Annotated in this window: 213 protein-coding genes and 5 pseudogenes (2 of these 218 only partly in view); 144 read left to right on the top strand and 74 right to left on the bottom strand. The window is 64.5% G+C overall.

Translation table 11 applies throughout. The features are described from left to right. From V5F68_RS24360 to yghU, 4 genes are all read right to left on the bottom strand, one after another. Positions 1–304, bottom strand: partial view of a TRAP transporter substrate-binding protein gene (locus V5F68_RS24360; protein WP_394012792.1) — the 5' end (the start) only. 695 nt of this gene lie to the left of the window's left edge; the window shows 304 of its 999 coding nt (coding positions 1–304); it begins with the start codon at positions 302–304; the stop codon falls past the left edge of the window. Positions 305–341: 37 nt separating this feature from the next. Continuing rightward, positions 342–827, bottom strand: a complete 486-nt coding sequence (locus tag V5F68_RS24355; protein ID WP_394012793.1) for a MaoC/PaaZ C-terminal domain-containing protein — start codon at positions 825–827, stop codon at positions 342–344. Between the two features lie 142 nt (positions 828–969). Next, entirely contained in the window at positions 970–1,722 is a 753-nt protein-coding gene (locus V5F68_RS24350; RefSeq protein WP_394012794.1) for an IclR family transcriptional regulator, read from the bottom strand. A 283-nt stretch (positions 1,723–2,005) separates the two neighbouring features. Further along, entirely contained in the window at positions 2,006–2,890 is an 885-nt protein-coding gene (gene yghU, locus V5F68_RS24345; RefSeq protein WP_394012795.1) for a glutathione-dependent disulfide-bond oxidoreductase, read from the bottom strand. Between the two features lie 361 nt (positions 2,891–3,251). Between yghU and V5F68_RS24340 the strand changes: the two genes are divergently transcribed. The 6 genes from V5F68_RS24340 (at position 3,252) to V5F68_RS24315 (ending at position 13,028) form a co-directional block, all read left to right on the top strand. Beyond that, positions 3,252–4,103 (top strand): SDR family NAD(P)-dependent oxidoreductase, encoded by an 852-nt coding sequence (locus V5F68_RS24340; RefSeq protein WP_394012796.1) that lies wholly within the window; start codon positions 3,252–3,254, stop codon positions 4,101–4,103. Between the two features lie 88 nt (positions 4,104–4,191). Then, positions 4,192–5,580 carry an MFS transporter gene (locus tag V5F68_RS24335; protein WP_394012797.1) on the top strand — a complete coding sequence of 463 codons (1,389 nt, stop codon included), beginning with the start codon at positions 4,192–4,194 and terminating at the stop codon, positions 5,578–5,580. Positions 5,581–5,671: 91 nt separating this feature from the next. Then, on the top strand, positions 5,672–7,294 hold the full coding sequence (locus tag V5F68_RS24330) for an ABC-F family ATP-binding cassette domain-containing protein (protein WP_394012798.1): 1,623 nt from the start codon (positions 5,672–5,674) through the stop codon (positions 7,292–7,294). 187 nt (positions 7,295–7,481) lie between these two features. Continuing rightward, the gene (gene serA / locus V5F68_RS24325) at positions 7,482–8,750 is read left to right on the top strand and encodes a phosphoglycerate dehydrogenase (RefSeq protein WP_394012799.1); all 1,269 of its coding nucleotides are present in this window, start codon (positions 7,482–7,484) and stop codon (positions 8,748–8,750) included. Between the two features lie 496 nt (positions 8,751–9,246). Then, the gene (locus V5F68_RS24320; RefSeq protein WP_394012800.1) at positions 9,247–9,978 is read left to right on the top strand and encodes a substrate-binding periplasmic protein; all 732 of its coding nucleotides are present in this window, start codon (positions 9,247–9,249) and stop codon (positions 9,976–9,978) included. A gap of 95 nt (positions 9,979–10,073) precedes the next feature. Next, the gene (locus tag V5F68_RS24315) at positions 10,074–13,028 is read left to right on the top strand and encodes an HD domain-containing phosphohydrolase (protein WP_394012801.1); all 2,955 of its coding nucleotides are present in this window, start codon (positions 10,074–10,076) and stop codon (positions 13,026–13,028) included. Here the strand turns inward: V5F68_RS24315 and V5F68_RS24310 are convergent. Continuing rightward, positions 13,022–14,476 (bottom strand): carbohydrate porin, encoded by a 1,455-nt coding sequence (locus V5F68_RS24310; protein WP_394012802.1) that lies wholly within the window; start codon positions 14,474–14,476, stop codon positions 13,022–13,024. The two genes, V5F68_RS24315 and V5F68_RS24310, sit on opposite strands and share 7 nt — an antisense overlap. A gap of 565 nt (positions 14,477–15,041) precedes the next feature. Between V5F68_RS24310 and efeU the strand changes: the two genes are divergently transcribed. From efeU to efeO (V5F68_RS24290), 4 genes are read left to right on the top strand one after another with little or no spacing between them, the layout of a single operon-like run. Next, positions 15,042–15,887, top strand: coding sequence for an iron uptake transporter permease EfeU (gene efeU / locus V5F68_RS24305; protein ID WP_348848596.1), 846 nt, complete (start codon positions 15,042–15,044; stop codon positions 15,885–15,887). Beyond that, positions 15,884–17,128, top strand: coding sequence for an iron uptake system protein EfeO (gene efeO / locus V5F68_RS24300; RefSeq protein WP_394012803.1), 1,245 nt, complete (start codon positions 15,884–15,886; stop codon positions 17,126–17,128). The genes efeU and efeO (V5F68_RS24300) overlap by 4 nt, the downstream gene beginning before the upstream one ends. After that, the gene (gene efeB / locus V5F68_RS24295) at positions 17,125–18,429 is read left to right on the top strand and encodes an iron uptake transporter deferrochelatase/peroxidase subunit (RefSeq protein WP_394012804.1); all 1,305 of its coding nucleotides are present in this window, start codon (positions 17,125–17,127) and stop codon (positions 18,427–18,429) included. Before efeO (V5F68_RS24300) ends, efeB begins: the two co-directional genes overlap by 4 nt. 41 nt (positions 18,430–18,470) lie before the next feature. After that, positions 18,471–19,298, top strand: coding sequence for an iron uptake system protein EfeO (gene efeO / locus V5F68_RS24290; protein WP_394012805.1), 828 nt, complete (start codon positions 18,471–18,473; stop codon positions 19,296–19,298). 84 nt (positions 19,299–19,382) lie between these two features. Here the strand turns inward: efeO (V5F68_RS24290) and V5F68_RS24285 are convergent, their stop codons facing one another. Continuing rightward, positions 19,383–20,165, bottom strand: a complete 783-nt coding sequence (locus V5F68_RS24285) for an enoyl-CoA hydratase/isomerase family protein (protein ID WP_394012806.1) — start codon at positions 20,163–20,165, stop codon at positions 19,383–19,385. Positions 20,166–20,397: 232 nt separating this feature from the next. Between V5F68_RS24285 and V5F68_RS24280 the strand changes: the two genes are divergently transcribed. The 5 genes from V5F68_RS24280 (at position 20,398) to V5F68_RS24260 (ending at position 25,456) form a co-directional block, all read left to right on the top strand. Continuing rightward, positions 20,398–21,132 carry a GntR family transcriptional regulator gene (locus V5F68_RS24280; protein WP_394012807.1) on the top strand — a complete coding sequence of 245 codons (735 nt, stop codon included), beginning with the start codon at positions 20,398–20,400 and terminating at the stop codon, positions 21,130–21,132. A gap of 50 nt (positions 21,133–21,182) precedes the next feature. Next, the gene (locus V5F68_RS24275) at positions 21,183–22,400 is read left to right on the top strand and encodes a CaiB/BaiF CoA transferase family protein (protein ID WP_394012808.1); all 1,218 of its coding nucleotides are present in this window, start codon (positions 21,183–21,185) and stop codon (positions 22,398–22,400) included. Between the two features lie 112 nt (positions 22,401–22,512). Continuing rightward, on the top strand, positions 22,513–23,532 hold the full coding sequence (gene dctP, locus V5F68_RS24270; RefSeq protein ID WP_394012809.1) for a TRAP transporter substrate-binding protein DctP: 1,020 nt from the start codon (positions 22,513–22,515) through the stop codon (positions 23,530–23,532). Then, positions 23,529–24,107: a TRAP transporter small permease gene (locus V5F68_RS24265; RefSeq protein ID WP_394012810.1), complete on the top strand. Its 579-nt coding sequence runs from the start codon at positions 23,529–23,531 to the stop codon at positions 24,105–24,107. The genes dctP and V5F68_RS24265 overlap by 4 nt, the downstream gene beginning before the upstream one ends. After that, the gene (locus V5F68_RS24260; protein WP_394012811.1) at positions 24,104–25,456 is read left to right on the top strand and encodes a TRAP transporter large permease; all 1,353 of its coding nucleotides are present in this window, start codon (positions 24,104–24,106) and stop codon (positions 25,454–25,456) included. The genes V5F68_RS24265 and V5F68_RS24260 overlap by 4 nt, the downstream gene beginning before the upstream one ends. A 30-nt stretch (positions 25,457–25,486) precedes the next feature. On the opposite strand, the gene V5F68_RS24255 is transcribed toward V5F68_RS24260, so the two are convergent. From V5F68_RS24255 to V5F68_RS24235, 5 genes are all read right to left on the bottom strand, one after another. Further along, positions 25,487–27,802, bottom strand: coding sequence for an HAD-IC family P-type ATPase (locus tag V5F68_RS24255; protein ID WP_394012812.1), 2,316 nt, complete (start codon positions 27,800–27,802; stop codon positions 25,487–25,489). Between the two features lie 162 nt (positions 27,803–27,964). Beyond that, complete coding sequence (locus tag V5F68_RS24250; protein ID WP_394012813.1) at positions 27,965–29,638, bottom strand: thiamine pyrophosphate-binding protein; 1,674 nt, start codon at positions 29,636–29,638, stop codon at positions 27,965–27,967. 29 nt (positions 29,639–29,667) lie between these two features. Then, on the bottom strand, positions 29,668–31,140 hold the full coding sequence (locus tag V5F68_RS24245) for an aldehyde dehydrogenase family protein (protein WP_394012814.1): 1,473 nt from the start codon (positions 31,138–31,140) through the stop codon (positions 29,668–29,670). A 171-nt stretch (positions 31,141–31,311) separates the two neighbouring features. After that, on the bottom strand, positions 31,312–32,274 hold the full coding sequence (locus tag V5F68_RS24240) for an ABC transporter substrate-binding protein (protein WP_394100466.1): 963 nt from the start codon (positions 32,272–32,274) through the stop codon (positions 31,312–31,314). A 656-nt stretch (positions 32,275–32,930) separates the two neighbouring features. Next, on the bottom strand, positions 32,931–33,818 hold the full coding sequence (locus V5F68_RS24235; protein ID WP_394012816.1) for a transglutaminase family protein: 888 nt from the start codon (positions 33,816–33,818) through the stop codon (positions 32,931–32,933). Positions 33,819–34,225: 407 nt separating this feature from the next. Here V5F68_RS24235 and V5F68_RS24230 point away from each other — a divergent pair, with 407 nt between their 5' ends. Beyond that, complete coding sequence (locus V5F68_RS24230; RefSeq protein WP_394012817.1) at positions 34,226–36,055, top strand: SLC13 family permease; 1,830 nt, start codon at positions 34,226–34,228, stop codon at positions 36,053–36,055. 367 nt (positions 36,056–36,422) lie between these two features. On the opposite strand, the gene V5F68_RS24225 is transcribed toward V5F68_RS24230, so the two are convergent. Continuing rightward, positions 36,423–37,109, bottom strand: a complete 687-nt coding sequence (locus tag V5F68_RS24225; protein WP_394012818.1) for a spermine/spermidine synthase domain-containing protein — start codon at positions 37,107–37,109, stop codon at positions 36,423–36,425. Positions 37,110–37,175: 66 nt separating this feature from the next. Between V5F68_RS24225 and V5F68_RS24220 the strand changes: the two genes are divergently transcribed. After that, on the top strand, positions 37,176–37,940 hold the full coding sequence (locus V5F68_RS24220; RefSeq protein WP_394012819.1) for a hypothetical protein: 765 nt from the start codon (positions 37,176–37,178) through the stop codon (positions 37,938–37,940). Positions 37,941–37,943: 3 nt separating this feature from the next. Here the strand turns inward: V5F68_RS24220 and V5F68_RS24215 are convergent, their stop codons facing one another. Then, positions 37,944–38,195: a GlsB/YeaQ/YmgE family stress response membrane protein gene (locus V5F68_RS24215; protein ID WP_394012820.1), complete on the bottom strand. Its 252-nt coding sequence runs from the start codon at positions 38,193–38,195 to the stop codon at positions 37,944–37,946. A gap of 288 nt (positions 38,196–38,483) precedes the next feature. Between V5F68_RS24215 and V5F68_RS24210 the strand changes: the two genes are divergently transcribed. From V5F68_RS24210 to V5F68_RS24200, 3 genes are all read left to right on the top strand, one after another. Beyond that, positions 38,484–39,527, top strand: a complete 1,044-nt coding sequence (locus tag V5F68_RS24210) for an ABC transporter substrate-binding protein (RefSeq protein ID WP_394012821.1) — start codon at positions 38,484–38,486, stop codon at positions 39,525–39,527. 84 nt (positions 39,528–39,611) lie between these two features. After that, positions 39,612–40,466 carry an ABC transporter ATP-binding protein gene (locus tag V5F68_RS24205; protein ID WP_394012822.1) on the top strand — a complete coding sequence of 285 codons (855 nt, stop codon included), beginning with the start codon at positions 39,612–39,614 and terminating at the stop codon, positions 40,464–40,466. Between the two features lie 92 nt (positions 40,467–40,558). Beyond that, on the top strand, positions 40,559–41,353 hold the full coding sequence (locus tag V5F68_RS24200) for an ABC transporter permease (RefSeq protein ID WP_394013045.1): 795 nt from the start codon (positions 40,559–40,561) through the stop codon (positions 41,351–41,353). A gap of 63 nt (positions 41,354–41,416) precedes the next feature. Here the strand turns inward: V5F68_RS24200 and V5F68_RS24195 are convergent, their stop codons facing one another. From V5F68_RS24195 to V5F68_RS24185, 3 genes are all read right to left on the bottom strand, one after another. Beyond that, positions 41,417–42,808, bottom strand: coding sequence for a sensor histidine kinase (locus tag V5F68_RS24195; protein WP_394012823.1), 1,392 nt, complete (start codon positions 42,806–42,808; stop codon positions 41,417–41,419). Beyond that, entirely contained in the window at positions 42,798–43,466 is a 669-nt protein-coding gene (locus tag V5F68_RS24190; RefSeq protein ID WP_348845310.1) for a response regulator, read from the bottom strand. Before V5F68_RS24190 ends, V5F68_RS24195 begins: the two co-directional genes overlap by 11 nt. Positions 43,467–43,562: 96 nt before the next feature. Then, the gene (locus V5F68_RS24185) at positions 43,563–44,357 is read right to left on the bottom strand and encodes an N-formylglutamate amidohydrolase (protein WP_394012824.1); all 795 of its coding nucleotides are present in this window, start codon (positions 44,355–44,357) and stop codon (positions 43,563–43,565) included. A gap of 370 nt (positions 44,358–44,727) precedes the next feature. Between V5F68_RS24185 and V5F68_RS24180 the strand changes: the two genes are divergently transcribed. Continuing rightward, positions 44,728–45,534 carry a transglutaminase-like domain-containing protein gene (locus V5F68_RS24180; protein WP_394012825.1) on the top strand — a complete coding sequence of 269 codons (807 nt, stop codon included), beginning with the start codon at positions 44,728–44,730 and terminating at the stop codon, positions 45,532–45,534. Between the two features lie 50 nt (positions 45,535–45,584). Here the strand turns inward: V5F68_RS24180 and V5F68_RS24175 are convergent, their stop codons facing one another. Next, positions 45,585–48,590, bottom strand: a complete 3,006-nt coding sequence (locus tag V5F68_RS24175; RefSeq protein WP_394012826.1) for a DNA translocase FtsK — start codon at positions 48,588–48,590, stop codon at positions 45,585–45,587. Positions 48,591–49,090: 500 nt separating this feature from the next. Between V5F68_RS24175 and fumC the strand changes: the two genes are divergently transcribed. From fumC to V5F68_RS24160, 3 genes are all read left to right on the top strand, one after another. Beyond that, positions 49,091–50,494 carry a class II fumarate hydratase gene (gene fumC / locus V5F68_RS24170; RefSeq protein ID WP_394013046.1) on the top strand — a complete coding sequence of 468 codons (1,404 nt, stop codon included), beginning with the start codon at positions 49,091–49,093 and terminating at the stop codon, positions 50,492–50,494. A 106-nt stretch (positions 50,495–50,600) separates the two neighbouring features. Beyond that, the gene (locus tag V5F68_RS24165; protein ID WP_394012827.1) at positions 50,601–52,241 is read left to right on the top strand and encodes an NAD-dependent malic enzyme; all 1,641 of its coding nucleotides are present in this window, start codon (positions 50,601–50,603) and stop codon (positions 52,239–52,241) included. A 6-nt stretch (positions 52,242–52,247) separates the two neighbouring features. Further along, positions 52,248–53,537 (top strand): threonine/serine exporter family protein, encoded by a 1,290-nt coding sequence (locus V5F68_RS24160; RefSeq protein WP_394012828.1) that lies wholly within the window; start codon positions 52,248–52,250, stop codon positions 53,535–53,537. Positions 53,538–53,712: 175 nt separating this feature from the next. Here V5F68_RS24160 and V5F68_RS24155 read toward each other — a convergent pair. Next, positions 53,713–54,381 (bottom strand): annotated as a pseudogene (locus tag V5F68_RS24155) (GntR family transcriptional regulator); the annotation flags it as partial. A gap of 216 nt (positions 54,382–54,597) precedes the next feature. On the opposite strand from V5F68_RS24155, the gene V5F68_RS24150 reads away from it, so the two are divergent. From V5F68_RS24150 to V5F68_RS24105, 10 genes are all read left to right on the top strand, one after another. Further along, the gene (locus tag V5F68_RS24150) at positions 54,598–55,725 is read left to right on the top strand and encodes a zinc-dependent alcohol dehydrogenase family protein (protein WP_348845318.1); all 1,128 of its coding nucleotides are present in this window, start codon (positions 54,598–54,600) and stop codon (positions 55,723–55,725) included. Between the two features lie 263 nt (positions 55,726–55,988). Continuing rightward, positions 55,989–57,290: an ABC transporter substrate-binding protein gene (locus tag V5F68_RS24145; protein ID WP_394012829.1), complete on the top strand. Its 1,302-nt coding sequence runs from the start codon at positions 55,989–55,991 to the stop codon at positions 57,288–57,290. A 22-nt stretch (positions 57,291–57,312) separates the two neighbouring features. Beyond that, complete coding sequence (locus tag V5F68_RS24140) at positions 57,313–58,218, top strand: branched-chain amino acid ABC transporter permease (RefSeq protein ID WP_394012830.1); 906 nt, start codon at positions 57,313–57,315, stop codon at positions 58,216–58,218. Continuing rightward, positions 58,218–59,153, top strand: coding sequence for a branched-chain amino acid ABC transporter permease (locus tag V5F68_RS24135; RefSeq protein ID WP_394012831.1), 936 nt, complete (start codon positions 58,218–58,220; stop codon positions 59,151–59,153). Before V5F68_RS24140 ends, V5F68_RS24135 begins: the two co-directional genes overlap by 1 nt. After that, on the top strand, positions 59,150–59,893 hold the full coding sequence (locus V5F68_RS24130; protein WP_394012832.1) for an ABC transporter ATP-binding protein: 744 nt from the start codon (positions 59,150–59,152) through the stop codon (positions 59,891–59,893). The genes V5F68_RS24135 and V5F68_RS24130 overlap by 4 nt, the downstream gene beginning before the upstream one ends. 1 nt (position 59,894) lies before the next feature. Further along, the gene (locus V5F68_RS24125) at positions 59,895–60,599 is read left to right on the top strand and encodes an ABC transporter ATP-binding protein (RefSeq protein WP_348845323.1); all 705 of its coding nucleotides are present in this window, start codon (positions 59,895–59,897) and stop codon (positions 60,597–60,599) included. Between the two features lie 48 nt (positions 60,600–60,647). Next, positions 60,648–61,400 carry an SDR family oxidoreductase gene (locus tag V5F68_RS24120; protein ID WP_394012833.1) on the top strand — a complete coding sequence of 251 codons (753 nt, stop codon included), beginning with the start codon at positions 60,648–60,650 and terminating at the stop codon, positions 61,398–61,400. Between the two features lie 38 nt (positions 61,401–61,438). After that, complete coding sequence (locus V5F68_RS24115) at positions 61,439–61,834, top strand: carboxymuconolactone decarboxylase family protein (protein WP_348845325.1); 396 nt, start codon at positions 61,439–61,441, stop codon at positions 61,832–61,834. A 46-nt stretch (positions 61,835–61,880) separates the two neighbouring features. After that, positions 61,881–62,732, top strand: a complete 852-nt coding sequence (locus tag V5F68_RS24110) for an NAD(P)-binding domain-containing protein (protein WP_509274723.1) — start codon at positions 61,881–61,883, stop codon at positions 62,730–62,732. A 64-nt stretch (positions 62,733–62,796) separates the two neighbouring features. Next, positions 62,797–63,570: an N-acyl homoserine lactonase family protein gene (locus V5F68_RS24105; protein ID WP_394012835.1), complete on the top strand. Its 774-nt coding sequence runs from the start codon at positions 62,797–62,799 to the stop codon at positions 63,568–63,570. Positions 63,571–63,606: 36 nt separating this feature from the next. Here the strand turns inward: V5F68_RS24105 and V5F68_RS24100 are convergent, their stop codons facing one another. Next, entirely contained in the window at positions 63,607–63,861 is a 255-nt protein-coding gene (locus tag V5F68_RS24100) for a hypothetical protein (protein WP_394012836.1), read from the bottom strand. A 56-nt stretch (positions 63,862–63,917) separates the two neighbouring features. Further along, positions 63,918–64,091: a hypothetical protein gene (locus tag V5F68_RS24095; protein WP_394012837.1), complete on the bottom strand. Its 174-nt coding sequence runs from the start codon at positions 64,089–64,091 to the stop codon at positions 63,918–63,920. On the opposite strand from V5F68_RS24095, the gene V5F68_RS24090 reads away from it, so the two are divergent. Continuing rightward, on the top strand, positions 64,069–64,506 hold the full coding sequence (locus V5F68_RS24090) for a VOC family protein (protein WP_394012838.1): 438 nt from the start codon (positions 64,069–64,071) through the stop codon (positions 64,504–64,506). The two genes, V5F68_RS24095 and V5F68_RS24090, sit on opposite strands and share 23 nt — an antisense overlap. A 41-nt stretch (positions 64,507–64,547) precedes the next feature. After that, a complete protein-coding gene (locus V5F68_RS24085) occupies positions 64,548–65,033 on the top strand; it encodes a VOC family protein (RefSeq protein WP_394012839.1) in 486 nt (161 codons plus the stop codon). Positions 65,034–65,048: 15 nt separating this feature from the next. Here V5F68_RS24085 and V5F68_RS24080 read toward each other — a convergent pair whose 3' ends face one another. The 7 genes from V5F68_RS24080 to V5F68_RS24050 all read right to left on the bottom strand — a co-directional run bounded on the left by V5F68_RS24080 (position 65,049) and on the right by V5F68_RS24050 (position 71,543). After that, positions 65,049–65,834 (bottom strand): TrmB family transcriptional regulator, encoded by a 786-nt coding sequence (locus tag V5F68_RS24080; protein WP_394012840.1) that lies wholly within the window; start codon positions 65,832–65,834, stop codon positions 65,049–65,051. Positions 65,835–65,947: 113 nt separating this feature from the next. Beyond that, positions 65,948–66,874, bottom strand: coding sequence for a carbon-nitrogen hydrolase family protein (locus tag V5F68_RS24075; protein ID WP_394012841.1), 927 nt, complete (start codon positions 66,872–66,874; stop codon positions 65,948–65,950). Positions 66,875–66,904: 30 nt separating this feature from the next. Next, complete coding sequence (locus V5F68_RS24070; protein WP_394012842.1) at positions 66,905–67,609, bottom strand: ABC transporter ATP-binding protein; 705 nt, start codon at positions 67,607–67,609, stop codon at positions 66,905–66,907. Beyond that, positions 67,602–68,378: an ABC transporter ATP-binding protein gene (locus tag V5F68_RS24065; protein ID WP_394012843.1), complete on the bottom strand. Its 777-nt coding sequence runs from the start codon at positions 68,376–68,378 to the stop codon at positions 67,602–67,604. Before V5F68_RS24065 ends, V5F68_RS24070 begins: the two co-directional genes overlap by 8 nt. A 1-nt stretch (position 68,379) precedes the next feature. Beyond that, positions 68,380–69,402 (bottom strand): branched-chain amino acid ABC transporter permease, encoded by a 1,023-nt coding sequence (locus tag V5F68_RS24060; RefSeq protein WP_394012844.1) that lies wholly within the window; start codon positions 69,400–69,402, stop codon positions 68,380–68,382. Between the two features lie 3 nt (positions 69,403–69,405). Further along, positions 69,406–70,257: a branched-chain amino acid ABC transporter permease gene (locus V5F68_RS24055; protein ID WP_394012845.1), complete on the bottom strand. Its 852-nt coding sequence runs from the start codon at positions 70,255–70,257 to the stop codon at positions 69,406–69,408. Positions 70,258–70,325: 68 nt separating this feature from the next. Continuing rightward, complete coding sequence (locus V5F68_RS24050) at positions 70,326–71,543, bottom strand: ABC transporter substrate-binding protein (RefSeq protein ID WP_394012846.1); 1,218 nt, start codon at positions 71,541–71,543, stop codon at positions 70,326–70,328. A gap of 457 nt (positions 71,544–72,000) precedes the next feature. On the opposite strand from V5F68_RS24050, the gene V5F68_RS24045 reads away from it, so the two are divergent. The 3 genes from V5F68_RS24045 to V5F68_RS24035 all read left to right on the top strand — a co-directional run bounded on the left by V5F68_RS24045 (position 72,001) and on the right by V5F68_RS24035 (position 75,388). Then, positions 72,001–73,209 carry an ABC transporter substrate-binding protein gene (locus V5F68_RS24045; protein ID WP_394012847.1) on the top strand — a complete coding sequence of 403 codons (1,209 nt, stop codon included), beginning with the start codon at positions 72,001–72,003 and terminating at the stop codon, positions 73,207–73,209. Between the two features lie 61 nt (positions 73,210–73,270). Further along, positions 73,271–74,338 (top strand): phenylacetaldoxime dehydratase family protein, encoded by a 1,068-nt coding sequence (locus V5F68_RS24040; RefSeq protein WP_394012848.1) that lies wholly within the window; start codon positions 73,271–73,273, stop codon positions 74,336–74,338. A 69-nt stretch (positions 74,339–74,407) separates the two neighbouring features. Then, a complete protein-coding gene (locus V5F68_RS24035; RefSeq protein ID WP_394012849.1) occupies positions 74,408–75,388 on the top strand; it encodes a serine hydrolase in 981 nt (326 codons plus the stop codon). Between the two features lie 33 nt (positions 75,389–75,421). Here the strand turns inward: V5F68_RS24035 and V5F68_RS24030 are convergent, their stop codons facing one another. Beyond that, positions 75,422–76,717 (bottom strand): MFS transporter, encoded by a 1,296-nt coding sequence (locus tag V5F68_RS24030; RefSeq protein WP_394012850.1) that lies wholly within the window; start codon positions 76,715–76,717, stop codon positions 75,422–75,424. Positions 76,718–76,924: 207 nt separating this feature from the next. Here V5F68_RS24030 and cyoA point away from each other — a divergent pair, with 207 nt between their 5' ends. From cyoA to V5F68_RS23990, 8 genes are all read left to right on the top strand, one after another. Beyond that, the gene (gene cyoA, locus V5F68_RS24025) at positions 76,925–78,103 is read left to right on the top strand and encodes a ubiquinol oxidase subunit II (protein ID WP_394012851.1); all 1,179 of its coding nucleotides are present in this window, start codon (positions 76,925–76,927) and stop codon (positions 78,101–78,103) included. A gap of 11 nt (positions 78,104–78,114) precedes the next feature. Continuing rightward, positions 78,115–80,154, top strand: a complete 2,040-nt coding sequence (gene cyoB / locus V5F68_RS24020) for a cytochrome o ubiquinol oxidase subunit I (RefSeq protein ID WP_394012852.1) — start codon at positions 78,115–78,117, stop codon at positions 80,152–80,154. Continuing rightward, positions 80,151–80,780, top strand: a complete 630-nt coding sequence (gene cyoC / locus V5F68_RS24015) for a cytochrome o ubiquinol oxidase subunit III (protein WP_394012853.1) — start codon at positions 80,151–80,153, stop codon at positions 80,778–80,780. Before cyoB ends, cyoC begins: the two co-directional genes overlap by 4 nt. Then, positions 80,777–81,175, top strand: a complete 399-nt coding sequence (gene cyoD / locus V5F68_RS24010) for a cytochrome o ubiquinol oxidase subunit IV (protein ID WP_394012854.1) — start codon at positions 80,777–80,779, stop codon at positions 81,173–81,175. Before cyoC ends, cyoD begins: the two co-directional genes overlap by 4 nt. Before the next feature lie 32 nt (positions 81,176–81,207). Beyond that, on the top strand, positions 81,208–81,945 hold the full coding sequence (locus tag V5F68_RS24005) for an SURF1 family protein (RefSeq protein WP_394012855.1): 738 nt from the start codon (positions 81,208–81,210) through the stop codon (positions 81,943–81,945). Between the two features lie 33 nt (positions 81,946–81,978). Next, complete coding sequence (locus V5F68_RS24000; RefSeq protein ID WP_394012856.1) at positions 81,979–83,268, top strand: ATP-binding protein; 1,290 nt, start codon at positions 81,979–81,981, stop codon at positions 83,266–83,268. After that, a complete protein-coding gene (locus V5F68_RS23995; protein ID WP_394012857.1) occupies positions 83,258–83,791 on the top strand; it encodes a response regulator transcription factor in 534 nt (177 codons plus the stop codon). The genes V5F68_RS24000 and V5F68_RS23995 overlap by 11 nt, the downstream gene beginning before the upstream one ends. Before the next feature lie 489 nt (positions 83,792–84,280). Beyond that, the gene (locus V5F68_RS23990) at positions 84,281–85,282 is read left to right on the top strand and encodes a polysaccharide deacetylase family protein (RefSeq protein WP_394012858.1); all 1,002 of its coding nucleotides are present in this window, start codon (positions 84,281–84,283) and stop codon (positions 85,280–85,282) included. 130 nt (positions 85,283–85,412) lie between these two features. Here V5F68_RS23990 and V5F68_RS23985 read toward each other — a convergent pair whose 3' ends face one another. Beyond that, positions 85,413–85,943 (bottom strand): MarR family winged helix-turn-helix transcriptional regulator, encoded by a 531-nt coding sequence (locus tag V5F68_RS23985; protein WP_394012859.1) that lies wholly within the window; start codon positions 85,941–85,943, stop codon positions 85,413–85,415. A gap of 97 nt (positions 85,944–86,040) precedes the next feature. Between V5F68_RS23985 and V5F68_RS23980 the strand changes: the two genes are divergently transcribed. From V5F68_RS23980 to V5F68_RS23965, 4 genes are read left to right on the top strand one after another with little or no spacing between them, the layout of a single operon-like run. Then, the gene (locus V5F68_RS23980) at positions 86,041–86,808 is read left to right on the top strand and encodes an ABC transporter ATP-binding protein (protein ID WP_394012860.1); all 768 of its coding nucleotides are present in this window, start codon (positions 86,041–86,043) and stop codon (positions 86,806–86,808) included. 55 nt (positions 86,809–86,863) lie between these two features. Next, entirely contained in the window at positions 86,864–87,697 is an 834-nt protein-coding gene (locus tag V5F68_RS23975; RefSeq protein ID WP_394012861.1) for an ABC transporter permease, read from the top strand. 23 nt (positions 87,698–87,720) lie between these two features. After that, positions 87,721–88,722: an ABC transporter substrate-binding protein gene (locus tag V5F68_RS23970; RefSeq protein WP_394012862.1), complete on the top strand. Its 1,002-nt coding sequence runs from the start codon at positions 87,721–87,723 to the stop codon at positions 88,720–88,722. Positions 88,723–88,725: 3 nt separating this feature from the next. Beyond that, positions 88,726–90,222, top strand: coding sequence for a chlorohydrolase family protein (locus V5F68_RS23965; RefSeq protein WP_394012863.1), 1,497 nt, complete (start codon positions 88,726–88,728; stop codon positions 90,220–90,222). A 171-nt stretch (positions 90,223–90,393) separates the two neighbouring features. Here V5F68_RS23965 and V5F68_RS23960 read toward each other — a convergent pair whose 3' ends face one another. Further along, positions 90,394–91,023 (bottom strand): DUF1028 domain-containing protein, encoded by a 630-nt coding sequence (locus V5F68_RS23960; protein ID WP_394012864.1) that lies wholly within the window; start codon positions 91,021–91,023, stop codon positions 90,394–90,396. 10 nt (positions 91,024–91,033) lie between these two features. Next, the gene (locus tag V5F68_RS23955; RefSeq protein ID WP_394012865.1) at positions 91,034–91,729 is read right to left on the bottom strand and encodes a DUF1028 domain-containing protein; all 696 of its coding nucleotides are present in this window, start codon (positions 91,727–91,729) and stop codon (positions 91,034–91,036) included. A gap of 172 nt (positions 91,730–91,901) precedes the next feature. Between V5F68_RS23955 and V5F68_RS23950 the strand changes: the two genes are divergently transcribed. Then, positions 91,902–92,552: a helix-turn-helix domain-containing protein gene (locus V5F68_RS23950; protein WP_394012866.1), complete on the top strand. Its 651-nt coding sequence runs from the start codon at positions 91,902–91,904 to the stop codon at positions 92,550–92,552. Between the two features lie 29 nt (positions 92,553–92,581). Here the strand turns inward: V5F68_RS23950 and V5F68_RS23945 are convergent, their stop codons facing one another. The 5 genes from V5F68_RS23945 to V5F68_RS23925 form a co-directional block, all read right to left on the bottom strand. Then, positions 92,582–93,637: an ABC transporter ATP-binding protein gene (locus tag V5F68_RS23945; protein WP_394012867.1), complete on the bottom strand. Its 1,056-nt coding sequence runs from the start codon at positions 93,635–93,637 to the stop codon at positions 92,582–92,584. A 20-nt stretch (positions 93,638–93,657) separates the two neighbouring features. Continuing rightward, positions 93,658–94,653 (bottom strand): ABC transporter ATP-binding protein, encoded by a 996-nt coding sequence (locus tag V5F68_RS23940; RefSeq protein ID WP_394013047.1) that lies wholly within the window; start codon positions 94,651–94,653, stop codon positions 93,658–93,660. 53 nt (positions 94,654–94,706) lie between these two features. Continuing rightward, entirely contained in the window at positions 94,707–95,588 is an 882-nt protein-coding gene (locus V5F68_RS23935; RefSeq protein WP_394012868.1) for an ABC transporter permease, read from the bottom strand. Then, a complete protein-coding gene (locus tag V5F68_RS23930; protein WP_348845358.1) occupies positions 95,585–96,523 on the bottom strand; it encodes an ABC transporter permease in 939 nt (312 codons plus the stop codon). Before V5F68_RS23930 ends, V5F68_RS23935 begins: the two co-directional genes overlap by 4 nt. 133 nt (positions 96,524–96,656) lie before the next feature. Continuing rightward, a complete protein-coding gene (locus V5F68_RS23925; protein ID WP_394012869.1) occupies positions 96,657–98,084 on the bottom strand; it encodes an ABC transporter substrate-binding protein in 1,428 nt (475 codons plus the stop codon). Positions 98,085–98,555: 471 nt separating this feature from the next. On the opposite strand from V5F68_RS23925, the gene V5F68_RS23920 reads away from it, so the two are divergent. Together V5F68_RS23920 and V5F68_RS23915 are read left to right on the top strand one after the other, a co-directional pair. Beyond that, complete coding sequence (locus V5F68_RS23920; protein ID WP_394012870.1) at positions 98,556–99,254, top strand: DUF1028 domain-containing protein; 699 nt, start codon at positions 98,556–98,558, stop codon at positions 99,252–99,254. Positions 99,255–99,329: 75 nt separating this feature from the next. After that, a complete protein-coding gene (locus tag V5F68_RS23915) occupies positions 99,330–99,674 on the top strand; it encodes a RidA family protein (protein ID WP_394012871.1) in 345 nt (114 codons plus the stop codon). Positions 99,675–99,764: 90 nt separating this feature from the next. On the opposite strand, the gene V5F68_RS23910 is transcribed toward V5F68_RS23915, so the two are convergent. After that, positions 99,765–100,751: a LysR family transcriptional regulator gene (locus V5F68_RS23910; RefSeq protein WP_394012872.1), complete on the bottom strand. Its 987-nt coding sequence runs from the start codon at positions 100,749–100,751 to the stop codon at positions 99,765–99,767. 276 nt (positions 100,752–101,027) lie between these two features. On the opposite strand from V5F68_RS23910, the gene V5F68_RS23905 reads away from it, so the two are divergent. The 11 genes from V5F68_RS23905 to V5F68_RS23855 all read left to right on the top strand — a co-directional run bounded on the left by V5F68_RS23905 (position 101,028) and on the right by V5F68_RS23855 (position 110,870). After that, positions 101,028–101,939 (top strand): ABC transporter substrate-binding protein, encoded by a 912-nt coding sequence (locus V5F68_RS23905; protein ID WP_394012873.1) that lies wholly within the window; start codon positions 101,028–101,030, stop codon positions 101,937–101,939. Next, complete coding sequence (locus V5F68_RS23900; protein WP_394012874.1) at positions 101,936–102,778, top strand: ABC transporter ATP-binding protein; 843 nt, start codon at positions 101,936–101,938, stop codon at positions 102,776–102,778. Before V5F68_RS23905 ends, V5F68_RS23900 begins: the two co-directional genes overlap by 4 nt. Beyond that, positions 102,775–103,572 carry an ABC transporter permease gene (locus V5F68_RS23895; RefSeq protein ID WP_394012875.1) on the top strand — a complete coding sequence of 266 codons (798 nt, stop codon included), beginning with the start codon at positions 102,775–102,777 and terminating at the stop codon, positions 103,570–103,572. The genes V5F68_RS23900 and V5F68_RS23895 overlap by 4 nt, the downstream gene beginning before the upstream one ends. Positions 103,573–103,589: 17 nt before the next feature. After that, the gene (locus V5F68_RS23890) at positions 103,590–104,987 is read left to right on the top strand and encodes a Rieske 2Fe-2S domain-containing protein (RefSeq protein WP_394012876.1); all 1,398 of its coding nucleotides are present in this window, start codon (positions 103,590–103,592) and stop codon (positions 104,985–104,987) included. Beyond that, positions 104,980–105,366: a RidA family protein gene (locus V5F68_RS23885; protein ID WP_394012877.1), complete on the top strand. Its 387-nt coding sequence runs from the start codon at positions 104,980–104,982 to the stop codon at positions 105,364–105,366. The genes V5F68_RS23890 and V5F68_RS23885 overlap by 8 nt, the downstream gene beginning before the upstream one ends. 73 nt (positions 105,367–105,439) lie before the next feature. Beyond that, the gene (locus tag V5F68_RS23880) at positions 105,440–106,318 is read left to right on the top strand and encodes an SMP-30/gluconolactonase/LRE family protein (RefSeq protein WP_394012878.1); all 879 of its coding nucleotides are present in this window, start codon (positions 105,440–105,442) and stop codon (positions 106,316–106,318) included. Then, on the top strand, positions 106,318–107,283 hold the full coding sequence (locus V5F68_RS23875; RefSeq protein ID WP_394012879.1) for a PDR/VanB family oxidoreductase: 966 nt from the start codon (positions 106,318–106,320) through the stop codon (positions 107,281–107,283). Before V5F68_RS23880 ends, V5F68_RS23875 begins: the two co-directional genes overlap by 1 nt. Positions 107,284–107,693: 410 nt before the next feature. After that, the gene (locus V5F68_RS23870; RefSeq protein WP_348845921.1) at positions 107,694–108,581 is read left to right on the top strand and encodes an amino acid ABC transporter substrate-binding protein; all 888 of its coding nucleotides are present in this window, start codon (positions 107,694–107,696) and stop codon (positions 108,579–108,581) included. 104 nt (positions 108,582–108,685) lie between these two features. Beyond that, a complete protein-coding gene (locus V5F68_RS23865) occupies positions 108,686–109,417 on the top strand; it encodes an amino acid ABC transporter permease (RefSeq protein ID WP_394013048.1) in 732 nt (243 codons plus the stop codon). Positions 109,418–109,419: 2 nt separating this feature from the next. Further along, a complete protein-coding gene (locus V5F68_RS23860) occupies positions 109,420–110,112 on the top strand; it encodes an amino acid ABC transporter permease (protein WP_394013049.1) in 693 nt (230 codons plus the stop codon). A 26-nt stretch (positions 110,113–110,138) separates the two neighbouring features. Continuing rightward, entirely contained in the window at positions 110,139–110,870 is a 732-nt protein-coding gene (locus V5F68_RS23855; protein ID WP_394013050.1) for an amino acid ABC transporter ATP-binding protein, read from the top strand. A 23-nt stretch (positions 110,871–110,893) separates the two neighbouring features. Here the strand turns inward: V5F68_RS23855 and V5F68_RS23850 are convergent, their stop codons facing one another. The 7 genes from V5F68_RS23850 to V5F68_RS23820 all read right to left on the bottom strand — a co-directional run bounded on the left by V5F68_RS23850 (position 110,894) and on the right by V5F68_RS23820 (position 119,774). Continuing rightward, on the bottom strand, positions 110,894–112,039 hold the full coding sequence (locus tag V5F68_RS23850; protein WP_394012880.1) for an acyl-CoA dehydrogenase family protein: 1,146 nt from the start codon (positions 112,037–112,039) through the stop codon (positions 110,894–110,896). Between the two features lie 12 nt (positions 112,040–112,051). Next, entirely contained in the window at positions 112,052–113,203 is a 1,152-nt protein-coding gene (locus V5F68_RS23845; protein ID WP_394012881.1) for a CaiB/BaiF CoA transferase family protein, read from the bottom strand. A 12-nt stretch (positions 113,204–113,215) separates the two neighbouring features. Beyond that, positions 113,216–114,856, bottom strand: a complete 1,641-nt coding sequence (locus tag V5F68_RS23840) for an FAD-binding protein (protein ID WP_394012882.1) — start codon at positions 114,854–114,856, stop codon at positions 113,216–113,218. 33 nt (positions 114,857–114,889) lie between these two features. Further along, the gene (locus V5F68_RS23835; RefSeq protein ID WP_394100468.1) at positions 114,890–116,047 is read right to left on the bottom strand and encodes an ABC transporter ATP-binding protein; all 1,158 of its coding nucleotides are present in this window, start codon (positions 116,045–116,047) and stop codon (positions 114,890–114,892) included. A gap of 14 nt (positions 116,048–116,061) precedes the next feature. After that, complete coding sequence (locus V5F68_RS23830; protein ID WP_394012884.1) at positions 116,062–117,696, bottom strand: ABC transporter permease; 1,635 nt, start codon at positions 117,694–117,696, stop codon at positions 116,062–116,064. Positions 117,697–117,782: 86 nt separating this feature from the next. Continuing rightward, a complete protein-coding gene (locus tag V5F68_RS23825) occupies positions 117,783–118,862 on the bottom strand; it encodes an ABC transporter substrate-binding protein (protein ID WP_394012885.1) in 1,080 nt (359 codons plus the stop codon). Between the two features lie 192 nt (positions 118,863–119,054). Next, positions 119,055–119,774, bottom strand: a complete 720-nt coding sequence (locus tag V5F68_RS23820) for a FadR/GntR family transcriptional regulator (RefSeq protein ID WP_394100469.1) — start codon at positions 119,772–119,774, stop codon at positions 119,055–119,057. Between the two features lie 39 nt (positions 119,775–119,813). On the opposite strand from V5F68_RS23820, the gene V5F68_RS23815 reads away from it, so the two are divergent. The 6 genes from V5F68_RS23815 to V5F68_RS23790 all read left to right on the top strand — a co-directional run bounded on the left by V5F68_RS23815 (position 119,814) and on the right by V5F68_RS23790 (position 126,338). Then, the gene (locus V5F68_RS23815; protein ID WP_394012887.1) at positions 119,814–120,323 is read left to right on the top strand and encodes a MaoC family dehydratase; all 510 of its coding nucleotides are present in this window, start codon (positions 119,814–119,816) and stop codon (positions 120,321–120,323) included. Positions 120,324–120,336: 13 nt separating this feature from the next. After that, positions 120,337–121,113 carry an enoyl-CoA hydratase/isomerase family protein gene (locus V5F68_RS23810; protein ID WP_394012888.1) on the top strand — a complete coding sequence of 259 codons (777 nt, stop codon included), beginning with the start codon at positions 120,337–120,339 and terminating at the stop codon, positions 121,111–121,113. Between the two features lie 3 nt (positions 121,114–121,116). After that, on the top strand, positions 121,117–121,887 hold the full coding sequence (locus tag V5F68_RS23805; protein ID WP_394012889.1) for an SDR family NAD(P)-dependent oxidoreductase: 771 nt from the start codon (positions 121,117–121,119) through the stop codon (positions 121,885–121,887). Positions 121,888–121,933: 46 nt separating this feature from the next. Continuing rightward, positions 121,934–123,616: a thiamine pyrophosphate-binding protein gene (locus V5F68_RS23800; protein WP_394012890.1), complete on the top strand. Its 1,683-nt coding sequence runs from the start codon at positions 121,934–121,936 to the stop codon at positions 123,614–123,616. Between the two features lie 202 nt (positions 123,617–123,818). Continuing rightward, positions 123,819–125,558 (top strand): L-arabinonate dehydratase, encoded by a 1,740-nt coding sequence (gene araD / locus V5F68_RS23795; protein WP_394012891.1) that lies wholly within the window; start codon positions 123,819–123,821, stop codon positions 125,556–125,558. A 15-nt stretch (positions 125,559–125,573) separates the two neighbouring features. Further along, positions 125,574–126,338, top strand: a complete 765-nt coding sequence (locus V5F68_RS23790) for an HpcH/HpaI aldolase family protein (RefSeq protein WP_394012892.1) — start codon at positions 125,574–125,576, stop codon at positions 126,336–126,338. Positions 126,339–126,459: 121 nt separating this feature from the next. Here V5F68_RS23790 and V5F68_RS23785 read toward each other — a convergent pair whose 3' ends face one another. Then, positions 126,460–127,053: a TetR/AcrR family transcriptional regulator gene (locus tag V5F68_RS23785; RefSeq protein WP_394012893.1), complete on the bottom strand. Its 594-nt coding sequence runs from the start codon at positions 127,051–127,053 to the stop codon at positions 126,460–126,462. Between the two features lie 137 nt (positions 127,054–127,190). Here V5F68_RS23785 and V5F68_RS23780 point away from each other — a divergent pair, with 137 nt between their 5' ends. Continuing rightward, positions 127,191–128,153, top strand: coding sequence for an SDR family NAD(P)-dependent oxidoreductase (locus V5F68_RS23780; protein ID WP_394012894.1), 963 nt, complete (start codon positions 127,191–127,193; stop codon positions 128,151–128,153). A 175-nt stretch (positions 128,154–128,328) separates the two neighbouring features. On the opposite strand, the gene V5F68_RS23775 is transcribed toward V5F68_RS23780, so the two are convergent. The 4 genes from V5F68_RS23775 to V5F68_RS23760 all read right to left on the bottom strand — a co-directional run bounded on the left by V5F68_RS23775 (position 128,329) and on the right by V5F68_RS23760 (position 132,441). After that, on the bottom strand, positions 128,329–129,840 hold the full coding sequence (locus tag V5F68_RS23775) for a tripartite tricarboxylate transporter permease (RefSeq protein ID WP_394012895.1): 1,512 nt from the start codon (positions 129,838–129,840) through the stop codon (positions 128,329–128,331). 9 nt (positions 129,841–129,849) lie between these two features. Next, a complete protein-coding gene (locus V5F68_RS23770; protein ID WP_394012896.1) occupies positions 129,850–130,377 on the bottom strand; it encodes a tripartite tricarboxylate transporter TctB family protein in 528 nt (175 codons plus the stop codon). A 90-nt stretch (positions 130,378–130,467) separates the two neighbouring features. After that, entirely contained in the window at positions 130,468–131,454 is a 987-nt protein-coding gene (locus tag V5F68_RS23765; protein WP_394012897.1) for a Bug family tripartite tricarboxylate transporter substrate binding protein, read from the bottom strand. Between the two features lie 282 nt (positions 131,455–131,736). After that, positions 131,737–132,441 carry a GntR family transcriptional regulator gene (locus V5F68_RS23760; RefSeq protein ID WP_394013051.1) on the bottom strand — a complete coding sequence of 235 codons (705 nt, stop codon included), beginning with the start codon at positions 132,439–132,441 and terminating at the stop codon, positions 131,737–131,739. Between the two features lie 249 nt (positions 132,442–132,690). On the opposite strand from V5F68_RS23760, the gene V5F68_RS23755 reads away from it, so the two are divergent. From V5F68_RS23755 to V5F68_RS23745, 3 genes are all read left to right on the top strand, one after another. After that, on the top strand, positions 132,691–134,106 hold the full coding sequence (locus V5F68_RS23755) for an NAD(P)H-dependent oxidoreductase (RefSeq protein WP_394012898.1): 1,416 nt from the start codon (positions 132,691–132,693) through the stop codon (positions 134,104–134,106). Between the two features lie 66 nt (positions 134,107–134,172). Continuing rightward, positions 134,173–135,045, top strand: a complete 873-nt coding sequence (locus tag V5F68_RS23750) for a beta-keto acid cleavage family enzyme (RefSeq protein ID WP_394012899.1) — start codon at positions 134,173–134,175, stop codon at positions 135,043–135,045. A 45-nt stretch (positions 135,046–135,090) separates the two neighbouring features. Further along, positions 135,091–135,867: an SDR family NAD(P)-dependent oxidoreductase gene (locus tag V5F68_RS23745; protein WP_394012900.1), complete on the top strand. Its 777-nt coding sequence runs from the start codon at positions 135,091–135,093 to the stop codon at positions 135,865–135,867. Positions 135,868–135,966: 99 nt separating this feature from the next. Here V5F68_RS23745 and V5F68_RS23740 read toward each other — a convergent pair whose 3' ends face one another. Next, a complete protein-coding gene (locus V5F68_RS23740; RefSeq protein WP_394012901.1) occupies positions 135,967–136,773 on the bottom strand; it encodes an alpha/beta fold hydrolase in 807 nt (268 codons plus the stop codon). A gap of 130 nt (positions 136,774–136,903) precedes the next feature. Here V5F68_RS23740 and V5F68_RS23735 point away from each other — a divergent pair, with 130 nt between their 5' ends. The 3 genes from V5F68_RS23735 (at position 136,904) to V5F68_RS23725 (ending at position 140,587) form a co-directional block, all read left to right on the top strand. Further along, positions 136,904–137,536, top strand: coding sequence for a GntR family transcriptional regulator (locus V5F68_RS23735; RefSeq protein ID WP_394012902.1), 633 nt, complete (start codon positions 136,904–136,906; stop codon positions 137,534–137,536). A 12-nt stretch (positions 137,537–137,548) separates the two neighbouring features. Beyond that, a complete protein-coding gene (locus V5F68_RS23730) occupies positions 137,549–139,075 on the top strand; it encodes an aldehyde dehydrogenase (protein WP_394012903.1) in 1,527 nt (508 codons plus the stop codon). A gap of 114 nt (positions 139,076–139,189) precedes the next feature. Beyond that, positions 139,190–140,587 carry an MFS transporter gene (locus V5F68_RS23725; RefSeq protein ID WP_394012904.1) on the top strand — a complete coding sequence of 466 codons (1,398 nt, stop codon included), beginning with the start codon at positions 139,190–139,192 and terminating at the stop codon, positions 140,585–140,587. A 66-nt stretch (positions 140,588–140,653) separates the two neighbouring features. Here the strand turns inward: V5F68_RS23725 and V5F68_RS23720 are convergent, their stop codons facing one another. The 14 genes from V5F68_RS23720 to gbd form a co-directional block, all read right to left on the bottom strand. Next, positions 140,654–141,436 carry an enoyl-CoA hydratase gene (locus V5F68_RS23720; protein ID WP_394012905.1) on the bottom strand — a complete coding sequence of 261 codons (783 nt, stop codon included), beginning with the start codon at positions 141,434–141,436 and terminating at the stop codon, positions 140,654–140,656. Then, positions 141,411–142,622: a CaiB/BaiF CoA transferase family protein gene (locus V5F68_RS23715; RefSeq protein WP_394012906.1), complete on the bottom strand. Its 1,212-nt coding sequence runs from the start codon at positions 142,620–142,622 to the stop codon at positions 141,411–141,413. Before V5F68_RS23715 ends, V5F68_RS23720 begins: the two co-directional genes overlap by 26 nt. A gap of 237 nt (positions 142,623–142,859) precedes the next feature. Continuing rightward, positions 142,860–143,636 (bottom strand): GntR family transcriptional regulator, encoded by a 777-nt coding sequence (locus tag V5F68_RS23710; protein ID WP_394012907.1) that lies wholly within the window; start codon positions 143,634–143,636, stop codon positions 142,860–142,862. A 105-nt stretch (positions 143,637–143,741) separates the two neighbouring features. Beyond that, positions 143,742–144,770, bottom strand: coding sequence for an Ldh family oxidoreductase (locus tag V5F68_RS23705; RefSeq protein ID WP_394012908.1), 1,029 nt, complete (start codon positions 144,768–144,770; stop codon positions 143,742–143,744). An 84-nt stretch (positions 144,771–144,854) separates the two neighbouring features. Continuing rightward, the gene (locus V5F68_RS23700; RefSeq protein ID WP_394012909.1) at positions 144,855–146,369 is read right to left on the bottom strand and encodes an NAD-dependent succinate-semialdehyde dehydrogenase; all 1,515 of its coding nucleotides are present in this window, start codon (positions 146,367–146,369) and stop codon (positions 144,855–144,857) included. Between the two features lie 21 nt (positions 146,370–146,390). Next, on the bottom strand, positions 146,391–147,614 hold the full coding sequence (locus tag V5F68_RS23695; protein ID WP_394012910.1) for an iron-containing alcohol dehydrogenase: 1,224 nt from the start codon (positions 147,612–147,614) through the stop codon (positions 146,391–146,393). 103 nt (positions 147,615–147,717) lie between these two features. Then, a complete protein-coding gene (locus V5F68_RS23690) occupies positions 147,718–149,232 on the bottom strand; it encodes a tripartite tricarboxylate transporter permease (RefSeq protein WP_394012911.1) in 1,515 nt (504 codons plus the stop codon). 26 nt (positions 149,233–149,258) lie between these two features. Continuing rightward, a complete protein-coding gene (locus tag V5F68_RS23685; protein WP_394012912.1) occupies positions 149,259–149,780 on the bottom strand; it encodes a tripartite tricarboxylate transporter TctB family protein in 522 nt (173 codons plus the stop codon). Positions 149,781–149,845: 65 nt separating this feature from the next. After that, positions 149,846–150,829 (bottom strand): tripartite tricarboxylate transporter substrate-binding protein, encoded by a 984-nt coding sequence (locus V5F68_RS23680; protein ID WP_509274722.1) that lies wholly within the window; start codon positions 150,827–150,829, stop codon positions 149,846–149,848. A gap of 664 nt (positions 150,830–151,493) precedes the next feature. Beyond that, on the bottom strand, positions 151,494–152,261 hold the full coding sequence (locus tag V5F68_RS23675; RefSeq protein ID WP_394012914.1) for a haloacid dehalogenase type II: 768 nt from the start codon (positions 152,259–152,261) through the stop codon (positions 151,494–151,496). Between the two features lie 495 nt (positions 152,262–152,756). Beyond that, a complete protein-coding gene (locus V5F68_RS23670) occupies positions 152,757–153,875 on the bottom strand; it encodes an alkene reductase (protein ID WP_394012915.1) in 1,119 nt (372 codons plus the stop codon). Between the two features lie 101 nt (positions 153,876–153,976). After that, entirely contained in the window at positions 153,977–154,750 is a 774-nt protein-coding gene (locus tag V5F68_RS23665; protein WP_394012916.1) for an SDR family NAD(P)-dependent oxidoreductase, read from the bottom strand. A gap of 82 nt (positions 154,751–154,832) precedes the next feature. Beyond that, positions 154,833–156,215, bottom strand: coding sequence for an MFS transporter (locus V5F68_RS23660; protein WP_394012917.1), 1,383 nt, complete (start codon positions 156,213–156,215; stop codon positions 154,833–154,835). Positions 156,216–156,355: 140 nt separating this feature from the next. Beyond that, positions 156,356–157,495 (bottom strand): 4-hydroxybutyrate dehydrogenase, encoded by a 1,140-nt coding sequence (gbd, locus tag V5F68_RS23655; protein ID WP_348845411.1) that lies wholly within the window; start codon positions 157,493–157,495, stop codon positions 156,356–156,358. A 179-nt stretch (positions 157,496–157,674) separates the two neighbouring features. Between gbd and V5F68_RS23650 the strand changes: the two genes are divergently transcribed. Next, positions 157,675–158,595, top strand: coding sequence for a LysR family transcriptional regulator (locus tag V5F68_RS23650; protein WP_394012918.1), 921 nt, complete (start codon positions 157,675–157,677; stop codon positions 158,593–158,595). A gap of 28 nt (positions 158,596–158,623) precedes the next feature. Here V5F68_RS23650 and V5F68_RS23645 read toward each other — a convergent pair whose 3' ends face one another. From V5F68_RS23645 to V5F68_RS23635, 3 genes are all read right to left on the bottom strand, one after another. Continuing rightward, on the bottom strand, positions 158,624–159,880 hold the full coding sequence (locus tag V5F68_RS23645) for an aminopeptidase (RefSeq protein WP_394012919.1): 1,257 nt from the start codon (positions 159,878–159,880) through the stop codon (positions 158,624–158,626). Positions 159,881–160,006: 126 nt separating this feature from the next. Further along, the gene (locus tag V5F68_RS23640) at positions 160,007–163,525 is read right to left on the bottom strand and encodes an ATP-binding protein (protein WP_394012920.1); all 3,519 of its coding nucleotides are present in this window, start codon (positions 163,523–163,525) and stop codon (positions 160,007–160,009) included. A gap of 2 nt (positions 163,526–163,527) precedes the next feature. Then, positions 163,528–164,796 (bottom strand): metallophosphoesterase family protein, encoded by a 1,269-nt coding sequence (locus V5F68_RS23635; protein WP_394012921.1) that lies wholly within the window; start codon positions 164,794–164,796, stop codon positions 163,528–163,530. A gap of 435 nt (positions 164,797–165,231) precedes the next feature. Between V5F68_RS23635 and V5F68_RS23630 the strand changes: the two genes are divergently transcribed. The 10 genes and pseudogenes from V5F68_RS23630 (at position 165,232) to V5F68_RS23585 (ending at position 174,615) form a co-directional block, all read left to right on the top strand. Further along, the gene (locus V5F68_RS23630) at positions 165,232–166,269 is read left to right on the top strand and encodes a zinc-dependent alcohol dehydrogenase family protein (RefSeq protein ID WP_394012922.1); all 1,038 of its coding nucleotides are present in this window, start codon (positions 165,232–165,234) and stop codon (positions 166,267–166,269) included. 366 nt (positions 166,270–166,635) lie between these two features. Further along, a complete protein-coding gene (locus V5F68_RS23625; RefSeq protein WP_322432486.1) occupies positions 166,636–168,048 on the top strand; it encodes a tyrosine-type recombinase/integrase in 1,413 nt (470 codons plus the stop codon). Then, positions 168,041–168,343 carry a helix-turn-helix domain-containing protein gene (locus tag V5F68_RS23620; protein ID WP_322432485.1) on the top strand — a complete coding sequence of 101 codons (303 nt, stop codon included), beginning with the start codon at positions 168,041–168,043 and terminating at the stop codon, positions 168,341–168,343. Before V5F68_RS23625 ends, V5F68_RS23620 begins: the two co-directional genes overlap by 8 nt. An 87-nt stretch (positions 168,344–168,430) precedes the next feature. Next, positions 168,431–168,724 carry a type II toxin-antitoxin system RelE/ParE family toxin gene (locus tag V5F68_RS23615; RefSeq protein WP_509274591.1) on the top strand — a complete coding sequence of 98 codons (294 nt, stop codon included), beginning with the start codon at positions 168,431–168,433 and terminating at the stop codon, positions 168,722–168,724. A 1-nt stretch (position 168,725) separates the two neighbouring features. Beyond that, a complete protein-coding gene (locus V5F68_RS23610) occupies positions 168,726–169,109 on the top strand; it encodes an XRE family transcriptional regulator (RefSeq protein WP_394012923.1) in 384 nt (127 codons plus the stop codon). An 88-nt stretch (positions 169,110–169,197) separates the two neighbouring features. After that, positions 169,198–169,842 (top strand): HNH endonuclease, encoded by a 645-nt coding sequence (locus V5F68_RS23605; RefSeq protein WP_394012924.1) that lies wholly within the window; start codon positions 169,198–169,200, stop codon positions 169,840–169,842. Continuing rightward, a complete protein-coding gene (locus tag V5F68_RS23600) occupies positions 169,839–170,066 on the top strand; it encodes an ABC-three component system middle component 6 (RefSeq protein ID WP_394012925.1) in 228 nt (75 codons plus the stop codon). The genes V5F68_RS23605 and V5F68_RS23600 overlap by 4 nt, the downstream gene beginning before the upstream one ends. Further along, complete coding sequence (locus V5F68_RS23595) at positions 170,063–171,808, top strand: DUF2326 domain-containing protein (RefSeq protein ID WP_322432480.1); 1,746 nt, start codon at positions 170,063–170,065, stop codon at positions 171,806–171,808. Before V5F68_RS23600 ends, V5F68_RS23595 begins: the two co-directional genes overlap by 4 nt. Positions 171,809–172,170: 362 nt before the next feature. Then, positions 172,171–172,824 (top strand): annotated as a pseudogene (locus tag V5F68_RS23590) (ArdC family protein); the annotation flags it as partial. A gap of 474 nt (positions 172,825–173,298) precedes the next feature. Continuing rightward, entirely contained in the window at positions 173,299–174,615 is a 1,317-nt protein-coding gene (locus tag V5F68_RS23585) for an APC family permease (protein ID WP_246340881.1), read from the top strand. 18 nt (positions 174,616–174,633) lie between these two features. Here the strand turns inward: V5F68_RS23585 and V5F68_RS23580 are convergent. Then, a pseudogene (locus tag V5F68_RS23580) lies at positions 174,634–175,407 on the bottom strand (class II glutamine amidotransferase). Between the two features lie 3 nt (positions 175,408–175,410). Next, positions 175,411–177,006, bottom strand: a complete 1,596-nt coding sequence (locus V5F68_RS23575; RefSeq protein WP_182575006.1) for an MBL fold metallo-hydrolase — start codon at positions 177,004–177,006, stop codon at positions 175,411–175,413. Between the two features lie 164 nt (positions 177,007–177,170). On the opposite strand from V5F68_RS23575, the gene V5F68_RS23570 reads away from it, so the two are divergent. Both V5F68_RS23570 and V5F68_RS23565 read left to right on the top strand, forming a co-directional pair. Continuing rightward, positions 177,171–178,673 (top strand): thymidine phosphorylase family protein, encoded by a 1,503-nt coding sequence (locus tag V5F68_RS23570; RefSeq protein ID WP_182575007.1) that lies wholly within the window; start codon positions 177,171–177,173, stop codon positions 178,671–178,673. Next, on the top strand, positions 178,673–179,566 hold the full coding sequence (locus V5F68_RS23565) for a ribose-phosphate diphosphokinase (protein WP_182575008.1): 894 nt from the start codon (positions 178,673–178,675) through the stop codon (positions 179,564–179,566). Before V5F68_RS23570 ends, V5F68_RS23565 begins: the two co-directional genes overlap by 1 nt. Before the next feature lie 176 nt (positions 179,567–179,742). Here V5F68_RS23565 and V5F68_RS23560 read toward each other — a convergent pair whose 3' ends face one another. Next, positions 179,743–181,026, bottom strand: coding sequence for an ATP-binding protein (locus tag V5F68_RS23560; RefSeq protein WP_377907456.1), 1,284 nt, complete (start codon positions 181,024–181,026; stop codon positions 179,743–179,745). 50 nt (positions 181,027–181,076) lie between these two features. Beyond that, positions 181,077–181,736 (bottom strand): response regulator transcription factor, encoded by a 660-nt coding sequence (locus V5F68_RS23555; protein ID WP_182575010.1) that lies wholly within the window; start codon positions 181,734–181,736, stop codon positions 181,077–181,079. 141 nt (positions 181,737–181,877) lie between these two features. On the opposite strand from V5F68_RS23555, the gene V5F68_RS23550 reads away from it, so the two are divergent. From V5F68_RS23550 to V5F68_RS23515, 8 genes are all read left to right on the top strand, one after another. After that, a complete protein-coding gene (locus V5F68_RS23550) occupies positions 181,878–182,195 on the top strand; it encodes a PepSY domain-containing protein (protein ID WP_182575011.1) in 318 nt (105 codons plus the stop codon). Positions 182,196–182,361: 166 nt separating this feature from the next. Continuing rightward, on the top strand, positions 182,362–182,727 hold the full coding sequence (locus V5F68_RS23545; RefSeq protein WP_394012926.1) for a hypothetical protein: 366 nt from the start codon (positions 182,362–182,364) through the stop codon (positions 182,725–182,727). Between the two features lie 33 nt (positions 182,728–182,760). Then, positions 182,761–183,231 carry a DUF2271 domain-containing protein gene (locus V5F68_RS23540; protein WP_182575013.1) on the top strand — a complete coding sequence of 157 codons (471 nt, stop codon included), beginning with the start codon at positions 182,761–182,763 and terminating at the stop codon, positions 183,229–183,231. A gap of 7 nt (positions 183,232–183,238) precedes the next feature. Further along, positions 183,239–185,443, top strand: a complete 2,205-nt coding sequence (locus tag V5F68_RS23535; RefSeq protein ID WP_182575014.1) for a PepSY domain-containing protein — start codon at positions 183,239–183,241, stop codon at positions 185,441–185,443. Then, positions 185,424–186,377: an FAD:protein FMN transferase gene (locus V5F68_RS23530; protein WP_182575015.1), complete on the top strand. Its 954-nt coding sequence runs from the start codon at positions 185,424–185,426 to the stop codon at positions 186,375–186,377. Before V5F68_RS23535 ends, V5F68_RS23530 begins: the two co-directional genes overlap by 20 nt. Positions 186,378–186,390: 13 nt before the next feature. Next, on the top strand, positions 186,391–188,292 hold the full coding sequence (locus V5F68_RS23525) for a heavy metal translocating P-type ATPase (RefSeq protein ID WP_182575035.1): 1,902 nt from the start codon (positions 186,391–186,393) through the stop codon (positions 188,290–188,292). Next, a complete protein-coding gene (locus V5F68_RS23520; RefSeq protein ID WP_182575016.1) occupies positions 188,289–188,990 on the top strand; it encodes a VIT1/CCC1 transporter family protein in 702 nt (233 codons plus the stop codon). The genes V5F68_RS23525 and V5F68_RS23520 overlap by 4 nt, the downstream gene beginning before the upstream one ends. A gap of 198 nt (positions 188,991–189,188) precedes the next feature. Next, on the top strand, positions 189,189–190,442 hold the full coding sequence (locus V5F68_RS23515) for an MgtC/SapB family protein (RefSeq protein ID WP_182575017.1): 1,254 nt from the start codon (positions 189,189–189,191) through the stop codon (positions 190,440–190,442). Positions 190,443–190,909: 467 nt separating this feature from the next. Here the strand turns inward: V5F68_RS23515 and V5F68_RS23510 are convergent, their stop codons facing one another. After that, positions 190,910–191,299, bottom strand: a complete 390-nt coding sequence (locus V5F68_RS23510; RefSeq protein ID WP_146291690.1) for a MerR family transcriptional regulator — start codon at positions 191,297–191,299, stop codon at positions 190,910–190,912. A 68-nt stretch (positions 191,300–191,367) separates the two neighbouring features. Between V5F68_RS23510 and V5F68_RS23505 the strand changes: the two genes are divergently transcribed. After that, positions 191,368–192,237, top strand: a complete 870-nt coding sequence (locus V5F68_RS23505) for a cation efflux transmembrane domain-containing protein (RefSeq protein WP_246132708.1) — start codon at positions 191,368–191,370, stop codon at positions 192,235–192,237. A gap of 776 nt (positions 192,238–193,013) precedes the next feature. On the opposite strand, the gene V5F68_RS23500 is transcribed toward V5F68_RS23505, so the two are convergent. Further along, positions 193,014–193,733, bottom strand: a complete 720-nt coding sequence (locus V5F68_RS23500) for an NIPSNAP family protein (RefSeq protein ID WP_394012927.1) — start codon at positions 193,731–193,733, stop codon at positions 193,014–193,016. Between the two features lie 160 nt (positions 193,734–193,893). Here V5F68_RS23500 and V5F68_RS23495 point away from each other — a divergent pair, with 160 nt between their 5' ends. The 20 genes and pseudogenes from V5F68_RS23495 to V5F68_RS23400 all read left to right on the top strand — a co-directional run bounded on the left by V5F68_RS23495 (position 193,894) and on the right by V5F68_RS23400 (position 207,620). Beyond that, complete coding sequence (locus V5F68_RS23495; RefSeq protein WP_090600530.1) at positions 193,894–194,766, top strand: LysR family transcriptional regulator; 873 nt, start codon at positions 193,894–193,896, stop codon at positions 194,764–194,766. A 496-nt stretch (positions 194,767–195,262) separates the two neighbouring features. Continuing rightward, positions 195,263–196,483 carry a site-specific integrase gene (locus tag V5F68_RS23490; protein WP_024897184.1) on the top strand — a complete coding sequence of 407 codons (1,221 nt, stop codon included), beginning with the start codon at positions 195,263–195,265 and terminating at the stop codon, positions 196,481–196,483. Further along, positions 196,480–197,424, top strand: a complete 945-nt coding sequence (locus tag V5F68_RS23485; RefSeq protein ID WP_149145806.1) for a tyrosine-type recombinase/integrase — start codon at positions 196,480–196,482, stop codon at positions 197,422–197,424. Before V5F68_RS23490 ends, V5F68_RS23485 begins: the two co-directional genes overlap by 4 nt. Further along, positions 197,421–198,413: a tyrosine-type recombinase/integrase gene (locus tag V5F68_RS23480; RefSeq protein ID WP_024897186.1), complete on the top strand. Its 993-nt coding sequence runs from the start codon at positions 197,421–197,423 to the stop codon at positions 198,411–198,413. The genes V5F68_RS23485 and V5F68_RS23480 overlap by 4 nt, the downstream gene beginning before the upstream one ends. A gap of 110 nt (positions 198,414–198,523) precedes the next feature. Next, a pseudogene (locus V5F68_RS23475) lies at positions 198,524–198,835 on the top strand (zincin-like metallopeptidase domain-containing protein); the annotation flags it as partial. Next, complete coding sequence (locus V5F68_RS23470; RefSeq protein ID WP_322432478.1) at positions 198,832–199,203, top strand: DUF2958 domain-containing protein; 372 nt, start codon at positions 198,832–198,834, stop codon at positions 199,201–199,203. The pseudogene V5F68_RS23475 and the gene V5F68_RS23470, both read left to right, overlap by 4 nt. Next, positions 199,203–199,853 (top strand): hypothetical protein, encoded by a 651-nt coding sequence (locus V5F68_RS23465; RefSeq protein ID WP_394012928.1) that lies wholly within the window; start codon positions 199,203–199,205, stop codon positions 199,851–199,853. The genes V5F68_RS23470 and V5F68_RS23465 overlap by 1 nt, the downstream gene beginning before the upstream one ends. Then, a pseudogene (locus V5F68_RS23460) lies at positions 199,850–200,029 on the top strand (A1S_2505 family phage non-structural protein); the annotation flags it as partial. The gene V5F68_RS23465 and the pseudogene V5F68_RS23460, both read left to right, overlap by 4 nt. Before the next feature lie 97 nt (positions 200,030–200,126). After that, the gene (locus V5F68_RS23455) at positions 200,127–200,516 is read left to right on the top strand and encodes a hypothetical protein (RefSeq protein WP_322432476.1); all 390 of its coding nucleotides are present in this window, start codon (positions 200,127–200,129) and stop codon (positions 200,514–200,516) included. Positions 200,517–200,664: 148 nt separating this feature from the next. Then, on the top strand, positions 200,665–201,069 hold the full coding sequence (locus tag V5F68_RS23450) for a response regulator (protein WP_394012929.1): 405 nt from the start codon (positions 200,665–200,667) through the stop codon (positions 201,067–201,069). A gap of 117 nt (positions 201,070–201,186) precedes the next feature. Continuing rightward, entirely contained in the window at positions 201,187–203,343 is a 2,157-nt protein-coding gene (locus V5F68_RS23445) for a ParB/RepB/Spo0J family partition protein (protein ID WP_394012930.1), read from the top strand. A gap of 101 nt (positions 203,344–203,444) precedes the next feature. Next, positions 203,445–203,921, top strand: coding sequence for a UCP036055 family protein (locus V5F68_RS23440; protein WP_322432473.1), 477 nt, complete (start codon positions 203,445–203,447; stop codon positions 203,919–203,921). Positions 203,922–203,993: 72 nt separating this feature from the next. Next, positions 203,994–204,260 (top strand): DUF6117 family protein, encoded by a 267-nt coding sequence (locus V5F68_RS23435; RefSeq protein ID WP_394012931.1) that lies wholly within the window; start codon positions 203,994–203,996, stop codon positions 204,258–204,260. Beyond that, a complete protein-coding gene (locus V5F68_RS23430; RefSeq protein ID WP_322432471.1) occupies positions 204,257–204,553 on the top strand; it encodes a hypothetical protein in 297 nt (98 codons plus the stop codon). The genes V5F68_RS23435 and V5F68_RS23430 overlap by 4 nt, the downstream gene beginning before the upstream one ends. 376 nt (positions 204,554–204,929) lie before the next feature. Continuing rightward, positions 204,930–205,094, top strand: coding sequence for a hypothetical protein (locus V5F68_RS23425; RefSeq protein ID WP_322432469.1), 165 nt, complete (start codon positions 204,930–204,932; stop codon positions 205,092–205,094). Between the two features lie 186 nt (positions 205,095–205,280). Next, positions 205,281–205,838 carry a hypothetical protein gene (locus V5F68_RS23420; protein ID WP_394012932.1) on the top strand — a complete coding sequence of 186 codons (558 nt, stop codon included), beginning with the start codon at positions 205,281–205,283 and terminating at the stop codon, positions 205,836–205,838. Between the two features lie 66 nt (positions 205,839–205,904). Next, the gene (locus V5F68_RS23415) at positions 205,905–206,306 is read left to right on the top strand and encodes a hypothetical protein (RefSeq protein ID WP_322432467.1); all 402 of its coding nucleotides are present in this window, start codon (positions 205,905–205,907) and stop codon (positions 206,304–206,306) included. Positions 206,307–206,315: 9 nt separating this feature from the next. After that, on the top strand, positions 206,316–206,498 hold the full coding sequence (locus V5F68_RS23410) for a hypothetical protein (protein WP_322432466.1): 183 nt from the start codon (positions 206,316–206,318) through the stop codon (positions 206,496–206,498). Between the two features lie 68 nt (positions 206,499–206,566). Beyond that, positions 206,567–206,983 carry a hypothetical protein gene (locus tag V5F68_RS23405; protein WP_322432465.1) on the top strand — a complete coding sequence of 139 codons (417 nt, stop codon included), beginning with the start codon at positions 206,567–206,569 and terminating at the stop codon, positions 206,981–206,983. Continuing rightward, complete coding sequence (locus V5F68_RS23400) at positions 206,976–207,620, top strand: DUF8835 domain-containing pootine (RefSeq protein ID WP_322432464.1); 645 nt, start codon at positions 206,976–206,978, stop codon at positions 207,618–207,620. The genes V5F68_RS23405 and V5F68_RS23400 overlap by 8 nt, the downstream gene beginning before the upstream one ends. Before the next feature lie 79 nt (positions 207,621–207,699). Here the strand turns inward: V5F68_RS23400 and V5F68_RS23395 are convergent, their stop codons facing one another. After that, positions 207,700–208,098 carry a hypothetical protein gene (locus V5F68_RS23395; RefSeq protein ID WP_322432463.1) on the bottom strand — a complete coding sequence of 133 codons (399 nt, stop codon included), beginning with the start codon at positions 208,096–208,098 and terminating at the stop codon, positions 207,700–207,702. Between the two features lie 265 nt (positions 208,099–208,363). Here V5F68_RS23395 and V5F68_RS23390 point away from each other — a divergent pair, with 265 nt between their 5' ends. The 24 genes from V5F68_RS23390 to V5F68_RS23275 all read left to right on the top strand — a co-directional run. Further along, a complete protein-coding gene (locus tag V5F68_RS23390; RefSeq protein ID WP_509274721.1) occupies positions 208,364–212,707 on the top strand; it encodes a strawberry notch-like NTP hydrolase domain-containing protein in 4,344 nt (1,447 codons plus the stop codon). Then, complete coding sequence (locus V5F68_RS23385) at positions 212,707–213,750, top strand: DUF7146 domain-containing protein (protein ID WP_394012934.1); 1,044 nt, start codon at positions 212,707–212,709, stop codon at positions 213,748–213,750. Before V5F68_RS23390 ends, V5F68_RS23385 begins: the two co-directional genes overlap by 1 nt. 331 nt (positions 213,751–214,081) lie before the next feature. After that, positions 214,082–215,020 carry a DUF2493 domain-containing protein gene (locus V5F68_RS23380; protein ID WP_322432460.1) on the top strand — a complete coding sequence of 313 codons (939 nt, stop codon included), beginning with the start codon at positions 214,082–214,084 and terminating at the stop codon, positions 215,018–215,020. A 163-nt stretch (positions 215,021–215,183) separates the two neighbouring features. Next, positions 215,184–215,600, top strand: a complete 417-nt coding sequence (locus V5F68_RS23375) for a hypothetical protein (RefSeq protein ID WP_064331667.1) — start codon at positions 215,184–215,186, stop codon at positions 215,598–215,600. Positions 215,601–216,312: 712 nt separating this feature from the next. Then, on the top strand, positions 216,313–216,717 hold the full coding sequence (locus tag V5F68_RS23370; RefSeq protein WP_322432459.1) for a single-stranded DNA-binding protein: 405 nt from the start codon (positions 216,313–216,315) through the stop codon (positions 216,715–216,717). A gap of 329 nt (positions 216,718–217,046) precedes the next feature. Beyond that, positions 217,047–217,205, top strand: coding sequence for a hypothetical protein (locus V5F68_RS23365; protein WP_322432458.1), 159 nt, complete (start codon positions 217,047–217,049; stop codon positions 217,203–217,205). Between the two features lie 549 nt (positions 217,206–217,754). After that, positions 217,755–218,042 (top strand): hypothetical protein, encoded by a 288-nt coding sequence (locus tag V5F68_RS23360; protein WP_322432457.1) that lies wholly within the window; start codon positions 217,755–217,757, stop codon positions 218,040–218,042. A 258-nt stretch (positions 218,043–218,300) separates the two neighbouring features. Further along, the gene (locus V5F68_RS23355; protein ID WP_394012935.1) at positions 218,301–218,846 is read left to right on the top strand and encodes a hypothetical protein; all 546 of its coding nucleotides are present in this window, start codon (positions 218,301–218,303) and stop codon (positions 218,844–218,846) included. Positions 218,847–219,315: 469 nt separating this feature from the next. Continuing rightward, positions 219,316–219,690, top strand: coding sequence for a hypothetical protein (locus V5F68_RS23350; RefSeq protein ID WP_322432455.1), 375 nt, complete (start codon positions 219,316–219,318; stop codon positions 219,688–219,690). Between the two features lie 376 nt (positions 219,691–220,066). Then, the gene (locus V5F68_RS23345) at positions 220,067–220,324 is read left to right on the top strand and encodes a helix-turn-helix domain-containing protein (RefSeq protein ID WP_322432454.1); all 258 of its coding nucleotides are present in this window, start codon (positions 220,067–220,069) and stop codon (positions 220,322–220,324) included. Between the two features lie 88 nt (positions 220,325–220,412). Further along, on the top strand, positions 220,413–220,694 hold the full coding sequence (locus tag V5F68_RS23340; RefSeq protein WP_322432600.1) for a DNA -binding domain-containing protein: 282 nt from the start codon (positions 220,413–220,415) through the stop codon (positions 220,692–220,694). A 108-nt stretch (positions 220,695–220,802) separates the two neighbouring features. Continuing rightward, entirely contained in the window at positions 220,803–221,024 is a 222-nt protein-coding gene (locus tag V5F68_RS23335) for a transcriptional regulator domain-containing protein (protein WP_322432453.1), read from the top strand. A 43-nt stretch (positions 221,025–221,067) separates the two neighbouring features. Further along, entirely contained in the window at positions 221,068–221,574 is a 507-nt protein-coding gene (locus V5F68_RS23330; protein ID WP_322432452.1) for a DUF2285 domain-containing protein, read from the top strand. A 140-nt stretch (positions 221,575–221,714) separates the two neighbouring features. Beyond that, positions 221,715–221,996: a helix-turn-helix transcriptional regulator gene (locus V5F68_RS23325; RefSeq protein WP_322432451.1), complete on the top strand. Its 282-nt coding sequence runs from the start codon at positions 221,715–221,717 to the stop codon at positions 221,994–221,996. 18 nt (positions 221,997–222,014) lie between these two features. Further along, positions 222,015–223,196: a replication initiator protein A gene (locus V5F68_RS23320; protein ID WP_322432450.1), complete on the top strand. Its 1,182-nt coding sequence runs from the start codon at positions 222,015–222,017 to the stop codon at positions 223,194–223,196. After that, positions 223,193–223,846, top strand: coding sequence for a ParA family partition ATPase (gene parA / locus V5F68_RS23315; protein ID WP_322432449.1), 654 nt, complete (start codon positions 223,193–223,195; stop codon positions 223,844–223,846). Before V5F68_RS23320 ends, parA begins: the two co-directional genes overlap by 4 nt. After that, positions 223,843–224,601, top strand: a complete 759-nt coding sequence (locus V5F68_RS23310; protein ID WP_322432448.1) for a DNA-methyltransferase — start codon at positions 223,843–223,845, stop codon at positions 224,599–224,601. Before parA ends, V5F68_RS23310 begins: the two co-directional genes overlap by 4 nt. After that, the gene (locus V5F68_RS23305) at positions 224,598–224,852 is read left to right on the top strand and encodes a hypothetical protein (protein ID WP_322432447.1); all 255 of its coding nucleotides are present in this window, start codon (positions 224,598–224,600) and stop codon (positions 224,850–224,852) included. Before V5F68_RS23310 ends, V5F68_RS23305 begins: the two co-directional genes overlap by 4 nt. Beyond that, a complete protein-coding gene (locus tag V5F68_RS23300; RefSeq protein ID WP_322432446.1) occupies positions 224,849–225,367 on the top strand; it encodes a DUF2840 domain-containing protein in 519 nt (172 codons plus the stop codon). Before V5F68_RS23305 ends, V5F68_RS23300 begins: the two co-directional genes overlap by 4 nt. Next, positions 225,364–225,909, top strand: coding sequence for a S26 family signal peptidase (locus V5F68_RS23295; RefSeq protein WP_322432445.1), 546 nt, complete (start codon positions 225,364–225,366; stop codon positions 225,907–225,909). The genes V5F68_RS23300 and V5F68_RS23295 overlap by 4 nt, the downstream gene beginning before the upstream one ends. 45 nt (positions 225,910–225,954) lie before the next feature. Continuing rightward, a complete protein-coding gene (locus tag V5F68_RS23290) occupies positions 225,955–226,290 on the top strand; it encodes a DUF736 domain-containing protein (RefSeq protein ID WP_322432444.1) in 336 nt (111 codons plus the stop codon). Positions 226,291–226,431: 141 nt separating this feature from the next. Then, on the top strand, positions 226,432–227,055 hold the full coding sequence (locus tag V5F68_RS23285; protein ID WP_445322310.1) for a lytic transglycosylase domain-containing protein: 624 nt from the start codon (positions 226,432–226,434) through the stop codon (positions 227,053–227,055). A gap of 243 nt (positions 227,056–227,298) precedes the next feature. Then, a complete protein-coding gene (locus tag V5F68_RS23280) occupies positions 227,299–229,038 on the top strand; it encodes a relaxase/mobilization nuclease domain-containing protein (protein WP_394012936.1) in 1,740 nt (579 codons plus the stop codon). A gap of 24 nt (positions 229,039–229,062) precedes the next feature. Then, positions 229,063–229,803: the beginning of a conjugal transfer protein TraG gene (locus tag V5F68_RS23275; RefSeq protein ID WP_394012937.1), read on the top strand. Its footprint extends 1,245 nt past the window's final position; only the first 741 of its 1,986 coding nucleotides appear in the window; the start codon lies at positions 229,063–229,065; its stop codon lies off the right edge, out of view.

Here is a 229,803-nt window from a genome sequence, read left to right as displayed (position 1 = left end):
CCGGCACCGTGCCGGACCAGCCGTTCACCGTGATCCACGCGAACTTCACCTGGCCGGTGGGAATGCCGACCGGCATATCCTTGTCCTGGCCGAGCTGACCGCCGGGATAATGCTGGAGCGTTATGGCGTTCGGCTGCGCTTTCTTGAGCGCGCCTTCCAGCGCCGGCACGAACTGCCGCACGCAGATGTGGTTGGCGCCGCCCCATGTGGCGAGCGGCACCACGGTTTCGGCGACCGCGCCCTGCGCCGTCAGCACCGCACCGAGGGCGAGGCCGGACAGGCCTATTTTATTCAAGAATCCCATGTATTTCCTCCTGCAATTCTTCATTATGCGAAGATTATTATTCAGCTTCCTGGAAGCTCTTCACCATGCGGGTCGCGGTATAGGCAAGAACGACTTCGCCCTTCTGATTCACGACATTGTTGAGCGCGGTCACGATGCCGCGGCCGGGCTTCGAGGTGGGCCGCGCCGCCGTCACCTCGCATTCCACATGGATCGTGTCGCCGGCGCAGACCGGGCTGTTCACCTTCAGCTCCATGCCCAGGAAGGCGAGCCCCGTGTGCTGCATCACCGACTGCATCAGCAGCCCCTCGGCGAAGGCATAGACGAGCGCGCCGGGCGCGAGGCGGCCTTTGATCAGGGATTCCTTCTCGAGATAGTCGACATTGGTGAAGAGCACCTCGAGCATGCCGGTCACGCACACGAAATTGGTGATGTCGGCTTCCGTGACGGTTCGCCCGACGGTGCGGAAGCGGCGACCGAGCGTCCACTCCTCATAGGGAATCCCCAGCCCGACATACGGCAGCTCATGTGCTGAAGCACCCATACTCGTCTCACTCCCTGCATTTTTTTGTTCAGCTAATTGGACACAATACACACATACATGAACATAACGATCGAGACAACGGGGCCGCGTCGCCTGCGCACATCGCGTGGCGAAATCGAATAAATTGCCTTCTTATAAAGAGTTAGCCGCGCGGTGTGGCGGCTTCGGCCTGGAGGAAGGCGTCGATTTCCGTGCGCATCACCGTGGCGAGATCTTCGGTGCGGTCCGCGAGCCGATAGGCCGGGCCGGCGACCAGCAGGCACACTTGGCGGTCGTTCAGATCCAGGGGAAACGCGATCCCGAGCAGCCCCGGCGAATAGCCGTCATTGTTCAGAAACCAGCCGCGCGCGGCGGAGGCGAGGATTTCCTTTTCCACCGATTCCGGGGTCATCAGCGTGGCGGATGCGTACCGCTCGAACTGGGTCTTCTCGTAAATCGCGCTCCGCTCCTTGCGCGACAGAAGCGAGAGGAGAGCCCGGCCGGAGGCGGTGGTATAGAGCGGGACGCGCTGGCCCACATGGGCAAAATAGCGGATCGGATTGGTCGATTCGACGACATCGATGAACACGGCGCTGGTGCCCGAGAGGGCGGCCAATATGGTGGTCTCGCCGGTGAGCACCGCAAGCCGCGCCACCAGATCGCGCTGGCCTTCCGACACCGGCCCGTCGGTGACGATCGCCTGAGCCAGCTTCAGCAGGCGCGGCGTGGGATAATAGCCCGAGCGGTGCCGCAGCTCGTAAAGGAAGCCGGCCTTGCTCAGGGTCTCAATCAGGTTGAACGTGCTGGAGCGCGGCCAGCCGAAATGCTCGGATATCTCGGAAAGGGTGGCAGGGGCCTTACGCTCGGCGAAAAGCTCAAGAATCTGCAGCGCATAGGCAACCTGCTTCACAATCATCGCGTACGTCCCACCAGCCTAGGGTCCACTTGACGCGAGACCATAACCCAGGGTCGCAATTTTTTTCAATCTTGGCAAAACAGTATTTTTGCCCAGCATCTATTCAATAATGAGAGCGGAAAATGCAGCTTATACAGGAATAAATCTTATGTTTTATTTCGTTCCGCAGATTCGCGGCCGAGCATAAGGCGCCCCCGCTTTCACTGTCCTGCGCGGCTTGGCCGGGCTTATGTGGCCCGGCCAGACCTCGTCGTCCCGTGGGCCCGTTTGCGGGGCGTGGCCGCTAGCCCTCGCCAGCAGCGACCAGCTTGTCCTGCGTGCGGGTCTCGAAATCGCTGGCGTCATGGCGCTCGTGCAACTGGTCGGAAAGATCGCCGAACGTGCGGTTGACCATGCGCCCGCGCTTCACCGCAGGCCGGGCGAGGATCGCGTCAACCCACCGCCGGATGTTGCGATACTCCTGAACCGAAAGAAATTCGGCGGCGGCGCCGTACAGCCAGCCCTCGACAAGGCCGCCATACCAGGGAAACACCGCGATGTCGGCGATGGTGTAATCGTCGCCGGCCAGATAGCGGCTTTCGCCCAGGCGTCGGTCGAGCACGTCGAGCTGGCGCTTGGCCTCCATGGCGAAGCGATCGATGGCATATTCGATCTTGACCGGGGCATAGGCATAGAAATGGCCGAAGCCGCCGCCGATATAAGGCGCGCTGCCCATCTGCCAGAACAGCCAGGAGAGGCATTCCGCGCGCGCACGCCCTTGCTCGGGCAGAAGCGCGCCGAACTTCTCCGCCAGATAGAGCAGGATCGCACCGGATTCGAAGACGCGGATCGGCTCAGGACCGGACCGGTCCATGAGCGCCGGGATCTTGGAATTGGGATTCACGTCCACGAAGCCGCTGCCGAACTGGTCGCCCTGCCCGATGCGGATCAGCCAGGCATCATATTCGGCGCCGCTGTGGCCGAGGGCCAAAAGCTCCTCCAGCATGATCGTGACCTTCTGGCCATTCGGTGTCGCCAGCGAATACAGCTGGAGCGGATGGCGGCCGACCGGCAGGTCCTTGTCGTGCGTGGGTCCGGCGATGGGGCGGTTGATGTTCGCGAACTGGCCGCCGCTTGGCTTGGTCCAGGTCCAGACCTTCGGCGGCGTGTAGTCAGACGATTCGGTCATATTCGAGCTCCAAACCTTGCTCATCTGCCAAGCCAATACCACTCGCCAGCGGCCCTGTCGCATCGTCCCCGGCCTTTCGGCCCGCGCGCGCGATCACGTTAATATGCGTGCGGTGCGCCCCTCCGGGCGGTTTCCGCCCCTTGCGCATGCGCCGCGAACCGCGGCGGAGAGGTGTTCCGGCTGGGAGCGATAGACGGCGCGGCGGCCATGCGGTGCGCACCGCGCATGCCAGATAAGCAAATAGCCCATGGCTGCCTTGCCCTGCGGGAGGCTTCCTTAGACCAATGGCTTATGCTCTTAAGCATATGCCCCCATGCACGCTCCGCGCCGCGCCCGTGCCTGTCGCCTCCGGAGGTCCTCCATGGTTCACCCTGCCCTTTCCCCTGCCTCCACCGCGGTGATCACCGGCGGCGCCTCGGGCATCGGCCTTGCCGCCGCGCTGCGCTTCGCCGCCATGGGCTTGAAGGTGTGCATCGCCGATCTTGGCGGCGAGCGGCTCGATGCCGCGCAGGCTTTCCTGGCCGCGGCGGCTCCGCAGGGGGCGAGCAGCATTCTGGCAATGGCCGCCGACGTGAGCCGCATCGAGGACGTCCGGCAGCTGGAGGCGGCCGTCGCCGCACGCTTCGGCGCGGTGGACGTGCTCATGAACAATGCGGGCGTGCAGCCCGGAAGCTCCATTTTCGGACCCGAAGCGAATTGGCAGCAGGTGCTGGGCGTCAATCTCTGGGGCGTGATCCACGGCACCCAGGTGTTCGGCGCGCAGATGGCCGAGAGCGGCCGACCGGGGCTCATCATCAACACCGGGTCGAAGCAAGGCATCACCACGCCACCGGGCGACCCGGCCTACAATGTCTCCAAGGCCGGCGTGAAGGCCTTCACCGAAGCGCTCCAGCATGAATTGCGGAACACGCCGGGCTGCCGGGTTTCCGCTCACCTGCTCATTCCCGGTTTCGTCTTCACGGGCCTGACGGCGCGCGGGCGCACGGAAAAGCCGCCTGCGGCCTGGACCGCCGACCAGACCGTCGCCTTCATGCTGGACAGCATCGCCGCCGGCGACTTCTACATTCTCTGCCCGGACAATGACGTGCCGCGTAGCCTCGACGAGCGGCGCATCCTGTGGGCGGCGGGCGATATCGTGGAGAACCGCCCCGCCTTGTCGCGATGGCACCCCGACTATGCGGCGCAGTTCGCCGCCTTCGTGGAAGGTGCGTGATCGGGCGCGCGTTCCCATTCGAGACCGGACCGGGGATCTGCGCACCGTCCCGAAGTGCGGACGGCGCGGGGATCATCAAGGAGCAGCCATGTTCGTGACCAAGGTGCCTCAGGCGCCCGCAATGCCCGGCGATGGCCTGCAAGGCGCGCAGCGGTTCCAGGCAAGCCTGGCCATCTTCATTGCCGTGGGCATGGCCTCGCTCGACACCGCGATCACCAATACCGCACTGCCGACCATCGCCGCCGACATCGGCGCGGACGCGGCCTCTTCCATCTGGGTCGTGACCACCTATCAGATGGCCATGGTGGCGGCGCTGCTGCCGCTGGCGGCGCTCGGCGACATCGTCGGCCACCGCCGCGTCTATCTGGCCGGGCTCGCGCTTTTCACCGTCACTTCGCTGGCGTGCGGGCTGGCCTGGTCGCTGCCGTCCCTGGTCGTGGCGCGGGCGTTACAGGGGCTCGGCGCCGCCGCCATCATGAGCGTCAATTCCGCGCTCATCCGCCATATCTATCCCACGCGCATGCTCGGGCGCGGCCTTGGGACGAACGCGCTGGTGGTCGCGCTCGGCTTCACCATCGGGCCCACGGTCGCCTCGGGCATATTGTGGGTCACGTCCTGGCACTGGCTGTTCCTGATCAATGTGCCGGCCGGACTTGCGGGGTTGTTCTTCTCGGCCCGCGCGCTGCCGGTCACGCCGCGCGCCGCGCATCGGTTCGAGCTGATGGCTGCGCTTTTGAGCGCCGCATTTTTTACGCTGCTGGTGCTCGGCATCGGACAAGCCTCCCATCTCGGCCCCTGGAGCCTCGTGGGGCTGGAGATCGGGGGCGCCATCGCGTGCGTCGCGGTGCTCCTGCGCTGGCAGGCCGGGCATCCCGCCCCCATGCTGGCGGTGGATCTGTTCCGCCGGCCGGTCTTCGCCTTGTCCGCCGTCACCTCCGCCTGCTCCTTCACGACGCAGGGGCTGGCCTTCGTTGCCCTTCCCTTTTTGCTGCAAACGCAATTGGGCCACAGCCAGGTGGCGACGGGCTTCCTCATGACGCCGTGGCCGGCGGTGGTCGCAGTGATGGCGCCCATTGCGGGACGCCTGTCCGATCGCTACGCGCCCGGCCTGCTCGGCGGCATCGGCCTGCTCATGCTGTGCGGCGGCATGGCGACGCTCGCCCTGCTGCCCGCCGCCCCCTCCACGTTCGATATCGTCTGGCGCATGGTTCTGTGCGGCGCCGGGTTCGGCTTCTTCCAGTCGCCCAATCTCAAGGCACTGATGACCAGCGCCCCGCCGCAGCGCAGCGGCGGCGCGAGCGGCATCGTGGCTGCCGCCCGCCTGCTCGGCCAGGCCACGGGCGCGGCGCTCGTGGCGCTGTGTTTTCACCTGGCGCGCGACGGCGGGCCGGAACTGGCGCTCTGGCTCGGCGCCGGCTTCGCACTGTTCGCGAGCCTGGCGAGTTTCCTCCGCCTGTTGTCCGCGCCCCACCCATGACGCGCCCTGAGCTTTTCGAGCCTGCGGCCTTCCCCCCGCCCGCCAAATGCCCTAAGCGCGCTGCAGATTTCTCCCAGGGTTTCCCGCGCGCATGATCCGGCTCGATTCCATCGGCAAACAGAACGGCAAACAGATCGTCTTCATCGAGGCCTCGGCAACGCTTCTCAAAGGCGAGAAGATCGGCCTCGTGGGCCCCAACGGCGCCGGCAAGACGACCTTATTCCGCCTCATCAACGGGCAGGAGAGCCCCGACGAGGGGCAGGTCTCGATCGATCGCGGCACCACCATCGGCTATTTCAGCCAGGACGTGGGCGACATGGCGGGCCAGAGCGTTCTCGCCGAGGTGATGGACGGCGCCGGCCCGGTCAGCTCCATCGCCGCCGAGCTGAGGGAGCTGGAAGCGGCCATGGTCGATCCCGACCGTGCCGACGAGATGGACGCGATCATCGAGCGCTATGGCGAGGTGCAGGCCCGCTTCGAGGAACTCGACGGCTATTCGCTGGAGGGCCGCGCCAGCGAGGTGCTGGCCGGCCTCGGCTTCACGCAGGAGATGATCGAGGGCGATGTGGGCCGCCTGTCGGGCGGCTGGAAGATGCGCGTGGCGCTGGCGCGCATCCTGCTCATGCGCCCGGACGTGATGCTGCTCGACGAGCCGAGCAACCATCTCGACCTGGAAAGCCTGATCTGGCTAGAGGCGTTCCTGAAGAATTTCGACGGCGCGCTGATGATGACCTCGCATGATCGCGCCTTCATGAACCGCGTCGTCACCAAGATCGTCGAGATCGACGCCGGCGCCCTGAACACCTATTCCGGTGATTATGAATTCTACGCCCAGCAACAGGCGCTGGCGGAAAAGCAGCAGCAGGCCCAGTTCGAGCGCCAGCAGGCCATGCTGGCCAAGGAGATCGCCTTCATCGAGCGCTTCAAGGCCCGCGCCTCCCACGCCGCGCAGGTGCAGAGCCGGGTGAAGAAGCTCGACAAGATCGAGCGCGTGGAGCCGCCCCGCCGCCGCCAGACCGTGGCGTTCGAATTCCAGGCGCCGCCGCGCTCGGGCGACGACGTGGTGAACCTCAAGAACGTGTACAAGAGCTATGGCGCGCGGCGGATCTATGAGGGGCTGGATTTCCACGTGGCCCGGCGCGACCGCTGGGCCATCATGGGCGTCAACGGCGCGGGCAAGTCCACGCTGCTGAAGCTGGTGGCCGGCGCCACAAAGCCGGACGAAGGCACGGTTTCCGTCGGCGGCAGCGTGAAGATGGCCTATTTCGCCCAGCATGCCATGGAGGTGCTGGACGGCGAGCGCACCGTGTTCCAGTCGCTGGAGGACGCCTTCCCGCAGGCCGCGCAAGGCAGCCTGCGCGCGCTCGCCGGCTGCTTCGGCTTTTCCGGCGACGATGTGGAGAAGCGCTGCCGCGTACTTTCGGGCGGGGAGAAGGCGCGCCTCGTCATGGCGCGCATGCTGTTCGACCCGCCGAACTTCCTGGTGCTGGACGAGCCGACCAACCATCTCGACATCGCCACCAAGGAGATGCTGATCGCCGCGCTCGCCGATTACGAGGGCACCATGCTGTTCGTCTCCCATGACCGGCATTTCCTCGCCGCGCTGTCCAACCGCGTGTTGGAGCTGACGCCGGAGGGTGTGCACCAATATGGCGGCGGCTACAGCGAATATGTCGCCCGCACCGGGCAGGAGGCGCCAGGCCTGCGCAGCTGAGCCTGCGCCGGGGTGCGACGATTTCCCGGCCCACCGCCCGGAGCCTAGACGCCAGCGGCAAAAGGATTAAGTTCGCGCCGCCCGAAGGGTCCCGCCCCAAGGACAAACGACCAGCCGGCCAAGCCGACCCTGCCGCCGACAAGGTTTCCGGCTGATCGCACATTCACCGTTGAAGGACGCCGAGATCGTGGACGCTAGCCTTTCCCATTCGCCGCAACTCTCGCTGGCCAAGGACAAGATCCGGGTGCTGCTTCTCGAAGGCGTGAACGACAGCGCCGTGGAGATGCTGACCACCGCCGGCTATTCCAACGTGACGCGCCTGCCGAAGGCGCTCGATGGCGAAGCGCTCAAGGAGGCGATCAAGGGCGTTCACCTTCTCGGCATCCGCTCGCGCACGCAGATCACCGCCGATGTCGTGGCCGCTGCCGACCGGCTGATCGCCATCGGCTGCTTCAGCGTCGGCACCAACCAGGTGGACGTGGACGCGGTGCGCGCGCACGGCATTCCCGTGTTCAACGCGCCGTTCTCCAACACCCGCAGCGTGGCGGAGCTGGTGATCGGCGAGATCGTCATGCTGCTGCGCCGCATTCCGGCGCGCTCCCACGCCGCGCATGAAGGCCGCTGGGACAAGTCTGCGAACAACAGCCACGAGGTGCGCGGCAAGACCCTCGGCATCATCGGCTACGGCAACATCGGCTCGCAGCTCTCGAACCTCGCAGAAGCCATGGGCATGCGAGTCCTGTTCTACGACCACACCGACAAGCTGCGGCACGGCAATACCGAATCGACCTCCAGCCTCCAGGACCTGTTGGCGCAGAGCGATGTGGTGAGCCTGCACGTGCCGGAAACGCCGGCGACCCACGGCATGATCGGCCGCGCGGAAATCGCGGCCATGAAGGACGGCGCCTATTTCATCAACAACAGCCGCGGCACCGTGGTCGATCTGGATGCGCTCGCCGACGCGCTGCGCGCCGGCAAGCTGCGCGGTGCCGCGGTGGACGTGTTCCCCGTCGAGCCCGGCTCCAACGCCGAGCGCTTCGTCTCCCCGCTCCAGGGCCTGGACAACGTCATCCTGACCCCGCACATCGGCGGCTCGACGGAAGAGGCGCAGGAGCGCATCGGTGCCGAGGTGGCGCGCAAGCTGGTGGATTACAGCGACACCGGCTCCACCATGGGGGCGGTGAATTTCCCCCAGGTGCAGCTGCCGGCGCGCCCGCTGGGCACGCGGTTCATCCAGGTTCAGCGCAACGTGCCGGGCATGCTCGGCCGGCTGAACGAAGTGCTCGCGCGCCATTCGGTGAACATCGCCGCGCAATATTACGAAACCCATGCCGACGTCGGCTACGTGGTGCTCGATGCCGACGCTTCCGCCACGGACAGCCAGAGCGTTCTCGAAGAGATCCGCGCGCTGGACGGAACGATCCGCGCGCGGCTGCTGTACGAATACAAGATCTGAGACGACGCGCCGCCGGTCCCAACCGCTTTTAAAGGACGGAGACCGGCGGCGCTTCACCGATTGCCTGCTGCGCGTTTGTCCTCGCGCCATGTGAAGCATTCGTGCGGGAGCGGACCAACGCGGCATCTCTCGCCGCCGCGCCCGGCGCTGTCCCCACAGCGCGGGAACATCAAAAGTCGAATTTTTCAATAATACAATTTATGGGAGTCCCTTCTGGGAGTACCAGTTGGCGCAGGGCGAAATCGGCGACGCGATGGTCAAAGGCCGCCCCCCACCGGTATATTGATGCCCGGATTCGGCCTGGGCCGGTCCGCCGAAGGGGCCGCCTATGCTCGCCTTTCGCCTCCGAACACTTGCCCTCCTCTCGGTCATGCTGGGTCTCATGGGTACTGCCGTCTCCGCCGCGCCGGGGACCGGCCCTTCCGAACGCCTGTGGCGTACATTCACCCCCGCGTCCGATTCTCCTTATTCTGCCGCCCCGGAGCGTCGGAGAGAGATGGGGTGCGAGACCCCCATCACTCTCGGCCTGTTCGAGAACGTGGTGTCCTTCAAAGACGGCAAGGGCTTCGACGCCGACATGGTGCAGCCCCTCGCGGATGCCTCAGGATGCACGTTCAACGTGCGCGTTCTGACACGCGATCAGATCTGGCGGGACCTGCGCACGGGGCGGGTGGACGTGGCGACCATGGGCGCTTCCACCCCCGAGCGCCGGCGGATTGCCTTCTTCATTCCATACGGCCGCTGGCGCAACGTGCTGGTGGCGCGCGCCGGGCTGCCTCTTGACTCCGGCGAGGCGCTGGAAGCGTGGATGGAGGAGCCCACGTTCCGCCTCGGCATCACCGAGGGGTTGCATTACGGGCCGGTCCTCGACGGCAAGATCCGGCAGCTGAGACGGGCCGGAAAAGTGTTGGCCTTTCCAGATTCCGTCGCCTCGTTTGCCGCCCTGCGCCGCGGTGAAGTGAGCGCGATGATCGAGCCGATCGTGCATGCCTATCTTCACCTGGATGCCGCCACGCGCGCGCAGTTCGCGCCCTATCCGGCGCTACAGCTTCCAGCCTTTCCCATCGGCCTCGTCTTTGCCCGCCATCGCTTTAGTCCGGCGAACATGGCGAGCTGGCAGCGCGTGATGGAAGGACTGGTCCTATCGGGAACATGGCGGGACATCGTGCGGCCCTATATGCCGCCGGCGACCTTGGACGATTTCCTCGGCCTGACATCCGAGCGTTGAGCTAGGCTTGAATCACACCCGTTTCGCCTGCGTGGGCAAAGAGTATTGTAAGGTCCCATGCACCGGCCTCGCATTCCATTTGCGGATGACCTGACGTGACCTCGATTGCCCCCATTACGCCCTCGAAGGTTCGCACCCGCCTTTTCGCGAGACGGACCCTGCCGCTCCAGCTCTTGATCGCGCTGGTGGTGGTGTGCTCGATGGCAACGCTGGGCGCGGTTCTGATGTGGCAGGGATGGCAGGTGGCACGCGCGGCCTTGCTCACGTCGGCAAGCGACACCGCTCAAAACCTGGGCAAGCTCATCAATGAAAAGTCACGGCGAATTCTCGGCCCCGCCGGCGCGACCTTGCGCTATCTCTCCTACGACCCCTTGTCCGCCTCCGACGACCTGCCGCAGCGGCTGGACCGCCTACAGGTTCTCACCAGCACCTTGGAGCATATCCCCTTCGTTTCCGCCGTATACGCAGGCTATCCAAACGGTGAGTTCTTTCTCGTGCGTAGCGTCGATGACGCGCATCTCACGCGCCTTTTCGACGCCCCGCCGGGAACCGCGTTCCTGGTCCAGTCGATCACTCTGGACACGAATGGGCAGCCGATCGGGGAGTGGCGGTTTTACGACTCGCAGCTCCATCTGCTGAAATCGGAGATGAAGCCGGATTACAAATACGATCCAAGATCGCGGCCATGGTACAAAAATGCCCCGAGGGATGGCAGCGAATACCTGACGAACCCCTATATTTTCTTCACGACCGAAGATATTGGCGTCACCTTGAGCCGCCGCAGCCAGGATGGGGGCGCGGTTATCGGGCTGGATGTCGCCGTCTCCGACCTGCACAATGAATTGCGTGACTTCCGCCCCACGCCGCGTAGCGAAATCGCGGTCGTCGATCATGACGGCATGGTGATCGCCTATTCCAATTTCGAACGCACGCTGTTGCGCAACGGCACGGATGTCCAGTTCAAGCAATTGTTCGCCCTGGGCGTCGATGCGCTCACGGCGCTCGGCGGCCCGAGCACCAGCAGCGCCTTCTCCAAGGTCTATATCGCCGACGGCGAGACTTGGTTTGGCGCCTCGATTGCGCTCGACGCTTTGCCCGGCCGTAACCTGCGCCTTCTGATGGCGACCCCGGACAGCGATCTGCTCGCCACCATCCGCGCCGGCCTGAAGCGCCAATTGTGGTGGACCCTCGCGCTGACGGGCCTGCTGCTCCTGGCCGGCTGGTTCGCGGGACGGCGGCTGGGACTGAGCCTCGCCAGCCTGACCCGACAGGCACAACACATCACGCGCTTCGACTTCCGCCAGCCCGAGCCGGTTCAGAGCGTCGTGCGGGAAATCCGCGATCTCGAAAACGTGCTGCGGGACATCTGCGTCACCATTCAGAATTTCCTCCTTACCACGGAGACCATCAGCACCGAGACCAAGCTCGACCAGATGCTGCAAACCGTGCTCGGCCGCACCCTGGAGATCACGGGCTGCGTCTTCGGCGCGGTCTATCTCGCCAATGAGAAGAATACGGGGCTGCAGCTCGCCGCCACCGCCGGCTGGGCGGCCCACCACGAGATGAACGGCAGCCTCCCCGGCGAACTGCCGCTGCCGGGGCCGCACGATGTCGCCTCGGTCATCGGCACGCTCATGCCCGGCATGGGGCAATTCGCTCTGACATTGCGAAACCGTCAGCAGCGCCCGGTGGGTCTGCTGCTGCTGGATCATCCGCTCAACGAGGCCCACGGCGCCGATTTCCGCGCTTTCGCGGAAAAACTTTCCAGCGTGCTCGCGGTCGCCATTGAAACCCGCCAGTTGATCGAGGCGCAGAAGGCCCTGCTCGACGCCATCATCCGCGTGATGGCGGACGCCATCGACGCCAAGAGCCCGTACACCGGCGGGCATTGCGAGCGCGTGCCGCAACTGGCGACCATGATCGTCGATCGCATGATGGCCGAGAGCAGCGGGCCCTTTGAATCCTTCCGGCCCACCGAGGACGAGCGCTATGCCTTCCATCTCGGCGCTTGGCTGCACGACTGCGGCAAGGTGACGAGCCCTGAGCATGTGATCGACAAGGCCACGAAGCTGGAGACCATCTTCAATCGGATCCATGAGGTGCGCACGCGCTTTGAAGTGCTCTGGCGCGACGCGGAACTGCGGCATCTGCGGCGGCTTCTTGATGGCACGCCAGAGGCGGAGTCAGAGGCGCAGCTGCGGACGGAGCACGTCCGGCTGCAGGACGACTTCGCCTTCATCGCGACCTGCAATGTGGGGGGCGAGTTCATGACGGACGAGGCGATAGAGCGCCTCAACAGCATCGCCCGCCAGACCTGGATGCGCCATTTCGACAACCGCCTTGGGCTTTCCGCGGAAGAAACGCGCCGGATGAGCGCTTGTCCCGCTGAGAAGCTGCCGGTCACCGAACCTCTGCTCTGCGACCGGCCGGAACATCTGGTGCCCTGGCACGGACGCAAGCCGCCGGTGGAGAAAGACGATCCGCACAACATCTACGGCTTCGACATGAAGCTGCCGGTGCATCAGCAGCATCTTGGCGAGCTGCACAACCTCTCCATCCGGCGGGGCACCTTGTCGGAGGAGGAGCGCTTCAAGGTCAACGATCACATCGTGCAGACCTACATCATGCTGCTGAGTCTGCCATGGCCTGCGCATCTGCGGCGCGTGCCGGAAATCGCCGCGACTCATCACGAGCGGCTGGACGGCAAGGGTTATCCCCGCCGCCTTGGCGGCGCGCAGCTGAGCCTGATGGATCGCGTCATGGCGCTGGCGGACGTGTTCGAGGCTCTGACAGCCTCGGACCGGCCCTATAAGCCCCAGAAAACGCTGACAGAATCCCTGCGGATCATCGCTGCCATGTGCCGCGAGGGACATCTCGATACCGAGGTGTTCCGCTATTTCATCACCTCCCGCCTATGGGAGGCTTATGCGCTTCGCTTCCTGCAGCCCCATCAACGCGACGCGGTGGACACCGCCGCCATCCTGGCCCTGCTTGGCCCTCCGCCCGAAGGCGAAGGGGCCACCAAGACCCAGGGCTCCATCGCTCAATAATTGATGGTGGTCCGCACCCCGAACACCGCCGCGTTCTTGATCGTGGTCAGGCCATTCGGATCGTTGGGATTGAGCACGCCGCCGCCCGGGTTCCAGATGTATTGGAAGTCCGGCTGGATGGTGAAGCCGGGCGTGACCTCAAACGAATAGGTGGCTTCCAGCACGGTCTCGCTGCTGCGCACCGGGTAATAGGACGCCGTATAGAGGGCGATATCCTGGTCCAGGCCGCGCGCATAGGAGGAGACGCGCGAGGTTCCGAAGGCGACACCGAAGGAATCGGCGTCGCGGCCGGGCACCATGCCTTTGAAATTGATGCCGCCATCGGCATAGAAGCTGATGGAATTCTGCGCGTTGGGCGCCGCCGTCACCCGCCCGAAGATGCCGATGCCCTGGTCCTTGGTGCCGGGCTTGCGATAGATCATCTGGTCGAGGATCGCGTAGAACGAATAATCGCCATTGCTCTGCTGCGGAATGCCGAGCGTGTCGGGGTTTGCCAGCGACAGGCCGAAGATGTCATAGCGCTGGTTGGGCATGGAATTCGAATTATACCAGCCACCCACCTTCAAGGTGCCCGGCAGCCATTTGGCATCGGCCCCCTTGTTATAGCTGTAGGCGGCCTCGCCGATCACGAACACGCCCTGGTCCACAATGAAGTTCGTGCCGTACTTGTTCTCCTCCTGCGGATCGCCGCAGCAGGGGGCGGGATTGCCGTTGAACAGGCCGAGCATGACCGAGAAATTATCGGTCGGCGTCACCTTCAACCGCACGCCGGGTGTGGCGAGCGGATAGGCCGGGCCGCCGCTCGGCAGGTCGGCGGCGAAAAGCGCGGGCCATCCGAAGGTGGAGTTCAGGAACAGGCTGCCATTGTCGCTGATGGCGAATTCGGAATCGGCGGACAGCTGGCCGAACCGCAGGCTCGCCTTACCGTCCGCAAAGCCCTGCTCGATATAGAGTTCGAACAGGCGGGTTGTGGAGAGGGCGTCGATATTGCTGACGCCCATGATATTGCCCAGATACTGGCCGGAGAAGCCCGAGCCCTGGATCTGCAGCGCGCTGACGTGGAAAGTCGCGTTGTTCCAGTTGAACAATTTGCCGAGGTCGGCGTCCATCGTAAACAGGAAGCGGCCGTTATAGGCGGTGCCGGTGCCGAGCCCCCCCTGGGTGTTGCTCCAGACTTCGCCGATGTAATTCACGCCGAACTGGATGCCCGCATTGGCAAGCTTGGTGCGGGCGCCGCCCCAATCGCCGAGCCAACCGAGCTGGGAGGCGATGGAGGCCGGGGCTTCCTCGGCGGCGGGCGCTTCGGCGGCAGGGGCCTTGGTGGGCATGTCGGCGGCGAGCGCGGCGGTGCCGAGCAGCGCGGCCGCCGCAACGCCGGTGAGGAGCGATCTCATCATCATGAGCGTGCCGTTGCGCGCTGCGAGACGATCTTCAGCCGAACCGCTCATCTTTTCCCCTTCCCCAGATCAACATCCACCCGGCACCCGGGCCCGAAACCCTCAGCGCCAGCCAGATGTGATAATATCACATTTCGACTCGAGCCGTCTTATCAGGGCCTCAAAACGGTGTCGCGCCCTATCTGCATGGGGCGCGCCGATCAGCGTGCCCTGTTGCAAATTTGAAACGCGTCCTGCCGTCGCACCCTCGCACAGCAAGGACACAACACTATAACTGATAACAAAATTCCGAAAATCTTACTTCAATTAACGACGCAGGAAACATTCCGACGCCATTTACTTTCATATACTTGACCTATTTCCGCTTAACTCAAATACGCTGAGATTTTCACGCACCCGCCCCGGCAAGCCGATTCTGAGCATGCGCTCATGATCCGCCCGTTGACCGCTCGAAGTCAAACGGCTTACGCAACGTCATGTACAAACATTGGAATTATTCGATTTATTAAGTTTTGGCGATCCATGGCCGCGCGCTTTCGGACGATGTAACAGTATTCCGAGGCGGGCAGCAATCGCGAATATTACCCTAGGTTATCTTAATCCGGATCTGAAGAGCATGCTTGTTTCTTTCCTGATAATGCTGCGCGAGGGCATTGAGGCGGCCCTCATAGTCGGCATTATTGCGGGCTATCTGAAAAAGACCGGGCGCGACGCTTGGATGCCCGCAATCTGGGTCGGCATCTTGCTCGCCGCCGCCCTGTCGCTGTTCGTCGGTGCGGGACTTCAGTTCGCGAGCGCCGAGTTTCCCCAGAAGCTTCAGGAAGCATTCGAAGCCGGCGTCGGCCTGGTGGCGGTGTTCGTGCTCACCTCCATGGTGTTCTGGATGCGCCGCATGGGCCGCTCCATCAAGGGCGAGTTGCAGGCCTCCATCGACGCCGCGTTCACCGAGCGCCACCAGACCCTCGCGCTGATCGCAATGGTGTTCTTCGCGGTGGCGCGCGAGGGCGTCGAATCGGTGTTCTTCCTGCTGGCCACGTTCCAGCAGAGCAGCGGCATGGGCGCACCGGCCGGCGCGGTCCTCGGCCTCGGCGTCGCGTTCGCGCTCGGCTATGGCATCTATGCCGGCGGGGTGCACCTCGATCTGCGTCGCTTCTTCCGCTGGACAGGCATCTTCATCCTCGTCGTCGCCGCCGGCATCCTCGCAGGCGCGGTGCGGTCGCTGCACGAGGCGGGCCTGTGGAATCACCTCCAGCAGACCGCCTTCGATCTGTCCGGCGTACTGCCCGCGGACGGCGCCTTCGGAACGGTGATCGCCGGCCTGCTCGGCTACCAGGATGCGCCGAGCCTGACCGCCGTCATCGCCTATGTGGCCTTCCTGGCGATCACCCTGTTCCTGTTCCTCGCTCCGCCCGCGAAGCCTGCGGCGCCCCATTCCGTGGCCCAGCGTGGCGGCGCGCGATGACCGGCGTCGTGGACACAGCCCCAAAGACGGCATCGCCCGTCGGCGGACCGCCCGCGCCGTCGCGCAAGGCCATGCGCCTCGCCATCGTCGGTTCCGGCCTGCTGCTGGTGCTCGCATTCGCCGCCTTCTATTGGGCGACCAGCCTCGCCGCCCGCCGCAAGGCCGCGGAAAACGCCGGCGCGGTGGCGGTGGTCGTCACCGACAGCGCCTGCGACCCCATGGACCTCACCGTGCCCGCCGGGCGCACCACCTTCGCCATCACCAACCGGTCCAACCGGGTGATGGAATGGGAAATTCTCGACGGCGTCATGGTGGTGGAGGAGCGCGAGAACATCGCCCCCGGCATCACCCAATCCATCGCCGCCTCCCTCGCCGCCGGCACCTATGACATCACCTGCGGCCTGCTGAGCAATCCGCGCGGCAAGCTGCACGTCACGCCCTCGCAGACGGCCGGTGCCGAGCCGGCAGCGCCGACCCTGCTGGCGTTCATCGGGCCCCTTGCGGAATATCAGGTGCAATTGCTCGCCCAGGCCGGCGATTTCGCGAAGGCGACGTCCGCGCTCGCGGAAGCCGTGAAGGCGGGCGATCTGGACCACGCCCGCGCGCTCTATGGGACGGCGCGCCTCTCTTATGCCCACCTTGCGCCGGCGGCGGACCTGTTCGCCGATCTGGACACTCGCCTCGATGCCCGCGCCGACGATTTCGGCGGACGGGAAAACGATCCCCTGTTCACGGGCCTGCATCGCCTGGAATATGGCCTGTTCGCCAAGGGATCCACGGATGGGCTGCAGGCTCAGGCGGAGGCGCTCGCGGCCGATGCGGGCGAACTCAACCAGCGCATGGCGACCCTCCAACTGCTGCCGGAGCGCATGGTTTCCGGCGCGGCGCGCCTGATGCACCGGGCGGCGGGCCTGGAAGCTGCGGGGGCCGCGGAAAAATACGCGCATTCCGACCTTGCAGACATCCAGGCCGAAGCAGACGCGGTGCTTGGCATTGCGCACTTGCTGCGCCCGCTCGCGGAAAAGGCATCGCCCGGCCTGCCGGCTCGCATTGAGGCGGACGGCGCCGCGCTCACCGCTTTGCTTGCCGCACATCGCGACGGCACGGGCTTTTCTTCCTTCGAAACCGTCGCGGCGGACCAGCGCGCCGCGATCGCCACGGCGCTCAATACGCTCGGCGACGACATGAACACGCTGGGGGCAGCGCTTGGCCTGACCACTTCAGGACGTTCGGCACCATGACATCCCTTCCCTCTTCCCCGCATCGCACCTCCTCGCTCGATCGTCGCAGCCTGCTGAAGGGCTTCGGCGCGATCGGCGGCGCAGCGGCCGGCATGCTCGGCGGCGCTGCGGTCGCCCGCGCCGACGACAGTTCGAGCCCGGTCACCACGGCGCCGGAAAGCAACCGCACCGCCGAGCGCGTGGATTTCTACGGTGTCCAGCAAAGCGGCATCGTCACGCCCCGCCCGGCCACTGGCATGGTGGTGGCGTTCGACGTGCTCGCCACCACGCGGCCCGAGCTTGAGCGCCTGTTCCGCACCCTCACCGAGCGCATCGCCTTCCTGATGCAGGGCGGCACCCCGCCAAAGCTCGATCCCAAGCTGCCGCCGGCGGATTCCGGCATTCTCGGGCCGGTGGTGGTGCCCGACAATCTGACCGTAACGGTCTCGCTGGGCGCCTCGCTGTTCGACGAGCGCTTCGGGCTCGCCGCGAAGAAGCCGCGCCATCTGACCACGATGGAACAGTTTCCCAACGATGCCCTCGATCCCGAACTGTGCCACGGGGATCTGATGCTCCAGTTCTGCTCGAATACGGCAGACACGAACATCCACGCGCTGCGCGACATCGTGAAGAACCTGCCGGACCTGCTGCTGGTGCGCTGGAAGCAGGAAGGTTCGGTTCCCGTCATCCCCGCGCGGCCCGGCGCCAAGGCGGAAAGCGCGCGCAATTTCCTCGGCTTTCGCGACGGCTCGGCCAATCCGGATTCCGCCGACGGCGCGATGATGGACCGCATCGTGTGGGTGAAGGGCGGGGAAGAGCCGGACTGGGCCGCGAACGGCTCCTATCAGGTGGTGCGGATCATCCGCAATTTCGTCGAGCGGTGGGACCGCACCCCGCTGCTGGAGCAGGAAGAGATCATCGGCCGCAAGAAGGCGACCGGCGCCCCCTTCGGCGGCCACACCGAGCAGGATGTGCCCAATTTCGCCGCCGATCCGAAGGGGCGGCTAACCCGGCTCGACGCCCATATCCGTCTCGCCAATCCACGCAACGGCGCCTCGCAGGCGAACCTCATCCTGCGGCGGCCCTTCAACTATTCCAACGGCATCTCAAAATCCGGCCAGTTGGAGATGGGGTTGCTGTTCATCGCCTATCAGGCGGACCTCGAGAAGGGCTTCATCACGGTGCAAAAGCGCCTGAACGGCGAGCCGCTTGAGGAATACATCAAGCCCATCGGCGGCGGCTATTTCTTCGCTTTGCCCGGCGTTTCCGGCCCGTCCGATTTCCTCGGCCGCGCCCTGCTCGCCCCCGGCGAGCCCACCTGACCCTTCCAAACAATCCCGTTTCCTACTGGAGAGTCATTCCCATGAAGCGCTCTGTTCTCATGCTCGCGACCGCGCTGTCGCTGACCCTCGGCGCAGCCGGGGCGAAGGCGGCGATCTCCCCGCTCGACCTGGTCGCGCCGATCGCCCAGTACAAGGTCTATGTGACCAAGGAGCTGGAAGCGTTCGTCGCCTCCACCAAGGAATTCACCGACGCCGTGAAGGCGGGCGACCTCGCGAAGGCCAAGGCGCTGTATGCCGCGGCCCGCGCCCATTACGAGCGCATCGAGCCGATCGCCGAATTGTTCAGCGATCTCGATGGCGCCATCGATTCGCGCGCCGACGACCATGCCAAGAAGGAGAAGGACCCGACCTTCACCGGCTATCACCGCATCGAATACGGCCTGTTCGTCGCCAACAGCACCGACGGCCTCGCCCCCTTCGCCGACAAGCTGATGGCGGACGTCAACGACCTGCAGGCGCGCGTGAAGGGCCTCACCTTCCCGCCCGAGAAGGTGGTCGGCGGCGCTGCCGCGCTGCTGGAGGAAGTGGCGGCCACCAAGATTTCCGGAGAGGAAGACCGATACAGCCACACCGACCTGATGGATTTCCAGGCCAATATCGATGGCGCGCAGGAAGTCTACACCCTGTTCAAGCCGCTGCTGGCGAAGGACCCGAAGAACGAAGCCTTCCTGAAGAAGGTGGATGCGAACTTCGCGTCCGTGGATGCCATCCTGGTCAAGTACAAGACCGCCGACGGCTTCGAGAGCTACGACAAGCTCAGCAAGAAGGATCGCAAGGCCCTGGCCGGTCCGGTCAATACGCTGGCCGAGGATCTCTCCAAGATGCGCGGGCTGCTCGGCCTGAAATGAGCCGGCGCCACCGATAAGACCGCGCGGGGGGGTCCCCCGCGCGGTCGGTGCATATCAAAGAGAACCGGCGCGCGCCAAGCCTGGTCAGATTCCGGAGAAGACCGCGCGCTCCTTCTTCAGGAACGCCTCGTAGCCGGCCTTATAGTCCTGCGTTTCCGCGAAATCGTAGAACGCCGCGCGCTCTTCGGCCGAGACCGGGGTCCAGTCGCGCAAAAGCCGCAGCAATTGCGCCTTGCTGCTGCGGTGGGCGAGCGGGGAACCGCCAGCAATGCGCAGCGCGGTGGCCATCGCTTCATCATCAAGCGCATCCGGCGCGACGACCCGCTGCACGATGCCTTTCTGAAGCGCCTCGTCGGCCGCGAACACGCGCCCCTCCAGCACCAGCTCGGCCAGCACACCGCGTCCGAACAGCTTGAACAGAAGCTCGGTTTCGCCGAACGCGAGGGGAAAACCCATCCGGTTGATGGGAATGCCGAATTTCGCATCGGTGCTCGCGATGCGCAGGTCGCAGAGCGCGGCGATCTCCATGCCCCCGCCCATGCAGGCATCGCGGATCTTCGCAACCGTGGGAATGCCGCACCTGAGGATGGCGTCGAGCGCCGGGCCGACATGGACCTCGTGATAGCGGGTCACCTGGGCGCGTGTGGACCGCTCCTGCTCGAACTCGCTGATATCCGCGCCCGCCGCGAACGCACCGCCGCCGCCGGTGAGGAGGATGCAGCGGCACGCGCGCTCCGCATCGAGGCGCAGGAAGAGATCACGCAGGCTGGTCCACATGGCAACGGTCAGCGCGTTGCGCTTGCCCGGATTATGGATCGTGACCACCCCGATGGCCTCCTGCATCTCGAATTTGATCTCGCCGCTCATGTGGTCCGTCTCGCCCTTCGCCTGACGCAGCCTGGTTGGCCGATTTATGCGTTTATAATATTCCATGACTCATATAAAAAATATTTTTATGGTTTCTCGCTTCCTTTTCGAGACATCAGGCGCCAGCCATTCCTCCTTGGGGCATTTCGCAGCGTCACACTGGTCAAATAATATTTTTTCAATTGCAAATAATATTTTTTTGGACAAGATCGCCTCAAAGGGAGTGCAGCCCGTGCGCAAAGAGACAGCGGCCAAGCCGGCAGAGGGCAAGGAGGAAGGCCTCCTGCGGGGGTCCGGCACCCATGCCGATGCCATCTACCGCTATCTCGAGCAGGAGATCGTCTCGGGCCGGCTGGAGCCGGGCGAGAAGCTCGACGACGTGAGCCTCGCGAAGCGCTTCGGCGTGTCGAAGACCCCCATCCGCGAGGCCTTCCTGCAGCTCGCCGCGATCGATTTCGTGCATATCCGCCAGCGGGTCGGCGCCGTGGTCGCGCCGCTGTCCCTCCAGCGCATGGTGCAGATGTTCGAGGTCATGGCCGAACTGGAGGGCATGTGCGCCGCGCTCGCCGCTGCGCGTATGACCACGCTCGAACGCGACTCCCTCGCCCACGCGATGGAGCGCTGCCGCGAGCTGGCGCAGAAGGAGGGGCCGGACGCCTGCAAGGACTATGCGGAGGCGAATTTCAGCTTCCACGAGATCGTCTATCGCGGCAGCCATAATGATTTCCTGGGCGAGCAGGCGACCTTGCTGCGCAAGCGCCTCGCGCCCTATCGCCGATATTGGCTCACGACACCCGCGCGCATGCGCAAATCCAGCCGCGAACACGAGCAGGTGACCGAAGCCATTCTCGAATGCCGCGAGGAGGGCGCGCACAAGCTCATGAAGCAGCACCTGACGCTGCAGACCGAACTGGTGTCGGTTTTGCTCGACCAACTGCCCGCATCTTATCTCGCGGTGGTGAAATAGCGCCGCGCGCGCCCCCCGCCCCGCCACACAAAAGCAAGATGACCTGCGCCATGCCTCTGCCCCTCGAAAAGATGCGCGTCCTGGATTTGACCCGCGCCCTGTCCGGCCCGTTCTGCAGCATGATCCTGGGGGACCTCGGCGCCGATGTGATCAAGGTGGAGCCGGTGGGCGGCGGCGACATGATCCGCACCTGGGGTCCGTTCGACCGCACCGAGAGCGCCTATTACCTCTCCGGCAACCGCAACAAGCGCGGCATCGCGCTCGATTTCCGCTCGGCGGAAGGTCTGCGGCTGCTGCGCGAGATGGCGTTGAAGTCCGACGTCATCATCGAAAATTTCAAGCCCGGCACCATGGCCAAGCTCGGCCTTGATCCGCAGAAACTACGGGCCCTCAAGCCGGACCTGATCATCGCCAGCATCAGCGGTTTCGGCTCCTCCGGCCCGTTGAGCGCGCGCCCCGGCTTCGACCAGATCGCCCAAGGCTATTCCGGCTTCATGAGCTTTACCGGCACCACCGAGCCGACCCGCGTCGGCATCGCCATCGGCGATCTCACCTCTGGCATGTGGCTCGCCATCGGCGTGCTGAGCGCCTGGATCGCGCGGCAGGATACGGGCCGCGGCGACCATGTGGAGACCTCGCTGCTCTCCAGCCTCATCAGCCTGCTCAGCGTGCAGGGCCAACGTTATCTGAGCATCGGCGAAGTCGCTGAGCCGACCGGAAACGTTCACCCCGTGATCACCCCCTATGGCGTGTTCCGCGCCGGCGACGGCGACATGAACATCGGCGCCGCGACCCAGGAGATGTGGCTGAAGCTGTGTGACATCCTGGAGCGGCCGGACCTGAAGAGCGATCCGCGCTTCCTCGACAATGCGCGCCGCATGGAGCATCGGCAGCTTCTGCGCGAGATCATCGAAGCGGAGCTGGCGCGCGGCACCCGCGCCCATTGGACCGCCCAGCTGGTGGCGGCGGAAATTCCCGCCGGGCCCATCAACACCATCGCGGATGCCCTCAATGATGAGCAGGTGGCCCATCTCGGCCTGGTGGAAACCCTGCCGCACCCCACCCTCGGCCCGCTGTCGCAGCTTTCCAGCCCGTTGAAGATGGCCGGCACCGAAGATGGCTGGATCCGCCGCGTCCCGCCGCTGCTCGGCCAGCACACCCGCGAGGTGCTCGCGAACTACGGCTACGCGGCCGCCGAAATCCAGGAACTGGAATCGCGCGGGGTGGTGGCGCAGGCCGCGCTCTCCGCCAACGAGGACGCCGCCTGACCACCGCACGAAACACGCAGGCGCGAGGCTGAGCCACGGCCCCGCGCGAGAAGAACCGGGTGCGAAAAAACACGCCCGCTCCGCAACGTCGGACCATTTTGGGAGAAACGCCATGAAGATCAGTCGCAGACTTTTTGTGTCCGGCGCCATCGCCGCGCCGTTCGTCATCCGCAGCACCGGACAGGCCCGGGCGGACGCCCGCATCCTCAAGATCTCGCACCAGTTTCCCGGCGCGACGGGAAGCGACGGCGACTTCCGCGACCAATTGGTGAACAAATTCGCCGCCGAGGTTGAGAAACGCTCCGACGGCGCGTTGAAGTTCAATGTCTATCCCGGCTCCTCGCTGATGAAGACCAATGCGCAATTCTCCGCCTTGCGGAAGGGCGCGCTCGATCTCTCGCTGTTTCCTATTGCCTATGCGGGCGGCGAGATTCCGGAATGCAACATCGCGCAATTGCCCGGAATCGTGACCACCTATGAGCACGGCCTGTCCTGGCGCACCAAGCCCGCGGGCGAGGTGCTGGAAAGCGCGCTGGCCGCCAAAGGTGTGATGATTCTGACCTGGGTGTGGCAGGCGGCGGGCTGCGTGAGCAAAGCGCAGCCGGTGGTCGCGCCGGAGGATGCCAAGGGCGTGAAGGTGCGCGGCGGCTCGCGCGAGATGGACCTCGTGTTCCAGCGCATCGGCAGCACCGTGGTCTCGTTCCCGTCCAACGAGCTCTATGTCGCCATGCAGACCGGCATCTGCGAAGCCGCCGTGACCTCTTCCACCAGCATGATTTCCTTCCGTACCGAAGAAGTCGCACGGCATCTCGCGACCGGGCGAGGCAATTCCTACCAGTTCACGTTCCAGCCTTTGCTGATCTCGAAGATCATCTTCGACAGCCTCTCCGACAAGGAGAAGCAGATCGTGACCTCGGTCGGGCTGGAATTGCAGGAATTCGGGCTGAAGGGTGCGCTCGCCGACGACGAGCGCGTCGAGCAGACCTACAAGAAGGCGGGCGCCGACGTCCATATGCTGACCCCGGACATCATCAGCAAATGGGTCGCCATTTCCAAGGAAACCGCCTGGAAGGACTTCGCGGGCAAAAGCGAGAACTGCGCGAAGCTGCTCGCACTGGCGGCCTCCGCATGATTCCGACGCTGGATACTGCGCCGGACACCGACGCCGGTTTCCCGGCGCGCACGCAAGGCGGCGAGGTTCTCGCCGCCCTTGCCCGCGCGATGGCCCTGCTCAACCGCATCATCGTGCTGCTGGCCGCGCTGGTCCTCGTGCTCGCCGGGCTGATCCTCTCCTATAGCGTCGCCTCGCGGCTCGCGTTCGGGTCCATGAGCTATTGGCAGGACGAGGCCTCCGTCTTCCTGCTGGTCGGCGCCACCTTCATGACCGCGGCTTATGTGCAGGGCCGGCGAGGCCATGTGGCCATCGAGGCGCTGAGTGCCCTCCTGCCGCCGCGCGTGAACGCCGCCCGGCTGCTGGTGGTGGACATCGCCAGCCTCGCCTTCTGCGCCTTCTTCACCTGGAAGTCGTTCGCATTGCTGGAGGAAGCCTGGATTGAGGGGCAGGTGTCCTCGTCCTCCTGGGCGCCTCCGCTCTGGATCCCCTACGCCACCATGACCCTTGGGATGGGCCTGCTGTGCCTGCAGATCGCCCTGCAAGTGGTGACCGCACTCGCGCCGCACAGCCACCGGACCGGAGGCCGCCCATGAGCACGCTCGTCGTCGGCCTGATGTATGGAGGGGCGACGCTGCTCACCATGTTCATCGGCATGCCCATCGCCTTCGCGCTGGGGGCGGTGGCGGTGGTGTTCATGCTCGGCTTCATGCCCGCCGCATCCCTCGATACGGTCACCCAGAACGTCTATGAGGAGATGGCCTCCATCACCCTCCTCTCCATCCCCCTGTTCATCCTCAAGGGCGCCGCCATCGGCAAGTCGCGCGCCGGGCAGGATCTCTATTCCGCGCTCCATGCCTGGATGCACAAGATCCCCGGCGGCCTCGGCATCGCCAATGTGTTCGCCTGCGCCCTGTTCGCCGCCATGGCCGGCTCCTCCCCCGCCACCTGCTCGGCCATCGGCTCCGCCGGCATTCCCGAGATGCGCAAGCGCGGCTATTCGGGCGGCTTTGCCGCCGGCCTGATCGCCGCCGGCGGAACGCTCGGCATCCTTTTGCCGCCCTCCATCACCATGATCCTCTATGCGGTCGCCGCCGAGCAATCGCTCGGCCGCCTGTTCCTCGCCGGGCTCGGGCCGGGCCTGCTGCTGGTGATGCTGTTCGCCGCCTATGCCATGGTGCGCTTCCGCCAGGAGTTCGCCCGCGCCAAGCATCTCTACGAGCAGACCGGCGCCGCATCGCCGATCCTGCACGAAGAGAACCTCACCATGCGCGACCGCTTCGCCGCGCTGCCGCGGGTGCTGCCCTTCGTGATCCTGCTCACCGGCGTCATGGTCGCCCTCTACGGCGGCTATGCCACCCCCTCCGAGACCGCCGGCCTCGGCGGGATCCTGGCCCTGGTGCTGATCGCCCTCATCTACCAGGTCTGGACCCCGAAGGATCTCGAGCCGATCCTCACCTCCACCTTGCGGGAGGCCACCATGCTGATGCTCATCATCGGCATGTCGCTGCTCTATTCCTATGTGATGAGCTATCTGCACATCTCCCAGGCGGCGGCGCAGGCGATCGTGGCGCTGCACCTGTCCAAATGGCTGCTGCTGGCGACCATATTGGTGCTGGTGGTGGTGCTCGGCTTCTTCCTGCCGCCGGTGTCGATCATCCTGATGACCGCGCCCATCATCCTGCCGCCGCTAAAAGCCGCCGGCTTCGATCTGATCTGGTTCGGCGTGGTGATGACCATCGTCATGGAAATGGGGCTGATTCACCCACCCGTGGGGCTGAACATCTTCGTCATCAAGAACATCGCCCCCGACATTCCGCTGAAGGACGTGATCTGGGGCACCGTTCCCTTCGTGCTGCTGATGATGCTCGCCGTGGTCCTGCTCTGCCTCTTCCCCCAGATCGCGACCGGTCTTCCAGATCTCGTCATGGGCAAGGGGCGGTAGCCTCAAAGAGCCCTGTTTCGTCGGCCGCCGTCAGACGATGGCGAGCCGGCGGAACAGCACCTGCTTCACCGCATCGAGGACGAAAGCCAAAGCGACCGCCGCGAGGCCTATGGCGCCGATGAGATGGGCCGGCAGGGGCGCCATCAGCACGCCCTTCAGCGCGAGGGTGCAGATCAGAGTCAGGTCCACGACTGACGACGCGATCAGCCACGCGCCGGGCCGCGAACTCCACAGGTGCAGGCGCTCTCGCGCCACATAGAACACCGCCTGCCCGCTGAACACCAGTGTCACCACCGCCAAGGTGCGCAGTGTCTGCGTATCCAGATCGAGAATGAACTTCCCGGCCGCGAGGCTCGCGACGCAGAACATCAGGTCGACGAAGCCCATGATGACGCCGGCGATGGTGAGATTGCGGATGCGCCACGTGTTCGGCCGAGGTGAAGGGCGCACATTGTCGGTGGAGGATGACATGGCGAGAAAGTCGCCGCACACCATCATCAGCACCATCAGCGTGGGTGTGAGGATGGCATGCCCGGTGATCATCAGGCCTGCCGCCAGAAACAGCACCTGGACCACCTTATGAAGGATCGCGCGGAGCGTGTAGGTGAGAATCCGCTGGAACGTGGTCCGCCCTTCCACGATCGCCGCCACGATCCCGCCCAGCCCGGGCTCCGTGAGCACGATGCCCGCCGCCGATTTCGCGACGTCACTGGCGGTCGAGACGGCGATCCCCATCTGCGCCTGGCGCAGGGCGGGCGCATCGTTGGCGCCGTCGCCGCACATGCCGACGATATGCCCGGTCTTTTGCAGCGCCTTGACCAGCAGATATTTATCCTCCGGCAGCACGCCGGCGAAGATCGCGTAATCGTCCGCTCGCAGGTCCTGCGGCACGGGCGTGGTGGCCCAGGTCCGGCCGGTGATGCCGACCGCGCCGGCCACCACTTCGGCGGTGGACCGCGCGTCCCCCGTCACCATCACCGTGCGCACGCCGAGGGCGGAGAGTTCCGCGACCAGCGCGGCGGAATCCGCGCGCGGCGGATCGCTGAGCGCCACCAGCCCGATGATGGCGAGCGCCCCGGGCGGCCCGGAGGCAACCGCGAGCACACGAAACCCCTGCGCCTCGAGGTCCGCCAGCGCTCCCGGCACCGCGGCCGACGCCGATGCAAGGCCGGCGATCACGCCGAAGGCGCCCTTGACCACGCAGAGGATGGCGCCATCCGCTGCGCGAACCGTCGCCTCCGCCCGTTTGCGGGCGGGGTCGAAGGGTGTGAAAGAAACCAGCGCCGGGGCGCCCTGGAACGGCGTTCGCGCGGCGGCGGCGCGGACCGCCGCGTCCACCGGATCCCGCCCGCCATCCGAACTTGCGCGCGCGGCGAGCGCAAGCACCTGCGCCTCGGCAAATCCCGGCATGGCGACGACCGACATCACGGCCAGCTCGTTTCGGGTCAGCGTCCCCGTCTTGTCGGAACACAGGACATCGATGCCGGCGGCCTCGTCCACCGCAGATAGGCTCGTGGGCAGCACGCCCCGTCGTGCCAAGGCGCGAGCCCCCACCGCCGCCGCGAGGGTGAACATGGACGGGAGCGCGACAGGAATGGACGCCAGGATCGCGACCAGCATCAGCGGCACGAACTCGGCGGCCGGCATCGGAAGCCACACCGCATAGATGCCGAGCAGGACCGTCACCACCCCGTTGAACAGCACCAAATTGCGCACGACACCCAGGACCGTCTTCTGCTGCGAGCTTTGAACCGAAGCCGAGCGGACGAGTTCGGCCGTGCGCCCGAATTTGGTGCGCGCCCCGGTGGCGATCACCTCCGCCACCGCCTCCCCGCGCCGCACCAGCGTGCCCGCATAGGCTTCCACCCCAGGGCCTGCCTCGATGGCCATGGATTCTCCGGTGACCATGGATTGGTCGAGCAGGATCGCGCCCTCGACCAGCCGCACGTCCGCCGCCACGATCCCGCCCAGCGACAGTTTCACCACGTCGCCCGACACCAGCTGATCCACCGGCAGCGTCTGCCACGTGCCGTCGCGCCGGACCGAGGCGACCAGGGCCAGGCGCGATTTCAGCGCATCGAGGGTCGCCTGGGCGCGCCGTTCCTGGAAGAAGCCGAGCCCCGCGTTGAACACCAGCAGGAGCGCGACGATTCCGGCCTCGGCATAGTCCCCGATGACGATCTGGAGCAGGATCGCCGCTTCAAGCATCCAGGGCACGGGCGCCCAGAGCTTGTTGATCGCCCGGCGCAGCGGGTGCTGCACCACATCGGCGACGGCGTTCGGGCCGTCGCGTTCAAGACGTAGCCTTGCCTCGTCGGCGGTCAAGCCGGGAGAGAGATCCGCCATAGCTCGCCTTCTCGTCCATTCACTCGGATGGACTTCTAGAAAGCATAGCGCCCTGGCACCTTGATCTTGCGTGGCCCGCCCGCCCACAATCGCGTGAGGCGCCCTTGGGGCATCTCATTCCGCGCAGCGACAAAACCGCCGTTCAGAACCGCCCGCGCGCCCTCAAATGATCATGTCCGGGGTCAGTTGATTGGAGGGCACGCGCACTTCCACGATGGCGGGGCCGCCGGCCGACAGGGCACGGGCGAAGGCGGCCGGGAATTCCCCATCCTGCGTCACCACCTCGCCATGGGCGCCATAGCTCTGCGCCAAGGCGGCAAAATCGGGATTGGTGAGGAAGGTGCCGCTCGGCCGGCCCGGAAAGTGCCGCTCCTGATGCATGCGGATGGACCCGTAGATCGCATTGTTCACGACGATGACCACGATCGGCAGCTTGTGGTGAACGGCCGTGGCGAATTCCGGCGAGGCCATCTGGAAACAGCCGTCGCCCGCGAGCGCAACCACGGTGCGCTCGGGATGACGCAGTTTCGCGGCGATGGCGCCCGGCAGGCCATAGCCCATGCTGCCGGATTTCGGCGCCATCTGCGTGCCGAAGGTCCGGTAGCGGAAGAAGCGGTGCAGCCACACGGTGTAATTGCCGGCGCCATTGGCGACGATCGCGTCGTCCGGCAGCGTTTCCCGCAGGTGCAGGATCATCTTGCCGAGATCGAAGCCAGCGGTGCGTGTCGGCGGCTGCTGGTAGGCTTCGAACGCCGCCCGCGCCTCGGCCGTCCACCCGCGCCACGGCGAAGCGTCCAGCAATTCCAGCTCGGTCAGCGCGTCGGCGAAACGCTCCATACCGGCGAGGATCGGCAGATCGGCGGTGTAAACCCGCCCAAGGTCCTCGGCGCCGGGGTGGACGTGGATCAGGGTCTGCTTGGGCGCGGGCACGTCCAGCGCCGTATAGGCCTTGCTGGTGATCTCCCCGAGGCGATCGCCGATGACGAGCAGCACATCGGCGGTCTTCACCCGCTCGGTCAGGGCGGGGCTGGAGCCGAGCGTGAGATGCCCGACGTAATGAAGCTGCTCGTTGTTTACGAGATCCTGGGAGCGGAACCCCGCCACCACCGGCAGCGCATTGGCGGCGCAGAAGGCGCTGACCTTCGCGGCGGCGCCCGGCGTCCAGGTGCTGCCGCCGATGATCACCAGCGGCCGCTGCGCCTGCTGGAGCAGGTCGCGCAAACGCACCATGTCTTCCGGCGCGGGGGCGGCGGAGGTCGGCCGGAAGGCCGGCGCATCTGCCACCGCGCTGGTGCTGCTCAGCACGTCCTCGGGAATGGACAGCACCACCGGCCCCGGTCGCCCCTGGGTTGCGATGTGATAGGCCCGGCTCACATATTCCGGGATCAGATCGGGGCTCTCGATCTCGCCGACCCATTTCGTCATGTCCGCGAACACGCGGGTGTAATTGATTTCCTGGAAGCCCTCGCGCCCACGCGTGGTGCGGGGCACTTGGCCGACGATGAGGATCATCGGCGTGGAATCCTGCCAGGCGGTATGCACGCCCACCGTCGCATGCATCGCGCCCGGCCCCCGGCTGACGAGGCACAGGCCCGGCAGGCCGGTGAGCTTGCCATCCGCTTCCGCCATATGGGACGCGTTCGCCTCATGCCGGCAGACGATGAAGCGCACGCCGTGCTCGCCCTCGTGCATGGCATCGAAGATCGGCAGCGCGCTTTCGCCCGGCACGCCGAAGATGCGGTCGGCACCATGGATACGCAGCGCATCCACCAGGATCTGCCCGCCGTTGCGGGTGGCCGTCGCGGCCTGTGCGGGCGCTGGGCTATGGGTGTTCATTGGCGGTGTTTCCTCATCAAGCCCGCGGCTCAGCGTGCCGGCTCCAGCGCGCAGATGGTCTTCAGCTCGGAATAAAAGTCCAGCGACCAGGCGCCGCCTTCCCGGCCGACGCCGGAGCGCTTGAAGCCGCCGAAGGCCGCGCGCTCGTCCCGCACGCGCCAGCAATTCACCCACACCGTGCCGCTCTGGAGCTGGGTCGCGACCCGGTCCTGGCGCGCTTCATCGCGCGTCCAGACGGTGGCGGCGAGGCCGTAGTCGGTGGCATTGGCCCGGGCGATCACCTCGTCCTCGTCGTCGAACACGGAGACATGGCCGCAGGGCCCGAACACTTCCCGGCGGCAGATCTCCGCATCGTCCGGCAGGCCAGAGAAGATGCTGGGCGCGACCCAATAACCGTTCTCGAACGGCGCCGGCATGTCGAGCCCGCCGCCGCCGGCGATCACGCTCGCGCCTGCCTCCTTGGCGCGCGCATAATAGCCGAGCACCTTGTCGCGCTGGGTGGCGCTGATCGCCGGGCCAAGCGTGGTCTCGGCAGCCATGGGGTCACCCGGCTTCAGGGCCCGTGCCGCCGCGGCGATGCCCGCGACGAACGGCTCGAACACAGAGCGGTGCACGAAGATGCGCTCCGTGGTCAGGCAGACCTGCCCGCAATTGTCGAACATGGAACGCGCAGTACCCGCAATCGCGGCGGGGAGGTCGCAATCGCCGAAGATCAGCGCCGGGTTCTTGCCGCCAAGCTCGAGCGAAACCGGGCGCGGCCCCTGCGCGGCCGCCTGCATGATCGCTTCGCCCGTGCGCGTCTCGCCGGTGAAGGCGAGCGCGTTGACGCCGGGATGGGACACGAGGAAGCTTCCAGCCGCGCCGGCGCCATGGCCGTGGACGATGTTCAGCACGCCGTCGGGCAGGCCGGCCTCTTTGGCAATCTTCGCCAGCAGAACCGCGGTGCGCGGGGAATGTTCGGACGGCTTCACGACGATGGTATTGCCGCACACGAGGGCCGGGGCGACCTTCCAGGTGAGCAGCAGCAGCGGCAGGTTCCAGGGGGCGACGATGCCCACCACGCCGATGGGATTGCGGATGATGCGGTTGCGCGCCCGCCCGCCATTGGCCAGTGGTGTCTCGAAGCCTTCCGCATCCGCCTTGCGCGCGATGTCGGCGAAGGCGCGAAAATTGGCGATGGCGCGTTGGATCTCGACATTCGTGGTGATGGTGATGGGCTTGCCGGTGTCGGCGATCTCTTCCGCGACAATCTCGTGCAGGCGGGCATCCATCAGGGTCGCGATGCGCTCCATGAGGGCGAGGCGATCGTCCAGGGTGGTGTTCTTCCACGGCCCTTTGAGCGCGGCGCGGGCGGCGCTGACCGCCTGGTCCACCATGTCGGCATCGGTTTCCACCACCTGCGCCGCGACCCGGCCGGTGGCGGGATAATGCTTCTCGAAGAAGCGTGGGCCGAAGGTTTCACGACCCGCGATGAAACAGGGGATCTGGACGGCGTCGGTCATCAGGGCCTCGTGGGCATGCATGTTCGGACTTCAGGCGCGGCAGCCGGACGCGATGGACGGGCGCCTTTCGATGCGCCCGCCTTTCACGGCTTGAACACGCGGATCTGTCGGGCCGCGCAGCCGCCGCCCGACATAATGTTCACGCGGCCCGGAGGCCGCCGTACGCTCTGATCACTTGACCATCAGGTCCTTCTTGGCCGGCAGGTAGGACGGATCATAGACTTCCGCGATGGTCGGCACGCGCGGCAGGTTGTTGGACTTCGCGATCAGCTCGATGTCCTTCTTCAGCCGCTCGGTATCCATCACGCCGAAGCCATCCTTCAGCACGTTGGGGGTGATGATGCAGCAATCCATGGCGAGCTTCAGACGCTCACGCTCGATGTCTGCGTTCAGCAGCGGCTGATAGACGAGCGCCGCCTTCACGCCCTCCTCGGGGTCCTTCACCATGTCGCGCACCGCCTTGACCGTGGCGCGCAGGAAGCCGCGCACCGCTTCCGGGTTCTTCTCCAGGAAGGCTTTGTTGGCGGCGATGGAGTTGCTGTACAGCGGCAAGCCATATTTGCTGTACATGAAGTAACCGATGTCGCTTTCCGGCACGCCCTTGGACTTGAGCTGCATCACAGCGTTGAAAAGCTGCCCCGGCGTGGCATCCACCTCGCCGCGCGCCAGCATCGCCTCGCGCAGGTTCGGCTCGATGTACTGGATCTGCACCGACGGCAAGTCGATGCCGTTGATCTGCGCGAAGACGGGGAACAGCTTGAACGTGGAATCGTGCGCGGCGGAGCCGAGCTTCTTGCCGTCGAGCTGCTTGGGCTCCTTGATACCCTTGGATTTCAGGAAGAAGATCGCTGCCGGTGCCTGCTCATAGCCACTCATGACGACCGGAAAAGCCTGGTCGGGATTACGGGCATTGAACTCGGCCAGGACGTTGATGTCCGGGAACCCCATGTCATAGACGCCCGCCGCGAGCTGGCGGACCACCTCGGTGGAGCCCTTGCCGGGATCGACGGTGACGTCGAGGCCCTCCGCCTTGTAGTAGCCCTTCTGAAGCGCGATCAGAAATGGCGCGTGGGCGGAGCCCGGAATCCAGTCCAGCGCGAACCTGATCTTCGTCTGCGCGTTCGCAGCCTGCATTCCCACTAAAAGAGCAGCAAGCGTTACACCTGTCTGCACGATGCGCTTCAACATCGCCAAATCCCCTCTGATAAATATGAGCTTCGCGAAACTAACGTCCGAATTTCACTCGCGGACACCTTTGATGGCGGAGCTGCGCGATCAAAGAGCGTGAAGATCTCCGGATCTTTGTTTTTCTTTACGCGTGAGCGGGCACGTAATTTTATCACCGGCGGGACGCTGCTACCGCGAACCTGATAATCAGCATACTGATCATGTGGGTCCTCCTCCAGGCATCCAGCCCCTGAATGATCAGCGTGCTGACAGTTAGCGCGATCGTCAACGTGAATTTTTCAGCTTCGCATGCCCATTATTTGCGCATGAGCGGGGCGTGAGCGCTCGGTTGAATCCGCTTCCCCGTGGACCGCACAGGCCCACTTGACGCCGTCTCGTCCTGAAAACCGTCACCAAGCCTCGCCTGGGCATCTGCTCCACGTGCTGCGGGCACGACGCTGGCAATGGCCGCGGTGATCGAGAACGTACTCCCGGCGGAAGGATTGGCGCGCCTCAAAAAGATGCGGGTCCCCGCCGCGGGGGGCGCAGACCCGTTCCTCAATGGTTCGTCTGGTCGCAGCTGGAGGACCGACGGCCCGGCTCACATACCGAGCACCGGGCAGCTAGGAGGCTGGAACCGCGCGCACCGCCACATCCACGTGCATCGGGAGCGGATCGCTTGCATCGCCGATGAAGCCGCCCGAGATGGGGATCGCCTGCTCGGAGGACCGCGTCACGCCGACCCGGATCAGATTGGCGCCGGCCACCAGCCCATTCGTGGGATCGTATTCGACCCAGCCTGCGCCCGGAAGATAGACGCTGCACCAGGCATGCGTGCTGCCGCCGCCGACCGTCTCGCCGAAGCTGTCGGGATAGAGATAGCCGGTGACGAAACGCGCGGCGAGGCCGAAGCTGCGGAGCGCTTCCATCATCAGCACCGCGAAGTCGCGGCAAGTGCCCGATCCGAGCGCCAGCGTCTCGGCGGCGGTCTGGGTTCCCGCCTCGTGGCGGGCGCCGTAGCGGAATTCGGCCTTGATGGCGTGGGTGATCGCTTCCATCACCTCCAGCGTCCGGCCCTTGCCCCCGTCGCCCAGAAAGCGGCGGGCCCATTGATCCACGGTGTTGTTCGGGTCGGGCTGCTGACGTTCCGCCAGCCGGGCGACATCGGCGATTTCAGAGGCGGCATAGGAGAAGGGAAACAATTCCGCCGCCGGTTCCAGGCTGTAGACCGGCAAAGGCGGTCCTTCGGGATGATGCGTCAGATCGAGCGTGGAGACGATATTGAGCCGCTCCGTGCGCAGATCCTGCGGCCATTCGAGGAAGCAGATGGAATTGTTGAACACATCGTGCGCCCAGCGGATACTCGCAGGCTCCGGCTCCACCCGCAGGCTTGCGTGGTGCAGGCGCAGGTCGTGGCTATCGTCCGGCCGCAGCATCATGCGGTGGCGCGTCAGGCCGACGGGATTGCGGTAGGTGTATTCGGTCGTGTGGACGATGCTGATCCGTGCCATTTGCCCTCGTGCGGCAGCGTGTGCCGACTGTTCCGAAGAATCCGAATGAGAAAACGCGGCGCGGCTTGCGAGGCGCGCCCTGGGGAAAGATCAGGCGCCCCCGCGGGACGTTTCGCGGAACCGTGATCGCGGCGACGGGCCTGCCGCACGGGTATCATTTCGCATCGACGCCACGCCTCCCCCTCGCCATGCCCTGCCCCGACATGCGTCGTGTCGCGGCGAAACCTCCGAGGGAAGCTCGACCGCTGCAGATGCTTTCGCAGAATCTGTGTCGTGCGGGTGGCGTGCCGTCAAGGTTGCAATTCGCGGCGATCCGGGGAAGAGAAAGGAAAAGCTTGACCATGGCGCCTTGCCCCGGCCGCAGGTGCCACGCCGCCTTCCGCGAAGGAGGGGCTTGAGGAAGTTTGATGAACGCTGAACTCGCCATCGTTCTGCTGATGCTCGCCGCCGCCGTGGTGATGTTCATCGTCAACCGGCCGCGCATGGATGCGGTGGCGCTGCTGGTCATCGTGGCCATGCCGCTCACCGGCATTGTCACCATGAGCGAGGCGCTGGCCGGCTTCAGCGACCCCTCGATCGTGCTCATCGCCGCCTTGTTCGTCATCGGCGAAGGGCTGGTGCGCACGGGCGTGGCGCGGCGGCTGGGCGATTGGCTGGACACCAAGGCGGGCGGCAGCGACACGCGCCTGCTGGTTCTGCTGATGGCCGCCGTGGGTGGGCTCGGGGCCCTGATGAGCTCGACCGCCGTGGTCGCCATCTTCATTCCCGTGGTGCTGCGGATCTCGCAGAACCGGGGCACATCGCCGAGCCGGCTGATGATGCCCTTGAGCTTCGCCGCCCTCATCAGCGGCATGCTGACCCTGGTGGCGACGGCGCCCAACCTGGTGGTGAACGCCGAACTGATCCGGCAGGGCTCCGCGGGGTTCGGCTTCTTCAGCTTCACGCCCTTCGGCCTGCCGCTGCTGATCCTGGGCATTTTCTACATGCTGTTCGCGCGCAAGATGCTGGGCGGCAAGGGCGGGCCGGGCGCCACCCTGACCCGCCGGCCGAGCCTGCGCGACTGGGTGGAGCGCTATGCGCTGACCGACCGGGCGCAGCGCGTGCGCCTCGCCCTCGGCTCGCCGCTGGCCGGCCGGCGGCTGGAGGAGGTGTCGCTGCGCGCCTCGGGCGTGAACCTGCTCGCCATTGAGCGCGGCACCGGCCGCACCTTCGAAGTCATAAGGCCGAGCGCGCGCACCCGCCTCGAGCCTGGCGACATGCTGCTCGTCGACGTGCTGGCCACCCCCGAGCAGCTCGATGCCCTTCGGACCACCTGGAAGGTGGAGCGCGTTCCCCTCGGCGACGGCGATTATTTCTCCGACCGCTCCCAGGAGCTGGGCATGGTGGAAGTGATGCTGCCGGCCGAGTCCCGCCTCATCGGCAGCACGGTGCTGGAGGCGCGGGTGCGCTCGGAATATGGGCTCACCGTCATCGGCCTGCGGCACGGCGCCCATGTCGCCTCCAGCGACCTGCTGCACGAGCGCCTCAAGCTGGGCGATACGCTGCTGATGGTGGGCTTCTGGTCCGACATCCGCGCGCTTCAGGGCGATACCGAGGACCTCATCGTGCTGAACATGCCGGCGGAACTGGAGGAGGTGCTCCCCGCCGCGAGCCGCGCACCGCAGGCTCTGGGCGTGCTTGCCCTGGTGGTCGCCCTGATGGTCAGCGGTGTCATTCCCAATGTGCAGGCGGCGATCATCGGCTGTCTACTCATGGGGTTGCTGCACTGTGTGGATTTCAACAGCGCCTATCGCTCGATCAGCTGGAAGAGCCTGATCCTGATCGTCGGCATGCTCCCCTTCTCCATCGCCCTGCAACGCACCGGCGGCGTCGATCTCGCCGCCGACGCGGTGGTGGCGCTGGTGGGACAGGCGGCGCCACACCTCGTGCTCGGCACCATCTTCGTCATCACGGCGCTGCTGGGCCTGTTCATTTCCAATACCGCGACGGCCGTGCTGATGGCGCCGGTGGCCCTTGCCATTGCCAAGGATCTCGGCGCCTCGCCCTATCCGTTCGCGATGGTGGTGGCGATCGCCGCCTCCTCGGCCTTCATGACGCCCATCTCCTCGCCGGTGAACACGCTGGTGGTCGGCCCGGGGCAATACAGCTTCGGGGATTTCGTGAAGGTGGGCGTACCCTTCACCATCGTGGCGATGATCGTCAGCGTATTCCTGATCCCGATCTTCCTGCCGCTTTAGGCCGGGGCCTGTGAATTTTTGACTGATGGCCCAGCCTCAGTTGAATTGCCGACCGGTCGGGCTCAGCGTTGCGGCCATGACGCATGTGGACTTCCTCGTCCTTATCGCCGTGGTTGGGACCGTCCTGTCGAGCTGCGGCGCCCTGCTTTGGGTGCTGCTGCGGGTTATGAAATCCCCTTAAGGCGACCCTTTTTTCCAAGTCTTGGCACCGCCGCGCGGGAAATGTTTCACGTGAAACATGGACTTAGCGCAGACGAACAGCGGTTTACTGGCGCTTGACCGCCCCATTCCGGGCGATGAAACCGCGATTTCGGGCGAAGTTTCGCCCACGATGAATCCGAAAATCGGCAATGCGCGCGATCCGCGCTCAGCTCCGGCCGCCCGCCTTGGTGGCGATCCAGATCACATGGCGCGCGCCGCCCCGCTTGCCGTTCGCCCGCACCCGGACTTCCTCCACGGCAAATCCGCCCCGTTTCAGCCGCTGGGTGAAGCCGGCATCCGGCCCGGAGGACCACACCGCCAGTAGCCCGCCGGGACGCAGCGCCCGCAGCGCCGCGCGCAGGCCGGCCGCGTCGTACAGGGCATCGTTGGCGGCGCGCGTCAGGCCGTCCGGCCCATTGTCCACGTCGAGCAGAATGGCGTCATAGGCGGTTGCCTGCGACCGGATCAGCGCGCTAACGTCGCCGCTCCACAGGCTCACGCGGGGATCGTCCAGGCTGTCCCCGTGAAGCTCCGCCATGGGACCGCGCGCCCAGGCGACGACCTCCGGCACCAGTTCGGCGACCTCGATCCGCGCGTCGGCGCCGAAGGCCGCGAGCGCGGCGCGCAAGGTGAAGCCCATGCCGAGCCCGCCGATGAGGAGATGCGGTGCCGCGCACGCCCCCAGCCGCGCGCTGGCGAGCGCGGCCAGCGCCTCCTCCGAGCCGGAGAGGCGGCTGTTCATCAGCTCGGTCGCGCCGGCCATGATGGAGAATTCGGCGCCGCGCTGCATCAGGCGCAAGGTGCCGCCGCCATCGGGCACTTCGGCGGTGTCGAGCAGGAGCCAGGGGATCACGATTTTCTCTTCGACCGATGCGGCGCGCGGCGCGCCTTTGGATTGGAAACGCGCGCGGTTCGATCTATGAGTGCCTCGCCGCATTGCCGCAAGCAAGTTGGGAGAGCGCCACTGTTCTGGGCCTGGAGCGCGACTCTCGCGGCCATCGTCGCCAGCACAGGCGCCTTCGCGCAGGCTGCCGGCCCGTGTGGCGCAACCCCGGCCGCGGCTCCGCCGCCGGGCGAGAGTTGCGACGCCTCCAGCCCGCCGCCGCCCGTGCCGCAGACCTGGACGATCATCGAATCGCGGTCGCCCAGCGACGACCGCCCGCAGATCTCGGCCTCCATCTGGGTGGAGAAGGATCAGGCGATCCTCGCGGTGCGCTGCTTCGACGGCCGGATGGAGTTCATGTTCTCGCCCACCGGGCTGGTGGCGCCGGACGCGACCGCGCGGGTCACCTATCGCATCGAGGGGAGCGCCGCCGTCACCGGCGCATGGCGCGCCGCGCCCAACCGGCAGGATCTGTTCGCGCCCGATCCGGAACGCCTGCTGCGCGCGTTGCCCGACCAGGGCACGCTTGTCCTCCGCACCACCGGCCGCGCCCATATCGTTTATGAGGCAAGCTTCCCCTATCGGGGCATGAATATCGTGCGCACGCGATTTGCCGCCGTGTGCGTGCGCGGCCAACCTCAGGCCGCGCCACCTTCTCCCCTTGCGCCCGCATCCCCTGCGCCGGCCGCGCCGACGCGCCAGCCGGCAGAGGCACTTCCGCTCGGCATCCGCCCGTCGGCGGCGCCACCGGCGCCGCCCTCGTTCGCAAACCGCCCGCTGCGGCGCCTGCCGGAGGACTGAGGATCAGGCCCGGCGGGCCAGCTGGCCCCAGGCCAAGAGAACGATCAGCGCGCCGACCACCGCGCCGATGAAGCCGGCGCCCTGGCCGGCCTGGTACCAGCCGATCGCCTGTCCGAGATAGGTTGCCACCAGCGCGCCGACGATGCCGAGCACGGTGGTGAGGATGAAGCCCTGCGGCTCGTTGGAGCCGGAATAGATCAGTTTCGCGACGATGCCGGCGACGAAGCCGATGATGATGGTCCACAACACGCCCATGCTGCCCTCCAGGCTGGGAAACACGCCACCAACGGCGAAGATCGTGCTTGGGTTCCCCCGTCACGTCCCGCGCGTGTCCTCCAGGGCCCATCCGCGCACGCGGGGCGGGCAACAGTCAAGCCCAAGGCGGGCGCCGGACCGGCATCGTGCGGCACGACAGGGCGAAAGCGAAGTGAAAGCTTGGCGGGCTTATCAATTGCGGCAACCACAGGGCAACGTCCCGCACAAGAGTGTCGCCAAGCACCGCCAAACGAGGAAACCGGCGCTCAGCGCCCCGAGGAGACACATATGATCCCTGCGATGAAAGCGGCCGTGCGCCCGCTCATCCTTTCGCTGGCCGTCGCGACGCTGGCGATTCCCGCCGGCGGCCCGGCTTTCGCGGCCGACAAGGTCACCATCATCGTCGGCGGCATGGAAAAGCAGATCTACCTGCCCGCCGTGCTCACCCAGCAGCTGGGCTATTTCAAGGAGCAGGGGCTCGACGTCGAGCTGATCAGCACCCGCGCGGGCGTCGAGGCCGAGAACGAGCTTCTGGCCGGCGCCGTGCAGGGCGTGGTGGGCTTCTACGACCACACCATCGACCTCCAGGCCAAGGGCAAGTTCCTCCAGTCCATCGTCCAGTTCAGCCAGGCGCCGGGTGAAGCGGAGATGCTTTCCGCCAAGCTCGCCGACAAGGTGAAGTCCCCGGCCGATTTGAAGGGCCAGACCCTGGGCGTGACCGGCCTCGGCTCCTCCACCGATTTCCTCACCCAGTCGCTGGTGGTGAATGCCGGGTTGAAGCCGGGCGAATATTCCCTGCTGCCGGTGGGCGCGGGCAACACCTTCATCGCCGCCATGCGGCAGGGCCAGATCGCCGCCGGCATGACCACCGAGCCGACCATCAGCCAGCTTCTGAAGACCGGCGACGCGAAGATCCTGGTGGACCTGCGCACCCCCGACAAGACCATCGCGGCGCTGGGCGGGCTTTACCCGGCGGCGTCCTTCTATGTGCAGAAGTCCTGGGCCGACACCCATAAGGAAGAGGCGCAGAAGCTGGCGAATGCGTTCGTGAAGACCATGCGCTTCATCGCCGCCCACAGCGCCGAAGAGATCGCCGACAAGATGCCCAAGGATTATTACGTCGGCGACAAGGACCTCTATGTGAAGGGCCTCGCCGAGGGCAAGGCGCAGTTCACCCCCGACGGCCGCATGCCCAACGGCGGCCCAGAGACGGTGCTGAAGGTGCTCGCGAGCTTCAGCAAGAACGTCCAGGGCAAGCAGATCGACCTGTCGAAGACCTATACGACAGAGTTCGTGGACGCCGCCGTGAAGAGCCTCGGCTCCAGCAACTGATATGGCGCGGCGCCCGCTTGCGGCGCCGCTTTCCTTTTTGTCCTCAAGCAGCCGACGCCCGCAGGGCGGCGGACGGAGAGACTCATGTCCGAAACCCTCCTTGCGTCCCGCCCGGCGCCGGCGGCAGGCTCGGCCGCGCCGCCCGCCATCGACCTCGTCAACGTCACCCGCCGCTTCGTCACGCCCGACGGCAAGATGATGACCGCGCTGCGCGATTTCACCATGTCCGTGAAGGCGGGCGAATTCGCCTGCGTGGTCGGACCCACCGGCTGTGGCAAGTCCACCACGCTCAACCTCGTCACCGGGCTTGCCCCGCCGAGCGCGGGCGAGGTGCGGGTAATGGGCGAGCCGGTCACCGGCATCCGCCGCGACATCGGCTTCGTGTTCCAGACCGACGCGCTGTTCCCCTGGCGCAGCGTGCTCGACAACGTGGCCGCCGGCCCGCTCTATCGCGGCATGTCCAAGGCCGAGGCGTATGAGAAGGCGCGCGACTGGATCGCCCGCGTGCACCTCTCGAAGTTCGAGGGCCATTATCCCCACCAGCTCTCCGGCGGCATGCGCAAGCGCGCGGCGCTCGCCCAGACCTTCATCAACGAGCCGAAGATCCTCCTGATGGACGAGCCGTTCAGCGCGCTCGACATCCAGACCCGCACGCTGATGCAGGACGAACTGCTCGCCATGTGGTCGGGCTCCGGCGCCTCGGTGGTGTTCGTCACCCACGATCTGGAGGAAGCGGTAGCGCTGGCCGACAAGGTCTATGTGCTCACCGCCGGCCCCGCCACGGTGAAGAGCGTCTACCAGATCGACTTGCCGCGCCCGCGCGTGATGTCGGAGATCCGCTACGACCACCAGTTCGTCGAGATCGCCCGCGTGATCTGGAACGACCTGCGCGAGGAAGTGCAGATCGGCCAGGCCCGCGCCATGTCGGCCGGACATTGAGAGGAGGACACGCCATGACCGTTCAGGCCGAACCGCTCGCCGCAAACGCGGCCCCCACTCTCGAATCCGTCTCCGCCGCCGCGCAGCGCGCCATGCGCCGCCGGCACGCCCTCGTCATCGCCCTGCGCATCGCCATCCTGGTGGGTGTGCTGGGTGGGTGGGAACTCGGCGCGCAGACCGGCTTCATCGACCCGTTCTTCTTCGCCAGCCCCTCCGGCATCTGGGACCAGATCTGGATCTGGATGACCGAGGGCACCTCCCAGGGGCCGCTCTGGGAGCAGATCCTGGTGACGCTGGAGGAGACCACGCTCGGCTTCTTCATCGGCGCCGTGGGCGGGGTGGCCTGCGGTATCCTGCTGGGGCGCAACAAGCTGCTGGCGGACGTGTTCAGCGTCTACATCAAGGTGGCGAACTCCATTCCCCGCGTGGTGCTGGGCTCGATCTTCATCATCGCGCTCGGCCTCGGCATGGCCTCCAAGGTGGCGCTGGCGGTGGTGATGGTGTTCTTCGTGGTGTTCGCCAACGCCTTCCAGGGCGTGCGCGAGGCCGACCGGGCGCTGATCGCCAATGCGCAGATCCTCGGCGCCTCGCCGCTGCAGATCACCCGCACGGTCATCATCCCCTCGGCCATGAGCTGGATCCTCGCCTCTCTGCACGTTTCGTTCGGCTTCGCCCTGGTGGGCGCGGTGGTGGGCGAGTTCCTGGGCGCGAAGAAGGGCGTCGGGCTCATGATCTCCACCGCCCAGGGCGCGTTCAACGCCAATGGCGTGTTCGCCGCCATGGTGATCCTCGCCGTGCTGGCGCTGGTGGTCGAGTTCATCATCACGCTGGTGGAGAACCGCCTGGTGAAATGGCGCCCTGCCCCGCTCAACGACGCGCACGGCTGATTTTAGCCCGCGCCACCTGTTTCAAAGTCCTCCCACTGGCCCGGCGCTCCGCCGGGCCTTTTTTTATGCGGCGGCGGCCGTTTCCTGTGCCAGCGGCAGGCGCACCTCGACCACCAGCCCGCCGCCTTCGGCATCCCGCAGCGCGACGGTGCCCGCCGCCGCCTCCGCCACTTCCTTGACGATGGCGAGGCCAAGCCCGCTGCCCTCCGCGCTCGTGCCGAGGACGCGATAGAAGCGCTCGAACACGCGCTCGCGCTCGGCCGGCGGAATGCCCGGCCCGCTGTCCGCCACGCGCAGCACCGCCTCGTCCCGCTCGCGGGCGACGCTCACCGTGACGATGCCACCGTCCCCGGCATAGCGGGTGGCGTTGTCCACGAGATTGACGATCATCTCCCGCAGCATGGTGCCGTCGCCGGTCACCGGCACAGCGCCTTCCGCCTCGACGCCGATGTCGATGCCCCGCGCCAGCGCGCCTTCCGCAAATTCTGCGGTCACCAGCCGCGCCGCGGCGGCCAGATCGATGCTTTCGCTGCGCGGGCGGCGGCTGCCCGGCTCGGCGCGGGCGAGGGTGAGCAATTGCGCCGCGAGACGCGCCAATTGCCGGGCGCTGGCCTGCAGTGCCTTGAGCGCCAGCGTGCGTTCGTCGGGATCCTTCTCGCGCAAGGCATAGCTCGCCTGGGTGCTGAGCAAAGCGAGCGGCGTGCGCAATTGATGCGCCGCATTGGCGACAAAGCGGCGCTGCGCCGCCATCTGCTTCTGCACGCGGTCCATATATTGGTTGAGCGCGCCCACCAGCGGGCGCAGCTCGGTCTGCACATCCTCGGCGGAGAACGGCGCCAGATCCTCCTGGGAGCGGCGCTGCACCGCATCGCGCAGGCGCAGCAAGGGCGTCAGGCCGCGATTGAGCCCGATCAGCGCGAGGATCGCCGCCGCCACCAGCAGCAGCACCTGCTGGCCGAAGCCGCCGATCCACAATTGCCGCACCATGGCGCCATGGCCGGCGCGCGTCACCCCCACCATCACACGGATCGGCCCTTCCGCCCCCGCGCCCACCAGGGGATGCAGCATCATCACCAGGTCCAGCGGCTGGTCGCGATACGCGCCGTCATAGAACAGCGGCTCGAAATCCGAAGGCACGCGCGGCGGCAGCGGCAGGTCGGGATAGCCGGTGAGCAGGCGCCCGGGGGCGGTCTCCACCCGGTAATAGACCCGGTCCTGGTGGCCGGTGGCGAACATCTCCAGCGCCACGGGCGGCACGATGGCCTCGATCACGCCGCGATCGGCGCGGCTCGGCTCGGCGATGGCGCGGGCGGAGGCGGTAAGCATGCGATGGGTGACGAGGTCGGCGGTGGCGACCGCATTGCCGTAGCTCGTCCACACATTGACGGCGACCACCCCCGCCAAAGGCAGGACCAGCCATGCGAGCAATTGCAGACGGAGGCTTCTAATCCTCATGCCGCAGAAGATAGCCGAGGCCGCGTAAAGTGACGATACGCACGTTAGAGCCTTCCAGCTTCTTGCGCACCCGGTGGACATAGATCTCGATGGCGCTGGGGTCCGCCTCGTCCTCGAAGCCGAACACGCTCTGCGAGAGCTGCGCCTTGCTGACCGTGCGCCCGCTCTTCAGCAGCAATTGTTCCAGCACCGCATATTCGCGCGGCGTCAGGGCCAGCTCGCCCTCGCGCAGGGCGAACAGGCGGGTGCGCGAATCGAAGGAGAGATCGCCGAACACCACCACCGGGTCGGCCTGCCGGTGCACGCGCCGCAGCTGGGCGCGGATGCGCGCCTCCAGCTCGGCGATCTCGAAGGGCTTGGCGAGATAATCGTCGGCCCCCTCGTCGAGCCCGGCCACCCGCCCGTCGAGGCTGGCATTGGCGGTGAGGATGATGACCGGCAACGTGCTGCCGCGCCGCCGCAGCCGCCGCAGCACCTGCAGCCCGTCGAGGCCGGGCAGGGACAGGTCCAGGATCACCAAGGCATATTCGGCGACTTCCAGCGCATGCTCGGCATCGAGGCCATCGTGCACCACGTCCACGGCATAGGTGGATTGGCGCAGGCTCTTGGCGAGCCATGCGGCGAGTTCCCGATTGTCCTCCACCAGCAGCAGCCGCATGCGCGTTCTCCCGCTGCGCACATGGCAGCGGGCGGGCGGAGGGTCAATGCGCCCGCCCCGCCAAAGGAAAAAATTCGCGCCGCGGCATGTCGCCAGTCAGGAGGCGGCGGTCGCCGGCAGGGGTTCGCCGAGGGCCGCAAGGGCGGACACCAGCAGCCGCGCCATGCGTGCGCCCCAGGCCGCCTGCCCGGCCGCATCGGCGATCAGATCCTGGCGGATCTCAACCGCCACATGGGGCACGCCGCGCCGCTCGCCATGGACGGGAATCGTATAGTCCGACGCATCGCTGACCGAATAGGGCTCGTTATCGCCGACGACGAGGTCCGCCTCGCGCTCCAGCTCGGCGAACAAAGCGCGTGCAAGACGCGGATCGCGATTGTAGAGCACGCCCGCGTGCCACGGGCGCGCGATGCCCAGATAGACCGGCGTGAAGCTGTGCATGGCGATCAGGATCGTCGGCCGCCCAGCCACCTGCCGTGCGTCCAGCTCCGCGGCGATGCGATCGTGATACGGGCGGAAGATCTCGCGCTCGCGCTGCGCCGCCTCCACCGGCCCGAGGCCGATGTTGCCCGGGATCTCGGTGCTCTCGCTGAGGACGGGAATGGAGGTCGGCGTCCCCGGCTGGCGGTTGCAATCAATGACGAGGCGCGAATACTCCTGCTGGATCAGCGTCGCACCCAGCGCATCGGCCAGATGCCGGCAGACGCCCGCAATGCCGATGTCGATGGCGATGTGGCGCAGGCAGTCCGCATCCGCGATTCCGAGCTGACCGAGGGCGCGCAGCATGCGGTTTCCGGCATGGTCGGCGACGATCAGGAACGCAGAAGCCGATTGCGCGTTATAGACCGTGACCGGCGACGGCTCGTCGGCTGCCAATAGAGGATGCGCCATCTTTTTTCCGGACTCTTCTGGTGGCTAATAATGAGAAGCTTGTGGCCATTGAGACCCCGAGCTCCAGCTATAGTGTGCTCCATCTATAGACTATTGACTGCCCTGTCGGCAGCTATGCCGGCCGGTTTCGTCCAGAATGTCGCAAGTGCCACTTATTTAACCCGGCATTTTCATGCCGAATGCGACAAATCCCAAACATTCGCACCGGATGGTGCTAGGGTTGCATTGTAAAAGTACCGGGTGACGAACCGGCAGGCGGACCCCGGGAAGCCGACCGGATCCAGCGTGCGCGACGACAGCCCGTTCATCTGTCCGGCGCGACGAGCAGCGATCCTCACGGCTCTGCGCGCGCCGGCGCCGGAGATTTTCGATGAAGATTCACGCAGGCTATCGGATCGCCTACGATTGCCCCCAGCCGACCCCGATGATCCTGACCCTGAGCGTGCATCCTTCCCGGGTGGGCGATCTGCTGAGTCCCGACCGGGTGATGTTCGATCCACAGCTCCCCGCCAACACCTATCACGACAGCTTCGGCAATTTCTGCCACGTCATCAATGCCCCCGCCGGCCGGCTGACCATGTTCACCGACTTCACCATCATGGATGGGGGGCAGGCCGATCTCTACGCCCCGCACGCCCAGCAGCATGCGCTCTCGGACCTGCCGGTGGATGTGCTGCTCTATCTGCTCGGCAGCCGCTATTGCGAGACCGACCGCTTGTCCGACATCGCCTGGTCGCTGTTCGGGCAGGTGCCCAAGGGCTGGCCATTGGTCAGCGCCATCTGCGATTTCGTGCACCAGCGCATCACTTTCGGCTACGCCCATGCGCGCCCGACCAAGACCGCGTTCGAGGCCTATAACGAGCAATGCGGCGTGTGCCGCGACTTCGCCCACCTCGCCGTCACCCTGTGCCGCTGCATGAACGTGCCGGCGCGCTATTGCACCGGCTATCTCGGCGATATCGGCGTGCCGTACGACGGTTCGGCGATGGATTTCAGCGCCTGGTTCGAGGTCTATCTGGGCGATCGCTGGTACACGTTCGATGCCCGGCACAACAAGCCGCGGATCGGCCGCATCCTGATGGCGCGCGGACGCGACGCCACCGACGTCGCCATCGTCACCTCGTTCGGCCCCTGCACGCTGGCGAGCTTCGAGGTGATTACCGACGAGGTCGCCTGAGCCGCCGGCCCGCGGGTTCCCCCCCGCGGCGCCGCCCCCGGCGATCCCGTTCAGAGCGGGCGTGCGCCGGACAGGATTTCCCGCTTACCCGCGTGGTTGGCCGGGCCGACGATGCCCTCGCTCTCCATCCGCTCCATGAGGCTCGCCGCCTTGTTGTAGCCCACCTGGAGCCGGCGCTGGATATAAGAGGTGGACGCCTTGCGGTCGCGCAGGACGATGGCAACCGCCTGTTCGTAGAGATCGCCGCTGGCTTCACCCAGCGCGCCCTTGTCGAACACCGCGTCGTCGCCCTCCCCGATGCCCTCGGCTTCCTCCTCGCTGGTCACCGCGTCGAGATATTCCGGGCCGCCCTGGGCTTTCAGGTGGGCCACCACCTTTTCCACCTCGCCGTCGGAGACGAACGGGCCGTGCACGCGGGTGATGCGGCCGCCGCTCGCCATGTAGAGCATGTCGCCCTGGCCGAGCAGCTGCTCGGCCCCCATCTCGCCGAGAATGGTGCGGCTGTCGATCTTGCTGGTGACCTGGAATGAGATGCGGGTCGGGAAATTCGCCTTGATGGTGCCGGTGATGACATCCACCGAGGGACGCTGGGTGGCCATGACCAGATGAATGCCGGCGGCCCTGGCCATCTGGGCGAGGCGCTGGATGGCGCCCTCGATTTCCTTGCCGGCGGTGAGCATCAGGTCGGCCATTTCGTCGACGATGATGACGATGAACGGCAGGGCCGTCAGGTCCATGTCCTGCTCCTCGAACAGGGCCTCCCCGGTCTCCTTGTCGAAGCCCACCTGGACCTGGCGCTTGATGATCTCGCCCTTCGCCCGCGCTTCCGCCATGCGGGCGTTGAAGCCGTCGATATTGCGCACGCCGAGCCGCGACATCTTGCGATAGCGGTCCTCCATCTCGCGCACCGCCCATTTGAGCGCGATGATCGCCTTCTTCGGATCGGTGACGACAGGCGTCAGCAGGTGCGGAATGCCCTCATAGACCGAAAGCTCCAGCATCTTCGGATCGATCATGATCAGCCGGCAGGCCTGCGGCGAATGCCGGTAGAGCAGCGAGAGGATCATGGTGTTGATGGCCACCGACTTGCCGGAGCCGGTGGTGCCGGCCACCAGCAGATGCGGCATGCGGGCAAGATCGACGATCACCGGCTCGCCGCCGATGGTCTTGCCCAGCGCGATCGCGAGCTTCGCATGCGCCTCGTCGAGATGCGGGCCGGAGAGAAGCTCGCGCAGCCACACGGTGCCGCGCCGCCGGTTCGGCAGCTCGATGCCGATGACGTTGCGCCCCTCCACCACCGCCACGCGTACCGAAACCGCGCTCATGGAGCGCGCGATATCCGCCGCGAGGCCGATGACCCGGCTGGACTTGGTGCCCGGCGCGGGCTCGAATTCGTACAGCGTCACCACCGGGCCGGGATTGGCGTCGATGACTTCGCCGCGCACGCCGAAATCCCGCAGCGTCTGCTGGAGAATGGCCGAGCTCTGGTCGAGGAATTCCTCCGACAGCTCGAAGTCCGGCTCCTGCACCGGCGGCTCGCGCAACAGGTCCAGCGCGGGAAGCTCATAGGCGCCGAAGTCATCCTCGGCATCGGCCGCGAGCGACGGCGGCGGGACCGGAACGATGGAAGATGGCGCCACCGGCACGGAAGGGGCGGCGTTTTGCGGCGCGGCCAGCGGCGGCGTGCCCAGCGCGGGCGGGAAGTTCAACCCATGGAACGCCCAATGGAAAGAGGCTCCGACGATGGCGGAAAGCGGATCCAGGGTGACCGGCGCGGACGCCGGTGCCGGCAGATCGGCGACTTCCACTTGCACGGCGGGTTCTGCTTGGGCGGCGACTTCCAAGGGGGCGGGCGCCGCGTCGGCGTTCGCCTCGGTTTCCGGCGAGAGAGCGAGGTCTGGGAGCGTATCTGCCAACGCCGCCTCGCGCGAGGGCTCATCCCCCGGCGCGATTGCGGCGGATATCCCCTGCGCTTGCGCATCGTGCGGGGGGTGCACAGGCAAAAGGTCCTGCTCCTCGGCGGCCCGCGGGTGCAACCCTTCGCCCAGGCAAATGAGCCGGCCGAGCTTCAGCAGCGTCTGCGGCACGGGGGACGCGGCGGGCGCTGACGGCGGATCGCACGGCTCGGGGGTCTTGTCTTTCGCCACATCGCTCGGGAACGCGGCGTCCTGCGTGGCGACGTGCTCAGACTCCTGCTCGACATCGCTGTTCGCGTCGGGATCACGCATCACCCACCCGGATGCGGGCGCGGGCGTCTCTTCGGCCGGAGCGAGAGCAGCCGGCATCTCGGTTGCGTCGTCTTCACTGCGCTCCTCGGCCGCGGCCGAAGCGAGCCCGTGAGCGAGATGGTCCGCGTCGGCGAGACCGACGTCGGCCGATTCAATCTGGATGGTGGCGGCGTCCACCGGATCTGCCGGCATTTCGATACCAGGGGCGCCGTCGTCCGGCGCCAGGGCGATTTCGGCCGACGCCGATGGCACCGGCGCCTCGGGCGCGGCCAAGGCGATCTCACTGCCCTCCACCACCACCGGCGCGGCAGCGTCCTCGCCGAGGCCCGTTAGAGCGAAGGCGACACCCCCTTCGATGGCGGCGCGCAGCGTTTCCAAGGCCACCGGGGGTTCTGCCGCATCGCTCCACGCCATGTTCGCGGTCTGAGTCTCGGGCTCGGTTTCCTCCACCAGGAAGCGCCAGGTCGGCCCCACGCTTGGAACGGCGGTCGTTCCGACCGGCGCGGCACCGCTCTCTTCGGGAGCCGCCTGATCCGGGGCGATGGCGGTGCGTTCCGCCGGGGGCGGCGATGTCACTTTCGGCGATTCGCCCATGCCGTGGCGGGTGCGCAGGAAATGGTCCGGAGTCCGGGTGAAGCGGGTATTCTCATCCAAGGTGAAGGGGCGCAGCCAGCTCGGCACCAGATCGAGCGCGACCCAGGGAGAAAAGGCGGCGTCGCGGGCATCCTTGGGCAGCAGCGGACGGCCTGTCGGCAGCGCGGCGCCGGCCCGCGCGGAGAGGGAGAAGGACGGCTCGTAGGTTCTGGGAGGGCGGTTTGAAGAAGGCATGATCTTCCATGACCCGGAGGGCCGGCCGAGCCGGCCGCGTTGTCTCCAGGGATACGGAGTGCGGCGTTAACAGGAGGTTTTGGGAGGCGGCTCCGCCCACAGGGCAGAGGGGGCCGAAGGCCAATTCGTTCGGCGGCGCACAAATACCCCGTGGTTCAACCATGCATCGCCGCAACGACTATTTCCGGCCGCATCCAACTTATTAACCATAAGCTTTTCATCGCCCGTGTTGAAAAACAACGGCATTGGGGATAGCGTCGCTTCAACGTCTTTTGCTCGGCTTTTCTTTTCCATCCCGGATATCGCCCCATGAGACGCGCGCCCATTTCCGCCACCCGCATGCCGCTTCTCGCCGCCCGCGCGATCGCCGCGCCCATGGGCAAAAAGCCGCGCGCCCAACGCCCCTGACCTCAACCCGCCAGCCTGCGGCTCCGCAGCCCGCGGTTCCTTCAGCCGATGCCCCTCGCAATCCCCACCTCAGAGGTCCACACGTGACTGACATGCGCAAGGAAACCGACAGCCTCGGTGAAGTCGATGTCCCGGCGGACAAGCTGTGGGGCGCGCAGACCCAGCGCTCGCTAGAGCATTTCAGCATCGGCACGGATTTGATGCCGCGCGAGATGATTACCGCCTATGCGCTCCTCAAGAAGGCGGCGGCGCGGGCGAACCATGCCGGCGGGCGCCTCGCGGAAGAGCCCTACAAGCTGATCGTGCAGGTGTGCGACGAGCTGCTCGCCGGCAAGCACCAGGACATGTTCCCGCTGCACGTGTGGATGACCGGCAGCGGCACCCAGTTCAACATGAACGTTAATGAGGTGATCTCGAACCGCTGCTGCCAGCTCGCGGGCACGCCGCTCGCCAGCAAGACGCCGGTGCACCCCAATGACCATGTGAACATGTCGCAATCGTCGAACGACAGCTTCCCGTCCGCCATGCATATCGCGGTGGGCGTCAACGCCACCCAGCGGCTGATCCCGGCGGTGCAGGCCCTGCATGACGCGATCTCGGCCAAGGCCGAGGAATGGGCGGATATCGTCAAGATCGGCCGCACCCACATGCAGGATGCGACCCCGCTGACGCTCGGCCAGGAATGGTCCGGCTATGCCGGCATGCTGGCGGACGATATCGAACGCCTTCAGGACGCGCTGAAGGGGGTCTATCGCCTCGCCCTCGGCGGTACGGCGGTCGGCACCGGCATCAATGCGGCGCCGGGATTTGCCGAGGCGGTGGCGGACGAGATCGCCGGCCTCACCGGCTTGCCCTATGTGACCGCGCCGAACAAGTTCACGGTCCAGGGCGCCCATGACGCCTTGGTGCAATTCTCCGGCACGCTGCGCACGCTCGCCGCCTCGCTCTACAAGATCGGCAACGACATCCGCCTCATGTCGTGCGGCCCGCGCGCGGGCTTTGCCGAGCTGATCATCCCGGAGAACGAGCCCGGCTCCTCCATCATGCCCGGCAAGGTGAACCCCACCCAGGCCGAGGCGCTCACCATGATCGCCGTGCAGATGATGGGCAACGACGTCAGCGTCGGCTTCGGCGGCGCCAGCGGCTATCTGGAAATGAACGTCTACAAGCCGCTCATCATCTTCAACATCGCCCATTCCATCACCATCGCCAGCGACGGCTGCACCAATTTCCGCAAGTTCCTGGTGGAAGGCACCAAGCCCAACCGCAAGAAGATCCAGGAATATGTGGACCGCTCGCTGATGCTGGTGACCGCGCTCGCCCCGGTGATCGGCTATGACAAGGCCTCCAGGATCGCCCACCACGCCATGGACAACGACCTCACGTTGAAGGAAGCCGCGCTGGCGCTCGAATTCGTCACCGAGGAGGAATTCCTGCGCGTGGTGGACCCGGCCAAGATGGTGAAGCCCTATGTGGCGAAGGAGGAAGGCCACTGAGCCTTCCGGCGGCGCAGCGCGGCCCTCAAGGCTGCGCCGCCCCGCCCCTGCGTGCGCCCCGCCTTCAAGAAACGCATAAAAGATCCACCCTTCCGGAGGTTCCGCCATGACCGCGCCGAGCGACCAGACCACCCCGAAAGGGGTCGCACTGCTTCACAATCCCATCTTCAATCGCGGCAGCGCCTTCGCTGTGGAGGACCGGGCGCGGCTCGGCCTGGAAGGCTTCCTGCCGCCGGTGGCGGACACGCTGGAAACCCAGGTCGCCCGCGTCCACCTGCAATTGACGCAGCTCGACAACGACCTGCAGAAATACCTGCTGCTGAGCGATCTCCAGGCGCGCAACGAAACGCTGTTCTATGCGGTGCTGATGTCCGATCCGGCGGTGTTCATGCCGTTGGTCTATACCCCCACCGTGGGCGAGGCGTGCCAGAAGTTCGACCACGTGCTGCGCGCCACGCGCGGCATGTATCTGCCCATCACGCTGAAGGGCCGTCTGAAGGAGGTGCTCTCGCGCTGGCCGCAGAGCGACGTGCGCTTCATCGTGGTGACCGACGGCGAGCGCATCCTGGGGCTCGGCGACCTCGGCGTCGGCGGCATGGGCATCCCGGTGGGCAAGCTCTCGCTCTATACGGTCTGCGCGGGCGTGCCGCCGGAGCTGACCTTGCCGATCACGCTCGATGTGGGCACCAACAATGCTGCGCTGCTGGAAGACCCGCTCTATCTCGGCCTGCGGCAGAACCGCGTGCGCGGGGCCGAATATGACGCCTTCATTGACGAATTCGTCACCGCCGTGACCACGCTCTATCCCCGCTGCTGCCTGCAATGGGAAGATTTCGCCAACATCAACGCAGTGCCGATCCTGGAGCGCTACCGGGACAAGATCTGCACCTATAATGACGACATCCAGGGCACGGCGGCGGTCGCGGTGGCGGGCATCTACGGCGCGCTGCGCATCTCCAAGGAGAAGCTCACCGACCAGACCTTCCTGTTCCTCGGCGGCGGCTCGGCGGCCACCGGCATCGCCGAGCTGATCAGCCAGGCCATGGTTCTGGAAGGCGCGACGATCGAGGAGGCGCGGGCGCGCAACTGGCTGTTCGACGTCAACGGCCTGATGGTGAATTCCCGCACCGACATCGCCGGCTTCCAGAAACCCTTCGCCCACGACCATGCGCCGGTGAATTCGTTCGTCGAGGCGATCGAGGCGATCCGGCCCACCGGCATCGTCGGGGTGAGCACGGTGCCGAAGCTGTTCAACCAGGCCGTGATCCAGGCCATGTCGAAGATCAACGCGCGGCCGATCATCTTCCCCTATTCCAATCCCACCTCGCGCTCGGAATGCACGGCGGACGAGGCCTATCGTTGGTCAGAGGGGAAGGCGATCTTCGCCAGCGGCAGCCCGTTTGCGCCGGTGACGCTGGGCGATATGACCTTCGTCCCCGGCCAGGGCAACAATGTCTATATCTTCCCCGCCATGGGCATGGCGGTGCTCGCTACCGAGGCCCGCCGCGTGACGGAGGCCATGTTCATCGTCGCCGCCAAGGCGGTGGCCGAGCAGGTGACCGACGCGGATCTGGACAAGGGCCTGATCTATCCGCCGCAGAGCGACATCCGCAAAGCCTCGCTGCATGTGGCGGTGCGCATCGCCGAATATGTGTTCGACAACGGCCTCGCGCAGGTGCCGCGCCCGGCCGACATCGCGGCGCATATCGCGGCGCTCGCCTATCTCCCCGCTTATCCCGCGGTGTGAGGCGCCATGATGCCACCGGCCCCGGCGTCGTCCCCCGACGACGCCTTCGCGCTCGTCTGTGCCAGCGCGAAAATCCTGTACGTCAACGGGCAGACCACCGAGCGGACGATCCATAATGCGGAGCGGCTGGCGCGCGCTCTCGGCCTCGGCGTCACGGTGTTTCCCACCTGGGGGGAACTCGTCGTCCGCATGGAGGGGACGCAGGCCTCCGGCACGACGCGCGTGGAGGCGATCGCCGCCGCACCCGCCGGCGTGGACATGAACAAAGTGACGCTGACGCTCGGCGTCATCGACCGGGTCTGCGCGGGCCGCGAGGACACAACAAGCGCCCACGCCGCTCTGGACGCCATCTCCCGCTTGCCGCCGGTTTCCGCCCCGCGCTTCGTCGCGCTGGCGGCGGCCGGGGCGGCAGCGCTCTCGGTCATCTTCGGTGCCGGCGACCTCGCGACACTGGCGCTGATCGCCTTCAGCGCCGGGGCGGGCGCGGCCCTACGGCGCACTCTGGCGCACGTCGCGAAGAATTTCCTGGCGCAGCCCCTGTGCGCCGCGCTCCTCGCCGGCCTCATCGCGGCAGCGGCCTCGCACCTCGTGCCGGGCGCCAATCTCTATCTGGTCGCCCTATGCCCCTGCATGGTGCTGGTGCCGGGCCCGCACCTGCTGAATGGCGCGCTGGACCTCGCCCACATGCGCATCGGCCTCGGCGGCGCCCGCTTCGGTTTCGCCGGCCTCGTCATATTGCTGATTTCGGTCGGGCTGATCGCCGGCCTCGCCGTCGGCGTCGCGGGCCTGCCCGCGCCGGGGCCCGCGGCGCCGGTTCCGCTGGCCTATGACGTAATCGCCGCCGGCATCGCCGTGTCGGCCTTCGGCACGTTCTTCTCCATGCCCTGGCGCACCCTGCCCATTCCGATCGCCATCGGCATGACCGCCCATGCCAGCCGCTGGCTGGCGATCGCCGACGGGGCGGGCCTTGCCACCGGGGCGCTGGTGGCCTGCCTGATGGCGGCGACCCTGGTGACGCCCATCGCCAACCGCCTGCACCTGCCGTTCGCCGCCTTCGCCTTCGCGTCGGTGGTTTCGCTCATTCCCGGCGTGTTCCTGTTCCGCATGGCGGCGGGCATGGTGGCCCTGCTCAATGCCGGGCCCGCGGCGGCACCCGCTTTGCTCCTGCCGCCGATCCTGGATGGCACCACCGCGGTGGCGATCCTGCTCGCCATGGCGTTCGGGCTCATCCTGCCGAAGATGCTGCTGGAACGCCTATTTCCGAAATGGGCCGGCATGGCGGCGGACCACACCTGAGGGGGTGGCCGCATCTCATCCGCCCGGCCGAGCCCGCCCCTCAGCGGCGCGGCGGGCTTGCGGCGCCGGATTTTCCCATCGCCGGCTTGTCATGGGCCGAATTTTCCGACGCCGGCTTGCGCCCGGCGGATGCCCGCACCGGTTTTGGCCCGGCGACGGCGGCCTTTTCGGAAAAATTGCTGTCCAGCACCGCAAGGGCGACCTTGGCGGCTTCCTGAATATGAAGGCGGCAGGCCTTCTCGGCCGCGTCCCCGTCGCCCGAGGCAATCGCCTCGTAGATGTCGCGGATTTCCACGATGCTGCGGGTGAGACGCCCGGGCTGGGTCATGGAGGTGAAGCGCAGCAGGGTGATGCGGTTGTGCAGGCTGGTGAGCATCTGCGTGACGAACACATTGTCGGCGCCGCTCATCAGCACCTTGTAGAACTGTGTCTTGGCCTCGATGAGCGCCAATTGCTCGTTGCTCTTCGCCGCCTTCACCAGCGCCTTGACGGTCTTGTCGAGCTCCTTGACCGCCTGCGGATCGTTGCGCTCCGCGAACTGGCGGCCGGCATAGCCTTCCAGCAGGGCGCGGATCTCGTAGAGCTGGCGCGCCTCCTGCGCCGAAATGCTGCTGACGATGGGGCCGCGGTGGGGAATGGTCTGCACCAGCCCCTCCGCCTCGAGCTGGCGCAGCGCCTCGCGAATGGAGGTGCGCCCGACCCCAATCAGCTCGCACAGTTCGCGCTCGACCAGCCGCTGGCCGGGCTTGAACAGGCCCTTGGCGATGGCGGCGCGCAGCTTCTCCTCCACCATGAGACGCAATGTCGCCGCTTGGCGCGTGATGTGTAGATCCTGATTGTCCATCGCCCGGCCTGCCAAACGTGCGGTGCCCTTTCGTTATAACAGGCATGGCCTTCAAACCGCTGTCAATCTCATATGAGCGTATTGTCTGATTGACTGAGAGATTTGACGTCGATAATTTCCCGCCACCAGCCACCCGCGGCGGCACAAAGCCGGCGAGCAAGCCAGATCAGAAATGCCGGGGCAGCCCTTCTCCTGGAAACGTTCATCGAGGAAGCCATGCGTATTCGCGCCGCCGTCCTGCGCGCCTCGCCCGTCGAGCGCCCCTATGCCGTGAACAAGCCGCTGAGCATCGAGACCATCGAGCTGGATCCGCCCGGCGCCGACGAAGTGCTGGTCAAGATCGCCGCCGCCGGCCTTTGCCATTCCGATCTTTCCGTCATCAACGGCGACCGCCCGCGACCCACCCCCATGGTCATCGGCCATGAGTGCGCCGGCGTGGTGGAGGATGTGGGCGCGGGCGTGAGCGACCTGAAGCGCGGCGACAAGGTGGTGATGAGCTTCCTGCCCACCTGCGGCCATTGCATGCCCTGCATGGAGGGCCGCGCCCAATTGTGCGAGCCGGGCCACGCCGCCAACGGACGCGGCACGCTGCTCTCCGGCGCGCGGCGCTTCCATTGCGACGACGGCGCCCAGCCCTATCACCACAGCGGCGTTTCCGCCTTTGCGGAATATGCCGTGGTCTCCCGCCGCTCGGTGGTGAAGATCGATTCGGACATCTCGCTCGTGGAAGCCGCGCTGTTCGGCTGCGCGGTGATGACCGGTGTCGGCACGGTGGTGAACACCTGCAAGGTGCGCCCCGGCGATTCGGTGGCCGTGGTCGGGCTCGGCGGCGTCGGCCTGTCCTCGGTGCTCGGGGCCGTGGCGTGCGGCGCGACCCGCGTCATCGCCATCGACCTCGCCCAGGACAAGCTGGACCTGGCCTTGCAGCTCGGCGCCACCGACGCCTTCCTCGCCACCGACCCCGAGATCGTGGAAAAAGTGAAGGCCGCGACCAAGGGCGGCGTCGACCACGCCATCGAGATGGCCGGCTCGGTGCGCGCCTTCGATCTTGCCTACAAGATCACCCGGCGCGGCGGCACGACAGCGACGGCGGGCCTCGCCAATCCCAATTCCCAGATCACCCTGCCGCCGGTGAACCTGGTGGGCGAGGAGCGCACTATCCACGGCAGCTACATGGGCAGCTGCGTGCCCTCGCGCGACATCCCCCGCTTCATCGCCCTCTATGAGCGCGGTAAGCTGCCGGTGAACCGCCTGCTCTCGGGAACCGGGCCGCTGGAGGAAATCAACGCGGCCTTCGACCTGCTCGACCAGGGCAAGGTCGTACGTCACGTCATCACCTTCTGAGATGGCCTGAAAGCTCGATTTCGAGCTGACAACCTGGTCCCGCAATGCCCGGCCCCGCGCCGGGCATTGCTATTTTGCGACCGCAATCCAGCGCGCGTCCGCACCGATTTCCACACCGTTTTCAAGACCTTTCCCCCGCGTTCCCGCCTCGCGGCCCCGCGACGCGCAAGAAACCCATTTTGTCGTGTTGACGGATTGTCTGATAGCAGGCAATCTTCTCACAAGATCAGCGACAAGCTGCGGGTTTCTTGGAGGAGACGTTCATGATTGCAAAGGCCGCCATGGCAGCGCTCAGCGCTGCCGTACTCGCGATCACCCCGGCATCCGCGGTTGAAAAACCCAAGGAGCTGGTGATCGGCATCACCACCTTCCTGTCGGGCCCGGCATCGGTCTTCGGCGTTCCCGGAAAGAACGCGGCGGACATGCTGATCGCCGATCTCAACGCCAAGGGCGGCATCCTCGGCGTGCCCGTGCGGGCGATCGTCATCGACGAGGGCGCCGGCGCCAACCAGCTGATGTCGGAATATCGCCGCGTGGTGCTGAACGAGGGCGCGCAGGTGATGCTCGCCTCGGTCTCCAGCGCCAATTGCCTGGCGCTGAGCCCGGTGGCGGAAGATCTGGAAGTCCCCAACATCCTGTGGGATTGCAGCTCGCCCCGCATTTTCGAGGACAATAAGTACAAGTATTCGGTCCGCACCCAGGCGCACACCGGCGCTGAAATGCTTGCGGCGGCGCTGTATCTCGTGAAGAACAAGCCGAACTTCAAGACCATCGCCGGCGTGAACCAGGATTACGCCGCCGGGCGCGACCAGTGGGGCCTGTTCCTCACCGCGCTCAAGGCCTTGAAGCCCGACGTGCAGGTGGTCGCCGAGCTGTTCCCGAAGTTCGGCGCGCCGGATTATTCCACCGAGATTTCCCGCCTCCAGGCCCTGAAGCCGGACGTGGTGGTGAACACCTCATGGGGCGGCGACCTCGACACCTTCGTCCAGCAGGCGGCGGCGCGCGGGTTCATGACCCAGAGCACCTTCGTCATGCCGCTCGGCGAAAGCTCGCTGGAGCGTCTGGGCGATGCGATGCCTGCCGGCGTTATCATCGGCGGCCGCGGGGACCATTACTTCCTGCACCCGAAGCATCTCAAGGACGCGGCGTTCCAGGACTTCGTGAAGCGCTATCACGACAAGACCGGCGCCTATCCCATCTATCCCGTGTTCCACATGGCCCAGGCGATCGCCGCGCTTCAGGACGCCTATGCGAAGGCCGCGAAGGACAATAACGGCCAGTGGCCTTCCAAGGATCAGCTGCTCGCCGCCTTCCAGAAGCTGAAGTTCCACGGCCTCACCAGCGACGTGACCATCCGCGAGGATCACCAGGGCCTGGAAGATCAGCTCATCGGCACCACCATCCGCGTGCCACAATATCCCTTCGCCATTCTGGACAACATCTCGATCTATCCCGGCGCGCTCGTCACCACCCCCATCGGCGACAAGTCCGCCGAATGGCTGAGCAAGATCAAGCCCGCGATGGCGAACGATCCGTCCATCGAAACCTTCGCCGCGGCGAAGTAAAGGGATCGGAGAGGCCGTCCGCATGTCCTTGGACATCATCCTTCTGGCCATGCTCGATGGCCTCTCCTACGGCGCCCAGGTGTTCCTGGTCGCTGTGGGGCTTTCCCTGATCTTCGGCGTCCTGCGGGTCGTCAACGTGGCCCATGGAAGCTTCTATGCCATCGGCGCCTATGTGGCGGCGTCGCTGGGCATCTGGATCGCGACCGCGGGCTGGAGCCCGTGGCTCTCCTACCCGGCCATGCTGGTCGCCGCGATCCTGGTCGGCGTGGTGGTCGGCGGCCTCCTGGAGGCGACGCTTCTGCGCCGCATCTACGGCAAGGAGCAGGTGCTCCAGCTTCTGGTGACGTTCGCCGTCTTCATGATTCTGGAAGACGTGCAGAAGGTCACATGGGGCGTGAAGCCCTATTTCGTGAACACGCCCCTGAGCCTGCTCGGCACGGTGAACGTGCTCGGTATCAATTATTCGATCTATCAGCTCGCGGTGATTCCGCTGGTGGCGCTGTGCGTGCTGGTGGGGCTGCGCTTTATCCTGCGCTACACCCGCATCGGCCGCATCGTCACCGCCGTGACCGAGGACCGCGAGGCCTCAATGGCCATGGGCGTGGATTCCAGCCGCGTCTATCTCTTCACCTTCATGGCCGGCGCCGCGCTCGCGGCCTTCGGCGGGGCGCTGGCCTCGGGCTCGACCTCGCTCGTGCCCGGCATGGGCTCCGGCATGATCATCCTCTCCTTCGCGGTCGCCGCCACGGCGGGCCTCGGCCAGATCGAGGGCGCGGCGGTGGCGGCGCTCATGATCGGCCTCGGACGCTCCATCGCGGTCTATCTCGCCCCGGAATTCGACGTGCTCATGCCGTATCTCATCATGTTCGTGGTTCTCCTGTTCAAGCCGCAGGGCCTGTTCAGCACCCTCCAGACGAGGAAGGTGTGATGCGCTTCGATCTCCTGCTCGGCGCGATCGCCTTCTGCGCGGTCGCCGGCGTTCCCTTCTTCATTCCCTGGGCGACGGTGATGCTCACCATCGCGCTCGGCGTGGGACTTGCGGTGCTTGGCGTCGTGGTCCTGCTGCGGGCGGGGCAGATCTCGTTCGGCCACGGCCTGTTTTATGCGGCCGGCGCCTATACCGTCGCCTTCCTGGTGCAGGCGCGCCTCGGACTCGACACGCTGCTGCTGCTGCCGGCGGGCGCGCTGGTCGCGACCGTGATCGCCATCGTGTTCGGCTTCTTCGCGGTGCGCTATCGCGACATCTTCTTCGCCATGATCAACCTCGCGGTGTCCATGGTCGCCTTCTCGCTGCTGGAAAAGCTCTATTCCATCACCGGCGGCGGCGACGGGCTCAACGTCGCGCGGCCGACGCTCGCGGGGCTCAAGCTCGGGCGCGTCTCGTTCGAATTCTGGATGTTCTACACCACGCTCGCCATCGTGGTGGTGGTCGCCCTCGCGGTGGGCCGCTATCTCGCCTCGCCGCTCGGCAAGGGGCTGGAAGCCATCAAGTCGAACGAGACGCGGCTTGAATATCTCGGCGTCTCCAGTGGGCGCATCCTGCACATCGCCTATGCGGTCTCGGCTTGCCTCGCCGGCCTCGGCGGCGGCGTCATCGCCATCGTCACGGGCCACGTGGCGCCGGAATTCGCCTATTGGGTCCGCTCGGGCGAATTCGTCTTCATCGCCATCCTCGGCGGCGCGGGCAATGTGGTGGGCGCGTTCGCCGGCTCGATCGTCTACGAGATCGTCCGCAATTACGCCGCCGCGTTCGCCGCCGACTATTGGCAGACCATTCTCGGCGTCTCGCTCATCGCCATCATCATGTTCGCGCCGCAGGGCCTGACCCAGCTGCGCTTCGGCAAGAGGAGGACCGGCGCGTGAAGCAGATCGTTCTCAAGGCCGACAATCTGCGGCTGCGCTTCGGCGGCGTGGTGGCGGCCGACGGCGCCTCCCTCACGGCCTATGCGGGCGACCGCATCGCCATCATCGGCCCCAACGGCGCCGGCAAGACCACCTTCGTCAACATCTGCACCGGCTATCTCAAGCCGCAGTCCGGCGCGGTGATCTTCGAGGGCAAGGACATCACCCCGCTTGCCCCGCGCACCATCGCGCGCGGCGGCATCGGGCGCTCGTTCCAGCTGCCGCAGCTGTTCCTCGAAAATACGGTGTTCGAGAACCTGCTGCTCGCGCTCTCCGCCCGCGAAGGCACCTGGCGGCCCTGGATGCGGCTCGACCGCCATCCCAAGGCCGACGAAATGCGCGACATGCTGGAGGTGATCGGCCTCAGCAAGGTCGGAGACCGGCCCGTGCGCGAACTGCCGGAAGGCATGCGCAAGCTGATCGACATCGCCGTCGCGCTCGCCCTGAAGCCGCGCCTCGTGTTCATGGACGAGCCCACCAGCGGCGTCTCCAGCCGGGAGAAGTTCTCCATCATGGATACGCTTGTGCGCGCCCTGGATCACAGCGCGACCACCGCCATTTTCGTCGAGCACGACATGGATGTGGTCTCCCGCTACGCCGATCGCGTGGCGGTGTGGACCGGCGGCAAGATCGCATTGGAAGGAACGCCCGAGCATGTGCTCAACGATCCCGACGTGCGCAAGAACGTGATCGGGGTCTGACATGCTCAAGATCGAACGGCTCTCCGCCCAGATCGAAGGCATCGAGGTGCTGCGCCATGCGGACCTCGAAATGCCCCAGGGCTCCACCATCGCCCTCATCGGCCGCAACGGCGCCGGCAAGACCAGCCTGCTGCGGTCCATCATGGGCTTCATGAAGATCACCGCCGGGCAAGTCACGCTCGACGGCAACAGCCTGGCGCAGGTGCCGCCCCATCGCCGGCCCTATCTCGGCATCGGCTATGCGCCGGAGGACCGGCGGCTCTACGGGGCGTTCACCCTGGAGCAGAACTTGCGCTTTCCCGCCGAGGTCATGCGCCTGCCGGAAGCGGAGGTCGCGCGCCGCCTGGAGCGGGTCTACAGCGTGCTGCCGGAATTGAAGGACATGCGCGAGCGCCCCGCCGCCGGCCTTTCCGGCGGGCAGGGCAAGATGGTGGCGCTCGGCCGCGCGCTCATGGCCGGCAACCGCATCATCCTGCTCGACGAACCGTTCCAGGGCCTCGCGCCGGTGCTGGCGATCCGCTACGGCACCGCGCTGCGGGCGCTGCGCGACGCGGACCGGGACATCACCTTGCTGATCACCGAATCCAATCCCAGCCTGCTGCGCGCCTTCGCGGACCGGATCTATGTGATCGAGCGCGGCGAGGTTTCCACCCTCGACAGCCTCCCCGGCTCCTCGCTGGAGGACGCCGGCCTCGGCAAGCACTGAGCCCGCGCGCGGCCGCCCCGCGCATCCCTGAAACGTAAGGACAAGACCATGTCACTGGATGGAAAAGTCGTCATCGTCACCGGCTCGGCGAGCGGCATCGGCCGGGCTGCCGCCGCGCTGTTCGTGCGGGACGGCGCGAAGGTGGTGATCGCCGACAGCAATGAGGACGCGGCGCGCGAAACCGCCGCCGCCCTCGGCCCGAACGCCCGCGCCATCCGCACCGACGTGAGCAAGGATGCCGACGTGCGGGCGCTCGTGGCCTTCACGCTGGACCAGTTCGGGCGCATCGACGTGCTGGTGAACAATGCCGGCTTCGGCTTCACCGGCACCGTGGTCAGCATTCCCGAAGCGGATTGGGACCGCCTCATGTCGGTCAATCTGAAGGGCGTGTTCCTGTGCTCCAAGCACGTCATTCCGGTCATGGCCGGCCAGGGCGGCGGAACCATCGTCAACACCGGCTCCTACACCGCTGCCGTGGGCATCGCCGACCGCGCGGCCTATGTGGCCTCCAAGGGCGGCGTCGTCGCCCTCACGCGCGCCATGGCGCTCGACCATGTGGACCAGAACATCCGGGTGAACGCCGTTGCGCCCGGCACGGTCCATTCCCCCTATTTCGACCGCATGTTCGCGCAGTCGGCCGATCCCGCCGGGATGAAGAAGGCGCTTGACGACCGGGCTCCCATGCACCGCATGGGACGGCCGGAGGAGATCGCCGAAGCCATCCTCTGGCTCGCCTCCGACAAGTCCGCATTCGCCACCGGCTCCACGCTCACCATCGACGGGGGCACCTCCATCTGGTGATGGCGGGCCTACATTCGTTTTTATAAGGAGATACCCACATGGCCAACACGCGTCCCCGTTCCGAAAAATTCGAAAAAGGCCTCCAGACCCGCCGCGAAGTGCTGGGCGAGGAATATGTCAACCGCTCGGTCGACAACGCGACCGACTTCAACTGGCCGCTGCAGGTTCTGACCACCGAATATTGCTGGGACAACATCTGGAACCGCCCGGGCCTCGACCGCCGCTCGCGCAGCATCCTGAACCTCGGCATGATCAGCGCCCTGAACCGCCCGCACGAGCTGAAGCTGCACATTCGCGGCGCCATCAACAACGGGCTGAGCAAGGAAGAGATCACCGAAATCCTGCTCCAGGTCGGCGTCTATTGCGGCATCCCCGCCGCCATCGATGGCTTCCGCATCGCCAACGAGGTGCTCAAGGAGATGGGTCTTGACTGATCCGGCGACATCCAAACCGGTGGTGGCCGTCATCGGCCTCGGCATGATGGGGCTGCCCATGGCGGCGTGCCTCGTCAAGGCCGGGTTCGAGACGCGCGGCGCTGATCTCTCGCCCGCCGCGCGCGACGCGTTCGCCGCCAGCGGCGGTGCGGCCTTCGCCGACGCGCGCGAGGCGGTGCGTGGCGCGGACATGGTCATCACCATGCTGCCCGACGGCAAGATCGTGCGCGAGGTGCTGGTGGGCGCGAACGCCCTGGCCGACCATCTCGCGCCGGGGACCCTCATCATCGACATGAGTTCCTCGGCGCCACTGGGCACGGCGAAGCTCGGGGAAGAGCTGGCTGCGAAGGGGCTGCGCCTCATCGATGCCCCCGTCTCCGGCGGCGTGCGCCGGGCCGTGGCCGGCACGCTCGCCATCATGGCGGGCGGTCCGTTGGAGGATGTGGAGCGCGCCCGGCCGGTGCTGGCCGCCATGGGCCAGTCGATCTTCGCCACCGGCCCGCTGGGGTCGGGCCACGCGATGAAGGCGCTGAACAATTACGTCTCCGCTGCGGGCCTCGTCGCAGCCGCCGAAGCCGTGATCGTCGCCAAGCGCTTCGGGTTGGACCCGAACGTGGCGGTGGACGTGCTCAATGCCTCCACGGGCAAGAATAACTCGACCGAGGTGAAGATGAAGCAGTTCATCATCTCCGAGACCTTCGGCTCTGGCTTCTCGCTCGCCTTGATGGCCAAGGACCTGCGCACCGCCGCCGAGCTGGCGGACCAGCTGGATCTTCCCGTGCCGGTCATCCAGTCCACCGCCGATCTGTGGGACGAGGCGAAGTCAGCGCTGGAGCGCGGCGCGGACCATACCGAGATCTATCGCTTCCTCGCGCAGCTTTCAGCCGCAAAGAGCTGATGCCGCGCCTCGGGAATGGGGGCCTGCCCGCATTCCCGCACCAGACCGCCGGGAGACATCGCCAATGAGCCAATGGGACGTGCTCGCAATCCATTATGGCACGGCCGAGCGGCCCGCGGCCGATCTCGCCCTGGAGGCGGATATCCACGACGCTCCCGGGCGCATCGATTATTTCGTCTGGCTGGTGCGTGGGCCGGGCGGCCTGTTCCTGGTGGATACGGGCTTCGGCCCCGCGGAGGGCGCGGCGCGCGGGCGCACCCTGCTGATCCATCCGGTGGAAGCGCTTGCCAGGCTCGGGATCGCCGCCGCCGACATCACGGACGTGATCCTCACCCACCTGCATTACGACCACGCCGGCAATCTCGATGCGTTTCCCAATGCGCGGTTCCACATCCAGGACCGGGAGATGGCCTATGGCACCGGGCGCTGCATGTGCCATGCCCGCATGCGCAAGCCGTTCGCGGTGGAAAATATCGTCGATGCCGTACACATGCTGTTCGCCGGGCGGCTGTGCTTTCACGATGGCGACGCGGTGCTCGCGGACGGCCTCTCGCTGCACCTGATCGGCGGCCATTCGCGCGGCCTCCAGGTGGTTCGCATTGCCCGGCCCGACGGTGTGGTGGTGCTGGCCTCCGATGCGCTCCACTTCGCCGCGTATCTGAAGTCTGCGGACGCCTTCCCGCTGTTCGCCGATTATCCGGACGTTCTGGAGGGCTATCGCAAGCTCCACGCGCTGGCGGGCCCGGGCGGCCTCATCGTACCCGGCCACGATCCGCAGGTGCTGCTGGATTATGCCCCGGAAAACCCGGCGCATCCGCACACGCTGCGGATCGCGTAAGGGTACCGTAGCCGGACGCCTTGCTCAGCCGTCCGGCTAGCCTTCCTGGCCGGCGAACTGCGGCGGCAGCTGGCCGACCTTGAACAAAATCGTCGGCTCGTCGTCATAATCGCCCATCTCGGCATCGCCGGACGAGGAGAAGGCGACGACGCCGGCACGGGTCTCCGCGAGCCGCTCCGCCAACCGCTCGGCGGCGCCGGCCGACTTGCAGGAGATCGGGGCATCGGCGATCAGGCGCTTGCCCTTGCCGGCCTTGAATCCCTGGACGATGTAGACCGTCTCGCGCGCCATGGCCTCTCCTTATGCGCCCGCGCTCGGGCACTGCGGTTCGCTGCGGCATGACGTGGTCATACTCCCGGCCCCGCGTACAGCGGCACCGTGCGGTTCCCCAGCATTTTGCGGCCGCCGGCGCCGAACGGGCCGCGCGCATTTATTTTCACGTCTGTTGTCGGCAGCGGTTTTCCCGCATCGTCCTTGGGTGCCAATGAGGGAAGCGCCATGCCGAAACTGATCTTCGTCAACCTGCCCGTTTCCGACCTGCCGCGTTCCAACGCCTTCTACGAGGCCGTGGGCGGGCAGAAGAATCCGCAATTCTCAGACGACACCGCCACCTGCATGGTGCTCTCCGAGACCATCCACGTGATGCTGCTGACCCACGACAAGTTCCGCACCTTCTGCTCCAAGCCCATCGCCGACGCGAAGACCAGCTGCGAAGTGCTGCTCTGCCTCTCGGCCGAGAGCCGGGACGAGGTGGACACCCTGGTCGGCAAGGCCGAAGCCAGCGGCGGCACCGCAGATCCCACCCCCACCCAGGATTACGGCTTCATGTATGGCCGCAGCTTCGAGGACCCCGATGGCCACATCTGGGAAATCATGTGGATGGACATGGAAGCCGCAACCGCCGCCATGGCCGCCGACCAACTCGTGCAGGGCTGAACCGCGCGGGCCTCCCCCGCATGCCAGCGAAAGGATGAGCCATGTCCAAGATTTCCCCTTGCCTGTGGTTTGAGCGGGAGGCGGAGGAGGCGGCGACCTTCTACGTCTCCCTGCTTCCGGAGTCGCGCATCGAACACGTGCAGCGCAACGTAAGCGACTCGCCGGGCGGCAAGGCCGGAACGGTTCTGGTGGTGGATTTTACCCTCGCCGGCCAGCGCTTCATGGCCCTGAACGGGGGCACGCGTGTCGAACACACCCATGCGGTCTCGTTCAAGATCGATTGCGCGGACCAGGCGGAGGTCGACCGCCTGTGGGACGCCCTGGCGGAGGGCGGCAGCATCGCGCAATGCGGCTGGCTGCAGGATCGCTACGGTGTGCCCTGGCAGATCGTGCCGCGCGTGCTGCCGCAATTGCTGGGCGATCCCGATCCCGCCAAGGCCCAGCGCGTGATGGCCGCGATGTTGGGCATGGTGAAGCTCGACATCGCCGCGCTGAAGGCCGCGCACGCGGGCACCCCGCCCGCGTGAGCCTTTCACATGCGCTCAGGCGCCTTTGCGGCGCCGGCCGTTGGGGCGCGCCGGCGGCGGCTCCGCCGCCGGCGCGCTCAGCGACCAGAGGGTCTCGAACAGCGCTGTCTGGAGCCGCGCGAAATCCTCGCTCTCGATCACCAGGCCGTAATTCTCGCGCTTGGACGAGATGATGGCGACCTTGTCGTCATAGACATATTGGGTCACCGACAAGGTGATGCTCTCGGGCGCGTAGCGCAGTTCCCGCAGGTCCTGCGGCGTGGATGGCCAGATGCGCTCGGTATCCTTGTGGCGCGAGCGTAGGACCTGGAGCTTGATGCCCTTCTTCAATCGCTCGGCGATGTAGGAATCCATCTCCTGCAGGCCCGGCGTCTCGATCAGCTCGTCCATGGAGAGGATGCCGCGCAGCACCTTGCTCTGGCAGGAGAGGGTCTCCCACAGCACGGTGCGCACGCCCTCTTCCCCTTCGTAAAAGCGGATCTGCGGCTTGCCCTTGGCGCGATTGTAGAGCGAGCGGATCTGCGGCATCAGATCGCCCAGCACCTGGCGGCGCAATTCCAGGCGCTGGAGCATGCCGACGGGATCCTCCGCGACGATGAAGCGGCGGCCCTGCCGCTCCTCCACCCGGATGAGTTCTTCCTGCTCCAGCCGGGCGAGCACGTCATAGGCGGTGGTGCGCGCAAGGCCGGCGCGGGCCGCCACCTCCTGCACCGGCGCCTCGCCCAGTTCCACGGCGGCCATATACAGCTTGAACAGCTTGCCGGTGATGCCGATCTTGGCGAACTTTTCCTCGATATCCATGGTGCCCTATGCGATTCAGGTGCTTCGCGGCACCGTACCGCAATCCGCCCCGGCCGGCGCGGCGGCGCCGGCAAAATATGGCGGATCGCCCGCGGAAAACGAACGCGGCCCGCTCAGCCCTTCAGGGCCACGGCGGTCTGCGGCGCCTCGTTGACGGTGAGGCTGAACACGTCCGGCCGGGCATAATTGCCGGCGACGTCGAAATCGAACTTGGCGCGGCCGAGCTCGTCCGTATCCAGCTCCGCCGTCAGCAGGCATTCCTCGTCGAACACCGGGCCGGCGAGCACATTGCCCAGCGGGCCGATGATCGCGGCGCCGCCGTGCATCACATAGGTCTCAGGGTCGACATCGATGGAGCAGCGATACTCGGCCGGGAAATCGCCGCGCTTCACCACCTGGCAGGTCGTAAGCACGAAGCAACGACCCTCCAGCGCGACATGGCGCATGGTGGGAAGCCAGGTTTCGCGGTCGTCTGCGGTAGGCGCGCAATAGAGCGAGACGCCCTTGGCGTACATGGTCATGCGCAGCATGGGCATGTAGTTTTCCCAGCAGATGACGGCGCCGATCTTGCCGATGGGCGTGTCAAAGACGGGCAAGGTGGAACCGTCGCCGAAGCCCCAGGCAAGTCGCTCGCCAGCCGTGGGCATCAGCTTGCGATGCTTGCCCACCAGCGTGCCGTCGGAGCCGAAATAGAGCACGGTGCAATACATGGTGCCGAGATCGCGCTCCATCACGCCCATCACCACGAAGCAATTGGCGGCGGCCGCCGCCTTGCCGAGCCGGTCGGTCTCCGGTCCCGGCACGGTGATGGAGGCATCGAGATAGCGGCGGAATTCATCGCGCCCGCGCACCGTGCGCACGCCGATGGAAATGTCGAAATCCGAGCCCTTCGGATAGACCGAGATGAAGGCCTCGGGAAACACCACGATCTGGCATCCCGCCGCGCCCGCCTTGGCGATCCACTCCTCCGCCTTGGCGATCGAGGCTTCGATGTCGAAGGGCACCGCGCCCACCTGGGCGACGCCGGCTTTTACAATCATGACACGCTCCGTTTGAAAGATTGGGCGCCGCTAGACGCCGAGATAGGCGCGCCGCACGCCGGGGTCCGCCTGCAGCTCCTGCGCGCTGCCGCTCAGCACCACATGGCCGGCTTCCAGCACGTAGCCGCGATGGGCGACGGACAGGGCGAGCACGGCGTTCTGCTCCACCAGCAGCACCGAGACGCCCTGCTTGTTGATGGCGCCGATGGCGGCGTGAAGCTCCTCCACCACGATGGGCGCGAGGCCGTGGCTCGGCTCGTCCAACAGCATCAGCTTGGGATTGCCCATCAGCGCGCGGCCGATGGAGACCATCTGCTGCTCCCCGCCGGACATGGAACCGGCCATCTGCGTGCGCCGCTCCGCGAGGCGCGGGAACAGGGCGAACACCCGGTCCATGCGCGCGGCAAGGTCGCGGCTGCGCCGGTCGCCATAGGCGCCCATCATGAGATTGTCGGTGGTAGACATGCGCGGGAAGACATGCCGCCCTTCCGGCACATGGCCGATGCCGAGCCCGGGAATGGTGTGCGCGAGGCGCCCGAGCAGGCTCTCGCCCTCGAACACGATGCTGCCGCGCGCCTTCGCGACCAGGCCGGAGATGCTGCGCAGCAGCGTGGTCTTGCCGGCGGTATTGGCGCCGAGGACCGCCACCGTCTCGCCGCGCGCGACATGAAGCGCAACGTCCTCCAGTACATTTGGTCCGCCGTAGGAGGCGCTGAGGCCCCGGATCTCAAGCATGGGCGCCTCCTGCCGCAGTCGTGCCGCCGGTCGCGGCGCCGTGCGCCGCCCCCTGGCCGAGATAGGCCTCGATCACGACCGGATCGTTCGCCACCTCAGCCGGTGTGCCTTGCGCGATCAGCCGGCCGAAATTCACCACCAGCAGGCGGTCGCACAAAGCCATGATGGCCCGCATGTGATGCTCCACCACCAGGAAGGTCAGCCCCTCGTCGCGCAGCGAGCGGATCACCGCCATCACCTCGTCCATCTCGCTTGGGGTGAGCGCCGCCATCACCTCATCCAGCAGCAGCACCTTGGGCTCCGTGGCGAGCGCGCGGGCCATCTCCACCAGTGCCTTCTGGGGAAAGGTGAGGTCGGCGACATCGGTTTCCGCGATCGCCCCGAGGCCGAGCCGCTCCAGCACCGCGCGGGCGCGAGCCCGGGCGCTCGCCAGATCGTGGCGCAACAAGGCGGCGGTCAGCACGTTTTCCAGCACGCTCATGTCGGGAAACAGCGCCGCGTTCTGGAACGTCTTGGTCATGCCCCGGCCGGCAACCCGGTGGGGCTTGAGGCCGGAGACTTTCTCGCCGCCCAGCAGCACCTGGCCGGAAGTGAGGCGCTGAAGCCCTACCAGCGAATTGAACAAGGTGGTCTTGCCGGCGCCGTTGGGCCCGATCAACCCGACGATCTCGCCGGCCTTGAGGGTGAAGGAAATGCCGTCCACCGCCTTCAGCCCGCCGAACGTCACGGCGATGGCCTGCGCTTCCAGCACGGGCGTGTGCGCGTTCATCTCACTGGCCTCCCTTGGCGAGCGCCGGTTCGGTATGCGGGACGATCGTAGGCGGGGCCTTGCGGCTCCAGCGCTTGGGCCAATAGGCCATAATGCCGCGCGGCTGGATGAGAATGGCGGCGATCAGGATGGCGCCGAAGACGAGCTGGGAGAGCCCCGCCGCCTTGGAGGAGAGGACGGCGTTCGCCGCCTCCTCCAGCGGGATCAGGAACAGCGCGCCGATGATCGGCCCGGCGAGGGTGCCGAGCCCGCCGACGATGGCGATCATCGCCATGCGCACCGAAACCCCGGCCAGCGAGAAAATGGAATCGGGATCGAAGAAGAAGGTGAATTGGGCGAACACCGAACCGCACACGGCGGTGAGCGCCGCCGAGATCACGCTGGCGGTCAGCTTGACGCGGAACGTATCCACGCCCGCCACTTCCGCCGCCGCCTCGTTCTCGCGCACCGCCCGCAGCCGATAGCCGATGGCCCCGCTCGCCAGCAGGCGGAACACCAGGCACACCAGCACCAGCAGCCCGAGGATGATCCAATAATAGGACGACACCGCGCGAAACGCGAAGTTCAGCGGCTGGCTGCCCACGAAGGGGATCGACAGTCCCACCGGCCCGCCTGTGAGGCCCGCCCAGGAATTGGCGATCACCCGCATCACCTCGGCGAAAGCGAGGGTGGCGAGGGCGAAATAATGCCCCTTCAGGCGGAAGGTCGGCAGCGACAACAGCGCCGCCGCCAGACCCGCAAGCGCCGCACCCGCCACCAGCCCCAGCCAGGGCGAGATGCCGAGCCGCAGGTAAAGCAAGGTCGAAGTATAGGCGCCGATGCCGAAGAACGCGGCATGGCCGAGCGAGATCTGGTTCGCGAGCCCGCCGACGATGTTCCAGGATTGGGCGAGCGCCGCGAACAGCAGCGCCATGGCCGCCACCCGCAGCACATGGCCGCGCGGGTCCACATAGAACGGCAGCAGGGCGGCCGCGACGAAGAACAGGAGGAGGAGCACCAGCCCCGGCGTGAGTTTCGCGCGCATGGCTCAGGCGCCCTTGATGAGGCCCTGCGGGCGCAGGGCGAGAACGGCGATGAAGATGACGAACAGGCAGAGATTCTGGAGCTGGATGGGGAAGAACAGGGTGGAGACCGACTGCACGATGCCGACCACCAGCCCACCGGCCAGCGCGCCCGCGACGCTGCCCAGCCCGCCCAGCACCACCACCGTGAACATGACCACCACGAACTGGCCGCCGATGGTGGGGCTGACCGTGATGTAGGGCAGGATGACCGCGCCGCCGAAGGCGGTGAGCGCGACCCCGAGGCCGAACGCCACCCCATAGGTGAGGCGGGTGTCGACGCCGGTCAGCGTCGCCGCCATGGGGTCCTGCGCCACCGCGCGGATGGCGCGGCCGGTCCAGGAGCGGTCGAGGAACAGCCACAAGGCCGCCGAGAGGAACAGCGCGGCCGCGAATGCATAGAGATAGGGCGCGCCCACGAAGATATCGCCCAGCCGGAAGCCCTGCACCTGGTAGGGCACGCTGACAGAGCGGAAATCCGAGCCGAACAGCATGAGCGCGGCATTTTCCAGCACGATCAGCAGGCCCACGGTGAGAAACACCTGGGCCGCCGGCGGCGCCTTCAGCACGCGGGCGATCAGCAGCCGCTGGACCAGATAGCCGACGACGAACACCACGACGAAGGACAGGACCGAGCCCAGCAGCGGATCGAGCCCGAGATAGCGCCAGGCGAACCAGGCCACATACATGCCGAGCATCAAAAATTCGGCCTGGGCGAAATTGACGACGCCCAGCACGCCGAACACGAGGGACAGGCCCGTGGCGATGACGCCATAGACCCCGCCCAGAAGGATGCCGTCGATCAAGGATTGCAGCATGATGTCCACCGGGATGGGAAGGGGGAAGCCCCCTCCCGCGGGAGAGGGCACGGCGACGGGAATGCGGCTCAGGGCACCGGCTTGCCGGCCCACACCGGCTTCTGCTTCGCCGCCTTCGGCGGATAGACCGTGACCGGCTCATCGCCACGCCACTGCACCATGATGGGGAAGGCCGAGGCATTGAGGCCATTGGCGTCGAACTTCACGCAGCCGCCCGGCACGCCGCGCGCGAAACCGGCGCAATAGTCCAGCGTGGCCAGCGCGTCGCGGATCTTCTCGGGATCCTTCGACTTGGCCTTCTCGATGGCCTGCACCACCGCATCCAGCGCCGCCGCGTGGATGAGCGCCTCCTGGGTGATGAAGGTGCCGTATTTTTCCTTGTACTTGGCGGCAAGGTCCGGGATCAGGTCGCCCGAGGCGGCAGCCACCGAGAGCACGCCCTCGGCATATTCGCCAAGGCCCTTCTTGAAGTCCGGGATGATGTAGCCGGCCGCGCCGCCGACCACGGGAATGTCGATCTGCTGCTGGCGCAGCGCGCGGATGATCAGCAGGCCGTCATTGAGATAGGACACGGGAAACGCCATCTGCGCGCCGGACGCGCGAAGCTTGTTTACCAGCGGGGAAACATCCGTGATGCCGAGGGGATAAGCCTCGTCGAGCACCACCTGGACGCCGGCCTTGGTCGCCGCCGCACGCAAGCCCTTGGCCTGGGCGGTGCCATAGGCCGTGTCCTCATAGAGGATGGCCACCTTCTCGATCTTCTCCCCCGCCGCCTTGGCGATCTCGATGGCGGAATTGAACTGCGCTTCGCCGAAGACCGTGCCCTTCGGAGACACCTGGAACACGTATTTGTAGCCGCGCTCGGTGATCTGGTCGGCGAAGGCGAAGGTCACCAGAGGAATGCCGGCGCGCTCCGTCACTTCGGATGCCGCCAGCGTGGTGGAGGAAACAAAGGCGCCGATGACGGCGCTGACATTGTTCTGGGAAATCAGGCGCTGGGTGGCCGCGGCCGCGGTCGCGGGGGTCGGAACGTCCGCCATGACGAGGCTGATCTTGGCCCCGCCGAGAGCCTTGATGCCGCCGGCCGCATTGATCATTTCCGCCGCCAGCTCGGTGCCGCGCTGCGAACCGATGCCGAACTGCGCATTGGGACCGCTGAGCGGCTGGATCACGCCGATCACCACGTCTTCCGCAGCGAGCGCGCGCGTCACCGCGGCTGTGCCGCACATCGCCAGGCCCATGAGGCCGGCCAGAACAAGGCGCCGGCGGACGGTCGCTTGGAACATGATGTTCACCTCGCAGGAGAGGGTCTCTGCGGACCCGATGCGGACGAACCTAGGGCATGTCGGAATTTTTCGTCAATCTCTGATACCCGTCGAAAATTCAGCACCCGCGCTCAAGAACGCATCAATTTCATTTAACATATTGATTTTTATCATTTTAAAATGCCTATAAAATTATCTTAAAAGCCAGAATAGCCGCAAATTATGTGTGTCGGAATTTTTAGACGAGTATCCCTCTTACCAAAAACGGCCTTCGCAGCACCGAATACCGCTTTCCAGCCCGCCATCCCGCCGATTGTCGCTCATGATCGACTTCTTTTTTAAGCGATAAAACATATGATAATGCTTATTTTTTAGAGAATATCGGGATAAAAATATCGCTTATCGTCGGAAAAAATTGACAACTGTCTCACTTCGTTTCCATTCTATGCCCGCCTTCAAAAAAGACGGGAACAAGCACATGCGCGACATCTGGAGCGGGAGCCGGGCGGCAGCGATCGCCGTCGGCGTCTCCCTGGCCTGCCTCACCCCCGCCGCCGCACAGGAGAGCGTGAAGATCGGGGTCGTCCTGCCGCTCAGCGGCCCCAACGCCCAGTTCGGGGTCAACAGCCGCAACGGCATCGAGATGGCGGCGGACGCCATCAATGCATCCGGCGGCCTCAAGGGGCTGGGCGGCGCGAAGATCGAACTGGTCTATGCCGACGTGCCGAGCCCGGCGACGGCCGCCGCGGCCACCCAGCGCCTGCTCAGCCAGGACAAGGTGGTGGGCATGCTCGGAGCGTTCGTCTCGTCGGTGACGCTTGCCGCCTCGGAGGTGACGGAGCGCGCCGGCATCCCCATGATCACCCATTCTTTCGCCGACCAGATCACGTCGCGCGGCTACAAATACATCTTCCAGGTCTCGGCCAAGGCGACCACCTACGGACAGGCACAGTTCGATTATGCGGCGGCGCTGGCCAAGAAGGCGGGCGCTCCGGTCACCAAGGTCGCGATCTTCTATGAGGACACCGCCTATGGCACCGCCCAGGCGAAGGGCCTGCGCGAAGCGGCGAACAAGGCCGGCATTCCCCTGGTGGTGGACGAGGCCTATCCCCTCGGCATCACGGATGTGGCGCCGCTCATCAACAAGCTGCGTGCTTCGGGGGCGGACATCGTTTTCCCCGTCTCCTATTTCAACGACGCGCTCCAGATCATCCGCGCCATGCGCCAGCAGAAGATCGAGATGCCGATCGTCGGCGGCGCCGCAGGATACATCATTCCCGATTTCGCCAAGGGCCTCGGCGAATATGCCGACGGGGTCTTCTCCATCGCGCCGGCCAATTACGACCTCGCCCCGGCGCTCGCCGCCAAGTACAAAGAGAAGTACGGGACCTTCATGACCCACGAGGTCATCATGTATGGCGCCGCGCTCGAACACATGGCGAAAGCCATCGACACCGCCAAGTCGCGTGATCCCGACAAGATCCGCGATGCCATCGCCGCTTTGAAACTGTGCGGCGAGGGCTTCGCCAAGGGCATTCCCGGCGGCTGCACCGCCTTCGATGCCACCGGCCTCTCCAGCACCGCCTATCCCATCTTCGTGGAATGGCGCGGCGCCGATCTCGCGACGGTCTATCCGTTTGAGACCGCCAAGGCCGCCGCGCGCTGGAACGGCAAGACCCTCAACTGATATCCTCGGGCCGCGACGCGCACCAGACGCCGCGGCCCTGCCCCCTTCCCGCGAGCGTTCCATGGTTTTCCACATCACTTACCCGCGCATTGTCCCGGAACGCCGCCCGCCCGGCCACGAGCCGGCGGCGCCGCGCTATTCCCTGCGATGGACCAAGCCTGTCGGCTTGCTCGTGAGCGATTATTTCGCACTCCAGGGCCAAGAGCTGTCCTGGCCAGAGCAGGCGGGCTTCTTCGCCCGCCTCACCGCCTCCTTCGCCGTGGACGGCCCGTGCGCGCACGAAATCATGCGCACCACCGACGAGACCGGCGCGGTCAACGCAATTCTCGTCGCCTATTGGCTGGATGCGACCGCCCACGCCCGCTGGAGCATGAGCGCGCCCTTCATGGCCTGGTTCCGCGATCCCGCTCGGCTCGCCGGACCGCACGGGTTGTGGCGGGAAACCATCTGCGTGCCCTATGACCGGCACGAGACCATCTATTCGGCGCCGAACTATCCCATCGGCCTTGCCCGCACACCGGGCGCGACCATCCAGCCCATCACCATGAACGGCTATTTCGGCGCGGCGCGGGACCGCATGCCGGTTTCCGCCATCGACACGCTGGAAAGCCCTTATGGGGGGAGCATGCCGGCGCGCCGTACGCCGGCGAGCCTCGGCCGTCGGCTGCGGGTGACCTCGCCCCACAATATGATCTCGATCCGCTCCGGCCAGTATTGGGAAGGCGCTGGCAACGCGCAGACCGCAGATTACCACGACAATCTTCAGCCCAAGCTGATGCGCGGCATGGGCCATCTTGTGGACAATCCCGTTGAGACCGGCACCCTCTCCTTGCGAGTGATGACCAATCTCGATTCGGAAGGGGCGCCACGCAAGGAAACCTCGGTGCATGGCTATTTCATTTCGCTGGAACATCTGGAGCGCTGGGCGAAATCCCACGAGACCCATCTCGACATCTATCGCCACGCCATCGCGATGAACCGCCTCTACAAGGAGAAGCGGGAGGTGGTCACGTGGCACGAAGTGTTCGCCCTGCTCGGGGGCACGCACATGGAATATGTGAACTGCCACCCCACGACCGGCCTCCTGCCCTATTTCGACGCCGTGGACTTAAGCCCCGCCAGCGCCTGACGGGCGCGCCACCCGTATTGGGGCGGTCGCATGGTTCATGTACCGTGCAACCCAAACGGAGGGTGCGTCATGAGCTTGAATCGCCGATTGTTTCTGTCCGGCGCGGCGGTCGCGCCCATGACGCTGGCCCATCCCGCCTTTGCCGGCACGGTCCCCGAAGGCGTGGTGGCCGGGTTGAAGCTGCTCGACAAGATCCCCGCCACGAAGAGCGCCCTGATCGTCTGCGAGGGACCGGGCCAGAGCTGGCAGGACGGGCGCGATCCGGACGCCGCGCTGTTCGTCGGCAGCGCGGTGAAGACCTTCATCCTGGCGCAGGCCCTGCGGGCGGCGGAAGCTGGCCTGTTGTCCGAGACCGATCAATGGGCGGTGGATGACGCGGTGCGCTCCGCCAGCAGCCCGGTGCTTCTGAATCTGAGCGGAACCACGCAGGCCCGCAGCGTGCTCGAGGCCATGATCGCCCATAGCGACAATACCGCCACCGACATCACGCTTGCGAAGGTGGGACCCGACAAGGTGCGCGCCCTGATCGCCGAAGCCGGCCTGCCGAAGACGCGCATCCCGGATTCGACCCGCCGCCTGTTCTCCTACATCGCCGGCGCGCCGCAGGGCACCGACATCGGCTGGGAGGGCGTGAAGAAGCTGGAGACCGGCTGGATGCCCGGCCCCCCGCGCCCGGCCGTCAACGAGCATGAGACCATGGTCAGCACCGCGACCGAACTGGTGAAATGGTATCAGACGGCGCTCACCGGCACATTCTTCTCCAAGCCCGAAAGCCTCACCGAATTCGCGCGCATCCTCTCCATGGCCGATGCCATCGCCCAGGTGGTGCCGCCGGGCATCGCCGCCTATGCCAAGGGCGGGAGCATCGACTGGGCCAATTTCCACTGCTTCTGCCTGCCGGGGCAGATGGTGGTGGGCGCCGCGCGCGTGACCTTCTGCTTCACGGTCAACTGGACCGGACCGGACGACAGCGTCGCAACGGTTTTTCCCGCCTTCCGCGACGCCGTGGCCGCGACCCTGAAAGGTGCGGTGGACGCCCTCAGGGCCTGAGCGCGTCCCGCCGAAAAGGCCGGCGGAGGCGGTTCAGCCGCCGCCGAGCTCCAGCTTCTTGTTCCACTGCAACGCCAGCAGCGTGCAGATGGCGCCTGACAGCAGATAAGCGCCAGCCGAGATCAGGCCGAAATTGCTCGACAGCGACAACGCCACCAGCGGGGCGAAGCCGGCGCCGAACAGCCAAGCGAAATCATTGGTCAAGGCAGAGGCCGTATAGCGATAGTTGCGCGCGAAATTGGACGCCACTGCGCCCGATGCCTGGCCGAACGACAAGCCCAGCAGCACGAAGCCGAGCACCATGAACGCGGTTTCGCCAACCACGCCGCCATTCAGCAATTGCGGGGCGAAACCACTGAAAACCGCGATGGCGGCGGCGGTCGCGCCGAGCAGGTTGCGGCGCCCGACCCGATCCGCCACGAAGCCAGATGCGACAATCGCACCGATGCCGAACACCGCGCCGACGATTTCGATCACCAGGAAGCGCGCCGGCCCCTCGCTCGTGAACAGATACACCCACGAGAGCGGAAACACCGTGACCATGTGGAACAGCGCAAACGTGGCGAGGGGCGCGAACGCGCCGATCATGATGCCGTGCTTTTCCGCGCGCACCGTCTCCATCACCGTCGCCGGGCGAAGCTCACCGCGCTTGAACAGCTCGGTATATTCCGGCGTCACCGCCATGCGCAGACGGGCGAACAGCGCCACCACATTGATCGCGAAGGCGACGAAGAAAGGATAGCGCCAGCCCCAGGTGAAGAAGTCCTCCGGGGACAGATTGGCGACGAAGAAGGCGAACAGCCCGTTGGCGACGATCAGGCCCAGGGGCGCGCCCAACTGGGGGATCATTGCATACCAGCCACGCCGCTCGGGCGGCGCGTTCAGCGCCAGCAGCGGCGCGAGGCCATCCCAGGTGCCGCCCCAGGATAGGCCCTGGCCGATCCGGAACAGCGCGAGCACGAGAGCGGAGGCCCAGCCGATCTGCTCGTAGCCCGGCAGGAAGGCGATCGCGACCGTCGAAGTGCCCAGCAGAACCAGCGCGATGGTGAGCTTCGCACCGCGCCCGTGCGCCCGGTCGATGGCCATGAAGAGTGCAGTGCCGAAGGGTCGGGCGACGAATGCGAGGGCGAAAATGGCGAAGGAATAGAGGGTTCCCGTCAGGGCATCCACATAGGGAAACACCAGCTTCGGAAAGACCAGCACGGCCGCCGTTGCGTAAACGAAGAAATCGAAAAACTCAGAGGTTCGACCAATAATGACACCGATGGCAATCTCGCCGGGGTCCACGTCGCCATGGCCGGCATTGATCTGCCTCGCGTCCCGTTCCATCGTCGATGACGCATCCGCCATGATCTTCGCACCAGTATGAAGTTGCTTTTCATACGCCAGTCCAGTCCCGGTGGGAAGCAGTCTGCCGCAGGCTCCTTATTCCCCCGCTAGTGTGCGTTGCGGCATTGGGCAAATTGTCCAATGTCGCTCGTGTTGCAGTGCAGCTAGCGATGCGGCGAGCCCACCACGTGCGTGACAGGTGCTGTATTGAGTCGCTTCCGCGTCCTCGCCTTGCTGCCGCTCATGGCCTTCCTGAGCGGGTGTAACTTTACCGTGCTGCATCCGGCGGGCGATGTGGCCTGGCAGCAGCGCGATCTGGTCATCATCTCGACCGCCCTGATGCTGGTCATCATCATTCCGGTCATGGCGCTCACCGTGCTGTTCGCCTGGCGCTACCGCCAGTCCAATACCGAGGCGCGATACGAGCCGGAATGGCACCATTCCACCCATCTGGAACTGGTGATCTGGGCGGCCCCGCTGCTCATCATCATCTGCCTCGGTGCGCTCACATGGATGGGCACCCACCTTCTCGATCCGTACCGTCCCATCGATCGGATCGCGGAAGACCAGCCGGTCCCCGCGAACGTACAGCCGCTCGAAGTCGAAGTGGTGGCGCTCGATTGGAAGTGGCTGTTCATCTATCCGCAATATGGCATCGCCTCGGTGAACGAGCTCGCGGCGCCCGTGGATCGTCCGATCTCCTTCCGCATCACCGCATCTTCGGTGATGAACTCCTTCTATATTCCCGCGCTCGCGGGGCAGATCTACGCCATGCCGGGCATGCAGACGCGCCTGCACGCGGTGATCAACGGGGCGGGCACCTATCGCGGCTTCTCCGCCAATTACAGCGGCGCCGGCTTCTCCGGCATGCATTTCCGCTTCCTCGGCCAGTCCCCCGCCGATTTCGACAGCTGGCTGGCCAGTGCCAAGGCCGGCGGCGGTGATCTGACCCGTGCGGCCTATCTGGAACTTGAAAAGCCGAGCCAGAACGTGCCGGTGACCCGCTACGCCCATGTCGACCCGGCGCTGTTCAACGCAATCCTCAATCTGTGCGTGGAACCCGGCAAGATGTGCATGAGCGAGATGATGGCCATCGACGCCAAGGGCGGGCTGGGCATGGCCGGCATCAACAACGTGCTGCCGCTCACCTACGACAAGTTCGCCCGCCGCGGCACCGTGTTCGGCGGCGCTGCAGCGATGGTGGTCGGCATCTGCTCGCCGGAAGACCTCGCCACGCCGGCCACCAGCGCAGACGCGCTCGCGCCACGCCAAGGCGCCGGCCCCGCGCGCATCCTCGGGGCGGGCCTTCCCGCACCCTCCTTCACGCCCATCAGCGTCCCGGCGGACCTTCTCGCGCCCGCCGCCCGCCGGCCCTCAAACTCCTGACGCGAGACGCCATGTCTGCATCCGCCGTGTCTCAATCCGCCGTGTCCGCATTCTCGACGCCGGTCAGTCCGATCTTCGGGCGGCTGACGCTGGAGAGCTTTCCGTTCCATGAGCCGATCCTGGTGGCGACCTTCGCCGCCGTCGCCCTGGGCGGCATCGCGGTGTTCGGCGCCCTCACCTATTTCCGCCTCTGGGGCTATCTCTGGAAGGAATGGTTCACCAGCGTGGACCATAAGAAGATCGGCATCATGTACATGGTGCTGGGCATCATCATGCTTCTGCGCGGCTTCGCCGACGCGATCATGATGCGCCTCCAGCAGGCCCTGGCGTTCGGCGGATCCGACGGCTATCTGCCCGCGCACCATTACGACCAGGTGTTCACCGCCCACGGCGTCATCATGATCTTCTTCGTCGCCATGCCGCTGGTGACGGGGCTGATGAACTATGTGGTGCCGCTGCAGATCGGCGCGCGCGACGTCTCGTTTCCGTTCCTGAACAATTTCAGCTTCTGGATGACCGTGGGCGGCGCGATCCTGGTGATGATGTCGCTGTTCGTCGGCGAATTCGCGAAGACCGGCTGGCTCGCCTATCCCCCGCTCTCCGGCATTTCCTACAGTCCGGACGTCGGCGTGGATTATTACATCTGGGCGCTACAGGTGGCGGGTGTCGGCACAACCTTGTCCGGCATCAACCTGATATGCACCATCGTGAAGATGCGCGCGCCCGGCATGACCCTGATGAAGATGCCGATCTTCACCTGGACCTCGCTGTGCACCAATGCCCTGATCGTCGCTTCCTTCCCGATCCTCACCGCCGTGCTCGCGCTGCTGGCGCTCGACCGGTATTTCGGCATGAACTTCTTCACCAACGACTTCGGCGGCAGCCCGATGTTGTACGTGAACCTGATCTGGATCTGGGGTCACCCGGAGGTGTACATCCTGATCCTGCCGGCCTTCGGCGTGTTCTCGGAAGTGGCCTCCACCTTCTCCGGCAAGCGGCTGTTCGGCTACACGTCGATGGTCTATGCGACGGTGGTCATCACCATCCTGTCCTACCTCGTGTGGCTGCATCACTTCTTCACCATGGGCTCGGGCGCGAGCGTGAATTCCTTCTTCGGAATCACGACCATGATCATCTCGATCCCGACCGGCGCGAAGATCTTCAACTGGCTCTTCACCATGTACCGGGGGCGCATCAAGTTCGAGCTGCCCATGATGTACACGGTGGCCTTCATGCTCACCTTCGTCATCGGCGGCATGACCGGCGTGCTTCTCGCGGTGCCGCCGGCCGACTTCGTGCTGCACAACTCGCTGTTCCTGATCGCGCATTTCCATAACGTCATCATCGGCGGCGTGGTGTTCGGCATGTTCGCCGGCATCGCCTATTGGTGGCCGAAGGCATTCGGCTTCAAGCTGGATCCGTTCTGGGGCAAGATGTCGTTCTGGTTCTGGGTGGTGGGTTTCTACTTCGCCTTCATGCCGCTCTACGTGCTGGGCCTGATGGGCGTGACGCGCCGCCTGCGGGTGTTCGACGATCCCTCCCTGCAGATCTGGTTCATCATCGCCGCCTTCGGGGCGTTCCTGATCCTGCTCGGCATCCTCTCCTTCCTGGTGCAGATCGGCGTCAGCATCCTGAAGCGCGAGCAGTTGCGCGACACCACGGGCGACCCGTGGAACGGGCGCACCCTGGAATGGGCGACCTCCTCGCCCCCGCCGGATTATAATTTCGCCTTCACGCCGGTGATCCACGACGGCGATGCCTGGTGGGACATGAAGCAGCGCGGCTACAAGCGCCCGCTGGAAGGGTTCAAGCCCATCCACATGCCGCGCAACACGCCGGCCGGTATCCTCCTCGCCGCATGCGCCGTGGCGCTGGGCTTTGCCCTGATCTGGTACATCTGGTGGCTGGCGGCGGTGAGCTTCGTGGCGCTGCTTGGTATCGCCATCGCCCATACCTTCAACTACAATCGCGACTTCTCCATCCCCGCTGAAGACGTGATCCGGACCGAGGAAGAGCGCACCCGCCTTCTGGTCGCGCAGGTAACGCCATGACGCTCGCAACCACCTCAGACAGCGCCGCCGCGCCGATTTTCTACGAAGTCGACGAGCACGCCCATCCGGACGGGGGCAGCACCGCCCTCGGGTTCTGGATCTATCTGATGAGCGATTGTCTCATCTTCGCGATGCTGTTCGCCACGTTTGGCGTGCTGGGCGGAAACTACGCCGCGGGGCCGGGCCCGAAGGATCTCTTCGACCTCAATCTCGTGGCGCTCAACACGACGATGCTGCTGTTCTCCTCCATCACCTATGGCTTCGCCATGCTGGCGATGGCGCGGGGGCGGATCGGACAGGTCCAGATCTGGCTGGTGGTCACCGCCCTGTTCGGCTTGGCGTTCCTGTCCATCGAGCTGTTCGAGTTCGCTCATATGATCCACGAAGGCGCGACGCCCCAGCGCAGCGCCTTCCTCTCCGCCTTCTTCACCCTGGTGGGTACCCACGGGCTGCACGTGACGTTCGGCCTGATCTGGCTGGTGACGCTCATGGTGCAAGTGGGCCGGCGCGGGCTCATCCCCGCCAACCGCCGCCGGCTCATGTGCCTCAGCATGTTCTGGCATTTCCTGGACGTGGTCTGGATCGGCGTCTTCACCTTTGTCTATTTGATGGGAATGCTGCGATGACCGCGCACGCGCACCACGAACAGGGCGCCGCCGCCGACCATGGCCATGGCGCGGATCACCACGAGGATCACGCGCACGGCTCGCTGCAGAGCTACGGCATCGGCTTCGGCCTGTCCGTCATCCTCACCGCCATTCCCTTCTGGCTGGTGATGAGCGGCGCGCTCGGCAACAACCAGTTGACCGCGATCGCCATCACGGCATTCGCGGCGATTCAGATCGTCGTGCACATGATCTTCTTCCTGCACATGAACACGCGGGTGGAAGGCGGCTGGAGCATGATGGCGCTGATGTTCACGATCATCATCGTGGTCATCGCCCTCAGCGGTTCGTTGTGGGTCATGTACCATCTCAATGCGAACATGATGCCGGTCCACGACATGCGTCAGATGCCGTGACCACGCAGGCCGGCGCGAAGGAGCGATCGGCCGTGCGCGGACAGGAGGTTGGCGAACGGGATCAGGGTTACGGAACGACAGCCGTTCCCCATCCCGAACGCTCGCATACCGTGCGCCTCGTGCTTCGGCTCCTGGCGGTGGCGCTCTGCGCGCTCCTGGTCGGACTCGGGATCTGGCAATTGGAGCGGCGCGCCTGGAAGCTCGATCTGATCGAGCGCATCGACGCGCGGGTCCACGCGCAGCCGGTCGCGGCGCCCGGCCCCCAGGCCTGGAAGACGATGTCGGCAACCGCCGACGAATATCGGCGCGTTCGCGCGGGCGGGACCTTCCTCAACGATCGCGAAACCCTGGTGAAAGCCGTGACGGAACGCGGCGCCGGCTTCTGGGTAATCACCCCCTTGAAGACCGACCAGGGATTCACGCTTCTGGTGAACCGGGGCTTCGTGCCGGCGGAAGAGGCGCGGGCCGCGCGACGCACCGCGGATCCCTCGGTGGTCGTCGGCCTCGTGCGCATGAGCGAGCCCAAGGGTGGCTTCCTGCGCGCCAACGACCCCGACACCGATCGCTGGTACTCGCGCGACGTTGCGGCAATCGCCGCCAAGCGCGGCCTCTCTGACACGGCGCCTTATTTCATCGATGCCGAGGCCAGCTCTGGCGCGGGGCCTCTGGGCGGCTTGACGATCATCGACTTTCCGAACAATCACCTGATCTATGCGCTGACCTGGTTCGGATTGGCGATCATGGTCACGGCCGGGCTTGTCTTCATCTGAAGATCCCGGGACGAAGGACACCTGGTCAGGAACATGACGGCCTCCATCCGCGACACGGCCAACAAGCAGAACCTGCTGCTGCTCATCCAGCTGCGCTGGCTCGCGGTGGTCGGGCAAGTGGTGACGATCCTTATCGTCAAGTTCTGGTTCGACATCCATCTGCCCCTGGCGGAGCTGACCGCGGTCATGCTGTTCCTGATCGGGCTGAACCTTGTCAGCGTGCTGCGCCATCTCAAATCGGAGGCGGTGACGAATACCGAGCTGTTCCTCGAACTGATGCTCGATGTCGCGGCCCTCACGGCGCAGCTCTATCTCAGCGGGGGCGCCGCCAACCCCTTCATCTCCCTCTATCTGTTGCAGATCACCCTGGGCGCGGTGCTGCTGGAGGCATGGTCCGCGTGGTTTCTCGTGGCCATGGCCTGCGGCGGCTATCTCTGGCTGACGACAACCTATCGCAAGCTCTCGCTGGCGACCCACGAGCCGCACCCGCGGCTGCTGGATCTCCACATTCAGGGCATGTTCGTCTGCTTCTTGCTGGCCGCGTGCCTGCTGGTGCTGTTCATCACTCGCATCAATTTAAACCTGCGCGCGAGGGACTCCCATCTGGCGGATCTGCGGCAGAAATCGGCGGAGGAGGACCACATCGTGCGGCTGAGCCTACTTGCCTCCGGCGCCGCCCATGAGCTCGGGACGCCCCTCGCCACGCTGTCGGTCATCCTGAACGATTGGCGGCGGGTGGAGGCTTTCAAGGCTGACCCGGAGCTCGCCGACGAGCTCGATGAGATGCAGAGCCAGCTGGACCGATGCAAGACCATCGTTTCCGACATCCTCATGTCCTCAGGCGAGGCGCGCGGCGAAGGCACGGTGCGCACCACCGCAAGCGCCTTCTTCGACGAACTGGTGGACGAATGGCGATCCAGCCGCTCCCCGCCCCTGCTGGATTATCGCAACGCCATCGTCTCGGACGCGGCGATCATTTCCGATCCCGCCCTGAAGCAGGTCATCTTCAACATCTTCGACAATGCGCTGGAAGCCTCGCCGAGCTGGGTGGGCGTGACGGTGCTTCAGCGCGCCAACGATTTCCTCATCGAGGTCCACGATGCCGGACCAGGATTTGAACCGGACATGCTGGCCGAATTCGGCAAGCCCTACCGGTCCAGCAAGAAGCGGCCCGGCGGAGGTCTCGGCCTGTTTCTGGTGGTGAACGTGGTCCGCAAGCTCGGGGGAAGGGTGACCGCGCAGAACGATCCCGAAGGGGGCGCGGCCGTGACCGTGACATTGCCGCTGGCCGCGCTCTCGCTTGGAGTGAATGATGGACGATAAGCGCGTCTTGCTGATCGTTGAGGACGATGCCGCCTTCGCGAAGGCGTTGCGCAGATCGTTCGAGCGGCGGGATTACGAGGTCCATGTGAGCGACCGTCTCGAAGGCGTCCAGGCGCTTCTCGCGACCCGGTCGCTCGGTTATGCGGTGGTGGACCTCAAGCTTGCCGGCGGCTCCGGCCTTGAATGCGTCAAAGCACTTCACCACCACGATTGCGGGATGAAAATCGTCGTGCTCACGGGTTTCGCCAGCATCGCGACGGCGGTCGAGGCCATCAAGCTCGGCGCGTGCCACTATCTGGCAAAGCCCGCAAACACGGACGACATCGAGGCCGCCTTCGACAAGGTGGACGGGGATGCCACCATCGCAGTCAGCGGGCGGCCGACCTCGCTGAAGAATCTGGAATGGGAGCGCATCCACGAAACGCTGGTCGAGACCGATTTCAACATATCGGAAGCGGCCCGGCGGCTGGGCATGCACCGGCGCACGCTGGCGCGGAAGCTCGAAAAAAAGCGCGTGCCCTAAGGGTGTAGAATGGGCGGTGCGAGAGCCGCCGACCTGACCCCAGCACCTCCCGCACACCGATTTACGTAGGGCCCGCCGTTCCGAAAGCCCAAGAGACCCTCACGGCTTGCATGCCTGGGCCGCCCCGAGATTGATCGTTGCGGCTTTACAGAGACGGCAGCTCTCTACCTTCTGCGGGCGCCGATCCTGGGGAAAAGCGAGCATTTGCAACACTGGCGATGCTTTGCACCCACGCCGCGCCCTGCCCGCATTTTCGCCGCAGCAATCATTTATCGCACTCGCAGCGTGCCCCGATGCCTCTTGCGCTTCACGATTTATCCACACAAGAAGAGCGACACTGGCTAGGATAAAGATCTTCCAACTTAGAAAGTCGGCGCCGTGAAACGGCTTTTGGCATTGTCCGCACTTGTGGTTTCTGGCGCGCTCTGTCTCGGGTTCGCTGCCAATCAGATGCTTAAGCCCGGGCCGGCGGCCCAGCCGGCGTCGTCCGTGACGGCTGCCTCGGCGCCGATCATTACGGGCTCGATCGCCGCGCCCCCGGCGAATGCGCTTCCCCCGCTGCCGCAGGCCAATGCGCCGTCTTCGTCCACAGTCGTCGCGCAGGCCCGTGCCACCCTGCCCGCTCTGCCGCCGATCCAGCCCGTCGGCGTTCCGGCACCGGCCGGATCCCAGGCGGCCCCGGCCGTGCTGGGCGGCGCCGTGCCCCCGGCGGCTCCGGCCCTCGAGCCCGCAGCGCCCGTGCCGCCGCCGACCTCTTATCGCTTCATGGAAGTGGACGGCCCGTATATCGCCATTACGTTCGACGACGGCCCCAATCCCGAGACGACTCCGAAGCTGCTGAAAATACTTGAGGCGCGGAACATCAAGGCGACGTTCTTCGTGCTTGGCACCAATGCTTCCGCCTATCCGGACGTGGTGCGTAGCGTGGCCGCGGCCGGCCACGAGGTGGGCAACCATTCCTGGAACCACCCGCAGTTGCCGAAGCTCACCCTCGCCGCCGCGGACAAGCAGATCGAGGATACGTCGGCGGCGATCGAGGCCGCGACCGGCAAGAAGCCGCTGTATCTGCGCCCGCCTTACGGCGCCATGACGCCCGCGCTCCAGCAGCACCTGGTGCAGAAGTACGGCGTGACGATGATCTTCTGGTCCGTGGATCCGCTGGACTGGAAGGTCCGCGACGCCCAGAACATCTATGATCAGATCATGAAGCATGTGCGGCCGGGCGCCATCATCCTGGCGCATGACATCCACGCCACCACGGTGGCCGCGATGCCCCGCGTGCTCGATGCGCTGATCGCGAAGGGCTACAAATTCGTCACGGTTTCCGAACTGATCGCGATGAACAAGCCCGGCGCCCCGAAAGTGGTCGCTGCGCTGGCTCCGGCGGCGCCGAAGAAGAAGACCCGCCCCGCCCCCAAGCCGGGAGCAGCCCAGGCAGCGCCTTCGAATGCGGCACGCAACGCGAACAATGTGAACGTCGGCCTCTATTGAGGCGATGCGGCCCCTTCCTCTGGGAGGGGCCGCGTTTCCCCCATCCGGTTTGAGGGTGCGCAGGCGGGGGACGGCTGTCCCGCGGAAGCAAATCCGCCCCCAAGACTAAAAATCAATCAGTACTCGCCCATTATTCGGGCAGAGCCGGCCCCCATCGCAGCGGGGCGCGCCCGTGCTCATTGTCTGCCGCGACCAGTTTTTTCAGATAGGACATGAAATGCGCGCGCTCCTCGTCTGAGAGCGCGGCGAGGGTGCGCATGTGCGCGGCCGCCGTCAAAGGCGCGATCTGGTCGAGCAGCGCCCGGCCTTCATCCGTCAGATGAACAAGCTTCAACCGCTTGTCCTCACTGCTATTTCCGCGTGCGACAAGCCCGCGTGCCGCCAGCCTGCGAATGACCTGGCCAACGGTCGCACGATCGACGCCGATCATGGCTGCCAGTCCCGCCTGGTCCAAGCCCTGCCGACGCGCAAGGACGGTCAGGATACTGGATTGCACCGGCGTCACATTCAGGCCGGAGCAAGCCTCGTAGAACATCGCGAGGTGGATCTGATGCAGGCGGCGGATCAAAAATCCCGGCCGTTCCGTCAATTCTGTCTCCGCGTCCGCGCGCTCGTCGGCTGGTACCGGACCCGTCCCCCGCACGCTCGTCGTCATGGCCATCGAATCCCCCACGCTCCGCAATAATTCGTTCTTGGCATAAACATTGCTTTGAGTCATCATATGATAAGTGCACTTACTAAAAGCGATTGACCGCCTCATGCAAGCGCAACTCCAGATCGACGACGTCACCATCAGATACAGGACCCGTCGCAGCGAGGTGACGGCGGCCTACCGTATCAGTTTCGATGTCTATCGCGGTGAACGCACGGTTTTGCTTGGCCCGTCGGGCTGCGGCAAGTCCAGCCTGCTGAAGGCGGTGGGCGGTTTCATCCGGCCGCTTTCCGGCGCCATCCGCCTGAACGGCCGCGCCATTACCGCGCCGGGCCCGGACCGCATGATGGTGTTTCAGGAATTTGACCAGTTGCTCCCGTGGAAGTCGGTGCTGGGCAATGTGGCGTTCGCACTGCGCAAAGGTGCCGGCCTTGCCGCCGAGGAGGCAAAGGCGCGCGCGCTGGAAGCGATCGACGCGGTTCGTCTCACCGGTTTTCGCGACGCCTATCCACATGAGCTTTCCGGCGGCATGAAGCAGCGTGTCGCCATCGCCCGCGCCATGGCGATGCAGCCTGAGCTGCTGCTCATGGACGAGCCCTTCGCCGCGCTCGACGCCCTCACCCGCCAGCAGATGCAGGAGGAATTGATCCGCCTGTGGCGCGAGATCGGCTTCAGCCTGCTGTTCGTCACCCATTCCATCGACGAGGCGATCCTGGTGGGCAGCCGCATCATCGTTCTCTCTCCGCATCCCGGGCGCGTGCGCGCGGAAATCGACTGCCGCGACATCACGGAAGCGGATCGCGGTGGGGAACGGTTCGAAGCCATGCGCCGGCGCATCGACACCCTTCTGTTCGGGGAACGCACCCATGCATGAAGCCCGGCACCCCCAAATGCGTCACCCCATCGAGCCTCCGGCCCGGCCGGATATCATGAACGACGTGCAGGCCCCGCTGCCGGATGACATGCCGGTGGCCCGCGAACTGCCGTGGTGGCGGCGCGCGCTCGATCATGCGCCGGTGCGCCGCCTGCTCGTGGTGATCGCCTTCGCTGTGATCTGGGAGGCATACGGGCGCTATCTCAACGATCCTCTCCTCGTTCCGACCTTTTCGCAAACCCTCTCGGCGCTGATCGATTCCTGCCTCAGCGGCGAATTGCCGGCGCGGGTCTGGTCCAGCCTGCGGGTCCTGGCCAGCGGCTATGCGCTCGGCGTCGCCTGCGCGGCGGTGTTGACGACGCTGGCCGTGACGGTGCCTGGCGGCGGCGACGTGCTCGGCACCATGACCGTCATGTTCAACCCGCTACCCGCCATCGCGCTGCTCCCGCTCGCCCTGATTTGGTTCGGCATCGGCAATTTCAGCCTGGTGTTCGTCATCACCCACTCGGTGCTCTGGGCGGTGGCGCTCAACACCCACACCGGCTTCCTCGCCGTGCCGCAGACCCAGCGCATGGCAGGCCGCAATCTCGGTCTGCACGGCGTCGGCCTGGTCGCGCACATCCTCGTGCCATCGGCGGTGCCGTCCATCCTCACCGGGCTGCGTATCGGCTGGGCCTTCGCCTGGCGCACGCTGATCGCCGCCGAACTGGTGTTCGGCGTGTCTTCCCATTCCGGCGGGCTCGGCTGGTTCATCTACCAAAGCCGCGCCGAAATGGACACGGCCAACGTCTTCGCCGGCCTGATGACCATCATCCTGATCGGACTGTTCTTCGAGGGCGTGGTGTTCCGCACCGCCGAAAACCTCACCATCCGCCGTTGGGGCATGTAACGCGAACGCAAAGGGGAAAGCTGATGAAGCGATTATTAGCGAGTGCATTGCTGGTGGCCGCCATGGTTCTGCCGGCCCGTGCCGAGGTGCAGACGCTGCGCATCGGCGTGCAGTTCGGTCTCGGCTATCTTCCGGTCTACGTCATGCGGGACGCGGGGCTCCTGGATGCGGAGCTGAAGAAGGCCGGCCTCCCTCCCATTCCGGTGGACATCCATAACTTCACCGGCGCACCCGATATTGGCGATGGGCTGCTTTCCGGCTCGCTCGATATCGGCGGCGGCGGCATCACCGCAATGATGGTGGCCTGGGACAAGACCAAGAGCGCCGGCGATCGGTCGATGCGCGGCATCGTCGCGCTCTCGGCCATGCCGTATGAGCTTTTGACCAACAACCCCAATATGAAAACGCTCGCGGACATCACCGACAAGGACCGCATCGGCCTTCCGGCGGTGAAGGTCTCGTTCCCGGCGGTGATGCTCCAGATCGCCGCCGAGCGGGAATTCGGCGTCGGCAAGCATGATCGGCTCAACGCGATGACGGTCGGCCTCGCCGGTCCCGAGGGCGCCACGGCGCTGCTCACCAATAACGGCGTCGTGGATGGCTATACGTTCGCCGCGCCCTTCATCCAGCAATTGCGCGGCAAGCCGGGCATCCACAAGGTCTGGTCCAGCACCGACGTGTTCGGCACGCCGACGACGGCGCTCGCCACCTGGACCACGGAACGTTTCCGCGCCCAGAACCCGAAAGTCTATGCCGCCTTCTTCGCGGCCATGCATGAGGCCAATCGCTTCATCGCCGAGCATCCCGACCAGGCGGCGGCGATCTATCTCAAGGCGGAGCAGTCCAAGCTGCCGCTCGACCTGATCGTCGAATGCATCAAGGACCCGGAGATGGCCTACAACACCGCCCCCAAGAACAGCGGCGCGCTCTCCGACTTCCTCGCCCGCATCGGCACGCTGAAGCAGCGCCCGGCGAGCTGGAAGGACCTGTTTTTTCCTGAAGTCACCAGCGAACAAGGAAGCTGATCGATGGGTGAGAAACGTACCCGCATGACCTGCGGCTGGCTCGTGGGTCATGACGGCACGGGCCATACGCTGTGGCGTAATGGCGAACTGGTCTGGGAAGGCAACACGATCCTGTTTGTGGGCGAGGGCTTCGACGGAGACGTGGACGTGGAGATGGACGCCAGGGACCGCCTCGTGGTCCCTGGCTTCATCGATACCCATGTGCATTCCGGCCATCGCGCTTCCCACCGGCTGATCAGCGACGTCGGGCGGCCGGATTATTTCGGCCAGCCCTTCCTCGAAATCAGCGTGGCGCGCGAAGGCACGCGCGTCGGCGGCGACGTGCGCTATGTGCGGCCCGACGACAAGGCCGCATCCGAGGCGTTGACGCTGAACGCCCGCTTCACCGCCGCTGAGCTGCTGCGCAACGGCATCACCACCTTTATCGAGTTCGGCAGCCAGCTGAAGGTTCAGGAAGCCCTGCTCCAAGAGGTCGGCACGATCGGCAACCGGGCCTATCTCGGACCCGGCTTCGACAGCGGCCGCTGGGTGGGCGGGGAAAACGGAAAGCTCGTGCGGGTCATCGACGAGCCGGCCGGCGAGCGGGAATTCGAACTCGCCCTCGATTTCATCGCCCGTCACGACGGCGCGCATGACGGGCGGGTGCGCGGCATTCTCGTGCCCCGCGAAATCGAGACTTGCACCGTGGACCTCATGCGCAAGGCCGCTATCGCCGCGCGCGAACGCAAGCTGCCGGTGGCGATCCACGCGGCCTACAATATCCATGAAGTCTTCGACATCATCCGCGAGCACCAGATGACGTCGGTCGAGCTTCTGGAGCATGTGGGCCTGATGTCATCCACGCTGAACATCGGCCACGGCAATTTCACCGCCGATAATCCGCTGGCCAATTATTCGGGGTCCCACGACCTGGAGATCATGGGGCGCCATCAATGCTCCATCTCCCATTGCCCGGTGAACGTGGCGCGGCGCGGGCGTTTCCTGAACAGCTGGCAGTCCTATCGCAAGGCCGGCGTGAACATCGCGCTCGGCACCGATACTTATCCGCGCGACATGATTCTGCAGATGCGCAACGCCTCCTACATGGGCAAGATCGCCAGCCATAACCTCAAGGCGGCCACCGCAGCCGAGGTGTTTTCGGCCGCGACGCTGGGCGGCGCCCATTCGGTGGGGCGTGGCGATCTCGGACGCCTGGCACCCGGTGCGAAGGCCGACATTGTCACCATCGATCTCACCGGCCGCGACAGCCTGCGCTACGGCCCGGTGCGAGACCCCATTAAGAGCCTCGTGGATTGCGGCATCGGCGACGATGTGGACACGGTGATCGTCGACGGCATCGTGCGGATGGAAGGCGGGAAGATTCCCGGCATCTCCTTCGCGGATCTGCGCGCTGGCGCCCAGGCGGCCGGCGAACGGGTCTGGGCGGGCTGGCAGGAGTGGGATCCGCATGGGCGGACCGCACAAGAGATGAGCCCGCTGAGCTTCCCCGCGAGAAACTGACGGGTACGTCGACGGTGGGGGTGGCGCGGCCGCGACCCGATATCGACCGCCTCCGACGATTGGGCAGGCGACGCGGGACACTGCGTCGCCTTTCTTTTTCTTCAAGGGACCGCCGGGCGCCAGCTTGCATCAAGGATGGCTGGCCGGCCGCACGCGAAGTCCAGGCGCGCCCTAATTCTCCTGTTCTGCCAGGAATTCTGAATAGATGTGGCGCAGGTGATGGACGGCCGACGTGTGGACGTCCACCCGCAGATCCAGCAGGGGGGTAAAGCCGCGATCGATGATGCGGACCCAGGCGGACCGCTCGGTAACATGGCCGGAGACCCCCACTTGCCCGCCTGCGTCCCGCCCGCCCTCGATGGCCTGAAGCAGCCGTTCCGCAAGATCCTCGCCGGGCTCTGCCTGGAATCCCGCGACGATGCCGTCAATCACCTGCGGCCCCACCAGGATATTCCCGAAAGCGGCGAAGTCTTCGCCTGTGCGATGCCCCGCCCACGGCCGGGCCATGCTGCCCGTATGCATGGCCACCCCCCCATCGGGCGTCACAATGCCCATCTGCCGATATTCGAAATCGGGATCGTTCTCGGCGACAAGCTCCATCGCCTTCCGGGGTCCAAATCCGAGCTGAAGGATATTCAGAACCAGCGGATCATTGGAGCGTTTCGGAAAGGCCTGCGTGCGGCTGACGCCGACGCCGGGCCGCGCCCCCTCGTTGCGTGCCCCGCAGGCCAGGGAAAAGGTTGCAGAGGCAACGCCGAGCTGTCCCGTGCGTGCGCATCTGGCGACGATCGAATAGGTCATCCTACGCTCCTCAATCGGCCGTGGCGGCCAGCGTGGCCATGAAAGCTTCCTGCGGCGGCGTCTGGCGCGGGTTTTCGCTCCGCAGCCGATAGAAGGCTTCGTACGGCTTGTAGAAATCAAACACCGCCCGCAGTTCGGCGATCGCGCCCTCGTGCAGGTCCGCGCGCAGGTCCAGTTCGGAATGGACCCCTGTGCCATGCACCACCAAGGCCGCTGACCGCTCCGTAAAACCCGCGAGGCCGCCGGCCGCCGCACCCGCTTCCAGCGCCCCAAGCAAACGCGCGTCGAAATCCGCACCGCTTCCTCCGGCGAAGGCATCCGCCATAGCCTTAATGACGCCCTCGCCCGCGAGACCTTCGCCCGAGGCAATGAAGCCGTCGCCGGTGACGAAGCCCGACCAGGGACTCATGGCGGGCGCTTCCCAGGCCGCCGTGCGCGCGGCCGCATCAATCAACGCGACGTGTCGTGTCAGATGCGCCCGCTCTTCGATGCCGCTCAGCGCAACGGCAGCGGATGGCGGTACGCCCTGCTCCAGAAGCTTGAACAGCGTGCGGGTTGTGAGGTCATCCCGCTTGCCCAGGCGGACGAGGGCACCGACCTTGCCGACCACGTGGATTTGTGTGAAGCCGACGGCGATGGACCGGCTCGCGATAGCGATGCCAACGCGGCCGGTCGCCGGGCAGGCTGCAACGATGCTGTAAGTCACCGGAAACTCCAGGATAGTGTCGCGCGAGGCGCGGCGGGGTTCGTTTTGGAATAGATAAACTCATGTAAAATAATGATTATTTTGGACATTCCGTTCATTTTTATGTTTGATGTTGTAAAGCGTCAGAACAGCTGCATAAAAGTCGATATGTTTTTGGGCGCGGAGAGAGGGTATGAGTTCCATCGGCAAGACAGCGGGGCGCGAGCCGGAGAGCGGCGCTGCCGGCGAAGCTGGAGGAATGCACGCCGAGGAAGACCGTCGCATCGGTTCCCGCATCCGCATCCTGCGCAAGGAGCGCAAGCTCTCTATCGAGCGCCTGTCGGAGGAGAGCGGCCTTTCCGTCGGCATGCTCAGCCAGCTGGAGCGCGGCCTGACCACACCCTCTGTGCGCTCCCTGCGGGTGCTCGGCGCTGCGCTGGATGTTCCGATATCCTGGTTCTTCACGCCCACCCACAGCGATGATCCCGCGGAATCCGAATATATCGTCCGGCGCGGATCGCGCGGTGCGCTCACCTTGACTCCGAGCGGCATCTATAAGGAGTTGCTGACTCCCGAGGGCCCCGGACTGATCGAGCTGTATGAACTCTCGGTCAAGCCGGGCGGCACGTCCGGCTCGGAATTCTACAGCCATCGTGGCGAAAAGGCCGGCGTCGTCATCGCCGGCACCCTGCGGCTCTGGCTCGACAACGAGCCGCATGTCCTCAACGAGGGCGACAGCTTTCGCTTTCCGAGCGACATCGCCCATCGCTTCGAGAACCAGGGAGGCGGCTCGGCACGGGTCATCTGGGTGGTCGCCAGTGTGAAGGGCGAGCCTCACACCTGAGGCCGGCATCGGATGCGGGCCTTGCCTGCTCATGCCGGCCGCGGCGACATGCGGGCAATGATATCGGCCATGTAGGCCGGCATCTCGCGCTCCTGCTTCAAGCCACGATCGAACACCGCAAGCTCGCTCCAATGATGGCAGGCCACGGCGCTCGTCGTCGGACCGCCGCTGTCTTCCAGCGCCGGGACTTCAGCGACGCACAGGCTGTCGGCATAGGCGCAGCGCGGGGCAAACTTGCAGCCCGAAAGCTGCGCAGTGGGGTTCGGCAATTCGCCCCGCAAAGCGATCCGGGAGCGCGGCACGTCCGGGTCCGCCACCGGAATGGCCGAGAGCAACGCCTGCGTATAGGGATGCAGCGGGCGTTCAAATACGTTTTCCGTGGGACCGATCTCCACCAGCCGCCCCAGATACATGACCGCGACCCGGTGCGAGATATGGCGCACCACCGACAGGTCGTGGGAGATGAACAGGTAGGAGAAGCCGAACTGGTTCTGCAGATCCTGCAGCAGGTTCAGCACCTGCGCACGCACTGAGACGTCCAGCGCCGACACCGGCTCGTCGCACACGATCAGCTGCGGTTCGCACGCCAGCGCACGGGCAATGCCGATGCGCTGGCGCTGGCCGCCGCTGAATTCATGGGGATAGCGCCCGCCCTGAGCAGTGGTGAGTCCCACGCACTCCAGCAACTTAGCCACCCGCCCCGCAACGGCATCCGCAGGCACGATGCGGTGCAGGCGCAGCGGCTCCGCAAGGGTCTCGTTCACCGTCATGCGCGGATTGAGCGAGGAATAGGGATCCTGAAAGATGATCTGGAACTTGCGGCGCAGTCGATTGAGATGCCGGGCGGAAAGACGCGACAGGTCGGTGCCCTGGAACTGCACCTTTCCGCCGGTGGGCTTGTCCAGCGCCATGATCATCCGCGCGAGCGTGGACTTGCCACATCCGCTTTCGCCCACCAGCGCCAGGGTCTCCCCGATGGCGATATCGAACGATACACCGTCCACGGCCTTCACGGCGGCCGACCCGCGCATGGCATAGTGCCGGGCGAGATCCTGGACCTGCAGAATGGGGGCTTCGTCTCGCATGGTCGGGTGTCCTTGCCGCGTCAATCCAGCGGCGCGAGCCAGCAGGCGGAACGATGGGGCCCCCGCACAACGGCGAGCGGCGGCGCATCTGCCACGCAACGCTCCGTGCTGAGGGGACAGCGGGGGTGAAAGCAGCAGCCCGAGGGAGGCGCCATGAGGTTCGGCACGGTGCCGGGGATGATCGAGAGACGCCCCTGGCGCTCGGTGATTTTCGGGAGCGAGCCGAGCAATCCTATGGTGTAGGGGTGCTGCGGATTATTGAAGATGCTCGCAACCGGGCCGGATTCAACCACGCGGCCGGCGTACATCACCATCACGTCGTCGGCCATTTCCGCCACCACCCCGAGATCGTGGGTGATCAGCATGAGGCCCATGCGGTGGCTATCCCTCAATTGGCGAAACAGTTCCAGGATCTGCGCCTGCACGGTCACATCGAGGGCGGTGGTGGGCTCGTCCGCGATCAACAATTTGGGGCGGCAGATGAGGGCCATGGCGATGACCACGCGCTGGCGCATGCCACCGGACAATTCGTGCGGGTAGGTGTCGATGCGGCGTTCGGGGTCGGGGATCCCCACTTCGCGCAAGGCGGCGATAACTCGGCTGCGCGCCTCGTGCCGGCCGCACCGTTCGTGGGCCAGCAACGCCTCCGTGATCTGATCCCCGATGGTGTAGACGGGGTTGAGTGCCGTCATCGGCTCCTGGAACACGATGCTGACATCGTGCCCGCGCACCGCGTGCATCTGGTGCTCGGTCAGCGTGGTCAGGTCGCGGCCGAGCAAGGTGATATTGCCGGCATCGATGCGGCCCTGCGGCTTCGGCAGCAGGCGCATGACCGAGAGCGAGGTGATGCTCTTGCCGCACCCCGATTCACCGACGATGCATAGGGTGCGCCCCGCCCGCACCTCGAACGAGACGTCGTTCACGACCGTCATGCGGCCACGTTCGGTGGCGATCGAGGTACGCAGGCGGTTGACCCGCAGCAGCGGCTCCTCGGCAGGCGCGGTTTGGGGAAACATTGCGGCGCTCTCGGCTACCATGATTGTGGCGCTCGGCTTCGGATCGACCATGTTCATTGCTGGACCTTCGGGTCGAAGATGTCGCGCGCGGCATCGCCGAGAACGTTGAGCACGAGCACGATCAGAAACAGGGTGAAGCACGGCACCAATGCCACGTGGGGCGCGGTGAAAAGCAGCGAGCGGCCCTGGCTCACCATCGTGCCAAGCTCCGCGCTGGGCGGCGGCGCGCCGAGGCCGAGAAAGCTCAGCGACGCCCCGAGCAGGATCACCTGCCCGAACCTCAAGGTTACGTAGACCAGCACCGAAGTCGCGCAATTGCGCAGCACGTAGCGGTGCAGGATCGCGAAGTCCCCGAGCCCGAGCGCGCGCGCCGCAACCAGATAGTCCTGGTTCACCACACCGAGCGCCGCGGCCCGTGCCACGCGCGCCACCGGAGGGATCGTGGAAATCGCGAGCGCAAAGATGATCCCCCAGGTGCCCGGCCCCCAGATGCCCGCAATGGCGAGGCCGAGGAGGATTGCGGGGAACGAGAGCAAGACGTCCATCGCGCGCATGAGGAGGTTGTCAGCCCGTTTGTAATAGGCCGCGGTCACGCCGATGATCGTGCCCGTGAAGCCGCCCAGGAACAGGCTGGTGAAACCGGACGCCAGCGTGAGGCGAATGCCGAACAGGACCCGCGCGACCAGGTCGCGGCCCTGCTCATCGGTGCCGAGCCAATGCACCAGATCCGGCGGCATGTTGCGGGAGCGTAGACTGGTCCTGTAGGGATCGAACGGAGTGAGGAACGGCGCGAATACGGCGGCCAGCACGATGACCACCAGCAGCACCAGCATGAAGAGCGCGATCTTGTCCCGCAGCAGGCGCCGCAGAAGCTGGCGACCGCGCGAGGCGTCTGCCGACACCAAGGCAGGGAGCGCGACGTTCTGATCGGTCATTGCCGCATCCTCGGGTCGAGCCAGGAATAAATGAGATCAACCATCAGGTTGATGATGATGAAGGAGAGCGCAAGCATCAGGATCGTGCCTTGCGCCATCGGAAAGTCGCTGGAAGTAATCGCGCTCACCGCGAGGCGGCCGATGCCGGGCCATGCGAAGATGGTCTCGGTCACCACCGCGCCGCCGAGCAGATAGCCCGCCTGCAAACCGATGAGCGTGACGACCGGGATCAACGCGGTCCGCAAGGCGTGCTTCAAGACGACCCGCGTTTCCCCAAGCCCCTTGGCGCGGGCGGTCCGCACGAAGTCGAGTCCCAGCACGTCCAGCATGGACGTGCGCGTCATGCGCGCGATGGGTCCGATGAGGATGGAGCCGAGTGAGACCGCTGGCAGGACCATGTGGGCAAGTCCATCCCAGGTCCATAGCGGCCCGCCGCGTCCCTGGAACGGTAACAGCCCCCATTGCAGCCCGAAATATTCGATGCCGAGCAGGGCGATCATGAAGCCAGGCATGGAAAGTCCGGCCACGGAAACCATCATCACCACCCGGTCGATCCAACGCCCGCGCGTGACCGCACCCAGCGTGCCCATGCCGATGCCGAGCGGGACCGCCACCAGCATGGCGCAGAACATCAGTTCCGCCGTCGGGCCGATGGTGCGCAACAGCTCGTCGATGACCGGCGCCCTGTTCAGAACCGATTTGCCGAGATCCCCCTGCAGCACCCGAGCGATGTACAGGGCGAACCGCTCCATGACAGGCCGGTCGAGACCGAGGTCGTGGTGCAGGCCGGCCAGGATCTCCGGCGTTGCCCCCTCGCCGGCGATGATCGCTGCGGGATCGCTGGGAACCACCACCAGCAGCATGAAACCGATGAACAGAACCCCCAGCAGCACCGGGATCGAGACCATCAGCCGTTTCACGATGACACGAAGCATGCCGCCCAATCCTCCGTCCGTCGGCGCGCCCCTTTTCGGAGGCGCCCCGCGCGATCAACCGGGCGGCGGATGACAGCCGCCCGGAGGTGAAGTCGTCCTCTCCGTCGCGGGGGCGGAGATGCGCGGCCGCGGCTCAGAGCGGCTTCAGGTCGAGTCCCTTGTAGAGGCCGGCGGAGTAAAGGCTGTGCGGCTTCACTCCGGTGACTTTGGTCTTGTTGTAGATGATCAGCTCGCGCTCATGGACGAGCGGGATCCACAGCGCCATCTCGACAATGAGGTGCTGGGCCTTCGACAGGTTTTTGAACCGCTCTTCCTGCGTGAGCGCGGAGCGGCCGGCGGCCAGAAGCCTGGTCAGCTCCTCTGCTTGGTCGGGCACATTCTTGAAGGACGAATAGTGCTGCTTTGCAGGAAAATACTTGCTGATGATGTCGCTCATGGACGAATAGGACGCGAACAGCGACCACATATCGACATCGTCCTGGCCAATCTTTCCGTAGCTGACCGTGGGCTCCCACAGTTGGAGTTGGAGGTCCACGCCCACGTCCCGAAGCATGCCCTGCACGGCCTCCAGTCGCTCACGCCAAACCGTGTTGTCCTGGCCCACCAGCACAGGGGCGAGCTTCTTTCCGTCCTTGTATCGGAAGCCGTCGGGCTTCTTCACCCAGCCCGCTTCGTCGAGCAGCTTGTTGGCGCCGTCGGGATCGAACTTCAGCAGTTCCGGCTCGATCGACTTATCGTAATCGGGCGTGTTCGGCGCGGCGATGAAGTGCGCGGGATCGGCCTCCCCGTAATAGAAGGCCGAGGCGATGGCATCCTGGTCCACGGCCATGATGATGGCGCGGCGCACCCGGATATCCTGCATCAGGGGCCGCGCGATGCGCATGCCGATGAAGCCCATCCAGCCGAAAGCGCGCGGCTGCACGATGCCGATATTCTTGTTGGCACGCGCTTTTCCCACCGCCGACCAGGGAAACACGTTCGTAATGTCGCTGGTGCCGGAGAGGATCGCCGCAACCGCGGTGTTTTCTTCCGGCACCACTTTCCAGACGATGCGCTCGGTCAGGGCGGGGCCCTTATTGTCGTAGAATTCCGGCCCCCAATGATAGGTTGGGTGGCGGGTCAGGACGAGTTCGTCGCCGGGACGCCAGGACGCCCAGCAGAACGGCCCGGTGCCGTTGAAGCCACGCACGCCGAAGCCATCACCCAGCTTCTTCACCGCGTCCATGTCGATGATGCCGGCATAGGGCGCTGCGAGCTGCAGCAGCAATTCGCTGAACGGCTCGGAAAGAACGAACTGCACTTCGTATTTTCCCACCGCCTTCACCGATTTGACGGGGCCGATATTCGCCACGGTGCTCGAATGCGTCTCGGGAGACATCCAGCGGGCGAAAGTCGCTTCCACATCGGCGGCGGTCATCGGCTTACCGTCGCAGAAGGTGACGTCGTCCCGCAAGACGAAGTCGTAGGTCTTCCCGTCCGGCGATACGGTCCAGGACTTTGCCAGAAGCGGATGGATCGTCCTCAAGTCATCCTCGACCGACACCAGCGTATCGGTCAGCATGAACAGGCCTTCGGCTGCTCCACGATGCAGGATTTTGTGGATGTCATAAGTTTGCGCGTCGTTCGTCCGTTGGATAATCAGGGACTTAGACTGCGCGAATGAGGGTACCGACAGGCAGGTCAACGGTGCCACAACCAAGGACAGCCCAAAGGCAAAGGCCGCAAACGACTTCATCCTCAACACCCCTCTGAGAGCCGGGCATTTGAGCCCCGGGGGCACCACGCGCGAAAGCGGCAGCGCGACCGGCCCGCGGTATTCGAAACGGTCCGGCGACGGCGACCGGAACTGGCCCTCGCCGCCATTCCGATGTCCCTCGCCGGCTCAGCTCAACAATAATCTTCATAATTATGATGACACGTCAAATTAATTATCATATTTATGAAATACGCCTTCGACTTAATGCTGACGAAGCATCACGCGTGCCAATTGCCCATCCGGGGTGCGTCACGCATGCTGCCGTTGGGAGGACAAATGACGTTCACTATCCTGGCGTTCTGCCCCAGAAGCGGGAAAATTGGCCTCGCGCAGTCAACCGGCACCCCGGCCGTGTCCAACCGCACCTTCCGCATATTTCCAGGACGCGGCGTGCTCACCGTCCAGGCAGGCCACAATTTCTACCAGCGCGAGCTCGCCATTGCCTTGTACGAGGCAGGGTATGGCGCTGAAAAAATCCTTCACGCGCTTGCCGCGGCCGATCCCAATTCCGACCAGCGCCAGACTGCTGTGGTGAACGTCTCCGGGGATATCGCGGTACGAACCGGGCCCAAAGCCTTTCCCTGGAACGGCAGTCGCGTTGGCAAAACCTTTGCCGTTGCTGGCAATGCATTGGTTGGGCCCCAGGTGGTGGAGGCCATGGCCGACGCCTTCGAGGCCTCCGCCGATCAAGAGCTGGAGGAACGCCTTCTGCGCGCCATCGAAGCCGGCCGGGACGCCGGCGGCCAGCCAACGGGCCAGCGCTCCGCGGTCCTGCAAGTCTATGCCGACAAGGCCTATCCCCTCATTGATCTGCGGGTGGACATCAACCTTGAGCCGGTGGGCGAACTGCGCAAAGGCTTCGACTGGTACCTGCCGCTCGCCTACCATTACGTGGATTGCTACGAAGCCGGCACGGTGGCGCGCTATCGCGACCACCTCAAATCCATCGGCTGGCCGGAAAGCATTTCGTCCTGAAACGACTCTTCCCTCCGGCAGCTTTCGTCGCGCTTTTTTGCGCGCGCTCTTTATCCACCACAGGTGATAGTCCCCATGATCACGCGCTACGATTCCAATAATCGCTACAGCAAATCCGTCGTTGCAGGCGGCTTCGTCTTTCTTGCCGGGCTAACGGCGGAGGATTGCTCGCTCGGCATCGAAGAGCAGACAGCATCGGTCTTGAAGCAGATCGACGATTACCTGGAGCGCGCCGGCTCTTCGAAGGAAAAGATGGTCAGCGTCAATATCTGGCTCACGTCCATGTCGCACGCGAGCGGAATGAACAAGGTTTGGGAATCCTGGGTCGCGCCCGGCATCGTGCCGGCACGGGCGACCGTGGAATCGAAACTGGCCACCCCGGATACGCTGATCGAAATCATGGTCCAGGCGATCATCTGAACGATCATCGCTTAAGCGGTGACGGCGCCACGAGCTTCGCCGTCACCGCGTCAACGCCCCTTGTAAATACGCCCGTCGCCGCATCCCGCGTCACGCCTGATTGGCGGTCCGAGCGCGCGACAGGAGATCCTTTTCATATTCGAGTCGGCAGAAATTCTGGAACGTCACAGCGGCGCGATTGCGGACCTGGTCCCCCTTCCAGACCAAGCCGGTATCCATGGTCGGAATCTTGTCCGCAAGGTCGCGGACCTCGACCCGGTCGCCTTCCAGCGACCACGGGCGATACATCATGTCGGATAGGATCGTGACGCCATGGCCGAAGGCGATCAGGCTTCGCATCGCCTCCACCGATTCCGTCCGAAGCACGATGTGCGGCTCTTGTTCGTTCGCTTTCCAATAGCTTGATGTGGAGACGTCCGCCTCGTCGATGGTGAGCTGGATGTAGGGCTCGTTGGCCACGTCGGCGAGGCTGATCGCCTCGCGGTTCAGCAGGGGATGACGCGGCGAAAGCCACAGCCGCCGCACCGACTGGATGAGGGTATAGCTGCACAGCTCCGGGCGGTTCTCGCTGTTCGAAACCAGGAGCACCGCGAGATCGTAATCATCCCTCAGCAGCCCGTCTTCAATGTCCCGGCGCTTACCCTCGACAAGATGCACGACGATATTGGGAAAGCTCCGCTGGAACCGGGTCACCAGGGGAACGATGAAATAGCCGAGAACGGTGCTCGTGGTCGCGAGCGTGAATGCACCCTCCACCGAATTGTCGGGGTGGCTGAAGGCGTAGGAGGCATCCTTGATGGCCGAGAGGATGTTCCGGCAATGCACCAGGAAACGGTGTCCCTCATAGGTGAGCGCAAGACCCCGCGGGTGCCGCTTGAACAATTGAGTGCCGGCCATCTCCTCCAGCTCGCCGATGGCGTCCGTAATGGCGGAAGGCGATATGGCTATCATCGACGCGGCAAGGCTCACCTTTCCGCATTCGGCGGCCGCGACGAAATAGCGAATCTGCCGCAACGTGACCGATGACATGAAGCGGCTTGTATCGAACTGCGGGCGCGCCCTGGCGTCGTCCTTCATTTCTGCCTTTCCTTTGAGCAACATCGCGTGCAAGGGGCCAAAAAAACAGCACTTACCAGTCTGATTTCCCGAATTCCGTTTTCTTGATTGATGAGTTTACACACGTTCCACGGTGCGACTACCCTTTCCTCCTCAGCAAATAATTCCAGAACATGCAGCAGACACCTGCGCATTCAGGGGGTAGTGGCCATGTCTAGGATTCGTTCATTCGGCCTTTTTGCAACCGTCGCTCTTGTATTGAGCGGGCATGCTGCTTTCGCCCTCGAGAAAATTACCGTGCGCGACAGCTGGACCGTCAGCGGTCTCCAGGCGGGATGGCACTGGGGCATTGAAAAGGGAATCTTCGCAAAGCATGGCGTCGAGGTTGCCCACGAGGACGGGAACGGCTCCACAACCACCGTTCAGCTTGTGAACTCCGGGCAGTTCGACGTGGGCCACGCGGACCTGTCCGTCATGGCCGTGGCCCGCGGCAAGGGGCTGAAGCTCACCTCCGTCGCCGGTCTGATCCAGAAGACCTCGCTCGGCGTCTTCGTGCCGAAGGGCTCCGGGCTCAAGACGCCGAAGGATCTCGAAGGCAAGGAGGTCATCTACACCGCGACCTCGTTCGAGGGGCCCTTCATTGATCCCTTCCTTGCGGCCGGTGGCACGAGCCGGGACAAGCTCAACCTTGTGAGCATCGATGCCGCCTCGAAGATTCCCTCCTATGCTGCGGGTCGCGGCGATGGAATGATCACCTCCATCCCGTTCGCGATGGCATCGCTGAAATCCCGCCCGTCCGACTACATCCTCTTTGGAGACTACGGGCTCGCCCTCCCCTCCTACGGACTGGTGGTGACCGAAGCGACGCTGGAGAAACGCCGCGCGGCCCTGCAGGGCTTGGTCCAAGGCTACATGGAAGCCTGGCAGCAGATCATCGACGGCGGAGACGCGGCGGTTGAGGAGGCTGCGGCGATCATCATGAAGCGCCGTCCCGACGCCAAGCTGGATCGCGAGCAACTCGTCGGCAGCATCCGCGAGCACATCAAGTATTTCCACACCGCCAATACCGAAGGCAAGCCGCTCGGCTGGCAGTCGGAGAAAGATTGGGCGAACACGATCTCCCTGCTCGAGGGCGCCAAGCTGATCCCGGCGGGCAGCAAGCCGGCGGACTATTTCACCAACGCCCTGATCGCGACGGCAGGCCAATGAACGCGGTCGTGCTGGGCATGCGGGCGGACGCGCTGCCCGTGCCGCCCCCGGCGTCTCCCGCCGAGGCCCATATCCTCGTCGATCACGTCTCCAAGGTTTACGAGAGTGATCGTGGGCGGGTCGAAGCGCTGCGGGATGTATCGCTGAAGATCCGCGCAGGACACTTCATCAGCATCGTCGGCCCCAGCGGTTGCGGCAAGAGCACGCTCATGCGCTGCATCGCCGGTCTCGAACGCCCCAGCTCCGGCGGCATCATCCTGCGTGGACGGGAGATAGACCAGCCGCCGGAAAACCTCGGCATGGTGTTCCAGCGCGACGTGCTTCTGAACTGGCGCACCGTGCTCGACAATGTGCTGCTGCTGGTGGAATTCCGTGGCAAGCCGAGGCGGGAGTGGATCGACAAGGCGCGGGACCTGCTGAAGGTTTTCGGGCTGGAGAACTTCCACAACAGCTACCCCTGGGAGCTTTCCGGCGGCATGCGGCAACGCGCGGCGATCTGCCGGGCCATGCTGGACGATCCCGAAATCCTGCTGATGGACGAGCCGTTCGCCGCACTCGATGCCTTCACCCGCGACGAGCTCAACCTCGAACTGCAATCCACCAATCTGCGCACCAGCGCCACCACGGTCTTCATTACCCACAATATCGGCGAGGCGATCTTCCTCGGCGATCAGGTCGTGGTGATGGACCGGCGGCCGGGCCGGATCGCAGCGGTGATCGACATCGACCTGCCGCGCCCGCGACCCTTGTCGGTGCGGGAAACGCCGGAGTTCGCCGAATATGGCAGACGCATCCGCCAAACCTTCGAAGACCTCGGCATCCTGCGGAGGGAACCATGAACACCGGCGGCCTGAGGGCCCTGGTCCGCAGCGTGCGCCTGCCACTCCTTGCGGCGGCTGCGGCGCTTGTCCTCTGGGAGGGCGCAACGCGATTGTTCGCCATCCCCCAATTCCTGCTGCCGGCGCCATCGACCATCCTCGCGGCGATCGCTGATGAACCCTCGCTCTATGTGTTTCACGCCGTCTACACGCTGCAGGCGACCTTGGCGGGTTTTGTGCTCGCGGTGGCCCTCGGCGTCGCCTGCGCAGTGCTGATCGTCCAGTTCAAGGCGATGGAGCAAACGCTCTATACCTTCCTGGTATCGCTCAACAGCGTGCCGAAGGTGGCGATCGCACCGCTATTCATCGTCTGGATGGGTACGGGCCTCAATCCGAAGATCGCGATTGCCGCGATGATCGCCGTGTTCGCCATCGTCATCGATATGGTGCACGGCTTGAAATCGGTCGATGCGGAAATGCTCGACCTCGGGCGGTCGGCGCGCGCCTCAGCGTTGCAGATCATTTGGAAGATCCGCTTTCCCCATGCCCTCCCGGCCCTGTTTGCAGGCATGAAAGTGGCGATCTCCCTGGCGCTGATCGGCGCCATCGTGGGGGAGTTCGTCGCGGCTAACCGGGGGCTCGGCTATCTCATCCTCATGGCCCAGGGCCAATTCGACATGGTCCGCATGTTCGCGGCCCTCGCCATCCTCTCCTGCATCGGCCTTGCCTTGTTCTACGGCGTCGCCCTCGCTGAGCGACTGATCCTGCCGTGGCAAACCGCGCAACGCAAAGCCCTCGCAATTCGTGGCCACTAAGAAGAAAGGGACCAGCCATGGCGACCAAGAAGCGTCCTCCGTTTGGAGGATTCTACAATCCCCTGTCGCGGGAGGACGATACCGAGTTGACTCGCGTGGGACCGGGGACGCCGTGCGGTGATTATCTGCGTCGCTACTGGCAGCCGATCGCGCTCGTTTCCGAAGTGAAGGAGATGCCGATCCCCATCCGCGTGCTGGGCGAGGATCTCGTCCTGTTCCGCGACAAGAGCGGCGATCTCGGCCTTGTGCACCGCCATTGCAGCCATCGCGGGACCTCCCTTGAATATGGCATCATCGCCGAGCACGGCATTCGCTGCGCGTATCACGGCTGGCTCTACAACGTGGATGGCACGGTGGAAGAGACGCCGAGCGAACCGCCGGGCAGCCGCCTGAAAGAGTCGATCTGCCACGGGGCCTATCGCACCCACGAATTCGCGGGTCTCGTCTTCGCTTATATGGGCCCCCCCGAGGAGACGCCCGACTTCCCGGTCTACGACACCCTGGTATGGCCGGATGGCAACCACCTCGTGCCCTACAAGCTGGACATGCCGTGCAACTGGCTGCAAGTGCACGAGAACGCAGCCGACCCGATCCACACGGCCTATCTGCATTCCATCGTCACCGGGGTTCAGTTCACGCCGGCCTTCGCCGAACTGCCCGTGATCGAATTTTTCGAAACCCCGCTTGGCCTGCTTTCGGTCGCGACGCGGCGGTGCGCGGACAATCTCTGGATCCGCGCCAGCGATGTCATTCTTCCCAATGTGGCCCAGTTCGGCACCGGCTTCGTCGACGGCAGCAAGGAGAAGTTCGCCCTATGTGCGGCCTTCACGCGCTGGATCGTACCGGTGGACGACACCAATTGCTGGGTGATCGGTGTGCGCCATTTTAACGACGTGATCGACCCCCGCAGGGAGGGGCGCGAGGAGGATATCGGCCTCGGCAAGATCGACCTCATGGGCCAGACCGACGAGCGCCCCTACATCGATCGCCAGAAGAGCCCGGGAGATTGGGACGCCATGGTCGCGCAGGGCCCGATCGCGATTCATCGCAACGAGCATCTGTGCTCAACCGACAAGGGCATCGCCCAATTGCGCCGGCAGCTTCGCAACGGCATCGGCGCCGTGAGGTCGGGGGCGGTTCCCACGCAGCCACGCCTGTATGGGACAGGCATCGTGCCGACCTACAACAACGAAACCATCCTGAACGTGCCTCGGATCGCGGCTGACGACACGACCGTGCTGCGCGATTTCGGCCGCAAGGTATGCGCCGAAGCGATCCGCAGCGAGCCCCTTCCAGTCGGAGAGCGACAGGAGCAGGTGGAAAAGGCGGTGCGCGCGCTCCAGGCCGAGGGCGCCTTTTATCCGCAAGCCGCCGCGCCGGCGCAGAACTTCGCCGAGGGGGCGGTCAATGTCTGAGCCGATCCATCATTTCTTTCAGGACGGCCCCGTGGCGGTCGCGCCTTATAGCCATGCGGTCGAAGTGGATGGCTGGCTGTTCGTGACCGGACAGATGCCGATCCTGCCCGACGGCACGGTGCCCGAGGGCATCGAGGCACAGACCCGCACCGTGTTCGACAATCTGCGCTCGGTGATGGCTCGGTGCGGGTTCGAGAACGCAAATATCGTGCAGGCGCGCGTGTTCCTGACCCGCTTCGAAGCCCATTACGAGCGCATGAATGCGGTCTATGCCAAGCTCTTCCCGCCGGAGAGCCTTCCGGCCCGCACCTGCGTCGGCGTGACCGGCCTCGCGCGCGGCTGCGACATCGAGATCGACCTCATCGTCAGAAAGAGCTGATCGCATTTCGGGGAGGCTGAGGCCTCCCCGTTCTCTCGCAAATGACTGGCCCCACCGCGCCCGGAGATCCCGCGTGAACGAGGTGACTTGCGTCCTGAAGACCCGCGCGCTGATCGGCGAATGCCCGCGCTGGCATCCCGCCGAACGGAAGCTCTATTGGGTCGACATCATGGAGCCCTCGCTGAACAGCTTCGATCCGGCGAGCGGGGAAACGCGAAAATGGGCGATGCCGGAGCGCATCGGATGCTTCGGCTTCCGCCGCGAGGGCGGCATCATCGCCGGCCTGCAGACCGGCATTTTCCTCATCGACCTGGGCGAAGAGGTGAGCGCGCGACGCGTGTTCGAATGGGAGGCGGACAATCTCAACACCCGCTTCAACGACGGGCGCTGCGACCCCGCCGGCCGCTTCTGGGCGGGCACCGTGATCGAGAGCATGGACAAGCGGGTCGGCTCTCTCTTCCGCTACGACCCGGATGGTACCTGCACGCGCATGGTGGACAAGCTGATCTGCTCGAACGGCCTCGCCTTCAGCCCCGACGGGCGCACCATGTACCATTCCGACAGCCGTCAGGATTATGTCTGGGCCTGGGACTTCGACGCCGCCACCGGCGCGATCTCGAACCAGAGGATCTTCCTCGCCATCGACATCCAGGAAGGGCGGCCCGACGGCGCGGCGGTGGATGCTCATGGCTATTACTGGATCTGCCACGTGGGCGGCTGGCATCTGGCGCGCTATTCCCCGGACGGCATCATCGACCGGGTGATCGGCCTTCCGGCTCAACGCCCGACCATGTGTGCGTTCGGCGGCCCGGACCTTAAGACGCTGTATGTCACCACGGCGACCTATCCCCTTGCCGCGTCCGATCTGCGCAAGCAGCCGCTGGCTGGCAGTCTGTTCGCCATCGACGTCGACGTGCCGGGCATCCCCGAGCCCTTCTTCGGGGCCGCGTGATGACCATCAACGTCCGCGTGCGGCGGATCACCTATCGCGGCCCGGGCATCGTCTCGCTCGAACTCGTGCCTCTGGAAGCCGAGTTGCTCCCCGCCTTCACCGCAGGCGCGCATATCGAGGTGCGCTTGCCGAATGGGATGGCACGGCAATATTCCCTGCACAATCCACCGGGCGAGCGTCACCGCTATGAAATTGCGGTTCAGCGTGAGGCAACCGGGCGCGGCGGCTCGCGCCATGTCCACGACCAGGTCAAGGCAGGCGATGTCCTGGCCATCTCCGCGCCGCGCAATCATTTCGAACTCGACGAAGGCGCCCCGCACTCCATCCTTATCGGCGGCGGAATCGGCATCACGCCGCTGATCGCCATGGGGACGCGCCTGAGGGAAATCGGAGCCAGCTTCTCGCTGCATTATTGCGCGCGCTCTCGCGACCGGCTCGCGTTCCTGGAGGAGGCCAACGCCCTGGCTCAAGCCGGGTCCGTCGCATTCCACCTGGATGACGGCATTCCCGCCCGTGGCCTCGATACGACAGCGCTGCTGGCGACGTTCGCGCCGGGGACGCGCGTCTATTGCTGCGGTCCCCATGGCTTGAACACGACCGTACGGGCGGCAAGCACCCACTGGCCCGCCGGTGCCGTGCGCTTCGAAACCTTCGCCGCCCCGCCCGCTGCGACGCCGGCTCCGGCCGGGACCGGCACGGACGGCGCGGAATTTGAGATCGAACTGGGCTCCACCGGCGCGATCATCCCCGTCCGGCCGGATGAGTCGATTCTCGCCGCGCTGCGGGCGCATGGCCTGGATGCCGACAGTTCCTGCGAGGCCGGCACATGCGGGGTCTGCAAAACGCGCCTCCTCGAAGGCGAGGCCGACCACCAGGACTTCGTGCTGTCCTCGGACGAGCAGGCGGAGTGGATGATGATCTGCGTGTCGCGGGCAAGATCCCGGCGGCTCAAGCTGGATCTGTGACGGGCGGCGCGCCTCACGACCAACACCGCCCACGCGCCGTCAGCGCAGCGTAGCCCGACGGCCCCCCCTGGCTCGGCACGCCCATCCTGCAACACAGAAAATCCCATCAGGCAGGCACCGCTGCCCCACCTCGCGACGATGCGCGTCAGCATCCGGCACGGAGCATGCATAGGAAGGCTCTCGATTTCCGCAACGGCTGCGGTAGCATCGGGCTTGCCCGCCGAGGTGGCAGAAAATGGGGAAACAGCCTGCGTGCTGCACGACGCGATTGCGCTCGAACGTTCAGCGTGCCCTGTTATCGGGCACGGACGTTCACGCCGTCCGGCAAGCCCTCTCCCGCCGAAGACGACAGCGAAATACCGCGGCACCCACGACCGAAGGAGAATGACATGAACGTCAGCAAAATATTGATGGCCGGCTGTTTCACTGCGCTTCTGTCATTACCTGCTGGGGCGCAGGATCTCACGGGGACGCTCAAGAAGATCAAGGATACGGGAACGATCACACTCGCATATCGTGAATCTTCCATTCCTTTTTCCTATCTGGATGACAATCAGAAGCCCGTCGGCTTCGCCATGGACATCTGCGCCAAGGTCGTCGAGGCCGTGAAGAAAGAGCTGAAGCTCGACAAGCTGGACGTCGCCTATACGCCGGTGACCTCCGCCACCCGCATCCCGCTGATCGCCAACGGCACGGTGGATCTGGAATGCGGCTCGACCACCAACAATCCCGACCGCCAGAAACAAGTCGGCTTCACCAACACCCACTATTTGACCGCGAGCCGGTTCGTCTCCAAAAAATCAAGTAATATCAAATCGATCGCCGATCTCGCCGGCAAGACCGTGGTCTCCACCTCCGGCACCACCAACATCAAGCAGCTCAATGAGGCGAACACCGAGCGCAAGCTCAACATCAATATCGTCCCCGCCAAGGACCACGCGGAAGCGTTCCTCATGGTGGAAACCGACCGGGCGGTGGCGTTCGTGATGGACGATATCCTGCTCTCCAGCCTCGTCGCCGGCTCGAAGGATCCGTCCGCCTATGTGATTTCCGACGATGCCTTCTCCAAGCCGGAGCCCTACGGCATCATGCTTCGGCGCGACGATCCGGCCTTCAAGGCCGTGGTCGATGGGGCGACCGCCGCGCTCTACAAGAGCCCGGAGATTATGAAGATCTACGCCAAATGGTTCCAGGCGCCGATCCCGCCGAAAAACCTCAACCTCAACGTGCCGATCGGTGAGCCTCTCAAGAAGGCCTTCGCCAATCCCACCGACAGCGGCGATCCCGCAGCCTACTGAGTCCGCGTGCTTCCGCGCGTCGGAGCGGATGATCCATCCGCTCCGACCTTGGCTATGCCGGCGCCTTGGGAGTGCCGTTCGAGACGTTCTGAAGCGAGGTGCGCGTGGATTACCACTGGAACTGGGCCATCCTCTGGGCACCGTCGCCGGACGGCAGCGGAACCTATTTCGACATGCTGATGGGCGGTCTCAAGTGGACGATCGCCACCTCGATCTGCGCTTGGCTCTTGGCCCTGGTCTTCGGCTCGCTGGTGGGCGTGGCGCGGACCTTGCCTTTCAGATGGCTGGTCCGCCTGGGCGATGCGTATGTGGAGCTGTTCCGCAACGTCCCGATTCTGGTGCAGCTCTTCCTCTGGTTCTTCGTCGTCCCCGAACTGTTGCCCCACGCGTGGGGCAACTGGGTCAAGCAATTGCGTTATGGTCCCTTTCTCACAGCGGTGGTTGGGATCGGCTTCTATATGTCTGCGCGCGTCGCGATGCAGGTGAGCGCCGGCATCAATACCTTGCCGCGCGGCCAGCGGATGGCGGGCACCGCCATCGGCCTCACGACCGCGCAGACTTATCGCTACATTCTCCTGCCCATGGCGTACCGGATCATGCTGCCGCCGCTCACGTCTGAATTTCTCAACACCATCAAGAATACCTCGGTCGCGCTGACCATCGGACTGATGGAACTGACCGGCAGCGCGCGCGCCATGCAGGAATTCTCGTTCCAGGTATTCGAGGCCTTCACGGCGGCGACCGTGATCTACCTGCTGCTGAACGCGGTGGTGACCATCGGCATGCGAACGCTGGAGCGGCGCGTGTCGGTTCCCGGCTTCAACGCGGGGAAATGAGCGTGTTCAGCGATTTCGATTTCAACATCATCGTCCGGTCGCTGCCCTACCTGTTCCGGGAAGGCATGACCTTCACCCTGACGCTGACGGCGATCGCGACCATCGGAGGGGTCCTGCTGGGCACGCTCATCGCCATGGCGCGGCTATCCTCCCTGCCTGTCCTTCCGGTGATCGCGGCGAGCTACGTGAACGTCATGCGCGCGCTGCCGCTGGTGCTGGTGATCTTCCTGTTCTATTTCCTGATGCCGTATATCGGCCAATGGCTCCTGCACACGGACCGGCCGATCAAGGTGGGCGCACTCTCCTCCACCATCATCACATTCACGCTTTTCGAGGCGGCCTATTTCTCGGAGATCATGCGCGCCGGCATTCAGTCGATCCCGCGCGGGCAGGTGGCGGCGGGCTATGCCATCGGCCTCACCTATCCGCAGATGATGCGCTATGTAGTCCTGCCGCAGGCATTTAGAAACATGCTTCCGGTCATCTTCACCCAGATGATCGTATTGTTTCAGGATACGTCGCTCGTCTATGTGCTCTCTATTACCGATTTTCTCGGCGCGGCGTCGAAGGTGGGCCAACGCGACGGCCGGCTGACGGAAATGTACCTATTCGCCGCGGTGGTCTATTTCATCATATCGCTCACCGCCTCCACGCTCGTGAAGCGGCTCCAGGCCCGCATCGCCATCGCGCGCTGAGCCCATTGCAGGTTCGTCCCATGCCCATGATCTCCATCACCAACGTCAATAAGTGGTACGGCGCGCACTTCCAGGCCCTCAAGGACTGCACGACCAGCGTGGAGGCCGGCGAGGTGGTGGTGGTCTGCGGGCCGTCGGGCTCCGGCAAGTCGACCCTGATCAAGACCATCAATGCGCTGGAACCCATCCAGGGCGGGGAGATCATCGTGGACGGGGTCCAGGTCACCTCGCCCAAGACCAACCTGCCCAAGCTGCGGGCGCGCGTGGGGATGGTGTTCCAGCATTTCGAGCTGTTTCCCCACCTGCGCATCACCGACAATCTGTGTCTCGGCCAACAGAAAGTGCTCGGGCGCTCGCGCGAGGAAGCCATGGGGAAAGCCCTGCGACTGCTCGATCGGGTGGGCCTCAAGGATCATGCAGAGAAATACCCGGGCCAGCTTTCCGGCGGCCAACAGCAGCGGGTGGCCATCGCCCGGGCACTGGTGATGGACCCGGTGTGCATGCTGTTCGACGAGCCGACCTCCGCGCTCGACCCGGAAATGATCAATGAAGTTCTGGACGTGATGGTGGAGCTCGCGCGGGAAGGCATGACCATGATGGTGGTCACCCATGAAATGGGCTTCGCGCGCAAGGTGGCGCACCGGGTCATCTTCATGGACAGCGGCGAGATCGTGGAGGATGCGCGCAAGGAAGATTTCTTCGCCCATCCCCGCAGCGAGCGCGCCCGCCTGTTCCTGTCAAAAATCCTGCACCATTAGCAAAGCCGGGCCGCCGGACCCGACTATTTGAAGGCGTCGAACCCCGTCAGGTGCCTCCCGATGATCAGGTGATTGATCTGGGTTGTCCCGTCGGGAATCGTCAGCATGCGGGCATTGCGGAAGTGCCGTTCCAGCGGAAATTCACGGCTGATGCCGAAGGCGCCGTGAATCTGGATCGCCTTTGACGTGACCCGCTGGGCCGCCTCGGTCACGAACGATTTCGCGATTGCCGCTTCGCTGGCGCAGCGCCCGCCCTTGGAGAGCATCCACAGGGCGCGATAGAGCAGCAGCCGGGAGGCCTCGATGTCGCTGACCATTTCCGCCAGCAGCCCCTGCACCAATTGATGCGCACCGATCGGCTTGCCGAAGGATTGACGCTCCCTGACATAAACCAGGCTGTCGTCGAGCGCCGCCTGGGCGATGCCGAGCGCGAGTGTCGAGATGAAGCACCGCGAGCGCTCGAAGCCCTTCATGGTCTCGCGCAGCCCCCCGCCCACGCCGCCGAGGACATTGTCCTCGGACACCACCATATCCTCGAAGCTGACCTGCCCGAGCGACCATCCATTCAGGCCCAGCTTGGAAATCTCTGCGGTCTTGAACCCATGTTCCGCGCGGTCCGCGAGGAACATGGTGAATTCATCTTCGCCGGTCTTGGCGACGAGAATGACGAGGTCGGCGATGCTGGCGTTTGAGATCCAGAGCTTTTCGCCGGAGATCCGAAAATACTTCCCGTCGCGCACGGCCCGCGTGCGCATCTCGCGCACACTCGAACCGATGCCCGGCTCGCTGACGGCGGAACACCCGATCAACTCCCCCGATAGCAACTTCGCCAGGTACCGCGCCTTGAGCGGTTCGGATCCCGTGCGAAAAAGCTTCAGTGCCGCGCCTTCGGCCACGAACGCCAGACCGGCGAGGTCCGGCGAGGTGCGCGAAAGCTCCTCGTAAAGAAGCCCGCTGGTGAGGAAGTCGAGGCCGAGGCCCCCCTCCTCCTCCGGCACCCAGCCGTTGCCGACGCCGAAATCGCCCGTCTTGCGCAGCAGCGCATGCGCCTCCGCCTTCGGGATGAAACTGTCGGCATGTTGGCGCGTGACCGGGGCGATGTCGCGATCGATGGCCTTGCGCCATTCGCCCAGCAGCAGGCGCTGGTCTTCGGAAAGCTCGAAATCCATGGGGGTGTCCTGTCAGCTCAGCCAGTCGGCCGTCACGGCCTGCGTGTGCTCACCTAGCAAGGGAGGCGCAGTCCAACCCGCGGCGACGTCGAAGCCGCTGTATTTCACTGCTGGCCCGATCACCGACAGCGGGCCGTACTGGGGATGCTCCACCTTCTGCACCATCGCGCGGTGCAGGGCCTGCGGGTGGTTGAACACCTGCTCCATAGTGTTGATCGGCGAGCAGGGCACCTTCGCTGCATTCAATTGCGCCACCAGTTCGTCGACGGTGAAGCGACGCACCTCAGCATCCAGAATGGCGTGGAGCGCATCGCGGTTCTCGACCCGGCCGGACAGTTCGGCAAAGCGCGGATCCGCCACCAGATCGGTGCGGCCGATCACCTTGAGAAAACGCTCGAACAGATTCTGCACGCCAGCGCCAATGACCACCCAGCCATCGGCAGCTTGAAATGCCTTGTAGGGAACTTGCTGGGCGTGCTCGGAGCCCCATTTGCCCTTGCTCACGCCGGTGGTGAGATACTCGATGCCCGCGTCCACCAGGAAGGTGATCTCGCTTTCAAACAGGCTAGTCTCGATATGCTGGCCCTTGCCGGTGCGCTCGCGATCGAACAGCGCGGTCGTCACCGCCCCCATCGCATACTGGCCGCAGACGAGATCGAATGCCGACGTGCCGAGCTTGATCGGCTCGCCGTCACGCTCGCCCGTGAGGCTCATATAGCCCCCTTCGGCCTGGATGGTCAGATCGAAAGCGCCCTTGTCGCTGTAAGGTCCATTCGCCCCGAACCCGGACATGGAGACGAAGATCAGCCTCGGATTTTCGGCCGTGAGGGATTCGTAATCGAGCCCCAGCCGCTGCATCACATCCGGCCGGAAGTTCTCCACGATGACGTCTGCCGCCAGCGCGAGCCGGCGGGCCAGAGCCCGCCCCTCCTGCGCCTTCATGTCGATGAGGATGGAACGCTTGTTGCGGTTCGCAGCAAGAAAGCTGAAGGCATGGTCTTTATAGAAAGGAGGGCCCTGATAGCGAATCGGATCGCCTTCGGGCGCCTCCACCTTCACGACATCGGCGCCGAGATCCCCAAGCAGCATGGTGCAGAACGGGCCTGCGAAAAGGCGCGTGAAATCGAGAACCTTGATGCCGGCGAGCGGCTTCTGACCTGGCATGTCTTCACCTGTCTATTGAATGGGGGCATCTTCGCGCACGAACCCGCCCGCGCGATCGGTGCGAAAGCCGATGTGTTTCAGCCAGTTGACGTCATCCTGCCCGGGAAAGTCCCGACGCTGGTGGGCGCCACGGCTTTCCGTGCGGAGCAGGGAGGCTTCGACGATCATGCGCGCGGTGGACAGCATGTGATCGAGTTCGAGCGCCTCGATCATCTGGTCGATATCTCGAGCGGCGGTGTCGTTGGCAGCCGTGCGGGCGAGGTCGACCAGACCGCTCTGCCCCTCGCGCAGACCTTCCTCCCGACGCCACAAACCCGCCGTACGCAGCATCAGATTGCGAACGGCGTCCTTGATCTCCGACGCACGTGCCTGCCCCGTTTCATTGGCATAGCCGGTGACGGCCTGCACCGAGGCCGCGATGACACTGTCCCAATCGCGCTCGCGCACGGACAGCATGCCGCTTGCGGCGCCACGGCCCGCGAGCGCGCCGAACACCAGCGTATCCGCGCAACCATTGCCGGCAAGCCGGCTCGCGCCATGCACGCCGCCCGCGCTCTCGCCACCGGCATAAAGCCCCGGCACTCCGGTCCATCCCTTATCGTCGATCAGAATCCCGCCCATCTGGCTATGGGAGGCGGGTCGAACGCGGGGCGGCGTCGTCAGCGGATCGACACCGGCACTGCGCAGGCGCCGGACGTGGATCTTGTAGCTCTCGAGCCGCTCGGGCGGGAGCACCGTGGTATCGAACAGGACCGTGTCGTCGGGCATCCCCCGCCCCTCATCGATCTCGGTCTGGACGCAGAGCGCCATCTTCGCCTTTTCGATCTGCTTCTCCCCATGCACCGGGTTGTACCGGAACATGAACCGCTCCCCTTGCGCGTTCAGCAGGTGCGCGCCGTCCCCGAGCATCGCGGTCGGCATCTCCATGCCGCGGCAGGCCTCGGGCCAGACGGTGACCACCGGCTCGAACTGCACGAATTCCATATCGATCAAATGCGCCCCGTGCTTCAGCGCAAGGCCGTAGGAATCGCTCCCGACATCGGCCGGATAGGTGCTGTCCGCATAGATGCGCCCGATGCCCCCTGTCGCGAGCACAACCGCGCGGGCGCAGACGGCGGAAAAGGTCCCGGCGCGTCGATCCCACAGCAGCGCGCCGGCCACTTCACCGTCCGTGTTCAGAAGATCAACCACCTTCCGGCCGGTCAGGATGCGCACGCCGATGTCCGCTGCATGCGCGGCAAGATGTTCGAGCACGATGCGGCCCGTGCCCTCGGGGATGAACAGGGAGCGCGGATAAGTATTGCCGGACAAATGGCGCTGGATGATACGGTCCTGCTCGGCTGGAAAGGGCACGCCCAGCGCCGAGAGCTCGCGCTGCGCGTCGACCGCCCCATGCACCATCACGCGCACCAGCCGCCGGTCATTCAGTCCATATCCGCCGCGCACCATGTCCTCAAAGAACATGTCGGGGTTGTCGCGTGCATCGGCATGGGCGATCGGCGCATTGCAGCCGATCACATAGGGCGAGGCGCCGCGCGCGAAATAGGCCATGGTGACCGACGCGCCCTGCTCCCGCGCGGCCACCGCGGCACGATAGCCGGCGAGCCCGCCGCCCAACACGAGCACGTCGGTTTGAAGCTTCAAGATGTCCACGATCCACCTTCTGCTGTTCGCTGGCCGCGATCCTCAGGCCCGGACCGGAACGGTGCGCCGCGGCGGGATGTGCAGCAGGATGCGCTCCCCTTCCTCGAACAAGGCATTCGGGAATGCGTGCACGCGCAAATCGCCACCCGGCCAGGCGAGGGTATAATTGACGATGTCGCCGAGCAGCACGCGACGCGTGACGGTGGCGGGCCATTGATTGGGCCGCGGCTGCGCATCCCTGCACATTTCAGGATAGACCGTGCGCAAAGCGGCCAGATGCATGCTGCCTGCGTCAGCGGGGAAAAGCTGCGATCCGGGCGCACACTCGACCAAGGCATCGCCCACCTTCAGCACGGGCGCTCCCGAGGGAGCTTCGCCGGCATCGGTGCCGACGAGGATGTTCGCGGCGCCAATGAAGTCCGCCACGAAGCGCGTGCAGGGCGTGTCATAGATGTCCAGCGGCTTCCCGCATTGCTCGATATGACCATCGCGCATGACGATGATGCGATCCGAAATCGCCATGGCCTCTTCCTGGTCATGGGTCACGTAGATGGTCGATAGATCGAACTTGTGCTGGAATTCCTTGATTTCATCGCGCATGCGCACCCGCAGTCGCGCATCGAGGTTCGACAGCGGCTCGTCGAGAAGGATCGCCTTCGGTCTTGAGGCATAGCTGCGCGCCAGGGCCACACGCTGCTGCTGACCGCCGCTGAGGTCGGTCGCCGGGCGGTTGATATAATCCTCGATGCCGACCATCCTCAGCATCTCTGTCACGCGCTGCTTGATCTCACTTTCGCCGACCCGCTGAACCCGCAGCCCATAGGCGACGTTCTCGAACACCGACATGTGCGGCCAGATCGCGTAACTCTGGAAGACCATCGAAAGCTTGCGCTTTTCCGTCGGGACGTTGATGCGCTTCGCCGAAGAGAACACGAGGTTGCCGTCGATGATGATTTCGCCGGAGACCGGTGTTTCAAGCCCCGCGATACAGCGCAACGTGGTTGACTTCCCGCAGCCCGACGGGCCGAGAAGGGAAAGATGTTCGCCGCGGCCGACGGAGAATGAGACCCCCTTGACGACGATCTTCGCGCCGAACGCGGCGACGAGATCACGCACCTCGATGTAAGCGGGTGCGGGTGTATTGCGCGGCTGCGTCTCGCCGAAGGAAAGAGTCTGCGCGGATCGATGTAAGGCAAGCATGATGCTTTCTCCAGTCAGACTTTGGCGCCGCGATTTGCCATGGAGCGCACGAGGGTGAGCGCGATCAGGATGATCAAGGCCTGCACCACAGCGAGCGCGCTGACGCGCGGCATGCCACCGGAATCCCAGAAGCTGAAGATGGCCGGCCCCAGCACCTGCGTGCCGGGCCCGGAGAGGAAAAGAGAGGCGCTGATCTCGCGCACCGACACCATGAACAGAAGCGCCCAGGTGGCGAGCAGGCCCGGCCGCAATAGTGGGAGGGTCACCGTCCGCAGGATCCGGAACGCGCCCGCCCCGCTGATACGGGCTGCCTCTTCCAGGGCGATGTCGATCTGCACCACGACCCCGCTCATACCCCTATAGGCCAGGGGTAGGAAGACGATGACGTAGGCCAGCAGCACGGCGAACAAGGTGCCGTACAATTTGAGCGGCAACGCCAGGATCATCCAGAGAAAGCCGATCGCGAAAATGAGCCGCGGAAAGGCCTGGGGGAGCATCGTCATCTGTTCGAGGAGCCGGCGCCCGTCGCTGCGCGACCGGTGCGTGGCAAGGGCGATGAAGGTTGCCAGAAGCACGCCGATAACGCCCGTACCCACTCCCAGCAACAGGCTGTTGATGATCGCCTGCTGGGTCGTGGGAAAGTCGAACATCACATATCTGTAATTGCCCAGCGTCCAGGCCGGAAAATTAAAGCTGATGGCATTGCTCGACTGGAACGAAGCCAGAAGAAGCGTCCCCATCGGCAAGATCAGAGATAGCAGAACATAAAGGAATGCGATCGCGAACAGCACCCATGTGATCCATCCCATGTCCACCTGTCGGGGGCGATAGTTTTTCCCGGAGATGACCGCGTAGGACTTCCCGCGCAGCACGCGCTGAACCAGCCAGACCGCGAGCGCCGTCATGCAGATCAGCACCAGGCCGAGCGCGGCGGCGAGTGGATAATTTGGCGGATAGCCCTGCAGCAACACGTACATGGCATTGGTGGCGACATAGAAGCGTGAGGAGGTGCCCAGCATGGTCGGGATCGCGAACGAACCGATCATCGAGGTGAACATGAAGAGAGCGGCGCTCGCGACCGCGGGCAACATCAGCGGCAACGTCACCTTCCACGCAGTCCGCAGCTTTCCGGAGCCGAAAATAGAGGAGCATTCCTCGAGCGATGGATCCATTCGCTGCATCGCCGCGCCGATGATCAGAACAGCAACTGGCGCCTCAAATATCGCCTCGACGAAGATGATCCCCATCGGGGTATAGATGTTGATCAGATGCGTCTCGATGCCGGTGATTGCACCGAACATCCGGTTGATCAGACCGTCGCGCGGCGCGCCGAGCTGGCTCCAGGCGAGCGCACCGACCAGCGGCCCCAGCGGATAAGGTATGGCGATCAGCAGTTCGAACAGCTTTCGCCCGGGCATGGTGGTGCGGTGGATGATCCAGGCCAGCACCACGCCGATGACCAGCCCGAGCGCCGTGCCGCCGCCGGCGATGACCAGCGTGTTGCGGATCCAATCGAGATGGCCGGACAGTGCGATGAAATTGTCGACGCCGTAGACCTTGGCTGGAAACGCCTCCGGGTCTCCCACGTTGAACGCGCTCGTGACGAGCAGGAAGAAGGGAAAACCGAGGGTTCCTGCAAGCAGGACCATCGGAATCCACACCTCCGGGCGAAGATCGAAGGCAGACGCGCGGGCAAACGCCGCGCGCTGCGCTTCTTGTTCGGATATAACCGACATTAGAGACCCGTCATCTTATTCCAGATCGCCACGAATTCACGCCGCCGTTCGGGGCGCATGTAGTCCTGGAAGTCCACGGGAAGACGCAGGTGCAACGTATTGATGTCGGGCAAGTGGTCGATATGGATATCCTTGCGCGCCGAATAGGAGCCCTGGATATTATTCCAGAGATACTGGCCCTCCTTCGACAGCATGAATTCCGTGAAAATCTTAGACGCGTTAGGCCGCTTTGTGGTTCCGAAGATGCCGATGACCTGGTTCACGGCGGGAACGCCGATTTCCGGAAAGACAGCTTCCACGGACTGCTTGTTTCGAACCGATTTCACATATTGGAAGATGCTGACGCGGCCGCCGATCTTGAGATCGCCACGCTCGATGTCCTGGGAAATCTGGGTGGACGAGGCGTAAGCCCGCGGATTGTTCTTCCCGAGATTGTCCCAGAAATCCTTGGGCAGGACATCCTTCATGGCGAACCAGAAGCCATAGGAGGTTCCCGCCGCTGAATTCTGAAAGCCGATCTGCCCCTTCCATTGCGGATCGAGCAAATCTGTCCACGTTTTCGGCGCGATCTCTTTTTTTACATAGCGCGGATCATACATCATCGGCCCGACATTGACGTAATATGTCGTCCAATATCCGGGCTCGGCGCTACGATATTCCGGTGCGTAGGCGTCGATGTCTTTCGGGATGTAACGCAACAGCCGATTCTGGAGGCGCAAATTCTCCATGATGCCGGAATCGGAGGTGATATAGACGTCGCCGGTCGTCTGCCCGGCGCGGAACTCGGCTTCCAGCTTGGGTAGCGCCGCGCCCGGCAGCAGGCGCTGCTGCACCGCGTCGACACCCGTCTTTTCCTTGAAGATTCGAAGGAACTCAACGACGTCGGCTTCCTGATCCGCGTGCCACACTACGACCGGCCCTTCGGCCTTCGCGGCCTCCACGCTAGGCGGCTGGCTCGCCTCGGCATGCGCGCGGGATACCAGATGCGGCATCGCGGACCACAGCACGCCGCCTGCGCCCGTAACGAGCAACTGGCGGCGCGTCAGGCCGTCGCGACGAAACCCGGCTGTGAGCTTCATCTTCTCTCCTCCCCGATGTTGTGCGCTTTTTGCGCATCTCTTCGGACATAGTTGTCTAATGATTAGACAACTTCAACACCTTTTCAACATGGTCGGACCAATTTTCGCGAAAGGCGCTGCTGCTTCGCGGACGAAATATCGATCTAGCAAAGACTTACGGCATATTTCGGCGAGCGGATGCGCCGAACCATCCTAGGCGGAGATGCCTTCGAACATGCGCCTGCGCGCATTTTCGATGTGGGAGCGCATGGCATCCCGCGCGCCGGTAGCATCCCCCTTCACGATCGCCTCATAGACCAGCGTGTGCTCGTCCTGGACCTGGCGGACGCGCGATTTCGGCTTCTGAAGCGACAGGCTGCGCGCCAGATTCATGCCGAAATCAATGTGGGGGCGCAGCAACTCCATCGCGGAGGCGAAAAATTGGTTTCCGGTGGCCCGGGCCACCGCGAGATGAAAGTCGTAATCCGCAGCAGCCCCGAGGCTGCCGGTTTTCACGATTTCCTCAAGCACCTCAAGCGCCCGCCCAATATCGGCGATCCTGGCGGCATCGCCGCGAATGGCTGCGACGTGCGCCGCCTCACCTTCGAGCGCGACGCGGAACTCGAAGCACCGCTGCACATCAGCGATGCTGCCGACGGGCGCAAACCCCAGGATGGCCTTGCTCGGCTGGCGCTGAACGAAGGTGCCAGCCCCTTGCCGGGAAATGACAATTCCATCATCGCGAAGCCGCGCCAGCGCTTCACGCACGATCGTCCGCGATACGTTCAACCGGTCGGCCAATTCCACCTCAGTCGGCAACTTGCTCTTCTCGGGGAACTCCCCGCTGACGATCAGCTCGAAGATCCGATCATAGATCTGGTCGCTGAGCTTCACGGGCTTCGGGGCGAGGAGGGTCAAGGTTTCGCTGGGCATGGGAATGGCGGTCTGTGCGCTTTCGGTCATAGATCCATCATGGAACAGCTTGCGGTAAAAGTCCACTTGTCATACCAATATGGCAAGACAAAGCAGCGAGGCCTTTCGAGCCTCCCAGCACAAGGGTGGACCATGGAGGATACCGCGTTCAAGGAGGTGCCGCTCGGCACTTCCTCCGTTTTCACCAAGACCGTCTCGGAATCAGACGTTTATCTCTATGCCGGCATCTCCGGCGATTTCTCGCCGAACCACATCGACGAAGAATATATGAGCGGCGGCAAGTATGGCCGACGCGTCGCTCACGGCACCCTGCTGCTCGGCTTCATGTCCGCAAGCTCCGCCAATCTGTACCTCGGACGCACTGTTTCCCTGGGATATGACCGCGTTCGCTTCGTCAACCCCGTGTTCTTCGGCGACACGATCCGCACGGAGTACAAAGTGGTGCGATACGACATGGAGAAGAAGCGCGTTTTCGCGGACGTGACATGCACGAATCAGCGCGGGGAAACGGTTGCGGTCGCTACCAATATTCGCACTTACGTCGGATGATCGGGAGCGCGAAATGAGCCTACTGCTTCAGGATGAGACGGACGGCGTCGTCACACTCACGCTCAACCGACCGGAGGCGATGAATGCCCTCTCGAGCGAGTTGTCGCGTGAGCTGCGCACGGTGATCGACGCTCTCGCGCAGCGCCCGGACGTGCGCGTCGTGATCATCACCGGTGCCGGGGATCGTGCCTTCTGCGCCGGGGCGGACCTGAAGGAGCGGCGGACGCTCGATGCCGACGAGAAATGGGAGCAGCGTACGCGTGGCTGGGAAGTGAATGAGGCCATCTGGCGGATGCCGCAGCCGGTCATCGCCGCCGTCCATGGCTATTGCCTCGGCGGTGGCTTCGAGCTTGCGCTTTACTGTGATCTGCGCATCGCGGCCGAGGACGCCGTATTCTCCTTTCCTGAGATGACCCTCGGCGCCTATCCCGGCGCCGGCGCGGCGGTGGTCCTCCCGCGCCTCATCGGCAGGGGGCGCGCGAAGGAAATCTTCTTCACCGCCCGGCGCGTGAAGGCGGACGAGGCCCTGTCCCTTGGCATTGTCGAGCACGTCGTGCCGCGTGAGAGGCTTCTGGCGAAGGCGCGTGAGATTGCCGATGCGATCAAGAAATCGAGCCCGCTCGGGCTGGCCGGCATCAAGCAGATGATGAATTTTGGCGCCGACCTGCCGTTTGAACAGGCCAACGAACTGAACGATAAATTGCGTCGCCCGCTGGAGGGGACGCAAGACTATCTCGAAGGCATCGCGGCGTTCTTCGAGAAGCGCCCCGCTCGATTTATTGGCAGGTGACAGATGAACCTCCAGGGCAAGACAGCCATCGTGACAGGCGCAAGCTCGCCGGACGGGGTCGGCGGCGCCACCGCCAAGGCGCTTGCGGCGCGCGGCTGCAACGTGGCCGTGAACTATGCCAGCAACCGCCCAGGCGCCGATGCGGTTGTCGCGGCTTGCGTCGAGTTTGGCGTCGACGCCTTCGCCTTTGAGGCGGATGTTGCGCGCGACGCGGATTGCCGCCGCTTGGCGGACGCCGCCAGCAGCCGCTGGGGACGTCTCGACATTCTCATCAACAATGCCGCGGTGACCCGCCCGATCGCGCTCGGCGCGCTGGAGGATCTCGACGCGGCGGAGTTCCACCGCCTCTATGACGTAAACCTCATCGGCCCGTTCCAGATGGCGCGGGCGGCCGCGCCACATCTGCGCGCCACGGGCGATGCAGCCATCGTGAACATCTCCTCGGTGGCCGGCCTCACCGGGAACGGAAGCTCGATCGCCTATGCCGCGTCCAAGGGTGCCCTGAACACCTTGACGCTCTCCCTGGCACGGGTGCTGGCACCCGAGGTGCGCGTGAATGCCATATGCCCGGGCGGCCTATTCGGGAACTGGACGAAAAAGCTCATGTCGGAGGACATGTACAGAAGCAAGTTGCATGAAGCGGAAACGAGTTTTCCCTTGAAACGGGGCGTCTGGCCTTCCGACGTGGCCCGTCAGGTCGTCTTTCTTGTCGAAGATGCGACCACGATGACGGGAGAACTTATGCAAACGGATTCTGGACGACATCTTTACTAACAAATGCCCGCGTTCGCGCGGACGCTTCGGATTGCAGAGGCATACCATGCACAAGCCTTCCAGCCGCATGCGCGCGGCATCTCAAGTTCTCGTGGATGCGCTCGAGGGTCACGGCCTGCGCCACGCCTTCGGCGTTCCGGGGGAAAGCTACCTCCCGGTGCTCGACGCGCTCGCGGATTCGCGCATCGACTTCGTCGTGTGCCGCCACGAAAGCGGCGCGGCATTCATGGCCGAAGCCGTGGGCAAGCTCACCGGCTTGCCAGGCCTGTGCTTCGTCACGCGCGGCCCGGGCATGACCAATGCCAGCGCCGGCGTCCATGTGGCGCAGCAGGATTCAACGCCGATGATCCTGATCTCGGGGCAGATCTCGCGCGGCTTCCGCCATCGCGAGGCATTCCAGGAGATTGATCCGCGTGCGGTGTTCGGCAGTATGGCAAAGCTCGTGATTGAGATCGACGATGCCGCGCGCATCCCGGAATTCGTCGCGCGGGCGGTGCGTGTCGCGACTCAGGGCCGCCCCGGTCCGGTGGTGCTGACGCTCCCCGACGACATGCTCGACGAGCAGGTCATGGTCGAGGATGTTCCAGCGTTCGAGCCCCTGGAGATCGCGCCGGGGCGAAGCGAAATGGCGCGGCTAGACGCGCTCATCGCAGCGGCCGAGCGGCCGTTCGTGATCGTCGGAGGCTCGCGCTGGAATGAACAGGCGGTGGCCGCGCTGGTGCGCTTCGCCGAACGCTTCGATATTCCCGTCAGCGCCAGCTTTCGCCGGCAGATGCTGTTTCCGAATGATCATGCGGCCTATGCGGGGGACCTCGGTCCGGGCGCCAATCCCAAGCTCGTCCAGCGCGTCAAGGATGCCGACCTGGTCCTTGCCTTCGGCGCCCGCCTGTCCGAGCTGCCGACCCAGGGCTACAGCCTGATCCCCATCCCCAATCCCGGCGTCGCCTTCGTGCACGTCCATGCCGGCGTCGAGGAACTCGGCCGGGTCATCCAGCCCACCCTGGCAATCAACGCCACACCGTCAGCCTTCACGGCGGCGCTGGACGATCTGGAGCCTCCTGCCGATACCCGTCGGCGGGCGTGGCGGGAAGCCGCGCGCGAGGATTATCTCGCTTGGTCGGAGCCGCTGCCTCAGGTGCCCGGACCGGTGCAGATGAGCACGATCATGCACTGGCTGCGACAGAACCTTCCCGCCAACACAGTGATTTGCAGCGGCGCGGGGAATTTCTCCATTTGGCTGCATCGCTTCTACCGACACCCCGCCTTCGGCACCCAGCTTGCGCCCGTCTCCGGAACCATGGGCTACGGCTTTCCGGCCGCGATCGCGGCGGCACGGCTCAATCCCGAACGCACCGCGCTGTGCTTCGCCGGCGACGGCGATTTCCTGATGACCGGACAGGAATTGGCGACTGCCATGCAATACGGTCTCGCGCCAAAGGTGTTTGTCATCGACAACGGAACCTACGGCACCATCCGCATGCACCAGGAGCGTGAATTCCCCGGCCGGGTCTTCGGCACCGACCTGAGGAATCCCGATTTCGCCGCCTATGCCCGTTCATTCGGCGCAGACGGTTTCACGATCGCCGACGACCGGGACGCCATTGCGGTCATGGAAGCTGCCTTCGCATCGAAGAACGCCGCGATCATCCACGTGAAGCTCGATACCGAGGCGATCTCTCCGGGGACGACGATTTCAGCGCTACGCGCAAGGGCGCGGGATCGGGGATGAGCGCGACCGGCAACCAATCAAGGCGGGGCCTGCAGGCCCCGTCGAAGGGGAACCCATGAAGACGCCACGCGCGAACTTTTCCGGCAGCCCTTTATGACCGCATTACCGCCCGTGCACCCGCTCCCCTTCAAGGCGCCGCACAGCCGCCACACCGCCTTCCACCCTTGAGCGGCACATCGCCCTTCCAAGCAAGGCTGGCCCCATGAAACCGCACCTGAAGACACCTGAAACGCTCCGCAGTGCACGCTGGCTGGCGCCTGACGATCTGCGCGGCTTCGGCCATCGGTCCCGCGCGATGCAGATGGGATACGACCCACAGGATTGGGCCGGAAAGCCGGTGATCGCCATCCTCAATACCTGGTCCGACTTCAACCCGTGCCACGCCCATTTCAAGCATCGGGTGGAAGACGTGAAGCGCGGCGTGCTGCAGGCCGGGGGCTTCCCCCTGGAGCTGCCGGTCCATTCGGTGTCCGAAACCTTCCTCAAGCCCACCTCCATGCTCTATCGCAACATGCTGGCCATGGAGACGGAGGAGGTGATCCGCTCCCACCCCGTGGACGGCGTTGTACTGCTGGGGGGCTGCGACAAGAGCACGCCGGCCTTGCTGATGGGCGCCACCAGCGCGGGGGTTCCCGCCATCTATCTTCCCGCCGGCCCGATGCTGCCGGGCAATTGGAAGGGCAAGGTGCTCGGCTCCGGCTCGGACGCCTGGAAATTCTGGGACGAACGGCGCGCCGGAAATATCGATGCCGCCCAATGGCAGGAGATCGAGGGCGGCATCGCCCGCAGCTACGGCCATTGCATGACCATGGGCACCGCCAGCACCATGACCGCCATCGCGGAAGCCATCGGCATGACCTTGCCCGGCGCCTCTTCCATTCCTGCGGCGGACGCCAACCACATGCGGATGAGCACGCAGACCGGACGGCGCATCGTCGACATGGTGTGGGAGGATCTCGTCCCCGCACGCATCCAGACGCGGGCGGCATTCGAGAACGCGATCGCCGTCGCTATGGCCATGGGCTGTTCCACGAACGCCATCATCCACCTCATCGCCCAGGCGCGCCGGGCGGGATGCGATATCGGCCTTGACGATTTCGACCGCGCCAGCCGCCAGGTGGCCGTCATCGCCAACGTACGGCCGAGCGGCAGCACCTATTTGATGGAGGATTTCTATCTCGCCGGCGGCCTGCGCGCGCTCATGAAGCGGCTCGGAGACCTGCTGCATCTCGACGCGCTCACGGTGACGGGGATGAGCGTCGGCGAAAACATCGCGGACGCGGAGGTCTATGACGACGACGTCATCCGCACGCTCGACAATCCCATCTACCGGGAAGGCGCGCTCGCCGTGCTGCGCGGCAATCTCGCCCCGGAAGGCTGCGTCATCAAGCCAAGCGCCTGCGCGCCGCATCTGCTGAAGCACACCGGACCCGCCCTGGTGTTCGACGATTACCCGACCATGAAGGCAGCAATTGACGACGAAAGTCTCGATGTCACGGCGGACCATGTCCTCGTGCTGCGTAACGCAGGCCCGCAAGGCGGCCCGGGAATGCCGGAATGGGGCATGCTGCCGATCCCGAAGAAGCTCGTGCGGCAAGGCGTGCGCGACATGATCCGGATCTCGGATGCGCGCATGAGCGGCACCAGCTACGGCGCCTGTATTCTGCATGTCTCGCCCGAGAGCTTCGTCGGCGGCCCGCTCGCTCTCCTGCGCACGGGCGACCAGGTCCAGATCGACGTGGAGGCGCGCTCCATCGACATGCTGGTTTCCCCGGACGAACTGGTGCGCCGCCGCGCGGGCTTTGTCCCGCCGCCCCCGCGGTTCGAGCGCGGCTACGGCTGGATGTTCTCCCGCCACATCGGCCAAGCCCATGCGGGCTGCGATTTCGATTTTCTAGAAACCTCGTTCGGCACCCCCGCCGGCGAGCCCGACATCTTCTGAGCTGAGGACAAAACCGTGGAACTGCCTGTCAACACGTTCAAGCGCGGCATCTATGCCGAACAGCAACAGATCGGCCTGTGGAGCAGCCTTGCAAGCCACATCACGGTCGAGATCATCGCCGGATCCGGGTTCGACTGGCTTCTGCTCGACACCGAGCACTCGCCGAACGAACTTCCCATGGTGTTCTCGCAGCTCCATGCCTGCATGGAGAACGCGACCCATCCCATCGTGCGGCCGCCGGTGAGCGACCAGACGCTGATCAAGCGCTATCTCGATGCCGGCGTGCAGACCTTCCTCATCCCGATGATCGACACCGCCGAACAGGCGGCGGCGGCGGTCGCCTATACGCGCTATCCGCCGCACGGCGTGCGTGGCTTCGCGGCAGCCTCGCGCGCCTCGCGCTTCGGCCGGGTGAAGGACTATTACAAGCACGCCCATGAAGAGATCTGCGTGCTGGTGCAGATCGAATCGGAAGAGGGCATGCGCAATATCGAAGCCATCGCCGCCGTGCCCGGCGTGGACGGGCTGTTCGTCGGGCCCGGCGATCTCTCAGCCGCCACCGGATATCTGGGCGACCAGAACAATGAGGCCGTGGTCTCCCTGATCGAGGGCCTCATCGGCCGGATCGGCGCCGCCGGCAACCGTGCCGGCATTCTCACCAGCGACGAGACCCTGGCAAAACGCTACATCGAGGCGGGATGCCTCTTTACCGCGGTCGGTTCCGATGCTGGCATTCTCGCGCGCGGGTCGGAAGCGCTGGCGAAGAGATTCAAGGTCTGAGCCGAACTCAAATCGGGTTTCTCTAAGCTAGGTCAACGTTGTGCCGGCCGTTCGCCGGACCGGCACAATCGATCGTCGGACCTGAGATCGGCAGTTGGGGCCGGCTGGCTTACCGTTGATCCTACCGCTCTCGACAGCCGGCGCTCATCCCCGCGATCAGGATATCGACCAGACGCCTGGCGGCCTGCTTCCAATTCGGGCCGGCGCTTATGTGGGCCAAGCCCGCCAATGCGCGCAGCAGATCGAGCGGGTCGATGTCGAGCTGAATCTCCCCACTCGCCACGGCGCGATCGACCAGCATCGCGATGACCTGCTTGGCCTGTGCACCAGATGCTGCGTAAAGGTCAGACGGGCCACCGACGAGCGAATTCAGCGCCTCCGACATGCCCTGTTTGGTGCCGATATAGTCCACGAACAGCAGCAGCCATTCGCGCAGCGCCTCCACCGGAGGATGCGTTTCTGCGAGCCGCGCAGCGACTTCGCCGAGCTGTTCGGTCTCATTGCGATACACAGCCTCGATCAATGCGTCGCGTGTGGGGAAGTGGCGATACAGCGTGCCGATTCCGAGACCGGCGGCGCGTGCAATCTCATCAAGGCTGGCGTTCGACCCCTTTTCCGCAAACGCCGTCTTCGCTGCCTCGAGCAAGCGCGCGCGGTTTCGTTGCGCATCGGCGCGCGGCTTGCGGGCAGAATTGGGCTCGCCGTGATCCGTCACGCGCAAATCACCCCTTGATAAACGGAGGAACTCTCCGTATTTAAGCGGAGACATCCTCCTTTTATGGCATAAACGGTCGCCGGGCAATGGTGCCCCGACCGACGGGAGGGCTGTGTCGGTACATCAAGGAGAGTTTCATGCCTTTCGGAGCAACCTCCACCACTGACGACGTGCTTTCGGGCATGGATCTGCGGGGAAAGCGCGCCCTCGTCACAGGCGTTTCCGCCGGCCTGGGGGTGGAAACCGCGCGGGCTCTTGCCGCCCACGGGATGCAGGTCGTCGGCGCAGCGCGTGATCTGGCCAAGGCCGAAGCGGCCACCGCCATCGTCCGCAATCAAGCCGCGAATGGTGGGAGCCTTGAACTGATCCAGCTCGACCTCGCGTCTCTGGCCAATGTGCGCGCATGCGCCGATCGGCTGCTCGCTGACGGGCGGACATTTGATCTGGTGATCGCCAACGCCGGCGTGATGGCGACGCCCCTCGGCCATACGACAGACGGTTTCGAGACCCAGTTCGGCACCAATCATCTGGGGCACTTCGTGCTGGTCAATCGCATCGCCCCGCTGATCGCCCCGGGGGGCCGGCTGGTGAACGTTTCATCCGCAGGCCACCGCTATTCGGACGTCGATCTCGAGGACCCGAACTTCGAGGACACGCCCTATGAACCGATGATCGCCTACGGCCGGTCCAAGACCGCCAATATCCTGTTCGCGGTCGCCTTCGACCGTCGGCATCGCGCACGCGGCGTGCGCGCCACTGCGCTGCACCCGGGCGGCATCCAGACCGAACTCAGCCGCCATATCGGATATGGCAGAGTCGAACAGATGCTCGAACGGATCAATGCGGATCTGGCCGCGCAGGGCAAGCCGCCTTTCCAGTGGAAGAGCATTCCTCAGGGGGCCGCGACTTCTGTTTGGGCGGGCGTGGTAGCGGCCGCCGATGCGGTGGGCGGTCGCTATTGCGAGAACTGCCATGTCTCCGAGGTGACCGAGGGGCTGATCAATGCCGGCAGCGAAGGCGTGCGCGCTTATGCGCTCGATCCCGAGCATGCCGAAGCACTGTGGGCCAAGAGCGAGAAGATGGTCGGCGAGCGCTTCTGACTTCCGCGCGCAGCCCATCGAGGGCCGAAGCGATTTGCGTAAGGTCAGTTCTGGCCCGGGCGCATCACGCTTGGGCCACCGGTCACCCTTCGGAAGGGTGTTGTGTCGCCGGTCCTTGGATCGGCTCCGGGGTGCCCCGCTAGGCACCACGGCTCTTAACCCGGAAATGACCCGGTCAGCCGAGCTGCGGCGCCATTTTGCGCCGCAGCCGAGAGAGGAGATCCGAAACGGGGCCCCACAGCAGCAGCGCAAAGGCAAGAAGGATGAGGCTCGTCACGAGGCCGTTGGCAAAAAAGACATTGAGGTCACCCTCCGAGCCGATGAGGGCTTGGCGCGCGGCCTCTTCGGTTCTATCCCCCAGCACCAAGGCAAGGACCAGCGGTGCCATCGGATAATCCAGCTTCTTGAAGACATATCCGACAACGCCGAACGCCAGCATCAACCAGACGTCGAAGATGGAATTGGAGATGGTGTAGGCGCCGATGGCACATATGATGAGGATGATCGGCGCCACTAATGAAAAGGGCACGCGCATGATCGCCGCGAACAGCGGCACGGTGGCCAGGACGATGATGAGGCCCGCGACGTTTCCAAGATACATGGAGGCGATCAGACCCCAGACAAATTCCTTGTGCTCGACAAACAACAACGGGCCCGGCTGAAGCCCCCAGATGAGCAATCCCCCCAACAGAACCGCAGCGGTCGCCGAGCCGGGAATGCCGAGGGCCAACATGGGCAGCAGAGCAGAGGTTCCAGCGGCGTGGGCCGCGGTCTCAGGGCCGAGGACACCTTCGATCTCGCCCTTGCCGAAGTGATCACCACGCTTGGAAAAGCGCTTGGCCAGCCCATAGCCCATGAAGGATGCAGCCACCGCGCCGCCGGGCGTCACGCCCATCCACATGCCCACGATGGCGGAGCGCACCAGCGTTCCCCAATAGCGGGGCAAACCGGCCCAGGTGCGCAGCACCACCTTCAGGTCGATATCGGCCCGCTTCCCCTTGAACTGCAATCCTTCTTCCACGGTGAGAAGGATTTCGCCGACACCGAACAGTCCGATGACGACAACGAGGAAGTCGAAGCCGTGCATCAGCGCGGTGACGCCAAAGGTCAGACGAATATCGCCGGAAACGGTGTCGACCCCACAGGCCGCCAACAGGAAGCCCAAACACAAGGCGGCGACGATCTTTGCCTTATGCTCCTTCCCCATGCCGACAAACGAACAAAAGGTCAGCAGAAAGACCGCAAAAAACTCCGCAGGCCCGAACCTGAGCGCAAATTGCGCCACCAAGGGTGCAACGAAAGTAATGAGGATGACGCCCGAAAGCGCGCCGAAGAACGATGCGGTGAAGGCCGCGGTCAGGGCTTCGCCCGCCCTGCCCTGCACCGCCATGGGATAGCCGTCGAATGTGGTGGCGACCGACCATGACTCACCCGGAATATTGAAAAGAATCGAGGTGATGGCGCCACCAAACAATGCGCCCCAATAGATGGACGAGAGCAGGATGATGGCCGAGGTGGGATTCATGCCGAAGGTGAGCGGCAGCAGGATCGCCACGCCATTCGGCCCGCCCAGCCCGGGCAGCACACCGACGACAATACCCAGCAAAACGCCGACACCCATGAAAAGGATATTGTGCCAGGACAGGGCGAGCTCGAAACCTGCAAAGAGCGAAGAAAGGTCGGCCATCCTTGGACCTCAATAACCGAGGAACGCTTCAAGCGGCCCCTTGGGGAGGGAGACGAGGAACTGGATTTCGAACACCCAAAAGCAGATGACCGGAACCAGAACGGCCGTCGCCAGAATGGAAAAGACATTCCGCGATCCGGCAATCAACATGAAGCAAACAATGAAGAGCGCGGACGAGACATAGATCCCGATCGGCTGGATCAAGGCGACGTACACGAGCAACGGCAGGAAGACCCGTGCCACCAGAGACAATTGCACCCAGGTGACAAAGATTTCGGGCGGGCGGCGGAACGCATCCACCAGAATGAAGACGGAACTGGCCAGAAAAATCCATCCGACGCGGGCGGGAAAATAGCCGTTCTCCGGGCCCATATCCCATCCCGCACCGCGACCATAGGAATCCCAAAGCACGAGAACAGCGATGCCGATCAGGATGGCACCGACCACATATTCCGCGGCACGACGGGAAATCCCGCGCTCATCCGCTGGGCGCTGAGCCTCCAGGTCGGAGACCGTCTCCTCTGGACTAGTGGACATGGAGATCTCCTAAAGATGCTCGCCGCAGGAATGCTCACAACGCGAGGGGCGGACTGCATCCACCTCGTATTCGCCTCGTGGCGTGCAGCATCAATTGCTGATGCGGAATCCTGCCTTAGTCACCAATTCCTGGTGCTTCTGGTCGTCCTTCTTGAGGAAGTCCAAGAACTCGGAACCGGTACGGAAGTCCGACACGAGTGCATTCTGCACCACGTAATCCTTCCACTCCTGGCTCTCGGACACCTTCTTGAACATATCGGCATAGAATGCGACCTGCTCAGGCGTCACGTCCTTCGGCAGAAAAATGCCCCGCAGCATCTGATAGGTGACGTCCAGCCCCAACTCGGGACAGGTGGGAATGTCCGCCCAGGACATGGTCGCGGTGACTTTCGCCTCATAAGGCAAGCGCTTTGACGAGAAGACGCAAAGCGGCCGCGTGAGACCGCCACGCCAATTGGCCACGTCTTCCGAGGGATTGTTGAAATTGGCCTCGATATGTCCGCCCGCCAGCTGCGTGGATGCGGCGCCCCCGCCTGCGTAGGGGATGTAATTGAGCTTGATGCCGGCAGCCTGTTCCAGCGCAATCGAGAGCAGATGATCCTCGCGCTTCGAACCGGCGCCCCCCACCTTCAGGGCAGGTTTTGCCTCCTTCGCCGCAGCGATGAAATCAGCGGGAGTCTTGTACGGGGATTTCTCGCCCACCCACAGCAGGAAAGCGTCCTGCGCCATCAAGGCCACGGGGGTGAAGTCGCGCCAGCTGACCTGCAGCTTCGTCGTCAGCGGAATGAGGTAGATACCGGACCAGCCGGCCATGAGCTTGTAGGGATCTCCGGACGAGCCCTGCAGATCCAGCATCGCTTCGCCGCCGGCAGCGGCGGGCTTGTTCACGACGACGACGGGCTGGGAGGTGAGGTTCTGTTTCTGGATAATGCCCTGGATCACACGCACCATCTGGTCGGATGCACCGCCGGCGGCGAAAGGCACCAGGAACTCGATCGGTTTCGCGGGCTCCCACGCCAAAGCTGCATTTGCAGCGACGAAAGACAGAGCGGCAGCAAGCAGAAATTGCTTTTTCACAATCGATCCTCCCACGCGCTCTCGAAGGCGCTTTTGCAAACTTTATAGCCAGTTAAAATTTTGAATGCAATCGGCCTATAGGAATGAGGCGAAATTTCCGGCCGCCAAACGCCGGTTAATTCAAATATATGAAATTACTATCTTATTTTAGCTCACCTGCGTCCGGCTCCGAAACATCTAAGGGATCTAATCGATTTTGAATGCAATATTGCCGGTCGCTTGGGGCGATATATGAACAGATGGAATGTCTCGCCCGCCGCACTCTCGCACCACCCCTGCAGCCTAAGGCGAGCGGGACTTGCTGACGCTGGCTGCGCTGCGCTTTCGCTCCTGGCCGCCCCTCGAACCCGCAGCGCTTCGGGCATTGGCCGCCAGCTCGGCTTCCAGAACCTCTCTGGTTTTGCGCCATCCATTGAGATGATGGACCCTGAGCAATTCGCGCAACAAGGACCCTTCCCGGTCCCGAATGGCGGCCAGGATCTGTTCATGCTCACTGACCGCAGCCGCCCAACGCGCCGAATTGCGATTGCCCGCCAGACGATAACGGCCGACTCGGGCACACTCCGCCTTGTAGATGCGCGATAGCGGCGCGTTGCCGGCGCAGTCGACAATCTTCTGATGAATCGACTGATTCAGATGAAAATAGCCCATAAGATCACCCCGCCGGTGGCAATCCATCATCTTGAGATGGTCGTTCTCGATGGACATGAACTGCGCTTGCGTAACTTGCGCACATGCCGGTTCGGACGCCACGCCCTCAAGACCGATCAGCACCGTCATGACCGCCTCCACGTCGGCCGGGGTCAGCTGAGTGACCACCGCGCCGCGATTCGGAACAATGCTGATCAACCCCTCCGCCTCGAGGATCTTGAACGCCTCCCGCAGCGGCGTCCGGCCCACGCCCATCTGCTCGATGATGGTCCGCTCAGCGATCCGGCTGCCGGCCGGCAACTCGCCAGAAACGATCAGGTCGCGAATCCGCTCCACGACGACCAAAGCCCGCTGGCCCCGCGGGCCAATTTCGGCATCTGCCAAAACGGTAGAAATTACAGCCTCCTGCTTTGCATGCAAATGTCGCAAAATACGTGAACCATTGATTTCGATTTGACATAATATGCGGTTTATCGCATGCAATCTTCAATGAGAGAATGATCGATCGGCGCGCCGTGTTGTACCCGGATTGATCGCAGCTGGCCCGCACCGTCGGGCCAGCATTGAGAGGATATCGCCAGCGCGATGAACTACCATCGTTATTTCCCGTCCACAAAAGCGGTTGAAACCTGCATCGTCGGCGTTGGCGGTTTTGGTCGCAGTTTCCTGGCCCAAGGCCTCCACGTTCCATTGATGAACGTGCGGATTGCCGTCGACCTGGATGCCGCCGTGGTTGCCGAAACGATGCGCGAGATCGGCATCCCGCCCGAGCGCATCCGAATCTGCTCCCACCGGCAAGAAGCCGAAGAGGCCTGGGCCGCCGGCCACTTCATTGCCGCAGCCGACTTGTCCGTCGTCATAGACCTGCCCTTCGATGTGCTAGTGGAGGCAACCGGGCATCCGGAAGGCGGCGCGCGCCATGCGCGCATGGCCGTCGAGGCAGGGAAGCATCTCGCCCTTGTGTCCAAGGAGGTGGACAGTGTGGTCGGCAGCGGCCTCGCGCATATGGCGGCGGAGCGCAGCCGGGTGGTCACCCCCGTGGACGGTGACCAACCGAGCCTTCTCATCGGACATGTGACGTGGGCCCAGATGATCGGGCTCGAGATTGTCGCGATGGGCAAATCCAGCGAATATGACTTCGTCTTCGATCCCGAGGCGGAAACCCTCACCAGCAACGGCGTGACCGTTCCCGCCCCGGGTTTCTCAAACGCCTGGGATCGCGGAGACCGGAGCCCGGCAGACATCTGCAAGCTCCGGTCAGACCTTGCATCCGCTTTGCCGCAGCGTGCGGTACCGGATCTGTGCGAGCTTCTGATCGTGGGCAACGCCACCGGCTTCGGGCCCGATGTTGCAAATCTTCACGCCCCCATCGCCCGCATCTGCGAAGTGCCCGATATCCTGTGTGGGAAGGAGGATGGCGGTTTGCTTGCCGGTCGGGGGCACCTGGATGTTTTTCATTGTTTGCGTCGGCCTGAGGAAGTCAGCTTCGCTGGCGGCGTCTTCGTCATCGTGCGGTGCGACGACAAAACCACGTGGGAAATGCTCGCGGAAAAGGGCCATGTGGTCAGCCGCGACTTGAAGCATGCTTTGCTCTATCTGCCGCGGCACCTCCTGGGCCTTGAGGCGACCACGAGCATACTGGAAGCCGCTTTGCTCGGTGCTTCCTCGGGCGGGCTTTCCCCGCGTCCACATCTCGATCTCATCGCTCGCGCCCAACGAGACCTTCCGGCGGGAACGGTCCTCGACATGGGTGGGCATCATCATACGATCGACGGGGTTGCCGCCGAGCTCGTCCCCGCTACGCCTTTAAGTATCGGCCGCCCGGTGCCCTTCTATCTGGCCGCCAACCGGCGTCTTGCGAAGCCCGTGGCCAAGGGTGAGACCATAGATTTGGATCATCTGATCATTGAGCCCGACTCCGAACTGCTCGCGTTGCGACGGATTCAGGACGAGATTTTCTTCAGCGAAGCCGCGCAGGAAAAGTTGGTGCAGGCGTCCTGAGGCGCTTCCCCGTCGATCGCCGGGCCATCTGTTGCGTGCTTCTAAAAAATCCAAGGGAGGTTTGCCGTGGGGCGTCCACTGATCATCGAGGTTCGGGTCAACGAATATGCGATGCGCCATTCCAATCCGAACGTGCCCTGGACCCCGGACGAGATTTCGCGCGATTGCAATGAGATCCGCGAGGCCGGTGCCGCCGTGGTGCATTTTCACGCGCGCAAGGAAGACGGTTCTCCGGCCTTCGATGCGGAAAGCTATGCCGCATCCATCCGCAAGATCCGCGCGGGTTCGGATATTCTCATCGCGCCGACCATGGGCCAGATCCATGTAAGCGGGGATGCCACGCGCTTCCAGCATTATGTCGCGTTGGAAAAGATGGGCTTGAAGCCGGATTTCGTTCCGATCGACACCGGAACCACGAATATCGATCGTTTCGACTTTTCAACCAATACGTTCGATACCAAGCATAAGGTTTACCTCAACACCACCGAGACTGTGGAGCGATTCATCGGCTGGACCCACGACCTTGGCATGCGGGAGCAATTGTTCGCCTGGACCGTTCCCATGCTGCGCACCGGCCAAGCGCTCTATCGCATGGGCCTGCTGAAGACGCCGGTGCACCAGACCTTCCTGCTGACCGAAGGTGGTATCCTCGGCGGCCACCCCGGCACTGTGGCTGGCCTGAAGCCGTTCATTGAGCTGCTGGATCCGGCCGTGCCCATGATCTGGTCGGTGGGCTGCAAAGAGGGTGATCTCCTCGGCCTCGTCCCGTACATCCTGCAGAATGGCGGGCACATCTCCATCGGCCTCGGCGATTACGGCTATCGCGAGCTTGGCATGCCCCGCAACGTGGACGTGGTGCGCAAGGTGGTCGAGCTGGCTCGCCAATATGATCGCACCCCCGTCACACCCGACGGCGTGAAGGAATTGCTCGGCATGTGAGCGCGTCATGCGCTCGCCCGCCTGCTCAAAAACGCCGGAGGCCCTATGATATCCACCATCAATCCGAAGGATTTGACTGTCTTCGTCACCGGCGCCACAGCCGGATTCGGGGCGGCGCTCTGCCGGCAATTTCACGGCGCGGGGGCGAAAGTCATCGGCGTCGGCCGCCGTCGCGAACGGCTGGATGCGTTAAAGGCGGAGCTTGGCGAGCGCTGCCACGTCTCAGAGCTGGACGTCACTGACCGGGACGGGGTTTTCCGCACCATCGAGACGCTGCCGGCACCCTTCGACAAACCCAATGTCTGCGTCGTCAACGCCGGCCTTGCGGTTGGGTCCACGCGCGCCCAGGACGCGGACATCCTCGCCTGGGAGCAAATGATCTCCACCAACATCAATGGCGCCCTGAACACGGTGCGGGCCATGCTCCCAGGGATGGTGCAGCGAAACGAAGGCCATATCATCCTCCTCGGCTCCGTCGTCGGGGATTATCCGGGGCCGACCACGAACGTCTACGGCGCGACCAAGGCTTTCGTGAAGCAATTCGCCCTCAGTCTGCGCGCCGACCTGCTCGGCACGCAGGTGCGCGTCACCAATATCGAGCCCGGTATGTCGGAGACCGAGTTCTCCCTGGTTCGCTCGGCCGGCGATGCGGAGAAGGCGGCGGCCTTGTACAAGGGCATCACCGCCATGCAGGCAGAGGATATCGCTGAAACCATCTTCTGGTCTTGCACGCTGCCCCGCCATCTGAATGTGAATCGCCTTCAGATCATGCCGGTGCAGCAGGCTTTCGGCCCATTTGCCATCTCTCGCCGGGAGGCCTGAGCCGAAAGCCTCCGGCTCTTACGCCGGCAGTAGAACTGACCGCCACCAACGATGGGCGGGGAAACCGCGACGTACGATGAAGGGGCTTACAGAGGCCCGTCACGCCCTCTGGTCGGCGAGAATCGGAGACTGTTCCGCAAGGAAGTCCGAGATCGCGTCAAGAAAAACGTCCGGGCTCTGCAATTGCGGCACGTGGGCGCAATTGGGCAGCACCTTGAGCTCGACATTCGGCAGGATCCCGGCAAGTTCAACCGACATCGGCGGGGGCGTTGCCTCGTCATGTTCGCCGACCAGAGCGAGGGTGGGCGTCTTAAGATGCGCAAGCTCGGCGGTCAGGTCCAACGACGCGAGAGCCTGGCAAGCCGCCTGGAAGACGTGCGGATCGGTGCGCAGGAAGGCCTCCCGCCGGACCGCCATAAGGTTCGGATTGGCGACCTGGAATTCCGGCGCGAACAGGCGCCGCATGGCGACGTCGACGATCGCGGAGAGGCCATTTGCCGCCGCCGCGCGAGCCATGTTGCGGAACGCCTCGCGGCCCGGTTCTGAAAATCTTGCGCCGCAGCCGGCGAGGATGAGCCGACTCACAAGGCCCGGATGGCGCAGCGCGAGCTGAAGCGCGACGAAACCACCATAACCATTCCCCAACACGATGGGCCCGGCCGGATCGTTCAGATCGCGCAGCGCGTCCGCCATGCGGTCCGCCACCGCCGGAAGGCCACTGCTCACAGCCTCGGAACCACCGAAGCCGGGCATTTCCGGCACCACCACGCGAAACCGCGTCGCCAATTCGGGCACGATCCGGTCGAAGCTTTCGCCATCCGCAAGGAGCGAATGGAACAGCACCAGCGTGCGCCCCTCCCCCACCACGGATGCGCTTATCCGTCCATCCGACAGAGCCATTTTCATGCTTTCTCTCCGCGCGTTTGAAACCGTTATATGCGTCACCAATAGGAGCGGCAATCCCGCTCAGGGATGAAAGATTCCGATTGCGTGAAATATCACGATATGGAATCTTTGGATAAAGGGTCGATCAAAAATGCTCCTCCGCGACAATCTCTACGAGACCATCCGCGACGAAATCCTCACCTGCCGGCTTATGCCGGGCGAGGAAGTGCGGGAACAGGAATTGGCCTCGCGCTACGAAGTGAGTCGCCAGCCGGTGCGGGAAGCGCTTCTGCGGCTGGAGCGCGAACGTCTGATTATCGTAAATCCCCGTCAGGGATATCAGGTCAATCCAATTTCCTTGAGCGACGCACGGGACTTGTTTCGCTTTCGATTGGCCCTTGAGCCGGCCTGTGCCGCCGAGGCGATTGAGAATGCACAGGACGACGTTCTGGAGGCGCTTGATGCATTCCGCATCTTCGACGCGAAGCTGCCATTCATCGAATACAACCGCGCGTTCCACTGCGCGCTCGCGCGGGCTTCCGGAAATATCCGCATGTCATCCGCCGCCTGCGATCTCATCGAGCAGGCGGATCGCCTCGTGCGCGTGTCGATCGGGTCCATCAAGGGGCGGGACCCGACGCAACTCGTGGCCGAGCACGTCGCCATCATCGAGGCGGTCCAGCGGCGGGATGTACGCACCGCCCGTCGCCTCATCAAGACGCACGTCGTCAGCGCCGAGAAGCGCGTGCTGTCCGCACTCAGCCGCAGCGCTGTCAGACTTTGAAGGAGCCTTCTGATGAACTCGTATGAAAAGCCGACGCTCGAGGTCGAAACGCGCGGCAATTATGTGGGCGGCCTCGAAATCGAAGCGGGAGACGGCACGCTCATCGACGTGCGCAATCCCGCGACGGGCATGGTCATCGCCCGCATCCCGAATTCCACGCCGCAGGACGTGGACCGCGCCATGAAGAGCGCACGCGCCGCTTTCGAGGGCCGGGAGTGGGGCGGCATGGATGTCCGCGCCAGGGCGCGTCTGGTGAACCGCCTCGCCGATGCATTCGAGGACAATCTCGAAACGTTGTATAGGCTTGAGACGCTGAACAACGGGCGGCCGATCAACGAAACCCGCGCGCAGCTCTCCCGCCTCCCCGACTTCTTCCGCTATTTCGCAGGCCTTGCGCTCGCGCGCCGCGATGATGTGATCCCGGTTGAGGGTGCGTATCTGAACTATACCTTGCGCACGCCCATCGGCGTCGTCGCGAATTGCACGCCCTTCAATCACCCGCTCATGATCATGTGCAAGTCGCTCGCGGCCGTGCTTGCCAGCGGATGCACCACCGTGGTCAAGCCCTCCGAATACACGCCCCTCACCACACTGAAGCTGGCGCAGATCTTCACCGAGGCAGGCCTGCCAGCCGGCGTGTTCAACGTGGTCAATGGTTACGGCCCGGGAGCGGGCAAATTCCTCGCGGAACATCCGGACATCAACAAGCTTGTGCTCACCGGCGGAACAGAGGCCGGCCGAATTGCCGGCAGCGCCGCGGCCAAGGTCTTCGCCCATCAGACCCTTGAATTGGGCGGCAAGACTCCGGTTATGGTGTTCGACGACTTCGATGTGGACCAGGCGGTGGATCTTGCCGCGTTCGGCGCTTTCATCGGCGCCGGCCAAACCTGCGTGTGCGGCAGCCGCCATCTTGTCCAGGCCTCGGTTTATGACGAGTTCGTGGAAAAGCTCGCCGCCAAGGCGCGCGCCATCCGCATGGGCGATCCCTTCGACCCCGCGACCCAGCTCGGGCCGGTGATCTCCGCCAAGCAGCGCGAACGCGTCCTCACCTATGCGGGCTATGGGCGACAGGAAGGCGCACGCGGCGTCGCAGGTGGCGAGGCGGCCGTGCTGCCGGGGCTGGAAGGCGGGTTCTTCGTTCAACCCACGGTCTTTGCCGACGTGCGCGCCGACATGCGCATCTTTCAGGAAGAAGTGTTCGGCCCCTTCACCAGCGTCACTCCCTTCAGCGACGAGGCGGAAGCGCTGCGCCTTGCCAACAACTCGCCCTTCGGTCTCGCCGCCGCCATCCGCACCCGGGATGTGACCCGTGCGCACCGCGTCGCGGCCAATGTGAAGGCCGGCCTCGTGTGGATCAACGATCACCACCGTCTTGATCCCGCCTCGCCCTGGGGCGGCGTCGGCGATAGCGGCATCGGCAGGGAGTTCGGGCTCGAGAGCTTCAACGATCATTTCGAGGTCAAGAGCGTGATGCTGCCGACCGTCGACCGCCGCTTCGATTGGTATCGCGACACGTCCACCCAGACCCGCTTGAACTGACCACAGACCAACTGACCACACCGACACGTCAATAAGAACCTGAAGCCGGCGCCTCCCGGGGCGCCGTCGATCGGGCGCGTGCCAAAAGCCACAACGCTCCTTGGAGGAAGCGCCATGTCATCCATCGTCAATGCCGGTCCGCGCCTGGACCGGCTTCCGATCAGCACATTCCATTACCGGATCATGTGGCTCATCGGCATCGGCATGTTCTTTGACGGATTCGATATTTACATCGCCGCCACGGTGCTCGGGGCGACGCTGAAGAGCGGGTTCTCAACTTTCAGCCAAAACGCCCTCTTCGTCTCCGCAACGTTCGTGGGCATGATGGTCGGGTCGTTCCTCACCGGCTTTCTCGGTGATCGCTACGGTCGGCGCTTCACCTACCAAGCCAACCTTCTCCTGTTCGGGCTGGCCTCGCTGGCCGCAGCATTTGCGCCGAACATGGAGGTGCTGATCGGCCTTCGCTTCCTCATTGGCGTCGGCCTCGGGGCGGAAAATGTGGTGGGCTATTCGACCCTCACCGAATTCGTGCCCGCCCGCTCACGCGGTCGCTGGCTCGGCCTGATGGCCGTGTTCGTGGTGACCGGCCTGCCCGTCGCGTCGCTGCTGGGCTATCTGATCATCCCCGAATTCGGATGGCGCGCCATGTTCGTCATCGGCGGGCTGGGCGGCCTCGTGGTGTGGTACCTGCGCAAGAAGCTGCCGGAATCCCCGCGCTGGCTCGAATCTGTTGGGCGCACCGAGGAAGCGGAGCGCCTGCTGGAAGACATTGAGGCCGAAGCATCCCGCGGCCAGCCTTTGCCGCCACCGGCAGCGCCCGCGCCGGCCCCGGCCCGCCTGGGACTTGCGGCTCTCTTCCGCCCGCCGCTGCTCTCGCGAATGATCGTCGGGTGCATCTGCCTGATCGTCATCAACACGCTTCTTTACGGCTTCATTACCTGGCTGCCGACCTTCTTCATCAAGCAGGGGCTGAGCATCGCCACGTCCTTCGGCTACTCGCTCCTCATGGGCCTCGGCGCCCCGATCGGCTCGGCTATCGGCGCACTCACCGCGGACCGTTGGGGCCGCAAGCCCACCATCATCGCTTCGTCCGCGCTGGCGGTGCTGTTCGGGTTGATCTATCCGAACGTCTCCGACCCGACCTTGTTGCCATTGATCGGCTTTGCCTTGACGGTCCCGATCTATGTCCTCGTCGCGCTGTTGTTCGGCATCTACATTCCCGAACTGTTCCCGACCGAAGTCCGGCTGCGGGCCAGCGGCATTTGCAACACATTCGGACGCGGCGCCACAATCGTCACTCCGTTTATCGTGGTGGCGCTGTTCGAGACGCACGGGATTTCGGGCGTGATGGTGCTGATGATCGGCCTGCTGATCCTGCAGATCGCGGTCGTCGCCCTGCTGGGCATCGAGCCGCGCAATCGGCGGCTGGAAGAGCTGGAAGGCAACGTGGGCGGACGGCCAAGCACAGCGGGGCTCGGCGTGGTCGAAGCAGGCTCCGGAAAGCCATCCTAAGGGTAAGGGTCATGCGAGGCGGCAGCTGCGGAATGCGGCCGCCGCCTCGGACTTAGGGGTACAGATTCAGGAACCGCTCCAGTGGGGAACGGTCTTCGTGCGGGCGAGGAAATCTCGGACGCCCAGGCGGAAGTCTTCACTGCCGTAGACTTCTTCGATCAAGGCATCGATGTTCGGCAGATTGCCGAACATCATCTGGCGAAGGGTCGCCTTTGTGGCGCGCGTCGTCAGGGGCGCATTCTCCGCCGCGCGGCGGCAGAGGCTCTCGATTTCACCCTCCATTGCGTCCGGCTCGACCAGCCGCAGCAGGAACCCGCTGGCGAGCAGTTCCTGGGCGGAAATGATCTCGCCGAGCAGCACCATGCGCTTGGCCGTAGCGACGCCGATCGCGCCACCAATGCGCGCGACGCTCCGGGCCGAGAGGCAATTGCCCAGGGTGCGGCCGATGGGCGAGCCGAAACGGGCGCTCGGCGTCGCAATCCGGAAGTCGCAAGCGGATGCGATGTTGAGGCCTCCGCCCACCGCCCAGCCGTCCACCACGGCGATGGTGGTGACCGGAATAGCATCGACAGCACTCATGCATTCGTCGATGGTGTGCTCGTAGGTCTGCCCGTCGGCGCCGCTGGTGAATTTCGTGAAGCCGGAAATATCCGTTCCGGATACGAACGCCTTGCCCCCCGATCCGCGAAGCACGGCGACCCGGATCGAAGAATCCTCGGCAATCGCGCGCGCCGCGTCTCGCAGGTCCAGCCACATCTGGCTGGTCAGGGCATTATGCGCCTGCGGATTGTGAAACTCGATGCGGGCGACGTCGCCGGTCTTCTCAAACTTGATGCAGGGGCTGCTCATCGCGCTCACTCCTGGTGCTTTGTGGGCGAAGCAGCCCCTTGCTGATGAGTTCCTGGCGGATTTCCTCCCGATGCTCGCCGAGCAGCGGTGGCGGCAGGCGCACTTCCTGGGGCGTCGCGCTGAGCTTCACCGGAAATCCGAGCGCGCGAAACTCACCTTCCACGGGGTGCGGGACCATCTGCACCATTTCGCGGGCGACCGCCTGCTCGCTGGTGAGCGCCTCGCCATAATCGAGAATATCGGCCGCAGGCACACCGGCTTCCAGCAACGCGTCGATCCATTCCGCGCGGGTGCGGGTCAAGAAGGTCGGCGCCAGCGCCTCGATCAAGACGATGCGGTTCGTGACGCGGGCCGCATTGGTGGAGAAGCGTTCGTCTTCCTGGAGTTCCTCCCGGCCGAGCACTTTCAGGAAGGTGCGCCACAGTCCCTGGTTGGCGGCGCCGATGACGAACCAGCCGTCCGAGGCTTGGACCGCCTGGTAGGGCGCGGACATGCGGTTTGCGGAACCGATCGGGGTCGGCGACTTGCCCGTGCCCCAAAGCTCGGTGGTTTCCCAGATGGAGAGCGCGAGGGCCGCTTCGAACAGGGAGGCGTCGATATATTGCCCCTCCCCCGAGGTCTGCCGGCCGATGACGGCACTGAGGATGGCGTAGGCCGAGAATAGCCCGGCGCCAAGATCGGCGACCGCGATGGAATTCTTGGCCGGCTCCATGCCGGGGAAGCCATTGGAGCTCAGAACGCCCGTGACCGCCTGGGCGATGAGATCGAAGCCGGGACGCTGCGACCAGGGACCCGTCTGGCCGAAGCCGGAAATGCTCGCATAGACGAGGCGCGGATTGAGCGGCCGCAGCGTCTCATAATCCATGCCCAAGCGAGCCGCGACGCCAGGGCGTCCGTTCTCGACGAGCACATCGGCGGTTTTCACCAGCGCGTGCAGAACTTCCTGGTCCGCTGGCGACTTCAGGTCGAGCGTGATGCTGCGCTTGTTGCGGTTAAGAGCGAGAAATCCCGGGCTGTCCGAGCCTTTCAGGCGAAAGCCCATGGAATGGCGGGTGGAATCGCCCGTTCCGGGGGGTTCGATCTTAATGACGTCGGCGCCCATGTCCGCAAGAAGCATGCAGCAGAAAGGGCCCGCCATGACTTGAGTGATGTCGAGCACGCGTATGCCTGCAAGAGGCAGTGCCATTGTAATTCCTCCCGTTGGTCTCGTTGTTCTTCGCTGCGCGGCCGGGGGGCGATGTCCCCAGGGCGTGAAACCGTCGATGTGCGTCAGGCTCGGAGCCCACGAGCGACGGCATCCCACTCGTGGCGAGCGCTCCAGAGCCCTTTCATCGCTTTAAAGGTATTTTTCTATATCATATAGGATTTTAGGGGTCAGCAATTTTCCTGTCAAACCCGGTTCGAAATCTTCGGGTGTAGCCAATCACACGGTGCGTCGTCGGCGGGTGCGCGGCGTGCGAGGGGACGGCCCCTCCTCGTCCGACTTATCGGCGGCAACGGCGACGCGTTCCTGCTCCGCGAACGCCTGATCCATGCGCCGTCGCGATGCGTGCAGATGGGCGCGCATCGCCGCTTCTGCCGCCACCGGATCACGCGCGAGGAGCGCCTCGATGATGGTTTCGTGCTCCTTCACCGCCTCGGACGGCGCATTGGTCTTGAACAGGAAGCGGAAGATATGGAGATGCACGTGCAGCCCCTCGATCGTCTCCGCAATGAACCGGTTGCCGCTCGCGGTCGCGACCAGATGGTGGAGCTTGGCGTCGCCCTCGGCGAACTGCGCATAGGCCAGTTCATCGCCCGTCTGCGCCAGCGACATCTCGCCGGAAAGCTTCGCGAGCGCCCGCAATGCCGTCTCATCGCTGCGCTCGGCCGCGAAGGCCGCTGCCTGAGGCTCGATCAAAAGGCGAAGTTCGAACAGATCGGCGATTTCCTCGCGGGTGAGCAGGCTGGCGGCCCGGAACCCGACATTCGGAATCTTGTGCGCGAGCTTCTGTGCTTCCAGAAGTGTCAACGCTTCCCGGATCGGAGTTTGGGAAATCTGCAACTTCCGCGCGAGCGCCTCAATCCCGATGTGGGCGCCAGGCGCGATCTTCATCGTCACCAGCATCGACAGCAATTGCTCATAGGCAAGCTCGACCAGCGATTGCGGGTAAGCTGGCCGCACTTCTTCAAGCGCGACGAGGCGCGCGAACGAGGGCAACTCCTGATTGTTGGCTGTCATTTGGAATCAAACCCAAAACGCGTGATGCTATAAAATATATGATTTTTTGGCCTGAACCAAGCTGGCCGCAGTGCCGGCCTGAGCTTATGCATTCCCGTAGGTCCGCGACACAGCGGGACTCTCCCCCGCAAGACTGACCATTTGCGCCCAAACCGCTGGCGAGACAGAAATATCGCGCCCCATGCGGGCCTCGCGCGTCTCGAAGGCTCGGTCGCCGGGAATCCGGACGGGATGGTCGGGGTCCGCCGGCATGGACGTACGCAGATCGTCGAGGAATTGGGAGACGAGCGCCGCCATATCCGCCGCAGGCTCCATGACAATGAACACGTCGCCCTTGTTGCAAGGATATGTGGAATCCAGCGTCCCCCGCACTTCGGGTCCCAGCGCGCAGGCCGCCAAGCTTGCCACGAGAACCTCGAAAGCGAGGCCTAATCCATAGCCCTTCGCACCGCCGAACGGAGCGATGGACCCGGCCTTCGCGGCGGTGGCGTCCGTGGTGGGATCGCCTTCCGCATCCAACGCCCAGCCGAGCGGGATAGGCTCGCCCCGCGCGGCATGATCGTGAATCTTGCCCATGGCAACGATGCTTGTGGCCATGTCGAACACGAAAGGCGTTGGTTGAGCCGGAACGCCGATTGCAATGGGGTTTGTGCCGAGCATGGCCTTGCGGCCACCCCAGGGATGGACCAGCGCCTCGCTGATCGTGAGCGCGAGCAGGACCTGCCCCTTCCGCGCGCTTTTTTCCGCGTACCAGGCCAGCATGCCCAGATGATCACACCTGCGGATCGCCGCCATGGCCACGCCGGTGTCCTTGGCCCGCGCCGAAACGGTTTCGAGTGCGTTCAGCGCGACCACGGGGCCGAGCCCCTGCATCCCGTCCACCTCCAGCAGCGCCGCTCCGCGCCAGTGGCCCTCGCCCTTTGCGAGGGGATCGACCACCCCATTGGCGATGCGCTCGAGAATGCGAGAGAGCCGCAAAAGCCCATGGGAAGGATAGCCCCGCAGTTCCGCCTCCACCAACAGGCTAAGCTGCTGTTCGGCATGATCCGTCGGCACACCGGCGCGTTCGAGCGCCGCCATTCCGACACGTTCGATCTCGCTTAAGGACGGCATCTGACTTCCGATCTGTGCGCGGCGTCACCCTGGTGGCCCATCCTCCGGATGCCGACAATGTGTCGGCATCCGGAGGCGCAAGCGCTACCAGTTCACCGCGACATATTTGGCTTCGGTGAATTCAAGCAGGCCGTGATGGGCACCCTCGCGGCCGAGCCCGCTCTGCTTGACGCCACCGAACGGCGCGGCCGGATCGGAGACCAGCCCGCGATTGAGCGCGACCATGCCATACTCGAGGCGCTCGGCCAGTTGCAGCCCACGCTTCATGTCGCCGGTGTAGACGTAAGCAGCGAGGCCATATTCGGTATCGTTGGCCATGCGCACCGCGTCCTCGACGTCCTTGAACGGCACCACCGCCGCGACCGGGCCGAACACCTCCTCGCGCAGGATGGCGGCGTTCAACGGCACGTCCGCCAGCACCGAAGGCGGGTAGAAGAAGCCCGGGCCGGCGCCGGCGGCGCAACCCAGGCGAACGCTCGCGCCCTTGCTGAGCGCGTCGCCGACAAGGGTATCGATCTTTTCAATGGCGGCCGGGTTGATCATCGCGCCGCACTGGGTGGTGGTGTCGGTGCCCGCGCCCAGCTTCAGTGCGCCCATGCGCTCCACCAGCTTCTCGACGAACGCCGGATAGATGCCTTCCTGCACATAGAAGCGGTTCGCGGCCGTGCAGGCCTCGCCGGCATTGCGCATCTTGGCGATCATGGCGCCGTCGAGCGCAGCCTCCAGGTCGGCGTCGTCGAGCACCAGGAAGGGGGCGTTTCCGCCGAGTTCCATGGACGAGTTGATGACGTTGTAGGACGCCTCGCGCAGCAGGATGCGGCCAACTTCGGTCGAGCCCGTGAATGAGAGCTTGCGCACGCGCGGATCGCGCAAGATGGCGCTGCACAGAGGGCCGGGATCGGAGGTGTTGACGATATTGACCACACCGGCGGGCACGCCAGCGCGGCGCAGGATCTCGCCCACGGCGAGCGCAGTCAGCGGGGTTTCTTCCGCCGGCTTGAGAATGCAGGTGCAGCCTGCAGCCAGGGCTGGGGCGATCTTGCGCGTGGCCATGGCAGCCGGAAAATTCCACGGCGTGATCAGCAGCGAAATGCCGATCGGCTGATATTGCACGAGGATGCGGTTGCCACCCGCCGGGGCGATGGAGATATCGCCGTTGATGCGCACCGCTTCTTCCGCGTACCAGCGAAAGAATTCCGCTGCGTACAACACTTCCGAGCGGGCATCGGGCAGCGCCTTGCCGTTTTCCAGCGAGATGATCTGGGCAAGGAAATCGGCCTGCTCGATCATAGCCGTGAAGCAGCGCTGCAGGATCACCGCCCGAGCGCGGGGCGGGGTCGCTGCCCACGCGGCGGAAGCCGCAGAGGCCGCATCGACCGCGGCCATGCCGTCGCCAACGGTGGCGTCGGCGACGCTGGCAAGGACACCGCCGGTCGAAGGATTGAGGACCTCGATCTGCGCTCCGTGTGAACCCGGAACCCAGGCATCCCCGATCAACAGCCCGGTGGGGATGGCAAATCCGCCCTTGGCGTCAAAACCGGGCACGACATAGGTCTGGTCGAATTCGATCGGGCTGATGCTCGCAGTGCTGAATGACATGGCAATAAATCCTGCTGGGTGTCAGAGATTGAGCAGCGCGGCGCGCTCGCCGCTGAAGGCCGCTTCGGTGATGTGAAGCATTGCGGCAAGGTCGAGCGGGCGCGGGTTGTTCTTCACCAGACGTTCGGCCTTAAGCGAGCCTGAAGCGACCTCGTGCTCATGGCCGCTCGCCAGCCCGAGCGCGGCCAGTGAACGCGGGATGCCAATGGTCGCGAACAGCTCCGCAACCGCGTCGATAAAGGCCTGGGACAGCGCGTCGGTGCTCATTCCGGCATCGCCGAGACCGACCGTGCGGGCCAGTTCCGCAAAGGCTTCGGGGCAAGCGGAGCGGTTGTATTGCATGACGAACGGCAGCAGCGCGCCGACCCCATCGCCATGGGCCGTGTGGGTGAGATTGCCCACCGGATATTGCAGGGCATGGGCGGCCGCCGTGCCGGCGGTGCCGAATGCACAGCCAGCGGCCAGCGAAGCGAGCATGAGGCCCTCGCGCGCCTCCAAGTCGCTGCCGTTCGCATGAGCCCGCGCCAGATAACGGAACACATTCACGACCGCGAGCTTCGCGAAATGATCGGACAAAAGGTTCTTGCCGATGAACACATGCTTCTCGGTGAGCTGAGGTTCCGCCGGCCGGGTCATGCTGGTGAAGGCTTCCACCGCATGGGCCAGCGCATCGGCGCCGGAACAGGCGGTGAGGCCGGGCGGGCAGGTCAGCGTCAATTCAGGATCGCACACCGCCATCTGGGGAATGATGTAGGGGCTGGCGACGCCAATCTTGGAGCCCCGTGCCTTGTCGAGCACGACCGCGACGGGCGTCACTTCCGATCCGGTACCGGCGGTGGTCGGCAGCGCGATCAACGGGACCACCGGGCCGGGAACCGCGAACTCGCCGTAATATTTGCTCACCTCTCCGCCGTGGGTGATGAGCACCGAGACCACTTTGGCGAGATCCATGCAGCTGCCGCCACCGATGCCGATCACCAGATCGGGGGCGAAATCGCTGATTTTCTCCATGCAATCGGCAATGGATTCGAGGGGCAAGTCAGCGATGGTCTGGTCATACACGCGGGTCTTCACTCCCGCCGTGTGCAAATCGGCAAGCAGGCTGGCGAACTCCCGCGTCTGCGCCAGACGGGCGTCGGTGCACACCAAGGCCCGGCTGCCGATCCGGGCGGCAGCGCTGCCCATCACATGACGCTGGCCGCGCCCGAAGAGGATCGTTTGGGGGAGACGCAAGGCTCCGAACATGGCGCAATTCTCTCTCAAGATTAGACAGCACCCGGCCGTCGCAAGTGTTGATATGTCTGCCTGCGTACAGGCAGTGAAATCCGTATTCGAAAGCAGCTGGCCTCTACGCCACGCCGCGCTTGATCCCACCGTTGAACACGGCGCCGAAGACGCGGGTGATGAGCGGAAGAAACAGAAGGAAGATTCCGATCGCCATCATCGTCGCGACCAGCGGAGTCTCGAAGAAGATGCGCAGCGTGCCGCCCGAGGACAGCATCGATTGCCGGAACGCGTCCTCCGCCTTGTCACCCAGCACCACCGCGAGAACGAACGGCGCGAGAGGATAGGACAGCTTCTTGAAGACGTACCCGACCACGCCGAACACAAGCGCCAACCAGATATCGAAGACATGATTTGCGACAGTATAGGCGCCGATGATGCAAATGATCGCGATCAGCGGACCCACCACGGAGAACGGCGCGCGCAGGATGAAAGCGAACAGCGGCACCGTTGCCAGCACCAGGACGACCGCGATCAGATTGCCCGCATACATGGATGCGATCAGGCCCCAGACGAAATCGGGCTGAGTGGTGAACAGCATGGGGCCGGGAGAAAGGCCCCAGATCATCAGGCCGCCCATCATCACCGCGGCAGTCGCGGAACCGGGAACGCCGAGCGCCAGCATGGGCAGCAGGGCGCACGACCCGGCCGAATGATCGGCGGTCTCCGGGGAGATGATGCCCTCCGGCTCGCCCTTACCGAAATTCCAGCCACGCTTGGAAAACCGCCGCCCGAGCGCATAGCTCATGAACGAGGCCGCCGTGGGCCCGCCCGGCGTGATCCCCATCCAGCAGCCGATCAGGGCGCTGCGCAGGATGGTGACCCAATAACGCGGCATTTCCGCAAGTGTACGAAAGATTTCGCGCAGGCTGAGCTTCGCCTTCACCCCATCAAACTTGTAGCCTTCGTCGATGGTGACCAGCAACTCGCCGATGCCGAACAGGCCGATCACCACGATCAGGAATGAGATGCCTCCGGTCAGTTCGTTGATGCCGAACGTGAGGCGCCCTTCACCGGAAATCGTGTCCATGCCGATGGTGCCGGCGGCAAGGCCGAGCATGATCGACACCAGTGTCTTGAAGGGAGAACCGCCGGCCATGCCGATGAAGCTTGCGAACGCGAGGAAATAGACCGCGAAATATTCGGGCGAACCGAACCGCATCGCGAAATTCGCGACCCAGCCAGACATCAACGTGATGACGAGGACGCCGATCAGCGCGCCAATGCCGGCTGATGCGAACGCAAGTGTAAGGGCGCGCACCGCCTGTCCCTGCTTGGCCATCGGATGGCCGTCGAAGGTGGTCGCGACCGAGGAAGGCTCGCCCGGAATGTTGAACAGGATGGATGTGGTCGATCCGCCGAAGAGCGCACCCCAATACATGGATGTCAGCAGAATGATTGCCGAAATGGGTTCCATGGTGAAGGTCAGCGGCATCAACAGCGACACGCCGTTCGGCGCCCCTAGCCCCGGGAGAACACCGACCACCAGGCCCAGGAGCACGCCGAACACCATGATGAGGATATGCTGGGACGTGAGGGCGATCGCGAACCCGTCCATCAATTGGCCAAAATTGCCCATGGCTCGTTTCCTCTTTTATTTATTCTTCAGTAAATGCCGAAGTATTCGAGGATCGGCCCCTTGAGCAGCGGCACCATGAACAGCTTCTCAAAGACGATGAAATTGGCCGCGACCACGATGACGGCGGTCAACACGCTGGTGCTGGTGCGGAACCCGGCGGCGAACCGCATGGCATAGAAGATGTAGAGCGCCATGCCGATATAAAGGCCAAGCCAAACGGAAATGGCCGACATGGCGATGATCGGCAAAAAGAACAGCAATACGGTTCGAAACCGCTGCGTGTCCATGAACGGCTCGTCATCATGGACCTCGCCGCCGCCGGCACTGGCCACGACCGGCGCCGCGGAGCGTTTCAGCAGGGCCTGGACCATGGTTCCCAAGCTACCGAGCATGATGAGGCAACCAATGCCGAACGGGAAATAGCCGGGCTGCGGGCCGCTGGAGCCCCAGGCGATTCCGTTTTCGAGCGAGCCGTAGCAGACAATCGCGCCGATGAGGCCGGTTGTTGCGGCGGTCGCCACTTCCATTGTCTTCCAAGAGATCTTCATCGAGGCAACTCCACGAGGAGGGGGCGCAAAGCCGGTTGAACCAGGGCTTCGCGCCCCTGCTGTCGCTATTGTCCGGTGCCGACGAGCCAGCCGTTGGCCTTGTAGATCTCAGCGTAAGTCTTGATCTCCCGATCCAGGTAGTTCTTGAAATCCTGGCCGGTCAACATCTTGTCGATTTGAACATTGCGTTCGACGTAGGACTTGAATTCGGGGGTCTGGGTGACCTTCTTCATAAGGTCGGTGTAATAGGCAAGAGCTTCCGGCGGCGCCTTGGCGCCCATCCACACGGTGCGCGGCTGGAGGAAGTCCTTCACGTCGATCCCTGCCTCGACGCAGGTGGGGATGTCCGCCCAACTCATGCCATCAGCCACCACCGTCTTGTCGGTCAGGCGCTCGCTGGTGAACACGCAGAGCGGCTTCTGGTTGCCGGCCTTCCACTGCTCCAGGCTCTCGCTCGGATTGTTGGTATTGGCTTCGATATGCCCGCCAGCAACCTGGATCGCCGCTTCATTCCCGCTTTTGTAGGGAATGTACGCAAGGTCCGTGCCCGTGGCGCGCTCGACGAGGGTCACCACCGTCTCGTCCGCATCCTTGGCCTTCGCGCCGGCGACCCTCACCTTGCCCGGATTGGCCTTGGCCTTGGCGACGAACTCCTGGGCGGTATTGAGCCCGGAAGCTTTGGGATTGGTCCATAGGATGAAGACGTCGAAAACCATCGAGGCGACCGGCGTGAGGTCGCTGAAGCTATAGTTCACCTTCGTGCCGAGCGGCAGCACATAGGCGTCCTGGGTGCCGAAATAGATCTTATAAGGACTGTCGGGATTGTCCTTGGCGTAATTGAATGCTTCCGAACCACTGCCGCCGGCCTTGTTGAGCACGAGGATCGGCGTCGTCAGCAGTGCGTTCTTGGTGAGGGCGGCCTGGACCACGCGGGCGAAAATATCCGATCCGCCGCCGGGGCCAGCCGAGACCACGAGTTCAACCGGACGATCGGGCTTCCATTCGGCGCGCGCGGCGCCAGGAGCGGAAACGATCGCCGTCACGGCCATCGCCGCGGCCATACCCAAATAAGACGCTCTCTTCATCATGCTTTCCTCCCTTATATCGTTATCAACACAGCCTTCCAGAAAACATCATTCGGGACCTGATCCCGTTGAATATTTTCCGTTTTTGGGCATCCGCGCCAAGTTGAAGGCTGGGTAAATTACTTTTTTATTTCTTTTTTCTAGCCGCACTGCCAAGCCATCTGCGGCACGAAATCGGACTAGTTTGATTCATCCTCTTCCAACGGCGAGCCGACAGCCAGTGCAGGACCCGCTGGGGCGGAGCGTGCCGTCACGAATTATCCGGGCGTCGAGAACGACCGAATTTCGTAGATCCTATATTATCTATGATCATGCGCATGAAAAGATCAAGCCCTTTTACCGTCCCGCCCATCAAAACGCCGGCGTGGATGGCGCCCGAACAGGATCGGCGGCCGACGCCGATTGGCTTACACAGCGCGCCTGCACGATCCGAAAAGGAGGTCACGGCAGCAGTCGTCACGCTTCGGTGCAGCAGGAGCTCGGTCGTCAGATCCGACCTGCCACGAGACGCGCCAGATTCGACACCTCAGGCGCCTGCGTTGCGCGCCGTGGACACCATGGGGCTGCAGCCGCGATCCCCGGACCGGGCTCGTCGTTGCCAGCTACGAAGACGGCGATAGCTGCCGTGTCAGCGACCAATGCCGGCGTTCGGCTCACTCACTTGATAACGCTGCAGCGCGCGCGGAAGTTCGGACAGCGACGAGACCACCAGATCCGGCGCCTCGCAATAGGTTTCTTCCTGCATACGCAAAGCTTTGAACATGGTCTGCGGAGCGATTGGCCCGTTCTCCAGCTCGCGCGTCAGCGCTTGCGTCGGCAAGCGGGCGACACGGGCCACGCGAAAACCGAAGTTCTTCGCTCCGCCGACGTCGAAGCCATTGGACGAGACGAACATGACCTCGTGCGGAGCGACTCCGAGAGTTTCCTCCACAAGCTCATAGGCACGCGGATCAGGCTTGAAGACGCGCTTGGCATCCACACTGATGACGGCCTCCAGCTCATCCTGAAGCCCGGCGTTGGTCACGAGGCGTCGCAGCATGTCCGGTGCGCCGTTCGAGAGGATGGCGAGCCGAAGCGGAGCCAATTCCCTCAGGGTCTGAATCGCGTCGGGGAACGGCTTCAGGCGATTGTAGGCCTCCGCCATCTCGACGAGGAAAGCTTCGTCGGGCTCGCGTCCGAGGGTTTTCAAGGTGTAGGCCAAAGACTCGCGCGTTACCGTCCAAAAATCCTCGTAGCGGCCCATGAGCGAGCGGAGCCAGCTATATTCGAGCTGCTTTTGCCGCCACACCTGTGTGATGTAGGCGCCGTATTCCGGATAGGCGCGCTCGGTCGCCTCCGCCACGCTCTGCACGTCGAAAAGCGTTCCGTAAGCATCGAATACTGCTGCCTTGATCATGTGCGGCCTCGACAAAGTTCAGAGGGTGGGCTTTGGGCCCGCGGGCCGGTCCACGCGGAAAAAGCATCTCGTCGAAATAGGCGTCGGCGCGCATGTCTCGTCGTAACGCGCGTCCCATCACCCTCCCGAACGTCCTCGAGGATCGCATCGTGACGCGATGGGGCACGGCAGGCACGTCTCGCCGGCCATCCGCATCTGCCACGACCCATCGTGGCCTTCTCGAAGCGATCGGCGCAAGTGGGTTTCGCGAGGAATCGTTCTATCGGTTCAACAGCCGGCCCCGTCGCCAGACTGCCTTTTGCAGAGGTGTGCGAGAGGCGCGGGCCCTGACGCGACGGGAGCGGATGATTCCAGCGAGCACCTGCAGCAACGCTGGTCGCGCGCCGCGCGCAATAAAGCGAGGCGGCGCGGTGAGCCGGCTGCTAAAGCCGCGTCGAGCGCGCTCGAAGCCCATAGACCTCACCCCGCCCTGCGGCGGAGTGAGGGGTGTTGCTGCTATTCCGCAGCGGCCGCTTCGTTCAAGCGCGGATAATCTGTGTAGCCCACCTCTTCGCCACCGTAGAACGTGGCGCGATTATAGGGGGTGAGGGGCGCGCCGAGGCGGATGCGCTCCGGCAGGTCGGGATTGGAGATGAAGAGGCGGCCGAAAGCGATGGCGTCGGCGGTGCCGGCCGCGACCATGGCCTGCGCCCCCTCCGGCTTGAAATTGCCTGCGGCGATCAGCACGCGCGGCCAGACGGACCGGAACAGCTCGGCGGCGGAAGGCACGTCCTTGTGGTCCACCTCGGCTTGGCCGGCGCCGCTGGCGCGCGGCTCGATGAGGTGGAGATAGGCGAGCCCGACCTTGGCCAGTTCGCCGATCAGATGGGTATAGAGCGGCATGGGCTCGGGTTCGCCGCTGTCATTGGCGATCCCATACGGCGACAGGCGGATGCCGGTACGCTCGGCGCCCACGGCGTCGGCCACAGCGCGCGCGACCTCCACCACCAGGCGCGCCCGGTTCTCGATGGAGCCGCCATAGGCATCGGTGCGGTGATTGGAGCGCGCATGGAGAAACTGCTCCAGCAGATAACCGTTCGCGCCGTGGATCTCGACCCCGTCGAACCCGGCTTCGATGGCATTGCGCGCGGCCTGGGCGTAGCTCTCAAGAAGCGCCGGGATTTCATCGGCCTCGAGCGCGCGCGGGGTTTCGAATGGCACACGCTCGAACGTGGATGTGAAGGCGTTTCCGGCGGCAGCGATGGCCGAAGGCGCCACCGGGAGAGCCCCGCCCGGGAGATGAGAGGAATGGGAGATGCGGCCCACATGCCACAATTGCAGGAACATCAGCCCGCCCTTGGCATGGACCGCATCGGTGACGCGCTTCCAGCCGGCGATCTGCTCGGGGGAATAGATTCCCGGCGTGCCGGGCATGCCCTGGCCCATGGGGGAGATCTGCGATCCCTCGCCGATGATGAGACCACCCTTCGTCGCGCGCTGGGCGTAATATTCGACATTCAGAGCGCGCGGCACGCCGCCCGGGCCGGCGCGCATGCGCGTGAGCGGCGGCATCACCACGCGGTGCGCGAGCTGATACGGGCCGAGGGCGAGAGGTGTGAACAACGTGGTGGCCATGGGAAATCCTCGATCAGGCTGCGCCGTGCGCGGCGGACACGCCGGCGATCCGAGTGGAAGGAGCTGAGGAATACGCGCTTATGGGGGCTTGCATGGCGGGCTTAGCTTCGGATTGCGGTATAGCCGCCGTCCACCAGCAGCGTGTGACCCGTGACCATGCGCGCTGCCCCACTTGCGAGATAGACCACGGCGGAGGCGATCTCATCGGGCTCCGCCGGGCGGCCCAACGGAACGCGGGCCACCATGGCCCGGAAATCGGCATTCTCCATGGCTTTTTCAAGCATATCGGAGCGAGAGAAGGTCGGCGAAACACCATTGACGGTGATCCCGTGGGGCGCCCATTCGCCCGCCAGCGTGGCCGTCAGCTGATTCAGCGCCCCCTTGGTGCCGGCATAGACGGCGCGCAGCGGCGCGCCGACATGGCCCGTCTGCGAACTGATATTGATGACCGCCCCCTTGATGCCGCGCACGATCATGCTGCGGGCCACCGCTGTCGCGGTGAAGAAGGCTCCCTTGAAATTAAGGTCGCTGATGCGATCGAATTCCTCAGGCGTGAATTCGATCGCCGGCTTCACGATGGTAATGCCGGCATTGTTCACCAGCACGTCGATGCGGCCCATGACAGCCAGCGCCTCGGTGACGAACGCATCAATGCCTGCGGGGCCGGTGACGTCCAGCTCGCCGGCCCAGGCGGTGCGGCCAAGCGCCCGGCATTCGTCGGCTACCGCTTCCGTCGGCCCGAGGCCTCGGGCGCCCAGCACGAGGTCCGCCCCGCATTCCGCGCAAGCGAGAGCGATGGCGCGCCCCAATCCCTTGCTGGCACCCGTGACCATGACGACCTTGCCGGCGAGACTGAAGCGTTCTGTTCCCGACATGCGGGCATCTCCCTTATGAACTGCGCCGCCGGCTCGAACCGGCGGCGTGGGGGCTGTCTCCAGCCGGAGGCGAGGTGTTGGACTAGATCTCGTTCGGCTGTGCCACCAGTCCAACCATGTCCGTGGACGGCGCCATGTTGCGGACTTCCCCATCGCGCAAATAGAGCTTCCGCGGCAGGCACCACATGATGAGCACGGCCGCAACGCCGCAGACGGCCGCGATCACATACAAGGCCATGGAAGCGCTGCCGGTGGCATCTTTCACCACACCGACCATGTAGGGCCCGATGATGCCGCCGATCTGGCCGACCGAATTGATCAGCGCAATGCCGGACGCGGCGGCGAGGCCCGAGAGCACACGTTGCGGCAGCAGCCAGAAGAGGCCGAACGAGCCGATGATGCCGGTGGCCGCGATGGTCAGGCCGAGCAGCAGCGCAATCAAGCTGTTACCGAACGCGGCGCAGATGATATAGCCCACCGCCCCGGCAACCGCGCACGCGCCGAGGTGCCAGCGCCGCTCGCCGGAGCGGTCGGAACTGCGGGCGATGAGCGGGATCAAGGCGAGGGCGATCAGGTAAGGCAGGCTCGTCAGAATGCCGATGATGAAGGTGTCGGTGGTGCCGGCGGTCTTCACCAATTGGGGCATCCAGAAGATGATGCCGTAAATGCCCATGGCCAAGCCGAGATAGATCAGCGAGAACACATAGGTCACGGGCTCGCGCAAGGCAGCACCGAAAGAATGGGCGTGGCCGACCTTGGGATCCTGCGCGAGGCGGGCCTTCAGCAGGGCCTTTTCCTCCGAGGTCAGCCATTTGGCGTCGTCCACCTGGTCGTCCAACACCATCAGGACCACGAAGCCGAGCACCACGGACGGAATGCCTTCCAGCAGGAACAACCATTGCCAGCCGGCGAGACCGCTGATGCCGTCCATGAACTTCATGATGGCGCCCGAGATCGGCCCGCCGATCAATCCGCAAATACCGATGGACATGAAGAACAGCGAGTTGATGCGCCCCCGCTGGGATGCGGGAAACCAATGGGTGAAGCAATATACGGCACCCGGAACGAAACCGGCCTCCAGCACGCCGAGCAGGAAGCGCAGGGCATAGAAGGCGTATTCGGAGGTCACGAACATCATCACCGCGGAGGCAATGCCCCAGCTGATCATGATCCGGGCGATCCAGCGCCGGGCGCCGACCTTAGCCAGGATCATGTTGGAAGGAATCTCGAACAGCAGATAGCCGATGAAGAAGATGCTGGCGCCGAGCCCGTAGGCGGCCTCGGAGAAGCCCAGCTCGCTCTGCATCTGCAGCTTGGCGAAGCTGACATTGACGCGATCGAGATACGCGACCACGAAGCACGCCATGAACAGGGGGATAATGCGCCACCCCGCCTTGCGGATTACGGCGTCAGTGGCCTGTGCCACCGAGGCGGCAGTTTGGCCGACGGTCGTCTTGATAATCATTCCAGTTCCCTCCCTCGACTATTGGTCTTTGACGCGCTGAGCGCGAGCCAAGATTTATTCTTATGAATCAGCTTGTTACTAACCGCAGGGCAGCGCTTTGGCGTGTGCGCCGCCGCCTGCGATGGCCGGTAAAACTGGCCTCAGAGGGATTGCGTGAGCATCCGCGCGTAATCATCCGGCGAGGCCTCGCGCGGATTGGTCTTGTGGCAATGGTCGGCCACCGCGCCCTTGATGATGCCCGCGAAAAGATCCTCGCCGACGCCCACCGCCCCCAGGCTGGCGGGCAGGCCAAGATGCTCGGTCGCCGCGCGGATTGTCGGGCCGACTTCATCGGCTTCGCCGACGCCCATCACCTGTGCCAGCCGCTCCAGTTTCTGCTCATGACGGGCAGAATCGCTGTCCTTGTTGAATTCGATCACTGCCGGCAGGAGAATGGCGTTTAAGGTACCATGGTGGAGTCGGGGGTTGATGCCGCCGAGCGAATGGCTGAGGCTATGGACGCAGCCAAGCCCTTTCTGGAACGCCATGGCGCCCTGCATGGAGGCACTCATCATGTTCAGCCGCGCCTCGCGGTCGGAGGGGTCATGAGTGGCGCGCCCGATATGGGTCCAAGCCCTGCGCAGCCCTTCGAGCGCGATGCCGTCGGCGGGCGGGTTGAAGGCGGCCGAAAGGTAGGTCTCGATGCAATGGGACAGGGCATCCATGCCGGTGGCCGCGGTCAGGAGCGGCGGCAGGCTCATGGTCAGCTCCGGATCGCAGATCGCGACCTTAGGAATGAGGTAAGGCGAGAGCACGCCGACCTTGCGCCCGTCGTCCAGGATCAGGATCGCGCCACGGCCCACTTCGCTGCCGGTGCCGGCGGTGGTGGGGATCGCGATGACAGGCGCGGTCGCCGCCGTGATGCGCTCCACGCCGCCCTCGATGACGGCGAAGCTTTTCAAAGGCCCATCGTGGGCCGCGCAGACTGCCACACCCTTGGCGAGGTCGATGGAGGAACCGCCGCCAACCGCGATGATGCCGTCGCACTCTCCCTCGCGATAGGCGGCGAGGGCGGCGCGGACAGCCGCTTCGTTGGGGTTCGGCGGCGTCGCATCGAAGATCGTGGCGACGGTCTTTGGAGAAAGCTGTTCCAGGATCGTGTCGAGAATGCCAGCCTTGCGCACGCCCGCGTCAGTGACGATCAAGGGGCGGCGGATCGGGATCAGGTCGCACTCATCCTGCAACAGCGACACCGAGCCGAAGCCGAACTGGATGCGCGTGAGGTAGTTGATCAGAGCCATCTCAAGTATTTCCCCACAAAATCGCCCGTTTTCCGCGCGACTCGGTCCTTTTTATATTGCACTGCAGCGTGAGCGGCTCAGGTTTACGAAGCCGCGCCACTGCAAAGGGATATGTGAGGGCGTTTTCATTGAAAACTGAGAAGAGTTGATACAGCTATATCCAGGAGTAATACAAAGACATGCTGCCTTCCCTCGGTTCCATGATCTCGCGGCTCCATTTGCGGCATCTGCGGCTGCTGATCGCGCTGGACGATCTCGGCTCGCTGCTGAAGGCGGCAGAACAGGTCGGACTGAGCCAGCCCGGCGCCAGCAAGGCGCTGCAGGAGATTGAGGAAACCCTCGGCGCAACCTTGTTCACGCGCACCAATCGCGGGCTCGTGGCGAATGATGCCGGCCTGTGCGTCATTCGCTATGCCCGGCTGATCCACACCAATCTCGGCCAGATGCGGGAGGAGATGGAGGGCCTGCTCCAGGGCCATGGCGGCAAGCTGGCGCTCGGCGTCATCATGGGCGCCGTGCCGCTGCTGACCGAAATGATGCTGCGCCTCATCAGGGCGCATCCGGCCATCTCAATCGAGCTGGTGGAGGACACGAGCGCCGAGCTTCTGCGCCTTCTGGACCAGGGACGGCTCGACATCGCCATCTGCCGCACCACCATCAGCGAGCGTCCAGACCTCTACAACAGCGTGATCGTGCGAGAGGAAACACTCGCCGTGGTGGCAAACACCCATCACCCAGCGGCAACCCGCAAGCGCATCGAGCTTGCGGATCTCGCAGACGCGCGCTGGGTGGTTTATTCCGCCAACATGCCCATGCGGGTGTTGCTGGAGCGCGAATTCCAGCAGGCCGGCCTGAGGTTCCCGCTCTATCTCGTGGAGACCACCTCGGCGTTTGCGACCCTGTCGCTGCTCCAGCGAGAGCCCTCGTTCGTGGCGCTGCTCTCGAGCGAGGTGGCGCAATTCTGCACCAGCTTCGGCATGACCTCAATCTTGCCCTTGCAATTGCGTTCGCGCAGCGAGCCGTACGAACTCGTCACCCGTCGCGGCGCGCCGCTCTCGCCGGTGGCGCGCTATTTTATGGAGGGGTTCAATCTGCGCTGAGCAGCTGGCCTTTCGAGCGCGGCGCGCCTCAGGCCCATTCGCCCTTGCGGAACACCGGCACGCGGGCACCGTCCGCCGTGAGGCCGTCGATGTCGATCCGGTCCGAGCCGATCATCCAGTCGATATGGATCAGGCTCTTGTTGCCGCCCTGTTCCGCGATCTGCTCGGACGAGAGATTCGCGCCGTCGAGGAAGCACTTGGAATAGCACTGGCCAAGCGCGATATGGCAGGCGGCGTTCTCGTCGAACAGCGTGTTGAAGAACAGCAGGCCGCTCTTCGAGATCGGCGAGGAATGCGTGACGAGCGCGACTTCGCCCAGCCGGCGCGCGCCCTCGTCCGTATCCAGCACCTTGTTCAGCACTTCTTCGCCGCGCGCCGCCTTGGCCTCGACGATGCGCCCTGCCTCGAACCGCACCTGGATCTCATCGATCAGCGTGCCCTGGTAGGACAGCGGCTTCGTGGAGGAGACGTGCCCCTCCACGCGCCGGGCATGGGGGGTGGTGAACACCTCCTCGGTGGGAATGTTGGCGTTGCAAGTCACGCCGTTTTTCGCCGTGGAGGCGCCGCCCTGCCACTCGTGCCCGTCCGCCAGGCCGATGGTGAGATCGGTCCCCGGCCCGGAATAATGCAGGGCCGCGAAGCGATGGCCGTTCAGCCATTCGGTGCGGGTGCGCAGGGCGGCATTGTGCGCGGACCAGGCGGCCACCGGATCGTCGCCATCCACGCGCGACGCGGCAAAGATCGCTTGCGCCAGCTTCGAGACCGCGACATCCGCCGCATCGTCCGGAAACACCAGCTTGGCCCAGGAGGGGGTGGGATAAGCGATGATGTTCCAATTAATGTCGAAGCCGGCGATCTTCTCCAGCGCCGGCTGATAGGCGAGCGAATTCGCCTTGTTGGCGCGCGCCACCTTGGCGGGGTCCTGACCCGACAGCAGCATCGGATTGTCGCCGACGATGGCGAGGCGCGCGGTATTGGCGCCAAACGCCTTCGCGATCCCGTCATACAGCCAGCCGGGCGCCCGGTCGAAGCTCGCGTCGGCGCCGAAACGATAGCGCGCGAGCGTCATCTCCTCGTCCGAAAACATGGGGGTCACAAGCCCGGCGCCGGCCTTGTAGGCGTGCTCGGCGATCCGCCGCACCAGCGGTAATGCGGCGATCGGGGCGGTGAGGAACAGGTCCTGCCCGGGCTGAAGGTCGAGACCCACCTTGACCGCCACCTCTGCGAGCCGGTCGAGTTTCGCAGGATCGATCAGTGCCGGAAGGTCGCTCTGGTGCGTGGTCATGGTCCAATTGTCCGAATGGTGAGTTTCGATTGAGGTCCGCTCTGGCGGCGGTGGTTCAGCCGGGGCAAGAGGCGCCCTTAGTCCAAGCATGCCCGGCTGCAGCCCGCGGGTCGAGGCTTTCAATCCTCATTCCGCCGCTGCCCGCGCCGCGGGGGAAAGATCATGAATGCGCACGGTCGGGCATACCATCCGGGCCAGATCGCATAAATGCCGATGATGGGTCAGATAGATTACCTGCCCCACCTCGGCCATCTCGGCGAACAGGCGGAAGGCCTCTTCCGCGCGAAAGTCGTCGAAGGTCTCCATGATGTCGTCGGCGATGAACGGCACCGGACTGCGGGCGCGCGCGAATTCATGGTAACCGGCGACACGCAGGGCCAGGTAGAGCTGGAAGCGCGTGCCTTTTGAGAGCGTGTCGGCCGCCTTCGAGCCGCCGCCTGCCGCTTGTGCGATGAGGGTCTCGCCCTCCTTCGCCGGCTGGGCCGCGAGCCCGGCGTAGGCGCCGCGACTGATAGTGCGGAACGCCTCGGAGGCGCGCATCATCATCGAGCTGCGGTGGCGCTCACGATAGACCCGCAGCGCCTGCTCCGTGGCGGTCGTGCCGGCACGCAAATGCAGATAGCGCATCGCCCCGTCTTCGATCTCCAGCAGGATCGTGCGCCGCCGTTCCTCGATCGCGGCCACCGCGGAATCGCCGCCGATCGCCTCGACCTGATCGACCGCGGCGCTGCGGACGGCGAAAAGCTCGTGGCACCGTTTGTCGTGATCATCGAAGCGAGCCTTCAATTCCAGCAGCTCCGCGTCGAGGGCGGGCCGGTCGGCGGCGTCCAGAAGCTGCTCCGCCTGTTCCAGGTCGTCGAGGCGGAGGGTATCGCGCACGTCGCGCGCGGCCTCCTGCGCCTGCTGGCGCAGCTCGGCCCGCCGCGCAATGTCGGACAGCTTGGCGGCCACCTCCGTGAGCGAGGCGACTGCGAAGAAGCTGGTCATCTGCGCCTTGCGCCGCGCATGCAGGGTCTCGGCCTCCGCAAGAGTGCGCTTCCGCTCCCGGGCTTCGTCGAGCTGCACGAGCACTTTCGTGCGGCGTGCCTGTTCGGCGGCCGCATCCTGCGCTTTTTCGGCGATCCGCTGGGCGAGGTCGAGGACCGGCGTTGTTCCGGCCTCAAGCCCAAGGGCTTCGGCAAGAGCAAGCACCTCCGTGCGAAACAGCGCCTGGTCCTTCTCCATCTTTGAGATGCGATCGCGGAAGCCGGCCTGCTTCTCGAGCGCCGGCGCCAGCTCCGCCACGGCGATGAGAATTTCACGCACAGCCCCGAGCGTAGGCATGTCCCCGCGTTCGCCCAGCCAGCAGGTGCGGCAAGCGGCTTCCCAGTCGGCGGTCCAGGCCTGATCCGCGTCCTCCGCCTGCGCAACGGCGCTCGCGCGCCGCGCCATGTCGCGCCGCCGTTCCTCGACGGTTTCTTGCAGCGTCCTGAGCCCGGCGGCGCGGTCCACCTCTTCGTCGGCCAGCGCGAGCAAGACGTCCAATGCGGCATCGGCTGGAGGGATCAGGCCCGCAGCGGTGAGCCCAGCCAGAACCTGGCGTGCCGTATCCACGACGGCGACGCGCACCTCATCGAGCTCCTGAGTCGCCTCACGCAGATCGACATAAGCCTCCAGCGCCTTCTCGCGGTGCGCCATCCATTGTTCGAGGTCCGGCAGGGCCATGGTTTCGGCAAGCGAAGGCGCCATAGCGCGAACCGCATCCGAAACCGCGCGCTCCTGCGCCTGAGCTGTTGCCGCTGCCGCATCCCTGAGCTCGACCGCGCGCTTCAGCTCGGCCTCGGTCACCGCCAGCGCCTGCCGGCTCTGATGCAGCTTTGCCAGATCGGCCATATGGGCGAGCCGGCCAGCGGCGATGATATCCTCGCGCCGAAGCACGGCCTCGAAGGCATCCGCCGAGGCCGGCGCGAGGTCGCGGCGGTGCGTGGCCCAGGCCTGCTCGCGTGCACTGCGCGTCGCGGCCGCCTCCTGGTCCGTGACCACCCCGGTCATCCCGGCGATGGCGGCGCACTCGGCTTCAAGCCGCAGTGTGTCTCCCGTCAGCCGCTCAATGTCGCCAAGGTGGCGCGCCAGGGCGCGTGCGTTTTCGCTCCGCGCCGCTTTCCACCCCTGGATTGCCTCGAAGGATGGGCAGGGCATGGCTATGAGGCCCGCCGGATCGCCGCGCCACGGCTCCAAAGCCCGCACCCGGTCGCCAAGCGCCGCCTTCGCCGCCTCGCAGGCGCGTTCCGCCGGTCGCAGACGCGCACGGGGATCGCTCGCGCGCACGGCGGCGAGGATGGCCGCCAAGCCTCGCATCGCCCGCTCCCACCCCGCCGAGGCGTCCGCAATCGTGGCGGAGCCTTGATCGGTCCTGGCAGCCTGGAATTTCGCCTCCGCTTCCGTCAGATGGCGATGCGCCTCAGCCAGCTCTGCGGCGGCCCCGCGTGTCGCGGCCTCGATGCCCGAGCGCGCTTCGATCAGGTCCCGCAAGCGGCCGACGGTGGCGGCTTTCAGGATCAGGCGATGCGGCTCCGCTTCGCCCTCCTGATCCATCCGTGCGAGGAGAAAAGCGATCGCCTGTTCCACCTCCCGCATCTGCAGGCGCCGTTCGGGGATGTCCTTCTCCGCCGTCACATAGCGCGCGCGGAGATCCGCGAGCTGCGCCACCCGGTGGGACAGGCCCAGCGCGACGGCATCCACGACGATCCGGTCCGCCTCGGTCGCTAGCCGCTCGACCTCGGCGGCGGCATTTTGAATCTGAACCGAAAGTTCGATCTCCTCGCGGTGCAGCTCCGGCAGCTCATCGCTCCAGCCAGGCGGCGCATCGGGCAGAGCGGCCAGCGGCGCGAGGCGCGCGCGAAATTCGCGCAATGCGAAAAGCCGCGGCAATGCCGCGAGCTGGCGCTGGATCTCCTCCATCCGCCCGTGCACCTGGGTGCGTTGGAGGATCGCGGCCTCATATTGCGCGGCTGCGCGATCGCGAACCTCCGTGAGCCGTGCATGATCCGAGGCCAATGTATCGACGCGTTCGCGTTCACCTTTCAGCTCTGCAAGGCGCGCCTTCAGATCCGCCAGCGTGCCGCTGCGTGCACGATATTTAAAGAAGCGATCCGCCTCGCCCTTCAGCTCAAGCAGCTTGCGGCTGAGATCGGCGAGGCCCGCGCTGGCCGAAAACAGAAGTTCGCCCAGATCGCCCTTGCTGGCGAGAATGCTTTCGCCGCCCTTTTCCAACGTCTCGTCATCAAGGGAGAACATCGTGCGATAGGCCTCGCGGTCGATGCCTCCCAGTTCGCCGCGAATGGCGCTCTCAGCCACCGGTCGGCCGTCGGCGTCCAGCAGGCTGTTCTGCGGCCGCTTGATGCGCGCGAACATGCGCGCGCCGCCTTCGATCTCCAGCAGTCCGCCGATCCGCATCGTCGAATAGGGGTGCAGGAAGTCGAACGGGCTCTGGGCGCCGATGCCGAACAGCAGATCGAGGAACGCCGCCAGCGTTGTGGATTTACCAGCCTCGTTGGGGCCATAGATGATGTGCAGGTCCGCCTGCCCCTCACGCCGTTCGCCGAAATCGATGCTGCGGTCGGTGAACGTGCCATAGCGCGTCAGGTCGAGGCGTTGGAGGCGCACGGCTAGGCCTCCCCGCCCGCCGCATGGAGCCGCGCGATCACGTCCTCGGCCCCTTCGCGTGCAAGCTGGGCGAGGACAGCCTTGAACGCCCCCTCATCCGAACCGAGCGCATCGCGGCATTCGGGGGGAAGCTGGACCCGCAATTCTTCCACGATCGCGATCAGGTCCGCCTGAAACGAATCCGAGCGGATGATTTCTCCCTGGATCAGCTGATGCAGTTCGTGCAGCGGGTCCGCCGTGGACGCCGCTGACACGGGCGCCGGCGCGGCGCCCACGTCCAGCTTCTCGATCCAACAAGTGCCGATCAGCGAGGCGCGAGCGTCCGCCTCGGTTTTCAGCAGGTCCAGATCGCGCCGCATGCGCCACGCCAAAGGGGTTCGCCCGTTTATCTCGACGCGAGCGACGAGGTGCTCCGCGCCGACGCGCGAACGCTCCTGCTCCAACGCCTGCCCCACGGCCGCAACCAGATCGCGCCAATCCTCGATCCCCGTTGCGTCCACCGGCACACGCGCGAACTGCGCGATGCTGGTGGCGCGATCCTCGATGTGGATCGAGCGATCGTCGGCGATGGTCACCAGCGTGACCGATTTTGGCCCTGCCTCATTGATGTCGCGCCCCTGCGGCATGCCGGGCATGACGATGGAGCACGCGCCCTCCACCACGGAGCGCTTATGCACATGGCCAAGGGCCCAATAGCGAAATCCCGTCGCGTGCAGGTCCGCGAGGCTACAGGGCGCATAAGGATCATGACCCGGCGCGCCCGCAAGGCTCGTGTGCATAACCCCGATATTGACCGCGCCCTCCACCGGAGGCTTGTACTTGGCGAGGAGGCTTTCGGGAGCGTGCGGCTGGGCGAAGCTCAAGCCATGGATCACCACCGGGAAGTCGCCGGGCGCACGTCCCACCGGCACGGCTTCCGCGCGGCTGGAGAAGATCTTGACCTTATCCGGAAACGTCAGCTCCTTCGTAATCTTGGACAGCGCGTCGTGATTTCCGCGAACGATGAAGACCCCGATGCCAGCCGCAGCGAGGCGCTGCATCTGCTCGCCGAGGAACCGGGCGGTCTTCATGGAGGTCTGGTCGCCATCATAGAGATCGCCGGCGAGCACCAGCGCGTCCACCTGCTCCTCGAGGCATAGATCGATGATGCGAACGAAGGCGCGCCGCGTCGCGGTGCCGATCAGCGCGGCGAGATCGGGATTGCGCAAGGCAAGCGAACGCAACGGAGAATCGAGGTGAATGTCTGCGGCATGGATGAAACGGAACGGCAACGCACTTCTTCCCGCAGGAATGCCCCACCCGCAAAGTCGATACGGCGCCGGAGTCTCCAGCGGGTGGCGCGCAATCACAAGCTTTAAATCTGCGCGGGTGGCGCTGTCCTCAAGAGATTTCGACCTCCAGCGCGCCATCTCGGGCGCGAAGACCACCCTCCATTCGCGCCGGCGGGGTGGCCAGCCGGACGGCGATGAGTGCCGAGAGTGCGCCGCCGTCTTGATACGTCTCAAGAACTTATCTGGGCCTTACTGTTACGGTATTTTTTAGTCGATCGGCCGAGCCGGGCGGGCAACGAAAGCCTGCAATGCCGTTTTCTGCCCCTCCGGCAGCTCCGCGAGCGGCGGCTCGGCGGATGAACCGGCTGCGTAGCCGCTCCACTGGCCATTGAAGCTTGCACCTGCCGGGCCGGACGACCAAAGGAGGAGAATCCCATGAAAGCGCTTGTCTACCGCGGGCCTGGACAGAAGGCTTTGGAAGAACGCGCAAAACCGCAGATCCAGGCGCCGGGCGACGCGATCGTGAAGATGGTGAAGACGACCATTTGCGGCACTGACCTGCATATTCTCAAAGGCGATGTCGCAACTTGTGCTCCGGGCCGCATCCTCGGGCACGAAGGCGTCGGCATCATCGAGGCCGTCGGTCCTGGCGTCACGTCATTTCATGCCGGCGACCATGTGCTGATCTCGTGCATTTCCTCCTGCGGAAAGTGCGATTATTGCCGGCGCGGCATGTATTCGCACTGCACCACCGGTGGCTGGATTCTCGGCAATGAAATCGACGGCACGCAGGCGGAATATGTGCGTACGCCTCACGCCGATACCAGCCTCTATCCCATCCCCGTCGGCGCCGATGAAGAAGCTTTGGTGATGCTGAGCGACATCCTGCCCACGGGGTTCGAATGCGGCGTCCTCAACGGCAAGGTCGCACCGGGTTCTACTGTCGCCATCGTCGGCGCCGGACCGATTGGTCTGGCCGCACTGCTCACCGCCCAGTTCTATGCGCCGGCGCAAATCATCATGATCGATCTGGATGACAACCGGCTCGCCCAGGCCCGGCAATTCGGCGCCACACACACCATCAACCCCGCCGACGGAACGGCGGTGGAGGCGGTCAAGGCCCTGACCGAAGGGCGCGGCGTGGATGCGGCGATCGAAGCCGTCGGTATTCCCGCGACGTTCGTCCTATGCGAACAGCTGGTCGCGCCCGGAGGCATCATCGCCAATGTCGGCGTTCACGGCCAGAAGGTTGATCTCCACCTCGAGACCCTGTGGTCGCAGAATATCACGATTACCACCCGGCTGGTGGATACGGTCTCGACTCCCATGCTGTTGAAGACGGTCCAGTCGGGGAAGATCGATCCGACGCGCCTCATCACGCACCGGTTCAAGCTCGATCAAATCCTCGAAGCGTATGAGACCTTCGCAAATGCTGCCGATACGAAGGCCCTGAAGGTCATCATTTCGGCATAGCGTCTGGCCGGGGTGGCGCGACGAGGAGGCGAAGCCCATCCCGTCTCCGGCAAGCCGGCATCGCGGGACGCCCAAAGGCTCACGATGCCTGCTCGGTAGGGCGCCGCCTGTCGCGCCAGATCATGTTTAGAAGAATGGTGCGGGCGGTCGGAATCGAACCGACACTCCTCTCGGAACCGGATTTTGAGAGATCGGATATCGCCTATCCTTTGTATATCCGGCGGTATCCGATTTTACGATAACCGATTGAAGCCTATGGCTTTTTTCTCTTGTCTACGCATCCATACCTAACCGGATATTCGCTACGGTTGGTTTTCCAGGTGCACCTATTCTGCACCTGAAATCCGACCTCAAAGGAGGTTAGGAATGCCCAAAATCAAACTCACCAAGACCGCTGTCGACGCCGCAACCCCGCAGGAGCGCGATTACGAACTCAGGGATACGACGATACCCGGCTTTCTCGTCAAGGTCACCCCAACCGGCCGCAAGATTTTCATGGTGGCCTACGTCGCCCACAATGGACAGCGGCGAAAGCCCGCGATCGGCCGCTACGGCGAGATCACTGTCGAGCAGGCGCGCAACATTGCTCAGGACTGGCTCGCGGAGGTGCGCCGTGGCGTCGACCCGAGCGCTGAGCGCGCGGCGGCCCGTCAGGCGCTGACGGTGAAGGAGCTGTTCGACCGCTTCATCACCGACTATTCCGAAAGCCGCAACAAACCCACAACGGTCGAGTCCAACCGGGGTTACGGCAAGCGCTACATCGTCCCGATCCTTGGCAATCTCAAGGTGCCAGATGTCACACGCGCTGACATCGCGCATCTCATGAAGAAGATGGCCAAGAGCCCCACCAACGCCAATCGAGTCCTGGCGGCCGTCCGGAAGATGTTCAACATGGCCGAGGTCTGGGGGCTGCGCCCAGACGGCTCTAACCCCTGCCGGCATATTCCCAAATACCCGGAACGCGGCAAGACCCGCCTTATCACCGACACGGAGCTTCGCAAGCTTTTCGAGTATCTCGACCGCGCCGAGGCCGAGGGATTGGAGCATCCCTTCATCCTCTTGGCCATCCGACTTCAGTTCGAATTCGCCGCGCGCATGTCGGAAATCCTTCAGCTTGAATGGGCGTGGATTGATTTCGACAACCGCCGCGTAGTCTGGCCCGACAGCAAGACGGGCGGAATGTCGAAGCCGATGAGCGCAGAGGCGCACCGGCTCTTCGAGACCGCGCCCAGGCTTGAAGAGTCGCCCTTCGTGTGCCCATCCGTCTTCGACCCGAACCTGCCGATGTCAAAGCACACCTACTATCAGGGCTGGCGGCGTATCCTTCAGCGCGCAGGGCTCCCGCACATTGGGACGCACGGCATTCGTCATCGCTCCGCTACCGATATCGCCAATTCGGGCATTCCAGTGAAAGTCGGGATGGCGCTCACCGCGCATAAGACTGTCACCATGTTCATGAAGTACGTCCACACCGAGGATGACCCGGTAAGAGCGGCGGCCGAGGCGGTCACGCAGCGCCGCATATCCCTCATCGGCGGAGTTCAGCCTTCCGCGCCCCCGATGGCGGCGGCCCCGGAACCCCCGTGTGTCGCGCCGGCTGTCGAAGCGGCCCAGCTCGCGCTCGGCCCCGACGGAAAGCCACTCGGTTTTGAAGACGGCGCCTACACGTCGCGCACGCGTCTCGGCAACTACCGACCCTACCGTCACCGGAGCGGCGAGAACCGCTCTGTTCCGCCCGGCACGAAGCGCGCAGAGGCCACGGAGGCGAACCATGCCTGACAGAGCAAAGCCTGATCGCCGTTGGCCGACGCCGGACATCCTCAAGCGCGCGAAATTTGTCGACGACGCAGGACCGATCCGCTTTGTCGACACCGAAGCGGCCGCGCGTTACCTGGCCCTCGAAGCGCATACGCTGGAGTGCTATCGCTCCCTGGGCGGGGGGCCGGCCTACCACAAGTTCGGCAAATGGGTCCGCTATGCGGTCGACGACCTCGACGCGTGGGCGGAGAGCTGCCGTCGTTCAACGACGGCTTCGCCAGCGGCGCCTCGTATCCTTTCCATTGACCGGATATAGGTTCTAACCTATATGAGTTGGGAGGTCCAATTCCACCCTGCCTTCGAGGCCGAGGTTCTGACTCTTGAGCGTGACGTCCGCGTCGCTTTGATCGCTGCCGCCAGGCTGTTGGCCGACTACGGTCCGCAGCTTGGCCGGCCTCATGTCGATACGCTCAAGGGATCTAGGCACGCCAATATGAAGGAGTTGCGGTTCGAGGGCGGCGACGGCGAATGGCGAGCGGCCTTCGCCTTCGATCCCGAGCGAAAGGCCGTCGTTCTTGTGGCGGGCGACAAATCTGGCGTCAGCCAGAAGCGCTTCTACAAGACGCTAATCGCAAAGGCGGATCTACGGTTTTCAGAGCATCTGGAAAGCCTGAAATCCGCAAAGAAGGGCAAATGAGATGGGCCGTAGCCTGACCGACATCATCGCCGCGCTTCCGCCCGAAGAGCAGGCAGCCATTGACGCCCGGTATCAGGACTTGAAGCAGGAGGTGGAAGGCCTGCGCGAGCTGCGGCAGATCGCCGGCAAGGCTCAGGCGGAGATCGCCTCCGCCCTCAACATCAAGCAACCCTCGGTTTCTCAGATCGAGCGGCAAACCGATATGTATCTCTCCACGCTTCGCAGCTATGTCGAGGCCGTGGGGGGAGAACTCGAACTGACGGTCAAGCTGCCGAAACGGCCTGCATTGCGGATTCACCAGCTCGGCGACGTCGGTGCTCCTACGCAGGCGGCGGCCCGCAGCCCTCGCACGCGCGCGCAGATCGGCGGTCGCCGTGGGCGCTAGTTATCCAACGAGAATAATACTGGCGTTTCGAAGCGGCGGCGTCTGTGCTTTCCCGAAATGCGGCAAGCATCTCACCTACGACGCCCAGGTGGGCGACGACACCTATGTCGGCGAGGCGGCGCATATCCGTGGCGAGAAGCCGGCCGCCGCCCGCTATGACGCCTCGATGACCGATGACGAGCGCGATAACGTCCGAAACCTCATCTATCTTTGCACCGATCACCACACGATCATCGACAAGGTCGAGGCCGATTGGCCGACCGCGACGCTTCTGCAACTGAAGGAAGGCCACGAAAAGCAGGTCCGCCAAGCCATGGAAGAGGCCTTCGCGGACGTCGCCTTTCCCGAATTACAGAACGCTGTGTCGTGGGTCGCCAGCCAAGCCCCCGCTGGCAATGGATCATTCGATCTCACTGCGCCCGACGAGAAGATCAAGAAGAACGCGCTGTCGAACGGATCTCGGCACATCATCGCTGCCGGTCTCACCTCGCGAGCTACGGTAGGCGACTATGTCGAGGCCGAGGCGCAGCTCGATCCAGACTTTCCCGAGCGGCTGAAAGCCGGTTTTCTTGAAGAGTATTACGCGTGCCGGAAGGAGGGCCACAAAGGCGACGAACTGTTTGAGCTGATGTGCGCGTTTGCGCAACGCGGCCTGCGTCGGCAGGCTGACAGAACTGCGGGCATCGCGGTGCTGATCTATCTTTTCGAAATCTGCGACGTGTTTGAGAAATGATTCTCCCGACGAAACATATCCCGCAGAACGAGGCGCTGATCGGTGTCGGCGCGACGCTGCTTGCGCACCTCAGCATTCCCATGACCGTTTCAGGTCTTTGGGAACGTCTGCGCACGGAGCCGAACGTCGGGACTTTCGAGCGGTTCGTGCTGGCCTCGAACCTCCTCTATCTGATTGGCGCCATCGACATCCGGGACGGCCTCATCGTCAGGACCGGCTCATGATCCGTGCTGTTCGCGCCAATCAGAAGGGCTTTCACACCGCGCTCCTGCAGCCAGGACTCAATCTCATCCTCGCCGACCGATCTTCTTCGGCCGGTGACAGGGACACGACGAACGCTCTGGGCAAATCGACCCTCATCGAGATCATCGATTTCTGCCTCGCCAGCAACTCCTCACCCGGAAAAGGCCTGCGCGTGGAGGCTTTGCATGGTTGGGCTTTCACGCTGGAGCTTTCCCTATCCGGCCGCGACATCGCGGTGACGCGAGCAACCGACACCCCGGGCTTCTTCGCCATTGAGGGCGTCACAGATGATTGGCCTGTCCGTCCGACGCCGAACAAAGAAGGCGTCCCCGGCCTCGACGCGAAGAAATGGCGGGCCGTCCTCGCCTGGGCGCTGTTCGGCATAACCGAGTTGTCTGCCGAGTCCGGCTACAAGCCTTCGGCGCGGTCACTGCTGTCCTATTTCGTGCGCAACCAGACCGCCGCTTACAACACTCCGTTCAAGTATTTCGATAATCAGAAGACCTGGGACATCCAAGTCCACAACGCCTTCCTTCTCGGATTGAACTGGGAGAAGGCTGCGACCTGGCAGCAGCTCAAGGACCAAAAGAACGCACTCGATGCGCTCAAGCAGGCGATCAAGACCGGAGCCGTGGACGGCGAACTGGCGTCCCTCGGTGAACTTGAAGCCGAACGCCTGCGTCTGACGACACAGCTCGACCGTGAGCGCGAGGCCCTGTCGAATTTCCGCGTGCTTCCACAGTATCGGGAGATCGAGGCCCAAGCGAATCTCCTGACTGGTGAAATCCATGGCTTGGTCAACGCCAACATCGTCGATAAGCGTCGCCTCGAGCGCTACCGCGACTCGCTGGTCAGCGAAGACGCTCCAACCGAAGACCGGCTGGAAGCTCTCTACGGCGAGGCGGGCATCGTCCTGCCCGGCGCCGTTAAGAAGACGTTGGACGATGCGCGGGCATTCAACGCGCAAATCATCGCCAACCGTCGCGAGTTTATCGCAGGCGAGATTGCCGCGCTGGAAGCTGCCGTCATTGAGCGTGACGCAGCAATCGCGACCCTGACGGATCGCCGTGCCGGCTACCTTAGCGCGCTTGCCGGACAGGGCGCGCTGGAAGAACTGACGCAGTTGCAGGAGCTGCATGCCGCGACGCGGCTCAAGGTCGATGAACTGACCAACAGGATCACCCAGCTTCGCCAGATGACCACAAAGGCGGACACGATCAAGGTCGAGACCGTCGAGCTGAAACGCGCGACCACACTCGACTATGAAGAGCGGCGCGCGCTCTGGTCACAAGCGCTCAGCCTCTTCTCGGAGTTTTCCGAAAGCCTGTATAAGTCGCCCGGCCGCTTGGTCATCGACATCGATGACACCGGATACAAATTCGACGTCGAGATTGCCGGTAGCCCGAGCGAAGGCATCAGCAAGATGAAGATCTTCTGCTATGATCTCATGCTGATCTCGTTCGCGCGCCAGCGCGGTCTCGGGATCGACTTCCTGATCCATGACAGCACAATCTTCGACGGCGTCGATCCTCGTCAGCGCGCCCATGCGCTCGAACTCGCGGCAGCGATGGCCGAGAAATACGACTTTCAATATATCTGTACCCTCAACACCGACATGGTTCCGGTCAGCGACTTTTCGCAGGGCTTCGACTTTGAGGCGCTTATCCGTCTGCGTCTAACGGATACCGATCCGAGCGGTAGTCTGCTCGGGTTCCGGTTCTGACGGGGGTCGACTCCGCTCCTCATATTGGGAGCGGTTCGTTACAGAGGCGGCCGCCATCCGCAAACCGGCATTGATGCTTGGTGCCTGCTGCTGACGGCAGCTTCCAACCTGGCCGGAGCGACCGATAAGGGGGCGACGATTGTCGCGACAATTCTCATTGCCGTTAACGCGGATTTGCGCTTCTACGCGTTTGAGGTTTTGCGGGGGAAAGCCTTCCCCCTTGTCGGCACTTTGTTGCCGACACACCCCCTTCTGCGGGGAGACCTCGCAACGCCCCCATTAGAGTGAGAGTGCGGACGGGTTTGCCGTGACGGGTTCAGGGCTGGGAGAGAGGCTCCCGGCGCCCGTCGCGGAGAACCGCGATGTCCAGACATGACCGCACCCCACGCGCCGGCTCGGACCGGGCGAACCTCTATGACGAGATCACCGGCAAGATCATCGCCGAACTTGAGGCCGGCCGCTTCCCCTGGGTCCAGCCTTGGGGCAAGTCCACGGCCAAAGCGCCGCTCGGCCTGCCGAAGAATGCCAGCACCGGCCGCACCTATAGCGGCATCAATATCCTGATCCTCTGGGGCGCCGTCGTTCAGCACGGCTTTCCCGGTCAGGGCTGGCTCACATATCGCCAGGCGGCCGCGCTCGGCGGAAACGTTCGCAAGGGCGAGCAAGGCACCACCGTCGTCTATGCCGACCGCTTCGTGCCGGAGGACGTGAAGCGGCGGGCGCGCGAGACCGGCGAGGAGGCCCACGCCATTCCGTTCCTCAAGCGCTTCACCGTGTTCAATACGGCGCAGTGCGAGTGCTTGCCGGACGACATAGCCATTACCATGCCGCCACCGCCGCCTGGCCTAATCGAGCCGAGGGTCGAAGCGCTGATCCGGGCAACCGGTATCGACTTTCGCATCGGCGGCGACCGGGCTTTCTACGTCCCCGCCGACGACTACGTGGTCGTACCGCCGCCGCAAGCCTATTTCGAGCCGATAAACTGGCACAGGACCGCGCTGCACGAGCTCGGGCATTATGCCGTAAGCTGGATTATGCCGCATGGCCGAGTTCGGCGGCTGCTGCGTCTGCTGTCGGCCATGCGGCAGTTCGGCATAATCAGAGCGCTTTGAAGAAGGCGAGTATGGGGTGGATTCCTGCCCGTCCGGTTCTGAGCGGTGGAGTCGGAAAAGCGGCCATTCAGGTGGCCGCCCCACTTCGACCGCAACGCGCCCCAACGCCGGTCGTCCACACCGTTCGCCTTCAAACCTAATAGCAGTCAGACTTCTTCTTGACCCGGCACGTCCAGAACGCCCTTTGGCCCTCGTCGGGAATTACAGGCTGAAAACTGAATGGGCAGTATCACTCGCCGCCGCTCGCGTCACGCGAACACAAAGCTCGGCGCGTTCGTGGTTCAGACCCAAGACTTCCGCAGTTGATACGGATAAACATAGGGTTCGCCGACGATCAGCAGACGGATTGGCTCAACAGCCAACACACAGGTGAAAACTTTGGAGCTCCCCGAGACGAAGCTGCGACGGTCGATAGGGCCGTTTCAGCTCACGCTCTACGGCCTCGGTAGCATGCTCGGCTCCGGCATCTATGGCCTGATCGGACAGGCCGCCGGGCTGGCAGGCAATACAGTCTGGCTGGCCTTCCTGGTGGCCATGGTTGCGGCGTTGCTGACGGCGCTGTCCTATGCGTCGCTTGGGTCGCGCTATCCGCGAGCGGGTGGTGCCGCCTTCGTCACCGAGCGTGCCTTCGGCATGCCGCTCCTGAGCTTCGTCGTCGGCCTCTCTGTCGTCGCCTCCGGGCTGACGTCCATCGCGACCCAATCGCAGGTCTTTGCCGTCAATCTCGCCTCGGTCACCGGAATGGCGATGCTGCCGATCTGGGCGATCGCAATCGGATTCCTGCTCGTCCTGACCGGGCTGGTGCTGCGAGGCATTCGTGAGGCGATGTGGGTGAACGTCACCTGCACGCTGATCGAGGCGGCGGGGCTTCTCTTGGTGATCGCGGTCGGCATTCCTTACTGGGGCTCGGTCGATCTGCTGGAGACCCCGGGGCTGCCCGGCAACGACGTCCTGATCGTGCTGGTCTTCCAGGGCGCGGTGCTGACCTTCTTCGCCTTTATCGGGTTCGAGGACATCCTCAACGTCGCCGAGGAATGCCGCGATCCGCAGCGCACGATTCCCGTGGCGCTGGTAAGCGCGATGGTCGTGGGCGCCTCGATCTATGTGGCTGTCGCCATCTCGGCCATCTCGGTCGTGCCGTGGCAGGAACTCGCGGAAGCTCCGGGCCCTCTGACCGAAGTCATGCGCAGGGCCGCACCCGCCATCCCGGTTGCTGTGTTCGCTGGCATCACCCTTTTCGCCGTCGCGAACACGGCGCTCGTCAATTACGTCACCAGTTCGCGCATGATCTATGGCATGGCGCGGCAGGGCCTTCTTCCCGCCGCCCTGGGCAAGGTTCAGTCCCGGACACAGACACCCTATCTGGCAACGCTCGCTCTCCTTGTGCTGCTTCTCCCCCTGGCGTTCTTCGGCAGCATCGCCCAGCTCGCGTCGGCTTCGGTGCTGATGCTGCTTGTGGTGTTCGCGATCGTCAACGGCGCGCTCGTGGTCCTACAGGGCCGGGTCAGCGAGGCGAAGGGTAAGTTCGAGGTGCCGCGTTGGGTGCCTGCGCTGGGAACGATCATCTGTCTCGTCCTGATTTCGGTCAGGCTGACCAGCAGCGACTGGCAGGCGCCCGCGCTCGCCGGAACGATGCTGGTGGGCATGCTTGCACTCTATGCCGCCCAGACAGGTCTGGCGGCGCGCCGGACATGAGTGTCCATCTTCTGCGCTTCAAGCGTAGTGACTGCCGAGAGGAAACCGGACGGCTTCTCCATCCTTCAGGGCCACGATCTCTCCCTCGCCGAGCGGCTCCCAGATGTCATCGCTCAGCGGCACGCTGGCGACGAGGGTGACGAAATGATCCTGGCCCTCGATCGATATGCCGGGTGCCATGCCGTCACGGGAATCCCGCGAGCAGTATCGGCGCAGCAATACCAGTCCTGGAGGCCCGACTTTTCGGGTGCTTCCGTTCTTGCGGCGGTCGCCTTGAGTGAAAAGGGTGTCGCCGTCCGAGTAGAGAAAGTTCGCGGGACCCATCACCCTCAGTTCCGCCGCGCACGAAGCGAGCACCGCCATGCGTAACTCCAGTGAGGGAACTTCCCCAGGCACGGTCCAGACGGAACGCATTCGATCAAGCAGGCCGCAAAAGGCCAGTTCCGCATCCGTTTCTCCGACGGGGCAAAAGGACTTCGACTGGAAATCCTAGTCGGCGAGAATCCCCTGCAGCCAGCCGTTGTGCGCGAACAGGTGGTCCGAACCCGACAGCTCCCGGATGAAGGGCTGGGTAATCCGATAGGCACCGTCGCCCATCGTCGCCTTGCGGATGTGGGAAACGACGATCCGACTGCTCAGATCGTGATCCGCGACGATCCGGACCCAGTCGCTGAGGAAGCGCCAGAACAATGCGGCAGAGGCGGCAAATTCCGCCAGGTCATCAGGGCAATCCAGGCTCCGCACTTTGTAGCTGTAGACTATGCGGCTCTCCCGATCGGTCGGCGGCTGCATCAGCTATTCGGATTTGTCTTCCAGCCCACGCCGCAAGCGCCTGATGATTGTCGAACGAGATCGTTCGTCGGCGGCGGCGTTGACCTCCTGAGTGATATCGATGAGGAGCTTGGAGAGGTCGTTGTGCCAGTCGAGTCGCGCAACTTTGTCGGGTTTAAGCCGACGAGGCTTGTTGACGTCGATCTGCTGGGCCGCCTCGGGGCCAAGCTCATAGGCATCGTCGATGAGCGGCAGGATGAGCCGGTTGTACCCCAGAGAGGATGAAAGCCGGTCGCGCAACCCATCGAGCCCGGCTTCTTCGCCGTGGGTGAGGAACATCGATCGGCGCACCGGGAAGCGCTTCTTCACCCAGGACACGAGTTCTGGCGCGTCAGCATGGCCGGAATAGAAGTCGAACTGTTCAATGCGCGCCTTGACGTCGACCTCTTCACCCTGGATGCGGACCCGCGAGGCGCCGTCGAGCAGAATGCGCCCGAGTGAGCCTTGCGCCTGAAAGCCCGCCATCATGATCGTAGCGTTGTGTCGCCAGAGGTTCGCCTTGAGATGATGGCGGATACGGCCAGCATCGCACATGCCGCTGGCAGCGATCACGATGAAGAAGCCGGAGAGCCGATTGATGGCCTTGCTTTGCTCAACGGTCTCAGTGAAGCGAATGGAGTCGGACCGCAGCGCGGCAAGCAATTCGTGTCCACCATCTATCTCGGCAGCATGACGCTCGAAGACAGCGCTGGCTCGGGTTGCCAAGGGCGAGTCGACGAAGATTGGTCCGGACGGTGTCGAGCCATCACGTGCAAGCAGGAAAAGGTCCACAAGCAGTTCCTGGGTGCGCTCCACCGCGAAGGAGGGGATGACGAGCGGACCTCTCTGCTCGGCCGCGCGCCTGACTTCCTCGCCCAACTTCGCTCGGCGGCCTTCGCGGGAAACCTCTGACCGGTCACGATCGCCATATGTGGCCTCACAGATGAGGTAGTCCACGCCGATCGGCCCATCCGGCTCGGCCTGCAGCAACTTCTGACCGGGCCCGATGTCGCCGGAGAAAAGCAACCGCAGCTGCCCTTCCTGTGTGCCGGTATCGATCTCGATCTCAACCGAGGCCGACCCGAGCAGATGTCCGGCATTCCAGTAGCGTGCGCGCATTCCGGTCGCGACAGTTGTCCATTCGCCATATTGCACCGGCCGGAATTGGCGCATGCACGCGGTAACGTCCGACATCGTATAGATCGGCGTAATCTGTGGGCGGCCCCGCTGCGCGTTGCGGCGGTTGAGGTGCTCGACTTCCATCTCCTGGATGTGCGCTGAATCCGGCAGCATGACGGAGCAAAGATCGACTGTCGGCAACGTCGCGTAGATCGGCCCCGCGAATCCGTGCTTGATCAGCTTCGGAAGGAGACCGCTGTGGTCGATGTGTGCGTGGGTGAGGAGGACGGCATCGATCGCGTCTGGTCTGAATGGAAAATCGCCGTAGTTCAGCTCCTTCTCGGATTTTGAACCCTGGAACATGCCGCAGTCGACGAGAACGCGACACTGTCCGGTTTCGATCTCGTAACACGAGCCGGTAACGCCGTGGGCGGCACCGTGAAAACGTAGAACCGGGCGCATGAACCCTTCCCAATGTCTGAAGCCGAGAGGGCCTGTCGCCATCCCTCGAAAGGCTTTCGCATGAGCCGCGTCTCGGTCAGCTCGAAGCCCACTGAACTCCATGCTAGCCTAGCACGAAAGAGTTGCCCGGCAATCACGGGCTTGGCCCAAGGGATCTGTCCGCAGTGTTGAAGCTGAAGCGCATCGGGATCGACACGCAAAACGAGAGCATCGCTTATGTCGACAGGCACTGCCAGCTGTTCAGACCCGACCAGCACCGAGCTCTGAAAAAGGTCAGCATCACCGGGGAAGGAGGACGCGAAGTTCTCGCATCGCTCGCCATTGCCGACGACGAAGGTATCGTTGCTGATGACGAACTCGGGCTCTCGGAGCAGGGTTTCTCAAGCCTCGGCCTTCCGGAAGGTTCTCCCGTCACGATCGCACCCGCAGTGCCTCCCCGCAGCCTCGAAAGCGTTCGCTCGAAGATCAGGGGCGCCACGCTTTCCTCGGACGACATCCGCAACATCGTCGTCGATATAGCCCATCACAGATACAGCGAAATGGATCTCGCAGCCTTTCTGATCGGATCGGCGAGTTTCATGACCACAGACGAGCTATTGGCACTCACAGAAGCGATGATCGCGGTCGGCAGGAAGCTGGAATGGCGTCAGCCGATGGTCGTCGACAAGCACTGCATCGGTGGGATTCCTGGCAATCGTACCTCAATGATCATCGTCCCGATCGTGTCGGCCTACGGCCTCACGATCCCCAAGACATCATCGCGGTCCATCACATCTCCGGCGGGCACAGCCGATACGATGGAGGTGCTTGCGCGCGTCAACCTGTCGGTAGATGAAATGCGCCATGTCGTGAACGAGTGTGGTGGCTGCATCGTCTGGGGTGGCAACGTGAACCTCTCGCCAGCCGATGACATCATGATCTCGGTGCAGCGCCCGCTGGGGATCGACACGCGTGAGCAGATGGTGGCTTCCATCCTGTCAAAGAAGGTGGCGGCAGGATCTACGCATCTTGTGGTGGATATTCCTGTTGGACAGTCCGCAAAGGTCCGCGGGATGGAAGATGCGGTGCGCCTGAGAAAACTGTTCGAATTTGTCGGTGACCGGCTCGGACTGCACATCGATGTCGCCGTCACTCCGGCCGCCGAACCAATCGGGCGGGGCATCGGGCCTGTGCTGGAAGCGCGTGACGTCATGGCCGTGTTGCGGTGTGAGGCGGACGCGCCTTCGGACCTTCGCGAAAAGTCCCTGCAGCTGTCCGCGCGCATCATCGAACTGGATCCGGCGTGCCGCGGCGGAACCGGTTATGCACGTGCCAGGGAATTGCTGGACTCAGGCTCCGCCTTGCGTTCGATGGAAAGAATAATGAGGTTGCAGGGCCCCCCGTCCATGACCTTCAATCTCGGCGAGCTGACCCATGAGGTGAATGCGAAAGTCAGCGGGAAGGTCCGAGACATGGATTGCTACCGATTGGCACGGATCGCCCGGTTGGCGGGCGCTCCACTCGATCGCGGCGCCGGCATCGATCTTCTTAGGAAGACAGGCGAAGTCGTAGAGGCAGGCGAAGTCGTCTATCGGATTCATGCGGCCCACGCAGGAGACCTGGCGTTGGCAACCGAAGCTGCCGAACGCAATGTCGGCTTTGCGGTGGCACCCGCCAGTTTGCCCTGATGCCCGTCTGGTCCACCGTCCACGCCTTCGGCGATCATGAAGAACCTGCGCGGCGGCTCGCGGAAGCACTCGGCTCGGATTTCAGGAGGATTGAACTGCGGCGGTTTCCGGACGGCGAAAGCCTGGTACGGATAGCGCCGGAGACGGGAGCAGCGGTCATCTATTGCAGTCTCGATCATCCGAATGATCGGCTGGTTGACCTTCTGCTCGCATCGTCCGCCTTACGGGACTCGGGCGTCCGGTCCATCGTGCTCGTAGCACCGTATCTCTGCTACATGCGCCAGGACGTGGCCTTCCAACTGGGCGAGGCAGTCAGCCAGAGGGTTGTTGCCGGACTTCTGTCAGATGCATTCGAAGGGCTGGTCACCGTCGACCCGCATCTGCATCGGACGCACGACCTGAACAGTGTCTTCAGCATACCTGTTACGCAGTTGAGCGCCGCGCTCCTTCTGGGTCGCGCGATCACCGCCAACAATGCCGGGAAGGACGCTGTCCTCGTCGGGCCTGACTGGGAATCCCGACAATGGGTCGAGACTGCCGCGAAAGCATCGGCACTTGATGTTCTCGTCGGCAGGAAGGTGCGCCGCGGCGATCGCGATGTCGCCATCGAGATTGCCGGGTTGGATCGCGTCAAGGGACGGACGGCAGTCATCGTCGATGACGTTGTATCGTCGGGGTCGACCGTCTGCGCCGCCACCCGTCATCTTCTGGATGCGGGAGCAGATCGCGTTGAACTGTTCGCAACGCACATGCTGAGCTCCGGAACAGACACTGCAGCGCTACATACTGCTGGGGTCTCCCGAATCGTCTCGACCGACAGCGTGCGCCACGCCACGAACAAGATCCACCTCGCACCCCTCCTAGCTGAGGCGCTGCGTATGGGAATCGAATGACCCATAACCCTTCGGGCTTTGCGCCATGGGCTTCGCAAGCGTCGAGCTGGAGGATGCCGCTGCTGACCCGAGTGAGACGATCTCTGGAGAGCGTGGCACGTAGATCAAGCCCAACCCGTTGCGGCCCTACCTGCAACGAAATTCGCCGCCTTGCTAAGCCTCGGACGGAACAGCGGTCAACGATGGGACCCACTCAGTTTGATACGCGCCTCAAAGCCATCGATATGGCCGGGGCGCGGTGAAGAGAGGTCGAGCCTGGTACCAATCCGCTCGGCGATTGTCGCCACTATCGATAGTCCGATCCCGCTTCCCCGGCCGATACTGCCGTTTCGCTCGAAACGCCTGGTGAGCAATTCCAGTCTTTCCGGAGATACGAGCGGCCCCCCGTTCGCGACCGAGAGTTCTCCACTCGCTGACAGCGAAACCTCGACCGCAGAATTCTTGCCGCCATGCTGAAGCGCGTTGTCGATGAGGTTGCGGCAAAGGATTCCGACCGTATCGGGGTCAATCGGCGACAGGACCGACGTGTCAGGAAGTGCCAGAACGATGCGTTCCTGCTGTCCGCTACGGTTCATGTCGTGCACGACCACGGACACCGCATCGCGCAGGTCACTGTCGGCGTCCAGCGTCAGCCGCCCACCTTCCGCCCGGGCCAGCTGCATCAGCCGTTCGGATCGCGCGGTGAGGCGCTTCAGCGCGGCCTCGATGTCGGAGGCGCGCTGCGCTGTTTGGGGTTCCGCGGTCTCCTTGCGGATGCGCTGCGCCTGGGCGATGGCTCCGGCAAGCGGGGTGCGCAGTTCGTGGGCGGTATTTGCCGCGAGGCTCCTCTCGGCGTCGAAGGCCGACCGTAGCCGTGCGAGCAAAGCATTCATGGTCTCGGCCAGTGGCGCGACTTCGCTCGGCAGGTCTTCGGCGGAGACAGCGGCGAGGTCCTTCTCGCTGCGGGTCTCCAGCTGTTCGCGAAACCTGCGCAGGGGCCGCGTGCCCTGTCGTACCGCGAGGATGATCGCGCCGAAGGCCGCTGGTATGACGAGGAGCACCGGGAGCCCCAGCACCATCTGCATCTCGCGAATGACAGAAGTTTGGTTGGACACCGGCTGCGCGACGGTGATGACGACGGTGCCCTGCAAAGCCTCTTCGCTGTAGAGGCGATGCCGCGCGGTGCGCCGGAAACCCGGACCGTCATAGGGCGGGAAGGCGGAAAGATCTGCCGCGTGGGATTGCAGCAGAACCGCGCCGCTTTCGTTCCGCACCACATAGGTGAACAGCTCCTCGTGGCTGCGGATTGCCGCCAGCCGCTGGCTGGCCGCGTCGCCGTCCTCGCGACTGACGATGTCGAGCACCGCCAGCGGCAGCAGGCGTTGCGCCGTCTCCTGAAGCGACGAATCGAAGACCTCCTCGATCTCGTGCCGAAGTAGTACAGCGGTCGCCCATGCGGCGCCGACCCATATCGCAAGCATGACGGCGCCTAGCGTCAGCAGGAGCCTTCCCTGCAAGCTGCGCGGCAGCCTCATGCCCTTGCCAGCCGATAGCCGAGGCCGCGCTCGGTCTGGATGAGATCCGGTCCAAGCTTTTTGCGCAGGCGACTCACATGAACCTCGATCGTGTTGCTCTCGATCTCGGAATCAAAATCGTAAAGCTTCTCCTCCAGCTGGGATTTCGACAGCAACTGACCGGGGCGGGTAAGGAATGCGTCCAGCAAGGCCCATTCGCGTGCCGTCAGCTGAACTGCCTTTCCTTCGCGCCGGACGCTTCGGCGGGCGATGTCGATTTCCAGCGGACCGATGCGGATGATCGGGTTGGGATTGCCGGAATACCGTCGTGCGACCGAACCGATCCGCGCGGAAAGCTCGTCCAGATCGAATGGCTTGACGAGGTAGTCGTCGGCTCCGGCCTTCAGCCCTTCGATCCGATCGGAGACTTGGTCAAGGGCCGTCAGGATGATGACCGGGGTAACGTTGCCTGCGCCGCGCAACCCCTTCAGGAAGACGATGCCACGACCGTCCGGCAGCATGAGGTCGAGAAGGACCAGATCGTGCGCCGCGCCGGCCATCGCGTCGCGAGCCGCGTCAAGGCGCGTCACCCAGTCGACCGAATGCCCGTCACCGGCGAGTTGGTCACGCACCGCCGCACCCAGCACAGAATCGTCCTCGACCAGCAGCGTACGCATCTCATGCCTTCATTCGAAATCGAACTGTATCATCATCGCTGATCCTGACGACTTGCTGAAGCAGCATGCGGCCGCGCTTCAGGAAAGCGTCAGCTTGATCTTCCAATATGAGGAAAGTCACCCCGGCTGGAGTCATGTGCCATGCGCCTCGCCCTGACAATTCTCGCGTCGCTCGTCGCCCTGCCGATTGGCAGCGCGCGGGCCGATGACGACTGCTTCATTCCGATGGCCGACTGGATGCCGCGTGAGGCGGTGGCCGCGATGGCGGCTGAGCTTGGCTGGACCGTGCGCCGGATCAAGATCGACGACGGCTGCTACGAAATCATCGGAACCGACGCCGAGGGCCGGCAGATGGAAGCGACGGTCAATCCCGCGACCCTCGAGGTGATGAAGATCGAAGCGGACGATGACGACCGTGACAACGGAGCCCACCACAAAGGGCGACGAGAAGACAGGTAGCGCGGCTTCATCAAGCCGTAACCGGATTGACCAGGCCCCGCCACCCCGGCGGGGCCTTCTGCTTTCTGGCCGCATGCTGACGGGAAGCTGAAGCAGAAAGTCCGGACGCGTCAGCGAGCGATCAGATGGAGGCTCCACAAGAGGCCAGCAGAAAAGGAGACCTGCCATGAAGAAGACCTTTGCAATCCTCGTCGCCTCGACCGCTCTGGCCATCGGCGCCGGCATTCCAGCCTGGAGCGGCATGCACCGCGCCGCGCATGCGTCGGCGAGGACCGATGATGACGGCATTCTGAAGCTCGCCAGCGATGACCGCCTTGATCGGGATCACGTAAGAAGGGCGCGCAGCGACGACGATGACCACCGCTACGGGGACGATGGCCATGACGATGACGACGACGATGACGACGATGACGACGATGACGACGGATACGGCCGGAGGGCATCGACCAACCCCGCGCCGGCGGGAACCGTCGCACCTCCCGCCAATGGCCTGTTCGGCAGCGACGCGGCTCCCAAGGTCAAGCTGAACTGACGGACTGATCGTGAAGCACTTCGGAGAATCATCATGAAGAAGATCCTGGCCGCACTGGTCCTGACGACCGCGCTCACGCTTCCCGGCGTGGCGCTGGCTCGTCCCGTGACCCTGACGACGACGCTGAAGAGCTACGGCGGCGACGGCGCCTACCTCGCCATCTACGTCACCGACGCCAAGGGCGCCTATGCCGGCACCTTGTGGATGGCGGGCGGCAAGGCGAAGTATTACGAGCACCTGGCCGACTGGTACCGCGCCACGGGCGGCAATGCGGCGGAAATCAACGGAATCACTGGGGCCAGCGTCGGGGCCGGGCGCACCCTGGAGATCACGCTCGACCTCGCCGACGCGTTATTCGACGCAGGCTACACGCTGCATCTCGATGCTGCCGTGGAGGACATGCGCGACAGTCCCAACGACGTCTCGGTGCCGTTGACGTCGGCGAATGCCGGGCAGGCGGTCCAAGGCCGCCGTTACGTCGCCAGCCTCGCCTACGCGATGTGAGGCTGTCATGACTCGGCTGCTCCATCGCTGGCCCGGCCTCGTCGGCCTTGCGTTGCTGGCGCTGCTTGCGCTCAGCGGCGCGGCACTCTCAATCTTCCCTGCGGCGGAGATGATTTCTTCGCCGCAGGCCGATCCGGCTGCAAGCGTCGCGGAACTCGCAACAAGGATTCAATCGGCAATTCCAGGCGTCGAGCAGATCAGGCGTTCGCCGTCTGGCCGCATCACCGCCTTCTGGTTCGACAAGGGTACCCCGGGCTCGGCGGTGATTGACCCGGAGACCGGACAAGCGGTCGGGTCGGCCGATCCGAACCAGGTCGAACGCTGGCTGACGAACCTGCACCGCTCGCTCTTCCTGGACGACACGGGACGCCTCGTTTCGGCGGCGGGCGCTGCTTCCATGCTTCTGCTGTCCGTCTCGGGAATCCTGCTGGTGGCGCGGCGCACCGGTGGCTGGCGGCGCTGGTTCTCGCCGCTGCGCGGCCCGCTTGCCGGGCGCGTCCATGTCGAACTCGCGCGTGCCGCAGTTCTGGGCCTGCTTCTTTCTTCGGCAACCGCGCTCTGGATGACAGCCTCCACCTTCAGCCTTCTTCCTGACGGGCCAGCAGCGCTGGATCAGTCCGACGCGAGCGGCAAGAAGGGCGCCGCGCTCTCCGCAATGCCGCTGCTCGCGGCTACGCCGAGCGATGACCTGCGCGAGCTCACCTTCCCGTACCCTGACGATGCAACCGACGTCTTCACCCTGAAGACCGATAGCGGAACGGGTGCCATCGACCAGGGCACCGGGCAGACGCTCGGCTGGGTCGACCTGACCGCCTGGGAGCGCGCTACGGAAACCGTCTACATGCTCCACACGGGTCGCGGCGCGTCTCTGCTTGGGCTGCTTCTGGGCGTTATGGCGCTCGCGGTGCCTGTCATGGGCATCACCGGCCTTGCCGTCTGGGCCGCCGCGCGGGGCGGCCGACCGCCGATCAAGGGCAATGCCTCGCCTTCCGGCGCGGATCTCGTTGTGCTCGTCGGCAGCGAGGGTGGCAGCACCTGGGGCTTTGCCGCGACGCTCCACGCGGCGTTGACCAAGTCCGGCAAGCGAGTTCATGTCGCGCCGATGTCCGCCTTCGCGCCCGGCAGAACCCGGGCCGCGCAAAATTACATCATGCTCGCTGCCACTTATGGGGACGGTGACGCACCGGCTTGCGCCAAGGGCTTCCTCGACCGTCTGGCCGCACTTCGGGCGGCTCCCTCGGCACCGGTCGCGGTGCTCGGCTTCGGTGACCGGAACTTCCCGCGCTTCTGCGCCTATGCCGAGGCTGTCGGTGCCGCCGCACGCGTGAAGGGATGGGAGACCATTCTGCCCTTCGACACCATCGATCGCCAGTCGCCGCAGGAGTTCGCGCGGTGGGGCCGCGCACTGGGGCAGGCTCTCGGCATCCCGCTGGAACTGGACCACCAGCCGGTCGCGCCCCGGACGACCGGATTGACGCTGGTTTCTCGCCGCGACTACGGCCAGGACGTGCAGGCGCCGACCGCGATCCTGCGCTTCGCCCTGCCGCGCCTCGGATTTCTACAACGCCTATTGGGCCGCGGCTTCGCCCGTTTCGAGGCGGGGGATCTCATCGGGATTCTCCCGCAAGGCGCCACCGTGCCGCGGTTCTATTCTCTGGCATCCGGCAGCCGCGACGGGTTCCTCGAAATCGTGGTCCGCAAACATGCCGGCGGCGTTTGCTCCAGTATGCTGACCGGGCTTCAGCCGGGCCGGTCTGTCGAAGCCTTCCTGCGGCGCAATCCGACTTTCCATCCGCCCCGCGGTCGCAAGCCGCTGATCCTGATCGGAGCCGGCACCGGGATTGGACCGCTTGCGGGCTTCGTCCGCGCCAACGATAGCTTGCGGCCCATGCATCTGTTCTTCGGGATGCGGCATCGCGACAGCGACTTCCTCTACGGGGAAGAACTGGCGCACTGGTCTTCCGAAGGTCGACTGGCGAGCCTGGCAACCGCCTGCTCGCGAGGCTCGCATCCGCGCTACATCCAGCACGTCATTGCGCGGGAAAGCGCGGCCCTTGCGGCAGCAATCGGGGCCGGAGCGCACATCATGGTCTGCGGCGGGCGCGAGATGGCTTCCGGCGTTGCAGAAACTCTTGCCGCGATCCTGGAGCCCATGGGCCTATCGCCGGCGCGGCTCAAGGCGGAGGGACGCTATGTCGAAGATGTCTACTGATCCGGTTCGTCATGCGCTGAGCGGCCCGACCATGGGAACGCGCTGGTCGGCTCTGTTCTGGGCTGAGCCCGGATTCGATGTGGCCCGGATCCGCTCCGGCTTGCAGGCTGCCGTCGATGAAGTCGATGCGCAGATGTCGATCTGGAAGACCGACAGCGCTCTCATGCTGCTGAACCGAGCCCCGATCGGCGCGGCAGTGCCGATACCCGCGATGCTCGAACAGGTCCTGCAACTCGGCGTGGCCATCGGCAAGGCATCCGGCGGTGCATTCGACATGGGCGTGGGCGACGCCGTATCTGCCTGGGGGTTCGGGCCGGGTAGCGCCTCTCAAGATTCAATCCGCGCAGCGATGTCGGCGCGCCGCGTGTCGGCAGTCGAAGCCCTCGCGTTCGGCCAGGGAACCGTGACGAAGCGTACCGCGATCATGCTCGATCTCAATGGGATCGCGAAAGGGGTCGGAGTTGATCGCCTTGCCGAATCGCTGTCGGCTTTCGGCGTCCGCGACGCTCTGGTCGGGATCGACGGCGAGATGCGTGCCATGGGCCATCGACCGGACGCGCAGCCATGGACGGTCGCCGTGGAAAAGCCCGATCCGGATCGACGTGCGCCCCATTCGGTCCTTGCTTTGACCAACTGCGCGGTGGCGACCTCTGGCGATTATCGCCACTTTGTCACCGTAGACGGACGACGGCTGTCGCATACGATCGACCCGAAGCGCGGCGCGCCGCTGCTCCAACCGCCTGCCTCGGTGACGGTTATAGCCCCATCATGCGCCGTCGCCGACGCCTGGGCGACGGCGCTGATGGTCCTCGGGCCTGCCGAAGGGAGTGCGTTGGCGCGGAAGATCGGCCTCGAAGCATTGTTCCTGCTTTGCGACGAACGCGATACGGTTCGCGCACGGGGCGTGGGCAATTCATTCGTGCATGCCGCCTAGGAGCGACTTTGGTATGGAACTTTCAGTAGGCGACAGGGTGAAGACAGCGCTTCTGGCGGTGGCGGGGGCAGGCCTTCTGGGAGGTCTCGTCCTAGCCTACGTGATGGACCGACCGGATCTTGCTGCGACTACCTGGATGATCGGAGTCATCCCCATTCTGGCTGCACTGCTGGTCGAGATCCTGCGCAGCCTTGCGCGAGGCGAAGTCGGGCTGGACATTGTCGCGGCGCTGTCGATGACGGCGGCTCTTGTGTTCGGCGAGACGCTGGCCGCCGCGGTCGTTGCCGTCATGTACTCCGGCGGCACGTTTCTCGAAAGCTTTGCCGAGGGTCGCGCGCGGCGGGAGATGCGCGATCTTCTTTCGCGCGTCCCGCGCACGGCAACACGGCACCGCGACGGCCGCCTCGAGGACGTGCCGCTCGATGAGATCGCGCCCGGAGACCGGCTCCTGATCCGGCAGGGCGACATCGTTCCCGTCGATGGCACGGTCGAGTTTCTGTCGGCGTTCCTCGACACCTCCGCGTTGACGGGCGAATCCTTGCCGATCAAGCTCACCGCTGGCGCAGAGGCGATGAGCGGCTCGACCAATGCCGGCGATGCCTTCAATCTCGTTGCCACCAGGGAGGCGCACGACAGCACCTATGCAGGCATAGTGCGCCTGGTCGAACAGGCCCAGTCATCCAAGGCTCCCATGTCTCGGCTCGCCGATCGTTGGTCGCTTGGCTTCTTGCTCGTGACCGTGGGGATCGCCTTCGCCGCGTGGTGGTTCACCAACGACCCTATCCGGGCAGTTGCGGTGCTGGTAGTCGCGACGCCATGTCCGCTGATCCTGGCGGTGCCCGTGGCGCTGGTGGCGGGCCTCTCACGCGCCGCCCACTTCGGGGTGCTCATCAAAGGCGCCGGTCCGCTTGAGGCCATGGCGCGCGCGCGCACGCTCATTCTCGACAAGACCGGCACGCTGACCGACGGCCGACCGCAGATCGTTTCGATTGACACTCATGACGGTATCGAGACGGATGAACTGCTGCGGCTTGCGGCCGCTCTCGACCAGGCAACCAAACACCCTGTAGCCCAGGCGATTGTTGCCGGAGCGCAGGAACGCGGACTGACGCTGCCCGTCCCCCAAGAGGTCAGGGAGACGCCTGGCGAAGGGCTGACCGGCATCGTCGAGGGCCGACGAGTGATCGTGGGCGGACACGGCTTCGTGGTGGGACAAGTCGATGCCGCAGCCGTCGACCATCCGGCGCTGTCGGCGGGTTCGGTGCTGGTGGCGGTCGGGATCGACGGCAAGCTCGCAGGCCACATGGTCATGGCCGATCCATTGCGCGATGGCACACATGACATGCTGTCGGGACTGCGTCGACAGGGGGTTGATCGCATTCTTCTGGCTACCGGAGATCGCCATGAGGTTGCGGAACGCGTGACCGCCGGCCTGGGGCTTGACGGCATACGCGCCGGACTTACCCCGGATCAAAAGGTTCTTCTGGTCCTCTCGGAGCGCAAGCGCGGCCCGGTGATGATGGTCGGCGACGGGGTGAATGACGCTCCCGCCCTGGCCGCAGCCGACATCGGCGTGGCCATGGGGGCGCGAGGGGCAGCCGCCTCCGCGGAAGCCGCCGATGTCGTCTTGCTGGTTGATAGAGTGGACAGGCTCGGGCCGGGCGTCGAGATCGCTCGCGGAGCCCGGCGAATCGCTCTCGAAAGCGTTGTGGCGGGCATCGGACTTTCTGTCATGGGGATGATCGCGGCCGCTTTCGGTTATCTCACGCCTGTCCAGGGGGCACTGATCCAGGAAGCCATCGACATCGCCGTTATCCTCAACGCGCTGCGTGCACTTCGAATCCAACCAGCCGAAACCGGGCCGATGCATCTGACTGACGGCGCGCTTGTAACTAGGAAAGGTATAAAGACATGAGCCGCCTTTCGCATTCGGAAGTCCACATGGTCCATCGCATCGGATGGCTGCGCGCCGCGGTGCTTGGAGCCAATGACGGTCTGGTCTCAACGTCCAGCCTCGTCGTGGGCGTGGCGGCGGCGGGGTCTGGTTCCACGGAAATCCTGATCGCGGGCTTCGCCGGTCTCGTCGCCGGGGCCATGTCCATGGCTGCGGGTGAGTACGTGTCAGTGAGTTCGCAGACCGACGCTGAGAATGCGGACCTCGCTCGCGAACGGCGGGAACTGGCGGAGACGCCGGATGCCGAACTAGAAGAGCTGACCCAGATCTATATCAAGCGCGGCCTCGATCGCGACCTCGCGGGCCAGGTTGCCGCCCAGCTTACGGCAGGTGACGCGCTGGCCGCCCATGCCCGCGACGAACTTGGCATCTCCGAGACCTTGGCCGCGCGGCCGGTCCAGGCAGCTTTGGTTTCCGCATTGACCTTCGCGGCGGGTGCCATCGTTCCTGTGCTGGTGGCAATGGCTACGCCTGCCGACCAGACCAGCATTGTCGTCGGTGCATCGACCATCGTTGCCCTGGCGATCCTTGGCGGACTGGGAGCGAACGCAGGCGGAGCCGGCATACTGCGCGGCGCGCTTCGCGTCACTTTCTGGGGCGCGCTCGCCATGGGCGTCACCGCCGCCGTCGGTGCTCTGTTCGGTGTGAGCGCGGGATGAGGTCCAAGGCCCTCCCACTTTGTCCTGCGAGGGTTCCGGGAAGTCTGCGACCTTTGCGGCGCCGTCGTTTGCCTCGCCCAGACAAGGCAATGCATTGCAACGTCTTCGCGGCTCAGATTCTGAAACCGACGCCCACCGCATCCGAATTCGCTATCGTGCGAATTGGGCAACAGGCTTTGATGGGTTTCGGCTGACCCGATGGACCACACTATTGCAAGACTGGGGCTGGCTCTGGCGATTGGCCTTCTCGTGGGTCTGGAGCGCGGATGGCGTGAGCGTGACGCTGCCGACAGGAGCCGTACGGCCGGCATTCGCACCTTCGGCCTGTCGGGGCTGCTGGGCGGCATCTTTGCCGCGCTCGCAGCCGCCTTGGACTCAAGCGCCATATTGATTGCCGGTTTCTTCGGCTTCGCGGCAATCTTCGCCTGGTTCTCCTCGCACGAAGCCGAGCATGACCAGAATTTCAGCGTGACGGGTGTCGTGGCAGCATTGAGCGTGTTCGCGCTCGGCGCACTGGCGGTTGTCGGCGATCAACTCGTCGCTGCTGCAGGCGGAGCCGCGCTCGCAGCTGTCCTGGCCAGCCGGGAGATGCTTCACGGTCTGCTGCGTCGCCTGACCTGGATCGAACTGCGCTCGGCCATCGTCCTTGCAGCGATGACCGCGATCGTCCTGCCCCTCCTTCCGGACAGAACCGTCGATCCCTGGGGAGGGCTCAACCCGTTCGAGATCTGGTTCTTCACCGTCATTGTCGCGGCGATATCCTTCGGTGGCTATGTCGCGGTGCGCTTGCTGGGCGAGACGCGCGGATTGCTCGTCGGATCGATCGCCGGCGCCGTTGTTTCGTCTACCGCGGTCACCGTCGCACTGGCACGTATGGCCAGAGCGGAAGCCAACGCGACGCCGCTGGTGGGCGGGGCAGCGCTTGCGGCGCTGGTATCCGTTCTGCGGGTCTGCGCCATCGTTGCGCTGCTCGCACCTCAGGTCATCGCGTACATGATCGCGCCCGCGATCGCCGGTGGATTCGTCCTTGCCGCGGCTGGCGTCCTGCTCCTGCGTCGAAGCGGCGCGCACGATGCCGGCGACCAGCCCGGGCGCAATCCGTTCGAATTTGGAGCCCTCCTGGTCTTTGCCGCTGCGTTCGCACTTGTTTCCACTGTCAGCGCGGCACTCTCGAGCCGGTTCGGTGAGAGCGGGCTTTTGGCCACGACTGCCGTTTCAGGCGCGTTTGATGTCGACGTGGCCGTTCTCAGTTCGCTTCGGCTTGCCGACGGGGGAACCGCCATCGCGCTCGTGGGTCAAGCCGTGCTTGTCGCGCTCGCCACAAATGCCGCAGGGCGTTTGGTCCTCGCAATTCTCGCCGGTCCCCCGCGTTTCTCGCTCCCGCTCGCTGCAATCACGGGATGCGCGGTCGTGGTGGCTGTCGCTGCCTTCGTGTGGTTCCCCTTCGCTTGAGATCAGCGGTCGGCCTGCCCGGCGCGCGAGGAATTTGCCGCTGTTTCCCAAGCAGAAATAACCACACGGCGACCGCCTCCGAACGACAATGTCCTTCTTATTCTCGCTTGAACCGGACCGTTAGTAGATGACACCGTTCAGGCCGAGTTTCAGAGGGGCCCCGAATGGCGGGTTTCGGGCCGCAGGCAAGCCAAGCGGAACGACCGAAATGGGGTCGTCTGCTGCCACAGGTGGGCTGGAAAGTTTATTGAATAAACTTCTCCTCCGGCCGCGCCCGCTATGACCATAACCATTTGCTGCGGGCTGGCCCTGACATTAGCCATGTATGTAACATAACAGAAAGTCGGCTTTCGATAGTTTTGATGATGTATTCACCTAACTCGCTACCTTTCCAGCGTCCTGCACATCGCCCGGAATGGGGCGGAAAGGCGACGGCCCCGCTCATGGTCATAGTGAGATTATTCAGTTCAGCTTACTGAAAGCGCCTCAATCACGCGGCACTCCGAAACGCGCCCCTGATGACATTCACCTACCATGCGGGCCAACTCGTCGCGCAAAGAGAGCAAGCGGGCGATGCGTCTTTCGACTTCCTCAAGCTGTCCCTGTGCAATGCGGCTCGCGTCCTCGCACGATGCTTCGGGTTGCTCCTGCAAAGCCAGCAACACCCGAACACTTGGCAGATCGAAACCAAGATCGCGGGCATGGCGGATAAAGCCCAGCCGCTCTGCATCGACGGTGCTGTAAGTGCGCCGTCCGTTGGATTGGCGGGCAGGCTTGGGCAAAACCCCGATGCGCTCGTAATAGCGGATTGTTTCGATGTTCACGCCTGCCTGTCGGGATAAGTCGCCAATCTGCATCTTTTCGTCTTGCTCCTGTAGTGACTACAGGTTGTAGCATAACAAGGCTAGAATTTCGAGGATCGACCATGGCCGCCGCAACCGACACAGTCCGCTATCATGTAACCGGGATGGACTGCTCGTCCTGTGCCGCCAAGATCGAGGGCGCGACCCGCAAGGTCGATGGCGTCAATGATGTGAAGGTGTCGATTGCCTCCCAGATCATGACGCTAAAAGTCGATGACCCGGCGCGGCGTCTGCCAGTGGTGGAATCCGCCATAACCGACCTTGGCTATCAACTCGACCGCCTAGGCCAACACAAGGCCGAAGGCGCGGGCGATGATGATGACGACGACCAAATTCCCGACCTGTCGCACGTCACCCCGGCGTATAAACGGGCGCTCTGGATCGTCGTCCTGCTCAATGTCGGATATGGCATTATCGAGATTGGCGGCTCAATCCTGTCAGGATCACAAGCCCTTCAAGCCGACTCCCTCGACTTTATCGGGGATGGTCTGATTTCATTTCTCGGCCTGATCGCTGTCGGATGGGGTCTTGCTGCCCGCGCTAAAGCAGCCCTGCTGCAAGGCGTGTTTCTAGCCCTGCTCGGCTTCGGCGTGATCGGCTCGACCGCCTACCGGGTGTTTGTCGAGCATGAACCGCAAACCATGCTGATGGCGGGGTTTGCTTTCGTGGCTTTCATCGTCAACGTGCTGGCTGCCGTGGTGCTGATCCCGCACCGAAAAGGAGATGCCAATATGCGGGCCGTATGGCTGTTCTCGCGCAATGACGCAATTGGCAATCTGGCCGTTGTCGCTGCTGCTGCTCTCGTTTGGTGGCTCAATAATCCATGGCCGGATTTGCTGGTTGCCTTCGCCGTGGCGGGCCTGTTCCTGCAATCGGCATGGTCGATCATTAGAGACGCACGGCAAGACCTTTCACAAGCCCGCCGCGTTTAGTCTCATAGTCGATATTACCCGTTTCCGTGGCCTGCGGCTTCTTTCCAGAGATGGCATTGGTGCGCCGAAAGACAGGGGCAAATGCCGACCAGGGCAGCATCTACGGCTTAACGGCTAAGCCATTCAAATCATTGCGCCTGGCATGGGACACAACCATTGCAGGGGGTCGGCCCCAGCATGAGTCGTGCATGTAACGTTTGAATCCCCGGTTTTTGGGCACCTTCATGACGTTCCGCCTCCGGCAAACATGTTGTTCCTCTTCTTAGGAATGGCTTATTTGGGGTGGCAAGCTGCCGACCGCTTCTGGGGCCCAAGCCGGGAAAGCGGCCGTTCAGCAGGCTACTGTACTTCGACCACAATGCGCCTCCTATCCGGCCGTTCGACTGCCGCTTGCGGCGTCCCGAAAGCCGACATTGCTCACGGCCTAGCCAAGCGCAAGCCGATTACTCCGGCGTATATGTTCGAACCCCACCCGGTCCGCCACTTTGGTAAAAATCGGGAACGCCGATTCTCGCCGACTTCCCTCCTTTGGTGGCTACCGGCTTCCTCAACAGGGTATTTTTGCTGCCCTTGATGTAGATCGCGTCGTCCGCGATCTCGACGTGTTGGTCGAAGGCGCTGACATGTTCCCGCCGATAGCCGCCCTTTCAAAGCCGGAGGCGAGTGCGAGCTTCGCTTGCCAGCTCCGGCACGGCCGCTTTGGCGTGACTCTAAATTCAAACAGCAAAGCGCCCGATGGGTTGCACCGGGCACTTCTTTCTCAAGTCACCTCGAGATTACTTGGTAGCGAGGATTTCGAAATTGTGGGCGTTTGCCACCACACCGTCGTCCCATCCACCTGAGATCAATTCTGAAGCCTTTTCATTCAGGAGTCCGGCGACTTGTCCGGCAAAGTGCGCTTCGCGGCCAGAGTTGTCGGCAAAGATGTCGAAGATGGCGAAGTTGGTCTCGTCAATCTGCAGCGCCGCCCAGAACAATGTCTTGGGTTCAGTTTCTGCGCCGATGGGGCCGGCGGCGGTCAGCAAGGCTGCCAATTCGGGGCCTTTACCTGGAGCAGCTTCGAGCTTGATGTAAGTTGCGGTTGTTGCCGTGGAGAGATCAACCGGCGCCTTGACCGACAGGACATCGGAGTTGTTGATATTCGCGACAACACCGTCGTCCCATCCGCCGTCGACCAGTGCGTCGGCGTTTTGGTTCAAAGCCGCAGCAACCGCTCCTGAGAAGTGAGCGTCGCGTGCTTCTTCGTCTGCGAAGATGTCAAAGATTGCGAGCGTGTCATCGGCTTGCAGAGCAAACCAAAGGACGGTGCCCGGCTCTGTGTCCCGCACGATCGCTGCGGCACCAGCCAGAAACTCCGCGAAAGCTCCGGTCTGGCCTTCGGCGGCCGGCATGGCGATGTAGCTGGCTGTATGATTTACCATTGGGTTGTCCTGTGCAGTTGCAGAAGTTGTGATCAGCGCCAGTGCGGCGACTGTTTGAAGGATTTGCGTTTTCATGGTCGTCTCCTGATTTGAAGTGCTTCATGTTTGGTTTTGATGCACTCTTGTCCCATGCCGAATGCGCCCGAACCCAATTCCGAAGTTCTATTCTTTGATAGACATGGACTATTGAAGTTGGTTTGATGGCGTGGCTGGAGATGTAACGGAGAATGCGGCGATGGAAATGAACCAGATCAGGTATTTTCTCGCTGTCTGCGAGCACCGAAACTTCACCCACGCAGCCAGCGCCTCCAATGTCTCCCAGCCTTCCTTGACGACTGCGATCAAGAAACTTGAAGACGAGCTTGGAGGTGACCTGTTTGTCAGGGACCGAGCGGGATGCAGGCTGACTCCGCTGGGAAGACTCATGCAGCCAAGATTGCAGAAGGCTCATGATGAGACGAGACAGGCGAAGGCGGAGGCGGTCCGTCATGTGCGCTTGGAGCGGGTTCCAATCTCTGTTGGTGTCGGCGAAACGATTGGCCACAACAGGATTTCGGCAGCTATGGAGCGTACTCGTACGCGATTGCCGCAAGCCGAAATCGAATTGATCGTTGCGTCAACCTCCGAGCTTCTTGCCGGGTTACGAGATGGTGAATTTGACGTTGTAGTCACCGCAGAGAAGGTCAGTGAAGACCTCTATCGCATAGACCATCTCTATGAAGAGGACTACAAGGTCGTGGTGTCAAAGTCGCATCCGTTGTCTGAACTAAATGCGATCTCTCTTTCGACGCTGGCTAAGACTGACATGCTGGACCGACTAAATTGCGAAATGCGGGATACTTTGCATGGAACCTGCGCGGATCATGGTCATGAACTCTACGCGGCCTATCGGTCAAATCGCGTGGATTGGTTGGTTGAACTGGCGCGACAAGGGTCAGGTGCGGTGATCCTGCCAGCCACCGCTATTCCTTCGGACATGGGCTTGGTGTCGAAACCCATCGATGGTCTTGAATTATCAAGAACTGTTTTGGCTCTTCGATATCGGCACCAAACGACGAGACCAGAGACAAATGATCTGATCCGTGAGATGACGCGCACGCTGGCGTAGTGAGGTCGGTAATCGACATTCGCCCATCGTGCAGCATTCGTCACTTTGGGCTCAGACCAGACTTTCGCGGCATCACGCTCGAACGTCCGTTCTACTTTTCTTCGAGATCTCGCCCGCAATCCGCCACTTAGCGCTGGAGAAATTGCGCCAGATTGCGGTGAAGGTCACAGCGAACCACACCCATCGTGTGCGGTGATAGTCGTCGGTGACGAGGCCGTACTCTTCAAGAAGCCACCGCGCCGCGTGAGGCGACCTTCGGCGCGGGTAACAGTGGGTGGGTTCTTTTCAATCTTGAAGAGCCGCTTGATTTCCCTGATGACCTCTTCAGCAGACGGCCCCGGCTTTGCCGTCGGGTGAAATGAATGAACGGCAGGTTTCGGGTTCCGAACGCGGCGCTCCGAACGGCGACAATGGGGTCGGAAGCTGTCGCAAAATATGGTCGAAAGATATGTCTTTGTCGTGAAGGTTGTCGCTCCAACAACATGGAGCGCAAGAAATGGAAATATCAGATCAGACTACCTCCCTTGATCCCTACTTCGCGTCGTTCGAGGACAGTCTTTCTGCAAAGAACTACAAACCCGATACCCTGGCGAATTACCGATACCTGCTTCGCCGCTTCGGGCGATTGCTCGAAACCGAGGGCATTGCACCCTCGGCGTTGACGCCAGAACTTGCCGTCGAACTAGGGCGACGGTTGCCGGTCACACCAAAAAGCCAGATCAAGGTTCCCAATCTTGCCAGGCTGTTTGTCGCGCATCTGATTGAGATCGGGGTGGCGACACGGCCACCGTTGACACCTGCGCAGGCCGAACGTGCAGAGTTGCTGAGCAATTTTGAAACCTATCTTCTGCAGCAGCGCGGCCTCAGCCCGCGAACGATTTATCATGTGCTGCGGTTCGCGGATCGCTTCCTCGATCATCGCTTTGGTGACAATATGCTCGATCTTCCGGCGATGAACATCCGGGATGTCGTGGCGTTCATGGAGCACCTGCTCGCGCGCAAGCACCCGTTCCGCGACAAGACGCCGGCCACGCATCTGCGCAGCTTCTTCCAGTATCTGTTCGCACAGGGCCTGACGACGACCAACCTGTCGCTCAGCGTGCCTAGGACGCATAAGCCCTGGGGCGCCAGGCTTCCGCGTCATCTGTCTCCCGATGAGGTGGAGGCAGTTCTGGCCTCGGTACGGGTCAATCCGCGGCGCGGCGCCCGCGACTACGCAATGCTGATGCTGATGGCCCGCCTCGGCTTGCGCGCACCGGAGGTCATCGCGATGCAGCTTGATGACGTGGACTGGCGGGCCGGCGAGTTGCTGGTCCGTGGAAAAGGCCAGCGTCATGATCGGTTGCCAATCCCGCCCGACGTCGGCGAAGCCATCATCGGCTATTTGCAGCAGGAGCGAACGTCAACGACCACGCGCACGCTGTTCGTGACGCACCGAGCGCCAAACCGCCCATTCAAGGACAGCCAGGTCATAAACGACATCTTGAAGGAAGCGTTCGCGGCGACGGGCGTGAAGCCGCCGACGCCCTATGTGGGCTCGCATGTTCTGCGCCACAGCCTAGCGACGAATATGGTGCGCTCCGGCGCATCGCTTGAGGAAATCGGCGATCTGCTACGGCATCGGTCGCGGGCGACGACGATGATCTACGCGAAACTCGACACGGATGGCCTACGCTCCATCGCCCAATCTTGGCCCGTCGCGGAGGAGGCACGATGAGCTTCCTTGCCGAACTTGACCGCTACGTGACTCTCAGAAGAGTCCTCGGCGCCGATCTGAGTACCGATGCACGGATACTCCGTCGCTTCGCCACCTTCGCCGACCGCGATGGCGCGCAGCACGTGAACACCAATCTGGTCATGCGCTGGCTCGAGAGCCTGCCATCCGCCAGTCCCGGAACCCGGGCAACACGCTTCAGGGTGGCCCGTCAATTTGCGGAATGGTTGCATGGCATTGATCCGAGGCACGAGGCTCCACCCCGAGGATTGGTGCCTGGCCGCCTTCAACGCGTGCATCCATATATTTATAGCGAAGCTGAAATCGTTGCGATCATCGATCAGGCGCGGACGTTACCATCGGTCTACGGCCTGCGTGGCCTGACCTGCTCGACGCTCTTCGGGCTGATCGCCGTGACCGGACTTCGGATCAGCGAAGCTCTCGGTCTCGATCCTGCTGACCTGGAGGTTGAATCCGGCATTCTTCACGTCCGGCAGGGCAAACTCGGCAAGGAGCGATTGCTGCCGCTGGATCATAGCGTCGTGCAACGGCTCGAAAGCTACGGCCGCGAGCGGGACCGGCTGCTCGGGCGCAGGCCGGGAGCATTCTTCGTGACCTGCGAGGGGCATCGTCTTGGCGATTGCAGCGCCCGCTACAACTTCGCGCATGTGTGCCAGCAGATTGGGCTACGAGAGCCGCAGCTTTATCTTCGACATGGCCGTGGGCCGCGCATTCACGATCTTCGCCACACCTTCGCGGTGCGGACCATGCTGAACTGGTACCGGTCGGGCAAAGATGTCAGCCGCGAGATGATCAAGCTCACGACATGGCTGGGTCATGCAAGCCCTGCCAATACCTATTGGTATCTGGAAGCGGTCCCGGAACTGCTGGAACTGGCTTCCTCCCGAATGACTGGCGTGGCGGCGGAGGCGGGAATCCGATGAAGGCGACCAACTTCCCCGCGCTGATCCAACGCTTCTTCACCGACCGGCTCTCTACGCAAATGGAGGCGAGCCGCCACACCGTCGCTGGCTACCGGGACACATTCCGGTTGCTGATCCGGTATGCGAGTTCCAGGTGCGGGAAGCCGCCGACGAAGCTCACGATCGAGGATCTCGACGCCGATCTCGTTGCCGACTTCCTGACCCATGTGGAAACGGCGCGCGGCAACACGGCGCGCACCCGCAATACACGCCTTGCCGCGATCCGATCATTCTTCCGCTACGTCGCAATGACCGATCCGAGCTGGCTTCTTCATTGCCAGCGTATTCTCTCGATGCCGAACAAGCGGTATGTGAAGCGAAGCGTGACGTTCCTTGACGCTCAAGAGATCGCGGCGCTGCTCGCAGCACCAAATCGAACGATATGGGTGGGACGCCGTGATCACGCTCTGTTGCTGCTTGCGCTTCAGACCGGATTGCGAGCGTCAGAACTGATCAATCTGCGCTGCAAGGACGTGGTTCTTGGGACTGGCGCCTACATCCGCTGCATCGGAAAGGGGCGGAAAGAACGCAGCACTCCTCTTCGTCGCGATACAGCTAAGCTGATTCAGGGCTGGATAGGCGAACGCCGTAACAGCGATGGGCCATTGTTCCCGTCGATCCGGGGCGAGCGGCTCAGTCGCGATGCGTTGGAACACCTGGTGCGCAAGCATTGCCTAGCAGCATCACGAGTTTGCCCGAGCCTCGCAGGCAAGCGCGTCACGCCGCACACGTTGCGGCACAGCACGGCGATGGAATTGCTGCATCATGGTGTCGACCAATCCGTGATCGCTCTATGGCTTGGGCACGAATCCGTGGAAACAACCCAGATCTATATCCACGCCGACATGCGGCTGAAGGAAAAGGCGCTCGCGCAGGTTGCCAGCCCAGAAACGCATACCGGGCGTTATCGCCCAAGCGATGAGCTGCTCGCTTTCCTCGAAACGCTCTGATTATGCCGAACTGCCGCATGGCCGACAGCAGACGCAACGGCCGCCGAACTCGGCCATGCGGCATAATCCAGCTTACGGCATAATGCACGTTATGCCGATATCGGCATAACGGCCACGCCAGCGGACATCACAGCCGCCTTAACCGCGACTTCTCGACGTCCTTCGGCACGAAGAAATACGCTTTCGAAGAGCTGATCGCCGAGATGAGTGCTGCCTTCTGCTGCGCATCGCTCGGTATCGTCCCGACCGTCCGCCATGCCGACTATATCGGCTCCTGGCTGGAGGTGCTGCGCGAGGACAACCGCGCGATCGTCCGCGCCGCCTCGCAGGCAAGCAAGGCCGCGGACTGGATCTTGTCATTCCTGCCCGAGGCCGAAACGACGGATACTGGCGCCAAAGCGATCGACAGGAGGGCGGCGTGATCCTCGTGACCGACGAGCTGCGCGCGCAGCTTCTGGCCAATGGCCGCCAGCGCGGTGTCGACCATGTGCCTGTGGTGAAGTTCTTCAACCCGCTCGGCGAAGGCGTCTGGCTCGCCACCGAACTGGACGCCGATGGCGACACGCTATTCGGCCTGGCCGACCTCGGCGAGCCGGAACTCGGATATTTCTCCTTAGAGGAAATGATCGCGGTGCGCCTGCCGTTCGGGTTGGGTATCGAGCGCGACATCCTCTTCACCGGCGAGTTCCCGATCTCGGTCTGGGCCGAGGCCGCGCGCGAAGCCGGCAGCATTCGCCGCGCCGAACGGATTATCCGTGCGGCAGGGCGGTCCAGGTGGGACGGCGTGTGATGCGCTTTCGCCGCTGGCATCGATCCGAACCCTATGGCGACACGTCGCGAAAGCGTGCGGCGTTTCTCCGCAAGCAGCGCCTCGAACGCGAGGCGCTGCCGCTCTTCGCTGACGAGATCGCTGCCGGCCAGCAAGGCGTCGACGAGGAGATGGCCCGCCGGGCCATCTGGTGGGACGAGGCAGAGCGGGAGCGCCGCCGCATGCGGGCGGCCTCCTGGCGCAAGGCCCGCGCCCGCCTGTTCGTGTTGCCCGACGCGCTGCGGAGCACCGTCCGCGAGATCTGGCGCGATTGCCCCTATCCGGCCGATCCGGGCTATTTCGCGGATCTGCTTCAACAGATCGACGTCGGCCGCGTCGATCCGCACCGGCCGCCCTGGAAGTTCCACCCGGAGCTGAAGGCGCGGATGACCCCGGACCCGTCGAGATTCGACGCCGCCTTCCGCCAGATCGGCCAGCGCAAGGTGGGCGGCGGGCCGAAGACCACGGAGGCGGACGAGCTGCTGTTTTGTGGCAATCTCGGCTCCGGCATCCTCTTCCTGCGTTCGCGCGTGCGCCTGATCGAGCGCCACGAGAGCTTCTACACCTCGTCGGGCCATCGCCTGCGCGACTCCAAGGTCGGCAGCGGTGGACAGTTCGTCGAGATCGCATAGGCGTCGGCCCGCAGGGCAACGCCTATGCGATCCCGACGAAGGATCGCAATCTGCGCGTCCTGCCGCTTCCGGTCATCCGAGGCCATGTCGCCGACTTCCTCCGATACGCCGCCCGCCGGTCGGACCTGCGTTTCGAGATCACGCCCATCGGCTGCGGCCTCGCCGGATATCGCCCCGACCAGATCGCCCCGATGTTCGCCGGCTCTCCGGACAACGTGATCCTGCCCGACGCCTTCCGCGCCGTGCTGGCCGCATCGGCGAACGCGGTGCGTCATGGCTGATCACCGACCTCCGCCCGGTCACAATGGCGGGCCGCCGCTCGACGATCCGACGCCCCAGCGGCCGGGTCGCTGTCGCGATTGCCGGCATTGGCAGCCGCCGCCCGAAAGCCTGAAGCGCGACTATGAGTTCTTCCGGCTCGGCCTGTCTCGCCGCCGCGTGAAGAAGCCTACGGGATTCTGCGCCCGCGTGCTGCTCGGCAACAGCAGGATTCCGGCGTTCTCGGGCACCGCCGGGGATTTTACTTGCCGCAACCTCGAGCCCGTGCCGCCGAGGCTGCGGTCCAGGGGCGGTGGCTTCATCTCCATCTGGGTCGGCGACCGCGTCGTCTGGAAAGGCCCGGAGGATGAGATTCCGCCGCGCTTCCGCAACGCCGATCCCTAACGGCTTGCAAGCTCTGTTTGCTTCAACCGCCGTTGATTTCCCGGAACCTTCAGGCGTCTCGGCAGTTTCGGCCGATACCCGCGAAGCGACTATTCTAGTCGCCGCTGGCGCAAGTGACTGGAGGCGAAAAACAGCCAGGGGGCTGACATTGGATACGGAACCGGACCAACCGCAGACCCTCCTCGTCGTGGAGGATGACATCTTTATCCGCCTCGACATCGCGGACTACCTGCGCGGCTGCGGCTGGGTTGTGGTGGAGGCGGGCTCGGCCGCCGAGGCGGTCGCCCTGTTCGAATCCGGCGCCCCCGTCGATCTCGTCTTCTCCGATATCCAGATGCCCGACACGATGGACGGCTTCGGCCTTGCGGCATGGGTACGCCAGCATCGGCCGGGCGTTCGCATCATTCTCACGTCCGGCGCCGCCCAGAGAACCGAGGCGGCCGTCTCCCTCTGCGACGAGGGACCGATCGGCAAGCCCTACGACCAGCAGCGCCTTGCCGAGCGCATCCGCCATCACCTTGCGTCGGCTGCAACGGGGGCGGCGGGGGTGTAAGCCGGCGGGCGACGGCGCCTGCCTCGCGCGGCTTTAGAGGGAGAGAGGGGCTGGGGATTTCGTGACGGGTTGATAGCGGAGAGAGAGGCTCTCGGCGCCCGTCGCGGAGAAACCACCATGGCCCGAGCTGCCAAGAAGAAGCCCGTCCTCGAACTGATCGAGTTCTCGCGGGCGCGCGACATTCCCTTCAACCGCATCCATCTGTCGAGAGACAATGTGCGGGAGATCGACGTCGAATCCGGCCTCGACGAACTCACCTTCGACATCGACCGGCGCGAGGATCTGATCCAGGGCATCAATGTCCGCGCCATCCTCGACGCAGATGGCAACGAAACCGGCGATTTCGAGACGCCGGCTGGCGGCCGCCGCTACCGGGCGATCGCGCGCCTGGTTGCTGCCGAACGCTTCCCCGAGGACGGTCTGGTCCCCTGCATCGTCAAGAAGGCCAATGCAAAGACCTCCGCCGTCGACGACTCGCTGGCGGAGAACACCTTCCGTCTCGCACTCCATCCGCTCGACCAGTTCAAGGCGTTCAAGCGCATGGTCGACGGCGGTATGACGAAGGCGGAAGTCGCGAGCGCATATTTCACCACGGAGCGCTACGTCGATCAGCGTCTCGCCCTCGCCAAGGTCTCGCCCGCGCTGCACGAGGTCTACGCCGAAAACGGCATGACGCTCGCGATGCTGGAGGCGTTCACCACGCATCCCGATCACGCGCGCCAGGAGCAGGTCTGGGACGCCGTCAGGCAGTCCCATTATCGCGAGCCCTGGCGCATCCGGAATATGCTGACCGAAACCAGCGTTCCGGCCTCCGACAAGCGTGCCCGCTTCGTCGGCCTCGACGCCTATATCGCGGCCGGAGGTCCGGTTCTGCCGCGCTATCTCTTCGATGACGACGAGGAGGGCTGGCTGGATGACGTACCGCTGCTCGATCGCCTCGTCTCCGAGAAGCTGAAGAGTGTCGCCGACGAAGTGGCCGCCGAGGGCTGGAAGTGGATCACGGTCGATCTCGAACTTCCCTACGGCTACGACTACGACCTGCGCGCGGTCACGCCGACCTTCGCGGAACTGAGCAAGAAGGAGCGGCGCGACCGCGAGAAGCTGCGCGACGAGCAGGAGCGTCTTGAGGCGGAGTACGCCGACCATGACGAGCTGCCCGACGAAATCGACCAGCGGCTTGGCGAGATCGAAAAGCAGCTTGAAGCCTTCGAGCGCCGCCCGGCGATCTACGATCCCGCCGACATCGCCATCGCCGGCGTTTTCGTGAGCGTAGACGAGGATGGCGAGCTCATGGTCGATCGCGGCTGGGTGCGTCCAGAGGACGAGCCGGTCGAGACCGTCGAAGGGGGAGCGCCGGAGGCGGAAGGCGACGGTGATGCCGATAGCGTCACCGCGCCGGATGTCCAGCGCACCGTCATCACCGTGGGCGGTCAGCCCGTCGAGCCCGACGATGAAGAGGAGACCATCAAGCCTCTTCCCGAACGCCTCGTGGCCGAGCTGACGGCCCATCGCACCGTAGCACTGAGCGATGCCGTGGCTGCAAACCCGCATATCGCCATGACGGCGCTGCTGCATCGGCTGGTGCGCGACCGCTTCAAGCGGTCGACCAGCGGCTCGGCCGTCCGGGTCTCTGTCCAGGAGGTGTATTTCCGCGAGCAGGGCATCGACCTCAAGGACAGCCCCTATGCAAAGTCCGTCGCCGAGCGGCATGCGGGATGGAAGGCGGACCTTCCGGCCGACGACGATGCGCTGTGGGACTGGCTCGACGCGCTCGATGACGCCAGCCGCATGGCGCTGCTGGCGCATTGCGTCTCGTTCGGGATCAACGCGCTCTACGAGCGGCCGAATCCGCACAGTGCGACCGGCATTTCCGAGCACGACCTTCGGACCCGCATGGCGGAAGCCGATCGCCTCGCTCGCGTCACCGGTCTCGACATGGCCGAAGCCGGCTTCCGGCCGACCGTGACGAACTATCTTGGCCGCGTGACCAAGCCCCGGATCCTCGAAGCCGTCCACGAGGCGCTTGGTGAGGACAAGGCGCGTCTGATCGATCACCTGAAGAAGGTCGACATGGCGCGGGAGGCCGAACGCCTGCTGGCCGACGCTGGTTGGCTGCCCGAGCCGCTGCGTCTTCTCACGCCGGAGCCGGTTGTCGAAACCGCGTCCGAGCCGGACGAGGATGACGTGGCGCTGCCGGAATTCCTCGCCGGCGGCGGCGACACGGTCGAAGCAGAGACCACCGACGATCCGGTGGTTCTCGTGGCCGCCGAGTGAACCTTATCGACGGGGCGGCTCCGGTCGCCCCGCATCTCTTCCCCTTCCACCTCAAGGCCCGGCATCCCGCCGGGCCATTTGCGTTTCTGGAGACACGATTCATGTCCGCACACCACGTTTATGACGATGCGCCGCTCGGCTGCCTGATCCGGTACTTCGACGGCACCCCGAAGCCGCCGGCCCGCTTCACCAAGAAGCTAGCCGCCTGGGAAAACCGAAACGGTGTCGGCCGGCTCGTGCGCAAGCAGCCCGGCCGCGAGCGCGCGACCTATACCGCGCCTGCCTCGATCACCCTGCACGAAGGCAACTTCGCCTCCGGCTCGGTCATCCTCGTCACCGTCATGCGCACTCATTCGGTCGACAGCGATCTCGGCTTCGAGATCGTCGAGCGGCCGAAGATCGGCATGGTCCGCGTGCTTCACCCCATCGGCGACGACGAGGAGCTGCTGCATCTCGCGGAGAACCGCGAGGCCGCAGAACTCTGGCTGGCAAAGGCCGGATACAGCCGTTGCCGCCTCGAGGAGATCACGGCGGATGAAGTCGGCGCCGACGTCGTCGAGGGGCGGGCGGCCGCCTGACCCTCGCTCATTCCCTGCCACCAGGCCCGCTGTCGAAAGACCGCGGGCCATTTTCGTTTCTGGAGAAACCCTATGGCTATTCCCGATTATGCCCGCACCAACTTCAACACGCTGCTGCGCGCCGCCGGCGACGGCAATCTCGCACTCATGGAGTGCCTGGATGCCGTTACCGGCGATCGCCGCTATGTGCTCTGCGCCGTAGGCCGCGCGGACGACGGCGATTTCGTCATGACGCCGTTCGGCCATCTCGCTGACGGCAATCCCTACGATGCCTACCTGCCGCCCGATCCCGATGATCCGAACGGCTTCATCGGGAATGCCGATGGAGGCACATCATGATGACGGTCGACGACATCTTCGACGAAGACCGCCGCAATCCTCCCGCGGAGCGTTCGCTTCCGTGGGAGGAGGCCTGCGACGGCATCACCGTCGTCGTGGAACCAAAGCCCCATTGGGCCGAGGATGCGCGGGCTTTCCGGCTCGATGCCCGCGAATATTGCTACTACGCCGACTGGACCCGGAATGGCGCCCGCGCCCGGTTCTACGGCCACATTGATACTTCCGGCGATGATCTGCTGCTGAATGCTCGCGCCCTGATCGTCCGCGAGATCGCCGAAGGGCATTGGAACTGATTGCATCATCCGGGTCGAGCTCCAGTCTAACATCCGAAGCCGCCATCTCCGGTCTGCGATGGGGATTGATTCCGTGCCCGGCCAGAAACTCAGGCTGACATCGACCGTCCCGCCGAGGCTGGCGCGGCGACGCAACTGCGACGGGTTTCCGGCATGCTGTCGAAGGCAGAGCACCACCCCCGCATCCATTCGCTGACCTTGGTCTGAGCCTTCTCCTTATCAATCAACCCGTGAAGGGTCGGCTTACGCGAGCGTGCCGCCCTCGCGGATTCGGGACATGCCCGAACGCGCGAGGGTGATTGCAGATCTGTTCAGACACTTCGGGCGCCTGTCGCGGGGGATGGTCCCCCGCCCCCAGAGACAGGAGCCGGAACCCATGTCCTACGCAGATGCCACCGCCTTCGCCGCCAGCCTCGCCACCACACTGATGGTCGCGATCGTCGTGTTCCAGGCCGGGGACGGAACCCACGGCGCTTGCCCCGCCAACGAATTCGATGGCGACGACGAGATGGTGAAACTGGAACTCGACCCATGGAGCTGAGGCGCGAAAGCGCCTCATCCCCAAAGGCCCGGAACGCGCAGAACGCCTCCGGGTCTTCAGCGTTGCGGTGGCCGATCCATCGCCGGCGACCGCACCGGCGGGGAGAGAGGAAGAGGCCGGGCCTTTGGCTGTGACGGGTTGGATGCTGAGAGAGAGGCTCCCGGCGCCCGTCGCGGATTGATCCCGATGACCCATGCCAACCATTCCACCATCGCCCCAACAGGACGGATGATCGCTGACCGGGCGCTGCCCGGATTCCAGCCGATGCAGAAGTTCCCGTTGCGCATTTCCTGCCTCGGCACAGTCGGCTATGCCGGCGCCACCGATGCTGATTATCGCGACCGCAGCGTCTCGCTCGGCGAGGCTGCATCGCCGGAGGACGCCATCGTCCTTGCCGCCATCCGCGTCTCGCAAGGCGATATCCGCATCGGCGACGGCACCGCGCTGCGCTTCACGCCACGCCTGATCGTTGTTCAGGACAACGCGCTCGGCCTGGTGCTCGCAGGCGAGATCCGTGCGGGCATCATCCTGTGGCAGCAGCCCGTTACCAGTGATGGCGAGGCCCGTCGCATCGTCATCGAGGCCAGCCGCCTGCGCGGCCTGGTCTTCGCCGCATCCGGTGAAGGCGATCACGCAACCGCCCGCGATCTTCGGTTCCGCGCAGCGCTGCTCGAAGCGCGGCTGGTCGATCCGGTCTGGCGCGAGACCGCCGCAGAACTGCTTCGGCTGCCGCAGGCGGCCTGAACCACCCTGCAATTTCGATCCCCTTCGCCCGGCATTCTACCGGGCGCAAATCCTATGGAGTTTCCCATGCCGAAATTTGTCGTCAGCAAAGGCCATGACGCCTTCGTCTACTATGAAACCGTCCTACAAGCCGACACGCCCGAGGAGGCGCGAGCACTCGCCACGAGCGTCCATTACGATGGCGAGTGGCTCGCCACCGGATATGTGCAGGAGTTCGACGACTACGAAATCGACGAGCACAGCGGCGTGCGCCTGCTCGAAAGCGGCGAGACCGTCGAGGCGTTCCTGACCATCGGCGTCACCGCGCAGGAACGCGATGCGTTGCTGGCGGGCCTTCGGCTTCTTCAGCTCACCCTTGCACGCGGACCCATCGACCCGCCGCTCAGGAGCGTCCTCACCGACGACGATGCACACGCCGGCCTTGATCTCACACAGATCGACGCGCTGTGCGAACGCATCAACGTCTAGGAGGCACCTATGTATGCGGCCTATCTGCGCCTTGAACTCCGCGTGTGGGACAGCGACCGCGCCGCCAGCCGCAAGCTGGCTCCATCCGCCCGACGAGACCCGGCCAGCAGGGACGCGCGCAAGCACTTCTATCGCGAGATGCTTCGCCACCACGCCGATGCTCGGAGGCTTGTGTTGCAATTCCGTCTCTGACGCCACCGGCGTCCCATTCCCCATCTTGCCCGGCCTCGCGCCGGGCTTTGTCGTTTCAGGAGCCTGGCATGACCGACTACTTCACCCACTTTTCCTGCCTGCTCGACGTCGGCACGCCCGACAACGCCGCTCGCGCCCTCGACCTTTACAATCAGCTTTCCGAAGAAGGTGCTTCAGAAGTACCGCCTTCTGACGGCTTCCTCCTGTCGATCCAGCCCGAGCACGGCGCCACCAAGCTCTGGTTGCGCGATGACGTCACCGGCGACCCGGAACGCCTGATCCAGTTCGTCAAACTGTGTGCTGCTGCGTTCGGTCTGACCGGGCGTTGGGGCTTCCAATATGCCAACATCTGCTCGCGCCCGCGCGTCGACGGCTTTGGTGGCGGCGCACATGTGATCGATCTCGCCACCGGCGACACAGTCGCCTGGACCTACACCGATGGCTGGCTCGCCGACATGCTTGGTGGAGGTGGTCCAGATGCCTGAGATCATCAAAACCACGGTCTACCGGCTCAATGAGCTTTCCGATGCGGCAAAGGACAGGGCCCGCGCCTGGTATCGAGAAGGCGGGTTTGATTACGACTGGTATGATGCTGTCTATGAAGACTTCCAGCGGATCGCGGAAATTCTCGGAATCCGCTTCAAGACCCGCACCGTTCGCCTCATGGGCGGCGGCACCCGTCAGGAGCCGCGCATCTTCTTCACGGGCTTCTGGTCCCAGGGCGATGGGGCCTCGTTCGAATGCTATTATTCCTACCGGAAGAACGCAGCGTCCGAAATCCGATCCTACGCACCGCGGGACACGAAGCTGCATGAGATCGCCGACGCGTTGCTGGCGGTACAGCGCAGAAACTTCTACCAGCTCCACGCCGAAGCCAGCCATCGCGGTCATTACTATCATGAGTATTGCATGTCGATCTCGGTCGAGCGCGACAGCCCGACATATCAGGACATGACCGCCGACGCCGAGGAGATCGTGATCGAGGCGCTGCGAGATCTCGCCCGTTGGCTCTATCGCCAGCTTGAGCACGAGTACGAATATCTGTCCTCGGATGAGGTGGTCGACGACACGATCATCGCCAACGCGTACACCTTCACCGAATCTGGCAGCCGGTTTAGCTGAAGCGAGTGAGCGCCCCAACTTCAGGCGGGGCGCTCTCGTCATGTTTAAAATGGTCGCATCACCGGCAGGAGTGGCCGCGCTACCACTCACCCTTCTGCTCATCCGCGGCGTGTTCGAAGCGCAGCGCCCACGGCCGGATCGCGCGATTGTCGTCCGTGCGCGTAACGCGTAGTCGCGATATCCCCGGTACGAGAGTCCGCGCCGCATCGAAAACGACAGGGATCGTGTAGACCTCGCGCGCCTGCCGGTTCTGGTAGCGCGCTTCGGCATTGATGATGAGGGTGGGCGCGATGTCCCAGACCTCGGACAGGACCGCCAGGATCACCGCAATCGCGATAACGCAGCCACGGAATGCGGCCGAGGTTGACCAATGCTCTTCACCAAAACCCGGTAGGTCGGAAGTAATCCCCGACACGGCGAACGCAAGGATAACGAGCCAATAGAATCTCGGCGCTCGCGGGAGCAGTGAATTAGTCACGAGCCTATTCCTCTAAAATACTCTTATTTTCCGGATCTGTGAGGCGGAGTTCGCCTCAGATCCTTTCCGCCAAATAGTAAACCAAAGTCCTTGCCGCGACGACGTGACGGCGGAGCACCGTAGGCCGCGATCGGCGGCTTTCGGCGATTTGGCCGATGGCATGAGAGGGAGAGCGAGGCCGGGACGGATGTGAGCCTGTGCGGTCGAGAGAGAGCGCTGCGCAGGCTCGATCCTGTCCTGCTCTCCCGAGGCTTTTCCCATGAAGATGATTTCCGTGTCCGCGGCGGCACCCGCCACCGCGCCGCTTCCGATCGTCCCCGATTCCGACATCCCGGCCGCTCTCTTCACTGCGGCGCAGCTTCTCCTGCCTCATATCGAACGCGGTCAGCGCGTCGACACCGGCATGCTGCGCGGCGCGATGGAGACCGCCTTCGGTGCGTCCGACGCGACCGGCGCTTGGAACTGGAAAACGGCCTATGAAGCCTGCGAGGCGGCGACCGTTCTCTTCCTACGCAAATACGGCAAGGCGCTTTTCCGTAAATCCGCTTCTGCGGCGACGGTTCTGCCGCAGCTCGCCAAGATCGCCGGCCTGCTGCCGACGCATACGCGTCGCTCGGAGGAAGCCCAGTCCTTCCAGCAGTTTTCTACTCCGATCCCGCTCGGCCTCGCGGCTGTGACGGCGGCGGCCATCACGCCCGCCGACTGTGTGCTGGAGCCATCGGCCGGGACCGGGCTCCTCGCCATCCTGGCCGAGATCGCCAGCGGCTCGCTGGTGCTCAACGAGCTCGCCGAGACCCGCGCCGGTCTCCTTTCTCTTCTCTTTCCGGCCCTGTCCATTTCCCGCTTCGACGCGGCGCAGATCGATGATCATCTCGACACCGGCATTCTGCCGTCCGTCGTGCTGATGAACCCGCCGTTCTCGGCCATGGCCAATGTCGACGGCCGCATGGCGGACGCTGCCTTCCGCCATGTCGCTTCCGCGCTCGCGCGTCTCGCTCCCGGCGGCCGTCTCGTCACCATCACCGGCGCCAACTTCGCCCCTGACACTCCGGCCTGGTCCGAAGCCTATGGCCGGCTGCAGGAACGCGGCCGCGTCGTCTTCTCCGCCGCGATCAACGGCTCCGTCTATGCCAAGCACGGCACGACCTTTCCGACGCGGCTAACCGTCATCGACAAGGTGCCGGCAGACGACCCGTCCGTATTACCGGCTGCGCCCGGCGTCGCGCCAGATGTGGCCACGCTGCTCGGATGGCTGGCCGAGCATCTGCCGCCGCGCCTGCCGATCGATCCGGCCGTCGCCGTCCCCGTGGTCGCGCCTCGCACCGTCCGCGCCTATGTCAACCGGACGGCAAGGGCCGCGCCCGCCGTGGCGCATCCCGAGCCGGAGGGCGCTGCGCTCGACTACGAAACTGTCGACTGGACGCCAGCGGATGCCGGTCGTCTGTCCGACGCGATCTATGAGGAATACGGGCTCCAGACCATCCGGATTTCCGGGGCTCGGGCCCATCCGACCCAGCTCGTGCAGTCGGCCGCCATGGCGAGCGTCGCCCCTCCAAAGCCGAGCTATCGACCGACACTGCCGGCGAACGTCGTCGATCTCCTCTCCGACGCGCAGCTCGAAACGGTGATCTATGCCGGCGAGGCGCATTCGGACTTCCTCGCCGGTACGTGGGCGGTGGATGACACGCTCGACAAGCTGACCGCCGCGGCCGAGGACGCCAAGGACGCTGTGCGTCTGCGCCAGGGCTTCATGATCGGCGACGGCACCGGCGTCGGCAAGGGCCGGGAATCGGCTGCGATCATTCTCGACAACTGGCTCCAGGGACGGCGCAAGGCCGTCTGGATCTCGAAGTCGGACAAGCTGATCGAGGACGCGCAACGCGACTGGGGCGCGCTCGGCATGGAGCGCTTGCTGGTCACGCCGCTGTCGCGTTTCCCACAGGGCAAGCCGATCACGCTGAACGAGGGCATCCTATTTTTAACCTATGCCACGCTGCGCTCCGACGACCGCGGAGAGAGGGTTTCCAGGGTCAAACAAATCGTCGAATGGTTTGGGCCCGACTTCGATGGAGTGATCATTTTCGACGAGGCGCATGCCATGCAGAACGCCGCTGGCGGCAAGGGAGAACGCGGTGACGTCGCCGCATCGCAGCAGGGCCGCGCCGGCCTGCGCATCCAGCACGCGCTTCCCAATGCCCGCGTCGTCTATGTCTCCGCCACCGGCGCGACCACCGTTCACAATCTCGCCTATGCGCAGCGGCTCGGCCTGTGGGGCGGCGAGGATTTCCCCTTCGCCACGCGCGCCGAGTTCGTCGAGGCGATCGAGGCCGGCGGCGTGGCGGCGATGGAGGTGCTCGCCCGCGACCTGCGCGCGCTCGGCCTCTACACCGCCCGCTCGCTTTCCTTCGCCGGCGTCGAATACGAGCTCATCGAGCACGAACTGACGCCTCAGCAGGTTCGCATTTACGATGCCTATGCCGGCGCCTTCGCCATCATCCATAACAATCTGGACGCGGCGATGCAGGCCGCCAACATCACCGGTGGCGGCGAAGGCGGATCGGGCACCCTCAACATGCAGGCGAAATCCGCCGCCCGCTCGGCCTTCGAGAGCGCCAAGCAGCGCTTCTTCGGCCATCTCTTGACGAGCATGAAGACGCCGACCCTGCTTCGCTCGATCGCCGCCGATCTGGAGGCGGGCCATTCGGCCGTCATCCAGATCGTCTCGACCGGCGAGGCGCTGATGGAGCGGCGTCTGGCCGAACTGCCGACCGAGGAGTGGAACGACGTCCGCGTGGACATCACGCCGCGCGAATACGTTCTCGACTATCTTGCTCATTCCTTCCCGGTCCAGCTCTACGAGCCGTTCACGGATTCGGAGGGCAATCTGTCGTCGCGTCCGGTCTATCGCGACGGCCAGCCGGTCGAAAGCCGCGAGGCTGTCGCGCGCCGCGATGCACTGATAGCAAAGCTCGCCAGCCTACCTCCCGTTCCCGGAGCGCTCGACCAACTCGTCCAGCATTTTGGGACGGATATGGTCGCCGAGGTGACGGGCCGGTCGCGCCGCATCGTCCGCAAGCGCGGCGGAGGCGTCACCATCGACCGGCTTGTGGTCGAGACACGCGCCGGGGCCGCCAACCTCGCCGAGACGCAAGCCTTCATGGACGACCAGAAGCGTGTGCTCGTCTTCTCGGACGCCGGCGGTACGGGCCGCAGCTATCATGCGGAGAAGTCGGGGAAGAACACGCGGCTGCGCGTTCACTATCTGCTCGAGGCGGGCTGGAAAGCCGACACCGCCATTCAGGGTCTCGGCCGGACGCACCGCACCAATCAGGCGCAGCCGCCGCTCTTCCGGCCGATCTCGACCAATGTGAAGGCGGAGAAGCGCTTTCTCAGCACGATCGCCCGCCGCCTCGACACGCTGGGCGCGATCACCCGCGGCCAGCGCCAGACCGGCGGCCAAGGGCTGTTCCGCCCCGAGGACAATCTGGAAAGCCATTACGCCCGCGACGCACTCCGCCAGCTCTACATGCTGCTGGTGCGCGGCAAAGTCGAGGGATGCTCGCTCGACCGTTTCGAGTCCGCCACCGGCCTGAAGCTGATGGACTCGACCGGCATCAAGGACGAGCTACCGCCGATCACGACGTTCCTCAACCGGCTGCTCGCGCTCACCATCGAGCTTCAGGGCATCCTCTTCACGGCCTTCGAACAGCTCCTGACCGCCCGCATCGAGGGCGCGATCGCTTCGGGCACCTATGACGCCGGGCTGGAGACGCTGAGCGCCGAAAGCTTCGTCGTCGTCGATCGGCAGACGATCTACACCCATCCGCGCACAGGCGCGGAAACCAGCCTGCTCACGATCAACGAGCGCAAGCGCAACCGTCCGGTGGCGCTCGAAGCCGCTCTCGCCGAACTCGACGATCCGCGCGCAAAGCTGCTCGTCAACGAGCGCTCCGGCCGCGCCGCCGTTCAGATCCCCGCCAGCAGCATCATGCTCGACGATGGCGAGGTCGAGCGTCGTGTCCGGCTGATCCGGCCGACCGAGGCGCACAACATCCCGGTGCGCTTCATGGCCGAGACCCATTGGGTCGAAACTGACGGGGAGAGCTTTGCGGCGGCATGGAAGACGGAGATTGCCGACGTGCCCGAGTTCACCGACGCGACGCTCCACATGGTCACAGGCTTGCTTCTGCCGATCTGGAAGCGGCTTCCGAACGACTCGACTCGCGTCTATCGGCTTCAGACCGACCACGGCGAGCGCATCATCGGCCGAAAGGTATCGCCAGCCTGGGCCGCGAATGCGACCACGACCGGCGCGGCCGCGATCACGCCGGACGATGCGTTCACCGCTCTGATGGACGGCCGCACCATTCTCGACCTTACCGAGGGTCTTCAGCTTCGCCGCGTCCGCGTCATGGGCGCGAATCGCATTGAGCTGTCGGGCTTCGACGACACAATGCGCGAGCGCCTCACGGCCTACGGCCTGTTCCACGAGATCATCTCGTGGAAGCTGCGCATGTTCGTGCCGGTCGATGCCAATGGCCCGGTGGTTCTCGCCAGGGTGCTCGACCGCTGGCCGGTGAACCGCATCGGCGAAAAGGAGGCTGCGTGATGGCTCGTCACGATGCTTCCGAACTCGCATCCCGTCTCGGCCATCATGCCGAGGCGGTTTGCCGCCATTACCTGAAATCAGGCCACCGCGCCGGACGATACTGGATTGTCGGGGACGTTCAGAACAACCCCGGCCGCTCGATGTTCGTGCGGCTGACCGGCCCTGAATCCGGTAAGGGCGCTGCGGGAAAATGGACGGATTCCGCAACCGGGGAACATGGCGATCTGCTCGACGTCATTCGCGAAACGCTTGGTCTTGTCGACTTCAAGGACGTGGCCGAGGAAGCACGCCGCTTCCTCGCTCTCCCGCATCCCGAACCGGAGATGACGAGGACGCCGACCGGCAGGACGTCGAACGTCGCTGTCGGTTCGCCCGAAGCGTCGCGGCGGCTTTTCGCCATGGCCCAGCCGATCGGCGGCACACTCGCGGAAATCTACCTCAACGGGCGGGCGATCACCTCCCTCCTGGGAACCACCGCGCTGCGCTACCATCCGCGGTGCTACTACAAACCCGATGAGCATTCGCCCACCGAGATCTGGCCGGCGATCGTCGCGTCCGTCACCGATCTTCACGGTAACCAGACCGGCGCACATCGCACCTGGCTCGCCCCGGACGGTTCGGGCAAGGCGCCGGTCGAGTCACCCCGGCGGGCGATGGGCGACCTTCTCGGGCACGGGGTCCGCTTCGGCGTTGCCAGTGAGGTGCTCGCGGCTGGCGAAGGCATCGAGACCGTGCTGTCGCCCCGTCAGGTTCTGCCCCACATGCCGATGATGGCGGCGCTCTCCGCAGCTCACCTCGCTGCCGTCCTGTTTCCGGAGACGCTGCGCAGGCTCTATGTCCTCCGGGATCGCGACCCGGCCGGGGACGGCGCAAGAGACAGCCTGGTCGCCAGAGCAAAGGGCGTCGGGATCGAGGCGATTTCGGTGTCACCGATGCGCGAAGACTTCAACGAAGATCTGCGCTGGCGCGGCGTCGACGCCCTCCGGGCGACCCTGATGGAGCAGCTTCATCCTGATGACGTCCACCGTTTCGTGGAAGGGTGAAGAGATCGGCGGGGGAAGAGGCGCGGTCCAGGCGTCTTCACCTGCCGTCTCCATTCATCATCGTGATCATCCTTTGAAGTCGGAGAGAGCGGCGCCCACGGCCTTCTGAGAGGGCGATCGGCCCACAAACGGGCCGTCCGGGCAATGGCGCGGCGCCCGGCTATTTTCCGCCGGCGGGGCGAGCCCCGCCTTTGCAGCGCGAAACAAAATAGCCGGGCTTGGCCATCGAGGTCCTCGCGAGAGGCGAGGACTGCCAGGCCGTCCCGTCCGTGGGCTTCCGACGCCTGCGAAGGCCGCGATGGGCGCGGTCTCCAGACAAAGGACGCTTCCGATGACGAACGAAGACGATATCGCAGGTTTCGAGCCGAACCACACCTCGTCCCCCACCGATCATCTCCTCACCGAACTCCAGCTCTACGGCTGGCGGCCGTATCAGGACGAACCCGATCCGAGGCCGCTCCCGGAGGGAAACGCCGTCGCCGCCGCCGTCGCGGATATCTTCGACGCCCTCGTCGCGACGCTCGGCGACACCCGCCTCGAACCCGATCTCGAAGAACTGCTCTGGGGAACCGTCAATCTCTTCCACCGCGCCACCGGCCGGGTGGAGCGTGAACTGGATGACAACGAGCGGGCGCAGCGCCGGCTTCAGAAGGAACAGGACGGCAGCGAGGTGAAGTCGGTCGAGCTCGAACGCCTCACGGCAGAGGGCCAGACCATGATCGAACGGCGCAACAGCATGGAGCTCTTCCGCGACGTTGCCGCCGAAGCCTTCGAGCACCACACCGGCAGCGCCTGGCGTCCCCGCACCGGCTCTAAGATCAGCCATCGCAATCTCACCGCCGCGATGATCGACAGCCGCGACTTCCTTGCCGCGAAATGCAGGGCTGAGAACGAGGTGCTCTTGCCAGCCGGTCCGAAGGTTGCCGTCTCCGGCGGAACCGACTTCAACGACCATAACCTGATCTGGGCGAAGCTCGATCAGGTCCGGGCGAAGCACGCCGACATGGTGCTCATTCACGGCGGCGCGAAGACGGGCGCAGAGCGCATCGCCGCCCGATGGGCAAACAGCCGCAAGGTGCCGCATATCGCCTTCGAGCCCGACTTCAAGAAGTACCCGGCGAAACAGGCCCCGTACAAGCGCAACGACACGATGCTCGAAGTCCTGCCGGTGGGCGTCCTCGTCTTCGGCGGTGGCGGCATTCAAGGGAACCTCGCGGACAAGGCCCGCAAGCTCGGCATTCCCACCATGCAGTTCGACGGCGGCGCGTAAGCGCCGCCTCTGGCGGCTGGTCCGGCCGCCAATACTTGACTATCGGAGAGGTTGATGGCTCTTATGAAACATCCTTGCAGAACCGGAAAAGTAGCATAGTCGCAGGCGGAGCGTATCTACAGGCAGCCTGTCGTGATCCTCAACCGATCATGTGGAGGTTTCCATGTCGCTCATCCTTCTCGCCATCTCCTTGACGATCGCCTTCTGCGTCTTCGCCTACAATCTCGCGATCTACGCTTTGCCGTTCATGGTTGGCCTGTCGGCCGCCCAATATGCCTGGGGCGCTGGAGCCGGCATCTTCTTGTCGGGGCTGGCCGCCGTCAGCGCGGCATTGCTGTCGATCGGTCTCGTACTCGCGGTTCTCGGCTTTGCCAGGAATCCGGCGCTGCGGCTGATCGCTCTCGCCGTCTTCGCCGTGCCGGCCGTCATCGCCGGCTATGCGCTCATCCATGGTGTAGCGAAAAACGCGATCGACCCCGGCTTGATGCTCAATCTGCTTTCCGCCAGCGCCGGTCTGTTCATCGGCATCGCGGCCATGGTCAATCTGAACGCCCTCGGCGTGTCGATATTTTCTCGGTAATGGACCGGCCGCGATCCGCCGGTCTTAGCGAAGAAAGCCGGCGGCTCGCGCCGCCGGGCTTGGATTTCCCGCACTGATGGGCTGCCACGACAGTGCTGCCCACACCATACTTCGCTTTTGGCCCGCTTCGTCCGGCTGAGGAAGTCGGTCGTTGGCGTGAGGTCTGCAGGCCGTAGACAGGCCCTGCCAGCCAGCTCATTCATTTCGTAAAGTGGATACGGCCGCGGAGACCTTCACGAACCTTTCCGCAGGTCGAGTGGATCGAGCCTTCCGCCATCGACAGTGGCGACGCGGCGCTGTTCCGCGTCTACGAGCCCGGTAGCCTCTTTGTTCTCGTTCCGTCCAGCCTGTCCGAGGAAGGGCGCGGGTGGCCGGAAGGAGAGATGAACGAGTGTCTTTCGAAGGCGGCGCAGGTCCATGGGGCCTGCCTCTTCGCTGTTGCCGGCAAGGACGATGGTTCTGCTGTGCGTCCCCGTGTTCGTGCTTTCAGAGGCACCAATCCCTCCGACTGACTGATCCCCTAAGTCCGTTCTGTTTCCTCCAGCAACCCCCGCAGCTCCCAGCCGTGTTGCCGCGCAGGCGCGGCTGCCCGCTCCACCTGGGGCCTTGGGGGTCAAGCTGCCGCCGAAGGCGTCAGTGCAGGAGTCTCCCGACGGCCTTGGCCGGGTCTCGTCGGAGGGATGGTCCCTCCGAGAAGCAACGGAGACTTACAATGCAGAACATCGTCATTCTCGCCGGCAACATCGGTCAGGCCCCCGAAACCCGCACCACCCAGGGCGGCACCCGGATCACCCACTTCACGCTGGCCACCTCGCGCCCCCGCTATTCGGACGGCAAGGTCGTCCGGGACGAGAAGGGCTACCGGGTCCAGGACACCGAATGGCACCGGATCACCGCCTTCAACGGCCTCGGCAAGACGATCCAGGACTATTGCGAGAAAGGCATGAAGGTTCTGGTTCGCGGCCGCATCCACTACTCGAAGTGGACCGACCAGGAGGGCAACGACCGCTACGGATGCGAGATCATCGCCGAGACGGTCGATTTCCTGAGCCGGGCGAAGCAGACCGAAAACGAAAACGGAGGGCAGCCCGACTACGATGACGACATCCCGTTCTGAGCGGGAGGTCCAAAGACCCGGCGGCGCAAGCCGCCGGGTTCCTTCATGCTCATGGCGGATCGCGGCCGCGCCGGGCTTCCCCACCGTCGCGCATCTGTCGCTGAACGCGGTTGCAGCGTTGTGCCCAACCGTCTTTCTCTCAATGAGAAGCCGATCATACCGGCAGTCGGGCCGCGTCAAGGACGCCCGGTGCCCCCAATTTTGCCGCCGCTGCACGACGACAAAATCGGCTCCCCCAGACGCCGGATTCTCCGGTCGCTTCGCGATCCCTGACCCGTCCTTCCAACGCCCGGACAATCGCCTCCGTCATCGAGACAAAGGAGGTTCACATGACACAGGTTCTCGACATCTACGCCGAAATCGCCGAGCTGCGCGCCGAGTTCGACCGCTGCATCCTCACCCGCAAGGAGCGGGCCGAGACGCTGCGACGCCTCGAAGCCGCACGCGCGGAGGCCGAGCGCCGGGAGCGGGCGAGGGAGGGAGCGTAAGCTCCCTCTTTTTTGTCGGCGACGGCCGCCGCGGATCGCATCGGCGGGATCTCGGGCCGCCTCGCGGCCTTCACGAGAACTTCGGACGGAATCGCCACGCGCATGGGCGCGTTGCAATCCGACTTGCCTGTCGGAGCATCGATCGTTCCCAAAAACCGGAAACCACTTTTTGGTCCGATGCTCCTGTGATGAAAGGGGGGGGCACGGCCGCCCCTCTCAAGCTCTCCCCATGAAGGAAGGGCAAGGCCCCTCCTTCAAACATCCTCCCATGGAAGGGGTGTCACACCCCCTTCCAAACCATCCCCATTCCTATTCGGACACGGCGTCTGGTCGACGCCGCGGTGCTCCTCTCTCTCTGACTTCCCAGTGTACGCCAGCCCATCCGGCGTCAAGGACTGCGCGGCCCCTCCAATTTTCCTCCGCCGGCCGAAGGCCGACTCCACAAAATCGGTTCCTCCGCTTACCGCGTAGCGGCCGCTGGCGCGGTCCCTGACCCCGGCTGGGCTACAGCGTGGACACCTTTCGTCAGAGACGAAAAGGAGATCTTCCATGACTGCGATTGAAAACAACAACGTCGATGCGACTGGCGACGACCATCAAGAACCGCGCGAACCCTTCGATGGCGAAATCCATCTGCCCGCCACGATCTCCAAGGAGTTCCTGTCGACCGCCCTGCTTTGGGCGATCGAAAACAAGGTGGAGTTCGGCGTGTTCCACGAGCCGGACACGATCGTCATCGCGCATTTCTTCGGCGACGAGCAATTCCTGCCTTCTCGCCGGACCGACAAGCGCTGGCAAATCGGCTTGGAGGACCGGTTGCCGGGCGACGACTATTGACGCTTCGATCGGAGGCGGCTTCGGCCGCCTCCGATTACGGCTTCAGCGGCGCAGAGCCGGCTGGCCGCCGGATACGGACACGGCCCCTGGACGGAGCCGTGGATACTCTTCTCTCTGCCGTCCGATCGTAGCACCGCCTCTCCGGCGTCAAGGACATCGCGGGGACCGCTCGCCGGCTCCGCCGGGCGCTTTGCGCTCCCTGGCCCCTCGATGCTGCGGTGCGGCCTCCTTCCGTCAGAGAGACGAAAGGAGAACTCCATGACTTGGGACCAAGCCCTCATGCTGATGGTGAAGCTGTCCGGCTTCAAGCTCATAGTCCGCGCCAACCGGTTCGGATGCGATACGGATCTCGCGCGCGAGGCGCACGATATTCTGATCGCCCATCTCGACGAGTTCCGCGAGGACCTCGACCGGGTTATCGCCCTATGGAAAGAATTGCTTGCCGAGCGGGATCCCGACAAGGCCGACGATGCAGCCTACGACCTGCGCGATCTGCGCATCCGGGTCGAGCACTTCTGGCTCCACAATCACCATCCGTACAATGTCGGCGGATGGCGTCACGCCGACGATGCGGGCACTTATCGCATCGCCGACGAGTGTGACTATGAGCTGTTCGGAGCGCACCACTGGGTGCGCGACCTCACGGACAACGAACTGTGCGGCCTGCGACCGATCCTCGAACAGCTCGCCGAAGAAACCGGGCTGAACATCCCGGCCGTCGTCATCTACTATCGGCCCGATCCCGGCCGACCTGCAGCGCGGCCGATGACGCCGTTTGATCCCGATACGCCAATCCCTTGGTGATGGTATCCGGGAAGGTGGTTGCGGCCACCTTCCCATTCCTTTTTCGACCGCAGTGTTTGCCGGGGGACGTAGCGCAGGATCTCCGACCGGATCGACCGGCCGGATGCCCTATGAAAGGGGGGCAAGCCGCCCCTCTCAATCTCTCCCCATGAAGGAAGGGCGAAGCCCCTCCTTCAAACATCCTCCCATGGAAGGGGGTGTCACACCCCCTTCCAAACCATCCCCATTCCTATTCGGACACGGCGTCTGGTCGACGCCGTGACTGCTCCTCTCTCTCTGACTTCCCAGTGTACGCCAGCCCATCCGGCGTCAAGGACAGCGCGGCCCCTCCAATTTTCAGCTCCGACCCGATGGGCCGAACCAGAAAATCGGTTCCTCCGCTTGCCGCACGGCGGCCGCTAAAGCGGTCCCTGACCCCTCTGGGCTACAGCGTGGACACCTTTCGTCAGAGACGAAAAGGAGATTTTCCATGACACATCGCAAGATCATCACCATCGATGGCGGCAGCGCGGAATATTGGACGCAGCGAACGGAGGGCTTTCGCCTTATCCACGAGGCGGAGCGGGCTCTCGAACGATTGAAGGACGCGCCCATGTACCTTCACGGCGGCTACGACGAGGACGGAGACGTCATCGCCATCGAGAACCTCGGGCCGTATGACGACATGGAGGATGCGATCCGGGCGATCGAGGCGAACGAGACTGCGGTTAGCATCCTCGTCGCGCAGGGCCGCACCAAGATCGGCGACTATGAGATCAGGGCGGTGGTCCGCGAGTTGGCGCCCGACGACGGAGACATCGAGGACCCCGCGAGCAACCCGCTCTGGGGTCCCGACACCGATTAAGGTCCAGGCGAGAGGCGGCTAAGGCCGCCTCTCGCCTTTATCTCTGTGCCGGGAGCGAGGGCAGCCGGTTCGACCGGCTGCCCTGGCTTATGAAAGAGGGGCAAGCCCCCTCTCAATCTCTCCCCATGAAGGAAGGGCAAAGCCCCTCCTTCAAACATCCTCCCATGGGGAAAGGGGACGGTTCCCTCCTCCCTTTCCCCAAGCCCCTTTCCCTCTCCCGGTAAGGCCTCCGGCTTTGGTAGCGACCGAATCAGTTGCCGAGAATTTTCCTTGAAGTCTGTGCTGTCGGTAAATTTCGGTCGCAATGTCGAACACAAACGACTAAAATAGTCGTAGTTCTGGCGTGCGCGTAGGTCCGAATGGGAGGTGATCATGCATGATCACCGCCCGACAATCACGGGCCGCACGCGCGTTACTGGGTTGGACGCAGGAGACGCTCGCTGACAAGGCCCGGGTCGCATTGACCGCGCTTAAGCGCCTCGAATCCGAGAGCGGATTGGGGACGCACGAGACAACGCGTGATCAGGTTCGACGCGCCCTCGAGGCAGCGGGGATTGTTCTGCTTTCGACGGATAAGGGGGAAGGCGTCCTCATCCTGCAAGACGGGATCGATTCGGGGCGAAGATCGGGTTGATCGTGCGATTGTTCGATCTTGTCATAAAATGAGGCTTTCCGTGTGAGAAAAAGTTAACGAATATGGCTCGCAAGAATTTGGTAGCTTGATGGGACAAGCAACTTACACGTTTCTGGACGAACCTCCGCCGAGCGAAACGCTTACGTCTTACGACCGCGAACATATGAAGCTCTACATGCGGCTACTCGATGCCGAGCGAGATGGCGCCTGCTGGCGTGAGGCGGTTCAAGTGCTCTTCGGTCTCGATCCGGCCCACGAACCGCGCCGTTGCCGAAACATCCACGATACCCATCTCGCCCGTGCGCATTGGATGACCGAACGAGGCTACCGCGAACTCGTCAAGGAAGCTCAACGGCCAAAATCACCGTGATGCCGTGGTGGCATCGCCCGTTGCCGGGCCAACGACTTTGTAAGATCAACGCAACCGAGGATCGTAAACCTCCCAGAATTCGTCAGGAATAAACTTGGGAGGATTACGATGACCCCTGACGCTTCAACATGGCGCTCCTCGGCAGAATACGACCGTCTGGATACACTGACGGCATCCGATCTTGCGTGGGAATGGCTGCGCCGCAACGATGCCTACGACGCGGACTTTGAGGCTTTTTCCACTCACAGCGCTGGTTCCGACACGCTGAGCGAGAAAATCCGGCGGTGGGGATTGCGATTTCCCCGTCGACCCCCTGACGCCGCCTCCTGACGCTCCGGTCTTCTGGCTTCCTCAGCAAGATACAGGGGTCGTTGTGTTGACCGCGGCCCCATCGAGCCTCAGTCCTAGCGAAGATGACGAGCGCGACCATTCTTTGCCACCAGAAGCCATCCGCCACGAAGGAGGAGCAGATCTCCGACTGGGCCTCGGCAATGGTCAGTATCTCCAGATCGCCGACGATACGGTTGGAATGCCGGAGTCCGCTGTCGCCGTCATTCCGCTTGGGCTCGAGGGCTTCGACCGAATCGAAGCCGTCTATCGATTCCTCTCAGCCTTGCATGGCCGCGCCATTCCCCCGGACACGCGTCTGACGCGCCAGCAGCGCGCCCGCCAGCGCCGGATGCTGCGCGCCTTCGACGGCTATCGTGCCGGTGCGACGCAGCAGGAAATCGCCGAGATCATTTTTCACATCGACCATCTCGACCGTGACGACTGGCAGGCATCATCCACACGCCACGCCATCAAGGCGCTCCTGCGCGATGCCCGCGCGATGATCGCCGGCGGCTATCGGAAACTCCTTCGTCATCGCCGCCAATCCTAGCGCGGTCTCGCCCTCCGATGGTGGGCGAATTCGATACCCCCCAACTTTGCCCTGCAACTCGCCGGCTCTCCTCCGCCACCGTGGTCGTTGCCCGCCGCTGACCCGCGACGGCCATCCCCACCACCACGGAGACCCGATCCATGCCACACGAACCCGTCGTTCTCCCGCCGCGTTTCCTCCGCACCAAGGAAGCGGCCGAGTTTCTCAGCCTCTCGGCCCGTACTCTCGAAAAGCACCGGACCTACGGAACAGGCCCGGCCTATCGCAAGCTCGGCGGCCGCGTCGTCTATGCTATCGACGATCTCGAGACCTGGGCGGCTCGCGGCGCGGTGACGTCGACATCTGATCCGCGCGGCGCCGTGCTGCCGGCGAAGCGCCACGTCATTCCCTCCGGGCCGCAGGTCGGCCGCTACGCACGCTGACCGCGGCCGGCTTCCTTCATGGCGGTGCGGCGTCGATCCCTTTCGGAGCGCGGGCAGCTCGATCTGTTCCGAGCGCTTCCCGGCGACTTCGCGCCACGAGACGCGCAGGATCTCATGGCTTATCCCTTCTTCTCCCTTTCCAAGACCCATCGCGTTGCTCCGATCGATTTCGTCGCCGGCAACGTGACGATCCGGGTCGAGGCGGTTCCCGATCACGGCATGGCGACCATCTGGGACGCCGACATCCTGATCTGGGCGGCGAGCCAGATCGTAGAAGCCCGGGATACCGGGCTTCGCACCTCGCGGCTGATGGCCGCCACGCCCTACGAAATCCTCACCTATGTCGGCCGGGGCACGAGCTCACGCGACTATCAGCGCCTGAAAGCCGCGCTCGACCGTCTGCAGTCGACGACGGTTTCCACCTCGATCCGCCAGCCTGCCGAAGGCCGCCGTCATCGCTTCTCGTGGATCAACGAGTGGCAGGAGCGCACCGACCGCAACGGCCGCCCCGTGGGCATCGAGCTGATCGTGCCGGACTGGTTCTACCAGGCTGTCCTCGACGATGCGCTCGTGCTCACCATCGACCGGACCTATTTCGACCTAACGGGCGGCCTCGACCGCTGGCTTTACCGCCTGGTGCGCAAGCACGGTGGCCGCCAGCGCGCCGGCTGGCGCTTCGACTTCCAGCACCTTCACCAGAAATCAGGCAGCCTGTCGCCGTTCAAGCGCTTCGCCTTCGAGCTGCGCGACATCATCCGACGCCAGCCGCTGCCCGGCTACACCCTGTTCCTCGAAACCGAAATCGGCGGCCGCGCGCTGCTCGCTTTCGAGCCGCTGCCCGCCTGTGGACAAGCTGTGGACGGCCTCGTGCTATCGGGAACCCGCACTATCGTGCTATCGGGAACCCGAGCCTCGTGCTATCAGGAACCCAAACAGGGTTTAACACACGGAAATTCCACACGAAATCGCGCCCTTAACTTAGAGTCTAACAAAGACTCTAACCTTAAAGAGCGCGCGCGCGATGTGGAAAACCTCATCCGCGACGCCGCCAGAAGCCTCAGCGTTACCGCCAGGAAGAGCGCGCCAAGCGCGCCGGCCGAGCCGCCACAGACGGCTGCAAGCCGCCGCGGTGGGGCCTCTCCATCCACTGATCCCGATACGCCACGTCTTCCTCTCGATCCACCGGGAGGACGCCGATGATCGTCGCGCTTCTCAACCAGAAAGGCGGCGTCGGCAAGACGACGCTCGCGCTGCATCTCGCCGGCGAACTGGCGATGCGCGGCAAGCGCGTGACCCTGATCGACGCCGACCCGCAGGGCTCGGCGCTCGACTGGTCGCAGCAACGCTCGCGCGAGAACCTGCCACGCGCCTTTGGCGTCGTCGGCCTGGCACGCGATACGCTGCATCGCGAGGCACCGGAACTCGCGCGAGACGTCGATCACGTTGTCATCGATGGCCCGCCGCGTGTCGCCGGCCTCATGCGCTCCGCGCTGCTCGCCGCCGACCTCGTGCTGATCCCGGTGCAGCCGTCTCCGCTCGACGGCTGGGCCTCCGCCGAGATGCTGGCGCTCCTGGCGGAGGCGCGCATCTACCGGCCCCAGCTCACCGCCCGATTCGTGCTGAACCGCTGCGGCGCCCGCACCGTCATCGCTCGCGAGACGGCCGAGACCCTGGCTGACCACGATCCGCCAGTGCTCGCCACAACGATCGGCCAGCGCGTCGTCTTCGCCGACGCCGCGCAGACCGGGAGGCTTGCGTCAGACATCGACCGGCGTTCGCCCGCCGCGCGCGAGATCGCGGCACTGGCGGCCGAGGTCGAGCGTCTCGGCATCGGGAGGACCGCGCCATGACGGTTCCCCCCGAAATCATATTGTCCGGAGACTGCCGCGATCGCATGCCGGCGCGCGGCCCGTTCGACATGATCCTCGCCGATCCCCCTTACGGGGACACATCGCTCGCCTGGGATCGCCGCGTCGAGGGCTGGCTGTCGCTCGCGCGCGGCGCGCTTGCCCCGACCGGCTCGATGTGGGTCTTTGGTTCGCTGCGTAGCTTCATGGCAACCGCCGACCGCTTCGCCGACGCCGGCCTGCGGCTCGCCCAGGAGATCGTCTGGGAGAAGCAGAACGGCACCGGCTTCCATGCGGACCGCTTCAAGCGCGTGCATGAACTGGCCGTCCAGTTCTATCCGGCCGAGACGCCCTGGCGCGACATCTACAACGACGTCCAGACCACGTCCGACGCGACAGCCCGGACCGTGCGACGCAAGCAGCGTCCGCCCCATACCGGCCAGATCGACGCCGGCCACTATGTCAGCCACGACGGCGGGCCGCGCCTCATGCGCTCGGTCATCTACCTGCGCAACTGCCACGGCCGCGCGATCCACCCGACTGAAAAGCCGTCGGCGCTCCTCGAAATCCTGATCCGGACAAGCTGCCCGGAAGGCGGTCTTGTCGGCGACTGGTTTGCCGGTTCGGGCTCCGCCGGCGAAGCCTGCCGGCTCTCTGGCCGACGCTATATCGGCTGCGAGATCGACCCCACGATGGCCGACCGCGCCCGCGACCGCATCGCCACCGTGCTGCCGTTCCATGACGGAGACCCGTCATGACGGCGCGCACCGAAAAGCGTGGGTTCGCGCAACGTCCGGCCGATCCGGATAGCTGGATCAAGGGTGCGGACACGCCTTCGCCACGCAGTGGCGCTGCCGTGACCTTCACGGCCCGACTCACCATCGACATCACGCCTGAGCTGCGCGGCCGGATCAAGATCGCCGCCTTCGGCCGCGGCGTCACCGTCGCCGACATGCTGCGCGAGCTGTTCGAGCGCGAATTCCCCGACACCCAAGGAGACACACCATGACCGGTAATGCGGCGCTCCGCATCGGCGGCCGTCCGTTGCCGGACGGTCCAGCCGCGTTCACCACGCTCGTCGAACTCACCTGGATCGAGAAGCGCATCGAGAACTGGATCAGATTCGGCCGCGAGAGCTACGAGCAGAAACTCGACCGCCGGCACAGGGTGGTCGGCTTCGCGCCCGGCACGGTCTTCTGCCTCGTTCGCTGGGCGGCGAACGAGTACGGAACGATCATCTCGCGCCTGGACATCGTCCGCGCGGTCGACCGCGGAGAGCCGTTCCAGACGCTGCCCTTCGTGCGTCCTGGCGGCGAAATCCTGCTGAAGGTCGAAAGCTGGCCCAAGGTCGAGGACGTGCTTCGCCATGTCGACGGCATCGAGGCCCTCGGCATCGATCCCGCCGACGCCGATCCCGATCACTGGCGGCACGTCGCGCACTGGATGAATGCCGGCGAGACGCCGCGCCCGTACACGGCCGAGCGCCACCAAGCCTGGCTCCGGCGGCGGGAGTTCGGACGATGACGCGGCTCGGCTACCTCGCGGCGACATCCGTCGCCGTGCTCGGCATCGCCGCGGCCAGCGCCATGCCGATGCCGCTGAAACTCATCTGGAACGCGACGGCGAGCGCGCCGGTCGGCTTCTACACGGTATCGCAGACCGGGCGGATCGAGGTGCCGGATCTCGTCGCCGTCATGCCGCCCGAACCGTTCGCCTCCTTCATGGTCGAACGCGGCTATGTCGGCCGTGACGTGCCGATCCTCAAGCACGTCGTCGGCCTGCCGGGACAGCGCGTGTGCCGCGACGGTCGCGCCATCACGGTCGACGACGTTCCGCTCGGCGAGGCTCGCGACCGCGACAGCCGTGGCCGCGACCTGCCGGTCTGGCGGGGCTGCCGCGTGATCGGCGGCGGCGAACTTTTCCTCATGAACCTCGAAGCCGCCGACAGCCTCGACGGCCGCTACTTCGGCCCGTTTCCCGCTGCGGCGGTCATCGGCCGGGCCACCCCGCTTTTCACCGACGAGGACGGCGACGGCCGCTTCGTCTGGCGCACGCCGACGCGGTGAGCGCGCGCCCTTCGCCACCCCACCGCACGACAGGAGATCAAGACCATGGCCCAGATTGGACACTTCACGCGCAGGGAAACCGGCTTTGAAGGCGAGTTCCGGACGCTCGGTATCAGGGAGGAAATGACGCTCGTTCCCGCCGAACCTTCGGACACCGAGAACGCCCCGAAATATCGCGTCCTGCTCGGTGACGAAGACGGCCTCGATATCGGCGCGGGCTGGATACATGTCGGCGAACGGGCCGGCGAGTTCGTCTCGATCACGATCTACAGCCCGCTACTCGGCGGCACGTTTCGCGCAAATCTCTTCCGCGTCGGTGACGACGGTTCTGCCTGGGTGCTGACCACCGTCCAGCCTCCCAAAAAGCGGCAGGAGGACTGAATGGCGGCGGTCCGACATCGCGCTCGCGCCGGACGCACTTCCGCCGTCCGGCGCTCAGCGCTCCTTCTCCTTTCCGGCCTGATCTTCACCGCAGCCGCAACGCCGACGGTTCTGGCGCAAACCTCATCTCCGGCGAGCGCCGTGACCGCGCATCCGCACGCGGCGCATATCGCTGGAGCATCACGCCGCTTCGGCATTCCGCCAGCATGGATCGTCGCCGTCATGCGCGCCGAGAGCGCGGGCGACGTGCGGGCTGTCTCCTCGGCCGGCGCGATGGGTCTGATGCAGGTCATGCCGGATACCTGGGCCGAGCTTCGCATCCGCCACGGCCTCGGCCGCAATCCTTACGACCCGCGCGACAACATCCTCGCGGGTACTGCGTATCTGCGCGAGATGTGGGATCGCTATGGCGACATCGCCGCCATGCTCGCGGCCTACAATGCCGGTCCAGCGCGCTACGATGAGCATCGTTCGAAGGGCCGAGCGCTGCCCGCCGAGACGCGGGCTTATGTCGCTTCGCTCGCGCCCGCGCTGCGCGGCGAGCGCCCTTCGAAGAGCGGTTCGACGGTCGCCCGGCCGCTCGATTGGCGCGAGGCGGCGATCTTCGTCGGGCGCGATGACGGCGCTTCGGCCGCCAATTCCCAGACTTTGCATCGCTCGCCGGACGACGCCCTTTCACCCGTCCCGGCGATGCCGCAGATGCTTGTCGCCGCACAGCCGAAAGGGCTGTTCGTCGCCCGGAATGCCGTTGGGGACCGGCCATGAGCGGCCCGGCGGCATTTCGCATCCGATCGGGCTCTGGCGTGTCGTGGAGAGCGCCGGGGGCGGAGGCAGGCGCAGCAACCGGACGATGGCAGGATAAAAGGGCGCACGGTGCGCTTCGGTCGGGCGGTTGCTTTTGTTCATGTTTTTGGCGCGTTCCGCACCGTGCAGCGCTTTCGCGCGCCGTGCGCTCCGCGCCCATCTTCATGATTTTCTTGTCCTTTTTGCACCGTGTGGGGTCGCGTCATGTCCGATGACCACGAGTTCCGCATCCGTCCGGGGCGCATCCGATCGACCCGCGCGCAACAGGCCCGGCCTTTCATAACGCAGGCGCTCGCCGCAGCGAAGAAGGCAGGCGGCGGCGTCTCGCGATCGGGCCGCGTCACGTCAGGCAATCGTTCGCGCTTCGGGCGCGGCCAGCGCGCCAGCATTCAGGCTAATCGGCTCATCACGTCGCGGACGCGCGGCGCCGTCGTCAAGGCGCGCGTTGTCCGCCATACTGCTCGGTCCGCGCCGCTCGGAACGCATCTCGACTATCTACGCCGCGATGGTGTGACCCGTGACGGGGAGAAGGCGCGGCTGTTCGGGCCGGGAACCGAGAATGCGGATGCACGCGCCTTCGCAGAGCGCTGTGGTGATGACCGGCATCATTTCCGCTTCATCGTCTCGCCTGACGACGCGCCCGACATGGCGGACCTCAGATCCTTCACCCGCGATCTCGTCGGCCAGATGGAAAAGGATCTCGGCACGAAGCTCGACTGGGTCGCCGTCGATCACTGGAACACCGAGCATCCGCATGTCCACCTGATCGTGCGCGGCGTGCGCGATGACGGCCAGGATCTCGTGATCTCACGCGACTACATCAAGGAGGGCATGCGTGACCGGGCGCGCGAGCTCATCACCCAGGAGTTGGGACCGCGCACCGATCTCGATATCCGCAGCACTCTCGAAAGCCAGATCGAGACCGAACGCTGGACGCAGCTCGACCGCCAGCTTGTCCGCGACGCCGGCAAGTCCGGCATCATCGATCTGGCGCCGCGCGCCGACCGACAGCCGGACGAGTTCCACGCTCTGAAGGTCGGCCGTCTGCGGACGCTGGAAATTCTCGGTGTCGCGGGACAGGTCGGCCATTCGCAATGGTTCATCAGGCCCGAGGCAGAGAGCGTCCTGCGCGAGCTCGGCGAGCGCGGCGACATCATCAAGCGCATGCACCGCGCTCTCACCGAACGCGGCATCGAGCGCGGCTCGGCGAGTTATGTGCTGGCCGGTGAAAGCCTCGACGTGCCCGTTGTCGGTCGCCTGCTCGAACGCGGTCTGGATGACGAACTAAAAGGCACGGCCTATGCCGTGGTCGACGGCGTCGACGGCCGCACCCATCATATCAAGCTGCCGCATCTCGATGCCGCTGGCGACAGCCCACCCGGATCGATCGTCGAGCTGCGCGCCTACGAGGATGCGCAAGGTCAGCGCCGCGTCGCGCTCGCCGTCCGCTCCGATCTGGATATCCACTCTCAGGTCAACGCAGCGGGTGCGACCTGGCTCGATCGGCAGGCGGTTGCCCGCGAGCCCATCGCGCTCTCGGAGGGTGGCTTCGGCGCCGAGGTGCAACGGGCCCTCGAGCAACGCGCCGAGCACCTTATCGGCGAAGGTCTCGCCGAACGGCAGGGCGGGCGCGTGGTCTTCGCGCGGCGTCTGCTCAACACGCTACGCGATCGCGAAGTCAGTGCGCTGGGCGAAAAGCTCGCCGCCGAGACCGGCCTGCCATTCAACCATGCCAACGGCGGCGAATATGTCGCCGGCTCCTATCGCGAGCGCTTCACGCTCGCCTCCGGCCGCTTCGCCATGATCGACGACGGCCTCGGCTTCCAGCTCGTCCCCTGGTCTCCCTCTCTCGAAAAGCAGATCGGCCGTCACGTCTCCGGCGTCGCGCGCGACGATGGCGGCGTCGACTGGGACTTCGGCCGCAAGCGGGGGCTCGGCCTCTAACGCCCGTCAGAAAGGAACCTCGCCATGTCCGGCACAAAGATCCTCTGGGGACAGATCACGATCGTCTTCCTGATCGTGCTCGTTACCACCTGGGGCGCGACGCAGTATGTTGCGTGGAGCCTCGGCTACCAGGCGCAGCTCGGCGAGCCGTGGTTCAGGCTCTTCGGCGTGCCGGTCTATTTTCCAGCCGCTATCATGTGGTGGTGGTACTTTTACGATGCCTATGCGCCGGGCATATTCGCGACCGGCGGCATGATCGCCGCGTCGGGCGGTTTCATCGCCATCGCGGTCGCCATCGGCATGTCGGTCTGGCGAGCGCGCGAACAGAAGAATGTCGCCACCTATGGCTCGGCCCGCTGGGCAGAGAAGCCCGAGATCGAGGCCGCGGGCCTGCTCGATCCCGACGGCGTGGTACTTGGCCGATACGATCAGGAGTATCTGCGCCATGACGGGCCGGAGCATGTGCTGTGCTTTGCGCCGACCCGATCCGGCAAGGGTGTCGGTCTCGTCGTCCCTTCGCTCCTCACCTGGCCGGGCTCGGCAATCGTCCATGATATCAAGGGTGAGAACTGGACGCTGACCGCGGGCTTCCGGTCACTCCATGGCCGTGTGCTGCTGTTCGACCCGACCAATCCCAAATCCTCCGCCTACAATCCGCTGCTCGAGGTCCGTCGGGGCGAATGGGAGGTGCGTGACGTCCAGAACATCGCCGACATTCTCGTCGATCCCGAGGGGAGCCTGGACAAAAGGAATCACTGGGAAAAG

This window comes from Roseixanthobacter pseudopolyaromaticivorans, from assembly GCF_043195145.2.
GTDB lineage: Bacteria > Pseudomonadota > Alphaproteobacteria > Rhizobiales > Xanthobacteraceae > NCEH01.
Note: the sequence above shows the minus strand (reverse complement) of the source record. Positions and strands in the feature narration are given on the sequence as shown.

Excerpts from the sequence above, each read along its gene's own strand:
- V5F68_RS24355 (WP_394012793.1), bottom strand. The coding sequence starts at position 827 with ATGGGTGCTTCAGCACATGAGCTGCCGTATGTCGGGCTGGGGATTCCC.
- V5F68_RS24350 (WP_394012794.1), bottom strand. The coding sequence starts at position 1,722 with ATGATTGTGAAGCAGGTTGCCTATGCGCTGCAGATTCTTGAGCTTTTC.
- yghU (WP_394012795.1), bottom strand. The coding sequence starts at position 2,890 with ATGACCGAATCGTCTGACTACACGCCGCCGAAGGTCTGGACCTGGACC.
- V5F68_RS24340 (WP_394012796.1), top strand. The coding sequence starts at position 3,252 with ATGGTTCACCCTGCCCTTTCCCCTGCCTCCACCGCGGTGATCACCGGC.
- V5F68_RS24335 (WP_394012797.1), top strand. The coding sequence starts at position 4,192 with ATGTTCGTGACCAAGGTGCCTCAGGCGCCCGCAATGCCCGGCGATGGC.
- V5F68_RS24330 (WP_394012798.1), top strand. The coding sequence starts at position 5,672 with ATGATCCGGCTCGATTCCATCGGCAAACAGAACGGCAAACAGATCGTC.
- V5F68_RS24320 (WP_394012800.1), top strand. The coding sequence starts at position 9,247 with ATGGGGTGCGAGACCCCCATCACTCTCGGCCTGTTCGAGAACGTGGTG.
- V5F68_RS24310 (WP_394012802.1), bottom strand. The coding sequence starts at position 14,476 with ATGAGCGGTTCGGCTGAAGATCGTCTCGCAGCGCGCAACGGCACGCTC.
- efeU (WP_348848596.1), top strand. The coding sequence starts at position 15,042 with ATGCTTGTTTCTTTCCTGATAATGCTGCGCGAGGGCATTGAGGCGGCC.
- efeO (WP_394012803.1), top strand. The coding sequence starts at position 15,884 with ATGACCGGCGTCGTGGACACAGCCCCAAAGACGGCATCGCCCGTCGGC.
- efeB (WP_394012804.1), top strand. The coding sequence starts at position 17,125 with ATGACATCCCTTCCCTCTTCCCCGCATCGCACCTCCTCGCTCGATCGT.
- efeO (WP_394012805.1), top strand. The coding sequence starts at position 18,471 with ATGAAGCGCTCTGTTCTCATGCTCGCGACCGCGCTGTCGCTGACCCTC.
- V5F68_RS24285 (WP_394012806.1), bottom strand. The coding sequence starts at position 20,165 with ATGAGCGGCGAGATCAAATTCGAGATGCAGGAGGCCATCGGGGTGGTC.
- V5F68_RS24275 (WP_394012808.1), top strand. The coding sequence starts at position 21,183 with ATGCCTCTGCCCCTCGAAAAGATGCGCGTCCTGGATTTGACCCGCGCC.
- dctP (WP_394012809.1), top strand. The coding sequence starts at position 22,513 with ATGAAGATCAGTCGCAGACTTTTTGTGTCCGGCGCCATCGCCGCGCCG.
- V5F68_RS24265 (WP_394012810.1), top strand. The coding sequence starts at position 23,529 with ATGATTCCGACGCTGGATACTGCGCCGGACACCGACGCCGGTTTCCCG.
- V5F68_RS24260 (WP_394012811.1), top strand. The coding sequence starts at position 24,104 with ATGAGCACGCTCGTCGTCGGCCTGATGTATGGAGGGGCGACGCTGCTC.
- V5F68_RS24255 (WP_394012812.1), bottom strand. The coding sequence starts at position 27,802 with ATGGCGGATCTCTCTCCCGGCTTGACCGCCGACGAGGCAAGGCTACGT.
- V5F68_RS24250 (WP_394012813.1), bottom strand. The coding sequence starts at position 29,638 with ATGAACACCCATAGCCCAGCGCCCGCACAGGCCGCGACGGCCACCCGC.
- V5F68_RS24245 (WP_394012814.1), bottom strand. The coding sequence starts at position 31,140 with ATGACCGACGCCGTCCAGATCCCCTGTTTCATCGCGGGTCGTGAAACC.
- V5F68_RS24240 (WP_394100466.1), bottom strand. The coding sequence starts at position 32,274 with ATGCAGGCTGCGAACGCGCAGACGAAGATCAGGTTCGCGCTGGACTGG.
- V5F68_RS24235 (WP_394012816.1), bottom strand. The coding sequence starts at position 33,818 with ATGGCACGGATCAGCATCGTCCACACGACCGAATACACCTACCGCAAT.
- V5F68_RS24230 (WP_394012817.1), top strand. The coding sequence starts at position 34,226 with ATGAACGCTGAACTCGCCATCGTTCTGCTGATGCTCGCCGCCGCCGTG.
- V5F68_RS24220 (WP_394012819.1), top strand. The coding sequence starts at position 37,176 with ATGAGTGCCTCGCCGCATTGCCGCAAGCAAGTTGGGAGAGCGCCACTG.
- V5F68_RS24215 (WP_394012820.1), bottom strand. The coding sequence starts at position 38,195 with ATGGGCGTGTTGTGGACCATCATCATCGGCTTCGTCGCCGGCATCGTC.
- V5F68_RS24210 (WP_394012821.1), top strand. The coding sequence starts at position 38,484 with ATGATCCCTGCGATGAAAGCGGCCGTGCGCCCGCTCATCCTTTCGCTG.
- V5F68_RS24205 (WP_394012822.1), top strand. The coding sequence starts at position 39,612 with ATGTCCGAAACCCTCCTTGCGTCCCGCCCGGCGCCGGCGGCAGGCTCG.
- V5F68_RS24200 (WP_394013045.1), top strand. The coding sequence starts at position 40,559 with ATGCGCCGCCGGCACGCCCTCGTCATCGCCCTGCGCATCGCCATCCTG.
- V5F68_RS24195 (WP_394012823.1), bottom strand. The coding sequence starts at position 42,808 with ATGAGGATTAGAAGCCTCCGTCTGCAATTGCTCGCATGGCTGGTCCTG.
- V5F68_RS24190 (WP_348845310.1), bottom strand. The coding sequence starts at position 43,466 with ATGCGGCTGCTGCTGGTGGAGGACAATCGGGAACTCGCCGCATGGCTC.
- V5F68_RS24185 (WP_394012824.1), bottom strand. The coding sequence starts at position 44,357 with ATGGCGCATCCTCTATTGGCAGCCGACGAGCCGTCGCCGGTCACGGTC.
- V5F68_RS24180 (WP_394012825.1), top strand. The coding sequence starts at position 44,728 with ATGAAGATTCACGCAGGCTATCGGATCGCCTACGATTGCCCCCAGCCG.
- V5F68_RS24175 (WP_394012826.1), bottom strand. The coding sequence starts at position 48,590 with ATGCCTTCTTCAAACCGCCCTCCCAGAACCTACGAGCCGTCCTTCTCC.
- fumC (WP_394013046.1), top strand. The coding sequence starts at position 49,091 with ATGCGCAAGGAAACCGACAGCCTCGGTGAAGTCGATGTCCCGGCGGAC.
- V5F68_RS24165 (WP_394012827.1), top strand. The coding sequence starts at position 50,601 with ATGACCGCGCCGAGCGACCAGACCACCCCGAAAGGGGTCGCACTGCTT.
- V5F68_RS24160 (WP_394012828.1), top strand. The coding sequence starts at position 52,248 with ATGATGCCACCGGCCCCGGCGTCGTCCCCCGACGACGCCTTCGCGCTC.
- V5F68_RS24150 (WP_348845318.1), top strand. The coding sequence starts at position 54,598 with ATGCGTATTCGCGCCGCCGTCCTGCGCGCCTCGCCCGTCGAGCGCCCC.
- V5F68_RS24145 (WP_394012829.1), top strand. The coding sequence starts at position 55,989 with ATGATTGCAAAGGCCGCCATGGCAGCGCTCAGCGCTGCCGTACTCGCG.
- V5F68_RS24140 (WP_394012830.1), top strand. The coding sequence starts at position 57,313 with ATGTCCTTGGACATCATCCTTCTGGCCATGCTCGATGGCCTCTCCTAC.
- V5F68_RS24135 (WP_394012831.1), top strand. The coding sequence starts at position 58,218 with ATGCGCTTCGATCTCCTGCTCGGCGCGATCGCCTTCTGCGCGGTCGCC.
- V5F68_RS24125 (WP_348845323.1), top strand. The coding sequence starts at position 59,895 with ATGCTCAAGATCGAACGGCTCTCCGCCCAGATCGAAGGCATCGAGGTG.
- V5F68_RS24120 (WP_394012833.1), top strand. The coding sequence starts at position 60,648 with ATGTCACTGGATGGAAAAGTCGTCATCGTCACCGGCTCGGCGAGCGGC.
- V5F68_RS24115 (WP_348845325.1), top strand. The coding sequence starts at position 61,439 with ATGGCCAACACGCGTCCCCGTTCCGAAAAATTCGAAAAAGGCCTCCAG.
- V5F68_RS24110 (WP_509274723.1), top strand. The coding sequence starts at position 61,881 with ATGGGGCTGCCCATGGCGGCGTGCCTCGTCAAGGCCGGGTTCGAGACG.
- V5F68_RS24105 (WP_394012835.1), top strand. The coding sequence starts at position 62,797 with ATGAGCCAATGGGACGTGCTCGCAATCCATTATGGCACGGCCGAGCGG.
- V5F68_RS24100 (WP_394012836.1), bottom strand. The coding sequence starts at position 63,861 with ATGGCGCGCGAGACGGTCTACATCGTCCAGGGATTCAAGGCCGGCAAG.
- V5F68_RS24090 (WP_394012838.1), top strand. The coding sequence starts at position 64,069 with ATGCCGAAACTGATCTTCGTCAACCTGCCCGTTTCCGACCTGCCGCGT.
- V5F68_RS24085 (WP_394012839.1), top strand. The coding sequence starts at position 64,548 with ATGTCCAAGATTTCCCCTTGCCTGTGGTTTGAGCGGGAGGCGGAGGAG.
- V5F68_RS24080 (WP_394012840.1), bottom strand. The coding sequence starts at position 65,834 with ATGGATATCGAGGAAAAGTTCGCCAAGATCGGCATCACCGGCAAGCTG.
- V5F68_RS24075 (WP_394012841.1), bottom strand. The coding sequence starts at position 66,874 with ATGATTGTAAAAGCCGGCGTCGCCCAGGTGGGCGCGGTGCCCTTCGAC.
- V5F68_RS24070 (WP_394012842.1), bottom strand. The coding sequence starts at position 67,609 with ATGCTTGAGATCCGGGGCCTCAGCGCCTCCTACGGCGGACCAAATGTA.
- V5F68_RS24065 (WP_394012843.1), bottom strand. The coding sequence starts at position 68,378 with ATGAACGCGCACACGCCCGTGCTGGAAGCGCAGGCCATCGCCGTGACG.
- V5F68_RS24060 (WP_394012844.1), bottom strand. The coding sequence starts at position 69,402 with ATGCGCGCGAAACTCACGCCGGGGCTGGTGCTCCTCCTCCTGTTCTTC.
- V5F68_RS24055 (WP_394012845.1), bottom strand. The coding sequence starts at position 70,257 with ATGCTGCAATCCTTGATCGACGGCATCCTTCTGGGCGGGGTCTATGGC.
- V5F68_RS24050 (WP_394012846.1), bottom strand. The coding sequence starts at position 71,543 with ATGTTCCAAGCGACCGTCCGCCGGCGCCTTGTTCTGGCCGGCCTCATG.
- V5F68_RS24045 (WP_394012847.1), top strand. The coding sequence starts at position 72,001 with ATGCGCGACATCTGGAGCGGGAGCCGGGCGGCAGCGATCGCCGTCGGC.
- V5F68_RS24040 (WP_394012848.1), top strand. The coding sequence starts at position 73,271 with ATGGTTTTCCACATCACTTACCCGCGCATTGTCCCGGAACGCCGCCCG.
- V5F68_RS24035 (WP_394012849.1), top strand. The coding sequence starts at position 74,408 with ATGAGCTTGAATCGCCGATTGTTTCTGTCCGGCGCGGCGGTCGCGCCC.
- V5F68_RS24030 (WP_394012850.1), bottom strand. The coding sequence starts at position 76,717 with ATGGAACGGGACGCGAGGCAGATCAATGCCGGCCATGGCGACGTGGAC.
- cyoB (WP_394012852.1), top strand. The coding sequence starts at position 78,115 with ATGTCTGCATCCGCCGTGTCTCAATCCGCCGTGTCCGCATTCTCGACG.
- cyoC (WP_394012853.1), top strand. The coding sequence starts at position 80,151 with ATGACGCTCGCAACCACCTCAGACAGCGCCGCCGCGCCGATTTTCTAC.
- cyoD (WP_394012854.1), top strand. The coding sequence starts at position 80,777 with ATGACCGCGCACGCGCACCACGAACAGGGCGCCGCCGCCGACCATGGC.
- V5F68_RS24000 (WP_394012856.1), top strand. The coding sequence starts at position 81,979 with ATGACGGCCTCCATCCGCGACACGGCCAACAAGCAGAACCTGCTGCTG.
- V5F68_RS23995 (WP_394012857.1), top strand. The coding sequence starts at position 83,258 with ATGGACGATAAGCGCGTCTTGCTGATCGTTGAGGACGATGCCGCCTTC.
- V5F68_RS23985 (WP_394012859.1), bottom strand. The coding sequence starts at position 85,943 with ATGGCCATGACGACGAGCGTGCGGGGGACGGGTCCGGTACCAGCCGAC.
- V5F68_RS23980 (WP_394012860.1), top strand. The coding sequence starts at position 86,041 with ATGCAAGCGCAACTCCAGATCGACGACGTCACCATCAGATACAGGACC.
- V5F68_RS23975 (WP_394012861.1), top strand. The coding sequence starts at position 86,864 with ATGAACGACGTGCAGGCCCCGCTGCCGGATGACATGCCGGTGGCCCGC.
- V5F68_RS23970 (WP_394012862.1), top strand. The coding sequence starts at position 87,721 with ATGAAGCGATTATTAGCGAGTGCATTGCTGGTGGCCGCCATGGTTCTG.
- V5F68_RS23965 (WP_394012863.1), top strand. The coding sequence starts at position 88,726 with ATGGGTGAGAAACGTACCCGCATGACCTGCGGCTGGCTCGTGGGTCAT.
- V5F68_RS23960 (WP_394012864.1), bottom strand. The coding sequence starts at position 91,023 with ATGACCTATTCGATCGTCGCCAGATGCGCACGCACGGGACAGCTCGGC.
- V5F68_RS23950 (WP_394012866.1), top strand. The coding sequence starts at position 91,902 with ATGAGTTCCATCGGCAAGACAGCGGGGCGCGAGCCGGAGAGCGGCGCT.
- V5F68_RS23945 (WP_394012867.1), bottom strand. The coding sequence starts at position 93,637 with ATGCGAGACGAAGCCCCCATTCTGCAGGTCCAGGATCTCGCCCGGCAC.
- V5F68_RS23940 (WP_394013047.1), bottom strand. The coding sequence starts at position 94,653 with ATGTTTCCCCAAACCGCGCCTGCCGAGGAGCCGCTGCTGCGGGTCAAC.
- V5F68_RS23935 (WP_394012868.1), bottom strand. The coding sequence starts at position 95,588 with ATGACCGATCAGAACGTCGCGCTCCCTGCCTTGGTGTCGGCAGACGCC.
- V5F68_RS23930 (WP_348845358.1), bottom strand. The coding sequence starts at position 96,523 with ATGCTTCGTGTCATCGTGAAACGGCTGATGGTCTCGATCCCGGTGCTG.
- V5F68_RS23925 (WP_394012869.1), bottom strand. The coding sequence starts at position 98,084 with ATGCTGACCGATACGCTGGTGTCGGTCGAGGATGACTTGAGGACGATC.
- V5F68_RS23920 (WP_394012870.1), top strand. The coding sequence starts at position 98,556 with ATGACGTTCACTATCCTGGCGTTCTGCCCCAGAAGCGGGAAAATTGGC.
- V5F68_RS23915 (WP_394012871.1), top strand. The coding sequence starts at position 99,330 with ATGATCACGCGCTACGATTCCAATAATCGCTACAGCAAATCCGTCGTT.
- V5F68_RS23910 (WP_394012872.1), bottom strand. The coding sequence starts at position 100,751 with ATGAAGGACGACGCCAGGGCGCGCCCGCAGTTCGATACAAGCCGCTTC.
- V5F68_RS23900 (WP_394012874.1), top strand. The coding sequence starts at position 101,936 with ATGAACGCGGTCGTGCTGGGCATGCGGGCGGACGCGCTGCCCGTGCCG.
- V5F68_RS23895 (WP_394012875.1), top strand. The coding sequence starts at position 102,775 with ATGAACACCGGCGGCCTGAGGGCCCTGGTCCGCAGCGTGCGCCTGCCA.
- V5F68_RS23890 (WP_394012876.1), top strand. The coding sequence starts at position 103,590 with ATGGCGACCAAGAAGCGTCCTCCGTTTGGAGGATTCTACAATCCCCTG.
- V5F68_RS23885 (WP_394012877.1), top strand. The coding sequence starts at position 104,980 with ATGTCTGAGCCGATCCATCATTTCTTTCAGGACGGCCCCGTGGCGGTC.
- V5F68_RS23875 (WP_394012879.1), top strand. The coding sequence starts at position 106,318 with ATGACCATCAACGTCCGCGTGCGGCGGATCACCTATCGCGGCCCGGGC.
- V5F68_RS23870 (WP_348845921.1), top strand. The coding sequence starts at position 107,694 with ATGGCCGGCTGTTTCACTGCGCTTCTGTCATTACCTGCTGGGGCGCAG.
- V5F68_RS23855 (WP_394013050.1), top strand. The coding sequence starts at position 110,139 with ATGATCTCCATCACCAACGTCAATAAGTGGTACGGCGCGCACTTCCAG.
- V5F68_RS23850 (WP_394012880.1), bottom strand. The coding sequence starts at position 112,039 with ATGGATTTCGAGCTTTCCGAAGACCAGCGCCTGCTGCTGGGCGAATGG.
- V5F68_RS23845 (WP_394012881.1), bottom strand. The coding sequence starts at position 113,203 with ATGCCAGGTCAGAAGCCGCTCGCCGGCATCAAGGTTCTCGATTTCACG.
- V5F68_RS23835 (WP_394100468.1), bottom strand. The coding sequence starts at position 116,047 with ATGCTTGCCTTACATCGATCCGCGCAGACTCTTTCCTTCGGCGAGACG.
- V5F68_RS23830 (WP_394012884.1), bottom strand. The coding sequence starts at position 117,696 with ATGGTCCTGCTTGCAGGAACCCTCGGTTTTCCCTTCTTCCTGCTCGTC.
- V5F68_RS23825 (WP_394012885.1), bottom strand. The coding sequence starts at position 118,862 with ATGAAGCTCACAGCCGGGTTTCGTCGCGACGGCCTGACGCGCCGCCAG.
- V5F68_RS23820 (WP_394100469.1), bottom strand. The coding sequence starts at position 119,774 with ATGCCCAGCGAAACCTTGACCCTCCTCGCCCCGAAGCCCGTGAAGCTC.
- V5F68_RS23815 (WP_394012887.1), top strand. The coding sequence starts at position 119,814 with ATGGAACAGCTTGCGGTAAAAGTCCACTTGTCATACCAATATGGCAAG.
- V5F68_RS23810 (WP_394012888.1), top strand. The coding sequence starts at position 120,337 with ATGAGCCTACTGCTTCAGGATGAGACGGACGGCGTCGTCACACTCACG.
- V5F68_RS23805 (WP_394012889.1), top strand. The coding sequence starts at position 121,117 with ATGAACCTCCAGGGCAAGACAGCCATCGTGACAGGCGCAAGCTCGCCG.
- V5F68_RS23800 (WP_394012890.1), top strand. The coding sequence starts at position 121,934 with ATGCACAAGCCTTCCAGCCGCATGCGCGCGGCATCTCAAGTTCTCGTG.
- araD (WP_394012891.1), top strand. The coding sequence starts at position 123,819 with ATGAAACCGCACCTGAAGACACCTGAAACGCTCCGCAGTGCACGCTGG.
- V5F68_RS23780 (WP_394012894.1), top strand. The coding sequence starts at position 127,191 with ATGCCTTTCGGAGCAACCTCCACCACTGACGACGTGCTTTCGGGCATG.
- V5F68_RS23775 (WP_394012895.1), bottom strand. The coding sequence starts at position 129,840 with ATGGCCGACCTTTCTTCGCTCTTTGCAGGTTTCGAGCTCGCCCTGTCC.
- V5F68_RS23770 (WP_394012896.1), bottom strand. The coding sequence starts at position 130,377 with ATGTCCACTAGTCCAGAGGAGACGGTCTCCGACCTGGAGGCTCAGCGC.
- V5F68_RS23755 (WP_394012898.1), top strand. The coding sequence starts at position 132,691 with ATGAACTACCATCGTTATTTCCCGTCCACAAAAGCGGTTGAAACCTGC.
- V5F68_RS23745 (WP_394012900.1), top strand. The coding sequence starts at position 135,091 with ATGATATCCACCATCAATCCGAAGGATTTGACTGTCTTCGTCACCGGC.
- V5F68_RS23740 (WP_394012901.1), bottom strand. The coding sequence starts at position 136,773 with ATGAAAATGGCTCTGTCGGATGGACGGATAAGCGCATCCGTGGTGGGG.
- V5F68_RS23735 (WP_394012902.1), top strand. The coding sequence starts at position 136,904 with ATGCTCCTCCGCGACAATCTCTACGAGACCATCCGCGACGAAATCCTC.
- V5F68_RS23730 (WP_394012903.1), top strand. The coding sequence starts at position 137,549 with ATGAACTCGTATGAAAAGCCGACGCTCGAGGTCGAAACGCGCGGCAAT.
- V5F68_RS23725 (WP_394012904.1), top strand. The coding sequence starts at position 139,190 with ATGTCATCCATCGTCAATGCCGGTCCGCGCCTGGACCGGCTTCCGATC.
- V5F68_RS23720 (WP_394012905.1), bottom strand. The coding sequence starts at position 141,436 with ATGAGCAGCCCCTGCATCAAGTTTGAGAAGACCGGCGACGTCGCCCGC.
- V5F68_RS23715 (WP_394012906.1), bottom strand. The coding sequence starts at position 142,622 with ATGGCACTGCCTCTTGCAGGCATACGCGTGCTCGACATCACTCAAGTC.
- V5F68_RS23705 (WP_394012908.1), bottom strand. The coding sequence starts at position 144,770 with ATGCCGTCCTTAAGCGAGATCGAACGTGTCGGAATGGCGGCGCTCGAA.
- V5F68_RS23700 (WP_394012909.1), bottom strand. The coding sequence starts at position 146,369 with ATGTCATTCAGCACTGCGAGCATCAGCCCGATCGAATTCGACCAGACC.
- V5F68_RS23695 (WP_394012910.1), bottom strand. The coding sequence starts at position 147,614 with ATGTTCGGAGCCTTGCGTCTCCCCCAAACGATCCTCTTCGGGCGCGGC.
- V5F68_RS23690 (WP_394012911.1), bottom strand. The coding sequence starts at position 149,232 with ATGGGCAATTTTGGCCAATTGATGGACGGGTTCGCGATCGCCCTCACG.
- V5F68_RS23685 (WP_394012912.1), bottom strand. The coding sequence starts at position 149,780 with ATGAAGATCTCTTGGAAGACAATGGAAGTGGCGACCGCCGCAACAACC.
- V5F68_RS23680 (WP_509274722.1), bottom strand. The coding sequence starts at position 150,829 with ATGGCCGTGACGGCGATCGTTTCCGCTCCTGGCGCCGCGCGCGCCGAA.
- V5F68_RS23675 (WP_394012914.1), bottom strand. The coding sequence starts at position 152,261 with ATGATCAAGGCAGCAGTATTCGATGCTTACGGAACGCTTTTCGACGTG.
- V5F68_RS23670 (WP_394012915.1), bottom strand. The coding sequence starts at position 153,875 with ATGGCCACCACGTTGTTCACACCTCTCGCCCTCGGCCCGTATCAGCTC.
- V5F68_RS23665 (WP_394012916.1), bottom strand. The coding sequence starts at position 154,750 with ATGTCGGGAACAGAACGCTTCAGTCTCGCCGGCAAGGTCGTCATGGTC.
- V5F68_RS23660 (WP_394012917.1), bottom strand. The coding sequence starts at position 156,215 with ATGATTATCAAGACGACCGTCGGCCAAACTGCCGCCTCGGTGGCACAG.
- gbd (WP_348845411.1), bottom strand. The coding sequence starts at position 157,495 with ATGGCTCTGATCAACTACCTCACGCGCATCCAGTTCGGCTTCGGCTCG.
- V5F68_RS23650 (WP_394012918.1), top strand. The coding sequence starts at position 157,675 with ATGCTGCCTTCCCTCGGTTCCATGATCTCGCGGCTCCATTTGCGGCAT.
- V5F68_RS23645 (WP_394012919.1), bottom strand. The coding sequence starts at position 159,880 with ATGACCACGCACCAGAGCGACCTTCCGGCACTGATCGATCCTGCGAAA.
- V5F68_RS23630 (WP_394012922.1), top strand. The coding sequence starts at position 165,232 with ATGAAAGCGCTTGTCTACCGCGGGCCTGGACAGAAGGCTTTGGAAGAA.
- V5F68_RS23625 (WP_322432486.1), top strand. The coding sequence starts at position 166,636 with ATGCCCAAAATCAAACTCACCAAGACCGCTGTCGACGCCGCAACCCCG.
- V5F68_RS23620 (WP_322432485.1), top strand. The coding sequence starts at position 168,041 with ATGCCTGACAGAGCAAAGCCTGATCGCCGTTGGCCGACGCCGGACATC.
- V5F68_RS23610 (WP_394012923.1), top strand. The coding sequence starts at position 168,726 with ATGGGCCGTAGCCTGACCGACATCATCGCCGCGCTTCCGCCCGAAGAG.
- V5F68_RS23600 (WP_394012925.1), top strand. The coding sequence starts at position 169,839 with ATGATTCTCCCGACGAAACATATCCCGCAGAACGAGGCGCTGATCGGT.
- V5F68_RS23595 (WP_322432480.1), top strand. The coding sequence starts at position 170,063 with ATGATCCGTGCTGTTCGCGCCAATCAGAAGGGCTTTCACACCGCGCTC.
- V5F68_RS23575 (WP_182575006.1), bottom strand. The coding sequence starts at position 177,006 with ATGCGCCCGGTTCTACGTTTTCACGGTGCCGCCCACGGCGTTACCGGC.
- V5F68_RS23565 (WP_182575008.1), top strand. The coding sequence starts at position 178,673 with ATGCCCGTCTGGTCCACCGTCCACGCCTTCGGCGATCATGAAGAACCT.
- V5F68_RS23560 (WP_377907456.1), bottom strand. The coding sequence starts at position 181,026 with ATGCTTGCGATATGGGTCGGCGCCGCATGGGCGACCGCTGTACTACTT.
- V5F68_RS23555 (WP_182575010.1), bottom strand. The coding sequence starts at position 181,736 with ATGCGTACGCTGCTGGTCGAGGACGATTCTGTGCTGGGTGCGGCGGTG.
- V5F68_RS23550 (WP_182575011.1), top strand. The coding sequence starts at position 181,878 with ATGCGCCTCGCCCTGACAATTCTCGCGTCGCTCGTCGCCCTGCCGATT.
- V5F68_RS23545 (WP_394012926.1), top strand. The coding sequence starts at position 182,362 with ATGAAGAAGACCTTTGCAATCCTCGTCGCCTCGACCGCTCTGGCCATC.
- V5F68_RS23540 (WP_182575013.1), top strand. The coding sequence starts at position 182,761 with ATGAAGAAGATCCTGGCCGCACTGGTCCTGACGACCGCGCTCACGCTT.
- V5F68_RS23535 (WP_182575014.1), top strand. The coding sequence starts at position 183,239 with ATGACTCGGCTGCTCCATCGCTGGCCCGGCCTCGTCGGCCTTGCGTTG.
- V5F68_RS23530 (WP_182575015.1), top strand. The coding sequence starts at position 185,424 with ATGTCGAAGATGTCTACTGATCCGGTTCGTCATGCGCTGAGCGGCCCG.
- V5F68_RS23525 (WP_182575035.1), top strand. The coding sequence starts at position 186,391 with ATGGAACTTTCAGTAGGCGACAGGGTGAAGACAGCGCTTCTGGCGGTG.
- V5F68_RS23520 (WP_182575016.1), top strand. The coding sequence starts at position 188,289 with ATGAGCCGCCTTTCGCATTCGGAAGTCCACATGGTCCATCGCATCGGA.
- V5F68_RS23515 (WP_182575017.1), top strand. The coding sequence starts at position 189,189 with ATGGACCACACTATTGCAAGACTGGGGCTGGCTCTGGCGATTGGCCTT.
- V5F68_RS23510 (WP_146291690.1), bottom strand. The coding sequence starts at position 191,299 with ATGCAGATTGGCGACTTATCCCGACAGGCAGGCGTGAACATCGAAACA.
- V5F68_RS23505 (WP_246132708.1), top strand. The coding sequence starts at position 191,368 with ATGGCCGCCGCAACCGACACAGTCCGCTATCATGTAACCGGGATGGAC.
- V5F68_RS23500 (WP_394012927.1), bottom strand. The coding sequence starts at position 193,733 with ATGAAAACGCAAATCCTTCAAACAGTCGCCGCACTGGCGCTGATCACA.
- V5F68_RS23495 (WP_090600530.1), top strand. The coding sequence starts at position 193,894 with ATGGAAATGAACCAGATCAGGTATTTTCTCGCTGTCTGCGAGCACCGA.
- V5F68_RS23490 (WP_024897184.1), top strand. The coding sequence starts at position 195,263 with ATGGAAATATCAGATCAGACTACCTCCCTTGATCCCTACTTCGCGTCG.
- V5F68_RS23485 (WP_149145806.1), top strand. The coding sequence starts at position 196,480 with ATGAGCTTCCTTGCCGAACTTGACCGCTACGTGACTCTCAGAAGAGTC.
- V5F68_RS23480 (WP_024897186.1), top strand. The coding sequence starts at position 197,421 with ATGAAGGCGACCAACTTCCCCGCGCTGATCCAACGCTTCTTCACCGAC.
- V5F68_RS23465 (WP_394012928.1), top strand. The coding sequence starts at position 199,203 with ATGCGCTTTCGCCGCTGGCATCGATCCGAACCCTATGGCGACACGTCG.
- V5F68_RS23455 (WP_322432476.1), top strand. The coding sequence starts at position 200,127 with ATGGCTGATCACCGACCTCCGCCCGGTCACAATGGCGGGCCGCCGCTC.
- V5F68_RS23445 (WP_394012930.1), top strand. The coding sequence starts at position 201,187 with ATGGCCCGAGCTGCCAAGAAGAAGCCCGTCCTCGAACTGATCGAGTTC.
- V5F68_RS23440 (WP_322432473.1), top strand. The coding sequence starts at position 203,445 with ATGTCCGCACACCACGTTTATGACGATGCGCCGCTCGGCTGCCTGATC.
- V5F68_RS23435 (WP_394012931.1), top strand. The coding sequence starts at position 203,994 with ATGGCTATTCCCGATTATGCCCGCACCAACTTCAACACGCTGCTGCGC.
- V5F68_RS23430 (WP_322432471.1), top strand. The coding sequence starts at position 204,257 with ATGATGACGGTCGACGACATCTTCGACGAAGACCGCCGCAATCCTCCC.
- V5F68_RS23425 (WP_322432469.1), top strand. The coding sequence starts at position 204,930 with ATGTCCTACGCAGATGCCACCGCCTTCGCCGCCAGCCTCGCCACCACA.
- V5F68_RS23420 (WP_394012932.1), top strand. The coding sequence starts at position 205,281 with ATGACCCATGCCAACCATTCCACCATCGCCCCAACAGGACGGATGATC.
- V5F68_RS23415 (WP_322432467.1), top strand. The coding sequence starts at position 205,905 with ATGCCGAAATTTGTCGTCAGCAAAGGCCATGACGCCTTCGTCTACTAT.
- V5F68_RS23410 (WP_322432466.1), top strand. The coding sequence starts at position 206,316 with ATGTATGCGGCCTATCTGCGCCTTGAACTCCGCGTGTGGGACAGCGAC.
- V5F68_RS23405 (WP_322432465.1), top strand. The coding sequence starts at position 206,567 with ATGACCGACTACTTCACCCACTTTTCCTGCCTGCTCGACGTCGGCACG.
- V5F68_RS23400 (WP_322432464.1), top strand. The coding sequence starts at position 206,976 with ATGCCTGAGATCATCAAAACCACGGTCTACCGGCTCAATGAGCTTTCC.
- V5F68_RS23390 (WP_509274721.1), top strand. The coding sequence starts at position 208,364 with ATGATTTCCGTGTCCGCGGCGGCACCCGCCACCGCGCCGCTTCCGATC.
- V5F68_RS23385 (WP_394012934.1), top strand. The coding sequence starts at position 212,707 with ATGGCTCGTCACGATGCTTCCGAACTCGCATCCCGTCTCGGCCATCAT.
- V5F68_RS23380 (WP_322432460.1), top strand. The coding sequence starts at position 214,082 with ATGACGAACGAAGACGATATCGCAGGTTTCGAGCCGAACCACACCTCG.
- V5F68_RS23375 (WP_064331667.1), top strand. The coding sequence starts at position 215,184 with ATGTCGCTCATCCTTCTCGCCATCTCCTTGACGATCGCCTTCTGCGTC.
- V5F68_RS23370 (WP_322432459.1), top strand. The coding sequence starts at position 216,313 with ATGCAGAACATCGTCATTCTCGCCGGCAACATCGGTCAGGCCCCCGAA.
- V5F68_RS23365 (WP_322432458.1), top strand. The coding sequence starts at position 217,047 with ATGACACAGGTTCTCGACATCTACGCCGAAATCGCCGAGCTGCGCGCC.
- V5F68_RS23360 (WP_322432457.1), top strand. The coding sequence starts at position 217,755 with ATGACTGCGATTGAAAACAACAACGTCGATGCGACTGGCGACGACCAT.
- V5F68_RS23355 (WP_394012935.1), top strand. The coding sequence starts at position 218,301 with ATGACTTGGGACCAAGCCCTCATGCTGATGGTGAAGCTGTCCGGCTTC.
- V5F68_RS23350 (WP_322432455.1), top strand. The coding sequence starts at position 219,316 with ATGACACATCGCAAGATCATCACCATCGATGGCGGCAGCGCGGAATAT.
- V5F68_RS23345 (WP_322432454.1), top strand. The coding sequence starts at position 220,067 with ATGATCACCGCCCGACAATCACGGGCCGCACGCGCGTTACTGGGTTGG.
- V5F68_RS23340 (WP_322432600.1), top strand. The coding sequence starts at position 220,413 with ATGGGACAAGCAACTTACACGTTTCTGGACGAACCTCCGCCGAGCGAA.
- V5F68_RS23335 (WP_322432453.1), top strand. The coding sequence starts at position 220,803 with ATGACCCCTGACGCTTCAACATGGCGCTCCTCGGCAGAATACGACCGT.
- V5F68_RS23325 (WP_322432451.1), top strand. The coding sequence starts at position 221,715 with ATGCCACACGAACCCGTCGTTCTCCCGCCGCGTTTCCTCCGCACCAAG.
- V5F68_RS23320 (WP_322432450.1), top strand. The coding sequence starts at position 222,015 with ATGGCGGTGCGGCGTCGATCCCTTTCGGAGCGCGGGCAGCTCGATCTG.
- parA (WP_322432449.1), top strand. The coding sequence starts at position 223,193 with ATGATCGTCGCGCTTCTCAACCAGAAAGGCGGCGTCGGCAAGACGACG.
- V5F68_RS23310 (WP_322432448.1), top strand. The coding sequence starts at position 223,843 with ATGACGGTTCCCCCCGAAATCATATTGTCCGGAGACTGCCGCGATCGC.
- V5F68_RS23305 (WP_322432447.1), top strand. The coding sequence starts at position 224,598 with ATGACGGCGCGCACCGAAAAGCGTGGGTTCGCGCAACGTCCGGCCGAT.
- V5F68_RS23300 (WP_322432446.1), top strand. The coding sequence starts at position 224,849 with ATGACCGGTAATGCGGCGCTCCGCATCGGCGGCCGTCCGTTGCCGGAC.
- V5F68_RS23295 (WP_322432445.1), top strand. The coding sequence starts at position 225,364 with ATGACGCGGCTCGGCTACCTCGCGGCGACATCCGTCGCCGTGCTCGGC.
- V5F68_RS23290 (WP_322432444.1), top strand. The coding sequence starts at position 225,955 with ATGGCCCAGATTGGACACTTCACGCGCAGGGAAACCGGCTTTGAAGGC.
- V5F68_RS23280 (WP_394012936.1), top strand. The coding sequence starts at position 227,299 with ATGTCCGATGACCACGAGTTCCGCATCCGTCCGGGGCGCATCCGATCG.